This window comes from Nonomuraea roseoviolacea subsp. carminata (assembly GCF_024172185.1).
Lineage (GTDB): Bacteria > Actinomycetota > Actinomycetes > Streptosporangiales > Streptosporangiaceae > Nonomuraea > Nonomuraea roseoviolacea.
On sequence record NZ_JAMZEC010000001.1, the window covers coordinates 1,423,467 to 1,651,392 of the forward strand.

The 227,926-nt window shown below is 72.0% G+C and carries 210 protein-coding genes, 1 tRNA gene, 1 pseudogene and 2 riboswitches (2 of these 214 only partly in view); of the genes and pseudogenes, 72 read left to right on the forward strand and 140 right to left on the reverse strand.

The window, feature by feature from the left end; genetic code table 11:
* From HD595_RS06500 to HD595_RS06525, 6 genes are all read right to left on the reverse strand, one after another.
* Positions 1-14: the 5' portion of an NAD(P)/FAD-dependent oxidoreductase gene (locus HD595_RS06500; protein ID WP_253766568.1), read on the reverse strand. 1,381 nt of this gene lie to the left of the window's left edge; 14 of the gene's 1,395 nt are visible here — the first part of the coding sequence; the start codon lies at positions 12-14; its stop codon lies off the left edge, out of view.
* Between the two features lie 185 nt (positions 15-199).
* A complete protein-coding gene (locus HD595_RS06505) occupies positions 200-1,012 on the reverse strand; it encodes an ABC transporter permease (protein WP_253766570.1) in 813 nt (270 codons plus the stop codon).
* Entirely contained in the window at positions 1,009-1,860 is an 852-nt protein-coding gene (locus tag HD595_RS06510; RefSeq protein WP_253766572.1) for an ABC transporter permease, read from the reverse strand. Before HD595_RS06510 ends, HD595_RS06505 begins: the two co-directional genes overlap by 4 nt.
* Before the next feature lie 3 nt (positions 1,861-1,863).
* Positions 1,864-3,093 (reverse strand): polyamine ABC transporter substrate-binding protein, encoded by a 1,230-nt coding sequence (locus HD595_RS06515; RefSeq protein ID WP_253766574.1) that lies wholly within the window; start codon positions 3,091-3,093, stop codon positions 1,864-1,866.
* The gene (locus HD595_RS06520) at positions 3,090-4,184 is read right to left on the reverse strand and encodes an ABC transporter ATP-binding protein (RefSeq protein WP_253766576.1); all 1,095 of its coding nucleotides are present in this window, start codon (positions 4,182-4,184) and stop codon (positions 3,090-3,092) included. The genes HD595_RS06515 and HD595_RS06520 overlap by 4 nt, the downstream gene beginning before the upstream one ends.
* Before the next feature lie 22 nt (positions 4,185-4,206).
* On the reverse strand, positions 4,207-5,640 hold the full coding sequence (locus tag HD595_RS06525) for a gamma-aminobutyraldehyde dehydrogenase (RefSeq protein WP_253766578.1): 1,434 nt from the start codon (positions 5,638-5,640) through the stop codon (positions 4,207-4,209).
* Positions 5,641-5,841: 201 nt separating this feature from the next.
* On the opposite strand from HD595_RS06525, the gene HD595_RS06530 reads away from it, so the two are divergent.
* A complete protein-coding gene (locus HD595_RS06530) occupies positions 5,842-6,336 on the forward strand; it encodes an Lrp/AsnC family transcriptional regulator (protein ID WP_175595434.1) in 495 nt (164 codons plus the stop codon).
* 34 nt (positions 6,337-6,370) lie between these two features.
* Here HD595_RS06530 and HD595_RS06535 read toward each other — a convergent pair whose 3' ends face one another.
* The 3 genes from HD595_RS06535 to speB are packed head-to-tail and all read right to left on the reverse strand — an operon-like array spanning position 6,371 to position 9,556.
* Entirely contained in the window at positions 6,371-7,045 is a 675-nt protein-coding gene (locus tag HD595_RS06535) for a cyclase family protein (RefSeq protein ID WP_253766581.1), read from the reverse strand.
* Positions 7,046-7,055: 10 nt separating this feature from the next.
* Positions 7,056-8,618, reverse strand: coding sequence for a purine-cytosine permease family protein (locus HD595_RS06540; RefSeq protein ID WP_253766583.1), 1,563 nt, complete (start codon positions 8,616-8,618; stop codon positions 7,056-7,058).
* Entirely contained in the window at positions 8,615-9,556 is a 942-nt protein-coding gene (gene speB / locus HD595_RS06545; protein WP_253766585.1) for an agmatinase, read from the reverse strand. The genes HD595_RS06540 and speB overlap by 4 nt, the downstream gene beginning before the upstream one ends.
* A 69-nt stretch (positions 9,557-9,625) precedes the next feature.
* On the opposite strand from speB, the gene HD595_RS06550 reads away from it, so the two are divergent.
* The 3 genes from HD595_RS06550 (at position 9,626) to HD595_RS06560 (ending at position 12,588) form a co-directional block, all read left to right on the forward strand.
* Positions 9,626-11,086 carry a PucR family transcriptional regulator gene (locus tag HD595_RS06550; RefSeq protein ID WP_253766587.1) on the forward strand — a complete coding sequence of 487 codons (1,461 nt, stop codon included), beginning with the start codon at positions 9,626-9,628 and terminating at the stop codon, positions 11,084-11,086.
* Positions 11,087-11,194: 108 nt separating this feature from the next.
* Positions 11,195-11,383 carry a hypothetical protein gene (locus HD595_RS06555; RefSeq protein WP_253766589.1) on the forward strand — a complete coding sequence of 63 codons (189 nt, stop codon included), beginning with the start codon at positions 11,195-11,197 and terminating at the stop codon, positions 11,381-11,383.
* A complete protein-coding gene (locus tag HD595_RS06560) occupies positions 11,380-12,588 on the forward strand; it encodes an aKG-HExxH-type peptide beta-hydroxylase (RefSeq protein WP_253766591.1) in 1,209 nt (402 codons plus the stop codon). The genes HD595_RS06555 and HD595_RS06560 overlap by 4 nt, the downstream gene beginning before the upstream one ends.
* Before the next feature lie 197 nt (positions 12,589-12,785).
* Here HD595_RS06560 and fxsT read toward each other — a convergent pair whose 3' ends face one another.
* Positions 12,786-15,404 (reverse strand): FxSxx-COOH system tetratricopeptide repeat protein, encoded by a 2,619-nt coding sequence (gene fxsT / locus HD595_RS06565; protein ID WP_253766593.1) that lies wholly within the window; start codon positions 15,402-15,404, stop codon positions 12,786-12,788.
* A gap of 235 nt (positions 15,405-15,639) precedes the next feature.
* On the opposite strand from fxsT, the gene HD595_RS06570 reads away from it, so the two are divergent.
* Both HD595_RS06570 and HD595_RS46635 read left to right on the forward strand, forming a co-directional pair.
* Entirely contained in the window at positions 15,640-16,581 is a 942-nt protein-coding gene (locus HD595_RS06570) for an SIR2 family NAD-dependent protein deacylase (protein ID WP_253766595.1), read from the forward strand.
* Positions 16,578-18,485 carry an nSTAND1 domain-containing NTPase gene (locus HD595_RS46635; protein WP_253766597.1) on the forward strand — a complete coding sequence of 636 codons (1,908 nt, stop codon included), beginning with the start codon at positions 16,578-16,580 and terminating at the stop codon, positions 18,483-18,485. The genes HD595_RS06570 and HD595_RS46635 overlap by 4 nt, the downstream gene beginning before the upstream one ends.
* Positions 18,486-18,601: 116 nt before the next feature.
* On the opposite strand, the gene HD595_RS46640 is transcribed toward HD595_RS46635, so the two are convergent.
* Genes HD595_RS46640 through HD595_RS06615 form a run of 8 tightly spaced genes read right to left on the reverse strand, consistent with a single transcriptional unit; the run spans position 18,602 to position 28,733 of the window.
* The gene (locus tag HD595_RS46640; protein ID WP_253766599.1) at positions 18,602-21,379 is read right to left on the reverse strand and encodes a glycoside hydrolase family 38 N-terminal domain-containing protein; all 2,778 of its coding nucleotides are present in this window, start codon (positions 21,377-21,379) and stop codon (positions 18,602-18,604) included.
* Positions 21,376-22,470, reverse strand: a complete 1,095-nt coding sequence (locus tag HD595_RS06585; RefSeq protein ID WP_253766601.1) for a Gfo/Idh/MocA family protein — start codon at positions 22,468-22,470, stop codon at positions 21,376-21,378. Before HD595_RS06585 ends, HD595_RS46640 begins: the two co-directional genes overlap by 4 nt.
* Entirely contained in the window at positions 22,467-23,363 is an 897-nt protein-coding gene (locus HD595_RS06590) for a TIM barrel protein (protein WP_253766602.1), read from the reverse strand. The genes HD595_RS06585 and HD595_RS06590 overlap by 4 nt, the downstream gene beginning before the upstream one ends.
* A 2-nt stretch (positions 23,364-23,365) precedes the next feature.
* Positions 23,366-24,553: a CehA/McbA family metallohydrolase gene (locus tag HD595_RS06595; protein WP_253766604.1), complete on the reverse strand. Its 1,188-nt coding sequence runs from the start codon at positions 24,551-24,553 to the stop codon at positions 23,366-23,368.
* Positions 24,550-25,632 (reverse strand): ABC transporter ATP-binding protein, encoded by a 1,083-nt coding sequence (locus tag HD595_RS06600; RefSeq protein ID WP_253766606.1) that lies wholly within the window; start codon positions 25,630-25,632, stop codon positions 24,550-24,552. Before HD595_RS06600 ends, HD595_RS06595 begins: the two co-directional genes overlap by 4 nt.
* A complete protein-coding gene (locus tag HD595_RS06605; protein ID WP_253766608.1) occupies positions 25,632-26,450 on the reverse strand; it encodes a carbohydrate ABC transporter permease in 819 nt (272 codons plus the stop codon). The genes HD595_RS06600 and HD595_RS06605 overlap by 1 nt, the downstream gene beginning before the upstream one ends.
* Entirely contained in the window at positions 26,447-27,382 is a 936-nt protein-coding gene (locus HD595_RS06610) for a carbohydrate ABC transporter permease (RefSeq protein WP_253766610.1), read from the reverse strand. Before HD595_RS06610 ends, HD595_RS06605 begins: the two co-directional genes overlap by 4 nt.
* On the reverse strand, positions 27,357-28,733 hold the full coding sequence (locus HD595_RS06615; protein ID WP_253766612.1) for an extracellular solute-binding protein: 1,377 nt from the start codon (positions 28,731-28,733) through the stop codon (positions 27,357-27,359). Before HD595_RS06615 ends, HD595_RS06610 begins: the two co-directional genes overlap by 26 nt.
* 297 nt (positions 28,734-29,030) lie before the next feature.
* Between HD595_RS06615 and iolC the strand changes: the two genes are divergently transcribed.
* From iolC to HD595_RS06640, 5 genes are all read left to right on the forward strand, one after another.
* Positions 29,031-29,954 carry a 5-dehydro-2-deoxygluconokinase gene (gene iolC / locus HD595_RS06620; RefSeq protein ID WP_253766614.1) on the forward strand — a complete coding sequence of 308 codons (924 nt, stop codon included), beginning with the start codon at positions 29,031-29,033 and terminating at the stop codon, positions 29,952-29,954.
* Positions 29,951-30,856 carry a Cgl0159 family (beta/alpha)8-fold protein gene (locus HD595_RS06625; RefSeq protein ID WP_253766616.1) on the forward strand — a complete coding sequence of 302 codons (906 nt, stop codon included), beginning with the start codon at positions 29,951-29,953 and terminating at the stop codon, positions 30,854-30,856. Before iolC ends, HD595_RS06625 begins: the two co-directional genes overlap by 4 nt.
* Positions 30,853-31,707: a 5-deoxy-glucuronate isomerase gene (gene iolB / locus HD595_RS06630; protein ID WP_253766618.1), complete on the forward strand. Its 855-nt coding sequence runs from the start codon at positions 30,853-30,855 to the stop codon at positions 31,705-31,707. Before HD595_RS06625 ends, iolB begins: the two co-directional genes overlap by 4 nt.
* Positions 31,704-33,566: a 3D-(3,5/4)-trihydroxycyclohexane-1,2-dione acylhydrolase (decyclizing) gene (gene iolD, locus HD595_RS06635; RefSeq protein ID WP_253766620.1), complete on the forward strand. Its 1,863-nt coding sequence runs from the start codon at positions 31,704-31,706 to the stop codon at positions 33,564-33,566. The genes iolB and iolD overlap by 4 nt, the downstream gene beginning before the upstream one ends.
* A gap of 90 nt (positions 33,567-33,656) precedes the next feature.
* A complete protein-coding gene (locus HD595_RS06640) occupies positions 33,657-34,697 on the forward strand; it encodes an AI-2E family transporter (protein WP_253766622.1) in 1,041 nt (346 codons plus the stop codon).
* Positions 34,698-34,701: 4 nt separating this feature from the next.
* On the opposite strand, the gene HD595_RS06645 is transcribed toward HD595_RS06640, so the two are convergent.
* Positions 34,702-35,196, reverse strand: coding sequence for a GNAT family N-acetyltransferase (locus HD595_RS06645; protein WP_253766624.1), 495 nt, complete (start codon positions 35,194-35,196; stop codon positions 34,702-34,704).
* Positions 35,197-35,214: 18 nt separating this feature from the next.
* Here HD595_RS06645 and HD595_RS06650 point away from each other — a divergent pair, with 18 nt between their 5' ends.
* Complete coding sequence (locus HD595_RS06650; RefSeq protein ID WP_253766626.1) at positions 35,215-35,853, forward strand: HAD family hydrolase; 639 nt, start codon at positions 35,215-35,217, stop codon at positions 35,851-35,853.
* A gap of 21 nt (positions 35,854-35,874) precedes the next feature.
* Here HD595_RS06650 and HD595_RS06655 read toward each other — a convergent pair whose 3' ends face one another.
* Positions 35,875-36,432 carry a DivIVA domain-containing protein gene (locus tag HD595_RS06655; RefSeq protein WP_253766628.1) on the reverse strand — a complete coding sequence of 186 codons (558 nt, stop codon included), beginning with the start codon at positions 36,430-36,432 and terminating at the stop codon, positions 35,875-35,877.
* Between the two features lie 109 nt (positions 36,433-36,541).
* Here HD595_RS06655 and HD595_RS06660 point away from each other — a divergent pair, with 109 nt between their 5' ends.
* Entirely contained in the window at positions 36,542-37,309 is a 768-nt protein-coding gene (locus HD595_RS06660; RefSeq protein ID WP_253766630.1) for an ABC transporter ATP-binding protein, read from the forward strand.
* Positions 37,306-37,977, forward strand: a complete 672-nt coding sequence (locus HD595_RS06665) for a hypothetical protein (protein WP_253766632.1) — start codon at positions 37,306-37,308, stop codon at positions 37,975-37,977. The genes HD595_RS06660 and HD595_RS06665 overlap by 4 nt, the downstream gene beginning before the upstream one ends.
* Before the next feature lie 162 nt (positions 37,978-38,139).
* On the opposite strand, the gene rlmN is transcribed toward HD595_RS06665, so the two are convergent.
* Positions 38,140-39,243, reverse strand: coding sequence for a dual-specificity RNA methyltransferase RlmN (rlmN, locus tag HD595_RS06670; RefSeq protein WP_253766634.1), 1,104 nt, complete (start codon positions 39,241-39,243; stop codon positions 38,140-38,142).
* A 191-nt stretch (positions 39,244-39,434) separates the two neighbouring features.
* On the opposite strand from rlmN, the gene HD595_RS06675 reads away from it, so the two are divergent.
* Positions 39,435-40,457 (forward strand): suppressor of fused domain protein, encoded by a 1,023-nt coding sequence (locus HD595_RS06675; protein WP_253766636.1) that lies wholly within the window; start codon positions 39,435-39,437, stop codon positions 40,455-40,457.
* Positions 40,458-40,484: 27 nt separating this feature from the next.
* Here HD595_RS06675 and HD595_RS06680 read toward each other — a convergent pair whose 3' ends face one another.
* The 6 genes from HD595_RS06680 to HD595_RS06705 all read right to left on the reverse strand — a co-directional run bounded on the left by HD595_RS06680 (position 40,485) and on the right by HD595_RS06705 (position 46,170).
* On the reverse strand, positions 40,485-41,363 hold the full coding sequence (locus tag HD595_RS06680) for a phosphatidate cytidylyltransferase (RefSeq protein ID WP_253766638.1): 879 nt from the start codon (positions 41,361-41,363) through the stop codon (positions 40,485-40,487).
* Between the two features lie 60 nt (positions 41,364-41,423).
* Entirely contained in the window at positions 41,424-41,981 is a 558-nt protein-coding gene (frr, locus tag HD595_RS06685; RefSeq protein WP_253766639.1) for a ribosome recycling factor, read from the reverse strand.
* A gap of 42 nt (positions 41,982-42,023) precedes the next feature.
* Positions 42,024-42,722 carry a UMP kinase gene (pyrH, locus tag HD595_RS06690; protein WP_217709034.1) on the reverse strand — a complete coding sequence of 233 codons (699 nt, stop codon included), beginning with the start codon at positions 42,720-42,722 and terminating at the stop codon, positions 42,024-42,026.
* Positions 42,723-42,857: 135 nt separating this feature from the next.
* On the reverse strand, positions 42,858-43,691 hold the full coding sequence (tsf, locus tag HD595_RS06695; RefSeq protein WP_253766641.1) for a translation elongation factor Ts: 834 nt from the start codon (positions 43,689-43,691) through the stop codon (positions 42,858-42,860).
* Positions 43,692-44,389: 698 nt separating this feature from the next.
* Positions 44,390-45,319: a 30S ribosomal protein S2 gene (gene rpsB / locus HD595_RS06700; RefSeq protein ID WP_253766644.1), complete on the reverse strand. Its 930-nt coding sequence runs from the start codon at positions 45,317-45,319 to the stop codon at positions 44,390-44,392.
* A 236-nt stretch (positions 45,320-45,555) separates the two neighbouring features.
* Positions 45,556-46,170 (reverse strand): ArsR/SmtB family transcription factor, encoded by a 615-nt coding sequence (locus tag HD595_RS06705; protein ID WP_253766646.1) that lies wholly within the window; start codon positions 46,168-46,170, stop codon positions 45,556-45,558.
* A gap of 70 nt (positions 46,171-46,240) precedes the next feature.
* On the opposite strand from HD595_RS06705, the gene HD595_RS06710 reads away from it, so the two are divergent.
* Together HD595_RS06710 and HD595_RS47175 are read left to right on the forward strand one after the other, a co-directional pair.
* On the forward strand, positions 46,241-47,527 hold the full coding sequence (locus HD595_RS06710) for an MFS transporter (protein WP_253766648.1): 1,287 nt from the start codon (positions 46,241-46,243) through the stop codon (positions 47,525-47,527).
* 264 nt (positions 47,528-47,791) lie between these two features.
* The gene (locus tag HD595_RS47175) at positions 47,792-49,321 is read left to right on the forward strand and encodes a M23 family metallopeptidase (protein ID WP_420540693.1); all 1,530 of its coding nucleotides are present in this window, start codon (positions 47,792-47,794) and stop codon (positions 49,319-49,321) included.
* A 220-nt stretch (positions 49,322-49,541) separates the two neighbouring features.
* On the opposite strand, the gene HD595_RS06715 is transcribed toward HD595_RS47175, so the two are convergent.
* From HD595_RS06715 to HD595_RS06800, 18 genes are all read right to left on the reverse strand, one after another.
* Complete coding sequence (locus HD595_RS06715) at positions 49,542-50,408, reverse strand: tyrosine recombinase XerC (RefSeq protein WP_420540752.1); 867 nt, start codon at positions 50,406-50,408, stop codon at positions 49,542-49,544.
* Positions 50,409-51,223: 815 nt separating this feature from the next.
* The gene (dprA, locus tag HD595_RS06720) at positions 51,224-53,017 is read right to left on the reverse strand and encodes a DNA-processing protein DprA (RefSeq protein ID WP_253766652.1); all 1,794 of its coding nucleotides are present in this window, start codon (positions 53,015-53,017) and stop codon (positions 51,224-51,226) included.
* 196 nt (positions 53,018-53,213) lie between these two features.
* Positions 53,214-54,749: a YifB family Mg chelatase-like AAA ATPase gene (locus HD595_RS06725; protein WP_253766654.1), complete on the reverse strand. Its 1,536-nt coding sequence runs from the start codon at positions 54,747-54,749 to the stop codon at positions 53,214-53,216.
* On the reverse strand, positions 54,750-55,097 hold the full coding sequence (locus HD595_RS46645; RefSeq protein ID WP_253766656.1) for a YraN family protein: 348 nt from the start codon (positions 55,095-55,097) through the stop codon (positions 54,750-54,752).
* Between the two features lie 948 nt (positions 55,098-56,045).
* Positions 56,046-56,369: a DUF2469 domain-containing protein gene (locus HD595_RS06735; protein WP_026215037.1), complete on the reverse strand. Its 324-nt coding sequence runs from the start codon at positions 56,367-56,369 to the stop codon at positions 56,046-56,048.
* Between the two features lie 39 nt (positions 56,370-56,408).
* Positions 56,409-57,077, reverse strand: coding sequence for a ribonuclease HII (locus HD595_RS06740; protein ID WP_253766658.1), 669 nt, complete (start codon positions 57,075-57,077; stop codon positions 56,409-56,411).
* A 54-nt stretch (positions 57,078-57,131) separates the two neighbouring features.
* A complete protein-coding gene (gene lepB / locus HD595_RS06745) occupies positions 57,132-57,740 on the reverse strand; it encodes a signal peptidase I (protein WP_253766660.1) in 609 nt (202 codons plus the stop codon).
* The gene (lepB, locus tag HD595_RS06750) at positions 57,740-58,669 is read right to left on the reverse strand and encodes a signal peptidase I (RefSeq protein WP_253766661.1); all 930 of its coding nucleotides are present in this window, start codon (positions 58,667-58,669) and stop codon (positions 57,740-57,742) included. Before lepB (HD595_RS06750) ends, lepB (HD595_RS06745) begins: the two co-directional genes overlap by 1 nt.
* Positions 58,670-58,810: 141 nt before the next feature.
* Positions 58,811-59,173, reverse strand: coding sequence for a 50S ribosomal protein L19 (rplS, locus tag HD595_RS06755; protein WP_175595395.1), 363 nt, complete (start codon positions 59,171-59,173; stop codon positions 58,811-58,813).
* A gap of 137 nt (positions 59,174-59,310) precedes the next feature.
* A complete protein-coding gene (trmD, locus tag HD595_RS06760; protein ID WP_253781080.1) occupies positions 59,311-60,285 on the reverse strand; it encodes a tRNA (guanosine(37)-N1)-methyltransferase TrmD in 975 nt (324 codons plus the stop codon).
* A 35-nt stretch (positions 60,286-60,320) separates the two neighbouring features.
* Positions 60,321-60,824, reverse strand: a complete 504-nt coding sequence (rimM, locus tag HD595_RS06765) for a ribosome maturation factor RimM (protein WP_253766663.1) — start codon at positions 60,822-60,824, stop codon at positions 60,321-60,323.
* 69 nt (positions 60,825-60,893) lie between these two features.
* The gene (locus HD595_RS06770; RefSeq protein WP_020546537.1) at positions 60,894-61,139 is read right to left on the reverse strand and encodes an RNA-binding protein; all 246 of its coding nucleotides are present in this window, start codon (positions 61,137-61,139) and stop codon (positions 60,894-60,896) included.
* Between the two features lies 1 nt (position 61,140).
* Positions 61,141-61,581 (reverse strand): 30S ribosomal protein S16, encoded by a 441-nt coding sequence (gene rpsP, locus HD595_RS06775; RefSeq protein WP_253766665.1) that lies wholly within the window; start codon positions 61,579-61,581, stop codon positions 61,141-61,143.
* A 508-nt stretch (positions 61,582-62,089) separates the two neighbouring features.
* A complete protein-coding gene (gene ffh / locus HD595_RS06780) occupies positions 62,090-63,646 on the reverse strand; it encodes a signal recognition particle protein (protein ID WP_253766667.1) in 1,557 nt (518 codons plus the stop codon).
* 55 nt (positions 63,647-63,701) lie between these two features.
* Entirely contained in the window at positions 63,702-64,241 is a 540-nt protein-coding gene (locus HD595_RS06785) for a GTP-binding protein (protein WP_420540695.1), read from the reverse strand.
* Positions 64,242-64,284: 43 nt separating this feature from the next.
* The gene (locus HD595_RS06790) at positions 64,285-64,683 is read right to left on the reverse strand and encodes a DUF742 domain-containing protein (protein WP_425566474.1); all 399 of its coding nucleotides are present in this window, start codon (positions 64,681-64,683) and stop codon (positions 64,285-64,287) included.
* Positions 64,683-65,105 carry a roadblock/LC7 domain-containing protein gene (locus HD595_RS06795; RefSeq protein ID WP_253766671.1) on the reverse strand — a complete coding sequence of 141 codons (423 nt, stop codon included), beginning with the start codon at positions 65,103-65,105 and terminating at the stop codon, positions 64,683-64,685. Before HD595_RS06795 ends, HD595_RS06790 begins: the two co-directional genes overlap by 1 nt.
* Positions 65,102-67,942 carry a sensor histidine kinase gene (locus HD595_RS06800; protein WP_253766673.1) on the reverse strand — a complete coding sequence of 947 codons (2,841 nt, stop codon included), beginning with the start codon at positions 67,940-67,942 and terminating at the stop codon, positions 65,102-65,104. Before HD595_RS06800 ends, HD595_RS06795 begins: the two co-directional genes overlap by 4 nt.
* Positions 67,943-68,341: 399 nt before the next feature.
* Between HD595_RS06800 and HD595_RS06805 the strand changes: the two genes are divergently transcribed.
* From HD595_RS06805 to HD595_RS06825, 5 genes are all read left to right on the forward strand, one after another.
* Positions 68,342-69,328, forward strand: a complete 987-nt coding sequence (locus tag HD595_RS06805) for an ABC transporter substrate-binding protein (protein ID WP_253766675.1) — start codon at positions 68,342-68,344, stop codon at positions 69,326-69,328.
* The gene (locus HD595_RS06810) at positions 69,325-70,101 is read left to right on the forward strand and encodes an ABC transporter permease (RefSeq protein ID WP_253766677.1); all 777 of its coding nucleotides are present in this window, start codon (positions 69,325-69,327) and stop codon (positions 70,099-70,101) included. Before HD595_RS06805 ends, HD595_RS06810 begins: the two co-directional genes overlap by 4 nt.
* Positions 70,098-70,877 (forward strand): ABC transporter permease, encoded by a 780-nt coding sequence (locus tag HD595_RS06815; protein ID WP_253766679.1) that lies wholly within the window; start codon positions 70,098-70,100, stop codon positions 70,875-70,877. The genes HD595_RS06810 and HD595_RS06815 overlap by 4 nt, the downstream gene beginning before the upstream one ends.
* A gap of 65 nt (positions 70,878-70,942) precedes the next feature.
* Positions 70,943-71,947, forward strand: coding sequence for an acetylserotonin O-methyltransferase (locus HD595_RS06820; protein WP_253766681.1), 1,005 nt, complete (start codon positions 70,943-70,945; stop codon positions 71,945-71,947).
* A 97-nt stretch (positions 71,948-72,044) separates the two neighbouring features.
* Positions 72,045-73,289: a flavin-dependent oxidoreductase gene (locus HD595_RS06825; protein ID WP_253766683.1), complete on the forward strand. Its 1,245-nt coding sequence runs from the start codon at positions 72,045-72,047 to the stop codon at positions 73,287-73,289.
* Positions 73,290-73,304: 15 nt separating this feature from the next.
* On the opposite strand, the gene HD595_RS06830 is transcribed toward HD595_RS06825, so the two are convergent.
* The 4 genes from HD595_RS06830 to HD595_RS06845 are packed head-to-tail and all read right to left on the reverse strand — an operon-like array spanning position 73,305 to position 77,473.
* Positions 73,305-73,844, reverse strand: coding sequence for a GTP-binding protein (locus HD595_RS06830; RefSeq protein ID WP_420540695.1), 540 nt, complete (start codon positions 73,842-73,844; stop codon positions 73,305-73,307).
* A 43-nt stretch (positions 73,845-73,887) separates the two neighbouring features.
* Entirely contained in the window at positions 73,888-74,286 is a 399-nt protein-coding gene (locus HD595_RS06835; RefSeq protein ID WP_425566474.1) for a DUF742 domain-containing protein, read from the reverse strand.
* Complete coding sequence (locus HD595_RS06840; RefSeq protein ID WP_253766671.1) at positions 74,286-74,708, reverse strand: roadblock/LC7 domain-containing protein; 423 nt, start codon at positions 74,706-74,708, stop codon at positions 74,286-74,288. Before HD595_RS06840 ends, HD595_RS06835 begins: the two co-directional genes overlap by 1 nt.
* Positions 74,705-77,473, reverse strand: coding sequence for a sensor histidine kinase (locus HD595_RS06845; RefSeq protein ID WP_253766685.1), 2,769 nt, complete (start codon positions 77,471-77,473; stop codon positions 74,705-74,707). The genes HD595_RS06840 and HD595_RS06845 overlap by 4 nt, the downstream gene beginning before the upstream one ends.
* Before the next feature lie 500 nt (positions 77,474-77,973).
* Between HD595_RS06845 and HD595_RS06850 the strand changes: the two genes are divergently transcribed.
* The 5 genes from HD595_RS06850 to HD595_RS06870 all read left to right on the forward strand — a co-directional run bounded on the left by HD595_RS06850 (position 77,974) and on the right by HD595_RS06870 (position 82,902).
* Positions 77,974-78,969, forward strand: coding sequence for an ABC transporter substrate-binding protein (locus tag HD595_RS06850; RefSeq protein WP_253766688.1), 996 nt, complete (start codon positions 77,974-77,976; stop codon positions 78,967-78,969).
* The gene (locus tag HD595_RS06855) at positions 78,966-79,775 is read left to right on the forward strand and encodes an ABC transporter permease (RefSeq protein ID WP_253766690.1); all 810 of its coding nucleotides are present in this window, start codon (positions 78,966-78,968) and stop codon (positions 79,773-79,775) included. Before HD595_RS06850 ends, HD595_RS06855 begins: the two co-directional genes overlap by 4 nt.
* Positions 79,772-80,548: an ABC transporter permease gene (locus HD595_RS06860; protein WP_253766693.1), complete on the forward strand. Its 777-nt coding sequence runs from the start codon at positions 79,772-79,774 to the stop codon at positions 80,546-80,548. Before HD595_RS06855 ends, HD595_RS06860 begins: the two co-directional genes overlap by 4 nt.
* A gap of 9 nt (positions 80,549-80,557) precedes the next feature.
* A complete protein-coding gene (locus HD595_RS06865; protein WP_253766695.1) occupies positions 80,558-82,015 on the forward strand; it encodes a dihydroorotase in 1,458 nt (485 codons plus the stop codon).
* 107 nt (positions 82,016-82,122) lie between these two features.
* Entirely contained in the window at positions 82,123-82,902 is a 780-nt protein-coding gene (locus HD595_RS06870) for an ABC transporter ATP-binding protein (RefSeq protein WP_253766697.1), read from the forward strand.
* Positions 82,903-83,025: 123 nt separating this feature from the next.
* On the opposite strand, the gene HD595_RS06875 is transcribed toward HD595_RS06870, so the two are convergent.
* The 6 genes from HD595_RS06875 to HD595_RS06900 form a co-directional block, all read right to left on the reverse strand.
* Positions 83,026-83,577, reverse strand: a complete 552-nt coding sequence (locus HD595_RS06875; protein WP_253781082.1) for a GTP-binding protein — start codon at positions 83,575-83,577, stop codon at positions 83,026-83,028.
* 7 nt (positions 83,578-83,584) lie between these two features.
* Positions 83,585-83,989 carry a DUF742 domain-containing protein gene (locus HD595_RS06880; RefSeq protein WP_235996047.1) on the reverse strand — a complete coding sequence of 135 codons (405 nt, stop codon included), beginning with the start codon at positions 83,987-83,989 and terminating at the stop codon, positions 83,585-83,587.
* Positions 83,990-84,008: 19 nt separating this feature from the next.
* On the reverse strand, positions 84,009-84,431 hold the full coding sequence (locus HD595_RS06885) for a roadblock/LC7 domain-containing protein (protein ID WP_055507217.1): 423 nt from the start codon (positions 84,429-84,431) through the stop codon (positions 84,009-84,011).
* Complete coding sequence (locus HD595_RS06890) at positions 84,428-87,766, reverse strand: sensor histidine kinase (protein WP_253766699.1); 3,339 nt, start codon at positions 87,764-87,766, stop codon at positions 84,428-84,430. Before HD595_RS06890 ends, HD595_RS06885 begins: the two co-directional genes overlap by 4 nt.
* Positions 87,767-88,028: 262 nt before the next feature.
* On the reverse strand, positions 88,029-89,483 hold the full coding sequence (locus HD595_RS06895) for an aminobutyraldehyde dehydrogenase (RefSeq protein WP_308211359.1): 1,455 nt from the start codon (positions 89,481-89,483) through the stop codon (positions 88,029-88,031).
* A complete protein-coding gene (locus HD595_RS06900; RefSeq protein ID WP_253766703.1) occupies positions 89,480-90,748 on the reverse strand; it encodes a glycosyltransferase in 1,269 nt (422 codons plus the stop codon). The genes HD595_RS06895 and HD595_RS06900 overlap by 4 nt, the downstream gene beginning before the upstream one ends.
* A gap of 135 nt (positions 90,749-90,883) precedes the next feature.
* Here HD595_RS06900 and HD595_RS06905 point away from each other — a divergent pair, with 135 nt between their 5' ends.
* Positions 90,884-91,489 (forward strand): TetR/AcrR family transcriptional regulator, encoded by a 606-nt coding sequence (locus HD595_RS06905; protein WP_253766705.1) that lies wholly within the window; start codon positions 90,884-90,886, stop codon positions 91,487-91,489.
* Between the two features lie 113 nt (positions 91,490-91,602).
* Here HD595_RS06905 and HD595_RS06910 read toward each other — a convergent pair whose 3' ends face one another.
* Genes HD595_RS06910 through HD595_RS06925 form a run of 4 tightly spaced genes read right to left on the reverse strand, consistent with a single transcriptional unit; the run spans position 91,603 to position 95,421 of the window.
* Positions 91,603-92,664 carry an ABC transporter ATP-binding protein gene (locus tag HD595_RS06910; RefSeq protein WP_253766707.1) on the reverse strand — a complete coding sequence of 354 codons (1,062 nt, stop codon included), beginning with the start codon at positions 92,662-92,664 and terminating at the stop codon, positions 91,603-91,605.
* Complete coding sequence (locus HD595_RS06915; protein WP_253766709.1) at positions 92,651-93,430, reverse strand: ABC transporter permease; 780 nt, start codon at positions 93,428-93,430, stop codon at positions 92,651-92,653. Before HD595_RS06915 ends, HD595_RS06910 begins: the two co-directional genes overlap by 14 nt.
* Positions 93,423-94,289, reverse strand: coding sequence for an ABC transporter permease (locus tag HD595_RS06920; RefSeq protein WP_253766711.1), 867 nt, complete (start codon positions 94,287-94,289; stop codon positions 93,423-93,425). Before HD595_RS06920 ends, HD595_RS06915 begins: the two co-directional genes overlap by 8 nt.
* 7 nt (positions 94,290-94,296) lie before the next feature.
* A complete protein-coding gene (locus HD595_RS06925) occupies positions 94,297-95,421 on the reverse strand; it encodes a polyamine ABC transporter substrate-binding protein (protein ID WP_253766713.1) in 1,125 nt (374 codons plus the stop codon).
* Between the two features lie 248 nt (positions 95,422-95,669).
* Here HD595_RS06925 and HD595_RS06930 point away from each other — a divergent pair, with 248 nt between their 5' ends.
* The 3 genes from HD595_RS06930 (at position 95,670) to HD595_RS06940 (ending at position 98,570) form a co-directional block, all read left to right on the forward strand.
* Positions 95,670-96,734 carry a hypothetical protein gene (locus HD595_RS06930; protein WP_253766715.1) on the forward strand — a complete coding sequence of 355 codons (1,065 nt, stop codon included), beginning with the start codon at positions 95,670-95,672 and terminating at the stop codon, positions 96,732-96,734.
* Between the two features lie 67 nt (positions 96,735-96,801).
* Positions 96,802-97,779 (forward strand): SIS domain-containing protein, encoded by a 978-nt coding sequence (locus HD595_RS06935; protein ID WP_253766717.1) that lies wholly within the window; start codon positions 96,802-96,804, stop codon positions 97,777-97,779.
* A 23-nt stretch (positions 97,780-97,802) separates the two neighbouring features.
* Positions 97,803-98,570, forward strand: a complete 768-nt coding sequence (locus tag HD595_RS06940; RefSeq protein ID WP_253766719.1) for a TetR/AcrR family transcriptional regulator — start codon at positions 97,803-97,805, stop codon at positions 98,568-98,570.
* Positions 98,571-98,809: 239 nt separating this feature from the next.
* On the opposite strand, the gene HD595_RS06945 is transcribed toward HD595_RS06940, so the two are convergent.
* The 8 genes from HD595_RS06945 to HD595_RS06980 form a co-directional block, all read right to left on the reverse strand.
* The gene (locus HD595_RS06945; RefSeq protein WP_253766721.1) at positions 98,810-99,598 is read right to left on the reverse strand and encodes a hypothetical protein; all 789 of its coding nucleotides are present in this window, start codon (positions 99,596-99,598) and stop codon (positions 98,810-98,812) included.
* Positions 99,599-99,735: 137 nt separating this feature from the next.
* Positions 99,736-100,314, reverse strand: a complete 579-nt coding sequence (locus tag HD595_RS06950; protein ID WP_175595571.1) for a GTP-binding protein — start codon at positions 100,312-100,314, stop codon at positions 99,736-99,738.
* Positions 100,295-100,657, reverse strand: coding sequence for a DUF742 domain-containing protein (locus HD595_RS06955; RefSeq protein ID WP_175595572.1), 363 nt, complete (start codon positions 100,655-100,657; stop codon positions 100,295-100,297). The genes HD595_RS06950 and HD595_RS06955 overlap by 20 nt, the downstream gene beginning before the upstream one ends.
* Before the next feature lie 26 nt (positions 100,658-100,683).
* The gene (locus tag HD595_RS06960) at positions 100,684-101,106 is read right to left on the reverse strand and encodes a roadblock/LC7 domain-containing protein (protein ID WP_175595573.1); all 423 of its coding nucleotides are present in this window, start codon (positions 101,104-101,106) and stop codon (positions 100,684-100,686) included.
* Between the two features lie 25 nt (positions 101,107-101,131).
* Positions 101,132-104,230 (reverse strand): sensor histidine kinase, encoded by a 3,099-nt coding sequence (locus HD595_RS06965; protein WP_253766723.1) that lies wholly within the window; start codon positions 104,228-104,230, stop codon positions 101,132-101,134.
* A 224-nt stretch (positions 104,231-104,454) separates the two neighbouring features.
* Complete coding sequence (locus tag HD595_RS06970) at positions 104,455-106,680, reverse strand: [protein-PII] uridylyltransferase (RefSeq protein ID WP_253766725.1); 2,226 nt, start codon at positions 106,678-106,680, stop codon at positions 104,455-104,457.
* Between the two features lie 295 nt (positions 106,681-106,975).
* On the reverse strand, positions 106,976-107,314 hold the full coding sequence (locus HD595_RS06975; RefSeq protein ID WP_175595575.1) for a P-II family nitrogen regulator: 339 nt from the start codon (positions 107,312-107,314) through the stop codon (positions 106,976-106,978).
* The gene (locus HD595_RS06980) at positions 107,311-108,624 is read right to left on the reverse strand and encodes an ammonium transporter (RefSeq protein ID WP_253766727.1); all 1,314 of its coding nucleotides are present in this window, start codon (positions 108,622-108,624) and stop codon (positions 107,311-107,313) included. The genes HD595_RS06975 and HD595_RS06980 overlap by 4 nt, the downstream gene beginning before the upstream one ends.
* Positions 108,625-108,822: 198 nt before the next feature.
* On the opposite strand from HD595_RS06980, the gene HD595_RS06985 reads away from it, so the two are divergent.
* Complete coding sequence (locus HD595_RS06985) at positions 108,823-109,749, forward strand: ABC transporter substrate-binding protein (protein WP_253766729.1); 927 nt, start codon at positions 108,823-108,825, stop codon at positions 109,747-109,749.
* A 19-nt stretch (positions 109,750-109,768) separates the two neighbouring features.
* On the opposite strand, the gene HD595_RS06990 is transcribed toward HD595_RS06985, so the two are convergent.
* Together HD595_RS06990 and HD595_RS06995 are read right to left on the reverse strand one after the other, a co-directional pair.
* Complete coding sequence (locus tag HD595_RS06990; protein ID WP_253766731.1) at positions 109,769-110,704, reverse strand: MOSC domain-containing protein; 936 nt, start codon at positions 110,702-110,704, stop codon at positions 109,769-109,771.
* A 12-nt stretch (positions 110,705-110,716) separates the two neighbouring features.
* Positions 110,717-111,355, reverse strand: a complete 639-nt coding sequence (locus HD595_RS06995; protein WP_253766733.1) for a CGNR zinc finger domain-containing protein — start codon at positions 111,353-111,355, stop codon at positions 110,717-110,719.
* A gap of 55 nt (positions 111,356-111,410) precedes the next feature.
* Here HD595_RS06995 and HD595_RS07000 point away from each other — a divergent pair, with 55 nt between their 5' ends.
* Positions 111,411-111,782 carry a nuclear transport factor 2 family protein gene (locus tag HD595_RS07000; protein ID WP_253766734.1) on the forward strand — a complete coding sequence of 124 codons (372 nt, stop codon included), beginning with the start codon at positions 111,411-111,413 and terminating at the stop codon, positions 111,780-111,782.
* Between the two features lie 107 nt (positions 111,783-111,889).
* Here HD595_RS07000 and HD595_RS07005 read toward each other — a convergent pair whose 3' ends face one another.
* A complete protein-coding gene (locus HD595_RS07005; protein ID WP_253766736.1) occupies positions 111,890-112,720 on the reverse strand; it encodes an alpha/beta fold hydrolase in 831 nt (276 codons plus the stop codon).
* 99 nt (positions 112,721-112,819) lie between these two features.
* On the opposite strand from HD595_RS07005, the gene HD595_RS07010 reads away from it, so the two are divergent.
* A complete protein-coding gene (locus tag HD595_RS07010) occupies positions 112,820-113,392 on the forward strand; it encodes a TetR/AcrR family transcriptional regulator (protein WP_253766738.1) in 573 nt (190 codons plus the stop codon).
* A gap of 194 nt (positions 113,393-113,586) precedes the next feature.
* Here HD595_RS07010 and HD595_RS07015 read toward each other — a convergent pair whose 3' ends face one another.
* The 8 genes from HD595_RS07015 to HD595_RS07050 form a co-directional block, all read right to left on the reverse strand.
* Positions 113,587-114,528: a sigma-70 family RNA polymerase sigma factor gene (locus tag HD595_RS07015; RefSeq protein WP_253766740.1), complete on the reverse strand. Its 942-nt coding sequence runs from the start codon at positions 114,526-114,528 to the stop codon at positions 113,587-113,589.
* A 66-nt stretch (positions 114,529-114,594) separates the two neighbouring features.
* Entirely contained in the window at positions 114,595-115,779 is a 1,185-nt protein-coding gene (hutI, locus tag HD595_RS07020; protein ID WP_253766742.1) for an imidazolonepropionase, read from the reverse strand.
* A gap of 28 nt (positions 115,780-115,807) precedes the next feature.
* On the reverse strand, positions 115,808-117,133 hold the full coding sequence (locus HD595_RS07025) for a formimidoylglutamate deiminase (RefSeq protein ID WP_253766744.1): 1,326 nt from the start codon (positions 117,131-117,133) through the stop codon (positions 115,808-115,810).
* A complete protein-coding gene (locus HD595_RS07030) occupies positions 117,124-118,428 on the reverse strand; it encodes an allantoate amidohydrolase (protein WP_253766746.1) in 1,305 nt (434 codons plus the stop codon). Before HD595_RS07030 ends, HD595_RS07025 begins: the two co-directional genes overlap by 10 nt.
* A 58-nt stretch (positions 118,429-118,486) precedes the next feature.
* A complete protein-coding gene (locus tag HD595_RS07035) occupies positions 118,487-119,173 on the reverse strand; it encodes an SDR family oxidoreductase (protein WP_253766748.1) in 687 nt (228 codons plus the stop codon).
* Positions 119,174-119,258: 85 nt separating this feature from the next.
* Entirely contained in the window at positions 119,259-120,092 is an 834-nt protein-coding gene (locus HD595_RS07040; protein WP_253766750.1) for a MurR/RpiR family transcriptional regulator, read from the reverse strand.
* Between the two features lie 102 nt (positions 120,093-120,194).
* Positions 120,195-121,844 (reverse strand): urocanate hydratase, encoded by a 1,650-nt coding sequence (hutU, locus tag HD595_RS07045; RefSeq protein WP_253766752.1) that lies wholly within the window; start codon positions 121,842-121,844, stop codon positions 120,195-120,197.
* A 53-nt stretch (positions 121,845-121,897) separates the two neighbouring features.
* The gene (locus tag HD595_RS07050) at positions 121,898-123,634 is read right to left on the reverse strand and encodes an ABC transporter ATP-binding protein (RefSeq protein WP_253766754.1); all 1,737 of its coding nucleotides are present in this window, start codon (positions 123,632-123,634) and stop codon (positions 121,898-121,900) included.
* 238 nt (positions 123,635-123,872) lie between these two features.
* Between HD595_RS07050 and HD595_RS07055 the strand changes: the two genes are divergently transcribed.
* From HD595_RS07055 to HD595_RS07075, 5 genes are all read left to right on the forward strand, one after another.
* Positions 123,873-125,249 carry a DUF4331 domain-containing protein gene (locus HD595_RS07055; RefSeq protein ID WP_253766756.1) on the forward strand — a complete coding sequence of 459 codons (1,377 nt, stop codon included), beginning with the start codon at positions 123,873-123,875 and terminating at the stop codon, positions 125,247-125,249.
* A gap of 256 nt (positions 125,250-125,505) precedes the next feature.
* Positions 125,506-126,732 carry a tetratricopeptide repeat protein gene (locus HD595_RS07060; RefSeq protein ID WP_253766757.1) on the forward strand — a complete coding sequence of 409 codons (1,227 nt, stop codon included), beginning with the start codon at positions 125,506-125,508 and terminating at the stop codon, positions 126,730-126,732.
* A complete protein-coding gene (locus HD595_RS07065) occupies positions 126,729-128,501 on the forward strand; it encodes a nickel/cobalt transporter (protein ID WP_253766759.1) in 1,773 nt (590 codons plus the stop codon). Before HD595_RS07060 ends, HD595_RS07065 begins: the two co-directional genes overlap by 4 nt.
* Before the next feature lie 80 nt (positions 128,502-128,581).
* The gene (locus HD595_RS07070) at positions 128,582-129,241 is read left to right on the forward strand and encodes a PadR family transcriptional regulator (RefSeq protein WP_253766761.1); all 660 of its coding nucleotides are present in this window, start codon (positions 128,582-128,584) and stop codon (positions 129,239-129,241) included.
* Between the two features lie 10 nt (positions 129,242-129,251).
* On the forward strand, positions 129,252-130,031 hold the full coding sequence (locus HD595_RS07075) for an SGNH/GDSL hydrolase family protein (RefSeq protein ID WP_253766763.1): 780 nt from the start codon (positions 129,252-129,254) through the stop codon (positions 130,029-130,031).
* Positions 130,032-130,051: 20 nt separating this feature from the next.
* Here the strand turns inward: HD595_RS07075 and HD595_RS07080 are convergent, their stop codons facing one another.
* The 3 genes from HD595_RS07080 to HD595_RS07090 are packed head-to-tail and all read right to left on the reverse strand — an operon-like array spanning position 130,052 to position 131,954.
* Entirely contained in the window at positions 130,052-130,393 is a 342-nt protein-coding gene (locus tag HD595_RS07080; protein WP_253766765.1) for a hypothetical protein, read from the reverse strand.
* A 45-nt stretch (positions 130,394-130,438) separates the two neighbouring features.
* Positions 130,439-131,194: a hypothetical protein gene (locus tag HD595_RS07085; RefSeq protein WP_253766767.1), complete on the reverse strand. Its 756-nt coding sequence runs from the start codon at positions 131,192-131,194 to the stop codon at positions 130,439-130,441.
* Positions 131,195-131,249: 55 nt separating this feature from the next.
* Positions 131,250-131,954, reverse strand: coding sequence for a FadR/GntR family transcriptional regulator (locus HD595_RS07090; RefSeq protein ID WP_253766769.1), 705 nt, complete (start codon positions 131,952-131,954; stop codon positions 131,250-131,252).
* Positions 131,955-132,124: 170 nt separating this feature from the next.
* Here HD595_RS07090 and HD595_RS07095 point away from each other — a divergent pair, with 170 nt between their 5' ends.
* From HD595_RS07095 to HD595_RS07125, 7 genes are all read left to right on the forward strand, one after another.
* The gene (locus HD595_RS07095; protein WP_253781084.1) at positions 132,125-133,495 is read left to right on the forward strand and encodes a glutamine synthetase family protein; all 1,371 of its coding nucleotides are present in this window, start codon (positions 132,125-132,127) and stop codon (positions 133,493-133,495) included.
* Positions 133,496-133,516: 21 nt separating this feature from the next.
* A complete protein-coding gene (locus HD595_RS07100; protein ID WP_253766771.1) occupies positions 133,517-134,860 on the forward strand; it encodes an aldehyde dehydrogenase family protein in 1,344 nt (447 codons plus the stop codon).
* Between the two features lie 5 nt (positions 134,861-134,865).
* Positions 134,866-135,630 carry a 3-oxoacyl-ACP reductase gene (locus tag HD595_RS07105; RefSeq protein ID WP_253766773.1) on the forward strand — a complete coding sequence of 255 codons (765 nt, stop codon included), beginning with the start codon at positions 134,866-134,868 and terminating at the stop codon, positions 135,628-135,630.
* Positions 135,631-135,644: 14 nt separating this feature from the next.
* Positions 135,645-136,334: a gamma-glutamyl-gamma-aminobutyrate hydrolase family protein gene (locus tag HD595_RS07110; protein ID WP_253766775.1), complete on the forward strand. Its 690-nt coding sequence runs from the start codon at positions 135,645-135,647 to the stop codon at positions 136,332-136,334.
* Between the two features lie 75 nt (positions 136,335-136,409).
* Positions 136,410-136,507: riboswitch (glycine riboswitch) on the forward strand.
* Positions 136,508-136,603: riboswitch (glycine riboswitch) on the forward strand.
* Positions 136,604-136,635: 32 nt separating this feature from the next.
* The gene (gene gcvT, locus HD595_RS07115; protein ID WP_253766777.1) at positions 136,636-137,721 is read left to right on the forward strand and encodes a glycine cleavage system aminomethyltransferase GcvT; all 1,086 of its coding nucleotides are present in this window, start codon (positions 136,636-136,638) and stop codon (positions 137,719-137,721) included.
* Positions 137,718-138,107 (forward strand): glycine cleavage system protein GcvH, encoded by a 390-nt coding sequence (gene gcvH / locus HD595_RS07120; protein ID WP_253766779.1) that lies wholly within the window; start codon positions 137,718-137,720, stop codon positions 138,105-138,107. The genes gcvT and gcvH overlap by 4 nt, the downstream gene beginning before the upstream one ends.
* Before the next feature lie 51 nt (positions 138,108-138,158).
* Positions 138,159-139,532 (forward strand): L-serine ammonia-lyase, encoded by a 1,374-nt coding sequence (locus HD595_RS07125; RefSeq protein ID WP_253766781.1) that lies wholly within the window; start codon positions 138,159-138,161, stop codon positions 139,530-139,532.
* 130 nt (positions 139,533-139,662) lie between these two features.
* On the opposite strand, the gene HD595_RS07130 is transcribed toward HD595_RS07125, so the two are convergent.
* Entirely contained in the window at positions 139,663-140,163 is a 501-nt protein-coding gene (locus tag HD595_RS07130) for a hypothetical protein (protein WP_253766783.1), read from the reverse strand.
* Complete coding sequence (locus HD595_RS07135; protein WP_253766785.1) at positions 140,160-140,762, reverse strand: DUF6286 domain-containing protein; 603 nt, start codon at positions 140,760-140,762, stop codon at positions 140,160-140,162. The genes HD595_RS07130 and HD595_RS07135 overlap by 4 nt, the downstream gene beginning before the upstream one ends.
* 137 nt (positions 140,763-140,899) lie before the next feature.
* On the opposite strand from HD595_RS07135, the gene HD595_RS07140 reads away from it, so the two are divergent.
* A complete protein-coding gene (locus HD595_RS07140; protein ID WP_253766787.1) occupies positions 140,900-142,093 on the forward strand; it encodes an amino acid deaminase/aldolase in 1,194 nt (397 codons plus the stop codon).
* An 85-nt stretch (positions 142,094-142,178) separates the two neighbouring features.
* Here the strand turns inward: HD595_RS07140 and HD595_RS07145 are convergent, their stop codons facing one another.
* Positions 142,179-142,502 carry a DUF3618 domain-containing protein gene (locus HD595_RS07145; protein ID WP_253766789.1) on the reverse strand — a complete coding sequence of 108 codons (324 nt, stop codon included), beginning with the start codon at positions 142,500-142,502 and terminating at the stop codon, positions 142,179-142,181.
* Positions 142,503-142,617: 115 nt separating this feature from the next.
* Between HD595_RS07145 and bcp the strand changes: the two genes are divergently transcribed.
* Positions 142,618-143,091, forward strand: coding sequence for a thioredoxin-dependent thiol peroxidase (gene bcp, locus HD595_RS07150; protein WP_253766791.1), 474 nt, complete (start codon positions 142,618-142,620; stop codon positions 143,089-143,091).
* Positions 143,092-143,597: 506 nt separating this feature from the next.
* A tRNA-Leu gene (locus HD595_RS07155) sits at positions 143,598-143,670 on the forward strand.
* Between the two features lie 70 nt (positions 143,671-143,740).
* Here HD595_RS07155 and HD595_RS07160 read toward each other — a convergent pair.
* Positions 143,741-144,283 (reverse strand): hypothetical protein, encoded by a 543-nt coding sequence (locus HD595_RS07160; RefSeq protein ID WP_253766793.1) that lies wholly within the window; start codon positions 144,281-144,283, stop codon positions 143,741-143,743.
* A 159-nt stretch (positions 144,284-144,442) separates the two neighbouring features.
* On the opposite strand from HD595_RS07160, the gene HD595_RS07165 reads away from it, so the two are divergent.
* The 4 genes from HD595_RS07165 (at position 144,443) to HD595_RS07180 (ending at position 149,748) form a co-directional block, all read left to right on the forward strand.
* Positions 144,443-145,648, forward strand: a complete 1,206-nt coding sequence (locus tag HD595_RS07165; protein ID WP_420540696.1) for a sensor histidine kinase — start codon at positions 144,443-144,445, stop codon at positions 145,646-145,648.
* Between the two features lie 32 nt (positions 145,649-145,680).
* Positions 145,681-146,319 carry a response regulator gene (locus HD595_RS07170; RefSeq protein WP_253766797.1) on the forward strand — a complete coding sequence of 213 codons (639 nt, stop codon included), beginning with the start codon at positions 145,681-145,683 and terminating at the stop codon, positions 146,317-146,319.
* A gap of 152 nt (positions 146,320-146,471) precedes the next feature.
* Positions 146,472-147,236 (forward strand): ABC transporter ATP-binding protein, encoded by a 765-nt coding sequence (locus tag HD595_RS07175; RefSeq protein ID WP_253766799.1) that lies wholly within the window; start codon positions 146,472-146,474, stop codon positions 147,234-147,236.
* Between the two features lies 1 nt (position 147,237).
* A complete protein-coding gene (locus HD595_RS07180) occupies positions 147,238-149,748 on the forward strand; it encodes an ABC transporter permease (protein ID WP_253766801.1) in 2,511 nt (836 codons plus the stop codon).
* Between the two features lie 127 nt (positions 149,749-149,875).
* Here HD595_RS07180 and HD595_RS07185 read toward each other — a convergent pair whose 3' ends face one another.
* The 5 genes from HD595_RS07185 to rph form a co-directional block, all read right to left on the reverse strand.
* Positions 149,876-150,145, reverse strand: a complete 270-nt coding sequence (locus tag HD595_RS07185) for a hypothetical protein (protein WP_253766803.1) — start codon at positions 150,143-150,145, stop codon at positions 149,876-149,878.
* Between the two features lie 25 nt (positions 150,146-150,170).
* Positions 150,171-151,808, reverse strand: a complete 1,638-nt coding sequence (locus tag HD595_RS46650) for a toxin glutamine deamidase domain-containing protein (RefSeq protein WP_253766805.1) — start codon at positions 151,806-151,808, stop codon at positions 150,171-150,173.
* 135 nt (positions 151,809-151,943) lie between these two features.
* Positions 151,944-153,668, reverse strand: coding sequence for a molybdopterin-dependent oxidoreductase (locus HD595_RS07195; RefSeq protein WP_253766807.1), 1,725 nt, complete (start codon positions 153,666-153,668; stop codon positions 151,944-151,946).
* Positions 153,669-153,760: 92 nt separating this feature from the next.
* Positions 153,761-154,357 carry an RdgB/HAM1 family non-canonical purine NTP pyrophosphatase gene (gene rdgB, locus HD595_RS07200; protein ID WP_253766809.1) on the reverse strand — a complete coding sequence of 199 codons (597 nt, stop codon included), beginning with the start codon at positions 154,355-154,357 and terminating at the stop codon, positions 153,761-153,763.
* Positions 154,354-155,073 (reverse strand): ribonuclease PH, encoded by a 720-nt coding sequence (rph, locus tag HD595_RS07205; RefSeq protein ID WP_253766811.1) that lies wholly within the window; start codon positions 155,071-155,073, stop codon positions 154,354-154,356. Before rph ends, rdgB begins: the two co-directional genes overlap by 4 nt.
* Positions 155,074-155,141: 68 nt before the next feature.
* Here rph and HD595_RS07210 point away from each other — a divergent pair, with 68 nt between their 5' ends.
* Positions 155,142-156,383, forward strand: coding sequence for an MFS transporter (locus tag HD595_RS07210; RefSeq protein ID WP_301309460.1), 1,242 nt, complete (start codon positions 155,142-155,144; stop codon positions 156,381-156,383).
* A 16-nt stretch (positions 156,384-156,399) separates the two neighbouring features.
* On the opposite strand, the gene HD595_RS07215 is transcribed toward HD595_RS07210, so the two are convergent.
* From HD595_RS07215 to HD595_RS07225, 3 genes are all read right to left on the reverse strand, one after another.
* On the reverse strand, positions 156,400-157,152 hold the full coding sequence (locus HD595_RS07215) for an MBL fold metallo-hydrolase (RefSeq protein WP_253766815.1): 753 nt from the start codon (positions 157,150-157,152) through the stop codon (positions 156,400-156,402).
* On the reverse strand, positions 157,121-157,972 hold the full coding sequence (murI, locus tag HD595_RS07220) for a glutamate racemase (protein WP_253766818.1): 852 nt from the start codon (positions 157,970-157,972) through the stop codon (positions 157,121-157,123). Before murI ends, HD595_RS07215 begins: the two co-directional genes overlap by 32 nt.
* Before the next feature lie 63 nt (positions 157,973-158,035).
* A complete protein-coding gene (locus HD595_RS07225) occupies positions 158,036-158,827 on the reverse strand; it encodes a thioesterase family protein (RefSeq protein WP_253766820.1) in 792 nt (263 codons plus the stop codon).
* 184 nt (positions 158,828-159,011) lie between these two features.
* On the opposite strand from HD595_RS07225, the gene HD595_RS07230 reads away from it, so the two are divergent.
* Positions 159,012-160,940 (forward strand): DUF3352 domain-containing protein, encoded by a 1,929-nt coding sequence (locus HD595_RS07230; protein ID WP_253781086.1) that lies wholly within the window; start codon positions 159,012-159,014, stop codon positions 160,938-160,940.
* 71 nt (positions 160,941-161,011) lie between these two features.
* Here HD595_RS07230 and HD595_RS07235 read toward each other — a convergent pair whose 3' ends face one another.
* From HD595_RS07235 to clpS, 5 genes are all read right to left on the reverse strand, one after another.
* A complete protein-coding gene (locus HD595_RS07235; RefSeq protein ID WP_253766822.1) occupies positions 161,012-161,959 on the reverse strand; it encodes a PLP-dependent cysteine synthase family protein in 948 nt (315 codons plus the stop codon).
* A 1-nt stretch (position 161,960) separates the two neighbouring features.
* Complete coding sequence (locus HD595_RS07240; RefSeq protein ID WP_253766824.1) at positions 161,961-162,233, reverse strand: MoaD/ThiS family protein; 273 nt, start codon at positions 162,231-162,233, stop codon at positions 161,961-161,963.
* 137 nt (positions 162,234-162,370) lie between these two features.
* Positions 162,371-162,772: a M67 family metallopeptidase gene (locus tag HD595_RS07245; protein ID WP_253766827.1), complete on the reverse strand. Its 402-nt coding sequence runs from the start codon at positions 162,770-162,772 to the stop codon at positions 162,371-162,373.
* Between the two features lie 9 nt (positions 162,773-162,781).
* The gene (locus tag HD595_RS07250) at positions 162,782-163,303 is read right to left on the reverse strand and encodes a DUF2017 domain-containing protein (RefSeq protein ID WP_175594010.1); all 522 of its coding nucleotides are present in this window, start codon (positions 163,301-163,303) and stop codon (positions 162,782-162,784) included.
* Positions 163,304-163,313: 10 nt separating this feature from the next.
* Entirely contained in the window at positions 163,314-163,607 is a 294-nt protein-coding gene (gene clpS, locus HD595_RS07255) for an ATP-dependent Clp protease adapter ClpS (RefSeq protein ID WP_253766829.1), read from the reverse strand.
* 52 nt (positions 163,608-163,659) lie between these two features.
* On the opposite strand from clpS, the gene HD595_RS07260 reads away from it, so the two are divergent.
* From HD595_RS07260 to HD595_RS07270, 3 genes are all read left to right on the forward strand, one after another.
* Positions 163,660-164,937: a nicotinate phosphoribosyltransferase gene (locus HD595_RS07260; protein WP_301310040.1), complete on the forward strand. Its 1,278-nt coding sequence runs from the start codon at positions 163,660-163,662 to the stop codon at positions 164,935-164,937.
* 15 nt (positions 164,938-164,952) lie between these two features.
* Positions 164,953-165,522: a nicotinamidase gene (locus HD595_RS07265; protein ID WP_253766833.1), complete on the forward strand. Its 570-nt coding sequence runs from the start codon at positions 164,953-164,955 to the stop codon at positions 165,520-165,522.
* Between the two features lie 128 nt (positions 165,523-165,650).
* Complete coding sequence (locus HD595_RS07270; RefSeq protein WP_253766835.1) at positions 165,651-166,283, forward strand: hypothetical protein; 633 nt, start codon at positions 165,651-165,653, stop codon at positions 166,281-166,283.
* 112 nt (positions 166,284-166,395) lie between these two features.
* Here HD595_RS07270 and HD595_RS07275 read toward each other — a convergent pair whose 3' ends face one another.
* Complete coding sequence (locus tag HD595_RS07275; RefSeq protein WP_253766837.1) at positions 166,396-166,572, reverse strand: hypothetical protein; 177 nt, start codon at positions 166,570-166,572, stop codon at positions 166,396-166,398.
* 73 nt (positions 166,573-166,645) lie between these two features.
* Between HD595_RS07275 and HD595_RS07280 the strand changes: the two genes are divergently transcribed.
* Positions 166,646-167,704, forward strand: a complete 1,059-nt coding sequence (locus tag HD595_RS07280; RefSeq protein WP_253766839.1) for a LacI family DNA-binding transcriptional regulator — start codon at positions 166,646-166,648, stop codon at positions 167,702-167,704.
* A gap of 111 nt (positions 167,705-167,815) precedes the next feature.
* Here the strand turns inward: HD595_RS07280 and HD595_RS07285 are convergent, their stop codons facing one another.
* The 6 genes and pseudogenes from HD595_RS07285 to HD595_RS07310 form a co-directional block, all read right to left on the reverse strand.
* Entirely contained in the window at positions 167,816-169,564 is a 1,749-nt protein-coding gene (locus HD595_RS07285; RefSeq protein ID WP_253766841.1) for a DEAD/DEAH box helicase, read from the reverse strand.
* Positions 169,565-169,698: 134 nt separating this feature from the next.
* Entirely contained in the window at positions 169,699-171,105 is a 1,407-nt protein-coding gene (locus tag HD595_RS07290) for a hypothetical protein (RefSeq protein WP_253766842.1), read from the reverse strand.
* 492 nt (positions 171,106-171,597) lie between these two features.
* The gene (locus HD595_RS07295; protein WP_253766844.1) at positions 171,598-172,995 is read right to left on the reverse strand and encodes an MFS transporter; all 1,398 of its coding nucleotides are present in this window, start codon (positions 172,993-172,995) and stop codon (positions 171,598-171,600) included.
* Positions 172,996-173,004: 9 nt separating this feature from the next.
* Positions 173,005-174,123 (reverse strand): zinc metalloprotease, encoded by a 1,119-nt coding sequence (locus HD595_RS07300; protein ID WP_253766846.1) that lies wholly within the window; start codon positions 174,121-174,123, stop codon positions 173,005-173,007.
* 77 nt (positions 174,124-174,200) lie between these two features.
* The gene (locus HD595_RS07305) at positions 174,201-174,461 is read right to left on the reverse strand and encodes a DUF3039 domain-containing protein (RefSeq protein WP_253766848.1); all 261 of its coding nucleotides are present in this window, start codon (positions 174,459-174,461) and stop codon (positions 174,201-174,203) included.
* 48 nt (positions 174,462-174,509) lie between these two features.
* Positions 174,510-176,166 (reverse strand): annotated as a pseudogene (locus HD595_RS07310) (DHA2 family efflux MFS transporter permease subunit); the annotation flags it as partial.
* 153 nt (positions 176,167-176,319) lie between these two features.
* Between HD595_RS07310 and HD595_RS07315 the strand changes: the two are divergent.
* A complete protein-coding gene (locus HD595_RS07315) occupies positions 176,320-176,976 on the forward strand; it encodes a TetR/AcrR family transcriptional regulator (protein ID WP_253766852.1) in 657 nt (218 codons plus the stop codon).
* 4 nt (positions 176,977-176,980) lie between these two features.
* Here HD595_RS07315 and HD595_RS07320 read toward each other — a convergent pair whose 3' ends face one another.
* Positions 176,981-177,559 (reverse strand): YqgE/AlgH family protein, encoded by a 579-nt coding sequence (locus HD595_RS07320; RefSeq protein ID WP_175601034.1) that lies wholly within the window; start codon positions 177,557-177,559, stop codon positions 176,981-176,983.
* 17 nt (positions 177,560-177,576) lie between these two features.
* Complete coding sequence (locus HD595_RS07325; RefSeq protein WP_308211360.1) at positions 177,577-178,263, reverse strand: TetR/AcrR family transcriptional regulator; 687 nt, start codon at positions 178,261-178,263, stop codon at positions 177,577-177,579.
* A gap of 94 nt (positions 178,264-178,357) precedes the next feature.
* Here HD595_RS07325 and HD595_RS07330 point away from each other — a divergent pair, with 94 nt between their 5' ends.
* Entirely contained in the window at positions 178,358-179,740 is a 1,383-nt protein-coding gene (locus tag HD595_RS07330) for an MFS transporter (protein WP_253766854.1), read from the forward strand.
* A 149-nt stretch (positions 179,741-179,889) separates the two neighbouring features.
* Here the strand turns inward: HD595_RS07330 and HD595_RS07335 are convergent, their stop codons facing one another.
* The 4 genes from HD595_RS07335 to HD595_RS07350 form a co-directional block, all read right to left on the reverse strand.
* Positions 179,890-181,299 carry an NAD-dependent malic enzyme gene (locus HD595_RS07335; protein WP_175594024.1) on the reverse strand — a complete coding sequence of 470 codons (1,410 nt, stop codon included), beginning with the start codon at positions 181,297-181,299 and terminating at the stop codon, positions 179,890-179,892.
* A gap of 56 nt (positions 181,300-181,355) precedes the next feature.
* The gene (locus HD595_RS07340; protein WP_253766856.1) at positions 181,356-181,985 is read right to left on the reverse strand and encodes a cytidylate kinase-like family protein; all 630 of its coding nucleotides are present in this window, start codon (positions 181,983-181,985) and stop codon (positions 181,356-181,358) included.
* A 9-nt stretch (positions 181,986-181,994) separates the two neighbouring features.
* Positions 181,995-182,930, reverse strand: coding sequence for a tetratricopeptide repeat protein (locus HD595_RS07345; protein ID WP_253766858.1), 936 nt, complete (start codon positions 182,928-182,930; stop codon positions 181,995-181,997).
* Positions 182,931-183,015: 85 nt separating this feature from the next.
* Positions 183,016-183,528 (reverse strand): MarR family winged helix-turn-helix transcriptional regulator, encoded by a 513-nt coding sequence (locus HD595_RS07350; protein WP_253766860.1) that lies wholly within the window; start codon positions 183,526-183,528, stop codon positions 183,016-183,018.
* Positions 183,529-183,759: 231 nt separating this feature from the next.
* On the opposite strand from HD595_RS07350, the gene HD595_RS07355 reads away from it, so the two are divergent.
* The 3 genes from HD595_RS07355 to HD595_RS45650 all read left to right on the forward strand — a co-directional run bounded on the left by HD595_RS07355 (position 183,760) and on the right by HD595_RS45650 (position 186,109).
* Positions 183,760-185,112: a hypothetical protein gene (locus HD595_RS07355; protein WP_253766862.1), complete on the forward strand. Its 1,353-nt coding sequence runs from the start codon at positions 183,760-183,762 to the stop codon at positions 185,110-185,112.
* A gap of 115 nt (positions 185,113-185,227) precedes the next feature.
* On the forward strand, positions 185,228-185,836 hold the full coding sequence (locus HD595_RS07360) for a DUF4230 domain-containing protein (protein WP_253766864.1): 609 nt from the start codon (positions 185,228-185,230) through the stop codon (positions 185,834-185,836).
* Between the two features lie 141 nt (positions 185,837-185,977).
* Complete coding sequence (locus HD595_RS45650) at positions 185,978-186,109, forward strand: hypothetical protein (RefSeq protein WP_301309463.1); 132 nt, start codon at positions 185,978-185,980, stop codon at positions 186,107-186,109.
* 285 nt (positions 186,110-186,394) lie between these two features.
* Here HD595_RS45650 and HD595_RS07365 read toward each other — a convergent pair whose 3' ends face one another.
* The gene (locus HD595_RS07365) at positions 186,395-187,591 is read right to left on the reverse strand and encodes an acetyl-CoA C-acetyltransferase (RefSeq protein ID WP_253766866.1); all 1,197 of its coding nucleotides are present in this window, start codon (positions 187,589-187,591) and stop codon (positions 186,395-186,397) included.
* Between the two features lie 84 nt (positions 187,592-187,675).
* On the opposite strand from HD595_RS07365, the gene mce reads away from it, so the two are divergent.
* From mce to HD595_RS07380, 3 genes are all read left to right on the forward strand, one after another.
* A complete protein-coding gene (gene mce / locus HD595_RS07370) occupies positions 187,676-188,098 on the forward strand; it encodes a methylmalonyl-CoA epimerase (RefSeq protein WP_253766868.1) in 423 nt (140 codons plus the stop codon).
* 193 nt (positions 188,099-188,291) lie between these two features.
* Positions 188,292-189,578: a DivIVA domain-containing protein gene (locus tag HD595_RS07375; protein WP_253766870.1), complete on the forward strand. Its 1,287-nt coding sequence runs from the start codon at positions 188,292-188,294 to the stop codon at positions 189,576-189,578.
* Between the two features lie 133 nt (positions 189,579-189,711).
* The gene (locus HD595_RS07380; RefSeq protein ID WP_253766872.1) at positions 189,712-190,947 is read left to right on the forward strand and encodes an AI-2E family transporter; all 1,236 of its coding nucleotides are present in this window, start codon (positions 189,712-189,714) and stop codon (positions 190,945-190,947) included.
* Here the strand turns inward: HD595_RS07380 and HD595_RS07385 are convergent.
* The 6 genes from HD595_RS07385 to HD595_RS07410 all read right to left on the reverse strand — a co-directional run bounded on the left by HD595_RS07385 (position 190,907) and on the right by HD595_RS07410 (position 203,638).
* Positions 190,907-191,701 (reverse strand): alpha/beta fold hydrolase, encoded by a 795-nt coding sequence (locus tag HD595_RS07385; protein ID WP_253766874.1) that lies wholly within the window; start codon positions 191,699-191,701, stop codon positions 190,907-190,909. The two genes, HD595_RS07380 and HD595_RS07385, sit on opposite strands and share 41 nt — an antisense overlap.
* 117 nt (positions 191,702-191,818) lie before the next feature.
* On the reverse strand, positions 191,819-192,586 hold the full coding sequence (locus tag HD595_RS07390) for an SDR family NAD(P)-dependent oxidoreductase (RefSeq protein WP_253766876.1): 768 nt from the start codon (positions 192,584-192,586) through the stop codon (positions 191,819-191,821).
* A gap of 118 nt (positions 192,587-192,704) precedes the next feature.
* Complete coding sequence (locus HD595_RS45655) at positions 192,705-198,962, reverse strand: RHS repeat domain-containing protein (RefSeq protein WP_301309464.1); 6,258 nt, start codon at positions 198,960-198,962, stop codon at positions 192,705-192,707.
* A gap of 101 nt (positions 198,963-199,063) precedes the next feature.
* Positions 199,064-202,402 carry a LamG-like jellyroll fold domain-containing protein gene (locus HD595_RS07400; protein ID WP_253766878.1) on the reverse strand — a complete coding sequence of 1,113 codons (3,339 nt, stop codon included), beginning with the start codon at positions 202,400-202,402 and terminating at the stop codon, positions 199,064-199,066.
* Between the two features lie 187 nt (positions 202,403-202,589).
* Positions 202,590-203,294, reverse strand: coding sequence for an alpha/beta hydrolase (locus HD595_RS07405; RefSeq protein WP_253766880.1), 705 nt, complete (start codon positions 203,292-203,294; stop codon positions 202,590-202,592).
* 50 nt (positions 203,295-203,344) lie between these two features.
* The gene (locus tag HD595_RS07410) at positions 203,345-203,638 is read right to left on the reverse strand and encodes an ATP/GTP-binding protein (RefSeq protein WP_253766882.1); all 294 of its coding nucleotides are present in this window, start codon (positions 203,636-203,638) and stop codon (positions 203,345-203,347) included.
* A gap of 92 nt (positions 203,639-203,730) precedes the next feature.
* On the opposite strand from HD595_RS07410, the gene nucS reads away from it, so the two are divergent.
* The 3 genes from nucS (at position 203,731) to HD595_RS07425 (ending at position 206,601) form a co-directional block, all read left to right on the forward strand.
* Complete coding sequence (gene nucS / locus HD595_RS07415) at positions 203,731-204,393, forward strand: endonuclease NucS (RefSeq protein ID WP_175601018.1); 663 nt, start codon at positions 203,731-203,733, stop codon at positions 204,391-204,393.
* Between the two features lie 48 nt (positions 204,394-204,441).
* Complete coding sequence (locus tag HD595_RS07420; RefSeq protein ID WP_253766884.1) at positions 204,442-205,914, forward strand: aldehyde dehydrogenase family protein; 1,473 nt, start codon at positions 204,442-204,444, stop codon at positions 205,912-205,914.
* Positions 205,915-206,058: 144 nt separating this feature from the next.
* Positions 206,059-206,601: a TetR/AcrR family transcriptional regulator gene (locus HD595_RS07425; protein ID WP_253766886.1), complete on the forward strand. Its 543-nt coding sequence runs from the start codon at positions 206,059-206,061 to the stop codon at positions 206,599-206,601.
* A 197-nt stretch (positions 206,602-206,798) separates the two neighbouring features.
* Here the strand turns inward: HD595_RS07425 and HD595_RS07430 are convergent, their stop codons facing one another.
* From HD595_RS07430 to HD595_RS07445, 4 genes are all read right to left on the reverse strand, one after another.
* Positions 206,799-207,116 (reverse strand): STAS domain-containing protein, encoded by a 318-nt coding sequence (locus HD595_RS07430; protein WP_253766888.1) that lies wholly within the window; start codon positions 207,114-207,116, stop codon positions 206,799-206,801.
* 98 nt (positions 207,117-207,214) lie between these two features.
* Positions 207,215-208,426, reverse strand: coding sequence for a sensor histidine kinase (locus HD595_RS46655; protein ID WP_253766890.1), 1,212 nt, complete (start codon positions 208,424-208,426; stop codon positions 207,215-207,217).
* Between the two features lie 10 nt (positions 208,427-208,436).
* On the reverse strand, positions 208,437-209,546 hold the full coding sequence (locus HD595_RS07440) for an ABC transporter permease (RefSeq protein WP_253766892.1): 1,110 nt from the start codon (positions 209,544-209,546) through the stop codon (positions 208,437-208,439).
* On the reverse strand, positions 209,543-210,442 hold the full coding sequence (locus HD595_RS07445; protein ID WP_253766894.1) for an ABC transporter ATP-binding protein: 900 nt from the start codon (positions 210,440-210,442) through the stop codon (positions 209,543-209,545). The genes HD595_RS07440 and HD595_RS07445 overlap by 4 nt, the downstream gene beginning before the upstream one ends.
* Before the next feature lie 127 nt (positions 210,443-210,569).
* On the opposite strand from HD595_RS07445, the gene HD595_RS07450 reads away from it, so the two are divergent.
* Entirely contained in the window at positions 210,570-211,160 is a 591-nt protein-coding gene (locus HD595_RS07450) for a cob(I)yrinic acid a,c-diamide adenosyltransferase (RefSeq protein ID WP_253766896.1), read from the forward strand.
* A gap of 149 nt (positions 211,161-211,309) precedes the next feature.
* Here the strand turns inward: HD595_RS07450 and HD595_RS07455 are convergent, their stop codons facing one another.
* From HD595_RS07455 to rpmE, 18 genes are all read right to left on the reverse strand, one after another.
* Positions 211,310-211,687 carry a DUF2550 domain-containing protein gene (locus HD595_RS07455; RefSeq protein ID WP_253766898.1) on the reverse strand — a complete coding sequence of 126 codons (378 nt, stop codon included), beginning with the start codon at positions 211,685-211,687 and terminating at the stop codon, positions 211,310-211,312.
* A gap of 28 nt (positions 211,688-211,715) precedes the next feature.
* The gene (locus HD595_RS07460) at positions 211,716-212,117 is read right to left on the reverse strand and encodes a F0F1 ATP synthase subunit epsilon (protein ID WP_253766900.1); all 402 of its coding nucleotides are present in this window, start codon (positions 212,115-212,117) and stop codon (positions 211,716-211,718) included.
* A 96-nt stretch (positions 212,118-212,213) separates the two neighbouring features.
* Positions 212,214-213,659: a F0F1 ATP synthase subunit beta gene (gene atpD / locus HD595_RS07465; protein WP_253766902.1), complete on the reverse strand. Its 1,446-nt coding sequence runs from the start codon at positions 213,657-213,659 to the stop codon at positions 212,214-212,216.
* Between the two features lies 1 nt (position 213,660).
* On the reverse strand, positions 213,661-214,563 hold the full coding sequence (locus HD595_RS07470) for a F0F1 ATP synthase subunit gamma (RefSeq protein ID WP_253766905.1): 903 nt from the start codon (positions 214,561-214,563) through the stop codon (positions 213,661-213,663).
* Positions 214,564-214,566: 3 nt separating this feature from the next.
* Positions 214,567-216,216 (reverse strand): F0F1 ATP synthase subunit alpha, encoded by a 1,650-nt coding sequence (gene atpA / locus HD595_RS07475; RefSeq protein ID WP_253766907.1) that lies wholly within the window; start codon positions 216,214-216,216, stop codon positions 214,567-214,569.
* Positions 216,217-216,239: 23 nt separating this feature from the next.
* Complete coding sequence (locus tag HD595_RS07480) at positions 216,240-217,049, reverse strand: F0F1 ATP synthase subunit delta (RefSeq protein WP_253766909.1); 810 nt, start codon at positions 217,047-217,049, stop codon at positions 216,240-216,242.
* The gene (locus HD595_RS07485; protein WP_253766911.1) at positions 217,049-217,600 is read right to left on the reverse strand and encodes a F0F1 ATP synthase subunit B; all 552 of its coding nucleotides are present in this window, start codon (positions 217,598-217,600) and stop codon (positions 217,049-217,051) included. The genes HD595_RS07480 and HD595_RS07485 overlap by 1 nt, the downstream gene beginning before the upstream one ends.
* Before the next feature lie 34 nt (positions 217,601-217,634).
* Complete coding sequence (atpE, locus tag HD595_RS07490; protein ID WP_253766913.1) at positions 217,635-217,865, reverse strand: ATP synthase F0 subunit C; 231 nt, start codon at positions 217,863-217,865, stop codon at positions 217,635-217,637.
* A 71-nt stretch (positions 217,866-217,936) separates the two neighbouring features.
* Entirely contained in the window at positions 217,937-218,734 is a 798-nt protein-coding gene (gene atpB, locus HD595_RS07495; protein WP_253766915.1) for a F0F1 ATP synthase subunit A, read from the reverse strand.
* 67 nt (positions 218,735-218,801) lie between these two features.
* Positions 218,802-219,017 carry an AtpZ/AtpI family protein gene (locus HD595_RS07500; RefSeq protein WP_253766917.1) on the reverse strand — a complete coding sequence of 72 codons (216 nt, stop codon included), beginning with the start codon at positions 219,015-219,017 and terminating at the stop codon, positions 218,802-218,804.
* Between the two features lie 67 nt (positions 219,018-219,084).
* On the reverse strand, positions 219,085-219,504 hold the full coding sequence (locus HD595_RS07505; RefSeq protein WP_253766919.1) for a Cg1360 family ATP-synthase-associated protein: 420 nt from the start codon (positions 219,502-219,504) through the stop codon (positions 219,085-219,087).
* 131 nt (positions 219,505-219,635) lie between these two features.
* The gene (locus HD595_RS07510; RefSeq protein WP_253766921.1) at positions 219,636-220,934 is read right to left on the reverse strand and encodes a glycosyltransferase family 4 protein; all 1,299 of its coding nucleotides are present in this window, start codon (positions 220,932-220,934) and stop codon (positions 219,636-219,638) included.
* Between the two features lie 341 nt (positions 220,935-221,275).
* Complete coding sequence (locus tag HD595_RS07515) at positions 221,276-221,656, reverse strand: hypothetical protein (protein ID WP_253766923.1); 381 nt, start codon at positions 221,654-221,656, stop codon at positions 221,276-221,278.
* The gene (locus HD595_RS07520) at positions 221,656-224,049 is read right to left on the reverse strand and encodes a hypothetical protein (RefSeq protein ID WP_253766925.1); all 2,394 of its coding nucleotides are present in this window, start codon (positions 224,047-224,049) and stop codon (positions 221,656-221,658) included. Before HD595_RS07520 ends, HD595_RS07515 begins: the two co-directional genes overlap by 1 nt.
* Before the next feature lie 89 nt (positions 224,050-224,138).
* A complete protein-coding gene (locus HD595_RS07525) occupies positions 224,139-224,795 on the reverse strand; it encodes an L-threonylcarbamoyladenylate synthase (protein ID WP_217707825.1) in 657 nt (218 codons plus the stop codon).
* A 22-nt stretch (positions 224,796-224,817) separates the two neighbouring features.
* Entirely contained in the window at positions 224,818-225,681 is an 864-nt protein-coding gene (prmC, locus tag HD595_RS07530; RefSeq protein ID WP_175600988.1) for a peptide chain release factor N(5)-glutamine methyltransferase, read from the reverse strand.
* On the reverse strand, positions 225,678-226,730 hold the full coding sequence (gene prfA, locus HD595_RS07535) for a peptide chain release factor 1 (RefSeq protein WP_253766927.1): 1,053 nt from the start codon (positions 226,728-226,730) through the stop codon (positions 225,678-225,680). Before prfA ends, prmC begins: the two co-directional genes overlap by 4 nt.
* 91 nt (positions 226,731-226,821) lie before the next feature.
* Positions 226,822-227,040, reverse strand: coding sequence for a 50S ribosomal protein L31 (rpmE, locus tag HD595_RS07540; protein ID WP_175600986.1), 219 nt, complete (start codon positions 227,038-227,040; stop codon positions 226,822-226,824).
* Positions 227,041-227,272: 232 nt separating this feature from the next.
* Here rpmE and HD595_RS07545 point away from each other — a divergent pair, with 232 nt between their 5' ends.
* Positions 227,273-227,926, forward strand: partial view of a COG1361 family protein gene (locus tag HD595_RS07545; RefSeq protein ID WP_253766929.1) — the 5' portion only. Its footprint extends 375 nt past the window's final position; 654 of the gene's 1,029 nt are visible here — the first part of the coding sequence; its start codon is at positions 227,273-227,275; its stop codon lies off the right edge, out of view.

Here is a 227,926-nt window from a genome sequence, read left to right on the forward strand (position 1 = left end):
TTCAGCGGATCCACAAATCCCACTTCCCTACGAAAGTCAGTGTTCTATGAAAATTGCGGGATCTGAAAAGGGGTGATCACGCGCGGGTTCCCCCCGCCGGTATCCGATCTCGCCTCCCTGTTCTTTGCCGTGGCCCGGACGCCGCCGGGTATGCCGAACCCCCCGCGGGGCCGCGGGGGGAAGCCTGATGGAGAAGCCGCTAGGTGCGGCGGCGCCGCGCCGCGACCGCGTTGGCGACCGCGATGAGCACGCCGATCCCGAAGATCAATGTTCCCATGACGTTGACCTGCGGCGGGATTCCCGTCTTGACCGATCCGATGATCCACAGCGGGAACGTGACGGTGGAGCCGTTGACGAAGCTGGTCACCACATAGTCGTCGATCGACAGCGCGAAGGCCAGCATGCCGCCCGAGAGCACGCCGGGCAGCACGGCCGGCAGCGTGACCTGCCGGAACGTGCCCCAGGCGGAGGCGCCGAGGTCCCTGGCCGCCTCCTCCAGCGACGGGTCCAGGGTGATGACCCGGGCCCGCACGGTGACGGTCACGAAGGACAGCGAGAACAGCACGTGCGCGATGATGATCGTGAGGGCGTCGCGCGGCAGGTTGGCGGAGACGAACAGCGACAGCAGCGACGCGCCCATGACCAGCTCCGGCGTGGAGATGGCGGCGAAGACGAGGAAGTTCGTCACCCCGCGCCCGCGGAAGGTGTGGCGGCCGAGCGCGAGGCCCAGCATGGTGCCGATGACCACGGTGATGAGCGTGCTGGCCACGGCGACGGTCAGCGAGTTCCGCAGCGCCGTGGTGAGGTCGGAGATGTCGAACAGCTCCTGGTACCAGCGCAGCGTGAAGCCCTGCCAGCTCGTGTTCGACTTGCTCTTCTTGTCGTTGAACCCGAACAGGATCATCACGGCGATCGGCGACGACAGCCAGACGATGATCAGCCAGGTGTAGGCGTGCAGCAGGCGGTCGCCGAGCCGTCCGCGCGGGCGGCGGGTCAGGGTCGTGGCGCTCATCGGGCGGCCGCCTCGAGGACGTTCTCGGTGCCGAGCGCGCGGGCGTAGATGAAGATCCCGATGAGCAGCACGGCCATGAGCGTGAACGACAGCGCCGAGGCCGTCGGGTAGTTGAGGTTGGTCAGGTACTCGGTCTGGATGATGTTGCCGATCATCGTGTTGCCGGTGCCGCCGAGCACCTGGGCGTTGACCGGGTCCGCCGTGGCGGGCACGAAGGTCATGAGCACCCCGGCGAACACCCCCGGCAGCGACAGCGGCAGCACCACCCGCCGGAAGGCCGCCGTCCTGGAGGCGTACAGGTCGTAGGCCGCCTCGACGACCCGCGGGTCCACCCGCTCCAGCGCCACGTAGATCGGCAGGATCATGAACGGCAGGAAGTTGTAGGTCAGCCCGCCGACCACGGCGACCGTGGTGGCCAGCACGTGGAAGTCGGCGGGCAGCAGCCCCCAGCCCTTCAGCGTGCCGAACAGGACTCCGTCGTCGGCCAGCAGGAATCCCCACGAGATGGTCCGCAGCACGAACGAGACGAAGAACGGCAGCAGCAGCATGAACAGGTAGACGGACTTGCGGCTGCCCCCCTTGAAGGCGATCCAGTACGCCACCGGGTAGCCGATGACGAGCATGGCGACCGTGGCGAGCCCGCCGTACCAGAGGGAGCGCACGAGCTGGGTGCTGTAGCGGCCCAGCGCGTCGGCGTAGTTGGAGAAGCTGAACGTCATCGCGAAGCCGTCGATGGCGTTGCCGGTCTGCAGCGACACCGAGGCCATCGCGGCCATCGGCACCACGAGGAAGACCGCCAGCCACATCCAGCTCGGCAGCGCGAGCAGGTAGGGAGTCAGCCGCTTCATCGTCTACGCCTGGGTGATCGACTGGAAGATCGGGTTGAACACCTGCTCCTGCTGCGTGGTGAGCGAGGTGTAGGTGCGCAGCTTGGCGTAGTCCGCCTCCGAGGGGAACATCAGCGGGCTGGCCACCATCTGCTCCAGCGCCTTCTTGTCCTCGCCGGCGGCCTTGGCGGCCTTCTCCTTGAGGATGTCCTGCACGCCGGGCACCGGGGTGACGAACTGGATGAACTCGTCCAGCTCGGCGGCCACCGCCGGCTGGTAGAGGTAGTCCATGAGCATGAGCGCGTCGACGGGGTTGGCGGCGCCCTTGGGGATGAGCATGTTGTCGGTCCAGATCGTGCCGCCCTCCTCGGGCACCACGAACTTGACCGGCTCACCCGCGAGCTGGCGCTGGAAGACGTCGCCGGACCAGGCCATGGTCACCCAGACGTCGCCCTTGGACACGGCGTCGATGTAGGACTGGTCGTAGTACTTGCGCACGATGCCGGCGTCGCGCTGCGCCTTGAGCTTCTCCCCGGCCTTCTTCCAGTCGGCCTCGGTCGACTTCTCCGGGTTGACACCGAGGGCGATCATGCCGAAGTTGGCGATCTCCTGGGCGTCGCCCATCATCCCGACGCGGCCCTTGTACTTGGGGTCGAACAGCGCCTCGATGCTGGTGATGTCGTCCTTGACGTACTTGGTGTTGTACGCGATCCCGGTCACGCCCGAGGTGTAGGGGATGGTGTAGGTGCTGCCCGGGTCGTAGGCGCGGTTCTTGTACGCCTCGCCGGCGTTGGCCGCGAAGTTCGGCAGCTTGGAGTGGTCGAGGGCGACGCAGTAGCCGAGCTGGATCATGTGCTGGAGCTGGACGCCGTTGGTCATGACCACGATGTCGTAGCCGAGCGGCTGGCCGGCCCGCAGCACCGGGTCGGCCTTGCCGAAGAACTCCGCGTTCTCCTGGATGACCTCCTTGTACTGGTAGGAGATCCCGGTCTCGCTCTGGAACTTCTTCAGCGGCGCCTGGTCCTCGGGCATGTACTCGGGCCAGTTGGCGAACACGACGCGGCCGTGCTTGGTCTGCTTCGCCCAGTAGTCCTTGACCGCGTCGGCCTTCGGCGGCGCCGCCTTCTGCCCCTGCACTCCACAGGCGGCCAGGGCGAGGCCGGCGGCGGACAGGCCCGCGATGCGGAAGGCCTCGCGACGGGTACGGGGCTGGGTCATGCCCCGCAGGAAGGCGGGGTCGTGCAGGTGGCTCATGGGGTGGTTCGACTTCCTATCGCGTAAGAGTGCTGCGCCGGCCACGACAGCCAGACCGGGTCTCCCCGCTCCGCCGTGGTCGTCGCGTCGTGCGCGTTCTGCTGGAAGACCGTGACCTCGGTCCCGTCCCCGAGGCGCACGGCGTAGCTGTTGTAGGTGCCGAGGTAGACGACCTCGCCGACGGTCCCCGGCACCACGCTCACGTCGCCGTCCGGCTTGTCCAGCGAGATGGTGATCTTCTCCGGCCGGACGGTCACGGTGACCTCGCCGTCCCGCCCGGGCACGAGGACCCGGCCCCCGCCGAGCTCCAGCACCCCGCCGGCGGCGACGCCGGTGAGCAGGTTGGAGGTGCCGATGAAGCCGGCGACGAACGCGCTCGCCGGCTTCTCGTAGATCTCCCTGGGCCCGCCGAGCTGCTCGACGAGCCCGTCGTTCATGACGGCGATCCGGTCGCTCATGGTGAGCGCCTCGCTCTGGTCGTGCGTCACGTACACGAACGTGATGCCGACCTCGCGCTGGATGCGCTTGAGCTCGATCTGCATGGCCTGGCGCAGCTTGAGGTCGAGCGCGCCGAGCGGCTCGTCGAGCAGCAGTGCCCGGGGCCGGTTGACCAGGGCGCGGGCCAGCGCGACCCGCTGCTGCTGGCCGCCCGACATCTCGCGCGGCCGGCGCTTCTCCCGGCCGCCCAGGTCCACGATCTCCAGCATCTCGCCGACCCGCCGCCGGATCTCCTCCTGCGGGGTGCGGCGCTGCTTGAGACCGAACGCCACGTTGTCCCACACGTTCATGTGCGGGAACAGCGCGTACGACTGGAAGACCATGTTCACGTCGCGCTTGTTCGGCGGGACGTTCGTGACGTCGGCCCCGTGCAGCCTGACCACGCCCCGCGACGGCTCCTCGAAGCCGGCGATCATGCGCATGGTCGTGGTCTTGCCGCAGCCGGACGGGCCGAGCAGGGAGAAGAACTCCCCTTCGGCGATGTCGAGCGTGACGCCCTTCACCGCCTGGACGACCTCGCCGTGCGAGAGGTACTCCTTGACGACGCCGTCGAGTTCGATCGCGTTCAGCTCGGCCCTGTTCAGCTCGGCCATGTCCAGGATCTGTCCTTGCGTGCTATTCGCCGATGTAGTGCATGACGTGCTTGACCCTCGTGTAGTCGTGCAGACCGAACACCGAGAGGTCCTTGCCGTAGCCGGAGTGCTTGAAGCCGCCGTGCGGCATCTCCGACACGAAGGGGATGTGGGTGTTGACCCACACCACGCCGAAGTCGAGCCGGTTGGACATGCGCATGGCGCGCCCGTGGTCGGAGGTCCACACCGAACCGCTCAGACCGTACTTGACGTCGTTGGCCTTGGCCAGGGCGTCCGCCTCGTCGGTGAACGTCTGGACGGTGATGACGGGGCCGAAGACCTCGTTCTGCACCATCTCGTCGTCCTGCCGGAGGCCGTCGACGATCGTGGGGGCGAAGAACCAGCCCTTGTCGCCGACGCGGTGGCCGCCGGTGAGCACCTTGGCGTGCGCCGGGACGCGGTCGATGAAGCCCTGCACCTTGGCGAGCTGGTTCTCGTTGTTGAGCGGGCCGTACAGGGCGTCCTCGGTGGACAGGTCGCCCGTGACGGTGGCCGCGGCGGCCTCGGTGAGCGCGGCCACGAACTCGTCGTGGACGCTCTCCTGCACGAGCACGCGGCAGGCGGCGGTGCAGTCCTGGCCGGCGTTGTACAGGCCGGCGGTCGCGATGTCCGCGGCGGCCTTGGCCAGGTCCTTGACGTCCTCGAAGACCACGACGGGCGCCTTGCCACCGAGCTCCAGGTGGACGCGCTTGAGGTCGTCGGCGGCGCTCCTGGCCACCGACATGCCGGCGCCGACGGAGCCGGTGATGGCGACCATCGCGGCGGCCGGGTGGCCCACGACCAGCGCGCCGGTCTCCCGGTCGCCGGTGACGACGTTGAAGACGCCGGCGGGCAGCACCTCGCCGAGGATCTCGGCGAGCTTGAGCGTGGAGGCGGGCGTGGTGTCGGACGGCTTGAGGACGATCGTGTTGCCCGCGGCCAGCGCCGGGGCGATCTTCCAGACGGCCATCATCATCGGGTAGTTCCAGGGCGTGACCTGGCCGACGACGCCGATGGGCTCGTGCCGGATGACGCTGGTGTGGTCGGCGAGGAACTCGCCGGCCGTCGGTCCCTCCAGCGTGCGCGCGGCCCCCGCGAAGAACCGGAAGTGGTCCGCGGCGACCGGCGTCTCGTCCTCGGCCATGCGGGCGCGGGGCTTGCCGGTGTTGAGGCACTCGGCCTCGTTGATCTCGTCGGCCCGCGCGTCGATCGCGTCGGCGACCTTGAGCAGCAGGTTCGCCCGCTCGCCCGGGGTGGTCCGGCCCCATGACTCGAAAGCGGCAGCCGCGGCGGCGTAGGCAGCGTCGATATCCTCGGCACCGGAGATCGGGGCCTGAAGGTAGGCCTCGCCGGTGCACGGGTCGATGATGTCGGAGAATCGGCCGCTCTTGGCGTCCACGAACTCACCGTTGATGAAGTTCTGCAGACGGGTGGTCAAGGTGATGACCTCCTGGTGAGGTGGCTGAGATGCCGCGACTCTTACAGAGCGTGTGCATCTGGACAAGGGATTTCGTGGCGAAGATACCAAATTGCTACGAATTCGCTTGACAGGGCGTCGAGAACTGACAACATGTCGCACCAGGACGGCAATGGACCGGGAACGCGCCCGTAACGCGCGCCGCTAGGAGGACCGCTCGCGATGACGACCCCGCCACGCGCCCGCCGCGGCAGTGACACGGCGCCTGGACAGTTCACGCTGGACGACCTGTCCAAGCGGATCATCGAGCAGCTCCAGGCCGACGGGCGCATGCCGTACGCGGCGATCGGCAAGGCCGTCGGCCTGTCGGAGGCGGCGGTCCGCCAGCGGGTGCAGCGCCTCCAGGACGCCGGCGTCATGCAGATCGTCGCGGTGACCGACCCGCTGACGCTGGGCTTCCCGCGCCAGGCGATGATCGGCGTGAACATCGAGGGCGACCTGGAGTCGGTCGCCGACGAGCTCGCGGCCATCGACGAGATCGACTATGTGGTGCTCACCGCGGGCTCCTTCGACGTGATCGTCGAGGTGGTCTGCGAGGGCGACGGTCATCTTTTGGACATTCTTAGCAAAATCCGTGCAATTCCGGCGGTACGCGCCACGGAGTCGTTCGTCTATCTGAAACTCCGGAAGCAGACGTATTCCTGGGGCACCCGCTGACCGTCCGTCACTGAAGCCACCTTGTGACCATGGGTCACACCGGTCCCAGCCGGGCCACCGCTCTCACCGGCGCGCCGTCGGCGCCGGGCAGCCGCAGCGGCAGCAGCCACGCCTCCACCGAGCGGCCCGCCGCCTGAGCCGCCAGCACGCGGTCGAGGCCGGTGAGGTTCTCGGCGATGACCGCGTGCGCCCCGCACAGCACCCGGTGCGCCGGGAAGTCCTCCGCGGGCCCGGCCTGGCCACTCGGGTCCACGCTCAGCGCGTCGATCCCGACCGTCCGCACGCCCCTGTCCACCAGCAGCCGCGCCGCCTCCTCCGTCAGGTACGGGTGCGCCGCGTACGCCTCGCTCCCCCAGTGCGCCGACCAGCCCGTGGCCACCAGCACGATCGGCGGGACCCCGCCGGCCGGGACGCCCTCGAACGCCTCCGGTCCGATCGCCGCGCGCGGCTCCCGGCCCCGGGCGTCCACCACGACGGCCGGGCCGGCGAAGCGCTCCAGCGGCAGCTCGTCCAGCGCGGGCAGCGCGTCGTCGATGTGGAAGGGCGCGTCCACGTGGGTGCCCGACTGGGAGCCCAGGTGCAGCGCCAGCACGTTGACGCCGTCGCGCGCCGCCGTGAGGGCCGGGCCGAGCGCCACCTCGGGGTCGCCGGGGTAGACCGGCATCCCGGTGGCGATCGGCACCGACAGGTCCACGAGTTCGGTGGTCATGGCGCCATCGTCACACGGGCTGCTCGGCCGGCGCGCCCACGATCGGCGGGACCGGCGTGTCCACGGCCCGCACCAGGCGCGGCCCCTCCGGCCCGTACACCTCGCGCGGCTCGGGGAACAGCGCGAGCAGCGCCAGGTAGAGCACGGCCGCCACGGCCAGTCCGAGCGGCAGCGAGACGTCCACCCCGCCGGCCAGGCCACCGAGCGGGCCGACGAACTGGCCCGGCAGGTTGACGAACAGCAGCGCCACCGCCGCCGCGGCCAGCCAGGCCGTCATGCCGCGCCAGTTCCAGCCGTGGGTGAACCAGTAGCGGCCGCCGCGCTGGCGCCGGTTGAACACCTGGAGGGCGTCGGGGTCGTACCAGCCGCGCCGGGTGACGTACCCGAGCGTCATGATCACCATCCAGGGCGCGGTGCAGGTGATGATCAGCGTGGCGAACGTCGAGATGCTCTGCGTGAGGTTGGCGGCGAAGCGGCCGAGGAAGATGAACGCGATCGACAGCGTGCCGATGAACACCGTCGCCTGCACCCGGGAGAAGCGCGGGAAGACGCTGGAGAAGTCCAGGCCGGTGCCGTACAGGGAGGTCGTGCCCGTGGACATGCCGCCGATCAGGGCCAGCAGGCAGACCGGCACGAAGTACCAGGTCGGCGCGATGGCCAGCAGGCCGCCCACGTAGTTGGGCGCGGCCGGGTCCACGTACTGCGCCGCCCTGGTCGCGATGATCGAGGCCGTGGTCAGGCCGAACAGGAACGGCAGGATCGTGGCGACCTGCGACAGGAACGCCGCGGCCATGACCCGCGAGCGCGGCGTCGAGGCCGGGATGTAGCGCGACCAGTCGCCGAGGAACGCGCCGAACGACACCGGGTTCGACAGCACGATCAGGGCGGCGCCGATGAACGACGGCCAGAACAGCGGGTCACCGGCCGCCAGCGTACCCGGGTAGGACGGGTCGAAGTCGCCCGCGAACGCGATCACGCCGAGCACGAACAGCAGCGACGCCGCCGCCACCGCGATCTTGTTGACGAACAGCATGAACCGGAAGCCGTAGACGCACACGACGAGCACCAGCCCGGCGAACAGCGCGTACGCCACGCCGTAGCTGACGTCGGAGTCCGGCAGGCCGACCAGCCGGTGCGCGCCGCCGACGAGCGCGTCGCCCGACGACCACACGGAGATGGAGAAGAACGCCACCGCGGTCAGCAGCGACAGGAACGAGCCGACGACCCGCCCGTGCACGCCCAGGTGGGCGGAGGAGGAGACGGCGTTGTTGGTGCCGTTGAGCGGCCCGAACAGCGACAGCGGCGCCAGGATCAGCGCGCCCACCAGCAGCCCGAGCAGGGTGGCGGCGAGGCCCTGCCAGAACGACAGGCCGAACAGGATGGGGAAGGCGCCGAGGACGCAGGTGGCGAAGGTGTTCGCGCCGCCGAAGGCCACCCGGAACAGGTCGAGGGGGCGGGCGGTGCGGTCGGCGTCGGGGATGCGCTCGACGCCGTGGGTCTCGATCTCGGTGATGGAGGGGCCGGTGTTCGAAGTCGCGGTGGTGGAGGGCTCAGGAAGGGGGGTGCTGCTCATGGCTTCTCCTGCAGGGCGAGGAGGCTGACGAGGTCGTAGGCGACGTGGGAGGCGGCGACGGAGGTGATCTCGGCGTGGTCGTAGGCGGGGGCGACCTCCACGACGTCCGCGCCGACCAGCCGGCAGCCGGCCAGGCCGCGCAGGATCTCCAGCAGCTCCCGGCTGGTGAGCCCGCCCGCCTCCGGGGTGCCGGTGCCGGGGGCGTGCGCGGGGTCGAGCACGTCGATGTCCACCGACACGTACAGGGGACGGTCGCCGACGCGCTGCCGCAGGGCGTCGGTCACCTCGTCGACGCCCCGGCGCAGCACGTCGGCGGCGGTCACCACGCCGAACCCGAGCCGGCGGTCCTCCTCCAGGTCCTTGCGCCCGTACAGCGGGCCGCGGATGCCCACGTGGCTGAGCGCCTCGGTGTCGAGGATCCCCTCCTCGACGGCCCGCCGGAAGGGGGTGCCGTGCGTGTACTCGGCGCCGAAGTAGGTGTCCCACGTGTCGAGGTGGGCGTCGAAGTGCAGCAGCGCCACCGGCCCGTGCCGGCGGGCCACCGCGCGCAGCAGCGGCAGGGCGATCGTGTGGTCGCCGCCGATCGTGACCAGCCGCGCGTCGATGCCGCTCGCGGCGGCCTCGATGTCCTCGATCGCCTCGCGGATGTCGAACGGGTTGGCGGCGATGTCACCGGCGTCGGCGACCTGCGCGCGCTCGAACGGCGACACGTCCAGCCCCGGGTGGTACGGCCGCAGCAGCCGCGAGGCCTCCCGGACGGCCGACGGGCCGAACCGCGCCCCGGGCCGGTAGGACACGCCGCTGTCGAACGGCACGCCCACCACCGCGACGTCGGCCGTGCCGACCTGGTCGAGGCGGGGCAGCCGGGCGAAGGTGGCGGGCCCGGCGAAGCGCGGGACCCGGCTGGAGTCGACGGGGCCGATGGGGGCTTCGTTCATTCCCGCAGTCTTCGACAAGGCGCTGACCTGCGGCAATTGGTCCTGCCACGAAGTACTACGGTGTGTGTTGTGGCGGACCACAAGGTGACGGTGGAGGACCTGCTGCGCTCGCCCGCCCTCCAGCTCCGGCTGCTGGCGGGCGAGGCGGGGCTGGGCCGGTCGGTGTCGTGGGCGCACGTCAGCGAGCTGGAGGACCCGACGCCGTGGCTGCTCGGCGCCGAGGTGATCATGACGACGGGCATCGGCGTGCCGCGCTCGGCCGCCGGGCAGCGCGCCTACCTGGAACGCCTGGACGACGCCGGCGTGTCGGCCCTGGCGCTGTCGGCCCAGCTCCACGTGCCGCCGCTGCACCGGTCGCTGTACGACGCGGCCGGGGAGCGGGGCATGCCGATCCTGGAGGTGCCGCTGGCCGTGCCGTTCATCGCCGTCGCGCAGGAGGTGGCGGCGGCCGTGCAGGAGGACGCCCGGCACCGGCTCGGCGCGCAGCTCCAGGTGTTCGGCGCGCTGCGGTGGCTGGCCGCGGAGGACCTGGACACGGCCACGCTGTTCCGGCGGCTGGAGCGGCTGTCGGGCTACGACGTGTACCTGTGCACCCCGCAGGGCCGGCCGCTGCTGCCCGGCGTGCCGGTGCCCCCGGCGGGCGTGCTGCCGGCGCAGCCGGAGGCGCCGCCCACGATCCCGGGCGGTTTCGTGCTGCCGGTGCCCGCGCCGGGCGGCCCCGCGGGGTTCCTCGTGGCCTTCGAGCGGGAGGGCGCCCGGCCGGCGGGCCTGGCCGTCGTCCAGCACGTCGCGACCGTGGCCGCCCTTCAGGTCGCCATGGCCCGCCACGAGCGCGAGACGATCCGCCGCGAGGGCGCCGAGACGCTGGCCGAGCTGCTCCAGGACGTCCTCGACCCGCCCGCGGCCCGCCGCCGGCTGGCCCGGCTCGGGCTGCCGATGGAGGAGGAGGCGGTGCTGCTGGTGGTGCGCGACGCGCCGGACGACGCGCTGCGTCGCGCGCTCGACGACCACGCCCACCTGCTGCTGCGGCGCGGCGGCGACCACTACGTGCTCGGGCCGCCCGCCCTGGCCGAGGCCGCGGCGGGCGTGCCGGGCGCCGCGTGCGGGATGAGCCGGCCGTTCCCGCCGGGCGAGTCGCTGCGGGTGGCGCTGCGCGAGGCGGGCTGGGCGGCGGCCCGAGCCGCCGAGTCGGGCCGGCCGCTGGTGCGCTACGGCGACGACACGACGGGCCGCTGGCTGCCCGACGACCCGGCCACGCTGCACGCGCTCGTGCGGCACGTGCTGGGCGAGGTGCTGGCCTACGACGAGGCCCACGACTCGCGGCTCGTCACGTCGGTGCGCACGTGGATGGAGCGCAACCGCCGCACCGAGGAGGCGGCCGCGGCGCTGCACGTCCACCCCAACACGCTGGCCTACCGGCTGCGCCGCTTCGCCGCGCTGACGGGCCGCGACCTTTCGTCGAGCGCGGCTTTCGCCGAGGTGTGGCTCGCCATTCAGGCGGCCCGCCGTCTCGGTCTCCACGACCAGTGATGAAAATGCCCTTTCCGTAAATAACGGAAATGCTCGTCCTGATGACGTGGATTTATTTCCGCCGACAGTGCGACGTATCATCACCGCAGCGGGCGAGGAAGGATTCCTATGGCGGAACCGGCTCATGTGCTGGGCAGCGGACTTTCCGAGCTGACCGGTACGACCCTGCGCCAACTGACCGGGCTGGACGACTCGACGCTCGACGCCGTGGTGGGGAGGGTGGTCGGGCGGGCGGGCCCGTGGGACCGGCTCTGGCAGGAGGACGCCAACCACGGCGCCGCCCGGCGCGCGCGTTGAGCCTCGCCCCTGCGGACGTCGAGCACCTCGTCCGCGACCTTGGCGCGGGCGACCCCACGCCGCGGGACATGCGGACCCTGCGGGCCGTCCAACTCGCGCGCAACCAGGTGCTCATCGAGGCGGTCCGCCGCGGCGTGGCCGAGCGCGGCGGCGTGGCGGACCGCGGCGGCGTGGCGGACCGCGGCGGCGACGGCGCGTCCGCGTCCTTCGAGACGCTGGCCGAGCTGCAGGAGGCGGCCCCCGAGGTCATGGCGGAGCTGCTGGTGCTGCCGCAGGTGGGGTGCTGGGCGGTCGAGTCGTTACGCCTGCTGCGCCGCCGGGAGCAGCCGGACCTGGCGTATCTCGCCGCCTTCACGGCCGGGGCGGCGATCCGCGCGGGGCGGCGGCCGGAGCTGACGCCCGGCACGTACGTCCCCGGCCTCGGCACGTACGTGGGAGGCGGATGGCGGGGGCTGCCCTGGCTGCGCGCCGAGGCGGATGGGCTGGCCCTGGCCGTCAGGCTGGAGGCCGGCGACCCGTACCTGGCCGGCTACGGCCCGCGCGGCGCGGCGGAGCCCGGGCCGTGGCGGCCGTCCCTGCGCGCCGCCTGGCGGACGCTGGCCGAGCGGCACCGCCCCGCCGCCGAGGCGATCGCCGCCGGCTTCACCACGCTGGTGCCGCTCGCGTCCCGGCCGGGAGGCAAGCCCGCCAGCGCCACGTCCGGATGGGCGTACGGGGCGATCGCGCTCTCCCCGCCTCCCGACGCGGTGACGCTGGCCGAGAGCCTCGTCCACGAGATCCGCCACCTGGTGCTGGGCGCGGTCGAGGACGTGGTGCCGCTCGCCGACGCGGCCGACCCGCGCCGCTGGTACGCCCCGTGGCGCTCGGACCCGCGCCCGCTCGGCGCGCTGCTGCAGGGCTGCTACGCCAGCATGGCGATCACCGCCTTCTGGCGCACCGAACACGCCTGCGGGCCGCCGGAGCTGCGCGAGCGCGCCGAGGCGGAGTACGCGCACCGGCGCGCGATCACCGCCGGGGCGCTGCGCCGGACGGCGGAGTCGGGCGCCCTGACGGCCGCGGGCGAGACCCTGGTGGCGGGCCTGCGCGCCCGGCTCGAACCGTGGCTGGGCGAGCGGCTGTCCCCGGCGGCGGAGGAGCTGGCGGAGCGGCGCGGCGCCGAGCACCGCGCCCGCTGGCTGCGCGCGAATCCCGGCTTCACCCTCTGACCGGGTCACTTGGATCGACCGGGTACCTCGGTCCGACCCGGTCTCTCGGTCCGACCCGGTACCTCCGTCCGACCGGGTACCTCCGTCCGACCGGTACCTCCGTCCGACCGGTACCTCCGTCCGACCGGTACCTCCGTCCGACCGGTACCTCCGTCCTACGGGGTACGCGGCCCGGTCCCTCGGTTCGACCGGGTCTCTCAGTCGTTCATCGGCTCGATGCCCAGGTTGACGCGGCCGTACTGGGCCGCCAGGCGCGCGTCGGGGTGGTCGGGCAGCGGCGAGCGCCGGTAGCCGTCGAGCATCTCCTCCCGCAGCCGGCGGGCCGCGTCGGGGTCGCCGTCGGCGGTGCGGTCGAGCGACAGGTTGGCCATGGCCGCGAGCGTGTTGGGGTGGCCCGGCCCGTGCAGGGCGAGGCTCTGCTCCAGCACCGTCTCGCCCAGCCGCCGCGCCTCGCGCACCTCGCCCAGCGCGGCGAGGTCGCTGGCCAGGTTGTGCATCGCGATCAGGGTGCTGATGTGCGAGTCGCCGACGGCCGAGCGCAGGCCCTCGACGGCCCGCTCGTCGAGCCGCCGGGCGCCGCCCGGGTTGTTGCGCACCCGCAGCACGATGGCCAGGTTGGCGCAGGCCGCGAGCGTGTTGGGGTGGTCGACGCCGGCCACCTTCTCCAGCCCGAGCACGGTCTCCTCGCCCAGCCGCTGGGCTCCGGCGAGGTCCTCGTGCAGGCGGTGGTCGTTGATGAGGTTGGTGGCCGACTGGAGGGTCTGCCGGTGCTCCTTGCCCAGGATCGACTGGTGCAGGCCCAGCGCCTTGCGGCCCTGGGCGAAGGCGTCCTCGTAGAAGCCGGCCCGGCGCAGCGCCACGCCGAAGTCGATGGCGACCAGCAGCCGGAACTGGTTCCACGGGCTGTCCTTGCGGTCGAGCACGTTGTTGATCTTGCGGATGAGGTCGAGGGAGTCCTCGTAGCGGCCCAGCCCGCGCAGGTCGCGCGACAGGCCGAACTCCGAGCTGAGCGTCGGGTGCTCGACGGGGCCGAAGATGCGCAGCCGCTCGGCGAGGGTCTCCTCGTCGTGGCGCAGCGCCTCCTCGAAGCGGCCGAGGCAGCGCAGGCTCACCGCGACGTTGCTGCGGATGCGGAGCGTGTGCGGGTGGTCGGCGCGGAACTCCCGCTCGAAGATCGGCAGCAGCTCCAGGTCGTTGCGCAGCGCGTCGGCGTACCGGCCGAGCAGGCGCAGCCCCACGCCGTGCACCCGGGCGCAGCCGAGGTAGACGGGGTCCTCCTCGCCGAAGCGGGCGCGCAGCCGCTCCAGGTTGTCGATCTGCAGCCGCAGCGACTCCTCCCAGCGCCCCGAGAAGCGCAGCGCGTTGCTCACCTGCACGGCCAGGGCCAGCGTCTGCTTGTCGTCGACGCCGAACCTGCCGCGCCACAGCTCCAGGGTCGGCTCGCCGAGCCGCAGGCTCTCCTGGTGGCCGCCGCGCCGGTAGAGCTGCTCCACCTGGTTGATGACGAGCCGGCGCACCCTCGGGTCGGCCGACTCGACCGCGCCGGAGGGCACCAGGTGCTGGAGGGAGCGCTGGTAGATCTGGTCGTTGCCCTCGCGCTCGATGGAGCCGGGGTCGGAGGCGGCCAGCAGCAGGTGGGCGGCCTCCCGGAAGCGCCGCGCCGCCTCGGGGTCCTCGCGCGCCATGCGGTCCTTGGTGACCGCCTGCACGACCCGGTGGAGCTGCACCACGTTGCGCACGCCGTCGAGCTTGAGCAGGGAGTAGCGGCCCAGCTCGCGGGCGGCGCGCCGGAACGTGGTGACCGAGGACAGCACCCGGTCGAGCGGCTCGGGCAGGCCGTGGGTGACGGCGGGCTGCACGAGCAGCTCCTCGGAGATGGGCTCGGCCGACAGGCTGGCCAGCAGCTTGAACAGCGCGTCGGCCTCGTCGGAGATGCGCGAGCGCGACACGCTCCAGGTGGTGGCGACCGACTGCGGGTACTTGATGTCGACCGCGCTGGCCAGCAGCGCGTGCGCGTTGCGCCGGAACAGGTCGAGGTACTCGGCGACGCCGGTGCCGGTCTCGTTGAGGTAGGCGGCGGCGTGCTCGGCGGCCAGCGGCAGGTTGCCCAGCTCGCGGGCCAGCTCGGCGGCGGCGTCGGCCGCGCCGGTCATGCCGGTCGCGCCGGTCGCGCCGGTCGCGCCGTCGATCGTGGCGCCGGTCGCGGGCCCGGCCGTCGAGGGCGCTTCGGCCAGGGCCGTGACGCGGCGGCGGAGGAAGGCGATGGTCTCCTCCGGGTCGAACTCGGTCACCTCGATGCCGTCGAGGTTCATGGCCCGCCGCCAGTGGCGGTCGCGCGAGGTGATGATGACGTGGCCGCCGCCCGCGGGCAGGTAGTTCTGGACGGCGGCGGCGCTCTCGGCGTTGTCGTAGATCAGCAGCCAGTGCCGGTACGGCTCCCGGCCGGCCAGCGCCGCGAGCACCAGCCGGGCGGAGTAGTCGCGGTCGTCGGCGCGGAACCCGGGCAAAGCCATCTTCCTGCCCAGCGCGACGAGCGCGTTGATGATGGTCTCCTCCTGCTCGGCCCTGATCCACCAGACGAGGTCGTACTCGGCGCTGTGCCGGTGGGCGTACTCGGCGGCGATCTCGGTCTTGCCGATGCCGCCCATGCCGTAGACCGGCTGCGGCGGCTGCCCGACCAGGGCGGTGGAGCTCTCGGCCAGGCGCTCGCGCAGCTCGGCCAGCTCCCGCTCGCGCCCGGTGAAGTAGCGGTTGCGGAAGGGGATCTCGCGGCCCCAGAGCGTGATGCGCCGCTCCGGCCGTGCCACATCCTCCATCACGGTCACCGCCGTTCGTCGTCATACGCGCCGAATTCGGCGCGGGTCCATCGTATGACGTACGCCCCGCCGGGTCCCTTGTAAAGCGGGCCGTTATTCGCGGGCGACAAGAGATATATCCGGCATTTTCTCGCCACCGCCGGCGACCGATATGCCTATTGACGGAAACTGCCCTTTCATGGACCCTCAGAAGGGTTGAGCACCCCAGGCCGCCCATATCGAAAGGCGGTGGCATGTGCACTCTGGGGGCGCCGATCGCGACAACGAGGACGCCTGGAAGCTGCTCGTCGGGGACCTCACCCACGGAGACTGCGTCCCCTTCCTCGGCGCGGGGGCGAGCGCCGAACGCCTCCCGCTCGGCGGCGAGCTGGCCCGCAAGTGGGCCTCCAAGATCGGCTACCCGTTCCCCGACTCCGGTGACCTGGCGCGCGTGATGCAGTACGCGGCGACGATGACGTACCGGGACGCCACCCGGACCAAGCGCGTGTTCGTCGAGGAGGAGTTCGCCGGGGCCGCGCCGCCCGACGGAACCGACCAATACCAGGTGCACGCCGTGCTGGCGCGCTACCCTCTACCGCTGTACGTGACCACGAACTACGACGACTTCATGTTCCTGGCGCTGCAGCGGGCGCGCAAACGTCCGGTCTGGGACCTGTGCCCCTGGTACGCCGCCTCCGCCGACGACTGGACCGGGAGTCCCTTCCGTGAACCCGACTACGTCCCGTCCCCCGACCGTCCGCTGGTCTTCCACCTGCACGGTCACCACGAGGAGCCGCGCTCGATCGTCCTGCTGGAGGACGACTACCTCGACTTCCTGGTGCGGCTCACCCAGGACGGCCGGCACACCGGCATGTCGCCCGCGCTGTCGTCCGGCGGGCGGCCGATGACGCTGCTGCCGTCCTCCGTCCGCGCCGCGCTGCGCACCAAGGCGCTGCTGTTCGTCGGGTACGGCCTGCGCGACTGGACGTTCCACGTGCTGTTCAGGACGCTGCTGCACGGCCTCGGCGGCACCCAGTTGCGCGAGCACGTCAGCATCCAGCTCAACCCCGACGACCACCCGGCCGAGGAGCGCCGCTACCTCGAACGCCACTTCGAGAGCCGGCGCATCCGCGTGCTGTGGGAGACCCCGCGCTCGTTCAACGACAAGCTCGCCGCCGGGCTGCGGGACGCGCCGTGACCGGCGGCCCGCTCCCGGCCCAGGAGCCGTACGTGGGCCCGCGGCCCTTCCGCCGGGCCGAGGCGCCACTGTTCTTCGGCCGGTCGCGGGAGGCACGCCTGGTCCGGGACGCCTGGCTGTCGGAGCGGGTCGTGGTGCTGCACGGCGCCGCCGCCGTCGGGAAGACGTCGCTGCTGCACGCGGGCGTCCTGCCGCTGCTGTCCGGTGAGGCGCCGGACGCGCCGGGCGGCGCGCCGCGGCACACCGCGGTGCTGCCCGTGGGCCGCCTGGTCCACCAGGCGACCTGGCCGCTGGCCCGCGCGCCAGGACCGGGCGGACACCGGTTCACGCTGCTCAGCAGCTGGACCCCGGCCGGTCGGAGTCCCGACCCCGGGCGGCCGCTCACCGCCGTGCTCGGCGACGTCGCCGACCACCGGCGGCCGTACCGGATCCTCGGGGCGATCGACCACTTCGAGGAGCTGTTCACCGTGTTCCCCGAGCGGCTGGCCGAGCGCGAGCGGCTGGTCGCCGAGCTGGCGCGGGCGCTGCGCGAGCTGCCGCTGAACCTGCTGCTCGTGGTCCGCGACGACCAGCTCGCGGCGCTGAGCGGCTACGAGGGCGTGCTGTCGCCGCAGCCGTTCACGTACCTGCGGCTGGAGGGCCTGGACCCGGACTCCGCGCGGGCCGCCATGACGGGCCCGGCCGGGCGCGCCGGCCGCCGCTTCGCCCCGGGCGTCGCCGAGCGGCTGGTCGAGCGGCTGCGCACGTCCGTCTACACCGACCGGCTCGGCGAGTCGGTGGAGCTGGTCGGCGACCGGGTGTCGCCGTTCGAGCTGCAGCTCGCGTGCTCGGCCCTGTGGGCGGGCCTGGCCCCCGGCGAGGAGACGATCACCGCGGAGAGCCTGGCCCGGCTCGGCGACCTCTCGGGCGTGCTGGCCGCCTACTTCGACCGGGCGGTACGGGACGTGAGCGTGGAGACGAACTGGCCGGAGGGCGCGCTGCGGGCGTGGATCCGGGCCGCGTTCGTCACCGAGCGCGGCACCCGGGGCACCGCCTACCGGGGGCTCTCGCAGACCGCCGACCTGCCCAACGCGGTCGTGGACGCGCTGGTCGCCCGGCACGTCCTCACCGAGGAGCAGCGCGCCGGGAGCCTGTGGTACCAGCTCGCCCAGGAGCGGCTGGTGGAGGCCGTGCGCGCGTCCGGCGCCCCGGGCGGCCCCGCACCGCCGGCCGGGCAGGAGGCGCTCCCGGCCCGGCCGTCCGGCCAGGAGCCGTCCCCCGGCCGCTCGCCCGGGCAGGAACCCCTCCCGGCGCGCTCCCCCGCCGACTTCCGCGCCGCGGCCGAGGCCGCGCTCGGTGAGGGCAACTTCGTCTCGGCCCGCCGGTTCGCCGAGGCCGCGGCCCGGCGGTCGCTGGAGCAGGGCGACGAGTGGCAGTTCGCGAACCTGCTGGCCTTCCAGGGCGAGGTCGCCCGGGTCGAGGGCGACCTGGAGTCGGCGCGCGAGACCCTGACCGCGGCCCGTTCGGAGTTCGAGAGCCAGCAGGACACCCTGGCCACGGTCCGCGTGCTCACGGCGCTCGCGGAGGTGTGCCTGTCGATGGGCAACGCCGACGAGGCCGTCGAGCTGGGACGCCAGGCGGTGTCGCGGCTGCCGGGCGACGTCCCGGCCCGCACCACGCTCGCGTACGCGCTGTGGCGGGCCGGCTCACCTGCGGACGCCGAGGCCGTCTACAACGACGCGCTGGACCTCGACCGCGACGCCGCCCGCGCCCTGCACGGGCGCGGGCGCGTCCGGATCGCGCTGCGCGACCACGAGGGGGCCGTCGCCGACCTGCGGCGGGCCCTGGCGCTGGGGCTGCCGCGGGCGGACGAGGACGACGCCCGCGCCGCCCTCGCCGAGGCCCGCCGCCACCTCGGCGGCTGACCGCTCCCGGGCCTGGACGCGGCCGGTGACCGAGCCGCCTGACCGCTCCCGGGCCTGGACGCCGCCGGTGGCCGAGCCGCCTGACCGGCGCGGCCACCGCGGTCCGCCCGATCGGCTCAGTCGGCGAGCTGGACGGTGGCGATCTCCCAGGGGCCCAGGTGCAGGCGGAGGGCGCCGTCCGCGACCGGGATCGGCTCGCCGGGACGGCCGCGCAGGTCGGCGTGCCGGGCACGGCCGAACGAGCCCCGCACCTCCGCCTCCACCGGCTCCGGCGAGAGCGCCACGACCCGCAGCTCCTTCCAGCCGTCGCGGACCCGGAGGGAGCTCATCACCACGCCGTCGCCCGTGACCGACAGGCCCGGGGCCGCCGCGGGCAGGTCGAGCGACGGGTCCCCCGTGCCGGGCACCGGCAGCAGCTCGTGCCGGAAGACCTCCGCCGCCGGCGGCACCGCCGCCCAGCTCCCCTCGTACGGCATGAGCGCCAGCGTGAGCGAGCGCGGCCCGCGCGACTGGGCGGCCGGGGTCGGGAGCTGCGGACCGGCCGGCTCGGGGCGCAGGGCGTGGCGGTTGCGCGACAGGTAGCCGATGGAGCGCAGGAGGGTCAGCGCCAGCTCCGTCCCCTCCCCCTCCGGGGTCCCGCCCCAGGCGCAGCCGTCGACCAGCTCGTACTCCGTGACGTGCTCCAGCAGCGCCGCCACTCCCCCGGCGGCCACCCACGAGGAGGCCGGGAAGGTGGGCAGCGGCTCCTCGCCGCAGCCGCCCTCGGCGGTCAGGCCGCGGGTGACGACCGCGAACTGGCCCTCGGCGTGCGAGACGGACGCCGGTTCCGGAAGCGGCACGTGCAGCCGGACCCGGTGGTCGGCGCAGCGGTTGTCGAACTCCACCCGCAGCCGCGCGAACGGCTCGCCGACCCGCAGCTCGACGCGGGTGTCCACGACGATCTCCTCGGTGGCGTCGGTCCGGGCGGGCGCGGGCAGGGCGGGCGTGCCCTCGATGCCCGCGCCGGCGGCCGGCCACCGGTACGCGCGGCGCACGTCCAGGGCGGCGACGAGCGGGCCGGAGCAGACCGGGGTGACCTCCACCGACTCGGGGACCGAGACGACGCGGTCGTGGGCGGGGGGCGCGTGGTTGTAGCTGTCGCCGACGTCGCCGCCGTCCACGACGCGGGCCGCGCCCGTGAGCGTGACGCCGGAGGCGGAGGTCAGGGTGAGGGTGCCGTCCTCGGCCACCTCGACGCGGAGCAGGCCGTTGTCCAGCACCCGCCCGTCGGCCCGCACCCCTTCGGACGACCCCACGAGGGCGGAGCCGTTGGCGGCGGCGCGCACGGCGAACGGTCCGGCCACGGGTCCGGCGGCGGTGGCGTGCCCGGCCGGGGCCGGGCGCAGGCTGGTGTGGCCGAGCGGCGGCACCTCCACCAGGGCGGCCACGGTGCGCCGGGGCTCGGCGACGATGCGGACCCGCGTCACCCCTTCGACCGCGTCCCGCACCTCGGCCACGTCGAAGGCGCCGCCCGGCTCCCGGGCCACCTCGAAGGTCAGCACCCCGTCCTCGACCGACCAGCCGGTGATGTGCTGCCCGTACAGCTCGGTCCCGTGGACGAACGTCAGCGCCGTGGCCGGGTCCATCTCCTCGTCGAGCAGCAGCGTGGGCGCGTACTCCAGCGGCTGGACCGGGACGGGCGCGCCGGTGGCGTCCACCAGCGGGTCGTGGCCGGCGACGTCCAGGCGGACGACGCCGCGCCGGGTGGCGGGCGTGGGGTTGACGACGAGCACGCCGCCGGCGGGGACCGCGGCGGCCAGCCGGGCGGTCACCATGTCGCGGACGGCGTGCCCGAGGTGCTCGGCCTCGGCGATGCGCGCGGCGACCTGCTGGGCGGTCTCGTCCACGCCGCAGCCGGTGACGGAGTCGTGGCCGCTGGCGTCGACGAGCCGCCACCAGGCCATGTCGAGGAAGCGGCCGGGCCACTCCTCGCCCCAGAGGGTGGCCAGCGGCTCGGCGTACCGCTCGACCATGCGCTCGGCGCGGCCCATGGCCTGCTTGACGTGGGCGCGCACCGAGATGACGCCGGGCAGGATGTTGGCGCGGGCGTGGGAGCGCAGCTCGCCCTGGACGCTGGGCAGGCCCTCGACGGACCCGCCGTCCCCGTACGCGGCGATGTAGCCGGACAGGGTGTCCATGCGGGCCCCGATCGCGGCCACCATGCCGGGCAGGCCGCGCACCGGCGCCGAGTGGTCGGTGCCGTACATCGCGAGCAGCGCCCCGTCGGGCCCGTGCCACTCGCGCATGCGGCGGGTGAAGACGGCGGCCCGCTCCTCGGTGTGGGCCGGGTCCTCGAACAGGTGGGCGCCGTTGCCGTAGCCGCCGATGGGCAGGTACTGGGCGCGGACCGCGGTGCCGTCGGGGGCCACCCACGCGAAGGCGTCGGTCACCACGGACGACGGCACCCCGCGGTAGACGCAGGCGTGCAGCAGCCCGGCCTTGCGCAGGATCTGCGGCATCTGGGCCGTGTGGCCGAACATGTCCGGCAGGTAGCCCACCGGCATCGCCCCGCCGAGCTTGTCGGCCCGGTCCATGCCGAGCTCCAGGTTGCGGATGATGTTCTCGCCGGAGCACAGGAACTCGTCGAGCAGGATCTGCCACGGGCCGACCGCGAGCCGCCCGGACTCGACCAGCGCCGCGACGCGGTCGCGCTGCTCGGGGCGCACCTCCAGGTAGTCGTCGACGCAGGCGAGCTGCCCGTCGAGGGTGAAGTGGTAGCCGGGCTCGCGCTCCATCGTGTCGAGCACCTCGTCCAGCAGCGCCACCAGCCGCAGCCGGAAGCGCTGGAACGGCTCGTACCACTCGCGGTCCCAGTGGGTGTGCGGGACCACGACGATCTCGTGCGGGCTGGTCACGCTGCTTCCCCTCCGATCGGCAGGCCGTGCTGCACGGCGTAGCGGGCGGCGATCCGCTGGGCCGTGACGATGTCCTCCAGGGCGCCGTCCGCGCCGGTCAGCGGCGGCTCCCCCTCGGTGACGTAGGCGTGGAAGGCGGCGAGCTGCGTCTCGAACGCCTCGGTCACCTCGCGCCACTCGGCGCGCCCCTCGCCGCCGGGGTCGGCGCCCGGCGTGACGACGGTGAGCACGGTGGGCGCGTTGACCAGGTACGGGGCGGGGAAGGCCAGCTCCAGGGTGCCGCCGTCGTGGTGGATCGCCACGGTCTCCCGGTAGGCGGGGTAGTCCTCCAGGTAGTGCCAGCGGATGGAGAACCGCCCGGCGGCCGGCAGCGTGCCGGCGATCTCGATCGACCCCGGGGCCGGTCCCCAGGTCTCGACGTGGGAGATCTCGGCCGGGGAGCCGGTGAAGCGGCGCAGCAGCGACAGGTCGTGGCAGATGGAGCCGAGCGCCACGCCGTAGAGGGCGCGGACGGACTCGGGGGCGTCCACGCCGAGGGCGCGGGAGACGAGGTCGTCCTCGGCCGCGCGCAGCGAGGCGAGCAGCCCGGGGTCGACGTCGGCGGCCCGGGTCAGGTTGGCGAAGGCGAGCTGCGACCCGGCGCTCGGGTGGAGCACGGTCACCTCGACCGACCGGACGGCCTCGGGGCCGCCCAGCTCGGCCAGCAGCTTCTCGGCCCGGCGCACGGCCGGGTCGTACTGCTTCATGTAGCCGACCATGAGGCGGCCCTCGGGCAGCGCGGCCACCTCGGCCCGGGTCAGCGCCAGCGGCTTCTCGCACAGCACGGCGTGGCCCGCCTCCAGGGCCCGCCGCACCGGCTCGCCGTGGGAGCCGGAGGCCAGCATGACCACCGCCTCGAACCCGCCCGCGGCGAGCATGTCGTCCAGGGAGGTGTACCGGGCGGTGACGCCCAGGCGGTCGCCGACGGCGGCGGCCAGCGCGGGCGACAGGTCGCACACGGCGGTCACCTCGAACAGGTCGCGGCGTCTCGACAGCAGCGGCGCGTACACCGCCTGCGTGACGGCCCCGCACCCGACCAGCGCGATTCTCAAATCCCCAAGTCCTTCAGCTTCCGGCGGTTGGCCGCCTGGTCCGCGATGTTCTGTGCGACGGTGCGGCGTCCCGGCAGGGTGTCCTGCTCGATGACGATCCACCCCGCGTAGTCGATCTCGTCGAGGGTGCGCACGACGGCGGGCAGGTCCAGCTCGCCCTCGCCGAGCGGGGCGAACCCGCCGCGTCCCATGAGCTCGCGCAGGTCGGCGCCGTCGGCCAGGGCCCGGGCCTGGATCTTGGTGTCGCCGTCCTTGATGTGCACGTGCCCGACCCGGCTCGCCCAGTCGCGCAGCGCCGTCACCGGGTCGCCGCCCGCCAGCAGCAGGTGGCCGGTGTCGAGGCAGAGCTGCACGTCGGTCAGCTCCAGCAGCCGCTCCACGTCCTCGGGCGTCTCGACGTAGGTGCCGAGGTGGTGGTGGAACGCGGGCTCCAGCCCGCGCTCGCGGCACCGGTCGGCCGCCTCCTGCACGCGGGCGGCGTATCCCGCCCACTCCGAGGCGGCCAGCCCTGGAACGCTCCCACCGGGGCGCGCGAACCTCTCCGGCGATCCCGAGCACGCCAGCGTGGGCCGCGGCGCGAACCCCTCGGGCGCGTAGGGCGCGGCGGCGAAGACGTCGAGCGCGGCCTCCAGCGCGGGCAGTCCCGCCTCGTACGCCGCCGCGTCGCCGTAGCGCAGGTCCACCCAGCCGCCCGCGAGCAGCAGCCCGTTGCCCGCCAGCCGGTAGGCCAGATCGGACCCGGTGCCGAGGTAGCCGATCGGCCCGGAGTCGATGCCCTCGTAGCCGGCGTCGGACAGCGCGCGCACCATCTCGTCGGCACTCAACGGCGGCGCCTCGGTGGCCAGCTCGAACACCCCGAAGCTGACCGGCGCGTTGGCAACCTTCACCCGCATGTCTACTCGCACAGTGCCATCACCTCGTTCTCATAGGTTTCCAGCCGGTGCCGTCCCTCGGCGGCGGGCAGGAGCGCGCGGGCGCCGTGGACGACCTGCCGGGCGCCGTCCGGGCGGACCAGGACGAGGCCGTCGGCGTCCAGGGCGAGCAGCTCATCGCCCAGCCTGAGCAGCAGCGGCCCGTCGGGTCCCGTGGAGACGGCGGTGCGCCCGGCGCGCACGCCGTCCAGCACCGCGCTCGTGTCCTCGGCCAGCACCCACGTCGTGGGCGCGCCCGGAAGACCGTCGTCGCCGGGCCGGTGGAAGTCACTGCCGCCGATCGCCACCACGTCGTCGCGCCAGGCGTCCGCCCAGGCCAGCGGCGCGCCCCAGCGGCGGTCCCACCAGCCGGAGCTCCACACCTCGGCGATCCGGGGCCGGCGGCTGATGGGCAGCAGCCACGCGCAGTCGCCGCCGAGCGGGTGGTTGATCGACATCAGGCCGCCCGCACGCTCGGCGTGCTCGGCCCACGAGTCGGCGGGCCGGCGGAAGTCGACCCAGCCGACGTCGCCGAAGACGTTGGCGTGGCCGCGGTCGGTGGTGACCTCCTGGCCGGGCAGCAGCGTGATGCCCCGGTCGCGGGCGCGCAGCTCGGGGTGGTGGCTGACCGTGTTGTGGTCGGTGACGGTCAGGAAGTCGAGGCCGCGGCCGCGGGCGAGCGCGGCCAGCTCGCCGATCGTCAGGGTGCCGTCGCTGTGGACGGTGTGGCTGTGGAAGTCCCCGGCGTACCAGGTCAGGCCGTCCACGGCGGGAATGTCGCGGCGCGGCGGGCGCTCGGCGACCGGCGGCTCCTCGACGGCCGGGGCCGGCGGCGCCGCAGCGGCGGTGGTGATCTCCAGCGTGTAGTCCAGGCCCTGGGGCGGGACGCGGTGCAGCCGCAGCCACACGTGCCACGTGCCCGGCTCGACCGGGCCGGGCAGGTAGCCGGGCGTCGCCCAGTCCTCGGTGATCGTGTACGTGTCGCGGGCGCCGCCCGACCAGCCGCGGAACCCGGACGGGCTGCCGCTGCCGAGGTCGAGCACGCCCTGGGACCGGTCGTAGGACAGCCGCACGGTCACTGCCGCCGCCCCGGAGGGCACCTCGAAGGGCACCTCCCGCAGCATGCTCTCCAGCCGGTCGTCGAGGGTCCAGCGGCCCTGGAACACCGTCATCGGGTCACCAGCTCCCCGTCGCGGTAGACCAGCGCCCGGTCGCGGCGCGGCGCGGCGAAGCCCTCGTCGCCGACGGCCGGCTCGCTGCCCTCGGGCACGACGGCCTGCACGGTGACGTCGTTGACGTCCAGCGTCACCAGGTGGGACGCGCCGAGGTTCTCCACGATCACCACCTTCCCGGCCAGGGCGCCCTCCGACGAGCCCTCGGCCGGCTTGGGCGCGTAGGCGTTGTACTCGGGGCGCACGCCGTAGACGACCTTCTCCCCGTCGGCGAGCAGCCCGGCCGCCGAGTCGGGGACCGGGACCGCGCAGCCGGCCACCTCCAGGGTGTCACCGCGGACGACGGCGTCGAGCAGGTTCATGGGGGTGGAGCCGATGAACCCGGCGACGAACGTGTTGGCCGGCCGCTGGAACACCTCGGCCGGGGTGCCGATCTGCCGGATCACGCCCGCCTCCATGACCGCCATCCGGTCGGCCATGGCCAGCGCCTCGGCCTGGTCATGCGTGACGAAGACGGTGGTGACGCCCAGCTCGCGCTGGAGCTTCTTGAGGAACGTGCGGGCCTCCAGGCGCAGCCGCGCGTCGAGGTTCGACAGCGGCTCGTCGAACAGGAACGCCTGCGCCTGCGTCGCCATGACGCGGGCCAGCGCGACGCGCTGCTGCTGGCCGCCGGAGAGCTGGCCGGGCCGCCGGTCCATCAGGTGCTCCAGGCCGAGCCGGGCCGCGACCTCGCCGGCCCTGCGGTGGCGCTCGGCCTTGGCGACCTTCTTGATGCGCAGCGGGTAGGCGACGTTGTCGGTGACGTCCATGTGCGGGAACAGCGCGTAGTCCTGGAAGACCATGGCGATGTCGCGCCCGCCGGGCTGCACGGAGGTCACGTCGCGCTCGCCGATGACGACCGCGCCGCCGGTGGCGGTCTCCAGCCCGGCGATGGTGCGCAGCAGCGTGGTCTTGCCGCAGCCGGAGGGGCCGAGCAGCGCGAAGAACTCGCCGTCGGGGATGACCAGGTCGAGCGCGTCGAGCGCCTTGACGCCGCCCGGGTAGACCTTGGTCAGCCTTCGCAGTTCGATTGCCGCCATTACCGCTTGATCCCTCCGTGGAACCGGAAGCCGTACTTCTTGCTGACGAACAGGTACATGAGCACCACGGGTATCGAGTAGAGCAGGCCGAAGGTGGACAGCAGCCGCAGGTTCGCCTGGCCGCCCTCGGTGTAGAGGGTGTACATGATCACCGCGGCGGGCTGCTTCTCGACGTCGCTGAGCAACAGGTACGGCATGAGGAAGTTGCCCCAGACGTTGGCCACGGCCCACACGGCGATCGTCGCGAGGCCGGGCCGTACCAGGGGGACGACCACGTGCGCCACGATCTGCAGCGGGGAGGCGCCGAAGACCCGGGCCGACTCCTCGTAGGACTTCGGCGTGGAGTCCATGAAGTCCTTCAGCATGAAGATCGCCGCGGGCAGCAGGCCGCCGCTGAGGATGAGGATCAGCCCGAGCTGCGAGTCGATGAGGCCGAGCTCGACGGCGAGCTGGAACAGCGGCACCATGGCCGCCGTGCCGGTGATGATCGACGAGAGCAGCAGCAGCGCGTAGAGCAGGGCGTCGCGCCCGGGCAGCCGCACACGGCTGAGCGCGTAGGCGGCCAGCGCCGACAGGGCCACCACGAGCAGCGCCGTGCCGATCGACAGCAGCAGCGAGTTGTACAGCGACGGCAGCGCGTACGGGTGGTCCAGGATGGCCTGGAAGTTGTCGAAGGTGAAGTCCGGCACGCGGACCTCGTAGGTGGGGTCGCTGGTCAGCGGGGCCGCGGCGAGCCACAGCAGCGGGATCGTGAAGAAGGCCAGCAGGACCGCGATCAGGGTGTAGAAGCCGATCCGGCCCAGCACGAACCGGGTCATTTCTTGCTCCTGAGCAGGCGCAGGTAGAACACCGCCACGACCAGGTTGATCAGCAGGATGACCGTGGAGACCGCGGCGCCGTAGCCGAGCTGGCCGCTCTGCAGGGCGACCTTGTACACGTGGACGGCCAGCACCTCGCTCTTCCCGTCGGGCCCCCCCGCGGTGATCATGAACGGGGTGAAGTCGTTGAACGTCCAGAGGCTGATCAGCAGCAGGTTGGTGAGGATGTGCCCCTTGATGTGGGGGAAGACCACGTCACGGAGCTGCTGCCAGCCGGAGGCCCCGGCCAGGCGGGCGCTCTCCAGGTGCGAGGGCGGCACGTTCCCGAGGGCGGCGCCGTACAGCATCATCGAGAACGCGGTGCCGCGCCAGGTGTTGAACACGATGATCGACAGCATGGGGTGTTCGAGCAGCCAGGCGTAGTCGCCGGTGCCGAGCAGCGCGTTGAGCGTGCCGCCGTCGGCGTCGAGCAGCGCCACCCACAGGAACGACACGACCGCGCTCGGCAGGATCCAGGCCAGGATGACCAGGCCCTCGACGATCCGCTTGAGCGGCCCGCGCTTGTCGCGCAGCAGCCAGGCGATGGCGAACCCGAGCCCGACCTGCCCGATGACCGCCGAGCCGAGCACGAACTGGACGGTCAGCCAGGTGGAGTTCCAGAAGGTCGGCTCGCCCAGCGCCGACAGGAAGTTGTCGAGCCCGACGACCTTGGGGTCGGCGGCGGCGGTGCCGGTCAGCCGGTAGTCGGTGAGGCCGAGGTAGAGCACCCACAGCGCGGGGAAGACCAGGAAGATCGCGATCAGGAGCAGCGCGGGGGCCGCGAAGGCTCCCGCGCGCCACCGGCCCAGGCCCGCCGCGTCGACGCTGTAGCGGCGGGCCGTGGGCTCCGCGGTCTCCCGGGTGAGGTCAGGAGGCGATGTTGCCTGCGCCACCGACGAGTCCTTCGAGCTTCTGCTGGTAGGCCGTGGCCGCCTCGTCCGGCGTCTTGCCGCCGACCACGGCCGCGGTCGCCTCCTGGAGCGCCACCGACACCTGCGGGTAGACCGCGACCGGCGGCCGGTAGGCCGTCAGCGGCAGCACCTTCTCCGAGATGAACGTCAGGAGCGGCTCGCCGGCCAGGATCTCCTTGTTGACGTCGGTGCGCGGGGTGATGCGCACGTTGCCGTTCTTGGTCTCCTCCTTCAGCGCCTCGGGCGAGAGCGTGAAGGCCAGCAGCTCGAAGGCCTCCTTCGGGTGCTTGCTGTTGGGGTTGACCGTGCGCAGGGCGCCGCCGGACATGCTGACGAAGTCCTGGCCGCGGATGCCCTTGCCGGGCTCGATGGCCGGGATCATGGCGTAGCCGACGCTCTGGTCGCGATCGGCCATCTTGGCCACGCCGTCCTTGGGGTTGACGACGCCGCGCCAGAAGTAGTCGCCCTCCAGCAGGATGCCGATCTTGCCCGAGGCGAACTGCTGGAACGACTTGTCGCGGCCCTTGGCCTCCTGCTGGAGCCGGGGGTCGCCGAGGCCGCTGCCGCCGTAGATCTTCTGGTAGAGCCCGAGGACGTCCTTGACCGGCTGGGAGGCGCCGGCCCACTTGCCGTCCTTCTGGATCTCGGCGCCCGCTCCGGCCAGCAGCGGCAGCACGCCCTGCATGGTGGTGGCCTCGCCCATCGCGGTGCCGGCGTTGATCTGGATCGGCACGGGCACGCCGGCCGCCTTGAGCTTGGCGGCGGTGTCGAGGACCTCCTGCCAGCTCTTCGGCTGCCAGTCGGCGGGCAGCCCGGCCTTCTGGAAGATCGGCTTGCTGAAGTAGAGCACGCGGCCGTCGGTGCCGATGGGCAGCGCGTACTTCTTGCCGTTGTAGGTGGCCAGGCCCTGGACGGCCTCGGGGATCTGCGCCCAGCCGTCCCAGGAGTCGGCCTCGGGGCCGACCAGCTCCGACAGCGGCTTGATGTAGCCGGCCTCGGCGAACTCGCCGGCCCAGATGCCGTCGATGTCGATCACGTCGGCGCCCTTGCCGGACTTCAGGTCGAGGGAGAGCTTGGTCTTGTACTGCTCGTCGTCGACACCGCTGGGGACGAACTTGACCTTGACATCCTTGCCCTTGGCCTTCTGGGCGGCCTCGAACTTGGGGATCACCCAGTCCGCGATGAACTCGGCCGCTCTCGCGTTCTTGCCGCCCGCGATGGCGTTCTGGGCGATCGTCAGCTCGATCGTCCCGCCGCCGCCTCCGTCGCCTGACGACCCGCCGCACGCGGTGAGCGTCAGCCCGGACGCGGCCAGGACCGCGACGACACTCACGGATCTTCTCCGCAATCCCATGGATACCCTCCGAACCCTCAGACCCATCCGTAACGGGGCCCACGCCAATATGTCATGACATCTAGATGACGTAAAGGTTTGGCTATATTTCAGGGATGTGCCCACAGTACTCCGGGGAGGGCCTTGCCGACCGGTGACGACACCGGGCGCTCCGGGTCCGAGAGCCGAAGGCACCTACCCAGCGAGGATTCGGCCTGGCAGAATGCAGGACGAAACAGACATCTGCATGTCAGGACAATAGGCCATGATGGGGAGTCTGGACCCTCTGGAGGTGCGTTGTTCGACCTGATCACGATCGGCCGCTGCGGCGTCGACGTCTACCCCCTGCAGACAGGCGTGAGCCTGGACCGCGTCGAGAGCTTCGGCAAGTTCCTGGGCGGCAGCCCGACGAACGTCGCCGTGGCGGCGGCACGGCACGGCCTGCGCTCCGCGGTGATCACCGCCACGGGGGCCGACCCCTTCGGCGCCTACGTCCGGCGGGCGATCCGCGACTTCGGCGTGGACGACGCGTACGTGGCCACGGTCGAGGGGGCGCCGACGCCCGTCACGTTCTGCGAGATCTTCCCGCCCGATGACTTCCCGATCTACTTCTACCGGGGCGAGCATCCACCCGACCTCCAGGTGACGCCCGAGTCGCTGGACCTGGACGCGATCCGCGACGCCACGGTGTTCTGGTTCACCGCCACCGGCCTGAGCCAGGAGCCGAGCCGCTCGGCCCACGCCGCCGCGCTGGCCGCCCGCCGTGGCGGATGGACCGTGTTCGACCTCGACTACCGGCCCGTGCTGTGGGAGTCGCCCGAGGCGGCCCGGCGGGGCGTGCGCGAGATGCTGCCGCACGCCGACGTCGCCGTCGGCAACCTCGACGAGGTCGAGAACGCCGTCGGCACCCGCGACCCGGAGGCCGCCGCGCAGGCGCTGCTCGACGCCGGGATGCGGGTCGCCGTGGTGAAGATGGGCCCCGAGGGCGTGCTCGCCCGCTCCGCCGACGAGCGGGCCGTGGTGGAGCCGGTCAAGGTCGATGTGGTCAACGGCATCGGCGCCGGCGACGCCTTCGGCGGGGCGCTGTGCCTGGGACTGATCAAGGGCTGGCCGCTGGAACGCGCGGTCCGCTTCGCCAACGCCGCCGGCGCGTACGTGGCCGCCCGCCTGGCCTGCGCCGACGCCATGCCGACCACGGACGAGGTGCTGGCCCTGCTATGAGCGACGTCACTCTGCCCCCACGCTCCGCCTACGAACACCTCACCCGCGTCCGGGCCACCCGGCCGGGGGAGATCGCGCGGGCCGCGGCCCGGCGGCGCCGGCGCGGGCTGCCCGCCGAGAGCGAGCGGCTGCTCGTCATCGCCGCCGACCACCCCGCCCGGGGCGCGCTGGCCGTGCGCGACCGGCCGCTGGCCATGGCCAGCCGCACCGACCTGCTCGACCGGCTGTGCACCGCCCTGGCCCGGCCCGGGGTGGACGGCATCCTCGCCTCCCCCGACATCCTGGAGGACCTGCTCCTGCTCGGCGCGCTCGAAGGCAAGCTGGCCTTCGGCTCCATGAACCGGGGCGGGATCCTGGGGTCGGTGTTCGAGGCCGACGACCGGTTCACCGGGTACGACGCGGCCTCCATCGACGCCATGCGGCTCGACGGCGGCAAGATGCTGTGCCGCATCGACCCCGGCGACCCCGCGACCGTCACCACCCTGGAGTCGTGCGCCGCCGCCATCAGCGACCTGGCCGGCCGCCAGCTCCTCGCCATGGTCGAGCCGTTCTGGTCCGGACGCCCCGGCGGCGGGCCGCTGCGCAACGACCTGTCGCCCGACGCGGTGATCCGGGCCGTCAGCGTCGCCCAGGCCCTCGGCGTCACCTCCGCCTACACCTGGCTGAAGATCCCCGCGGTCGCGGACATGGAGCGGGTCATGGACGCCACCACCCTGCCCGCGCTGCTGCTCGGCGGCGACCCGCCGGACATCGACGCCGCCTACGCCGACTGGGGGCGCGCGCTGCGCCTGCCCGGCGTGCGGGGCCTCGTGATCGGCCGCGCCCTGCTCTACCCTCCGGACGACGACGTCGCCACGGCCGTGGACGGTGCGGCCGCGCTGATTCGAGAGGTTGGCCCATGACATACCTTCCGTACGGCAAGGCCGCCGGCGGACCCTGGTCGGTGGAGATCACCCCGGAGCTGGCCGGCTGGACCTACTCGGGGCTGCGGGTGGTCGAGCTGGGGGACGGACCGGTGTCGTTCGCCACGGGCGAGGAGGAGATGATCGTCCTGCCGCTGGCGGGCTCCTGCACCGTGCGGTGCGCCCCCACCGGCGCGCCCGAGGCCGTGTGGCGGCTCGACGGGCGCGAGTCGGTCTTCGCCGGCCCGTCCGACTTCTGCTACCTCCCGATCGGGTCGGAGGTGACGCTGGAGGGCCGGGGGCGGATCGCGCTGCCGTCCGCCCGCGCCTCCCGCGCGCTGGAGCCCCGCCACGTGCCCGCCTCCGAGGTGCCGGTCGAGCTGCGCGGCGCCGGCCAGGCCAGCCGGCAGGTCAACAACTTCTGCGGGCCCGCCGTCTTCGACTGCGACAAGCTCGTGGCCGTCGAGGTGCTCACCCCCGGCGGCAACTGGTCGTCCTATCCGCCGCACAAGCACGACACCCCCGGCGCGGACGAGGCCGTGCTGGAGGAGGTCTACTACTTCGAGGTGGCCGGCGACGGGCTGGGCTACCAGCGGGTCTACTCCTCCGAGCGGGGCCGCGTCGACACCCTCGCCGAGGTGTCGTCCGGCGACGTGGTGCTCGTGCCCTACGGCTACCACGGCCCGTCGATGGCGGCGCCCGGCTACGACCTTTACTACCTCAACGTGCTGGCCGGACCGGCCGAGGAGCGGAGCATGGCCTTCTGCGACGACCCACGCCACGCCTGGATCCGCGCCACCTGGCAGGACCAGGCGATCGACCCGCGCCTGCCGTTCGGGGGCGGGCGATGACGCGCCTCACCGTCGCCCAGGCGGTCGTGCGCTTCCTGGCCGCCCAGTGGAGCGAGCGCGACGGCATCGAGCACCGGCTGTTCGGCGGCTGCCTCGGCATCTTCGGCCACGGCAACGTCGCCGGGCTCGGCCAGGCCCTGGCCACCTCCGCCGAGGACCTGCCCTACCGGCTCAGCCGCAACGAGCAGGCGATGGTCCACACGGCCGCCGCCTACGCCCGCGCCGCCAACCGGATGTCCACGCTGGCCTGCACCACCTCGATCGGGCCCGGCGCCACCAACATGATCACGGGCGCGGCCGGGGCGACCATCAACCGGCTGCCCGTGCTGCTGCTGCCCGGCGACGTGTTCTCCACCCGCGTCGCCAACCCGGTGCTCCAGGAGCTGGAGGACCCGCGCTCGTACGACGTGTCGGTCAACGACTGCTTCAAGCCCGTCTCCCGCTTCTGGGACCGCGTCAACCGTCCCGAGCAGCTCCCCTCGGCGCTGCTCGCGGCCATGCGCGTGCTCACCGACCCGGCCGAGACCGGCGCGGTGACGCTCGCGCTGCCCCAGGACGTCCAGGCCGAGGCGTGGGACTGGCCGGACGAGCTGTTCGAGCGCCGCGTCTGGCACGTCCCCCGGCACCGGCCCGAGCGCGCCGCCGTGGCCAGGGCCGCCGAGCTGATCAGGTCGGCCGCCCGTCCGGTGATCATCGCGGGCGGCGGCGTCCTCTACAGCGAGGCCGCCGACCGGCTGCGGGAGTTCGCCGAGACGCACGGCGTCCCGGTCGCCGAGACGCAGGCCGGCAAGGGCGCCCTCCCCCACGGCCACCCGCTGGCGCTGGGCGCGGTCGGCGCGACCGGCACCACGGCCGCCAACGCCGTGGTCCGCGAGGCCGACCTGGTCATCGGCGTCGGCACCCGCTACAGCGACTTCACCACCGCCTCCCACTCCCTGTTCGCGGCCGGGACGCGCTTCGTCAACCTCAACGTCACCGGCTTCGACGCGGCCAAGCTGTCCGGGCTGCAGCTCGTGGGCGACGCCCGGGAGGGCCTGACCGACCTGGGCGAGGCGCTGGCCGGCTGGGACGCGGGCGCCGCGCACCGCGAGCGGGCCGCCGCCCTGATCCGCGCCTGGGACGCCACGGTGGACGCCGCCTACGACCCGTCCGCGTCGCCCGAGGACGGCTCCCCGCTGCCGCAGTCCGTCGTGATCGGCGCGGTCAACGCCGCCGCCGGCGACGACGGGGTCGTGGTGTGCGCGGCCGGCTCCATGCCGGGCGACCTGCACAAGCTGTGGCGGCCCAGCGGCCCCGGCGCCTACCACGTCGAGTACGGCTACTCCTGCATGGGCTACGAGATCGCCGGCGGCCTCGGGGTCAAGCTGGCGGCGCCCGAGCGCGAGGTGTTCGTCATGGTCGGCGACGGCTCCTACCTGATGATGGCCCAGGAGCTGGTCACGGCCGTGGCCGAGGGCGTCAAGCTGGTCGTGGTCCTGGTGGACAACTCCGGCTTCGCCTCGATCGGGGCCCTGTCGGAGAGCGTCGGGGCCGAGCGGCTCGGCACGTCGTACGCCTACCGGGGCTCCGGACGCTACGACGGCGGGCCGCTGCCCGTGGACCTCGCGGCCAACGCCGCGAGCCTGGGCGCCACGGTGCTGCGCGCCGACACGGTCGCCGGGCTGCGCGAGGCGCTGAAGGAGGCGCGGGCCGCCACGGCCACCACGGTCGTGTACGTCCGCACCGACCCGATGAGCCGGGCGCCCTCGTCGGAGGCGTGGTGGGACGTGCCGGTGGCGGAGGTCTCGACCACGGCCGAGGGCGAGCAGGCGCGGCAGGCGTACGAGTCGGCCAGGAAGGAGCAGCGCCGGCACCTCTGACGAGCGGCGGCGGCGCTCCCCCGCATCGCCGTGGTTGCCCGGAGAGATCCGGGGGAACGCCTCTGACCAGGCATGACATCGGGGGGCGGGATGAGGGTGTGGCGTGCGCTGGGCTGGGTCGCGCTCATCGCGGTGGGGCTCTACCTGTTCTCCGTCCTGCGCACCGTCGCCATCTCGGTCATCGTCGGCCTGCTCGTGACCGCGCTGCTGATGCCACCGGCCCGCTGGCTGCGGCGGCGCGGCCTCAACCGGGCGCTGTCGACCGCGGCGGTGTTCGTGGGCGGCCTCCTGCTGGCGGCGGCGCTGGTGGCGGTCCTCGTGCCGCCCACCGCGGACAGCCTCGCGCAGATGCGCACCAGCCTCGGCAAGGCCTTCGGCGACCTCAACGGCCTGGCCTCCCGGTTCGGCCTCAACGGCGCGTCCCTGGGCGCCCAGGCCAGGGACTACCTGTCCGCCCAGGGGCAGAAGATCGCCACCGGGGCGCTCACCGGCGTGCGGACGGCCGGGGAGATCGTCGTGGGCGCGGCGCTGTCGGTCATCCTGGCCGTCTACTTCGTCCACGGCGGGGACCGGCTGTGGCGGTGGCTGATCGAGCTGCTGCCCGCCCCGGCCCGGCCGCGCGCCGAGCGGGCCGGTGAGCAGATCTTCGACGTCCTCGGCCGCTACATCCGCGGCGTCGCCCTGGTGGGCGCGGTGGACGGATTGTTCATCGGGCTGGCGCTGTGGATCCTGCACGTGCCGCTGGCGCTGCCGCTGGCGGTGCTGACGTTCGTGGGCGCGTTCCTGCCGGTGGTGGGGGCGTTCATGGCGGGGCTGCTGGCGGCGGTGGTCGCGTTCGTGGCCAAGGGGTGGGTGGTGGCGCTGGCCGTCGTGGTGGTGACCGTGCTCGTGCAACAGGTCGAGGGGCACGTGCTGGCGCCCCAGATCTACGGGCGGGCGCTCGACCTGCCGGGCGCCGTCATCCTGGTCGCCATCGCCGTGGGCAGCCTGGTCGCCGGGATCACGGGGGCGTTCCTCGCCGCCCCGGTGACGGCGGTGATCGTGGCGCTGCTCCGCGACCGCGGCACCCCGTCACCGTCGCGTCCGCTCCCGGCCCGCCCGCCTCCGCCCCTGCCCGCGGACGCCACCTGACCCCTCAACCGGCGGAGAGGGGGAGTTCCAGCTCCAGCTCATGCCTGATCGGGATGCCGTCCGCCTCGGCGGGGATGCCGGGCTTGAGCCTGCGCGCCGCGTCCACCCCGTGCCGGTGCAGGGCCACCAGGTCGAACCCGTAGCGCTGGTAGAAGCGCAGCGCGTGGGTGTTGTCGTTGGTGGTGATGAGCGTCAGCCGGTCGGCCCCGCGCCGCACCGCCTCCCCGCGTACGGCGTCGAGCAGCGCCCGGCCCACGCCCCTGCCCGGGAGCCACGCGTCGAGCGTCACCACCTCGACCTCGCGCCCGCCGTCGCGCTCGACGTAGGTCACCAGGCCCGCCGGCTCGTCACCGTCGAAGGCGAGGAAGCCCGGCAGCGCGGCGGCGTCGACCAGCTCGCCGCGCCCGAACGCCACGAGCGTCGCCCCCCAGCCACCGGCCAGGGCCCTGGTCACCAGCGGCAGGTCGGCGGGCCCCACCGCTCGCACGGAGATCGCCATGCGGTCATTATGGTCCTCATGCGATGGGCGACGTTCGACTGCTTCGGCACTCTGGTGGACTGGCGGCACGGCATCGCGACCAGCGCCGAGCTGGTCGCGCCCGGACACGGCGCGCGCCTGCTCGACGCGTACGTACCGCACGAGCAGGCGGTCCAGGCGGAGTCGCCGGGCATGCGCTACCGCGAGGTGACGGCCGAGGCGCTGCGCCGTGCCTGCGCCGAGGCGGGCGTCGGGCTGCGGCCCGACGACGCCGGCATCCTGGCCGCCACGCTCCCCTACTGGCCGGTCTTCCCCGACGTCGGCACCGAGCTGGGGCGGCTGCGTGAGGCCGGCTGGCGGCTCGCGCTGCTGACCAACTGCGACCGCGACCTGATCGCCGGGACCCGGCGGCGGCTGCCCGTGGCGTTCGACGCGGTGATCACCTCCGAGGACGTCGGCGCCTACAAGCCGGACCTCGCGCACTTCACGACGTTCAGGGACGCGTTCGAGCCCGAGCGGTGGGTGCACGTGGCGCAGAGCTACGCCCACGACCTCGTCCCGGCCCACCGGCTGGGGCTGCGGCGCGTGTGGATCAACCGGCAGGACGTGCGCCCCGCCGACCCCGAGGTGCCCCAGGACGTCCTGCCCGGCCTGCGCGGCCTCGCCGACCTCCTCTGACGCCGTCGCGCCCTCCCGGGTCTAGGACGGGATGACGCGCTGCTCCAGCACGTCCGAGATGCCGGCGAGGAACGCGTCCACGTCCGAGATCAGGTAGCCCGACCTGAGCAGCACGGTCGAGAACCTCGCCTCCCGCACCTCCTTGGCCGTCACCGGGTACTCGGTGGTGCCGCGCAGCGTCGCCACGATCCGGTCGAGGAACGCGTCGACCTCGTCCTCGTTGTAGCCGGTGCCCATCCGGGCCGGCCGGAACGCCACCCGCTCCACCCGCGCCGCCTGGGACTCGAACCACTCCTCACGCAGCATCTCCCCGGTCGGCTCCGCCATGGCCAGCCTGACCGGGCTCCTGGCCTGCGTCTCCAGCGCCACCACGAACGCCTCCAGGGCGAAGTCCACGGCCGTCTCGTGGTAGCCGCCGCGCTTGGGGCGGAACGTCGCCCGGCGGACGTCGTCGGCGGTCACGGGCTCCACGTCACGCGCTCCCCGGCCCAGCGTCGACTCGATCCGCCCGATGAGGGCGTCGACCTCCGCCGGGTCATATCCGGAACGCAGGCCCATGACGCGCGGAAAGCGGTTCAAGCCCACTCCTCCAGGAATCTGCAGATGGGTTCGATCTCGGATGGGTTCGATCTCTATTGTGCGGTTCTTTATCGCGACGATGCGAGCCGCCCTATACCGTTACAGCACCATGTGGCTCGCTCAGGTCTCTTTCCGCTACCGAAGGCGTGACCGTTACGTCATCGAGGCCGCCGAGGCCCGCCTCGGCCCCGGCGACGTGGTGGAGCTGACCGGGCCCAACGGCGCGGGCAAGTCCACGCTGCTGCGCCTGCTGGCCGGTCTCACGCGCCCCACCTCCGGCGCCGTCACCGGCCGCCCCGCCGTCGTCGGGTACGTCCCCGACCGCTTCCCCACCGGGCAGCCGTTCACCGTGGCCGGCTACCTGCGCCACATGGCGCGGGTCCGCGGCGGCGCCCGCTGGGAGCCCTGGGCCGAGCGCGTCGGCCTCGACGGCTTCTCGGGCGTGCGGCTGCGCGAGCTGTCGAAGGGCACTGCGCACAAGGTCGGCCTGGTGCAGGCCCTCATGGCGGAGCCCGGGCTGCTGGTGCTGGACGAGCCGTTCGCGGGCCTGGACCGGGACACGCGGGACGCGCTGCCGGGGATCGTCACGGAGGTGGCGGCGCGGGGCGGCATCGTGGTGGCCAGTGACCATCAGGGCGGGCTGGGCATGCTGGACGGGGTGCGGCGCTGGTCGTTACGGTCGGCCCGCCTGATCGAGCACCCGCCGGCCTCGCCCGGGGATCCTCCGGATCGTCTCGCCGCGGCGGGTCTCGCGGGGCCGAGGGACGCAGTCACCGTGGAGGTGAGCGTGCCGGCCCGTGAGCTGGACGGCTTCCTCCGGCGGATGCGCGACGACGGCTACCCGGCCCGCGCCCTCACCGAGGAGGAGGCCACGTGATCGCCCTGGTGGCCTTCCGCGTCGCGGCCTACGTGCGCTCCCACCGCGTCTTCCAGGCCCTCCTGCCCCTCCTCGTCCTGATCTCCATCCTCCACGCCGGCCGCGCGCCCCGCGGGGCCGAGGCGGCGGCGCTGACCGACTCGGCCGTGCTGGTCATCCCGCTCCTGGCATGGGCGACACGAGGGCTGCTCGACACCGAGCCGGACGAGCAGCGCGCCATCTCGGCGACCGGTGTCGGCGGGCGCCCGCGCGAGGTGGCCGCCGGGCTGCTGGCGGCGCTGGTCACGTGCGCGGCGTTCGCGGCGCTGACCCTCGGGAGCGGGCTGGCGCTCGGGCTGTCCGCCACGCCGTCACGCGGGGTCGTGGCCGCGGCGGCGGTGGTCCACGCCCTCGCCGTCCTGGCCGGGGTCGCGCTCGGCGCCCTGACCAGCCGGCCCCTCATGCCCTCGCCGGCGTACTCGATCCTGGCGCTCGTCGCGGGGTTCCTGACGATGCTGCTGGTCGGCGCCTCACCGGTCTACTGGCTCACCGTGCCGGTCACGGCCTGGATGAAGGCGGCCGGAGCGGGGCGGCTGGTGAGCGAGCTGCCGGGGCTGGCCGCCGTCTCCCTCGCGTGGTGTCTGGCGGGCCTGACCGTGTACTGGTGCCTGCGCCGAAGCCGGCCGTGACGGGCCGCGGCTCGGGACCATCCTGTGAACGGTGCCCGGCCGGCGGTGCGCGCGTCACGGCGGCCGGCCCCGTGCGGGTTCAGCGGGCGTCTTCCTGGAGGCCCTCAGCCCCGTGCGGCGGGTGGGGGCGGCTGGGCTGTGCCGTAACCGAGCGAAGAGCTGTCAGACGTCGGCGGCGGCGAGCTGGCCGCAGGCGCCGTCGATCTCCCGCCCCCGGGTGTCGCGGACCGTCACCGGCACGCCGTGGAACTGCAGCCGCCGCACGAACGCCCGCTCGTCCTCCGGACGCGAGGCCGTCCACTTCGAGCCCGGCGTCGGGTTGAGCGGGATGAGGTTGACGTGCACCAGCTTGTTGCGCACCAGCTTGCCGAGCAGGTCGGCCCGCCACTCGTGGTCGTTGATGTCCTTGATCAGCGCGTACTCGATCGACACCCGCCGCTTCGTCTTTGCCGCGTACGCCCACGCCGCGTCCAGCACCTCCGCGACCTTCCACCGCGTGTTGATCGGCACCAGCGTGTCGCGCAGCTCGTCGTCCGGCGCGTGCAGCGACAGCGCGAGCGTCACCGGCAGCCCCTCCTCGGCGAGCTTGCCGATCGCCGGCACCAGACCCACCGTGGACACCGTGACGCCGCGCGCCGAGATGCCGAGCCCGTGCGGCGCCGGCTCCACCAGGCGGCGCACCGCCCCGATCACCTGCTTGTAGTTGGCCAGCGGCTCGCCCATGCCCATGAACACGACGTTGCTGACCCGGCCCGGCCCGCCCGGCACCTCACCGGCGGCCAGCGCCCGCGCGCCCGCCACGACCTGCTCGACGATCTCGGCGGTCGACATGTTGCGGGTCAGCCCGGCCTGCCCGGTGGCGCAGAACGGGCAGTTCATGCCGCACCCGGCCTGCGACGACACGCACATCGTGACCCGGTCGGGGTAGCGCATGAGGACCGACTCCACCAGCGCCCCGTCGAACAGCTTCCACAGCGTCTTGCGGGTCGTGCCGCCGTCGGTGGTCAGCTCCTTGACCGGCGTGAGCAGCGACGGCAGCAGCTCCGACAGCTTCTCGCGCGAGGCCGCGGGCAGGTCGGTCATCGCGGCCACGTCGGTGGTGAGGCGCTCGAAGTAGTGCCGCGAGAGCTGGTCGGCGCGGAACGCCTTCTCCCCCAGCTCGGTGACCGCGGCCCGGCGGTCCGCCATGGACAGGTCGGCCAGGTGCCGGGCGGGCTTGGCCCTGCGCGGCGCGACGAACGTGAGCTGACCTGGCTGCTGGGACACGGGACTGCCTTCTGCTAGAGGGGGTTACCGACCAGGGTAGTGAACGCTCGGCGCGCGGGCGTCATTCCGGACGCCTTCCCGCCGGAAACTTCGGCCACCCGAACGCCTTCACGCCACAAGGGGCTCCAGGGAACGGCGTCATCGCGATACCGCTCGCCCCCGGGTCCTCCGCCGATCTACAGTCATCTCGTATGGCGATTTTCCGGTCGGCGTCTGGCGAGGGGCGGGCCGAGGTCGTCCTCACCGCCGGCAACCCGTACGGCAGCCGCACGCTCGTGATCGAGCGCGACGAGGACGCCTCGGTGGCCTACCTGTGCTCGCCCGACGGCGCCGTGCACGGCGCGGTGTGGCTGGCCAACCACCGTCCCGCCCCGCCGGTGGTCGATCTGGCCCGCCTCAACTCCGGCCGGCCGCCGCTGATGCCGCGGCCCGGCACCACGCACCCCGACGGCCGCGGGCCGCTCGGCCGCCTGTCCGTGCTGTGGTTCGAGGAGGGCGACGGCGTCGCCATCTACGAGGACGACGACCTGCTGGCCGTCATCCCCGGCTGGGCCGACATGAGCAGGGGCATGCCCGGCTACGCCCGCGACGCCGTGGGCGAGTCGCCGTTCGCCTGGGCGCTGGCCGAGGCGCTGGAGGGGCTGGCGCCGCGCATCTCCAACGCCCGCTCGTACTGGCTGTGGCGGCACGCGGAGGGGTCCTGGCCGTCGTTCCAGCAGTTCGCGATGAGCCACCTCGACCGGGTGCTGGGCCGCGCCGGCCGCTACTGGGACGCCGGCGGCGACCGGCTGCCCGCGGTCGGCATCACCGAGCGGCCGCCGCACGAGGAGCGGGAGTTCACCGTGCTGTCCACGGTCGGCATGAGCTGCCAGCGCATGCCGACGGTCGAGCAGTGGATCGACAAGCCGGGCGCGTACGCGCGGATCGAGCTGGCGGTGGCGACCCGCGACGACCCGCGGGAGGCGGCGCTGCTGCTCGTCTGGCTGGCGCAGTATCCGTGGCACTCGGTCACCTGGCTCGGCCACGGGCACACCGCCAAGTGGTATCACGAGCCGGCCACGTTCCCGCTGGGCCCGGGGTACGCGGGGGTGCTCATGCTGGCCGACCCCCCCGACATGCCTGACATGTCAGGATTCACCTTCGGGGGTGAGGTGGTGCGCTGGCTGTGGCTCACACCCATCACGGCCGAGGAGCTCGAAGAACACCGCCACTGACCGGAGGGCGGCCGCTGGAAAGACGTGTCAGAAGAACAACGACATGAGCAGCCACACCGGCACCAGCGTGGTCACCAGCGAGTCCAGCCGGTCCATCAGCCCGCCGTGACCCGGCAGGATCGTGCCGAGGTCCTTGATGCCGAGATCACGCTTGATCATCGACTCGATGAGGTCGCCCACGGTCGCCAGCACGGCGCCCAGCGCGCCGATGAGCGCGCCCTGCCAGAGCCGGCCGTCGAACAGCCAGGTCACCAGCCACGCCCCGACCAGAGTGCAGGCCACGACCGATCCTGCGAGCCCCTCCCAGGTCTTCTTCGGGCTGATCACGGTGAGCTGGTGCCGGCCGAACAGCACTCCGGCGACGTACCCGCCGACGTCGCTGGCCACGGTCACCGCGATGAACACGATCACCCGGTCGCGGCCGTCGCCCGGCGCCAGCAGCAGCGCCACGAACCCGGCCAGCAGCGGCGGGTAGACCAGCAGGAAGACCGAGCCCGTCGCGTCACGGACGTACCCGGCGGTGCGCCCGGCCGCGCCCGTGCCCTGCTCGCCCTCGCCGTCCCCGCCCGTGAACATCCGCCAGATCAGCACGACGAACACCGACACGACGAACACGCCGAGCAGCCACGCCGGACCACCCCAGTACGCGCCGGCCTGCATCGCGGTCATCGACACCAGCACCGGCACGACGGGCACGCGGATGCCGCGGGAGGCGAACGCGCGCGTCATCTCGACCACGCCGATGCCCACCGCCGCCACGACCACGACCAGGAAGAGCTCCTTGATCGTGTAGAGGGTGGCGATGACCAGCGCGCCCAGCCCCACGCCCACCGCGATCGCGGCGGGCAGGTTGCGTCCCGTACGGCTGCCGCCGCTCGGGCTGCTGCCAGCCGTACGTTCTTCCACAGAGACTCCCCATAAGCCACGGCCCCCGCCATCGGGCGAGGGCCGTGCGGCGGGTGCCGCTCAGACCTCGAGCAGCTCGGCTTCCTTGTGCTTGAGCAGCTCGTCGATCTTGGCGACGTGCTTCTGCGTCATGTCGTCCAGCTCCTTCTCGGCACGCCGGACCTCGTCCTCGCCCGCCTCGCCATCCTTGATCATCTTGTCGAGGATCTCCTTGGCGGAGCGGCGGATGTTGCGCACCGACACCTTGGCGTGCTCGCCCTTGTTGCGGGCCACCTTGATGTACTCCTTGCGGCGCTCCTCCGACAGCTCGGGGAACGACACACGGATCACCTGGCCGTCGTTACCGGGGTTGACGCCGAGGTCGGAGTCACGGATCGCCTTCTCGATCGCCGCCATCGAGCCCTTGTCGTAGGGCTGGATGATCACCATGCGGGCCTCGGGCACGTGGAACGAGGCCAACTGCTGGATCGGGGTGGGCGAACCGTAGTACTCGGCACTGATCTTGTTGAACATCGAGGGGGTGACACGTCCCGTGCGGATGCCCGCGAAGTCCTCCTTCGCGACCGACACGGCCTTGTCCATCTTGTCCTCGGCTTCGAGGAGGGTTTCGTCGATCACAGCGGCTCCCTGTCTTCTAGCTGGCGGATCGGGCTCGCTCGCTCACTTGCCTGCGGGACTCACCAGCGTGCCGATTTTCTCACCGCGGACCGCTCGCAGGATGTTGCCCTCACCCATGAGATCGAAGACCACGATCGGCAGGTCGTTGTCCTTGCACAGGCTGATGGCGGTCGCGTCCATGACCTGCAGGTCGCGGATCAGCACCTCGCCGTAGTCGAGGTGGTCGAACCGCACCGCGTCGGGGTTCTTGCGCGGGTCGGAGTCGTAGACGCCGTCGACCTGGGTGCCCTTGAGCAGCGCCTCGGCGCCGATCTCCAGGGCGCGCTGGGACGCGGCGGTGTCGGTGGAGAAGAACGGCGAGCCCAGCCCGGCCCCGAAGATCACCACACGGCCCTTCTCCAGGTGCCTGATCGCCCGGCGGGGCAGGAACGGCTCGGCCACCTGCTGCATGGTGATGGCCGTCTGGACGCGCGTCTCGACGCCGCGGCGCTCCAGGAAGTCCTGCAGCGCCAGGCAGTTGATGACCGTGCCCAGCATGCCCATGTAGTCGGCGCGGGCCCGGTCGATGCCCTGCTCCGACAGGGCGGCCCCGCGGAACATGTTGCCACCGCCGACCACCACCGCGACCTGCACGCCCTCGCGTACGGCCTCGGCGATCGAGTCGGCCAGGTGGTCGACCACGAGCGGGTCGATCCCCAGCGGGTCGCCGCCGGCGAACGCCTCACCGGACAGCTTCAGCATCACCCGCTTCCAGCGCAGCGGGCTCTGGGTCGGACCGGGATGCGAGGAAGCCGCCGGCGTGGCTGGCTCCTGATTGTCCTGCACGGCGGCGGCCTCCTTCTTAGGCGGTTCGGTGGGCTGAGGGTTCGCTCAAGCCTAAGCCTGACCGACCTTGAAGCGGACGAACGAGAGCACCTCGACGCCGTTCTCCTCGGCGTACTTGCCGACGCTCTTCTTGTTGTCCTTGACGAACGCCTGCTGGAGCAGCGTGAAGTCCTTGTACCAGCCGTTCACGCGACCCTCGACGATCTTGCCGATGGCGGCCTCGGGCTTGCCCTCCTCGCGGGTCATCTCCTCGAAGAGCTTGCGCTCCTTCTCGACGACCTCGGCCGGGACGGCGGCGGCGTTCAGGTACTGCGGGGCCATCGCGGCGGCGTGCTGCGCGATGTCCTTGGCGACGTCGGCGTTCGGCTTGTCCAGCTGCACGAGCACGCCGACGGCCGGCGGCAGCGCCGGGTCGGTGCGGTGCATGTAGGCGCCGATGTAGCCGCCCTCCAGCACCGCGAAGCGGCGGACCTCGATCTTCTCGCCGAGCGCGGCGTTGGCGACGTCGAGGTGCTCCTTGACGGTCTGGCCGCCGAAGGACGACTCCAGCAGAGCCGCGACGTCGGCCGGCTTGGTGGCCAGCACGTGGTCGACGACCTGGGCGGCGAGCTCCTGGAAGCGCTCGCCCTTGGCGACGAAGTCGGTCTCGCAGTTGAGCTCGAGCAGCGCGGCGGCGGAGTCGCCGTCCTGCTTGAGGGCGACCAGGCCGTTGGAGGCGGTGCGCGTCTCGCGCTTGCCGACGTCCTTGGCGCCCTTCAGGCGCAGCAGCTCGATGGCGCGGTCGAAGTCGCCCTCGGACTCCTCGAGCGCCTTCTTGCAGTCCATCATGCCGGCAGCGGTGATCTCGCGAAGCCGCTTGACGTCGGCCATGTTCACGGAAGCCATTGCTTTTTCCTCGTGGGATTTCGTCGTGGATCGGATGGGCGCCGGGTCCGGCTCCCACCCTGGGGTGGTACGGCCGGCGCGTGCCGTACGGAAGCTTGGCCTTGCTCGGTGTCTAACCCGAGCCGGTGGCCGCTAACCCGGGCGGCGGGCCCGGTTCCGCGACCTTGTGCGGAGCGATCTGGTGCCGAGCGGCCCGGTGCCGAACCTCCGACCGGAGCGGCCGTTCCGCGGGCACCGCCTGGGACCGGTGCCTGCCGGGGCCTCCTCGGCGAGTGTCCGCCAGAGGCGCCCTCGGTGGCGACCCGTCCAGTGGTCGCGACGTCCTCGGTGACGACCCGCCCGGTGACGGCACTCTCGGCGCCCGCCCGCCGGCGGGCACCCTTGGTCCCCGCGGCGCTCGATCCCGAACGCCTGGACCTCGAACGCCGGGATCCCGAACATCTGGACCCCAGCACCTGGGTCCCGAGCACCTCGACTGACCATGGACGCCTCGATCCCGGACCTCTCGGCCTCGGTCGCCTCATCTCGATCGCCTCGATTCGGTCGTCCGGGGCCTGGTGCCGCGAGAGGAGCGGATCCTCCCGCGGCGCCGCTCCGGACGGGCACTCACCGGTGGGCCACCCGTGGGCGCCGCCCCGCCCCGCACCCCGTCCGCCCCGTACAGACGGGCGAGGTGCGGGTCAGGCGGAACCGGTCGGTCAGGCCTGCGGCTGCTCGGTGCCGGCCTCGGCCTCGGCCTCGGCCGGAGCGGCCTCAGCCTCAGCCGGAGCGGCCTCAGCCTCAGCGGGAGCAGCCTCGGCGGCCGGCGCGGCCTCAGCCTCGGCGGCGGCCGGAGCGGCCTCGGCGGTCTCGCCGGAGCCCTGCTCGATGAGCTCGCGCTCCCACTCGGCCAGCGGCTCGGCGGAGGCGGGCTTCTCGTCACCGCGGGCGGCGCCGGAGCGGGCCATCAGACCGGCGGCGACACCGTCGGCGACGACCCGGGTCAGCAGGCCGACGGCGCGGATGGCGTCGTCGTTGCCGGGGATCGGGTAGTCGACCTCGTCGGGGTCGCAGTTGGTGTCGAGGATCGCGACGACAGGGATGCCGAGCTTCTTGGCCTCGCTGATCGCGATGTGCTCCTTCTTGGTGTCGACGACCCACACGGCGCTGGGCACGCGGCCCATGTCGCGGATGCCGCCGAGCGTGCGCTCCAGCTTGTCCTTCTCACGGCGGCGCATGAGGAGCTCCTTCTTGGTGAGCCCCGAGCCCGCGACGTTGTCGAAGTCGAGCTCCTCCAGCTCCTTCAGGCGCTGGAGCCTCTTGTGCACGGTGGAGAAGTTGGTGAGCATGCCACCCAGCCAGCGCTGGTTGACGTACGGCATGCCGACGCGGGCGGCCTGCTCGGAGATGGCCTCCTGAGCCTGCTTCTTCGTGCCGATGAACAGGATCGTGCCGCCGTGGGCGACGGTCTCCTTGACGAAGTCGTACGCGCGGTCGATGTAGGACAGCGACTTCTGCAGGTCGATGATGTAGATGCCGTTGCGCTCGGTGAAGATGAAGCGCTTCATCTTCGGGTTCCAGCGGCGAGTCTGGTGTCCGAAGTGAACGCCGCTCTCGAGCAGCTGTCGCATGGTGACGACGGGGGCCATCAGCTGGTCCTCCAGGTCTGGGCGCCCGGCGGGCGGGCGCGGTTCTCGGTTGTGACGCGGCGGCCGAACGGCCCCCGCCCTGATGCCCCGGACCACGCCAGCCGGGCCTGAGCCCGGACCGATGGTGTGATCCGTGACGGGGCATGCGAAGTCGGCCTGTGGTGACAGGCCACCGGAAAGTCTACCTTGGACGCCACCCCGGCCTGACCGCTCCCGGTCAACCGTGGCGCCTCGGGTCATACCGTGTCGTGGTCCTCCGTGGGCAGGCCCGGCACCGGCCTGCGCGCGTGCGGGAAGAGGTTGACCTGCGCCTCCGCGACCCGGGCCCCGGGCGGCGCGGCGTCGGGCGGGCGGTGGCGGGCCATGTAGGGCTGGAGGAGCTTGTCGATCTCCTGGGCGAGCCGGGCCAGCTCCGCGGCGTCGACCCGCAGGATGGTCCGCCCGAACCGGGTGGCGTCGCGCCACTCCTCGGGCTCCCGGTCGAGGCCGGCCAGCGCCCGCCGCGCCTCCTCGTCCGCCTCCTTGCGGAACGCCTGGATGAGCAGGTCCTTGGCCTCCCGCACCTCGGGCCGGTCGTCGGGGAGCCGCCCGACGGCGAAGCTCTTGTCCGCCGCCTTCCACAGGCGCTCCCTGCCGTCCCCGCGGGGCGGGGCGTCCTCAACGAACCCGTACTTCGCCAGCATGCGCAGGTGGTAGCTCGCCGCGCTGGGCGTGATGCCCGCCTCCTCGGCGACGTCGGTGGCCGTGACGCTGCCCCCGGCGCCGAGCCGGCTGAGGATCGCCAGCCGCGCGGGGTGGGCCAGGGCCCGCATCGCCTTCGGGTCGCTGAGGCTCTCCTTCTCCCGCGTCATGCGCCCAAGGTACCCGGATCCAGACGTGAAGCATTGCCTTCACAACTCTGAAGCATTACTTTCATACTTTATGAAGCGTTCCCTTCACACCACTCCGGCCGCCGTGACGCCTCTTCGGAAGCAGCGCGACTACCGCTTACTGTGGGGCGCCCGGACCGTCTCGATCACCGGTTCGGAAGTGTCGAAGCTGGCCATCCCCCTCACCGCGGTCACGCTCCTCACCGCATCCCCCGCCGAGATGGGGCTCCTCACGGCCGCCGCCTCGGTGCCCGCCCTGGTGTTCGGCCTCCAGGCCGGCGCGATCGCCGACCGGCTCACCCGGCACCGGCCCGCCATGATCGCCTGCGAGGTGGTGTCCGGCCTGGCGGCGGCGACCATCCCGCTGGCCTGGCTGCTGGGCATCCTGAACACGCCGTGGCTGATCGCCGTCGCGCTCGTCATCGGCACGGCGGCGGTGATGTTCAAGGCCGCGAACTTCCCCCACCTCGCCGTCGTCGTCTCCCCGGCCCAGCGCACCGAGGCGATGGCCGGGCTGCAGGCGTCCTACTCCGTCGCCACGGTCGCCGGTCCCGGTCTGGCGGGCCTGCTCGTGCAGTTCCTCACGGCGCCGCTCGCCGTACTGGCCGAGGCTCTGTCGTTCCTGACGTCGGCGCTGCTGCTGCGCTCCATCCGCACCCAGGACCGCCACGAACCGGCCCGATCACAGGGCATGTGGCGCGACGTCGTCGAAGGACTCCGCGCCGGCGCCACCAACCCGGTGCTGCGCGCACTCCTGGGCGCCGGCGTCACGATCAACTTCTTCGCGATGACGTACGTCGCCGTGCACATGCTCTACATGGTCAACACCCTGGGCATTCCGAAGGGCCTCATCGGGGCGCTGATCGCGTGCAGCGGCCTCGGCGGCCTCCTCGGCGCCTGGGTCACCACCCGCGTCGCCGCCCGCTTCGGCGAGAACCGCGTGCTGCTGGTGTCCGTGCTGTTCTTCCCGCTGGAGATCCTGGTCGTCGGCCTGCTGGGCGGCCCGCTCTGGTGGAAGGTGGGAGTGCTCGCCGTGACCGGGACGCTCACCGGCGCCATCGTGGTCGCCTTCTCCACCTGCATGGGCGCCATCACCCTCCAGGAGGCCACACCCGAACTGCGGGGCCGCGTCAACGCCACGATGACCTTCGCGGTGCAGGGCGTCATGGCGCTCGGCGGCCTGACGGGCGGCCTGCTCGCGGAGTGGATCGGCCTCCGCGCCGTCATCCTCCTCTCGGCCGCCGGCATCGCGCTCAGCGCGGTGTGGATCTGGGCCTCCCCGCTACGCCCCGGCCGCGCCGGACGCCACCCCACCCCATCCCCCGACCACGTCCCCTGACCGAATTGGGTGCCGAGTCCCATCCCCTGCCCAGATCGCCAACGCTCCCATCACGCGCGCGAGCCCACCCCGCCACCCCCATGTCCACCCACCCGAACGAGACCCACCCCGCCCTGGCCACAGCCCCCGCCCCGTCCCCGAACCAGCTGCCCGAACGAGACCTACCTCGCCCCGACCGCCGCCCAGCCTGTGGACAGCGTCTCCCCATCCACAGAACCTCGTTCGCCAGCCCTGCCCAGACCGTGTCCCAGCCAGACTCCCCGCATGCCGACGCCCTGCCTCCCCCTACGCACCTCCCCGCCGAACACATCCGTCGCGGTCCCCGCTCCGGCGACCAGGACGCGGATCCTGCTCGTCCTCATAGCCCTGATCCCGTTGCTACCGGTGTCGCCGGCAGCGGCCGACCCTGCCGTGTGGCGCTGGCCCGTGGAGGGTCGGCCGAGGATCGTGCGTCCGTTCGCCCCGCCCCTCGAACGCTGGCTGGCCGGACATCGCGGCATCGACCTCGCCGCTTCACCCGCGACGCCGGTCCTCGCCGCCGGCGCGGGCACCGTGCGTTACGCCGGCCGGCTCGCGGGCCGAGGCGTGGTCTCGATCGAGCATCCCGGCGGCCTGCGCACCACGTACCTCCCGGTCACTCCCTCGGTACGGCGCGGCCAACAGGTCTCACCGGGAGACCGGCTCGGAACGCTGGAGGCCTTTGCGGGGCACTGCGCAGAGTCGTGTCTGCACTGGGGCCTCATACGACCACCGCGCTACCTGGATCCCCTTCTCCTGCTCGGACAGGCTCGCATCCGTCTGCTCCCGTACTGGGACCCGACACCGACAACGGACGAAGGGGAGCCACCGCGTGACGCTTTCCCCAGACCGGACGGACCATCGATTCCGTGGCCGACCAAAGCAGCCGATGCTGCACCCGCAGCCCCGCTCATCACCACACCCGCCACGACCTGGTCACCATGGGCACCCACCAGACGCTCCGCAATAGACGAGCCGCGGAACATGGTCCCCCCGGAATATGCCGGCAGGACAAGCCCGCCCCCGACCACGAACTCCCACAGAGCGGCAGCATCCGTCCTGAGAACCACGAACACGAGCACCGCCTACTACGCCCAGCCAGAAAGCCACGCTCAGGGCTACGACGGGGCCCCAGCCACTGACCTTCAGCCACAGGGCCACAATCGGCCCGCAGGCATCGATCCTCTGCAAGCCCACAGTGAGACGCATGACCACGATGCCGGGCGAGATCGCGATGAGGCATGGGCGCGCGAGCCGGAGCGGAGCCACAGTGAGAAGCGAGGCAGCGATCCAAAACAGACACACAACGAAGAACAAGGCAGCGAACTGAAGCACATTCACGACGAAGAAGCGGCGCTAGGCACTGCCCCGGAACACGACCACGATGAGCAGCCTGGCGACGCCGCAACCAGACCGGGCACGACAACAAGCGACACCCCAACACCCCCACTCAGGCAACCAGAATTGCGCCTCACCACGCTGACGAGCCCGCCACACTGCGCGTCGCCACGCGCGACTCCCAAGACACCGAGTACGGCTTCCACCGTGTGGTCACTACGGTTCCCCCACGGCCGAGCCGCAGCCCCCGCCGCAGCCGCCCTGGGCACAGCCACGATCCTGGCCGGCCTTCTCCTGGTCATCCTGCTGCGCCACCACAAGCCACGGCGCCACCGGACAAGGCCGAGGCCGAAGTCCCGAACCGTACGGGGCGCACACCGAAAGCCCCCACGCTCACCAAGGAACCGCACCGAAAACCGACAGAGCACCAACCCTTAACCAGACGCGAGCCGGAAGGAGGCGAGCCCGAAGGGGAAGAATCTGCACGGTCTCCAACACCGAGCCCAGGGGCCAACACTGCACGCGAAGACCGAAATCGGTGAAGAAGCTCAAGCCTGAGCCGCGGCATAAGAACAGATGCGCCCGAGCAGAGTCACCGATATGACGTGACTCCAGAAAGCACGTCCAGGGGCTCAAGGCGATACACAACCGGAAGGGCTCAAGCCCGGGGATGAGCCTGCCGATACGCGGCACGCAGCCGATCGATCGAGACGTGAGTGTAGATCTGCGTGGTGTTGAGTGACGCGTGCCCGAGCAGCTCCTGAACGCTGCGCAGATCAGCGCCTCCCTCCAGCAGGTGGGTGGCCGCGCTGTGCCTGAGGCCGTGCGGGCTGAGGTCGGGCGAACCCTCCACGGTCCGCAATCGCCCATGTACGGCTCGGCGCACGGTACCGGCGTCTATACGACCCCCTCGTACCCCCAGGAACAAGGCCGGCCCCGAGTGCGGACGGATCCACAAGGGGCGACCGTGCACGCACCACCGATCCAGCGCCCGCAGCGCAGGACCGCCGAAAGGCACCGAACGCTCCTTCCGCCCCTTCCCGAGCACGCGGATGACGTTACGGTCGCGGTCCACGTCGTCCACGTCCAACGCGCACAGCTCGCTCACCCGTATGCCGGTCGCGTACAGCAGCTCCAGCATCGCCTGATCTCGGAGCTCCTTGGGCTCGCCCGTCATGGGCAGGTCGAGGGCGGCCCTCGCCTGGTCCTGGTCGAGTACGGCCGGCAAGGTGCGCGGCGCCTTGGCGCTGCCCAGCAACAGGCCCGGGTCATCCGGCAACCAGCCGCGGCGATGACAGTAGGCCGTGAACGTGCGGGCACATGCGGTGCGCCGTGCGAGCGTCGCGCGCGCCTTCCCCTCCGCATGCTGCTCGGCCAGCCACTCTCGCAGCGAAGCGATGTCGAGCCGATCCAACCGGCCGTCCAGATGCGCCATCAGTGAAGCGAGATCGGACAGGTAAGCCCTGACCGTATGAGGCGAGAGGTCCCGCTCAAGGCGCAGGTATCTCTCGAACTCATGGACCACCTCTTCCAGGTCCGCTGCCTGACTCACTTCACCCCTTCGTGCCGCATCCGTCGCATCGACCGCTTAAGTACCCATCATCGCCCGCTGCTGCCCGCATTGAGGCACTACTCACTCACCAGGCAGCCGCAGACCTCCGCCTCAAAAGAGGTGTCGCCGGTATTGGGCATTTGGCAGTACCGATTCAGGTCCGGTGAGGCGCAAGCTGCAAGGCACTACCGGGAGGAGGGGCAGGCGGCGATGAGGCGCTGAGGCCGGTACAGCCGGTGAGGGCCAGTACCGCCAGTGAGAGCCGGTGAGGGGGTACCGCCGGTGAGGGTCGGCACCGCCGGTGAGGGCTGGTACCCCCGGTGAGGGGCGGTGCCGCCGGTGAGGGGCGGTGCCGCCGGTGAGCGGCGGTGCCGCCGGTGAGCGGCGGTGCCGCCGGTGAGGGGCGGTGCCGCCGGTGAGCGGCGGTGCCGCCGGTGAGCGGCGGTGCCGCCGGTGAGGGGCGGTGCCGCCGGTGAGCGGCGGTGCCGCCGGTGAGGGCTGGTACCGCCGGTGAGCAGCGGTGCCGCCGGTGAGGTCCGGTGCCGCCGGTGCCGGCCGTGCGGTCGCGATGCGCCATCCGCGCTCGCCGAATCGTGGAGAAGGCGACCACGATGGCGCCGGTGAGTGTCCCGGTCACGGCGAGCACTCCTACCTTCCACCAGAGCGGGTCGCCCAGCAGGCCGACGACCAGGATCTCCAGCGGGAAGAAAATGCACTTGCACGGTCCCCCCAAGAGCGGCTCCCAGCAGCTCCCGAGAACACCTCCGCACACCTCCACGAGCGAAAGGTCACTGACCTGACGGCTCAACACGTGCTTCCGTCTCCGGTGGTTCGATGAAGGCGTCTGCGCCTGAGGAGTCAACGGGGTCAGGGAGCACGGCGTCCGATTTGCGGTATGAAGCGGAGGCTGGGCGGCGGAGGCGCCAGCCTTTCTCCACGCGTTCGACGTAACCTGCGGCTGCGAGGCCGCCCAGGGCGCTCAGTGTCGCGTCCAGGGACACGCCGGCGGACAGCGCGATGGAGGCGGGGCCGGTCCCTCCTCTGGATGGGACGGCGTCCAGGACCTTGCGGGTCACCTCGTTCAGGGCGTCGCGCGGAACGGCCGGGCCTCGGGCACAGGGGGCGAGGTCACCGCCGATCGTGCCCACCAGCTCGATCACCTCCTCGGGTGTGGTGACGCAGGTCGCCTTGCGTTCGCGGAGGAGGCGGTGGCAGCCGGCGGACATCATGGAGGTGACCGGTCCTGGCACGGCGGCGAGGTGGCGGTTCAGGGCGAGAGCGTGGGCTGCGGTGTTGAGGGCCCCGCTGCGTAGCGCCGCCTCCACGACCACGGTGCCTCGGGACAGCGCGGCGATCAGGCGGTTGCGGATCAGGAACCGGGCGCGTGTCGGGTGCACGCCGGGCGGGCACTCACTGACGATCACGCCCTGCTCTCGGGCAGCGGCGAACAGCTCGTGATGCCCGCGCGGGTACGAGACGTCGACGCCGCAGGCCAGGACCACGACCGTTGGCGTGTCCGATGCCAGCGCCCCTCGATGCGCCGCGCCGTCCACGCCGTAGGCACCGCCGGAGACCACGGTCCAGCCATCCTCTCCGAGGCCGAGCCCGAACTCCGCGGCCACGTGCAGCCCGTACGGAGTGGCCGAGCGGGCACCGACGATGGCCACAGACCGCAGGCACGAGAATCTGAGGTCCGCCGAGCCGTGCAGCCACAGACCGAGCGGCCGGGCGGCGCCGAGCTGGTCGAGCTGCGTGGGCCATTCCGGGCTGCCGGGCACGATCAGCCGGGCCCCGAGCCGCTCACCGGTCGACAGGTCGGCAGCCGGATCCGCCGCCATCAGGCGGGCATGCCAGATGCCCAGGCGCTGGTCGAGCTTCGCGGGGAGGTGGGTGGAGCTCTGTGTCTGGGCGTGGCTCTGGGCGTGGGTCTGGGCGTGGTGGTCGTGGGTCTGGGCGTGGCTCTGGGCGTGGGTCTGGGCGTGGTGGTCGTGGGTCTGGGCGTGGCCGTGGCTCTGGGCGTGGCCGTGGCTGTGGGTCTGGGCGTGGCTGTGGGTCTGGAGGTGGCTCTGGGCCAGCATGTGGGCGTGGCTCTGGGCGTTGCCGTGGCTCTGGGCCTGGGCGTGGCTCTGGGCCTGGGCGTGGCTCTGGGTCTGGGCGTGGCTCTGGGTCTGGGCGTGGCTCTGGGCCAGGATGTGGGCATGGCTCTGGGCGTGCGCATGACTCTGGGGTCGGGTCTGGGCCAGAGCTTGGGCTTGGGCCTGAGTCTGAGCTGGATCTTGAGCCCGCGTTTGGGCCTGGACTTGGAGCTGAATCTGAGCCTGGGCCCGGGCTTCCATTCGAGCTAGGGCCTGCGTTTGGGCTTCCGCTCTGGCTTGGGCTTGAACTTGATCCTGGGCCGGATCTTGAGCCTGGGCATGGGCTTGGGTCTCTTGCGCAACGAAGGCACGTGGAAGTTTTCGTTCGCGGATCAACCGGACGGCTTCGGGCGCGCCGCAATGGGCCACGAGGCGGCCCATCATCGCGTCGCCCGCATCGGCGGCACGCATGAGCGCGGCCCTGGCCAAAAGTTCAGCGCTGTTCATGGTCGTGGGTGTCTTCCGGTCCCGGTCTGGTTCTTTCTTGTCATCTGTTGGCAGCCTTGCTTCTGTTGTCGTCGTCTGCCGGCCGCGGCCTTCCTCATCTCTTGCGCCTCTGCTGTCCCCCGCTGGGTTGTCTGCGGTTCGTCTTCCGTCGGGCGGGCTCCGCATGATGAGGGACATCTCGGAGCCGGGGCGTTGATCATGAGTTCAGTCCCATCCAGAGGGCCAGGGCCGTGCCCGTTTCGTCTGGGCCCGGCTTGGGTTTGCCGGCGAGGTCGGCGAGGGTCCAGGCGACCCGGACGACGCGGTCGAGGCCCCGGGCGCTGAGCGTGCCGGAGTCGAGGCAGGACGAGACCTGCTTCATCGCCTCATCACTGGGGCGGTAGTCGGCGTGCAGGGCTGAGGAGGGGATATCGGCGTTCGTGCGCCACGGGGTGCCGGACAGGCGTTCGGCCGCGCGCTCGCGGGCGGCGAGGACGCGGGCCGCCACCGTCTTGCTCGACTCGACGAACTGGCGGTCGGCCATCAGCTCGCGCCGCGACGAACGCGCCACGGTGACCTTCATGTCGATGCGGTCGATGAGCGGGCCGGACAGGCGGCCGAGGTAGCGGCGTCTGACCGTGGGTGTGCAGGTGCAGCTGTCGCTCTTGTCCTGGGGCTGGGCGCAGGGGCAGGGGTTGGCGGCCATGACGAGGATGAACCGCGCCGGGAACGTGACCGCGCCCGCCGACCGGGACACCGTCACCTGGCCTGATTCCAGGGGCTGGCGCAGCGCGTCGAGCACGTGACGCGGGAATTCGGGAGCTTCGTCCATGAACAGCACCCCTCGGTGGGCCAGGGAGACAGCTCCGGGGCGCACGATGGCGCTGCCGCCGCCCACGATCGCGGCGGAGGTGGCCGTGTGGTGCGGGCTCACGAACGGCGGCCTGCTGATCATGGGACTGTTGGGCGGCAGCACGCCGGCGACGGAATGGATGGCCGTCACCTCCAGCGCGTGGTCGAGCTCCAGATCCGGCAGGAGCGTCGGCAGGCGTTCGGCCAGCAGGGTCTTGCCTGTGCCCGGCGGGCCGAGCATCCAGAGGTTGTGGCCTCCGGCCGCGCAGACCTCCAGCGCCCGGCGGGCGACAGGCTGGCCGACCACGTCCGACAGATCCACGGCGGGGACGATCGTGGGCAGCACATGGTCCTTCGGGTCGAACGGCAGAGGCTCGGGCGGGTCGTCGCCCTTGCGCAGCCATTCCACGAGCTGCCGCAGGTCGGACACGGGCGTGATCCGAACGTCGGGCACCAGGGCGGCCTCCGCCGAGTTCGCCGCGGGGATCACGACGGTGACCTCGCCGTGCTTGGCGGCACCCAGAACGGACGGCAGCACCCCGCGCACGGGCCTGAGCCGTCCGTCGAGGCCCAGCTCGCCGAGGAAGAACGGCTCGGCGATGCGCTCGGCCGGGATCACCCCCGCGGCACCGAGGATCGCGACGGCGATCGCCAGGTCGAACTGGCTCCCCCGCTTCGGAAGGCTGGCCGGGAACAGGCTCACGGTGATGCGCGCGTCCGGCCACGGGTAATGGCTGTTGACCATGGCGGAACGGACGCGGTCCCGGGCCTCGCTCAGCGCCGTGTCGGGCAGGCCGATGAGATGGATCCCGGCCAGGCCGTTGCCCACGTCGGCCTCCACCTCGACGCTGCGGCCGGTCACACCGACCAGCGCCACGCTGCGGGTACGTGCCACTGCCATCTAGATCGCCCCCCGGACATGGCGAAGGGAGTAGTCGCCGGCGAAGCGCTCCAGCGCGATCACGTCGACCCGTACCGTCTGGAACGTGCGCGGCTGGGTGGTCAGCCACTGGGCGGCCAGCATGCGCAGCCGGCTCAGCTTAGCCGGGCGTACGGACTCCAGAGCGGTGCCGTGGGAGCGGCTCGATCGGGTCTTGACCTCGACCACCACCAGGGCGGGACCGTCCTCGGCGATGATGTCGATCTCGCCGTGGCGGCAGCGCCAGTTGCGGTCGAGGATCTTCATGCCCTCGGATGTGAGGTAGTCGACGGCTAGTTGCTCGCCGTGGCGGGCGAGTTGCTGCTTCACGGACCCGTGCCCGTGGCCGTGCCCGTGCTCCTGACCGTTCCCGTGCTCGCGACCATGACCGTGACCGTGTGTTGCCGCGTCGTGGCTCGCGGGGGCGTGCGTCGTGGTTGCGGGCTTCGCGGGGACGTTGTCGGTTGCAGGGGTTTGCCGGGGCAGCCTCTTCTGCGTCGCTGGCTCATATTGCGCCGGTCCGCCCTGTCGGGTGGGTCGCCCAGGCTCGTGGTCGTCGCGCTTCTGCCTTGCAAGGGATCGGGTCCCGGGGTTTCGTTTTCCGGGCTCGTTCATCGTGGCCATGTGGCAGCACCTCCGGGCACCGACTTTCGTGGATGCGGAGGGTCGCTTTCGGGGCCGAACGGGGTTCTGGGGATGAGGAGGGCTTGAGGGTGGGCGACTGTGGATGACGAGGGTGCAAGGGTCACCGCCGCTCGCTCTGCTTGGCGATGCTGAACTGCCGCGGGCCTACCGCGTCCGTCCGCGCCTTACCGCGCTGTGCGCGCCTCGCTGCGCATGTCCGGGCGTCTGCCAGCGTTCTGGGCGCTGCAAGCGGGCGGGCGCTGCAAAAGTGCGGACGTGGGCTCTCCCAGCGTGCGGAGTGCTCCCAGCGCGCGTCGCGCCTCGTCGGGCTGCTTGCATGTGTGTTCCCGACTTGTGCGCACGCGCCTCACCGGGCTGCTTGCGCGTGTGTTCCCGACTTGTGCGCGGGCCTTCCTGGCACGCGCCATCGTCGCCGCCTCGCAGTCCCGGGTACGCGCCCCACCACCCCCGTACGACCACAGGCCACGGCGACCACAAGTCGACCGACGCCACCGGCAGACCACCGCCACGCCCCACACAAGCAAACTCCGCGCCCCACCAAATGCCGAAAGGGGCGCCCCGGCAAGGACGCCCCCGAGGTCGCCGGCCGCCGCCCCTCCCCCGGCCCGCAGGAGCAGCGTGCCGGTCGGCCGGTCAGCCGGAGAAGCCCTCCTTCGGCATCTCCAGGTCGGCCTTGGCGAGTTCCTCGACGTTGACGTCCTTGAACGTGACCACGCGGACGTTCTTCACGAACCGCGCGGGCCGGTACATGTCCCACACCCACGCGTCTTGCATCTTCACATCGAAGAAGACGTCCCCGTTCTCCGCCGTGCGGACGTCCAGGTCGACCGAGTTGGTCAGGTAGAAGCGCCGCTCCGTCTCCACGACGTAGGTGAACAATCCGACGACATCGCGGTATTCGCGGTAAAGCTGCAGCTCCATCTCGGTTTCGTACTTCTCGAGATCTTCTGCGCTCATCGCGGTCCTCCTGTCGTACCGGTCCCCCGGCGTGCCCTGTCAGGCAACCCCGGCCCCCATTTCATTCTCGCCCATCTCCCTGGCCACCGTGACGAACGAGTATCGGTGGTGCGAGCACGGGCCGTGCGTCTCCAGTGCCCTGCGGTGGCCGGGCGTGACGTAGCCCTTGTGTTCGGCGAACCCGTACACCGGGAATTCGCCGTCGAGCTCCACCATCATCCGGTCCCTGGTCACCTTGGCCACGATCGACGCGGCCGCCACGCAGGCGGCCACCTGGTCCCCCTTCCACACGGCCAGTGACGGCGCCGGCAGTCCCGGGACCGGGAAGCCGTCGGTCAGGATGTACTCCGGGTCACAGGTCAACCGCGCGACGGCGCGCCGCATTCCGGAGACGTTGCTCTTGTGCAGGCCACGCGCGTCGATCTCGGCGGGCGGGATGACGACCACGCCCACGTCGGCGACCTCCACGATCCGCTCGTAGAGACGTTCGCGTACGGCCGGCGACAGCAGCTTGGAGTCGCCGAGCCCGTCGACCTGCCGGCGCAGGACGACCGCGGCGACGACCAGCGGTCCGGCGCACGCTCCCCGGCCCGCCTCGTCGACTCCCGCGATCGGGGTCAGGCCGCGGCGCGCGAGCGCCCTTTCGTAGGCGTACAGTCCGGAGTCGCGCCGGACGACGCTGGGCCGGGGGCGGAACGCAACTGTCATGACACAAGGCAGCGTACGCCCCCATGGCCGCGAACCGCGACCGGAAGCCCGGCCCTACTTGACCTTGTCGAAGGTCTCGGGCTTGGTGAAGATCAGCCCGCGGGACAGCGGCCAGTAGCGGACCACCGCCTTGCCGATGACCGCGTCCTCCGAGATGAAGCCGCCTCCGGGCTCGTCCACGTGGGCGCGCGAGTCGCGTGAGTTGCTGCGGTGGTCGCCCATCAGCCAGAGCTTGCCCGGCGGCACCGTGTACTTGAACGAGTTCTCGGAGGGGTAGTCGCCCGGGTAGAGGTAGGACGACTCGTCCAGGGGGGTGCCGTTGACCGTGATGCGCCTCTTGGAGTCGCAGCAGGCCACCTTGTCGCCGCCGACGCCGATGACCCGCTTGATGGTGTCCTCGTTGCCGTCGGCGTCCCAGCCCCTGAAGACGACGATGTCGCCCCGCTCGGGCTTGCCGGAGAGCTTGTTGACGAAGACCCGGTCGTCGATGTGCAGGGTGTTCTCCATCGACCCGGACGGGATGTAGAACGACCCGATCACGAACTGCTGGAGCAGCAGGGCGATGCCCACGCCGAGGATCAGCAGCAGGACGGTCTCACGGAAGCCGCCGCCCTTCTTCTTGGGCTTGTCGCGCCCGGCGTCCGGCTTCTTGGTACCGACCATCAACATCTCCAGGGGTTGTCGGCGCCGTCCGTGCGGCGCGCTCGACGAGGCCGGGGACCGCCGGGCAGCCACCGCCGACGGATCACGAGCAGGGGTACGGCCAGCGCGAACCCGGCGGCCAGCGGCACGGAGTCGCCCAGCGGAGCGGGCTCGCCCATCGCGTGCAGGGCCGGCTGGGAGAAGGTGGCGGGGATGTCGAGCGTGCCGGCGCGGGAGAACGGCCACACGATGACGAACGCCCGTCCGATGACCTGGCCCACGGGGATGGAGCCGCCGCCCGGATCGCCCGTGTGGGCCCGGGAGTCCAGCGAGACGGACCGGTGGTCGCCCATCACCCACAGGCGCCCTTCGGGCACCGTGATGTCGAACGAGCTGTCGGAGGGCATGTTGCCGGGGTACAGGTAGCCCTCTTCGTCGATCGGCACGCCGTTGACCGTGATGCGGTGCTTGTCGTCGCAGCACTTGACGTGGTCGCCGCCGACGCCGATGACCCGCTTGATGTAGTCCTTCTCGCCGGGGACCATGCCGAACGCGGTGCCGACCCAGCGGAAGAAGGCGGCGACGGGGTTGGACGGCTCCTCCATCTGGAACTCGCCGTCCCAGGAGTCGACGCCGGAGAAGACCACCACGTCGCCGCGCTCGATGTCGCGCGTGTGGTAGACGATCTTGTTGACCAGGACCCGGTCGTTCTTGAGGAGAGTGTTCTCCATCGACTCGGACGGGATGTAGAAGGCCTGGACCACGAACGTCTTGATGATCAGGGCCAGGACCAGCGCCACGACGACCAGGACGGGCAGTTCCTTCCAGAAGGAACCCTTCTTATCCTTTTTGTCGTCTTTGGTTGGCTTCTGCGCCTCTTCCGCGACCACGTCCACCTCGTCCTCGACAGGGCGGCGCGCCGCGCCGTGCTCCTGGTTCTCGCTAGCCATCGCTGACGAGCCTAGATGATGCACCGGCTCGACAAGCCCCGACCGAGGCTACACCCGCGCCCGAGTCGCTCCGCATAAAGGAAACGCCCCGGAAAAGCCAAATGGCCCGCGCAGAACGCGGGCCACGGGCTCAACCCAGGGTCACTTGGCGGGGGTCGCCTCGCGCTTCTCGCGAATGCGGGCGGCCTTGCCGCGAAGGTCACGCATGTAGTAAAGCTTCGCCCGGCGGACGTCACCGCGGGTCACGAGAACGATCTTCTCGATGACCGGGCTGTGCACCGGGAAGGTGCGCTCGACGCCGACGCCGTAGCTGACCTTGCGGACCGTGAAGGTCTCGCGGGCGCCGCTGCCCTGGCGGCGCAGCACGAAGCCCTTGAAGACCTGGATACGGGAGCGGTTGCCTTCGACGACGCGCACGTGCACCTCGAGCGTGTCACCGGGACGGAAGTCCGGTACGTCGCTGCGCAGGGTCGTCTTCTCGAGCTCCTGGATCTTCGTGTGCATGAGAACTGTCCTCAAGTCTCGTGAGCACGCGGAGGTCCACCCGGCCGGGGCTCGCGGCGGACGCGCTTGCTGATGTGATGAACCCCGGGAGTCTCTCCCGGGCATGGCGGACCAACCACATGGTGGTTGGCGACGCTTCAGTTTGCCATATCTTCCGGTCCGACGCGAAACGCCAGCTCATCGAGCAGCTTCCGGTCGTGCTTGTCGAGCGTCTCGGGGTCGATCGCCGCCGCCAGTTCGGGCCGGTTGGCGACGGTACGGCGCAGCGCCTCGTCGCGGCGCCACCGGGCGATCTTCCCGTGGTGGCCGGACAGGAGCACCTCCGGGACCTCGTGGCCGCGCCACACCGGCGGCTTGGTGTAGACGGGGCCTTCGAGCAGGTTCCGCATGGCGCCGGGGGCGAAGGAGTCGTCGACGGCCGAGTGGACGTTGCCCAGCACGCCGGGCAGCAGCCTGCCGATCGCCTCGACCATGACGAGCACGGCCACCTCGCCGCCGGCCAGCACGTAGTCGCCGATGCTCAGCTCGTCGACGCGCATGCGGGCGCCGTACTCGCGCATGACCCGCGAGTCGATGCCCTCGTAGCGGCCGCACGCGAACAGCAGCCACGGCTCGGCCGCGAGCTCCTGGGCGATCTCCTGGGTGAACGGCCGTCCACTGGGCGTCGGCACGATGATCCGCGGGGTCGCCGAAGCCTCGGGGCCGCCGGCGAACGGGCTGCCGGTGGCCGGGCTGCCGGTGATCGGGCTGCCGGTGATCGGGCTGCCGGTGGCCGGGCTGCCGGTGATCGGGCTGCCGGTGATCGGGCTGCCGGTGGCCGGGCTGCCGGTGATCGGGCTGCCGGTGATCGGGCTGTCAGCGGCCGGGCTTCCGGCCGCGCGGCCGTCGGCGATGATCGCGTCGATGGCCTCGCCCCACACCTCGGGCTTCATGACCATGCCCGGCCCGCCGCCGTACGGGGTGTCGTCCACGGTCTTGTGGACGTCGTGCGTCCAGTCGCGCAACTGGTGGACCCGTACGTCCAGGGTGCCGCGTTCGCGCGCCTTGCCGATGAGCGAGACGTCGAGCGGCGAGAAGTACTCGGGGAAGATCGAGACGATGTCGAGCCGCATGCCCGGGGACCTGCGCTCGCCGTGCGGTGCGGCGGTCACGACAGCAGCCCCTCGGGCGGGTCGATCACCAGCCGGCCGCCGCGCACGTCCACCTCGGGCACGAGCTCACGGACGAACGGGACGAGCGCGTCGTCCTGCCCCGGTCGGGCGACGACGAGGAGATCCTGGCCGTGGTGCAGGACGTCGGTGACCTCGCCGACCTGCTCCCCCGAGGTCGTCACCACCGCGAGCCCGATCAGCTCGTGGTCGTGGAACTCGTCGGGGTCGTCGGACGGCTCCACCTCGGCGGAGTCGATGACGAGCATGACGCCGCGCAGGCTGTCGGCCGTGTCGCGGTCGTCCACGCCGGCGAACCGGACCAGCAGGACGTCCTTGTGCCAGCGGCGGCCCTCGACGACGAGCGGCCCCCTGCCGGCGGGGTCGGTGGCGATCGACGCGCCGACGGCGAAGCGCAGCTCGGGATCGTCGGTGCGCACCTCCACGGTCACGTCACCACGGATGCCGTGCGGGCGGCCTATCCGGCCGACGACGAGCTGCACGTGTACCTGCCTTCTCTCACGCGAGCGCCCTCATCGGAACGAGACCGATGAGGGCGCGAATTCCTGACGCTAACGGACGGCTTCGTCCAGGTCGAGCAGATCGACCCGCACGTACTTCCCGTCGGCCAGGGCGTTCACCACGGTGCGCAACGCCTTGGCGGTGCGCCCGCCGCGACCGATGACCTTGCCCAGGTCCTCGGGGTGCACCCGGACCTCCAGGACGCGCCCGCTGCGGATGCGGCGTGCGCGGACCCGGACATCGTCGGGATGTTCGACGATGCCCTTCACGAGGTGCTCGAGAGCCTCCTCGAGCACGTCAGCCCTCGCCCTCGGTCGGGGTCTCGGCGGCGGCCTCGGCGTCGTCCTTCTTCTTGGCCTTCTTCGGCGTGGTGGCGGCCGTGCCGGTGTCGCCACCGGACAGGGCCTCCTTGGCCGCGGCCTCGTAGAGAGCGTGGCGGTCGGCCGCCGGCTCGGCGACCTTCAGCGGCGCCGGAGCGGGCTCGCCCTTGAACTTCTGCCAGTCACCGGTGAGCTTGAGCAGCTTCATCACCGGCCCGGTCGGCTGCGCGCCGACACCGAGCCAGTAGGCCGCGCGCTCGGCGTCGACCTCGATGCGCGAAGGGTTCTCCTTCGGGTGGTACAGGCCGATCTCCTCGATCGCCCGGCCGTCACGCTTGGTGCGGCTGTCGGCGACGACGATACGGTACTGAGCGTTGCGGATCATGCCGAGCCGCTTGAGCTTGATCTTGACTGCCACGGGTGTGGTCTCTCCTGCTTCAGAGCGTGGGTGAGCGACGCCTCGCCGAGTGGGGCACGGCAGGACGGTCGCTCCAGGGACAGGCGTGGCCGCCAGGAGGTGAGAGGGCACCCGACTGGTCACGGTGTTCCAACATGTCATTCTGCCAGATCCCAGACACTGCCAGCGACGCGACGCGCGCATCGGGCCTCATCCGGCCGCGCATCGCGTGCCGGACGCGTGCCGGACGCGTGCCGCCCGCGCCCCGCACGGGCTTGTGGTCAGGCTTCTGCGAGCGATCGGGGTGACGGCCAGGGCGAATTCCCTCGCCGGGGGTGGTGACGGTCGGTGACGGCCGGACCGATTCATGCCGGGCGACGGTTCGGGTGCGCCGCGCGGCCGCAGCGCCGGGGCCTCGGCGGGGCACGCCGCACCGAGGGCCGCACCCACGGGGAAGGACGCCCCGGCGCAAGCCGGTGACACAGCGACGCCGCCCCCCGGAACGGTCACGGGAGGCGGCGTCGGCGGGTCACTTCTGGCGCGGCGGCAGGTTGAGCTTGCTCGGGTCGAAGCCCGGCGGGAGCTCCATGCCCGGCGGCAGCTTGCCGGCGCCCAGGTTGCCCAGCAGGCCGCCGGGCTTGGGAGCGGCCGGCGGCGCGTCGTCGGCCGCGGCCTTGCCGAGCGCGGCCTTGCGCGGGTCGCCGCTGACCCGGCGCCCCTTCTTCGCCTTCTTCTGCGCCTTGGCGGCCTTGCCCCTGCCCCCCGGCATGCCGGGCAGGCCCATGCCCCCGGCCACGCGCTTCATCATCTTCTGGGCCTCGAAGAAGCGGGTGACGAGGTTGCTGACGGCCGTGACGGTGACGCCGGAGCCGGAGGCGATGCGGGCGCGCCGCGAGCCGTTGATGATCTTCGGGTCCTGGCGCTCGGCCGGGGTCATCGAGCGGATGATGGCGGCGATGCGGTCGAGGTCGCGGTCGTCGATGGAGTTGAGCTGGTCGCGCATCTGCCCCATGCCGGGCATCATGCCGAGCAGGTTCTTGATGGGGCCCATCTTCTGGACCATCATCATCTGCTCGAGGAAGTCCTCGAGGGTGAAGTTCTCGCCCGAGGTGAGCTTGCCCGCCATCTTGGCGGCCTGCTCCTCGTCGAAGGTCTTCTGGGCCTGCTCGATGAGGGTGAGGATGTCACCCATGTCGAGGATGCGGGACGCCATCCGGTCGGGGTGGAAGGCGTCGAAGTCCTCGAGCTTCTCGCCGGTGGAGGCGAACATGATCGGCCGGCCGGTGATGTGCCGGACCGAGAGGGCGGCGCCACCCCGGGCGTCGCCGTCGAGCTTGGTGAGCACGACCCCGTCGAAGCCGACGCCCTCCATGAACGCCTGGGCGGTCGTGACCGCGTCCTGGCCGATCATGGCGTCGACCACGAACAGGACCTCGTCGGGCGAGACCGCGGCGCGGATGTCGGCGGCCTGCTTCATCATCTCCTGGTCGATGCCGAGGCGGCCGGCCGTGTCGATGATGACGATGTCGTGCTGCAGGCGGCGCGCCTCGTCGATGGAGCGGCGGGCCACCTCGACGGGGTCGCCGACGCCGCTGCCGGGCTCGGGGGCGTAGACGGCGACCTGCGCCCGCTCGCCGACGACCTGGAGCTGCTGGACGGCGTTGGGCCGCTGGAGGTCGGCGGCGACCAGCATGGGCGCGTGGCCCTGCTCGCGCAGCCAGCGGGCGAGCTTGCCCGCCAGCGTGGTCTTTCCGGCGCCCTGGAGGCCGGCGAGCATGATCACGGTCGGCGGGGTCTTCGCGAAGCGGAGCCTGCGGGTCTCGCCGCCGAGGATCTCGATCAGCTCGTCATTGACGATCTTGACGACTTGCTGCGCCGGGTTGAGCGCCTGGGAGACCTCGGCGCCGCGGGCGCGCTCCTTGACCTGGGCGACGAATGCCTTCACCACAGGCAACGCGACGTCCGCCTCGAGCAGCGCGATGCGGATCTCGCGGGTGGTGGCGTCGATGTCGGCGTCGGACAGCCGACCCTTGGATCGGAGGGAGGAGAAGACCGATGTCAGCCGGTCGGAAAGCGTCTCGAACACGTGGTTGGCCAGTCCTCGAAGCGAATGAAGGTCTGAACTCAGCCTAGCCGCTCCGTCAGCCGCTCCAGCCTGGGACGGCCATCCGCACCGTCAACGCGTGCTCCACCAGATTGATCAACGCGCTCTTGACCGAATCCTTCGACCGCGCATCCAACCGCACCAACGGAATATGCGCCGCCAACGTCAACGCGTCCCGAACCTCCGCATCACTATGCGGATACGCACCATCCCACCCATTGATCCCCACAATGAACGGAAGCTGCGCCTCCTCGAAATAATCGATCGCCGGAAAACTATCCGCCAACCGCCGCGTATCGACCAGCACCACCGCACCGATCGCGCCCCGCACCAGATCATCCCACATGAACCAGAACCTGTGCTGACCCGGCGTCCCAAACAAATACAGGATCAAATCCCGATCCAACGACACCCGCCCGAAATCCATCGCCACCGTCGTGGTCGACTTCAACGGCGTCATCCCCAGATCATCGATCCCCACCGACGCGTCCGTCATCACCGCCTCGGTCGTCAACGGCATGATCTCCGACACCGCACCCACGAACGTCGTCTTACCGACACCGAACCCACCCGCCACGACGATCTTCGTCGACGTGAGACCCGGAGACGACACACCAGGACTAGAGCCTGCGAAGTCCACTGAGCACCCTTTCCAGCAGGTTGACATCCGGCCGACCCGCATCCAGCTGCGGCTGATGCACCCGCACCAACCCCTCCGCCGCCATATCCGCGATCAGCACCCGCACCACACCCAACGGAATCCGCAACAACGCCGACACCTCAGCCACCGACCGAACCTGCCGACACAACTGCGAAATCGCCTGATACTCCGGCGTGATATGCGAGAACTCCCTCGGCTCAGCCGTCGCCGACGACACCAACGCCTCCATCGCCAGCTTCACCCGCGGCGCCGTACGCCCACCCGTCACCGCGTACGGGCGCACCGGCGACCCCGGGTCGAAGGACGACGGCGGCCGCTGCGCGGGACCGCTGTTCCATCTGGGATCGGTCACCTCGATCACCTGGACTGACTTGCCCGCAGCTCCGCGCGCACCGCCGGAGTCAGCACCTGACCAGCACGATCGACCATCAGGGTCATCTGGTACGCCACCAGACCCATGTCGCAGTCGGGGGCCGCCAGCACCGCCATGCACGAGCCGTCGCTGATCGACATGATCAGCATCAGCCCCCGCTGCATCTCCACGATCGTCTGGTTGACCACGCCTCCTTCGAACACCCGCGCCGCGCCCTGCGTCAGGCTGACCAGACCGGAGGCGATGGCCGCGAGCTGGTCGGCCCGGTCGGGCGGGAATCCGGCGGACGCGGCGAGCGGCAGGCCGTCCGAGGAGACGACCACCGCGTGCGCCACTCCGGGCACGGTGCTGACGAAATCGGTGATCAGCCAGTCGACGCCACGTGCCGCGTGACTGAGGTCCTTCATGCGCCCTCCTCACTGCTGCCGGCGTCCCGGGGTCCCGCCGGGTACGCCTTGCCCTCGTTGATGTCCTCGCGGGCGGCCCGGAAGCCCTGTTGGAAGCTGGACAACCGGTTACGCACCCGGTCCGGCGAGACCGCCGGCATCGGCGTGACGCCCTTGGGCGGGGCCGCGCCGCCCGCCGAGCCGGGGACGAGGTTCGCCTTCGGCACCCGCTTGGGCAGACCGGACGCCGTCGCGCCGTCGCGCACCGGCTCCACCACGGCCTCCGCCGCGCTCCACCCCGCGTCGGCCTTCGACGAGCCCCAGCTCGCGCCGCCGGCGAACCACGCCGACTCCACGGCCGCGAAGATCGGCAGGTAGTCGTCCCCGGCGGAGGGCTGGCTGTCCACCCGCGGGATGGGGCCGGTGCTGGCCGCGTCGGTCTCCGGGAAGTCGGGGCGCGACGGCCGCGGGCGGCCCAGCGGCCGGTCGAAGGGCCGCTCGATCGGCGGGTCCGGAGCCCCCCAGGGATGGGGGTCGTCGAGCGGGGGCCGCCGGGGCAGGCCGTTGCCGTTCCAGCCGGAGTCCTGGGGCGGCAGCCACGAGTCGTTGGTGTCGAACCCGGCGCGCGGCTCCGACGGCCAGCCGCTGGGCTCGGACGGCCAGGACGGCATGGCCGGCCAGCCGTTGTGCCGGTCGGGCCCGGACGGGCCGGACAGACCAGGCGGGCCGGACAGACCTGACGGGCCGGACGGGAAGGACGGATGGCCGGGCCCCGGCTGGTAGCCGCCCGCGGTCCAGGTCGGCGTGGGAGCGGGCGACGGCGCGAGCCGCGGGCCGCTGAAGGAGTCCTCCTGCGCGGGGCCGGGCGGGTTCGCGTACGCGGGCGAGGGGTTGCCGAGCAGGGAGTCCGGGAGCAGCACCATGGCGGTCAGGCCGCCGGAGGCGTGCGGCCGGAGCTGGACGCGGATGCCGTGACGGTGGGCCAGCCGGGCGACCACGAACAGGCCCATGCGGCGGGAGGCCGACACGTCCACGGTGGGCGCGTCGGTCAGGCGCTCGTTGGCCTGGACCAGCTCGTCCTGCGTCATGCCGATGCCCGCGTCGGTGATGGACAGCATGACGCCGCCGCCGTCGATGCGGCTGCCCGACACCGTCACCCTGGTCTCGCGCGGCGAGAACGACAGGGCGTTCTCGACCAGCTCGGCCAGGAGGTGGATGACGTCGTTGACGGCCTGGCCGGCCACCGACACCCCGTCGGGGACCTGGAGGACCACCCGCTCGTAGTTCTCGACCTCCGAGAGGGAGGCCCGGGTCACGTCCACCAGCTTGACGGGCTGGCTCCAGCGGCGGGGCGGGTCCTGGCCGGCCAGCACCAGCAGGTTCTCGCTGTTGCGCCGCATACGGGTCGCCAGGTGGTCCAGCTTGAACAGGTTCGCCAGCCGGCTCTCGTCCTGCTCGCCCTGCTCCAGACCGTCGATCAACGTGATCTGCCGCTCCACCAGCGTCTGACTGCGCCGCGACAGGTTCACGAACATCGCGTTCACGTTGGAACGCAACCGCGACTCCTGGCCGGCCAGCCGCACCGCCTCGCGGTGGACCTCGTCGAAGGCCCGGGCGACCTCACCGATCTCGTCGTCGCCGACGACGCCGATCGGCTCCACGTCCGGCACGCCGGCCGTGTCCGAATCCCGCAGCCGCTGGACCGTTTCGGGCAGGCGGCGCCCGGCGATCAGCAGCGCCTCGCGGCGCAGCCGGCGCAGCGGGCTGCTGAGGGAACGTGCCATCAGCACGGTGACCAGCAGGACGAGCACCAGGAGCCCGGCGATCGCGATCGCGAAGACCATCGCGCCCTGCTGCTCGGAGACCTGGACGGTACGGCTGCGCAGCATGATCGAGTCGGCGACCCGCTGCTCGACCTGCCGCATGCCGTCGATGGTCTCGGTGACGGCGGTGAACCACGCCTGGCCGTCGCCGGTGAGGTCGAGGCCGGGGTCGGTGAGCGGCTGCCCGGCGTCCTGCAGGGCCAGCGCGCGGGCCTGGATCAGCTCGGCACGGTCCACGGCCTGGCCGCTGACCGTGTCGTCGTAGGCCTGGCGCAGCGCGAGCGGCACCTGCGCGCGGAAGGCGGCCAGCTCGCTGTTGCGCTGCGCGCGGGCGGCGATGAACGCGTCCAGCTCGTCCTGGCTGAAGTGGCCGACGGCCAGCGCCGAGACCAGCAGCGCCCGCTGCCGCGACACGTACTGCTTGGCTCGCGACAGGGCGGCGAACCCGGCGACGGTGTCGGTGAGCTCCTTGTCGACGGCGCCCTGGTCGATGGTGGCGTTGAGGCCGAGGAAGTCGGAGATGGACCGGTCGTACAGCTCGATGACGGAGGCGACGTTCAGCTTGGACTCCGTCGCGGTCCTGCGCGAGCTGGGCAGCTCGTCGAAGCGGGTGCGGGTGTTCCTCAGGGTGCGCTTGCCCAGCTCCGACAGTGACGGCTCGGCCGTCGCGGCGACGGCGGTGGTCCGTTTGACGCTGGCGTCCACGACGAGCTGCTGACGCTTGAACTGGTCTCCCTCGACGCCCTTGCGGCCGGCGGCGACGTACCGCGCCGCCATGTCGCGTTCGAGCGCGAGGTCACGGGAGAGCTCACCAAGCTGGGACACCAGGGCGCCCACGTCGCTGAAGCGCTGGTACTGCTGCGCGCTGCTGATCGACCCAGTGACCCGCAGACCGCCGAAGAGCACGGCGACGATCGTGGGAACCGCGATGACCGCGATGAGGCGGGTGCGGACGCGCCAGTTGCGCAGCGCGAACGGGCTGCCCGGCTTCGGCAGCTCCGCCGGCACGGCATCGGCCACAGACGGTCCCGGCACGTCGGGATCTCTACGACCAGGTTCGGTCGTTGTCGTCGTCACTGGTGGCAACCTCTCGCCATGGGCCTGCTTCTGGATGAGCGGCATCGTCACGCCAACGAGATGATCGCAGGCTGGTTCGCCCAATTTGAGCACAAACCTCAGAGATGAGCCAACGCCTCACAGTTTCCACCGTTCCAAGGACACACTGCGTAGCCAGTAGACGCCCATCGGCGGACAAATAACCAAAGATCATGACAAAAGGCACATAAAGGACATTTATCTATATTGCTGACATATAGTGGATAGCACCATATACGGGGTATAGCGCTTCAGCTCCGATCTTCTCTCCGGTACGCTTCACGCCCGGCATCCCACGGTGCCGATCTCCATAAGCTTCCCCTGGTAGGAGAACCCCCCATGAGACGCATACTGCGCTGCCACGCCATCGTTCTGGGCGTCGCAGCCGCACTCGCCCTTGCCGGTTGCAGCGGGAACGGTGATACCGCCAAGACGGCGGCCGGCGGCAAGGGATTAGAGAAGACCACGATCAAGGTCGGTGGGCTGCCCATTCCCGACGTCGCGCCGTTGCACATCGCGATCGCCAAGGGGTACTTCAAGGAAGAGGGTCTCACGGTGGAGCCGGTGGTCATCACCGGTGGCGCGGCGGCCATCCCGCAGATCAAGAGCGGCGCGCTGGACATCTCGCAGGGCAACTACGTCTCGGCCTTCCTCGCGACCAGCAAGGGCGACAAGCTCAAGATGATCGCCGACATGTACCAGGCCGCTCCCAACACCTTCAACGTCATGGTTCCCAAGGATTCGCCGATCAAGACGGTGGCGGACCTGAAGGGCAAGACCGTCCTGGTCAACAACCTCAAGAACATCGCCCAGCTCGCCGTGACGACGCAGCTGAAGGTGGCCGGCCTCGGCGAGACCGACGTCAAGTTCGTGGAGAAGCCGTTCCCGGACATGGCCAACGCCGTCACCACCGGGCAGGCCGACGCCGCCTGGATGACCGAGCCGTTCATCACCTCCACCCAGAGCCAGCTCGGCTTCCGCAAGCTCGTCGACACGATGACGGGCCAGATGGAGGACTTCCCCATCGCGGGCTGGATGGCCACCGAGGACTGGACGCAGAAGAACCCGAAGACCCTCGCGGCCTTCCAGCGGGCGATCGGCAAGGCGCAGGCGCTCGCCGCCGGTGACCGCAAGGAGGTGGAGAAGGTGCTGCCCACGTACACGAAGATCGACGCGCAGGCGGCCTCCGTCATCACCCTGGGCAGCTACCCGACCGAGCTCAACGAGAACCGGCTGCAGAAGGTGGCCGACCTGATGCTCGAGTACAAGTACCTGGAGAGCCCGGTCGCCGCCAAGTCGATCATCGTGACGGCTGCCGGCGGATGATCGGAGCGCGGCTGCTCCGCGGCCTCGCCGGCGCCGCGGGGTTCCTCGTCGCCGGCGAGCTCGTCATCCGTTTCGCCCTGAGCAGCGACGTGATCTACCCACCGCCCTCGGTGGTCCTGTACGAGGCCGCGCGGCTGCTCGCCGACCCCGACTTCCTGGCCGGGGTCGTCATGACCCTCCGGAACTGGGCGCTCGGCCTGCTGGCCGCGGTCGTGGTGGCCGTTCCGCTGGGAGTGCTGCTCGGCGCCCTGTCGCCCGTGGAGCGGGCGGTGCGACCGCTGCTGGAGTTCCTGCGCCCCATCCCCTCGGTCGCGATCATCCCCCTCGCGATCCTGCTGATCCCGGTGGACATGGCGATGAAGGTCTCCGTCATCGTCTACGCGTCCGTGTGGCCCATCCTCATCAACACGTTGTACGGGATGCACGACGTCGACCCGGTGGCGAAGGACTCGCTGCGCAGCTTCGGGTTCGGATCGCTGGCCGTGCTGCGCCGGGTGAGCCTCCCCAGCGCCGCGCCCTTCGTCGCGACCGGGATCCGGATCGCCGCCGGGATCGCGCTCATCCTCGCCATCAGCGCCGAGCTGCTGGCCGGCGGCACGGACGGGATGGGCGTCTACGTGATCCAGGCCGCGAGCGGGAACAGGACGGACCTGATGCTGGCGGCGACGTTCTGGGCCGGGGCCTTCGGCCTGATCTCGAACGCGATACTGACGGCCGCGGAGCGCCGCCTGTTCCACTGGCACCGGATGCGGACGGGGGCGCAGGAGTCGTGAACGTGCTGGCAAGGCTCTGGTTCGTCCCCGCCGTCGCCGTCGTGTGGGAGGTCGTCACGCGGAGCATCGGCGACGCCGACTTCCCGCCGCCCTCGACGATCGTGGCGCGCATGCACGAGATGTGGTTCTCCGGTCCCGCGTCGCGGCTGTTCCTCACCGACGACGCGGTCGCCAACATCCTGCCGAGCCTGCAACGCCTGTTCGGCGGGTGGCTCTTGGCCGCCGTGATCGGCATCGTCCTCGGAGTGGTGCTCGGGCGCTCGCGCATGGCCGCGCAGTACTTCGACCCGCTGTTCGAGTTCGGCCGCGCCATCCCGCCGCCCCTGCTGATCCCGCTGTTCTTCATCCTGTTCCACGCGGGCCTGCAGGTGCACCTCGCCACCATCGTGTTCGGCGTGATCTGGCCGGTGCTGCTCAACTCCATCGACGGAGCCCGGGCCGTGGACCGCACCTACGTCGACACGGGCGTGGTCTTCGGCCTGTCGCGGGCCCAGCGCCTGCGGGTCATCGTCATCCCCGCCGCGTCACCCAAGATCTTCGCCGGGCTGCGGCTCAGTCTGTCCCTGGCGCTGATCCTCATGGTGATCTCGGAGCTGTTCGGCAGCAGCGACGGGATCGGCTACCAGCTCCTCCAGGCCCAGCGCGGCTTCGACACCCCCGCCGTCTGGGCGGCGATCGCCCTGCTCGGCATCCTGGGCTACCTGGTGAACTCGCTGTTCGTGCTCGTCGAGCACCGGGTGCTCATCTGGCACCGGCAGGCCGGCCGAACCACCTGACCGCCGGTCCGGGCGAAGCCATCGAAGCCCACCATCCTTGTGAACCCATAGAAGGCAAAGGACATATGCCCCATTCGGACGATCTCCTCTGGGACGCGGTCTCCGGACTCTCCCGTTTCGCGGCTCTGCTCACCATGGCGGAGCTGGGCGTGGCCGACCACCTGGCCGACGGGCCGGTCACGACGGAGGAACTGGCCGAGCGTTGCCAGGCCCACGCCCCCGCGCTGCGGCGGGTCCTGCGCGAGCTGACCAGCATGGGACTGCTCCGCCCGGCCGGGACGGACGGCCACGAGCTGACCGAGCGCGGATCGGCCCTCCGGTCGGACGCCCCGCACTCGCTGCGTTCCTCCATCCGCATGCTCGGCGAGGAGGGCTTCTGGTACGCCATGGGCAATCTCCCGGAGACGGTCCGCACCGGCAAGTCGGCGTTCGCCGCCCGGTTCGGCCACCTGTACGAGCACCTGGCCGCCCGTCCCGAGGCGAGCCGGCTGTTCGACGACTACATGCGGGCCAGAGCCGTCACGTTCACCGAGAACCTGGCCAAGCGGTACGACTTCCCGCAGACCGCCACCATGGTGGACGTCGCCGGAGGCAAGGGGCACATCCTCGCCACGGTCCTGCGCGCCAACCCGGACATGCGCGGCGTCCTCTTCGACCTCGACCACGTCACCGAGGGCGCCAGGGAGTACCTGACCGGCGAGGGCCTGGCGGATCGGTGCGACGTCGTGGCGGGGGACTTCTTCGCCGGGGTGCCGGCGGGCGCGGACGTGTACCTGCTGGCGAGCGTCCTGCACAACTGGGGCGACGACGACGCGGTCGGCATCCTGCGCAACGTCCGCCGCGCGATGGCGCCCTCCGGGCGCGTGCTGATCCTGGAGGTGGTCCTCCCCGACGGCACCGAGCCGCACCTCGGCAACGATCTCGACATGCGGATGCTGGCCATCTTCGACGGCGCGGTGGAACGCAGCAGCCAGGAGTACGCGGCGCTGTTCGGCCGGGCCGACCTGAAGCTCACCGACGTGATCGAGCTGGGCGCGGGCGCCTCCCTCATCGAGGCCGTCCCGAGCTGATCACGCTCGAACAGGTCGATCCGACGTGAGACAAAAGGGGGAGCGCCCACGGCGCTCCCCCTTTTCGTGTGTCACACCACCGGGAGGACACCGCACCATGCGGATCATGATCATCGGCGCCGGCATCGGCGGGCTGACCACGGCGCTGAGCCTGCACACGGCCGGGCTGGACTGCGTGGTCGTCGAGTCGGCCGCCGTCCTGCGCCCGCTGGGCGTGGGCATCAACCTCCAGTCGCACGCCACGCGTGAGCTGACCGAGCTCGGCCTCGCCGAGCGGCTCGCCGAGAAGGGCGTGGAGACCACGTTCATGACGTTCACCGACCGGTTCGGCGGCGAGATCCTGTCGATCCCGCGCGGTCGCTCGGCCGGATACCGGTGGCCGCAGTACTCCATCCACCGGGGCGAGCTGCAGATGATCCTGCGCGCCGCCGTCGAGGAGCGGATCGGCCCGGTCCGGCTCGGCACCCGCTTCGAGGGGTTCGAGCAGGACGGCGACGGGGTCGAGGTCGCCCTGCGCGACGTCGCCACCGGCGGGGCCACGCGCGAGCGGGTGGACGTGCTGGTCGGCGCCGACGGCGTGCAGTCGTCGGTCCGGGCGCTGCTGCACCCGGAGGGCGACCCGCTGCGGTGGGGCGGCATCCGCATGTGGCGGGGCATCGCGGACGGCGACCGGGTCAGGGACGGCGCGACCGTGTTCGTCGCCGGGACGAACCTGAGCGTGAAGTTCGTCGCCTACCACATCTCCCCCGCCGACCCCCGCATGGTCAACTGGGTGGCCGAGGTCAAGGTCGGGGACGGCGGCGAGGTCGGCGAGGCCGACTGGTCGCGGACGGGCCGCCTGGAGGACGTGGCTCCCTACTTCGCGGGCTGGAAGCACCCGGACGTCGACGTGACGGCCCTGCTCAGGGCGACCGGGCGGATCCTGGAGTACCCGATGGTGGACCGTGACCCGCTGGAGTGGTGGGGGCGGGGCCGGGTGACGCTGCTCGGCGACGCCGCGCACCCGATGTACCCGATCGGCTCGAACGGCGGGTCGCAGGCGGTGCTCGACGCCCGGGTGCTGGCCCGGTGCCTGGCCACGTCCGGCGACCCGGCCGAGGCGCTGGCGGTGTACGAGGCGGAGCGGCGCCCGCCGACGTCGGCGCTGGTGCTCGCCCATCGGGCGCTGCCGGTGGAGGAGACGATCAGCCTGGTGATGGAGCGCGCGCCGTACGGGTTCGCCGACATCGCCGACGTGCTGACGCCGGAGGAGCTGCGGGCCATGACGGCCGCACAGCGCGGGATCACCGACATGGACGTGAAGGCGCTCAACGAGCGCGAGTCCTGGAGCGTGGTGCGCTGACGTGCGACGGCCGTGTCAGCCGCTCCAGCCCGGCACGGCCATCCGCACCGTCAACGCGTGCTCCACCAGATTGATCAACGCACTCTTGACCGAATCCTTCGACCGCGCATCCAACCGCACCAACGGAATATGCGCCGCCAACGTCAACGCGTCCCGAACCTCCGCATCACTATGCGGATACGCACCATCCCACCCATTGATCCCCACAATGAACGGAAGCTGCGCCTCCTCGAAATAATCGATCGCCGGAAAACTATCCGCCAACCGCCGCGTATCGACCAGCACCACCGCACCGATCGCGCCCCGCACCAGATCATCCCACATGAACCAGAACCTGTGCTGACCCGGCGTCCCAAACAAATACAGGATCAAATCCCGATCCAACGACACCCGCCCGAAATCCATCGCCACCGTCGTGGTCGACTTCAACGGCGTCATCCCCAGATCATCGATCCCCACCGACGCGTCCGTCATCACCGCCTCGGTCGTCAACGGCATGATCTCCGACACCGCACCCACGAACGTCGTCTTACCGACACCGAACCCACCCGCCACGACGATCTTCGTCGACGTGAGACCCGGAGACGACACACCAGGACTAGAGCCTGCGAAGTCCACTGAGCACCCTTTCCAGCAGGTTGACATCCGGCCGACCCGCATCCAGCTGCGGCTGATGCACCCGCACCAACCCCTCCGCCGCCATATCCGCGATCAGCACCCGCACCACACCCAACGGAATCCGCAACAACGCCGACACCTCAGCCACCGACCGAACCTGCCGACACAACTGCGAAATCGCCTGATACTCCGGCGTGATATGCGAGAACTCCCTCGGCTCAGCCGTCGCCGACGACACCAACGCCTCCATCGCCAGCTTCACCCGCGGCGCCGTACGCCCACCCGTCACCGCGTACGGGCGCACCGGCGACCCCGGGTCGAAGGACGACGGCGGCCGCTGCGCGGGACCGCTGTTCCATCTGGGATCGGTCACCTCGATCACCTGGACTGACTTGCCCGCAGCTCCGCGCGCACCGCCGGAGTCAGCACCTGACCAGCACGATCGACCATCAGGGTCATCTGGTACGCCACCAGACCCATGTCGCAGTCGGGGGCCGCCAGCACCGCCATGCACGAGCCGTCGCTGATCGACATGATCAGCATCAGCCCCCGCTGCATCTCCACGATCGTCTGGTTGACCACGCCTCCTTCGAACACCCGCGCCGCGCCCTGCGTCAGGCTGACCAGACCGGAGGCGATGGCCGCGAGCTGGTCGGCCCGGTCGGGCGGGAATCCGGCGGACGCGGCGAGCGGCAGGCCGTCCGAGGAGACGACCACCGCGTGCGCCACTCCGGGCACGGTGCTGACGAAATCGGTGATCAGCCAGTCGACGCCACGTGCCGCGTGACTGAGGTCCTTCATGCGCCCTCCTCACTGCTGCCGGCGTCCCGGGGTCCCGCCGGGTACGCCTTGCCCTCGTTGATGTCCTCGCGGGCGGCCCGGAAGCCCTGTTGGAAGCTGGACAACCGGTTACGCACCCGGTCCGGCGAGACCGCCGGCATCGGCGTGACGCCCTTGGGCGGGGCCGCGCCGCCCGCCGAGCCGGGGACGAGGTTCGCCTTCGGCACCCGCTTGGGCAGACCGGACGCCGTCGCGCCGTCGCGCACCGGCTCCACCACGGCCTCCGCCGCGCTCCACCCCGCGTCGGCCTTCGACGAGCCCCAGCTCGCGCCGCCGGCGAACCACGCCGACTCCACGGCCGCGAAGATCGGCAGGTAGTCGTCCCCGGCGGAGGGCTGGCTGTCCACCCGCGGGATGGGGCCGGTGCTGGCCGCGTCGGTCTCCGGGAAGTCGGGGCGCGACGGCCGCGGGCGGCCCAGCGGCCGGTCGAAGGGCCGCTCGATCGGCGGGTCCGGAGCCCCCCAGGGATGGGGGTCGTCGAGCGGGGGCCGCCGGGGCAGGCCGTTGCCGTTCCAGCCGGAGTCCTGGGGCGGCAGCCACGAGTCGTTGGTGTCGAACCCGGCGCGCGGCTCCGACGGCCAGCCGCTGGGCTCGGACGGCCAGGACGGCATGGCCGGCCAGCCGTTGTGCCGGTCGGGCCCGGACGGGCCGGACAGACCAGGCGGGCCGGACAGACCTGACGGGCCGGACGGGAAGGACGGATGGCCGGGCCCCGGCTGGTAGCCGCCCGCGGTCCAGGTCGGCGTGGGAGCGGGCGACGGCGCGAGCCGCGGGCCGCTGAAGGAGTCCTCCTGCGCGGGGCCGGGCGGGTTCGCGTACGCGGGCGAGGGGTTGCCGAGCAGGGAGTCCGGGAGCAGCACCATGGCGGTCAGGCCGCCGGAGGCGTGCGGCCGGAGCTGGACGCGGATGCCGTGACGGTGGGCCAGCCGGGCGACCACGAACAGGCCCATGCGGCGGGAGGCCGACACGTCCACGGTGGGCGCGTCGGTCAGGCGCTCGTTGGCCTGGACCAGCTCGTCCTGCGTCATGCCGATGCCCGCGTCGGTGATGGACAGCATGACGCCGCCGCCGTCGATGCGGCTGCCCGACACCGTCACCCTGGTCTCGCGCGGCGAGAACGACAGGGCGTTCTCGACCAGCTCGGCCAGGAGGTGGATGACGTCGTTGACGGCCTGGCCGGCCACCGACACCCCGTCGGGGACCTGGAGGACCACCCGCTCGTAGTTCTCGACCTCCGAGAGGGAGGCCCGGGTCACGTCCACCAGCTTGACGGGCTGGCTCCAGCGGCGGGGCGGGTCCTGGCCGGCCAGCACCAGCAGGTTCTCGCTGTTGCGCCGCATACGGGTCGCCAGGTGGTCCAGCTTGAACAGGTTCGCCAGCCGGCTCTCGTCCTGCTCGCCCTGCTCCAGACCGTCGATCAACGTGATCTGCCGCTCCACCAGCGTCTGACTGCGCCGCGACAGGTTCACGAACATCGCGTTCACGTTGGAACGCAACCGCGACTCCTGGCCGGCCAGCCGCACCGCCTCGCGGTGGACCTCGTCGAAGGCCCGGGCGACCTCACCGATCTCGTCGTCGCCGACGACGCCGATCGGCTCCACGTCCGGCACGCCGGCCGTGTCCGAATCCCGCAGCCGCTGGACCGTTTCGGGCAGGCGGCGCCCGGCGATCAGCAGCGCCTCGCGGCGCAGCCGGCGCAGCGGGCTGCTGAGGGAACGTGCCATCAGCACGGTGACCAGCAGGACGAGCACCAGGAGCCCGGCGATCGCGATCGCGAAGACCATCGCGCCCTGCTGCTCGGAGACCTGGACGGTACGGCTGCGCAGCATGATCGAGTCGGCGACCCGCTGCTCGACCTGCCGCATGCCGTCGATGGTCTCGGTGACGGCGGTGAACCACGCCTGGCCGTCGCCGGTGAGGTCGAGGCCGGGGTCGGTGAGCGGCTGCCCGGCGTCCTGCAGGGCCAGCGCGCGGGCCTGGATCAGCTCGGCACGGTCCACGGCCTGGCCGCTGACCGTGTCGTCGTAGGCCTGGCGCAGCGCGAGCGGCACCTGCGCGCGGAAGGCGGCCAGCTCGCTGTTGCGCTGCGCGCGGGCGGCGATGAACGCGTCCAGCTCGTCCTGGCTGAAGTGGCCGACGGCCAGCGCCGAGACCAGCAGCGCCCGCTGCCGCGACACGTACTGCTTGGCTCGCGACAGGGCGGCGAACCCGGCGACGGTGTCGGTGAGCTCCTTGTCGACGGCGCCCTGGTCGATGGTGGCGTTGAGGCCGAGGAAGTCGGAGATGGACCGGTCGTACAGCTCGATGACGGAGGCGACGTTCAGCTTGGACTCCGTCGCGGTCCTGCGCGAGCTGGGCAGCTCGTCGAAGCGGTTCTTGACGCGCACGGCCTCGGCCCGCAGGGGGCTGTCGGAGGCGGCGAGGGCCGCGACGTCGGGACGCAGGTCGGCGACCAGCCGGTCCACGGTGGAGTACTGGGCGGTGACCGGGTTGCGGTCACCCTTGCGGTCCTGCGCCACGAAGGTGGCGGTGAGGTCGCGTTCCAGCTCGGTCTCGTGGGCGAGTCCGGTCAGCTTTCCGGCCAGGACGGCCGTCTGGTAGACGCGCTCGTACTCGGAGGCGCTGGTGACGGAGGAGACGACGCGCAGGCCGCCGAGCGCCAGCGCCGCGACGGTGGGGATGACGATCAGGACCAGGAGCTTCGTGCGCACGCGCCAGTTGCGCACGATGCCGCCCGGACCCCGGGCGTGCCCGGGGTGGGCCGCCGGCCCGGTCCTCGTATGGGATGACGGAAAGGACGCCTCGGCCGGTAACCCGGAATCGCCGTCAGCAGGGGGCAATGTAGTTCTCACTGGCCTCCGCAACCTCTCCTTGGATGGCCTTGGTGCAAGAGATCGAATCGTGCCCGTGCTCGTCCGTGTGCCGCCCCCGGCACCCGTGGTCCGAAAACCTCTTTATGTTCAGACAGATAATTCGGCCGCCGGTGTGGCCACACCGGCGAGTCGATCATCTGGCATATGTCTCCACGTCCCGACAGTAGCCACACGTCCTCGATGAACGCCAGCCATATCATCACCTATATCTGGACATACCTCCAGAAAAACAGTGTGATCGTTTTTTCGCCATATATATTGATAATTTCCAGAATCGGGGGACCATGCGCAAGGGTTGCCTGCGCTTTGGGGTGCGTCGAGCGTCGATCACCCCCGTTCAAAGGAGACGCGACATGAGGCTCGCTGCGGCAGGGCGCATCGCCCTGATCGGACTGGTGGCCACCCTTGCCCTGACGAGTTGCTCCAGCACGGACGCCACATCGGGAGGCGGGAGCAACGCCAACGGGCTGGAGAAGACCGACCTGCTCATCGGGCAGTACCCGGGAGCCGACTCCGCCCCGCTGTTCATCGCGATCGAGCGTGGCTTCTTCAAGGAGCAGGGGCTCAACGTGAAGACCGAGGCCATCCAGGCCCCGCAGGCCGTGCTGCCCAAGCTGTCCAACGGCAGCATGGACGTGGTCCTCGGCAGCTACGCCACCATCCTGACGATCCAGAGCGAGGGCCTGGAGAAGTTCAAGTACATCGCCGACTCCTACCAGGGGGCCGCCGGCGCCTTCGGGATCATGGTGCGGCGCGACTCCCCCATCAAGAAGGTCGCCGACCTCAAGGGCAAGAAGATCGGGGTCAACGCCCTCAAGGGCCTCGGCGTCCTGACCATGAACCCCCACCTCAAGATCGCCGGCCTGGACCCGACCCCCGGCAAGGACATCCAGTACGTCGAGGTGCCCACCACCAACTGGCTGACGGCGCTGCAGAAGGGCGACGTGGACGCGGTCTGGATGACCGACCCCTACGTCAGCGAGGCCAAGAACAAGCTGGGCGCGACCATGCTCGTCGACACCATGTCCGGCCCCACGGAGAGCCTGCCGATCACCGGCTGGGCCGCCACCGAGAAGTGGGTCGCGGCCAACCCCAAGACCATGGGCGCCTTCCAGCGCGCGATGGCCAAGGCCCAGAACATCGCCGCCACCGACCGCAGCGCCGTGACCAAGATCCTGCCGACCTTCACCAAGATCCCCGCCGCCACGGCCGCCACCATCAACCTCGGCAACTACCCGACCACGCTCAGCGCCCAGCGCATCCAGCGCGTCGCCGACCTCATGGTCGAGTACGGCTTCATCAAGAGCAAGATCGACGTCGCTCCGATGATCGTCACCTCGCAGGGATGACGATCACGGCCACCCTGGCGGGGAGGGGGCGCATCTCCCCCTCCCGCGCCCGGCTCGCGAAGTACCTCCGCCACGCCACCGGTGTGGCGGTCTTCATCCTCGCCTGGGAGCTGGCCGGCCGCACCGGCCTGATCTCCTGGCTGCCCGCCGCCTCGACCTCGCTGGCCCGGGTGGCGCAGCTCGCCGCCGACCCCGCGTTCCTCGCCGACCTCGCCTCCACGCTCACCGCCGCGGCGGTGGGCCTGCCGCTGGCCGTGCTCGTCGCCGTCCCCGTCGGCCTGCTGCTCGGCACCGTCCCCGTGGTGGAGGAGATGACCCGCGCGATCGTCGAGTTCCTGCGGCCGATCCCGTCGGTCGCGCTGATCCCGCTCGCCATGTTCTTCTTCCAGCCCGAGATCAACGCCAAGGTCGCGCTCATCGTCTACGCCGCGTCCTGGCCCATCCTCATCAACACTTTGTACGGCGTGCGCGACGTCGATCCCGTGGCCACCGAGACGCTGCGCTCGTTCGGCTTCGGCCCCGGCGCGGTCATCTGGCGGGTCAGCCTGCCGAGCGCGGCGCCGTTCATCTTCACCGGCGTCCGCCTGGCCGCCTCGATCACGCTCATCCTGGCCATCAGCGTCGAGTACGTCGTGGGCGGCGCCGGCGGCATCGGCGCCTTCCTCATCCAGGCGAGCACCGGCATCGGCGCCGACGCGATGGTCGACGTGATCGCGACCCTCGTGTGGGCCGGGCTGGTCGGGCTCGTCGTCAACACGCTGCTCCTGCGCGCCGAGCGGCGGCTCTTCCGGTGGCGGCACGCATGATCGCGACACTCGTCCGGCGGCTCTGGCTGGCGCCCGTGCTCCTGGCATGCTGGGAGCTGCTGGCGCGGGCCCAGGCCAGCCCGTACCTGCCCGCGCCGACCCGGATCGCCTCCTGGATGTACGAGCGGTGGTTCTCCGGGCCGTACGTCCTGACCGAGGAGGCGGTGGACAACTTCGTGCCGAGCCTCGTGCGCGTCGTCGGGTCCTGGAGCGTCGCCGTGGTCGCCGGGGTCGCGCTCGGCGTGGCGATCGGCCGGATGGCCTGGCTGTCCGACTACGTGGACCCGCTCGTCGAGTTCGGCCGGGCCGTGCCGCCGCCCGCGATGCTGCCCGTGTTCCTGGTGCTGTTCACCATGGGCACCCAGGTACAGGTGGCGACCATCGTGTTCGGCGTCGTCTGGCCGATCCTGCTCAACTCCATCGACGGGGCGCGCAACGTGGACCCGCTGCAACTGGAGACGGCCGCGGTGTTCGGCGTGCCGGCCCGGCTGCGGCTGCTGCGCATCATCCTGCCCTCGGCATCGCCGAAGATCTTCGCGGGCCTGCGGCTGAGCGTGTCGCTGGCGCTCATCCTCATGGTCATCTCCGAGCTGAAGGGCAGCACCGACGGCATCGGCTACCTGCTGAGCACGGCGAGCAACAACGCCGACATGCCCGGGCTGTGGGCCGGCGTGGTGGTGCTCGGCGTCCTCGGCTACGCCCTCAACTCCCTGTTCCTCATGGCGGAGCGCCGCGTGCTGACCTGGCACCGGGGAGCCCGCCGTACCGCGTAGGAGGCGGATGTGACGGACCTGCTGCTGAAGAACGTGCGGGTCGTGACGCATGACCGGAACGAGCCCGTCATGGCCGACATCGCCGTGACCGGCGGGCGCGTGGACCGCGTCGCCCCGGGACTGCCCGCGGAGGGCGTCCCCGAGGTGATCGAGGGGGCGGGACGACTCGCGTTCCCCGGCGTGGTGGACGCCCACCAGCACTGGGGGATCTACAACCCGCTGGCCGAGGACGCCGGCTCCGAGAGCCGCGCCTCCGCGCAGGGCGGGGTCACGACCGCGCTCACCTACATGCGCACCGGCATGTACTACCTCAACCGGGGCGGCGCCTACGCCGACTTCTTCCCCGAGGTGCTGGCGCGGGCCGAGGACCGGGCCTACGTGGACTACGGCTTCCACCTGGCGCCGATGTCCAGCGGCCACATCGGCGAGCTGCCCGACCTGGTCGAGCGGTTCGGCGTGCCGTCGTTCAAGATCTTCATGTTCTACGGCGGGCACGGGCTGCACGGCCGCTCGGCCGACCAGAGCGCCTTCCTCATGCTGCCCGAGGGCGAGCGCTACGACTACGCGCACTTCGAGTTCGTCATGCGCGGCGTGCAGGCGGCCCGGGAGCGCTTCCCCGAGCTGGCCAGTGAGATCTCGCTGTCGCTGCACTGCGAGACCGCCGAGATCATGACGGCGTACACGCGGCTGGTGGAGGAGGCCGGCGACCTGAGCGGCCTGGCCGCCTACAGCGCCTCGCGCCCGCCCCACTCCGAGGGGCTGGCCGTGTTCATCGCCTCCTACCTGGCGCACGAGACCGGCCTCGGCAACGTCAATCTGCTCCACCTGTCCTCGCGCAAGGCCCTCGACGCGGCCGTGCGGATGCAGCGGACGTTCCCCCACATCGACTTCCGCCGCGAGGTGACGATCGGGCACCTGCTGGCCGACATCGAGACGGCCAGCGGCATCGGCGCCAAGGTCAACCCGCCGATCAGGTCCCGCGAGGACGTCGAGGCGCTGTGGGGGTACGTGCTCGACGGCACGGTCGACTGGGTCGTCAGCGACCACGCCTGCTGCCGGGAGGAGCTGAAGTTCGGCGCCCCGGCCGAGGACGTGTTCCTGGCCAAGGCCGGTTTCGGCGGCGCCGAGTACCTGCTGCCCGGCCTCATCACCGAGGGCCGCCGCCGGGGCCTGTCGTGGGGCCGCATCGCCGCGCTCACCTCGTGGAACCCGGCCCGCAGGTACGGCCTGCGCACCAAGGGCACCATCGCCCCGGGCTTCGACGCCGACATCTGCCTGGTGGACCCGGACGCCACCTGGACCGTGCGGGCGGCGGACTCGGAGTCGGCCCAGGAGTACACGCCGTTCGAGGGGTTCGAGCTGAGCGCGAAGGTCACCGACACGTTCGTGCGGGGCCACCACGTGCTCGACACCGGCAAGATCGTCGGCCGGCCGGTGGGCCGTTACCTGCGCCGGCCGGTGGGCTGAGCCGGGAGCGCCCCGGAATGACCGTCTTCATGTCCAACCAACCCTGACTTCGGTACAGTCAGCCTGTTATCTCCCCATCTCCGGATACGCCTGTCCTAGGACGTCACTTGCTCGAGATAGACAACCTCACGCACGTTTACGGTCCCGGCAGCCCCAACGAGCACCGCGCGATCGACGGGCTCAAGCTCAGCGTCGCCGAGGGCGAGCTCCTGTGCATCGTGGGCCCCTCCGGATGCGGCAAGTCCACGCTGCTCCGCTCGATCGCCGGACTGATCACCCCCACGGGCGGCGAGATCCGGGTCGAGGGCAAGCTGGTGCGCCAGACGCCCGACAACCTGGCCGTGGTCTTCCAGGACTACAGCCGCTCCCTGTTCCCCTGGATGTCGGTGGCCGACAACGTCGCGCTGCCGCTGCGCCGCAGGGACATGGACAAGCGCGCCCGGCGGGAGGCCGCCCAGGAGGCGCTGGAGTCGGTGGGCCTGCTCGGCGCCGCCGAGAAGTACCCCTTCCAGCTCTCCGGCGGCATGCAGCAGCGGGTCGCGATCGCCCGCGCCCTGGCCTACCGGCCCACGCTCATGCTCATGGACGAGCCGTTCGGGTCGGTGGACGCGCAGACCCGCGAGGACCTGGAGGACCTCGTCCTCAAGGTGCGCGGCCACCACCGCATGACGATCGTGCTCATCACCCACGACATCGACGAGAGCGTCTACGTCGGCGACCGCGTCGTGGTGCTGTCCAAGGCGCCCTCGCACGTGGTGGGCGACCTGCGGGTGGACCTGCCCGGCCCGCGCGACCAGATCACCACCCGCGAGCACCCCGACTTCGTGCGCCTGCGGGCCGAGGTCGGCCGCCTGGTGCGCGGGGTGGACGTCGCGACCCCCGCCTGACCCGCTCCCGGGACGACGGGACCCGCGCCCGACCCGCGCCCGGACCCGCTCCTGACACGACGAACGCCGCCGGACGAAGGTCCGGCGGCGTTCGCCGTAGGGGCGGGTCCTCCGCGCCGGGGATCAGGCGGGCAGGTGGCTGTGCCGCGTCAGCGCGTGCTCCACGAGCGTGATCAGCGTGCTCTTCACCGACTCGCGGACGCGGGCGTCCAGCCGGACGATCGGGATGTGCGATCCCAGCGACAGCGCCTCGCGGATCTCGTCGTCGTGGTGGTTGAACTGCCCGTCCCAGCCGTTGATGCCGATGACGAACGGCAGCTTCGCCTCCTCGAAGTAGTCGATGGCGGGGAAGCTGTCGGCCAGGCGCCGCGTGTCCGCGAGCACCACGGCCCCGATCGCGCCGCGCACCAGGTCGTCCCACATGAACCAGAACCGGTGCTGTCCGGGCGTGCCGAACAGGTAGAGGATCAGGTCCCGGTCCAGCGAGACGCGGCCGAAGTCCATGGCGACGGTCGTGGTGGTCTTGTTCGGGGTGAGCGAGACGTCGTCGACCCCGGCCGACGCGTCCGTCATCACCGCCTCCGTGGTGAGCGGGAGGATCTCCGAGACCGCACCCACGAACGTCGTCTTGCCCACGCCGAACCCGCCGGCCACGACGATCTTCGTCGAGGTCAGCCCGGCGCTAGAGCCTGCGAAGTCCACTGAGCACCCTTTCGAGCAAGTTGAGGTCCGGCTTTCCCGCGTCCAGCGCAGGCTGGTGCACGCGGATCAGGCCTTCGGACGCCATGTCGGCGATCAGCACTCGGACCACGCCCAGAGGCTGGCGTAAGAGGGCCGAGATCTCAGCAACCGACCTGACGTTCCGGGTCAGTTGAATGATCGCCTGATACTCCGGACTCAGCAGAGATATGTCTTGGTATTCCGACGTCACGGAGGACACCAGCGCCTCCATGGCGAACTTCATCCGCGGCGCCGTGCGCCCCCCGGTCACGGCATAGGGCCGTACCAGGGAGCTCGACTTCTGCGGACGTGGAGCCGCCGGATGCGGCGGAGTGCTATCACCAGCCCAACCCTGACCTGACACCATCTTCTCCTGTCACCGCCCGCTAACGGGGGCGGGCCGCCTGCAGCTCGGCGCGTACGGCAGGCGTGAGCACCTGACCCGCGCGCTCGACGAGCAGCGTCATCTGGTAGGCCACCAGGCCCATGTCACAATCGGGCGCGGCCAGCACAGCCAAACAGGAGCCGTCACTGATCGACATGATCATCAGCAGGCCGCGCTGCATCTCGATGACGGTCTGGGTGACCATGCCGCCCTCGAAGACCCGCGCCGCGCCCTGCGTCAGGCTGATGACACCCGAGGCGACCGCGGCGAGCTGGTCCGCCCGGTCCTTCGGGAAACCCTCGGAGAACGCCAGTGGCAGACCGTCCGACGAGACCACGACGGTGTGCGCGACACCCGGCACGTTGTTGACGAAGTCAGTGATCAGCCAACTGATGCCACGCGCTCCCTGGCTCAGTTCTCTCATTTCTCCTCCTCCTCGTTCCCTTCTCCGCGGGTGAACGCGCGGCCTTGCCGTACGCCCTGTTGGAAGCTGGAGAGCCGGCTCCGCAACCTGTCGGGAGAGATCTGTGGCGCGGGCGACTGCGCCTGGGGCTCGGCCAGGCTCGCCGTGCCGGGCACCAGGTTGGCCTTCGGCACGCGGCGGGGCAGGCCCGAGGACGTCGTGCCGCCCTGCGCGGGCTGGGCCGCGGCCTGGGCGGCCTGGAAGCCGCTGTCGGCGGGCGACGACCACGCGGCGCCGGCGCCCGACTCGCCGGGACGGCGGCGCGGCAGGCCGGAGGGGCTCAGGCTCTCCTGCTGCACGTCCGGCGCGCCCCGCCTGGGCAGCGGCGGGGCCGACGGCGGGCCGTCGAGGCGCACCGCGGGCTGCACGGCCGTCTCCGACTCCTCGGGCTCCGGCTCACGCGGGCGGAGCACCTCGGGGTCGGGCTTGCGGAACCAGTCGGAGCCCACCGACGAGAAGATGGGCAGGAACTCCTCGCTCGGCGGCTCCATCGCCGAGCTGCGGACCACCGGCAGCGGGCCGGTCATGTCCTGCGAGGAGTACTCTCCCGGGCCGAACGGGTCGAAGCCCTGCTGCCCGTTGGGCGCGAAGGAGTCGGCCGGCTTGACCGTCTCGGCGAAGGACGGCCAGCGGTACTCGTCGCCGAACGGCGAGCCGCCGTCGTCGCCGAAGGCCGACCTGGACGGCTCGTCACCGAAGGAGGACCTGGACGGCTCATCGCCGAACGAGGACCTCGACGGCTCGTCAGCGAAAGCCGACCGGGACGGGTCGTCGCCGAAGGACGGCCGCGGCGGCTCGTCACCGAACGGCGGGCGGGACGGGTCGTCGCCGTACGGGCGGGCCGGCTCGGCGGGGGTGAACAGCGAGGCGGCCGGCTGCTCGCCGAACGACGGCCAGCGCGTCTCCGGCTCCTCGCGCATCGGCGGCGGCTCCGTCGCGAACGACGGCCAGCGCGGCTCGTCCTGCGGCGCGCCCGGCGGGGGCGGCTCGGTGGCGAACGACGGCCAGTTGGGCACGTCCTGGGCGGGCGCCGGGTCGGCGAAGGAACCCCAGCGCTCCTCCTGCGCGGGCGCCGGGTCCGCGAACGAGCCCCAGCGGTCCTCCTGCGCGGCGGCGGGCTGCTCGTCGCCGAAGCCCGGCCAGCGCGGCTCGTCCTGCCGCGGCTGGTCCTCGGCGAAGGAGGGCCAGTTGCCGGCGCCGGGGGCGGGCAGCGAGCCGGGCCACTCGGTGTCGACCGGCGCGTCGGAGCGGGGGTCGGCCAGGGCGGGCGGCGAGGCGTAGGCGCCGCTGCCGTTGGAGGCCGCGGCGTCGAAGGACGGCTCGGCGAACATGCTCGGGTCGAAGTCGGTGAACGCCTCGTACTGGCCGCGCTGCTGCGGCACGCCGCCCGTGCCCGGGGCGCCCACGATGAGCGTGTTGGGCAGCATGACCAGGGCGCTCAGACCGCCGGTCTCGCGCATGCGGAGCTGGACGCCGACGCCGTGGCGCAGGGCCAGGCGGCCGACCACGAACAGGCCCATGCGGCGGGAGACGGCGACGTCCACCACCGGCGGGTTGGCCAGGCGCCAGTTGGCCTCGGCCAGCTCCTCGGCCGACATGCCGATGCCCAGGTCGTTGATCGTCACGAGCACGCCGCCGTCGGCGGGCGAGCTGGTGACCTGCACCTTGCTCTCGCGCGGGGAGAAGGAGATGGCGTTCTCGATCAGCTCGGCGAGCAGGTGGACGGCGTCGGTGACGGCCGGTCCGGCGATCTGCACGCCCGAGGGGATCTGGATCTGGACCCGCTCGTAGTTCTCGACCTCGGACAGCGAGGCGCGGGCGACGTCGACCAGCGGCACCGGCTCGCTCCACTTGCGGGCGGCCTCCTGGCCGGCGAGGACCAGGAGGTTCTCGCTGTTGCGCCGCATGCGGGTGGCCAGGTGGTCGAGCCGGAACAGGTTGGCGAGCCGGTTCTCGTCCTCTTCACCCTGCTCCAGGCCCTCGATGAGCTGGAGCTGCCGCTCGACCAGCGTCTGGCTGCGGCGGGAGAGGTTGACGAACATGGCGTTGACGTTGGCGCGCAGCTTGGCCTCGTCGCCGGCCAGCCGGATCGCCTCGCGGTGGACCTCGTCGAAGGCCCGGGCCACTTCCCCGATCTCGTCGCGGGTGTTGACGCCGATCGAGGGCACCTCGGGCAGCGCGGCGCCATCACCGGACTCGCGCAGCACGCGGACGGTCTCGGGCAGCCGCGTGGTGGCGACCTGGAGCGCCTCGGCGCGCAGGCGGCGCAGCGGGCGCACCAGCGAACCGGCCACGCGGGTGGTGAAGACCAGGACGAGGAGCAGCAGCACGAGGATCATCGCGCCGGAGACGATGGCGCTGCGCTGCTCGGTGTCGCTCAGCTCCCGGGTCTCGGTCACGATCCGGGTCATCAGGCTGTCCTCGACCTTGCGCAGGGCGCTGACCTGGAGCGAGGTGCTCTCGTGCCAGAGGTTGAGCTCGCGGCGCGGGGTGGCGGTGATGTCGAGGTCGCGGATGGTCTTGTACTCGCGCAGCTGGGCCAGGGCGCGCTGGCGCATGGCGTCGGCGCGGTCGATCTGCAGGCCGCGCATGTTCCTGCGGTACGCCTTGAGGTCGTCCTGGCCGGCCTCTTCCTGGAAGGTGGCGAGCTCCTGCTGCTGGCGGTTCCAGGAGCCGAGGAAGTCGGACAGGTCGTCGTAGTCGAGCTTGCGCTCCACGAGGGCGACGACGAGGATGCCCTGCTGGCGGGAGATCTCCTCCATCACCCTTCGCAGGGCGCCGAGGGCGACGACGTCCTCGCCGATGGCGTCGTCGTCGCTGCCGCCGGCCAGCTCGTCCTGCAGCTTGCCCATGACATCGATCATGGAGCTGAAGGTGCGCAGGGCGGCTCGGGGCGGGGCGCTGCCGCTCTGGGCGATCGACTGGCGCAGGCCGTCGAGGCCGGTGAGCCAGCGGCGGATCTCCTCCGCCTCCTCCAGGGTGCGCGGCGAGTGGCCGGCGTCGAGCGCCGACACGGCCGACAGGACGCGCTTGCGCACCGAGTTGACCGCGTCGCGCTGGGTGTTGAGCTGGGCCCGGCGGGCGGAGCGGCGGCCCTCGGCGATGTACCACGCCGTGAGCGTCCGCTCCTTGCCGAGCTCGTCGGTCATCGCGCCGACGGACTGCACCAGCTCGGCGATCTGGGTGAGCCGGCGGTACTCGGCGCTGGTGGCGATCGAGTTGGCCAGCTGGACGCCGGCGAGGAGCACGCCGACGACGGTCGGGATGAGGATCAGCGCGACCAGCCTGGTGCGCACGCGCCAGTTCCCCAGCCGGAACCGGCCGCCTGTGTACTCCTCCGGCCTGGTGTGCCTGGGGTTATCGGTCCTCACTGACTCTCGCAACCTCTCGCCGTACGTGCTCGAAAAATCTGACACGCTTGGGGCGCATGGGATTTGTGCGGGCTGGGTAATTGGAACACAACCCGTACCAGATCAGCCAACCGGACATATCCCACCAAATGCGACCAGACGTGCCGTTTCGGTCGCATATCACCGCGCGTCTTCTTCAGGCGTCTCTTCAGGCGGGCCGGAACGAGTCCCGCTCCGCCGGAGCCGCGTGCTTGACCATCAGGTGACGGGTCACCGCGTATTCCTGCACCGCCTCCTGGCTCATGTCCTTGCCGAACCCGCTGCCCTTGACCCCGCCGTGCGGGGCCTCGCTGGCGATGGGCAGGTGGTCGTTCACCCACGTCACACCCACGTCGAGACGGTGCGAGACCCGCATCGCCCGGGCGACGTCGCGCGACCAGACCGAGGAGGCCAGGCCGTAGCGGGTGTCGTTGGCGAGCCGGACCGCCTCGTCCTCGCCGTCGAAGGGCAGGACCACGAGAACAGGACCGAAAAGTTCCCCTTGAACGATATCGCTGTTCTGAGCCACCCCGGTCACCAGCGTGGGCGGGTAGTAGAACCCGGGACCCTCGGCGGGGGCGCCGCCCTGGAGCACCTTGCCGGCCGCACGCTGCACGAACCCGTGCACGCGATCACGGTGCGCGGCCGAGATCAGCGGCCCGATGTCGGTGGCCGGGTCCCAGGGGTCCCCGGTCACGATTTCGGCAAGAGTCGCCCGGATCGCCTCGACCGCCTCGTCGTGGACCCGCCGGTCGACGTACACGCGGGTGGCCGCCGTGCAGTCCTGGCCCGAGTTGTACGTCGCGCCCATCGCCACGCCGGCGGCCATGGCGCCGAGGTCGGCGTCGTCGAACACCAGCGCCGGCGCCTTGCCGCCGAGCTCCAGGTGGACCCGCTTCAGCGTCCGGGCCGCGCCGGTCATGACGGCCCGGCCGGTCTCGGTGGAGCCCGTGACGCTCACCATGTCCACGCCCGGGTCGGTGACCAGCGCCTCCCCCACCTCGGCGTCGCCCGTGACGACCTGCACCAGGCCGCGGGGGGCGCCCGCCTCGGCGAACAGCTCGGCCAGGCGCAGCGTGGTGCGCGGCGTCTGCGGGGCCGGCTTGATCACCACGGCGTTGCCCGCCGCGATGGCCGGCCCGAGCTTCCAGATCGCCATGACCAGCGGGAAGTTCCACGGGGCGATCGAACCGACCACCCCGACGGGCCGGCGGACCATGATCGAGGTGTAGCCGCGGCTGAACACCCCGGCGCCCGTGCCCTCCAGCGAGCGCGCCGCGCCCGCGAAGAAGCGCAGGTTGTCCACGGCGAACGGCAGCTCGCCGTCGCGCACGACGGCGGCCGGCTTGCCGGTGTCCTCCACCTCCAGCCGGGTCAGCTCGTCGGTGTCGGCCTCGACCAGGTCGGCCACGCGCAGCAGCAGCCGCGCGCGCTCGCCCGGGGTCGCCTCCGCCCATTCGGCGAAGGCGGCGCGGGCGGTGGCCACGGCCGCCGCCACGTTCTCGACGGGAGTGTCCGGGACGCGGTCCGTCAGGTCGCCGGTCGCCGGGTTGATCAGTTCACGCATGGTTCTCGCTCCTGGCCGGCTCTCGCCGGCCCGGTCGTCGTTTGCCGGCCCGGCTATTCCTGGCCGAGCCGCTCGATGAGGTCGGCCGCCTTGCGCAGGCCGTCGCGGCGGCGGATCTCCTCGCCGGCCGCCGCCAGCCGGGCGCGCAGCCCGGTGTCGCCGAGCAGCCGCTCGACGGCGCCCGTCAGCTCCTCGTCCGTGAAGCCGTAGGTGGACAGCCGGACGCCGTAGCCGAGCTCGTGGACGCGCTGGGCGTTGTCGTACTGGTCCCAGAACAGCGGCAGCAGGATCATCGGCTTGCCGAAGTGCGCGGCCTCGGTGGTGGTGTTGTTGCCGCCGTGGGTGATGATCAGGTCGCAGAGCGGGATGATCTTCGTCTGCGGCAGGAACTCGGCGCCCCACATGTTGTCGGCGAGCTTGATCTCCTCGTGCAGCGGGCCCTTGGAGACGATGTACTGGTGCGGGGTGGTGGCCAGCACGTCGATCACCCGCTGCATCAGCTCCACGTCGGACGAGCCGAGCGAGCCGAGCGAGAAGTAGACCAGCGCGCCCTCGCCCCGCTGGAAGGGCAGCTCGAACGGCTCGTCGGTCTCGCGGACCGACGAGTCGAGGCGGTGCCACGTCGGGTCGAGCGGACGCTCGGCCGTGTAGTCGAGGATCTCCGGGTAGACGTAGAGGTTCAGGTCGCCCCGGTGGATGAAGTCGAGGTCGGGCAGCGGCTCGGTGCCCTGCTCGACGCACCACTCGTTGAAGGCGGTCCACAGCTCGCGGTGGGTGCGCTCGTACTCGGCGCGGAAGGCGTCCCACTCGCCGCGGTCATCGGCGGGCAGGCCGGAGAAGACCGGCGCGACGTTCTCGCCGCGCACCTCCAGCGGGTTGCAGGAGACGATGCGGACGAACTTGCGGCCCGCGGTGAGCAGCGCGGGGAACGTGATGACGTTGTCCTCGACGATGACGTCCGGCTGGACCCGCTCGATGATCGCCTTGAGCTGCGGCTCGCAGTACTTCACGCCGTCGATGAGCGACTCCCAGATCGGCTTGGTGACCGTCTCCAGCTGCTCCAGCGTGCTCTTGCGGTACTCGGGCGCGGTCTCGCGGATGAAGTCCTTCCAGAACTGGCCCGGGTCCTGCTCCTCCTCGGCCGGCGGCGCGAGGTCGACCAGGTCCTCCTCGAAGCCGAGGGCCTCCAGCTTGCCCTTCCAGGACGCCTCGGCGGCGAAGACGACGCGGTGACCGCGACGACGGAGGATGTCGCCGATGCCGATGGAGTTGTTGGTCGGCCCGTAGGCGCTTTCTGGCATGAACAGGATCGTGAGAGACATCACGCTACTCCGGAGGGGGCGAACTAGTTGAACGTGAATTCAAATACTCATCTAGCGTAAAGGTCAACTTCAAGGCACTATGGTCACGGCTTCCTGAATGGGAGCCGAACAGCTCGGGGGAACGAGGTGGTGAGCATGGCCCAGCGCAAGAGCCGCACCGACCGGCGCATCGACCTGATCGAGGCGGCGCGCCGCGCCATCATCCGCCACGGCATCGACGGGGTGCAGCTCTCCCATGTCGCCGAGGAGGCGGGCCTGACCTCGGGGGCGGTGCTCTACCACTACCCCGACCTCAGCGAGCTGCTGGTCGAGGCCCAGCACGCCGGCATGGAGCGCTTCTACGAGCAGCGGCTGCGGCAGCTCGCCACCGTGACCGACCCGGTCAGCAAGCTCGTCATGACGATCCGCTCCGGGCTGCCCACCGGGCCGCTCGACCCCGACGTGCGGCTGCTCAACGAGCTCGGCGGCGCCGCCGGCCGCAACCGCGTCTACGGGGTGCTGCTCACCTCGCTGTACGACCGCCAGGTGTCGATGTACCAGTCGATCCTCGACACGGGCTCGGCGCTCGGCGTGTTCCGGCTCAGCGGCGACTCGCTGTCGCTGGCCCGCAACCTGGTGGCGCTGGAGGACGCCTACGGCTACCGCATCACGGCCCGGCACCCGGTGATCGGGCCCGACGAGGCGGCCGAGCTGATCCTGTCCTACGCGCGCACGGCGACGGGCAACGACCTCGTCGCCTGAGGCGCGCGGGCTCGGCGAGGAGCTGCCGTCGCCCGCCCACACGGGCGGGCGGTTCCGGGCTGTGCCGCTCCCGACTGCGCCGGTCATGACTGGGCCGGTGATGACTGCGCCGGTCATGACGGGACGGGGATGACGACGGCGTCGTCGGCGTCCCAGGTCAGGCGCACCTTGGCGCCCGGCCGTACGGCGCTCGCGCCCTGCACGGCCACCAGCACCGGTCTGGCGTGGCCCGGCACGTCCACCGACAGGTGGGAGACGCCACCGTAGAAGCTGACGTCCAGCACGGCGCCCTCCAGCCCCTCCGCGCCGTCCTCGGTCTCCTCGGGGATCTCGGCCAGCGTGATCTTCTCCGGCCGCACGCACAGCAGCGCGCCGGCGCCCTCCTCCAGCCCGTCCAGCGGGGTCCCGGCCAGCTCGCCCAGGTCGCCCGCGTCCAGCCCGGCCGCGCGGGCCTTGCCCTCGAAGGTGTTGTTGGCGCCGACGAAGCCCGCGACGAACGGGGTGCGCGGACGCTCGTAGAGGGCGACCGGCTCGTCCACCTGGCGGACGCTGCCGCTGTCGAAGACCGCGATCCGGTCGGCCAGCGACATGGCCTCCTCCTGGTCGTGCGTGACGACCACGAAGGTGATGCCGACCTCGTTCTGCAGCCGCTTGAGCTCCAGCTGCATGTCGGCGCGGACCTTCTTGTCCAGCGCCGACAGCGGCTCGTCGAGCAGCAGCAGGCGGGGCCGCTTGACGATGGAGCGCGCCAGCGCCACGCGCTGGCGCTGGCCGCCGGACAGCTGCGCGGGCCGGCGGTCGCCGTGCGCCGACAGGCCCACGGTCTCCAGCACCTCGCCGACGCGCCGCCGGATCTCCTCCCGGGGCAGCTTCTCGCGCTCCAGCCCGTACGCGACGTTCTTGGCCACGGTCATGTGCGGGAACAGCGCGTACGACTGGAACATGAGGCTGATCGGCCGGCGGTTCGGCGGCAGCGCGAGCAGGTCGTCGCCGTCGAGTGTCACCGTGCCGGAGTCGGGCGTCTCGAACCCCGCGATGATGCGCAGCAGCGTCGTCTTGCCGCAGCCGGACGGGCCGAGCAGCGCGAAGAACTCGCCCTGCCCGATCTCCAGGGAGACCCCGTCGAGCGCGGTGACCTGGCCGAACCTGCGGGTGATGCCGTCAATCTTGAGCACGTGCTTCGCCGATCTTGGTCATGCGCTGGCCCGCGATCACCGCGGTGAAGCTCACCAGCAGGAGGATCGCGCCGAGCGCGTTGATCTCGGGGGTCACCCCGAACCGGATCATCGAGTAGATGACGATCGGCAGCGTCTGCTGGAGGTTGCCGATCGTGAAGAAGGCGATCACGAACTCGTCGAGCGACAGCGTGAACGCCAGCATGGCGCCCGCCAGGATGCCGGGGGCGAGCTGCGGGAGCGTGACCTTCAGGAAGGTGGTGACCGGTCCCGCGCCGAGGTCGCGCGAGGCCTCCTCCAGCGAGGTGTCGGTGTTCGCCAGCCGGGTGCGGACCACGGCCGCCACGAACGCCATCGCGAACACGCCGTGCGCGAGGACGACCGAGTAGAGGCCCAGCGTGAGTTGAATCAGACCGTAGAACAGCAGCAGGCCGATCGCGAGCACGAGATCGGGCAGCACCGCCGGCATCAGCGCGATCGCGTCGAGCGCGCGCGAGCGGGTGTGGCGGGCCAGCCCGACGGCCAGCAGGGTGCCGAGCACCGTGGCGATCACGGTCGAGCCCGCCGCCACGATCAGCGTGTTCAGCAGCCCGTCGAGGACCCGCTGGTCGTGGGCCAGCACCCCGTACCACTTCAGGCTGAAGCCCTCGTAGGTGTAGGCCGACTTGCCGGAGTTGAAGGACATCGCGACGACCACGGCGATCGGCGCGTACAGGAAGACGATCGTCACCCAGAACGGGACGTGCAGCAGCCTCGACCTACGCACGGCGGGCCACCCATGCCTGCGCGAGGAGCAGCACGACCAGCACGGCGACCAGCGCGAGCGCCAGCGCGGAGCCGAACGGCCAGTCCCGGGCCTGGAGGAACTCCGTGCGGATCAGGTTGCCCACCATGACCGACTTGCCGCCGCCCAGCATCTCCGGGATGACGAAGTTGCCGAAGCTCGGCACGAACACGAACAGGCAGCCGGTCAGCACCCCGGGGACGGTCAGCGGCAGCGTGACCTTGCGGAAGGTGGTGAACCCGGACGCGCCGAGGTTCGCCGACGCCTCGCGCAGCTGCGGGTCGAGCTTCTCGATGGCCGCGTAGAGCGGCAGCACCATCAGCGGCAGGTACGAGTAGACCAGCCCGACCACGATGGCGCCCTTGTTGTAGAGCAGCTCGAACGGGCCGAGGCCGAGGCTCTTCAGCGCCGAGTTGATCAATCCGGGCCCGTTGAGCAGGATGATCCAGGCGTACATGCGGATGATGAAGTTGGTCCAGAACGGGAGCACGATCGCGACGAGCGCGACCGTCTTCCACGTCCGGGGCAGCCGGGCGATCAGGTACGCCGTGGGATAGCCGAGCGCGAGCGCGATCACCGTGGTCAGCGCCGCGATCTGCAGCGACTCGCCCAGCACCCGCAGGTAGAGCGGGTCCATCAGGCGGGAGAAGTTCTCGGTGGTGTACTCGTAGACGACCCCGCCGAAGCGGCCGCGCTGGAAGAAGACGTAGCTCAGCACCAGCGCCAGCGGCACCAGCAGCAGCACGACGAGATAGGCGAGGCCGGGGGACAGGAAGACGAACGCGCCCAGCCGGCGCCGCACCCTCAGGGCGGTCGCCGGCCGGGTCCTAGCCGGGGACATCACCGCGTCACTGGGCCCTGACTTCGGTCGACAGGCGCGTGAACTTGGTCGACGCCTGCCCCAGGTCGATGATCGACTCGCCGTTGAGCAGCTCGGCGGGCTTGATGCCGAGCAGCGAGCCCTTGGGCGGGTTCACCTTGTCCATGGCGGCCTTGTTGGGGACCTTGTAGTTGATGTTCTCGGCCGCCCAGCTGTGGATCTCCGGGTCGAGGACGTAGTTGATGAAGGCGTGCGCGGCCTCCTTGTTCTTGGAGGACTTCATGATCACCATGGTGTCCACCCAGAGGTCGCTGCCCTCCTTCGGCACGACGAACTTGATGTTCTGCTTCTCGCTGGTCGTCGGGCACCAGCCGTCCCACGCCTCGACCATGACGGCCTCGCCGCTCGTCAGCTTGTCGCCGAAGGTGGTGTCGTCGTAGCCGAGCAGGTGCGGCTTGGCCTTGACCAGCAGCTCCTTGGCCTTGGCGATCTCGTCGTCCTTGTCGGTGTTGACCGAGTAGCCGAGCGCCTTGAGGGCGGGCAGGGCCAGCCAGCGCTCGGTGGTCATCATGGTGACCTTCTTGTCGGCCCAGGACGGCGGGTTGAGGATGTCGTTCCAGCTCGTCGGCGCCGCCTTCACCAGGTCACTGCGGTAGCAGATGCCGGTGGTGCCCCAGGTGTAGGGGACGGAGTACTTGTTGCCCTTGTCGTAGGAGAGCTGGGTGGCCTCGGGGTAGAGGTTCGACAGGTTGGGGATCAGCTCGGGGTGGATCGGCTCCAGCAGGCCCTGCTCGTTGAGCGCCTGGGCGTACTGGCCCGACACGAACGCCACGTCGATGCCGCTGTCACCGCCGGCGGTGAGCTTGGTCATCGCCTCCTCGTTGGTGGCGTGCAAGGTGATCTTCATGTCCTTCACCTTGAGCTTCGCCTTGACCTTCTCGGGCAGCTCCTTCGGCGTGTACCCGTCCCACACCGTGACGCTGATCGACTGCTTGGTCAGGTCCGCGTTGGGGTTGAGCTGGTCGGCCTCGGCTTTGGCGGCCGAATTCGCGCCGCTGCTCGACGACTCACCACCGCACGCCGCCACGGCGAGCGCGAGGCCGGCCACGGCTACCACGGCCGGAAGACGACGGGTGAACCGGAATCGGGACAAGGCCGCTACTCCTTCTGATGACAAGGGACGAGGGGTCGCGCGACCAACGGACACGGCAGACCAGAGCAGGAGTGTTGCAGCAGAAATCAACATGAGCAAGACTTTTGCGGACATTGCCACCTGGAAGTTTGGTCATGCTGTTGAATCCCGATTCAATATGGGACCGGTTGATCTCCGTCGGTGAGAATCCCCTCACACAGCGGGACCGCGGCCTCACAGCTGCGCTCGTCGCGTCGTTGGCGGACGACGTGCCCGCACCCTTCGCCGTGCGCCGGCTCGGCCCGCTGCCCAGCCTCTCGCACGGCGAAGCCGCCGCCGACACCGGGGTGCCGGCTGAACGCGACTTCGGAGAGCACGTCGATCAGACAAACTATTCGGTGGTGGTGAGTGATCGGGTCGTCGTCAAGTGGCTGACACCCCCGGCGCCGCTGCCGCATCCGGCCCCTGACGTCCTCGCGCACCTGGCCGCGAGCGGTTTCGAGGAGATCGCCCCGCCGTACGCCGCCCTGACATTGCGCGAAAAGTCGGGCGCCGGGGACGCCGCGGGTGCCGCCGGTGAGCGGGAGGTGCTGCTGGCCCTCGTGACCGGCTACCTGCCGGAGGCGCGCGACGGGTGGGAGTGGTGCGTGGACGAGGCCGAGGCCGGGCGCACGTCGTTCGCGCGGGACCTCGGCCGCCTGACCGCCGACCTGCACATCGCCCTGTCCACCTTCCGCCCGCCCGCCCCAACGGATCTCACCGGTACGGGCGAGCCGGGTGGGTACGGGACGCGGGCCGAGCAGGCGCTGCGGGAGGCGCTGGCGCTGACCGACGGGGAGGACGGCGCGTGGCTGGCGGCCCGGGAGGCCGCCCTGCGCCAGGAGCTGGAGCCCCTGCATCGGCCCCTCGGGCCCGCGCCGCTCATCCGGATCCACGGCGACCTGCACGTGGGCCAGATCCTCCGGTGGCGCGACGGCTACGCCGTGATCGACTTCGACGGCAACCCGACCGTGACCGGCGCCGAGGCGTACCAGCCGGCCGCCCGGGACGTCGCCCAGCTCGCCACGAGCCTCGAACACGTCGCCCAGGTGGCCGTCAGGAGACGCGGCACGCCGCCCGGGCACGCCGCCCGCTGGGCCCGCGAGACCCGCGCGGCCATGCTGTCCGCCTACCGCCGCCGCCTGGCTGGACGCGGGCGGCCCGAGCTGCTGGACGAGGCGCTGCTGCGGCCGTTCGAGGTCGAGCAGGAGTGCCGCGAGCTCGTGTACGCCGCCCGCCACCTGCCCCGCTGGCGCTACGCCCCCATGGGCGTCCTGCGCACCTGGTACCCCTGACCCCCCGCTTCCTTGACATGACACCGCCGCGCGCACCGCGCCGCACCGAGCACCACCTGGAGATCCGTTGAACCCCGAGCTGTTCCTGGCCGACCTGGAGGCCAAGCCCGCCGCCCTGGAGGCGCTGGCCGGCGACCCGGCCGCCGCCGACCCGTTCGAGGGCCTGCCGCCGGGCGTCGAGCGGGTGCTGTTCCTCGGCATGGGCAGCTCCCGGTACGCCGCCGGAGTGGCCGCCCTCCGGCTGCGCGCCGTGGGAATCGACGCCTACGCCGACTACGCCTCCGCCGCCGCCACGTACCCCGCGAACCCCGGCACGCTCGTCGTCCCGATCTCGGCCACGGGCGGCAGCCGCGAGACCCTGGACGCGCTCGCCCGCTACGCCGGCACGAAGGCGTTCGTCCTGGCCCTCACCAACGCCCCCGGGTCCGCCGTCACCGAGGGCGCCGACCTGGTGGTGCCGATGCGGGCGGGCGAAGAGCGCGGCGGCGTCTCGTGCCGCACGTTCCAGCACACGCTCGCGCTCCTGCTGGCCCTGGAGTCCCGGCTCACGGGCACGGCCCGCGACCTCCCGGCCCTGCTGCGGCGGACCGCCGAGGCCACGGCCGACCTGCTGGAGCGCAGGAAGGAGTGGCTGCCCACGGCGCTGGAACTGCTGGACGGGCCGCACGGCGTCTACACCGTCGCGCCGGCCGAGCGGCTCTCGTCGGCGGAGCAGTCGGCGCTCATGGTCCGCGAGGGCCCGCGCCGCCAGGCCGACGCCTGCGAGACGGGCGACTGGGCGCACGTGGACGTGTACCTGACCAAGACCCTCGACTACCGCGCGCTGATGTTCCCCGGGTCCCGCTACGACGAGCAGGCCATGGACTGGGTGCGGCAGCGCGGCTCGACGGTGCTCGCGGTGGGCGGCGACGTGCCCGGGGCGGCGGCGTCGATCCGCTACCTGCACGACGACGACCCCGAGGTGGCGCTGCTGACGGAGACGCTGGTGGCCGAGCTGGTCGCCGCCCACTGGTGGGCCGCCGCCGCCCCGTCGGCGGCGTCCTGACCGTACGGTGTACCGTACGAGGTGTGACGACCGAGTACTTCGGCAAGGGCGACCCCGCCCGCAGCCTCGCACTGCTCTGGCGCACCAGCGAGCGGGCCAGCCGCAAGGGCAAGCCCGACCTGAGCGTCGACCGGATCGTGCGCGCCGCCATCGAGGTGGCCGACGCCGAGGGGCTCCAGGCGCTGTCCATGCGCCGCGTGGCCGAGCGCCTCGGCGTCGGCACCATGTCGCTCTACACGTACGTGCCGGGAAAGCCGGAGCTGTTCGACGTCATGCTCGACACCGTGTACGGCGAGACGGACCGCTCCGATGACGTGCCCGGCGGGTGGCGGGGGCGGCTCGAGCACGTCGCCCGCGAGAACTGGGCCCTCTACCTGCGCCACCCCTGGCTGTCCCAGGTGGCGGCCAGCCGCCCGGTGCTCGGGCCCCACGGCACCGCCAAGTACGACTACGAGCTGCGCGCCGTGGACGGCATCGGCCTGACCGACGTCGAGATGGACGCGGTCGTCACGCTGGTGGCCGGGTTCGTCCACGGCACGGCCCGGGGCGCGGTGGAGGCGTCGCAGGCCGAGCGCGAGACCGGCATGACGGACGAGCAGTGGTGGGCGGCGCACGCCCCGTTCCTCAGCCGCATCGCCGACGTGAGCCGCTTCCCGACGGCCACCCGGGTCGGTGAGGCGGCGGGCGAGGCCATGGGCACGGCCTACAGCGCGGAGCGCGCCTTCGAGTTCGGCCTCCAACGCCTGCTGGACGGCATCGAGGCCCTGATCACCCGCCGCACCACCACCTGACCCCAAGACCTCGGCGCGCCGACCCGTTCCCCCGACCCGCCCCTCCCGAAGACCTCAACCCGCCGGCCCCTCCCCCGACGCGTCCCTGCGAATGACCCCAGCGCAACGCGGCGGGAGCGGCAGCGGCCGACGGGAGGACGACCCCCTCCCCAAAGACCTCAGCGCAACGCGGAGGGGGCAGTGGCGGCCGACAGCACGACGCCGTCCTGCTCTCCCAACCCACCCCTCCCCAAAAGACCTCAGCGCAACGCGGAGGGAGCGGTGGCGGCCGACAGGAGGGTGCCGTCCTGTTCTCCGGTCGGTGGGCGGGTCCAGGTGAGCCCCGGCCCCCCGGAAACCACCGCGTGCGACACGACGGCGCGCAGCAACGCGTCGACGGGCGCGCCCGGCTGCTCCTCGCGCGCCTCCCGGTAGCGGTCGAGCACGCGGGCCAGGTCGATCATGACGGTGTTCTCGCCCTCCCCGGCGGAGGGACGTACCGTGATCAGCAGGACCCCCGTCTCCTCCTCGGCCTTCCAGGCGGTGACGCCCGCCGAGGGCGGGGAGCAGACGATCTCCTGGACGGCCTCGGCGAAGTGCCACCGGTCCATGCCGTCGACCATCCCGTCCAGCCAGGCGGGGCGCAGGTGGAGCACGCCCGGCCCCTCCGCCGCGCCGCGCCCGGCCACCAGCTCGCGGACCGTGCCCTCCGGGTCGTGCAGGGCCGCCTCGCCGCGGGCGGCGAAGCCCTCGGCCAGCAGCGGCAGGGAGATCGCGCGCGGCGGGTCCGGGGTGACGACCGCGGACTGGGAGAGCTCCAGGAGCACGGCGTCGCCCTCGTCGTGAAAGGCCCGCAGGCCCTCCGTGAACGCGATCGCGGCCTCCGGGTCGAGGACCGGGCCCCACGCGTGCTCAGGCGCGTTCTGCGGGCCTCGCGCGGCCCTTCCGGCGGCGGGCCGGTCGCGGCGCAGCCACCACGCGAGCGCGGCGGCCACCGCGACGGCCGACACGGCGAGCGCGATCCACACCATGCGGTCCACTCCCCCCATCGGAGCCCCCTGGGCTCCTCGTCCGACAGGGCCTAGCAGCGTAGTGGTGATCGCGACCGCCCCACCTCCTATTTCCCGAAATGTCGCATAACAGTCGGGAAAGTTGGTGTAGCGGAGGTGGAGGGTGGTTTGTCCGGTTAGGAGACCGGGGCCGCGCGGAGCCGTACGACGTGCTCGACCAGCGAGATCAGCGTCGCCTTCACCGACTCGCGGTTGCGCGCGTCCGTGCGGACGATCGGCACGTGCGCCGGCAGCGCCAGCGCCTCGCGCACCTCGTCCTCGGAGTGGAGGAACTGCCCGTCCCAGCCGTTGACGCCGACGACGAACGGCAGCTTCGCCTCCTCGAAGTAGTCGATGGCCGGGAAGCTGTCGGCCAGCCGGCGCGTGTCGAGGAGCACGACGGCGCCGATGGCGCCCCGCACGAGGTCGTCCCACATGAACCAGAACCGGTGCTGTCCGGGGGTGCCGAACAGGTACAGGATCAGGTCGCGGTCGAGCGACAGGCGGCCGAAGTCCATGGCCACGGTCGTCGTCTGCTTGTTGGGCGTCATGCCGAGGTCGTCGATGCCCGCGGACGCGTCGGTCATCACCGCTTCCGTGGTCAGCGGAAGGATCTCTGACACCGCCCCCACGAACGTCGTCTTGCCGACGCCGAACCCGCCCGCGACGACGATCTTCGTCGACGTGAGGCCGGGGCTAGAGCCTGCGAAGTCCACTGAGCACCCTTTCGAGCATGTTGAGGTCTGGCTGTCCCTGGCTGAGGCGCGGCTGGTGCAGGCGGACAAGCCCTTCATCGGACATGTCCGCCACGAGCACCCTCGCCACGCCCAGCGGGACCCGGAGGAGGGCCGAGATCTCGGCGACCGACCGGAACGTTCGGCAGAGCTGCATGATGGCCTCCTGCTCGGGAGTCAGCAAGGCCATCTCGTCGTCCGGTATGGACATGGACGAGATCAGCGTCTCCATCGCAAGGTGGTAACGCGGCTCCGAACGGCCGCCGGTCACCGCGTACGGACGGAACAGGGGCTCGTCGTCCCCCGTGCCGTCAGTGCCGTACACGGCCCTCTCCCATGAGTGTCATCGCCTCACCGTGTCCTGGCGGCCTGGAGCTCGGCGCGCAGGGCCGGCGTCAGCGCCTGGCCGGCCCGGTCGACGAGCAGCGTCATCTGGTAGGCCACCAGACCCATGTCGCAGTCGGGCGCGGCCAGCACGGTGATCACCGAGCCGTCGCTGATCGCCATGACGATGAGCAGGCCGCGCTGCATCTCGACGACCGTCTGCGTCACGGAGCCGCCCTCGAACACGCGGGACGCGCCCACCGTGAGGCTCAGCAGGCCGGCGGAGACCGCGGCGAGCTGGTCGGCCCGGTCGGGCGGGAAGCCCTCGGAGCTCGCCAGGCAGAGACCATCGGCCGAGACGACGACCGCGTGGGCGACACCGGGGGTGTTGCGCACGAAGTCCGTGATCAGCCAGTCGAACCGATGCGCCTCGTGGCTCAGCGTTGTCACGCGTCCTCCCTGGAAAGACGCTCGCTCACTCTTGTTCCTCCTGTTCGCGTACTTCCGCCCGTCCCCTTCGCACTCCCTGCTGGAAGCTGGCCATCCGGCTGCGCATCCGGTCAGCCGAGACCGGCGGCACCGGCGCCTGCCGCTGCTGCCGCTGGGGCTGCGCGGCCTGCGTACCGGCCGTACCCGGGACCAGGTTGGCCTTGGGGGTGCGTTTGGGCAACCCGGCGGCGGTGATGCCGCCGAGGCTGGGGTCGCTGGCCGCGGCCGCCGCACGCCATCCGGCGTCCGCGGCCGTTCGCCACGCTTCCTCCCCAGAGACTACGGCTTGCGATGGGTTGTGCTCATCTCGGCCGGGCGCCGGCGACGCCTGCTCCCCGAGCGGACGGCGGAACCAGGCCGACTCCACCGACGCGAAGATCGGCAGGTACTCCTCCTGGTCCTTGTCCATCGGGGAGACGTCCACCGAGGGCGGAGCCTCCGGTCTGCGCACGTCAGCGGTGCTGTAACCCGAGGCGGGCGGCGGCGTCTGGAACGCGCCATTACCACTTGCCGGGGCCGGGAAGCCCTCGCGGCTGGGGAAGCCCTCACGGCTCGGGAACTCGTCACGACTGGGGAAGGCGTCGCGGCTCGGGAAGGCGTCCCTGCGCGGCAGGGCCTCGCGCCGGGGCGGGTTCTCCCTGCGCGGCGGACCTTCGACGCCCGGGGCCGACGGGAAGCCGCCCGTCGCCTCCTGGCCGGGATAGGACGGGAAGCCGCCCGGCCCCTCGGGGCTCGGGTACGACGGGAAGCCGCCGGGCGCGTCCTGGCCGGGGTGGGACGGGTAGCCGCCGGGCGCGTCCGGGCTCGGGTACGACGGGAAGCCGCCGGTGTCGTACGAGGGCTGGCGCAGCGCGCCGCCGTCGGTGTCGGCGGTGAACGGGACGCCGGGGCGGCCGGTGCCGCTGTCCGGGGTGCCGTTGCCGGAGGTGCCGTAGGCGTCGAGGCTGCCGAACGAGCGGAAGGTGCCGTTCTGCGCCGGTGTGCCCTGCCGGCCGCCGTTCGCGCCGGGACCGCCCACGCCGCTGCCCGCCAGCGCGGGACCGCCGAGACCGGGCCCACCGAGACCGGGCCCGCCGACGCCGGGAGTGGTCAGGCCGGAGCCGCCGAAACCGGGGCCGCGCGGCGCGGAGGCGGAGGCGGAGGCCGCCGGTTCGCCGCCGAAGGCGGGACGCTGCGGCAGCGGCTGCTGGGTGCCGTCGGGGATGAGCGCCGGCGGCAGCAGCACCATGGCGATCAGGCCGTTGCCGTCGCCCTTGCGGAGCTGGACGCGGATGCCGTGGCGCAGGGCCAGGCGGCCGACCACGAACAGGCCCATGCGCCGGGAGACCGACACGTCCACGACGGGCGGCTCGGCGAGGCGGCGGTTGGCCTCGGCCAGCTCCTCCTCGGTCATGCTGATGCCGGCGTCGGTCACCGACAGCAGGGCGCCGCCGCCCTCGATGAGGCTGCTGGTCACGGAGACCTGGGCGTTGCTCGGGGAGAACTGCAGGGCGTTCTCGACCAGCTCGGCGACGAGGTGGACGAGGTCGTTGGCGGCGCTGCCGACCACCGCGGTGGCGCGGTGGACCTTCACCTGGACGCGCTCGTACCCCTCGACCTCGGAGAGCGCGGCGCGCACGACGTCCACGAGCTTGGCCGGCTGGCTGCGCCGCCGGGAGGGCTCGTGGCCGGCGAGGACCAGCAGGTTCTCGGAGTTGCGGCGCATGCGGGTGGCCAGGTGGTCGAGCTTGAACAGGTCGGCGAGGCGGGCGCCGTCCTGCTCGCCCTTCTCCAGGCCGTCGATGAGCGAGATCTGCCGCTCGACCAGCGTCTGGGTGCGGCGCGAGAGGTTGACGAACATCGAGCTGATGTTGCCGCGCAGCTCGGCCTCCTCGCCCGCCAGCCGGACGGCCTGCCGGTGGACCTGGTCGAACGCCTTGGCCACCTCGCCGATCTCGTCGTTGCCCTCGACGCCGATCGGCCGCACCTCGGGCACCACGTCGCCGTTCAGGCGGAGCTTGCGGACGACGTCCGGCAGGCGGAAGCCGGCGACCTCCAGGGCCTCGGTGCGCAGGCGGCGCAGCGGGGTGACCATGGAGCGGGCGATGGCGACGGTGAGCAGCGCCACGAGCAGCAGCAGCGCGAGGATCAGGACACCGGCGATGACCGCGTTGCGGATCTCGGCGTCACGCAGCTCGGTGCCGCGCAGGGCCACCTTCTTGCTGATGTCCTCCTCCACCGAGTGGAGGGCGTCGATCGTGGCGGCGTTGTCGTTGAACCACTGGTCGGTGGGCGAGACCTTGCGGTCGGTGGAGGCGAGCAGGTTCTGCCGGATGCGGACGCCGGGCGCCTTGCCGCTGGCCAGCGTGACGGCGCGGGACTTGATCAGCTCGGTGTTGTAGTACTCGGGCCGGGTCAGCGCCTTCTGGAGCTGGATGGCGACCTGCGGGCCGGCCTCCTGGCCGACGGTGGCCATGTCGGAGCGCTGGGCCGCGTTGGAGGCGATGAAGCGCTCGACCTCCTTGGAGTCCATGCTGCCCGGCTGGTAGAAGCCCTTGATGAGCTGGACCCGCTGGCGGGAGACCTCCTCCTTGGCGCGGGCGAGCGCGCTCAGGGCGCGGAACTGGCCGATGATCTGCGAGTCGTCGCTGAGCAGGCTCAGCTCGTCGTGCAGGCGCAGCAGCGTGTCGAGCAGGGTGTTGTAGCGGGTGGTGTCGCGCTGGCCCTCGGCGCGGGTCCGGACGAGCTGCCTGATGTCGAGGCGGGCCCGCCGGACGACGTCGAGCACGCGCACGCCGTACGAGTCGTCCATGGCGTCCATGTCGGCCGTCACGGTGGAGACGAGCTTGTCGACGGCGGCCTTGCGCTCGGCGTACGGCTTGGCCAGCTTCTTGCGCTGGGCGCCGGAGACGGCCATCCAGCCGCCCGTGTCGCGCTCCATGCCCAGGGCCTGGACCAGGTCGCGGATGTGTCCCGCGTCCTCGGCGGCCCGGATGGTGCGCTCGTAGTCGTTGATGCTCTGGATCGACCCGACCACGCGGGCGCCCCCCAGCGCCACGCAGACGACGGTGGGAACGAGGATGAGGGCGGTCAGACGCCATCTCACGCGCCAGTTGCGCAGTCCGATCCGGGGCGACAGGGATCGCCTGTCGCGCGCCCGTCCGGCGGCCTGGCCGCTGTCGGAGTTCCCCGTAGTCACTGCTTCCGCTACCCCTCAATCAATCCCGTGGTCCACGGGCTCTAGGACGTCCACAAGGTATCCGCAGCGTGAGACTAAATACGCAAATCGGATGCAATCGTTACATATGTGACCCGTCCGTCGTGAGTGGTCTAGCGCAGTGCCGCCAGCACCAGATCACGGACCTGGCCTCGCTGCGCGTCGTCACTAAGAGGACGTCCGGCGCGATCGACCACGTAGAAGACGTCCACCGCCTCCGCGCCGAGAGTCTCCACGCGAGCAGCTCTCACGTCAAGACCGCACTCCCCGAACGCCCGTCCGATGCGCCACAGGAGTCCCGGCCTGTCATGGGCCCTGACTTCGACCACCGTGGCGGTCGCCGAGGCGTCGTCCACCAAGGTCACACGGGGTGGAGCCACCGGAACGCGAGCCGCCCTCACATACCGGTTCCGACGGGCCAGCCGTTGCTCGATGTCAAGACGGCCTGCAAGGACGAGCCGCAGGTCGGCTTCCAGCGTCGCGGGATCGGGCGGCGAGCCGTACTCCGGGACGACCGAGAACTCGATCACGGCCGTGGACCCCGCGGAGGCCGCCGACGCCGACCGGACGATCATCCGGTGCGCGGCGAGCACGCCCGCGGCGCTCCACAGCAGCCCGACCCGGTCGGGGGCGACCACGGTGACCGCTCCCCCGTTGACGCGCACGGCGCCGCCTCCGTGGCGGGCCAGGGCGGCCTGCTCGGACGACAGGGAGGGCGCCCTGGGCGGCGGCGAGCCCGACAGGACGGAACGGACGCGGCGCACCAGATCGGCGACCAGGCCGGCCTTCCAGGCGTTCCAGGCGGCCGGCCCGGTGGCGTGGCCGTCGGCGACCGCGAGGGCCGCCAGCAGGTCCAGCACCTCCCGGGAGCCGACCGTGCCCGCGACCTTCTCGATCGTCACGGGGTCGTCGAGGTCGCGCCGGGTCGCCGTCTCGGGCAGCAGGAGATGGTGGCGCACCACCGTGGCCAGGATCTCCCCGTCCGCGGGCGGCAGGCCGATGCGGGCGGCGATGTCGCGCACCACGACCTCGCCCGTCGCCGAGTGGTCGCCGGGCCAGCCCTTGCCGATGTCGTGCAGCAGCGCCGCGATCAGCAGCAGGTCGGGCCGCGACACCTCACGCGTGTGACTGGCGGCGTTCGCCGCGGCCTCGATGAGGTGCCGGTCGACGGTGAAGCGGTGGATGGGGTTGCGCTGGGGCCGGTGCCGCACCCTTTCCCAGTCAGGAAGAATCTTGACAAGGATGCCGGCCTGGTCGAGCTCCTCCCAGACGGGCACGGCCGCGCGGCCGGCACCGAGGATCGACACCAGCGCGCCGCGGGCCTCGTCCGGCCACGGCACCGGCAGCGGAGGCGACTGAGCTGCGAGGACGGACATCGTCGCGGGCGCCAGCGGCAGGCCCGAGTCGGCCGCCGCGGCGGCGGCGCGCAGCACCAGCAGCGGGTCCTTGCGGGGGTCGGCGCCGCGGGCCAGCACCACCTCGCCGCCGTGCTCGACGACGCCGTCGGCCAGCGGCCGACGGCCGCGAGGGGCCGGTCCTGACACGAGCCTGTCAACCGTGCGCCAGGTGACGTCGAACGCGTGGGAGATCGTCCGGCCCGCCTCCGCGAGCCGGCGCATCAGCGTCTCGGCGTCGAGCAGGCCGAGCAGCCCGGCGACGGCCTCCTGCTCCTGCAGCACGAGCCGGTCGGCTCCCCGGGCGGTGACGACGTGCAGCGCGTGCCGCACGTCCAGGATGAACTCGTACGCCTCACGGGCCCGCGGCCCCGGCGCCGAGGCCACCCAGGCCGCGGCCACGGCCTGCATGGCCTGCAGGTCGCGCAGGCCGCCGCGGCCGTCCTTGAGGTCGGGTTCGAGGCGGAAGGCGACCTCGCCGCTGGTCTGGGCCCGCTTGTCGGCCGCCTCGCGCAGCTCGCCGAGCCGGCGCCGGGAGTCGGCGCGCCACTCGGCCAGCACCGCCTCCCTGGCCTTGCGCGTCAGCTCCGGGTCTCCGGCCACGTGCCGGGCCTGGATGAGGCCGAGGACCGCCTTCAGGTCGTCGCGGGCGACCGCGACGGCCTCCTCGACGGTGCGCACCGAGTGGTCGAGGCCGACGCCGGAGTCCCAGACGGGGTACCAGACGCGGTCGGCGATTCTGCCGACGTCGTCGCGGCCCGCGTGCAGCAGCACCAGGTCGAGGTCGCTGCCCGGGGCCAGTTCGCCGCGTCCCAGACTGCCGACGGCGACCAGGGAGACGCCGTCGCCGTCGCTCGCCGTGCGGAAGAGGTCCTTCAGCCAGCGGTCCGTGTCCGCGGCCCGCTCCTTGCGCGCCGCGGCGTACGAGCGAGCTTCTCCCCTCAAGACGTCCCCTCTTCGGGCTCCGTCCGGACGCCCTCGTCTCGCTTGCCGATCTGCCGGGGCATGCCGATCCGCCGTGACATGCCCGTCCGTCCTGACCTTGCCGGTGTGCCGTGCCGCTTGCCGGTGTGCCGTGGCGCTCGCCGGTGTGCCGTGGCGCTCGCCGGTGTGCCGTGGCGCTCGCCGGTGTGCCGTGGCGCTCGCCGGTGTGCCGTGGCGCTCGCCGGTGTGCCGTGGCGCCTGGCGGTCCGGCGCGGATGTGCGCGTCCGCGCGTCCGCGCCGGACCGGCGCTCGCGCCTACAGGGCGTCGGGGCCGCGCTCGCCGGTGCGGACGCGGATGACCGTGTCCACGGGCACCGACCAGACCTTGCCGTCGCCGATCTTCCCGGTCTGGGCCGCCTTGACGATGACGTCGATCACGTCGTCGGCGTCGTCCTCGTCCGCCAGCACCTCCAGCCGGACCTTCGGCACCAGGTCCACCTGGTACTCGGCGCCCCGGTAGACCTCGGTGTGGCCGCGCTGCCGGCCGTAGCCGCTGGCCTCGCTGACCGTCATGCCCTTGATGCCGAACTGCTCCAGGGCGGCCTTCACGTCATCGAGCTTGAAGGGCTTGATGACCGCGGTGATGAGTCTCATGCGTCCACCTTCTTAGGCGCCGGGGTGACGGCGGGCCCGTTGGGGGATGCCACGCCGGAGGCGTGGACGGTGCCGAGGTCGTACCCGGTCTCGGCGTGGGTGGTGATGTCGATACCGGTGACCTCTTCCTCGGCCGACACCCGGAAGCCCATCACCTTGTCGATGATCTTGCCGACGACCCAGGTGACGACGAAGGAGTAGCCGCCGATCGCGACCGGGCCGAGCACCTGGAGGCCGAGCTGGGTCAGGCCCCCGCCGTAGAACAGGCCCTTGTTCTGCTGCTCCAGGAAGGGGTACGCGGCCAGGAAGCCGAGGGAGACGGCACCGATGACGCCGCCCACCAGGTGGACGCCGACCACGTCGAGGGAGTCGTCGAAGTCGAGCTTGTACTTCAGGCCGACGGCGTAGGCGCAGACCGCGCCGGCGATCAGGCCGATGAGCATCGCGGCCCAGGGGTCCACGAAGCCGCAGGCGGGGGTGATGGCGACCAGGCCGGCGACCGCGCCGGAGGCGACGCCGAGGCTGGTGGCGTGGCCGTCGCGCATCTTCTCGACGACCAGCCAGGCGCCGGCCGCGACGGCGGTGGCGATCTGGGTGTTCATGAACGCCAGGCCGGCCGTGCCGTCCACCGCCAGCTCGGAGCCGGCGTTGAAGCCGAACCAGCCGAACCACAGCAGACCGGCGCCGAGCAGCACCAGCGTGAGGTTGTGCGGGCGCATCGGCTCCTTGCGCCAGCCCTTGCGCTTGCCGAGGACGAGCGCGAGGGCGAGCGCGGCGGCGCCGGCGTTGATGTGGACGACCGTGCCGCCGGCGAAGTCCTCGATCCCGAGGGTGTTCAGCCAGCCGGTGCCCCAGACCCAGTGGGCGACCGGGAAGTACACGATCGTCGCCCAGATGAAGCTGAACAGCACCCAGGCGCCGAACTTCGCGCGGTCCGCGATCGCGCCGCTGATCAGGGCGACCGTGATGATGGCGAACGTCAGCTGGAAGGCCGAGAAGACCAGGCTGGGCATGCCCGTGCCGTCGTCCTTGGTGGCCGTGTGGACGAGGCTCTGGAGGCCGACGTGGTCGAGACCGCCGACGAACTGGTTCAGCCACGACATGGAATTGTCGCTGAACGCCAGCGAGTGCCCGTAGAGCACCCAGGCGATCGTCACGGTGATGATGGCCGCGAACGACATCATCATCATGTTCAGGACGCTCTTGGCCCTGGTCATGCCCCCGTAGAAGAACGCGAGGCCCGGAGTCATCAGCAGCACCAGCGCGGTGGCCGTGAGCATCCAGGCAGTCGTGCCGCTGTCGATCTTCACGACGCGACCCTCCTTACATATGACGTGTGGCCACAGCGTGTTCGTCCGCGGTTTCATGGCTCGACCAGGCGTGTTTCACATTCGTGAATCTCGCCTCAGTGGTGTTTCGCGGTTGTTTCGGGCTTTTCACACCCCACGTTCCGGATGTGCCGGGCACTACACTTAGGGTTGCCTTACCTAAACGATCAAGGAACCCACATGCGTCTCCGCCTGGCCGCCGCGGCCCTGCTCCCCCTGCTCGCCCTCACCGCCTGCGGCGCCTCCACCCCATCCCAGGACTCCGGTCCGACCCGGACGGTCAAGCACGCCATGGGCGAGACGAAGGTCCCGGCGGAGCCGAAGCGGGTCGTGGTGCTCGACACCGACAAGCTCGACACGATGGTGTCGCTCGGCCTGACGCCGGTGGGCGCGGCGCAGGCGGCCGAGAGCCAGGCGTGGCCGAAGTACCTGGGCTCCGCCCTGGCGGCCACCAAGCCCGTGGGCACGCTCCAGCAGCTCAACCTCGAAGCCATCATGGCACTCAAGCCCGACCTGATCCTCGGCACCAAGTTCCGCCAGGCCGCCTTCTACGACAAGCTCAGCAAGATCGCGCCCACGGTGTTCACCGAGAAGGTCGGCGTCACCTGGAAGCAGAACTTCCTGCTCGACGCCGAGGCCCTGGGCAGGAAGGAGCGGGCCGCCGAGCTGCTGTCGGCCTACGAGGCGCGGGCCAAGCAGGTCGGCGCCAAGTTCACCGCGCTGAAGGTGAGCATCGTCCGCTTCATGCCGACGGAGATCCGCATGTACGGTCCCGAGTCGTTCAGCGGCATCGTCGTCGGCGACGCGGGCATCCCGCGGCCCGAGACGCAGATGCTGGCCGGCCAGGCCGACAAGCGCTTCGGCAAGCTCAGCCAGGAGAACATCGCCCAGGCCGACGCCGACGCCGTCTTCTACAGCGCGTACGGCGAGGCCGCGGCCAAGAGCCAGGCGGCGGTGACCGGCGGGCCGCTGTGGAAGAACCTCGCGGCCGTCAAGGCGGGGCACGCCTACAACGTGGACGACGAGATCTGGATGCTGGGCATCGGGGTCACGGCCGCCGGCAAGATCCTCGACGACCTCGACAGCCACCTGACCCCGCTCGTCTGAGCGTTCCCCGGGTCCCGCGTCAGGGAACGCGCAGCCGCACCGGGTCGCCCTTCGCGACCCGGCCGGGGCGCAGCACGCGGGCGTACGCGCCCGCGCACGGCTGGGGCGCCATGCCGAGCGCGGACACCTGGTTGTGCCGGGCCGGGACGCGCAGGGCGTCCACGTCCCGGGGAAGCACGCCGTGGGCGAGCGTCGGCACGGCGCACCGGGGCGTGGGGGCGATGACCGCCAGCACCACCTCATCACCGACGAGCAGCTCGGCCCCCACCCAGCCGTTCTCCACGAACCCGCCCGGCACCGCCGCCCCGGACCCGTCCAACGCCACGGACCCACCGAGCGCCGCCGCCACGGACCCATCCGACGCCACGGGCCCGCCCAACCCCGCCGCCCCGGGCCCGCCCAACCCCGCCGCCCCGGGCCCGCCCAACGCCGCCGCCCCGGGCCCGTCCGGCGCCGGTTCGATCACCAGGTTCGGGCGGTAGCGGTCGGCCTCGACCGTGCCGCGCGGGCCGAGCGCGCCGATCCGGGCGAGGGTCGAGGCCGCGATCAGGTGGACGGGCGCGAAGTCGAGGAACGTCCCGGGAGCCGCGCCGCCGAGCCGCCCCACCGTGTGGCCGACCTCGGCCTCGACGCCCCGCTCCAGCACCTCCTCCGGCACCGACCGCTCCAGCTCGGCCCCCTCGGGCGGTGACTCCACGAGCCGCACCCGGCGTCCGAGCAGCGCCGACAGCTCGGCGTCGCCCGGCGGGCGGGTGCCGTCGAGGGTGAGCAGCGCGCGCCAGAGGCGGGGGCTCTTCGCGCTGGCGATCCGGCCGGTGGCCACGTCCAGCACGGCCCGGCGCCGGTCGCCGCGGAGCCCGCGTTCGCCGAGCTCGGCGGCGTCGAGGTCCTCGCCCAGCATCGACTTGACCGGGTAGCGGCGCAGCCGCCCCACCGTGCCCAGCAGCTCACTCACGCGAAGATCCTCCTACGAACGTCGGGTGCGCAGCTTCTGGCGGTTGCCGCAGCGGCTCATCGAGCACCAGCGGCGGGCGCCCGGGCGCGAGGTGTCGAGGAAGATCAGGTGGCAGTTGACCCCCGCGCACATGCGCACCCGCCCGGCCCGCGGGCCGCTGAACAGGTCGATCGCGTCCCGGGCCACGGCCGACAGGAACTGCGAGCCCGTTACCGGGTACGCCCAGCCGCGTTCCCGGCCCGCCCCGATCACCGGCACGGGCGGCGGCGCGGAGGCGGCGGCGTTCAGCACGCGCAGGTCGTCCTCGGTTCCCCCGGCCGCATCCCGGCCGAGGGCCCGGTCCGCGGGCGGGTCCTCGATCGGGGCCGGGACCCCCGGGACGCCCTCGGCCCCGGCGGAGCGCACGGCCAGCCGCCAGATCGCGGCCCGCAGCCGCCGGGCCGCCGTCAGGTCGCCCGGCCCCACGGTGACCGGCCCCTCGATCCCGAGCCGCGTCAGGGGCGCCCACGCCGCCAGGTCGGCGGGCTCGCGCAGCAGCTCCCACGGCTCCACGGCCCCGCTGAGCAGGAACTCCAGGCACAGCGTGCCCGCGTCGAACCTGAACCGCTGCCCGTCCCCGCCCGTCAGCAGCATCCCGCTTGCGTCTTCCACCCGGACACTGTAACACTTGACACCACTTAAACCGGTGTCACCCGAAGGAGATCCCATGGACGAGCTGATCGCGCTGACGGAGAAGGCGTGGGAGGCCAACCGGAACGGCGACGCCGCCTTCTACGACCGCTTCCTCACCGACGACGTCTTCAGCGTCTCCCCCTGGGGCGTGGTGACCGACCGCGCCGCCATCCTCAAGGGCTTCGCCGAGAACCAGAACCCGTACACGCGGACCGACCAGTCCGACCACAAGGTGGTCATGCTGACCGAGGACAGTGCGATCCACACCAGCACCGTCGAGATCGACATGCTCGTGGGCGGCACCACCGAGCGGACCATGCGCGTCTACGCGACGACCTCCCTGGTGCGCCGGGACGGCGAGTGGAAGGCCGCCCACTTCCAGATCACCCCCGCCCCCGAGCGTTGACCGGCCCTCCGTCGCGATCGCACGCGCCCGAGCGCTGAGCCGGCCCGCCGCGATCGCCCGCGCGCGAGCGCTGAGCCGGCCCGCCGCGATCGCCCGCGCGCGAGCGCTCAGGCGCCCGCGTTCGCGCGCTCGGCCGCCCAGAAGACCCGCAGGTGGGGCACCAGCTCGGCGGCCCGCTCCTCGGGGAAGAACAGCCGCCCGCCCTCGATCTCCACGACCTTCCTGACCCCGGGGATCGTGTCGCGCAGCCATCGCGCCCACCGCGTCTCGAAGAACACGTCGCCCGTGCCCCACACCACGAGCGCGGGCACGGTCAGCAGGGTGAGCGCCGGCTCGATGGCGATCATGTCCTTGGCGTCGATCGAGGTCAGCAGCCGTTCGAACGCCTCGCCGCCGCCCGGCTTGCCGAGGATGGGCCGCAGGTACGCATCGACGACCGCCGCCGGGTCGTCGACGCGCTCGTAGCTCTGGCCGTACGCGGTGGCCGACAGCAGCTCCGGCCGTTCGAGCACGGCCCCCATGAGCCCGGCCAGCTCCCCGCGCTCGGCCAGCTCGACCGTCGGCCGGAACGCCGGGGGCGGCGTGTCGTCGTGCACGTCGCAGTTGGTCAGCGTGAGCGTGCGCACCCGGGCGGGGTGGCGGACGGCGAGCTGCTGGGCGACGGCGCCGCCCGTGTCGTTGGCGACCAGGTCGACCGGGCCGAGCCCCAGCTCGGCGCAGAACTCCTCGATCGCGTCCGCGAGGGCCGGCAACGACAGGTCCTCGCGCGGATCGCTGCCGCCGTGCACGGGCAGGTCGGGGGCGACGCAGCGGCGCTCGCCGCGCAGCTCGGCGACGACGTGCCGCCACAGGTGCGAGCTGGTGCCCACCCCGTGCAGGAACAGCGCCACGGGCCCTTCGCCCTCGTCCACGTACGTCAGCCCGGCGACCTTGGCCATGGCGTCCTCCACTCCCCCGGGCTCTCGGAACCCGCGAAACAGACCGACTGTCGGTCTGGAAACTAACCGACCGAGAGTCGGTATGTCTAGAGTGGGGACATGAGTCTCAGGGCAGAGCGCGGCGCCGCCACGCGCGAGAAGGTGGTCGCCATCGCCCGCCGCCTGTTCGCCGAGCACGGCTACGAGGGCACCTCGATCGAGGCCGTGCTGCACGAGTCGGGCCTGAGCCGGGGCGCGCTCTACCACCACTACGCGGGCAAGGACGCGCTGTTCGAGGCGGTGCTGGAGGCCGTGGAGGCGGAGGTGGGCCGGGCGATCCGCGCCTCGGTGCGGGGCGTCGAGGACCCCCGCCGGGCCCTGGTGACGGGCTGCCTGGAGTGGATGCGGCTGGCGGGCGACCCGGTGGTGCGCCGCATCGTGCTGATCGACGCGCCCTCGGTGCTCGGCTGGGAGCGCTGGCGGGCCATGGAGGAGAAGTACGCGTTCGGCATGCTGAAGGCGGCGTTGCAGGCGGCGAAGGCGGTGCCGGAGGAGTTCGCCGACCTGCACGCGCACATGCTGCTGGCCGCCATCAACGAGAGCGCGCTGCTGGTGGCGCGCGGCGGCGGCCCCGAGGCGGCCGAGGCCGCCCTGGAGGACTTCCTCCGCCGCGTCCTCGGCCCCACGCCCTGAGGGCGAGCCCGCGGACACGCCCGAGAACAGGCGCACGGACACGCCCGAGAACAGGCGCACGGGCACGCGCGAGAACAGACTCACTGACACGGGCGAGAACACCCTCACGGGCACGCGCGAGAACACCCTCACGGACAGGCCCGGGAACGGGCCTCAGGACAGGACCGCGAGAGGGCCGAGGAGGCGGCGGCGGGTCAGGCGGCGGCGGTGGCCATGCGGCGCAGCCGCGCCAGCGCGTCGCGCTCGATGCGGCGGGCGCGGTCGCGGCCGATACCGTAGCGCTCGCCCACCTCGGTCAGCGTGTGCTCGCGCCCGTCGACCAGCCCGTAGCGCCAGCGCAGCATGTCGCGCGTGTCGCCCTCCAGGCCGGTCAGCCACTCGTCGAGCCGCTCGCGCTCCAGGATGTCGATGGCCTGCTGCTCCGGGTCGGCCCAGGTCTCGTCGGCGATCATGTCGCCCAGCTCGGTCTCGTCCTCGTCACCCACGCCGAGCTGGAGCGACACCGGGTCGGAGGCCCAGCGGCGCAGCTCGCGCACCCGCTCGATCGGCAGCTCCAGGATCTCGGCGAGGTCGTCGTCGGTCGGCTCGACGTCGAACTCGGCCAGCATGTCGCGCCGCACCCGCATCAGCCGGGTCATCTGCTCGCCGGCGTGCGTGGGCAGCCGCACCGGCCGCGCCTGCTCGTGGATGGCCCGCCCTACCGACTGCCGGATCCACCACGTGGCGTACGTCGAGAACTTGTAGCCCCGCTTGTAGTCGAACTTCTCCACCGCCCGGACCAACCCCAGGTTGCCCTCCTGGACCAGGTCGATCAGCGGCATGCCCCGCCCCGAGTACTTCCGGGCCACCGCGACGACCAGCCGCAGGTTGGCCTGGATGAACTCGTCCTTCGCCCGCCGGCCGGACACCGCCAGGCGCTCCAGCTCCTCGTCGCCCGCGTCCCCGATCCGCGGCTCCGAGCCTCCGCTGTCGAGCAGCTGCTCGGCGAAGAGGCCCGCCTCGATGCGCTTGGCGAGCTCGACCTCCTCCTCCGCCGTGAGCAGCGGGACCCGGCCGATCTCGGCCAGATAGGTCCCCAGCAGATCGCGCTCGGCGACGTGCTGCTCCTGCGTGCGACTCCCCGTAGGCCTTGCCATCCCCAGGCACCTCGTTCCGCAGCTGCGTGTATAACCCGGCAACGTCCGGCGAGATGCAAAGATTCCCTAAAGGGGTACGACCAGCGGACGGTTCTGGACGTCCTCCTCAAGGAGGAGACCGGCCTGGAAGACCTGGTGAACGAGGGGGACGCCGGGCCGGTAGGCGAGGTGTACGTACGAGGGCGCGTCGAGGACCACGAGATCGGCGCGGGCCCCCGGACGCAGCCAGCCTACGTCCGTGCGGCGCAGCGCGCGCGCCCCGCCGTACGTGGCCGCCCGCACCGCCTCCAGCGGCGTCATCCCCATCTCCCGCACGGCCAGCGCGACGCAGAACGGCATGGAGGAGGTGAACGACGAGCCGGGGTTGCAGTCGGTGGCCAGGGCGACGGTCACGCCGGCGTCGATGAGCCGCCGCGCGTCGGGGTACGGCGAGCGGGTGGAGAACTCCGCCCCGGGCAGGAGCGTCGCCACCGTGCTGGAGGAGGCGAGCGCGTCCACGTCGGCGGCGGTCAGGTGGGTGCAGTGGTCGGCCGAGGCCGCCCCCAGCTCGCAGGCGATCAGCACGCCGGGGCCGGGGCCGAGCTGGGCGGCGTGCACCCGTGGCTGGAGCCCGGCGGCGATCCCGGCCCGCAGGATCTCCCGCGTCTGGTCGCCGTCGAAGGCCCCCCGCTCGCAGAAGACGTCCACCCACTTCGCGTACGGCGCGCAGGCCGCCAGCATCTCCCCCGTGACCAGCCGCACGTAGTCGTCGGCCGACGTGCCGGAGGGCACCACGTGCGCCCCGAGGAACGTCGTCTCGTCGGTCAGCCCGGTGGCGATCTCCAGCGAGCGCCGCTCGTCCTCGACGCTCAGGCCGTAGCCGCTCTTGATCTCGACCGTGGTGGTGCCCTGGGCGAGCATCTCGGCCACCAGGGCGGCGGCGTGGGTGGCCAGCTCGGCGTCGCCGGCCCGCCGGGTGGCCTCGACCGTGGACCTGATGCCGCCCGCGGAGTACGGGCGGCCGGACATGCGGGCCTCGAACTCGGCGGTCCGGTCGCCGGCGAAGACGAGGTGCGCGTGGCTGTCCACGAACCCCGGCACGACGCACCGGCCCCCGGCGTCCACACGCCGGTCGGCCTGGGGCGCCTCGGCCGCGGGCCCCACCCAGGCGACGCGGCCGTCCTCGGCGACGAGCGCCGCGTTCCGGATCTCCTCGCGCTCCGGGTCGGCCGTGTAGAGCAGCCCGATCCCGTCGATCAGCGTCGCCGTCATGGCGTCCCTCTCCTCACGTTCCCATCCGTCATCGCAGTCGTCCGATCGCCTCGGCCAGCATGGCGCCGACGTCGCCCAGGACGTGCCGGCCGTCGCTCACCACGCGGCGGCCCCCCGAGATCACCGAGTGGACGTCGGCCGCCGTCGCCGCGTACACCACCCCCTCAGGCGTCGCCCCCGCGCCCGCCGTGCGGACCGTGTCGAGGCGCACCGACACCAGGTCGGCCCACGCGCCCGGGACCAGCATGCCCGCGTCCGGGAACCCGAGCGAGGTGTGGCCCGCGGCCGTGGCGGCGGTCAGCAGCTCGGCGGCCCGCCAGTGGCCGCGCCGGTGGCTGGCCAGCCGCTCGTCCAGCTCGACGCCCCGCGCCTCCTCGAACAGGTCGATCACGGCGTGGCTGTCGGAGCCGAGCGTGATCGGGGCGCCCCGCTCGAACAGGGCACGGGCGGGGCCGATGCCGTCGGCGAGGTCGCGCTCGGTGGTGGGGCACATGCAGACGTGGGTGCCGGAACGGCCGAGCAGCTCGACGTCCACCTCGGTCAGGTGGGTGGCGTGGACGGCGGTGGAGCGGGGGCCGAGCGCGCCGTGCTCGTGCAGGATCCGCACGGGGGTGGCGGCGTACATCTCGACGCACGCCGTGTTCTCGGCGACCTGCTCGGAGACGTGGGCGTGCAGCGGCGCGGCGTGCCGGTGGGAGAACTCGGCCACCACGGGCACGTGCTCCGGCGGCACCGCGCGCACCGAGTGGACGGCCGCCCCGATCTCCACGTCGGGCCGCCCCTCGTAGGCGGCGGCCAGGGCCTCCGCCCGGACCGCCCACCGCTCGGAGTCGCCGTCGCCGAAGCGGATCTGCGCGCCCGCCAGCGGTTCGCCGAAGCCGCCCGTCAGGTAGCAGGCGTCGAGCAGCGCGATCCGCAGCCCCGCCTCGCGGGCCGCCTCGACCAGTGCGTGGCCCATGACGTTGGGGTCGTCGTACGGCCGCCCGTCCGGCCCGTGGTGCAGGTAGTGGAACTCGCCGACGCAGGTGATCCCGGCCAGGGCCATCTCGGCGTAGACGGCGCGGGCCAGCGCGAGGTAGCCGTCGGGGTCGAGGCGGGCCGCGACCCCGTACATCTGCTCGCGCCAGGTCCAGAAGTCGCCCCGGCCCGTCTGGGTGACGCCGCGCAGCGCCCGGTGGAAGGCGTGCGAGTGAGCGTTGGCCAGGCCCGGGACGGTGAGCCCGGGAAGCCGTTCGGCCCCCGCGGGCTCGCCACGGGTCACCCGGGCGATCCGCTCGCCGTCGATCTCCACGAGCACGCCGTCGGCGACTCCCTCGGGCAGCCAGGCGTGCTCGCACCAGTACGTCAGCGGCACAGGTCCTCCAGGACGCTCGCGAGCGCGGTCACCCCGGCCGCGCAGTCGGCGGGGTCGGCGTGCTCCTCGGGCGAGTGGGACACACCTGTGGGATTGCGGACGAACAGCATCGCGGTGGGCACGCCGGCCGCCGCGAGGATCCCGGCGTCGTGCCCGGCCCCGGTCGGGAGCACCGGCACGGGCGCCCCCTCGGCCCGCGCGATGCCGCGGGTCTCTCCGGGTGTGCCTTCGGCCCGCGCGAGGCCGCGGGTCTCTCCGGGTGTGCCTTCGGTCCCCGCGAGGCCGGGGTCCTCTCCGTACGCCCCCTCCGGGTCGTCGAGGGCGCGGCCGGCGACGGCGGCCAGGTGGTCGCGCAGCCCCGCCTCGAAGTCCACGACCGGGGTCCACGACTCCTCCGCCGCCTCCACCCCGGCGCCTTCCGCGAGCTCGGCCACCAGCGCCCGCACCTCCGCCTCGGCGGGCCCGCGGGCGTCGAGCCAGGCCGACACCAGGCCGGGCACGGCGTTGGTGTTGCCCGGCGAGATCCGGGCCCGGCCCACGGTCGCGACCACGCCGTGCCGGACCGCCGCCTCGCGGGCCGCGAGCACCATGCGGGCGAACGGCAGCATCGGGTCGTCGCGGTCCTCCAGCCGGGTGGTGCCCGCGTGGTCGGCCCGGCCGCGGAAGTCGAAGCGCCAGCGGCCGTGCGGCCAGATCGCGCTGGCGACGCCGACCGGGCTGCCCGTGGCGGCCAGCCCGCGGCCCTGCTCGACGTGGAGCTCCACGAACGTGCCGACCATGGCCAGCGTCTCGTCGTCCTTGCCCAGGTCGCCCGGCCGGCGGCCGGCCCGGGTGAGGACGTCGGCGAGCGTGTCGCCGGCGTCGTCGGTCAGCCCGAGCGCCCGGTCGGGGGCGAGCGCACCGGTCAGCAGCCGCGACCCGACGCACGGCACGCCGAACCGGGCGCCCTCCTCGTCGGTGAAGCAGGCCACGCCCAGCGGCCTGGCGGGCCGCACGCCGCGCCGCCGCAGCAGGTCGAGGGCCGCGAACGCGGACACCACGCCGAGCGGCCCGTCGAAGGCGCCGCCCTGCCGCACGGAGTCGAGGTGGCTGCCCGTGACGACCCCCGGCTCGCGCGACGGGTCGCCCCACCACGCCCACAGGTTGCCGTTGCGGTCCTCGCGCAGGTCGAGCCCGAGCCGATCGGCCTCGCCCCTGAACCACTCGCGCAGTTCGAGGTCGGCGGCCGACCAGGCGTCCCTGACGTAACCGTTGGTGGAGGGGTCGTGTCCGATGCGCGCGAGGTCGTCAAGCATGGTGCCACTGTAGTGAATGAAGCCATTCAGTGGGGCGGCGGGTGATCGGACGGCGCGATCAGTTGACCGGGCCCCCGCTGGGACGCAGGGTGATCTCGGTGAGGTGGGCGTCGGGGCCGGCGTTGACGGCGGCCAGCACGGCGCGGGCGACGGTGTCGGCGCGCAGGTAGCGGTCCGGCTCGTACGCGCCGCCCTCCTGCTCGCGCACGCCGCGCTGCATGTCGGTGTCGACGCGGCCCGGGTAGACGGTCGTCACCCGCAGCTCCGGCTCCTCCAGGCGCAGCGCGTCGGCGAAGGCCCGCAGGGCGAACTTGCTGGCCGCGTACGCCCCCCAGTTGGGGTTGGCGCGCTGCCCCGCGCCCGAGTTGACGCAGACCACGTGCCCGCGGGCGGCGCGCAACGCGGGCAGCAGCAGGCGGGTCAGCTCGGCCACGGCCACGACGTTGATCTCCATCGTGCGCCGCCAGGTGTCGGCGGTCAGCTCCGCGACGTGCCCGAGCAGGGCGACGCCGGCGCTGTGGACGAGCAGGTCGAGCCGCTCCACGCCGGCGACGTCGGCGGGGCCGACCTCGGTCAGCTCGACGGGCCACGGCCGGGCGTCGGGCAGCTCGCCGGCCAGCTTGCCGAGGGCCTCGGTGTCGCGGCCGCCGAGCAGGACGTGGTGCGTGGGCGCCAGCGCCCGGGCGACGGCCTCGCCCACTCCCCGGGAGGCGCCGGTGACCAGCGCCGTCGGTCGTTCGGTCATGCGCAGCAGTTTACGACCTTGGTTCGAACACACCCTCGGCACGTCGCGCGACAAGCACTCGCCTGCCGGGGAGCCGTCCTCCCGGTCAGGCGGGATCGCCCTGGACGAACGTCCCGGTCTCGTCGGTCATCCGCTCGTACTCCTCCAGCCGAGCCTGGGTGCGCAGCGGCGCCGCGTCGGCCATGGCCTCCACCAGGGCCATGGCCAGGGCCAGCGGCGCGGCGTGTGAGTCGAACACCAGCCGGTCGCCCACGGGGGCGTCCAGCACGATCTCGGCGGGGAAGCCCGGCTTGTCGGTGATGACCGCCGTGCGCAGACCGAGCTTGCCCGCGTACTCCAGGGCCTGGACCGCCTCCACGGGATAGCGCGGCAGCAGCACCGCCACCACCCACTCGGCCCCGGCCCGGCGGGCGGCGTGCAGGCCGTCGGCCAGCTCCGACCCGCCGTGCGTGAGCAGCCGCACGTCGGGGTGGATGCGGCGGGCGTAGTAGGCGAACGTGGTGGCCAGCCCCGACGAGACGCGCAGCCCCAGGACGACCAGCGGCTCGGTCGCGGCCAGCGCCTCCCCCGCCTCCTTGAGCGGCAGCGACGCCAGGCGCTCGCGCAGCAGGGTGAGGTTGCGGATCTCGTTGTCGAACGCGCCGCGCAGCAGGCTGTCCCGCGGCGCCTCGACCGGGCCGCCCATCACCATCGGCCGCAGCGCCTGCCGCAGCTCCGGATAGCCGGCGAAGCCCAGCACGACTGCGAACCTGGTCACCGACGGCTGGCTCACGCCCGCCCGCTCGGCCAGCTCGACGCTGGACAGGAAGATGGCCTCGTCGAGGTGCTCCGACAGGTAATGGGCGATCCTGCGCTGCACGGGCGACAGCCTCCGGCCGTTGAGCAGCGGCTCCATCGCGCCGTGATATCCACCCACCACGCCACCTCCAACGCCACGCGGGCCGCATTCTCATCCCTGGCACCACCGGCGGCCGTTCCCGTCCCCCTCTCGCGAGGCCGGGAACGGCCGCCGGTGAAGCCGTCAGGACTCCCGCATCGGGATGCGCACGCCGCGCTCCTCCGCGACCCGCGCGGCCTCGTCGTAGCCCGCGTCCACGTGCCGCATCACGCCCGTGCCCGGGTCGTTGGTCAGCACGCGGTTGACCTTCTCACGGGCCAGGGCCGTGCCGTCGGCCACCGTGACCTGGCCCGCGTGGATCGAGCGGCCGATGCCGACCCCGCCGCCGTGGTGGATCGACACCCAGGCGGCGCCGGAGGCGGTGTTGAGCATGGCGTTCAGCAGCGGCCAGTCGGCGATCGCGTCGGAGCCGTCGGCCATCGCCTCGGTCTCGCGGTACGGCGAGGCGACCGACCCGCTGTCGAGGTGGTCGCGGCCGATGACGACCGGCGCCTGGAGCTCGCCGGAGGCCACCATGTCGTTGAACCGCTCGCCCGCCAGGTGCCGCTCGCCGTACCCGAGCCAGCAGATGCGCGCGGGCAGCCCCTGGAAGTGGACCTTCTCCCCGGCGGCGCGGATCCAGCGCGCCAGCGGCTCGTTGTCCGGGAACAGGTCGAGGATGGCGCGGTCGGTGGCGGCGATGTCGGCCGGGTCGCCACTCAGCGCCGCCCACCGGAACGGGCCCTTGCCCTCGCAGAACAGCGGCCGGATGTAGGCCGGCACGAAGCCCGGGAAGTCGAAGGCCCGCCCGTAGCCGGCGAGCTGCGCCTCGCCCCGGATGGAGTTGCCGTAGTCGAACACCTCGGCACCGGCGTCCTGGAAACCGACCATGGCCTCGACGTGCCGGGCCATCGACTCGCGGGCGCGGCGGGTGAAGGCGGCCGGGTCCTTGTCGCGCTCGGTCGCCATGTCCTCGAACGCGACGCCGACCGGCAGGTACATGAGCGGGTCGTGGGCGGAGGTCTGGTCGGTGACGATGTCGATCTCGGCGCCGCGGGCCAGCAGCTCGGGCACGGCCTCGGCGGCGTTGGCGACGACGCCGATGGACAGCGGCCGGCGGGCGTCACGCGCCTCGTAGGCCAGGCGCAGCGCCTCGTCCAGCGAGGACGCCTGGACGTCGAGGTAGCGGTGCTCGATGCGGCGCGACACCGAGCGCGGGTCGCAGTCGACGCAGATGACGACGCCGCCGTTGAGGGTGACGGCCAGCGGCTGGGCGCCGCCCATGCCGCCGAGGCCGGCCGTGAGCGTGATCGTCCCGGCCAGCGACCCGCCGAACTTCTTCTCGGCCACGGCGGCGAACGTCTCGTACGTTCCCTGCAGGATGCCCTGGGTGCCGATGTAGATCCACGAGCCCGCGGTCATCTGCCCGTACATGGTGAGCCCGGCCGCCTCCAGCCGCCGGAACTCCTCCCAGTTCGCCCAGTCGGGCACGAGGTTGGAGTTGGCGATGAGGACGCGCGGCGCCCACTCGTGGGTGCGGAACACCCCGACCGGGCGGCCGGACTGCACGAGCAGCGTCTCGTCGCCCTCCAGCGTCGTCAGCGTCCTGACCAGCGCGTCGAACGACGGCCAGTCACGCGCCGCCCGGCCCGAGCCGCCGTAGACGACCAGCTGCTCGGGGTGCTCGGCCACCTCCGGGTCCAGGTTGTTCTGGAGCATCCGGAGGGCGGCCTCCTGGGGCCACCCCTTCGCGGTGAGCGTGGTGCCTCGCGGCGCGCGCACGATGCGGCTCATGCGACCTCCTGAATGAAGGCATTCATATTTGTCTCTGGAAGAGTAACAATGCCTCAGGACACCAGGAACTGGGTGGCGGCCAGCTCGCGGTAGAGGTCGTCGTGACCGACCAGCTCCTCGTGGGTGCCGGACGCCCGTACGCCGCCGCCCTCCATGACGACGATGCGGCCCGCGTTGGTCACGGTGGACAGCCGGTGCGCGATGACGAGCACGGTGGTCTCGGTGGCGACCTCGGCGATGACCTCGCGCAGCCGCAGCTCGTTGACCGCGTCGAGCTGCGAGGTGGCCTCGTCCAGCAGGAGCAGCCGGGGCTTGCGCAGCAGCGCCCGCGCGATGGCGACCCGCTGCCGCTCGCCGCCGGACAGCAGCACGCCGCGATGGCCGACCGGCGTCTCCAGCCCTTCGGGAAGCCGGGCGACGAGGTCGTCGAGGCGGGTGCGGGCGATGGCGCTCCACAGCTCGTCCTCGGCGGCGCCGGGGGCGGCGAACAGGAGGTTCTCGCGCAGGGTCCCGGCGAGCACGGGCGCGTCCTGCTCGACGTAGCCGAGGGCGGCGCGCAGCTCGGCGAGCGGCCAGTCGCGGATGTCGCGGCCGTCGACGAGGATGGTCCCGGACTGATGGTCGTAGAAGCGTTCGAGCAGGGCGAACACCGTGGACTTGCCGGCGCCGGACGGCCCGACGAGCGCGGTCAGCCCGCCGGCGGGCACCTCGAAGGTCACGCCGTCGTGCACGGCCGGCCGGTCCTCGCCGTACCGGAACACCACGTCCTCGAACCGCACCCCGACCGGCTCGGCCCGCTCCGGAGCCTCGACGGCTTCGGCAGGTGCGGCGGCGAGGACGGCGACCGGCTCGGCGGGCAGGTCCTCGATCTCCTTGATGCGCTTCATCGCGGCCAGGCCCTGCTGGAGCTGGACGGCCCCCTCGACGAGCTGCCCGATGGGCGCGACCAGGTAGAACAGGTACAGCAGGAACGCGATCAGCGACGAGATCGCCAGCGCTCCGGACGCGACCCGCGACCCGCCCACCGCGAGCACGCTGAGGAACGCGAGCTGCACGGCCATCCACGTGGCCACGCCGGCCAGCGAGGTCCATCCGGCCACCTGGAGCCCTCGGTCGCGGGCCCGCTCGGCGGCGTCGCCGACGACCGCGATCTCCCGGTCCTCCGCCCCGCTCGCCTTGACTGTCCGGTACGCCTGGAGCGCCCGGTCGAGGACCGCCCCCATGTCGCCCACGGCGGTCTGGGCCTCCTGCTGCGCCCGCTGGATCCGCGGCATGATCAGCGCGGTCATGCCGCCGATCACGACCACCACGAGCAGCGTGACGAGCAGCAGCACGCCGTCCATGGCCGCCATCATGACCACGGCCCCGACGAGCATGAACACCGCGCCGATGGAGTTGACGATGCCGTTGGTCAGCACCGCCCGCAGCAGCGTCGTGTCGCCGGTCACCCGGGACAGCAGGTCACCGGGCTTGAGCCGGTCCACGTCGGCCACCCTGAGGCGGAGCAACCGGTCCACGAGGCGGCGCCGGGCGCCGAGCACGATGCCCTCGCCGGTGCGCTCCATGAGGTAGTTGCCCCCGGCCGAGACCACGGCGCCGACCACGACCGCCACGGTGAGCCCGGCGAGCGGGCCGGCGATCGATCCGCCCTGCCCGAAGGCGTCCACCACGTACTTGGCCAGCAACGGCATGGCGAGCCCCGCCGCCGAGCCGACCAGGCCCAGTAACCCTCCGACGACGAGGATCCCCCGGTGCGGGCGAACGTAGGAGAGCAGCTCCTTGATCACCACGCCTCCTTTCCCGACACATCTCGATAAATCCTGAAACGCCCAACGAACGGGCGCGCGACTTCGACACCCGTCAACCTAAATTGACGACCAAAGTATGTCAACTTCGGTTGACGTCGCGATCTTCACGCAGAGACCTCGCGCCCAGCCACATCCGAAAGCGCTCCGCCGACGTATCACCCATCGAGGAACCCGGCCGGAACCTCTCGAACAGATCAGCCCTCAGAAAGAAGGACCGAACATGGAGCTCCGGATCAACCGGCGCGCACTGATCGGGCTGGGCGTCGCGGCGGCGCTGACCGCCTCCTCGTTCGCGCTGCTCCGGACGGACGCGGGAACCGCCTCCTCGCACCGCGAGGCCCCGATGATCGCGGGCGACCCGCGCAACGACAACACCGACGTGTACGCGTTCGTCAGCCCCGACCGGGCCGACACGGTGACCCTCCTCGCCAACTGGATCCCGTTCCAGGAGCCCAACGGCGGGCCGAACTTCTACTCGTTCGACACCAGGTCGCGCTACAACATCAAGATCGACAACGACGGCGACGCCCGCCCGGACATCACCTACCAGTGGACGTTCCGCGACGAGGACCGCCGCGGAACCAGCACGTTCCTCTACAACAACGGCCCCGTCACCTCGCTCGACGACGAGAACCTGCTCTTCCGCCAGCGCTACACCCTCAAGCGGATCACCCGCCACGGCGTCAGGACCCTCGTCTCCGACGGCGTCGTCGCGCCCGGCAACGTCGGCCCGGCCTCCATGCCCGACTACGCCACGCTCCGCGCGCAGGCGATCCACGGCCTGCCCGGCGGCGGCAAGGCGTTCGCCGGCCAGGCCGACGAGGCGTTCTTCCTCGATCTGCGGGTCTTCGACCTGCTGTACGGCGGCAACCTGTCCGAGGTGGGCCAGGACACCACCAAGGGCTACAACGTCAGCTCGCTGGCCGTGCAGGTGCCCGCCGCGGACCTCGCGCTCAGGGGCGACGTCCGGCGCAACCCGGTGATCGGCATCTGGTCGACCACCGACAAGTGGAGCCCGCACGGCTACACCCAGGTCTCCCGGCTCGGCAACCCGCTGGTCAACGAGGTCGTGGCGTCCGCGGGCCTGAAGGACGCCTTCAACGCGCTGCCCCCGGCCAAGGACGCCGACGTGGCGGCCCTGGTCAAGCGGGTCACCGACCCCGAGGTGCCGAAGCTCCTGGAGGCCCTCTACGGCATCAAGGCGCCCGCCACCCCACGCGCCGACCTCGTGGAAATCTTCCTGACCGGCGTCGCCAAGGGCAACGGGCCCATCGCCGCCGACCTGAACTCCCAGACCCTCAACAAGGACGCCGGCAGGCTCCGCCCGGCCGAGATGCTGCGGCTCAACATGACGGTCGCGCCGGCCAAGGACCCGAACCGGCTCGGCGTGCTCGCGGGCGACCTGCAGGGCTTCCCCAACGGGCGGCGGCTCGGCGACGACGTCGTCGACATCGAGCTGCAGGCCCTGGCGGGGGCCGCCACCTCGGGCAAGCTCGTCGCGGCGCTGACCGACAAGGTGGACCGCAACGACAAGCCGGCGCTGCGCTCGTTCCCGTACATCCCGCTGCCGAGCGGCGTCGCCGTCAACCAGCGCTGAGCACCCACCCCTCCCGACCACCGGCGCCGCACCCCGCCCCCTCCCGTCCCATCGTGGGGGCCGCCCGGCTCCCTCTCCTGGCCGGGCGCCCTCTCCGGCGGACCCGCCCACCCCGAGGTCCGCCGCCCGCCGGCCGGTCGCCTCCCCCGTCGCGACCGGCCGGCCTCCCCACCTCCCGACCAAGCCCGTCTCCCCGGTCCCCGTCCCATCTCTCCGACCTCCCGGGCTCAGGCCCACGACCCATCCGGAGCACTCGATGCGATCACTCGTCCTCGCCGGCGGCGTGGTCCTGGCCGGCGCGCTGGTCTTCACCGCCGCCGCGGTGTCCGCCCCGCCCGCACGGCCGGCCGCGCCGCCGCGGCAGGCGGCGCCGTTCACCGAGACGTTGCAGGCCCGGCTCAGGCGCCTGCCCGGCGACCACCGCGGCTGGGCCCGGCTCGGCCTCCAGTACGTGGACCAGGCCAGGGTCACCGGCGACCCGTCGTACTACGTCAAGGCGGAGGGCGCCCTGGCCACCGCGGCGCGACTGGCTCCCGAGGACGACGCGGTGCTCACCGGGCGGGCCGCGCTGGCCGCCGGCCGCCACGAGTTCTCCGACGCGGTACGGCTCGCCGAGCGCGCCGCCACCGTCAACCCGTACGGCGCCGCGGCCTACGGGGTGCTGGCCGACGCCCGCACCCAGCTCGGCGACCTGTCCGGCGCCCGCCGGGCCGTGGACCGGATGATGGGCCTGCGCCCCGGCGTCGCCTCCTTCGCCCGGGCCTCGTACGCGGCCGAGCTGCGCGGCGACCAGAAGGGCGCGCGGGAGTTCCTGAAGTACGCCCTGGACGACGCCTGCACCCCGGCCGACATCGCCTACGTCCGCCACTACCTCGGTGAGCTGGCCCTGCACGCGGGCGACCTGCGGGAGGCGGGCGACCAGTACGGCCGGGCGCTCGCGGCCGACCCCGCGTACACGCCGGCGCTGGCCGGGCAGGCGCGGGTCGCCGCGCTCGGCGGGCGGCTGAGCGAGGCGCTCACCCTGTACGACCGGGTGGTCCAGCGGCTCCCGCTGCCGCAGTACCTCATCGAGCAGGGCGAGACCGCCGCCAGGGCGGGCCGGCCCGCCGACTGGACGCTGCTGCGGGCCCAGCGCGGGCTGCTGGAGTCGGCCGGGGTGCGCGACGACCTGACGTGGGCCGAGTTCGAGGCCGACCACGGCGACCCGCGGCAGGCGGTGCGGCACGCCCGGGCCGAGTACGCCCGCAACCCCAACCTGGTGGCGGCGGACGCGCTGGCCTGGGCGCTGTTCAGGGCGGGCGACGCGAAGGCGGCCCTGCCGTACGCGGTCAAGGCCACCTCGACGGGCTGGCGCAACCCGCTGCTGCGCCACCACCGCGCCCGCATCGAACAGGCTCTGGGAGATCGGCGCGCCGACGCGGCGGCCCTGACGGCCCGGCCCGGCTTCGACCCGTCGCTGCCCGCCCTGGCGAGGTTCTCATGACCCCCGCGAACGTGCCCGCCCGGCCCCTTCACCTCACCGCCCGGCTGATCGCCATCACCGCCCAGCCGCCGCTTCACTTCACCGCCCGGCCGTTCGCGCTCACCGCCCGTCTCGTGACCTGGCGCCCGGCCGCGACCGCAGCGCTCCCCGACCCCTCCCACCGGCAGGCGATCATCTCTTGCCCCGCCGCCTCCCGCCAGAACGCCGGCCCCGCGGCCCCCGGCGCCTCCCCTCAAGACGCCGGCCCCGCACACCGGAGCGCCTCGCGTACCGGAGCCCGGCTGGTGCCACCCGCGCTGGTGGCTGTCGTTCTGGGTGTGCTTCTGCTCGGGCCGGTCCTGTTCTCCAGGCCCGCGCTGGCGGCGACCGCGCCGGCGCACCCGATGGGCAACTTCACCGTGAACCACTACAACGGCCTGCGCCTCCAACCTGCCCAGGTACGGAACCTGGCCGTGGTGGACGCCGCCGAGCTGCCCACCCTCCAGGCGCAGCCCCAGGTGGACGCCTCCTACGCGGACCGCCGCTGCGCCGCCCTGGCCGCGGCGCAGCGGCTGACCGTGGGCGGCACGGCGACGCCGTGGCGGGTGGAGCGGGCCGAGTACGTGTACCGGCCGGGGCAGGGCGGCCTGCGTACCAGCCGTCTCACCTGCGAGCTGACGGCGCCGGCCGCGGCGTCGCCGGGCGGGCGGGGCACGGTGGTGACGTTCGCGGACGCGTTCGAGCAGGAGCGGATCGGCTGGCGGGAGATCACCGCGGTGGGGGACGGGGTGCGGCTGGCCGCGTCGTCGGCGCCCGCGGTCAGCGTGAGCGACGAGCTGCGCACATACCCGCAGGACCTGCTGGCCGACCCCCTCGACCAGCGCACGGCGACGGTGACGGTCGCCGGCGCCGGTCCGCCGTCCGCCGCCGGTACCGGCGCGGGCACGTCCGGGACGACGCCGCTGGGCGGGATCGCGATCGGCGGACCGGTCGGCGACGCGCTGGCCGCGCTGGACAGGACGTTCACGGGGCTCGTCGGCGCGGACCGGCTGACGGCGCCGCTCGGGCTGCTGGCCCTGGGTCTGGCCGTGGTGCTGGGCGCGGGTCACGCGCTGATCCCCGGCCACGGCAAGACGATCATGGCGGCGTACCTCGCCGGGCGCCGGGGGCGGCCCCGGGACGCGCTGGTGGTGGGCGCCACGGTGACGGCCACCCACACGGCCGGGGTGCTGGTGGTGGGGCTGCTGCTGAGCGCGTTCACGGCCCTGGCGGGCGAGTCGGTGCTGGCGTGGCTGGGGGTCGCGAGCGGCGTGCTGATCGCCGTCATGGGGGGCCGCCTGCTGCTCGCGTCCCGCCGCGACCACGACTCCGGCCACGGCCACGGCCATGTGCACGGAGACCGACACGAACACGCACATGGATACGGGCATGGACACGGACACGGGCACGGGCATGCGGGTGGCGGGGTCGGGCGGGGTGGGCTGCTCGGGATGGGGATCGCGGGCGGCCTCGTGCCGAGCCCCTCGGCGCTGATCGTGCTGCTCGGCGCGATCGGCCTGGGCCGCGCCTGGTTCGGCGTCGCGCTGGTCACGGCGTACGGGCTCGGCATGGCGGCCACCCTCACCGCCACCGGGCTGCTGCTGGTCAAGCTGGTCGGCCGACTGGAGCGGCGGGCCTCGGCCGGTCAGCGCCTGGCCGCCCGCCTGTCGGGCCTGGCCCCGGCCGGGACGGCGGTCATGGTCGTGCTGCTGGGCGCCGGTCTGGCGCTGCGCTCGGTCACCGCCCTCTGAATCGGGGGTGGCGAGCCACCAGAGGTATCCCTATAGTCATGTTCATGAGTAGTCATCGACATGACTATGAGGAGTGACCGATGGCGCTGAGGCATGCGGTGCTGGCGGCGCTGCTCGACGGCGAGTACAGCGGCTACCAGCTCGCCAAGGTCTTCGACGTGGGCGTGGCCAACTTCTGGTACGCCGCCCCCCAGCAGCTCTACGCCGAGCTGGCCCGGCTGGAGGCCGACGGCCTGGTCAGCGGCCGGGAGGTCGTGCAGAGCGGCCGGCCGAACAAGCGGGTCTTCACGGTCGCCGAGGCCGGGATCGCCGAGCTGGCCGCGTTCGCCGCCGCGCCCGGCAAGCCGCTGCTGATCCGCGACGACCTGGCGGTGAAGATCCACGCCGTGGACCGTCTCGACCCCGCCCCGGTCATCGCGCAGCTCCTCGAACGGGCCGAGGAGGCCGCGGCCAAGCTGGAGCTGTTCGAGCGGATGCTGCGCAACCTGCGGGGCGACCTGGCCGAGGAGGAGTTCCTGCGCCGGGGCGAGCGCGTCGGCCCGTACCTGTCGTGCCTGGGCGGGTGCCGGCTGGAGCGGGAGATGCGCGACTGGTGCCTGGCCACGGCCCAGGTCCTGACCGAACGCGCCACCGCGCCGTCCGCCGCCGGACGGCCCGCCACCCCCACGCCGTCCGCCGAAGACCGAACCGCGGCCCCCACGCCGTCCGGCGCCGACCGGCCCGTCACGAGCAGCGAGTGAGAGGACCTCGATGAGCCACACGCGTTACGTCGCCCTCGGCGACAGCCAGACCGAGGGCCTGGGCGACGGCGACGAGGCCGGCGGCCTGCGCGGCTGGGCCGACCGGTTCGCCGAGCTACTCGCCGAGCGCGAGCCCGGCCTGCTCTACGCGAACCTGGCCGTGCGTGGCCGGCTGGCCGCCCAGGTGCGCGACGAGCAGCTCGCCCCCGCCCTGGCGCTGCGGCCCGACCTCGCGACCGTCATGGCGGGCATGAACGACCTGATCCGCCCCCGCTTCGACGCCGCCGCGGTGGCGGGCGCGCTGGAGGACATGTTCGCGGCGCTGACCGGCGCGGGCGCGACCGTCCTCACCGTCACCTTCCCGGACCTCGGCCGGCTCGTGCCCCTGGCCCGCCCGCTGCTGCCCCGGGTGGTCGACCTCAACGCCCGCATCGTGGCCGCCGCCGCGCGGCACGGTGTCCTGGTGGTGGACTCGTTCCCGCACGCGGCCATCACCGACGCGCGGCTGTGGAGCCTCGACCGGCTGCACGCCGCCCCGCTCGGCCACGCCCGCATCGCCGCGGCGATGGCGCACGCGCTGGGGCTGCCCGGCAGCGACGACTCGTGGACGCTTCCCCTGCCCGTCCTCCCCCGGCCCGCGCCGTGGCGGGTGGCGCAGACGGAGCTGCGCTGGTTGGCGGGGTTCGCCGCGCCGTGGATCCGCCGCCGCCTGCGCGGCCGTTCCTCCGGCGACGGCCGCACGGCCAAGCGGCCCGCGCTCCTGCCCGTCACCCTGCCCGCCGTGGAGTGAGGTACGGCGCGGGCCGGGCGTCAGTCGATCCCGGGGACGTCCGGGTCGTCCACGTCGGTGTCGCCCTCGTCGGCCCGGCGCAGCTTGACGTCCTCCACCCACGCCAGCGCGAAGGCCCGCACCCCGGCGACCTCGTCCGGCGCCACCCCGGCGGCCTCGAAGTCCTCGTCCGGGATCAGCTCGGCGAACTCCAGCCGCATCACCAGCTCCGGCAGCGAGAACGCGGCGACGTGCGGCCGGCCCAGCGCCTCCAGCTCCCGGAACGAGCGGCCCCCGGCCGCCGCCGCGACGCCCGCGAGGTCGCCGGCCAGGCCGCGCTCGTGCAGGTCGCGTACCATGAGGCCGACCTCCTCGTCCTCCACCCCATCCCCTTTCTCCGGCCCCTCTCTCCGGCCTTGCGCGTGGAGTCAGGGCAGCCGGCGACCGCGCCGCGTGGACGGCAGGTCGTGCCGTCCCGACACGAACTCCTGGAACGCGATCTTGGCGGTGATCACCGGCCGGCGCCACCGCTCCTCCCGGTGGACGGCCTTGGCCATCTTGCGCGGCGAGCGCCGGGCGAAGAACCAGTGGGCCCACGGCGACCCCGGCCGGGCCAGCCGGACGGCCCCCACCATGAGCAGCACGGGCACGAACAGGCCCACGAGCCCGGTCCAGATCTTGCCCTTGAGCAGCGTCACGACGGCCAGCACGAGGTTGGCCACGATGAGCACGGCCGGGTTGACGGGCGTGCCGTAGTCCCAGCTCAGCGGGCGCAGGCCCATGAGGAGCAGCCCCGTGACGGCGACCGCGACGAACACCGCGTCGACCGAGGTGCGCCCTTCCTCCTCCCAGTACACGTCGTGCAGGTGCAGGATGAGCGCGAACTCGTCGAGCACGAGCGCCGAGCCGATCCCGAAGATCGAGGCCGCGGCGGCATAGCTGACCTGCGACGCCGACGAGACGATGAGCCCGGTGACGCCGCCCACGAGCATGAGCACCACGCCGAAGACGACGTGGTGGATGTGCATCTCCCCGACGTTGACGTCGCGGAACCAGCCGACCTTCGCCCTGATCAGCCGGACGTTGATGCGGGTGGCGACGAACGAGACGATGAGCGCGACGAAGAAGCAGAACAGCGGCAGCCGTCCCGTCGCGATGATGCTCTGCTCGAACCAGTTCCCCATGACCTTCGTCTTCGATGCTACGGGCCCGCCATACCCATATGTGGCGAAAACGATCTCAGGAGAGGAACGCGCGGAGCAACGCGGCGGTGCCCTCCAGGTGCTCGGCGACGGCGCGGCGGGCCGCCTCGGGGTCGCCGGCCAGGATGGCGGCGACGATCGCCTGGTGCTGGCTCGCGGCGTGTTCGAGGTTGACCTGGAGCATGGGGATGGCGTTGAGCAGGTCGCTGACCCGCAGGCGGGCGTCGGCGCAGGCGGCGGCGAGCAGCGGCGAGCCGGTGAGCTCGGCGATCGACAGGTGGAAGGCGGTGTCGAGGCGCCGGTAGTCCTCGACGCGGGCCTCGTCGAGATCGGCCAGGCGGCGGCGCAACACCGCCCGCTGCTCGTCGGTCAGGTCGCTCGCGGCCAGCACGGCGGCGGCGCCGCACTCCACCGCCATCCGGAACGTCAGGGCGTCCGTCAGGTCGGCGGTGCCCATGTCGGCCACGACGCGGCGGAGGTCGCCCGTTCCCGGCTGCGGCGGGACGTAGGTGACGAACGCGCCGCCGTAGCGGCCCCGCCGTACGTCGAGGTAGCCGGCCTCCTGCAGGGCCCTGATGGCCTCGCGCAGGGTCACCCTGCTGATGCCGAGCTGGACGGCGAGCTCCCGTTCGGGCGGGAGCTTGGCCCCCGGCGCGACCACGCCGAGCTTGATCGCCTGGAGGAGCCGTTCCACGGTCTCCTCGAAGGCGTTGCCCGCCCGCACCGGGCGGAGCACCGTCATCAATCGCGCAGAGTCGTCCACTGTGTCCTCGGGGCGTGTCATCGGCCCGGCCATCGGGCACCGTCTCCTCGGGTCTTGACAATCCATCCCACCATGGACCTCAATGGTCTAACACTAGCCCAATCAACGGGAAAGCGTGCTATTCGGATGGGAGCGGGCACGTGAGCGAGGTGAACACGCCAGGCGGGCCGGGCCTTCTCGGGGTGGAGGAGCTGCGCGAGGAGGTGGCGGCCGGCCGGATCGACACAGTGCTGCTCGCCATCGCCGACATGCAGGGCCGCCTGCAGGGCAAGCGGCTGTCCGCGCGGTACTTCCTGGAGGAGGTCCTGCACCACGGCTCCGAGGGCTGCAACTACCTGCTGGCCGTGGACGTGGACATGAACACGGTCTCCGGCTACGCCATGTCGTCGTGGGAGCGGGGCTACGGCGACTTCGTCATGCGCCCCGACCTGTCCACGCTGCGCCGCGTCCCGTGGCAGGAGGGCACGGTCATGCTGATGGCCGACCTGGTGTGGGAGGACGGCTCCGACGTGACCGCCTCGCCCCGCCAGATCCTGCGCCGCCAGCTCGCCCGCCTGGCCGAGCACGGCCTGGACGCCTACGTCGGCACCGAGCTGGAGTTCGTGGTCTACGACGACAGCTACGAGGACGCCCAGCGGCGCGGCTACCGCGACCTGAACCCGGCCAACCTCTACAACGTCGACTACTCCTTGCTCGGCACCGCCCGCGTGGAGCCCCTGCTGCGCCGGATCCGGCGCGAGATGGAGGGCGCCGGCATGTACGTCGAGTCGGCCAAGGGCGAGTGCAACCTCGGCCAGCACGAGATCGCCTTCCGCTACGACGAGGCGCTGCGCACCTGCGACAACCACGCGATCTACAAGAACGGGGCCAAGGAGATCGCCGCCCAGGAGGGCCGCTCGATCACCTTCATGGCCAAGCCGAACCAGCGCGAGGGCAACTCCTGCCACATCCACATCTCGGTGCGCAGCCACGACGGCGAGCCGGTCATGGCGGGCGACGGCACGCACGGGCTGTCGGAGCTGGGCGCGCGCTTCATCGCCGGGCAGCTCGCCTGCATGCGGGAGCTCACGCTGCTGTTCGCGCCGAACATCAACTCGTACAAGAGGTACGTGCCGGGCAGCTTCGCGCCGACCGCGGTCAAGTGGGGCGTGGACAACCGGACCTGCGCGCTGCGCCTGGTGGGCCACGGGCCGTCGCTGCGCGTGGAGAACCGGGTGCCGGGCGGCGACGTCAACCCGTACCTCGCCGTGTCGGCGCTGGTGGCCGCGGGGCTGCACGGCATCGAGAACGAGTTGCCGCTGGAGGAGCCGTTCGGCGGCAACGCCTACGCCTCGGGCGCCGAGACCGTGCCGCACACGCTGCGCGACGCGCTGGCCCTGTTCGAGGGCTCCAAGCTGGCTCGGGAGGCGTTCGGCGAGGACGTGGTCGAGCACTACGCCAACTGCGCCAGAGTGGAGCTGACCGCCTTCGACGCGGCGGTGACGGACTGGGAGCTGTACCGCGGCTTCGAACGGATGTGAACGGACTGTGACGGGCAAGGCATGAAGATCATCAATCCGGCGACCGAAGAGATCGTCGCCGACGTCGAGATGGCCGACGCGGCCGAGGTGGACCGCGCCGTGGAGCGTGCCAGGCGCGCCTACGCGTCCTGGCGCGGGGTGGCGCCCGGCGACCGGGCGCGGCTGCTGCGCCGCTTCGCCGACCTGGTGGACGAGCACGGCGAGGAGCTGGCGCGGCTGGAGACCGCCAACGCCGGCCACCCGATCGGCAACTCCCGGTGGGAGGCGGGCGCGGTCCGCGACGTCCTGCACTTCTACGCGGGGGCGCCCGAGCGCAACCACGGCAAGCAGATCCCGGTGCCCGGGGGCGTGGACGTCACGTTCCAGGAGCCGCTGGGCGTCGTGGGCGTCATCGTGCCCTGGAACTTCCCGATGCTGATCATGAGCTGGGGCGTCGCCCCGGCGCTCGCGGCGGGCAACACGGTGATCGTCAAGCCCGCCGAGTGGACCCCGCTGACCGCGCTGAGGCTGGCCGAGCTGGCCCTGGCCGCGGGCCTCCCCGAGGGGGTGCTCCAGGTCCTGCCTGGGGCAGGGGAGGTGGCGGGGGCCCGGCTGGTCGAGCACCCGGACGTGGCCAAGATCGTGTTCACCGGCTCGACCGAGGTGGGCAAGGAGATCGCCGCCAAGGCCGCGGCGCACGTCAAGCGCATCACGCTGGAGCTGGGCGGCAAGTCGGCCAACATCGTCTTCGCGGACGCCGACCTGGACAAGGCCGCCCGCAGCGCCCCGTACGCGGTGTTCGACAACTCCGGCCAGGACTGCTGCGCCCGTTCGCGGCTGCTCGTCCAGGCCGAGGTGTACGACGAGTTCCTCGACCGCCTCGCGCCGGCCGTGCTCGGCCTCAAGGTGGGCGACCCGCTCGACGAGAGCACCGAGATGGGGCCGCTGGTCAGCGCCGAGCACCTGGAGCGGGTGCGCGGCTTCGCCGAGGACCGGCCGCATCTGCAGGGCACGTGCCCGCAGGGCAAGGGCTACTGGTTCCCGGCGACGGTCCTGACCTCGAAGGTCACCGACCGCGCCTTCACCGAGGAGATCTTCGGGCCGGTCGTGTCGGTCGTGCCGTTCGCCGACGAGGCGGAGGCCGTCCGGATCGCCAACGACACCCGTTACGGCCTGAGCGGCTCCATCTGGACGCGCGACGTCGGGCGGGCGCTGCGCGTGGCCCGCGCGGTCGAGGCGGGCGCCCTGTCGGTCAACTCGAACTCGTCGGTGCGCTACTGGACGCCGTTCGGCGGCTTCAAGGAGTCCGGCCTCGGCCGCGAACTCGGCCCCGACGCCCTGTCGGCGTTCACAGAGACCAAGAACGTCTTTATCTCATCGGAGTGAGACTTATGCAGCGTTTGCAGGACCGCGTCGCCGTCATCACCGGCGCGGGCAGCGGGATCGGGCTGGCCACGGCCCGCCGGTTCGCCGAGGAGGGCGCCCGGGTCGTGTGCGTGGACGTCGACGAGGAGGCGGGCACCAAGGCCGCCTCCGAGGTCGGCGGGCTGTTCGTACGGGCGGACGTGACCAGCGAGGCCGACGTCGAGCGGATGTACCAGACCGCGTTCGACACCTACGGCAGCGTGGACATCGCGTTCAACAACGCCGGCATCTCGCCGCCCGACGACGACTCGATCCTGGAGACCGGGATCGACGCCTGGCGGCGCGTCCAGGAGGTCAACCTGACCAGCGTCTACCTGTGCTGCAAGCACGCCATCCCGTACATGCGGCGTCAGGGCAAGGGCTCGATCATCAACACGGCGTCGTTCGTGGCGGTCATGGGGTCGGCGACCTCGCAGATCTCCTACACCGCCTCCAAGGGCGGCGTGCTGGCCATGTCGCGCGAGCTGGGCGTGCAGTTCGCCCGCGAGGGCGTCCGGGTCAACGCCCTGTGCCCGGGGCCGGTCAACACGCCGCTGCTCCAGGAGCTGTTCGCCAAGGACCCGGAGCGCGCCCAGCGCCGGCTGGTGCACGTGCCGGTCGGCCGCTTCGCCGAGGCGTCGGAGATCGCGGCCGCGGTGGCGTTCCTGGCCAGTGACGACTCGTCGTTCATCACGGCGTCGGAGTTCCTCGTCGACGGGGGCATCTCCGGCGCGTACGTGACGCCGCTCTAGGAAAGGCGCTGATCGTGTCCCGTCCGGTCATCGGCATCACGACGTACGTGGAGCCGGCCCGTTACACCGTCTGGGAGCTGGACGCCGCGCTCCTGCCGTTCATGTACGTGGAGCAGGTGGTGCGGGCCGGCGGGCAGCCGGTGCTGCTGCCGCCGGCCGGCGAGCCCGGCCCGGTGGCGGCGCGGCTGGACGGGCTGATCCTGGCCGGCGGGGGCGACATCGACCCCGCCCGCTACCGGGAGGAGCCGCACGAGCGGGTCAGCTACGTGCGGGGCTTCCGCGACGACGCCGAGTTCGCGCTGCTGGCGGCGGCGCTGGAGCGGGAGGTGCCCTACCTGGGCGTCTGCCGGGGGCTCCAGGTGCTCAACGTGGCGCTCGGCGGCAGCCTCCACCAGCACCTGCCGGACGTGGTGGGCCACACTGAGCACTCCCCCGGGCCGGGCGAGTTCGGCCACCTGCCCGTACGGCCCGTGCCGGGCTCCCGGCTGGCCAAGGCGCTCGGCACGGAGCCGGTGGAGGTGCCGCACTACCACCACCAGGCCGTCGACCGGCTCGGGCTGGGGCTGAGCGTGACGGCCACGGCCGCCGACGGCACGGTGGAGGCCGTGGAGCTGGACGGTCACCCGTTCGCCGTGGCCGTGCAGTGGCATCCGGAGGCGGCGGCCGACTGCGCCCTGTTCGAGGCGCTGGTCGCCGCCTGCTGAGGCGCGGGCGGTACGGCGCGGCGCCCGCACGCGACAACAGCCCCGTCCCGGCACTAGGCTGGCGGGCATCACCGTCGAAACCGTGCGGGAGAGCGCCCTGACAGCCATCCAGGGCCCCTGAAGGAGCAAGCCCTCCCCGCGAACCTCTCAAGGCAAAGGACCGCGCGGACGAGGTGACCTCTGGAAAGCAGGCCCGCGGGCCTCGCCGAAGGTGAAAGTCCGGCAAAGCCCGGGCGAAGCTCTCAGGCATCCATGACAGAGGGGGAGGATCCTGGCATCCGACCCTGCCCTGAGGTGCGAAATGTCCCGATCTACACCGTTGCGAGACGTCCACGAGAGTCTCGGCGCGACGCTCACCGACTTCGCCGGCTGGCTCATGCCGCTGCGCTACGGCAGCGAGTCCGCCGAGCACAACGCCGTGCGGACCGCGGCCGGGCTGTTCGACCTCTCGCACATGGGCGAGATCTTCGTGACCGGGCCGCAGGCCGGGCAGGCGCTCGACTACGCGCTGGTCGGCCACCTGTCGGCGCTCGTCCCGGGCCGCGCCCGCTACACCATGATCGTCAACGAGCGCGGCGGAGTGCTCGACGACCTCATCGTCTACCGGCTGGGCGACGAGGAGTTCATGGTCGTGGCCAACGCCTCCAACTACGAGAAGGTGGCCGCCGAGCTGGCCGATCGCGCCAAGCCGTACGACGCGGCCGTCGAGGACCGCTCCGACCGCTACGCGCTGATCGCCGTGCAGGGGCCGCGCGCCCAGGAGATCCTGGCCACCCTCACCGACGCCGACCTGCCCGGCCTGAAGTACTACGCGGGGCTGCCCGGCGTGGTCGACGGGCGGCAGGCGCTGATCGCGCGTACCGGCTACACCGGCGAGGACGGGTTCGAGCTGTTCGTGGCCAACGAGGACGCCGTGCCGCTCTGGCACGCCCTCACGCGGGCCGGCGAGCCGTACGGGCTGCGGCCGGCCGGCCTGTCCAGCCGTGACACCCTCCGCCTGGAGGCGGGCATGCCGCTGTACGGCAACGAGCTGGGCCCCGACCTGACCCCGTTCGACGCCGGGCTGGGCAGGGTGGTGAAATTCGACAAGCCGGGCGACTTCGTCGGCAGGTCGGCGCTGGAGGCGGTCAAGGACACCCCGCCGCGGCGCCGGCTCGTCGGTCTGGTCGCCCGGGGCCGCCGGGTGCCCCGCCACGGGTACCCGGTCACCAAGGACGGTGCCGTCGTCGGCGAGGTCACCAGCGGTGCCCCTTCCCAGACTCTGGGCAAGCCCATCGCGATGGCCTACGTCGACACCGGGGCCGGCGAAGGTCTGGCCGTGGACATCCGGGGCAGCCATGAGGCCATGGACCTCGTGGAACTGCCTTTCTACAGGAGGAACAAGTGAGCGACATCCCTGACGAGCTGAGCTACACCAAGGAACACGAGTGGATCGCCGGCCTTGACGAGGCCATCACGGTGACGATCGGCGTCACGGCGTACGCCGCCGAGGCCCTTGGCGACGTGGTGTTCGTCCAGCTTCCCGACGCGGGCGCGACCGTCGCGGCCGGTGACTCGGTCGGCGAGGTCGAGTCCACCAAGTCCGTGAGCGAGATCTACTCCCCCGTCGGCGGCGAGATCGTCGAGGTCAACCAGGCCGTGGTGGACGACCCCTCCCTGGTCAACAACGACCCGTACGGCGAGGGCTGGATGTTCCGCGTGCGTGTCGAGGGCGACCCCGAGGACCTGCTCTCGGCCGAGGAGTACACAGCCCTCACCTCGGGCGAGTCCTGACCCACCCGCCGGGGCCCGCCGGGCCCCGGCCCTGCTGAAGGGCGCACATCAATGGCGATCAGCGTCTTCGACCTGTTCAAGGTCGGCATCGGCCCGTCGAGCTCGCACACCGGCGGCCCGATGGCCGCCGCGCACAAGTTCGCGCGCGGCCTCGACCAGGACGGCCTGCTCGACCAGGTCGCCCGCGTCGAGGCCATCCTCTACGGCTCGCTCGGCCTGACCGGCAAAGGCCACGGCAGCGACAAAGCCGTCCTGCTCGGCCTGTCCGGCGACAAACCCGAACACGTCGACGTCGACACCGTCGAGCCCCGCCTGGCCGCCATGCGCGCCTCCGGCACCGTCACCCTCTACGGCAAACGCGAGATCCCGTTCGTCGTCGGCGACGACCTCGTCTTCGAACGCAAGATCTCCCTGCCCGGCCACCCCAACGGCATGCGCTTCACCGCCCGCGACGCCGACGGCAACACCCTGCGCGAGAAGGTCTACTACTCCGTCGGCGGCGGCTTCGTCGTCGACGAGAACGCCACCGGCGCCGACCGGATCAAACCCGACGACACCGTCCTGCCCTACCCGTTCACCACCGGCGAGGACCTGCTCAAGCACTGCTCGGCCACCGGCCTGTCGATCTCGGCCCTGATGCTGGAGAACGAGAAGGCCTTCGGCCGCACCGAGGCCGAGATCCGCGAGCAGATCCTGCACCTGTGGCGGGTGATGAGCGAGTGCGTGCGCCGCGGCATCGCCCAGGAGGGCGTGCTGCCGGGCGGGCTGAAGGTCCGGCGGCGGGCCAACCAGCTGCACCGCCGCCTGCAGTCCGAGGCGGGCGAGGACCCGTTGCGGGCGATGGACTGGGTGTCGCTGTTCGCGCTGGCGGTCAACGAGGAGAACGCCGCGGGCGGCCGGGTGGTCACCGCCCCGACCAACGGCGCGGCGGGGATCATCCCGGCGGTGCTGACCTACTACAGCCGGTTCGTGCCGGGCGCCGACGACGAGGGCGTGATCCGGTTCCTGCTGACCGCGGCGGCGATCGGGGTGCTGTTCAAGGAGAACGCCTCGATCTCCGGCGCGGAGGTGGGCTGTCAGGGCGAGGTCGGCTCGGCCTGCTCGATGGCGGCGGCGGGGCTGACCGAGGTGCTGGGCGGCACTCCGGAGCAGGTGGAGAACGCCGCCGAGATCGGCATCGAGCACAACCTGGGGCTGACCTGCGACCCGATCGGCGGGTTGGTGCAGATCCCGTGCATCGAGCGCAACGCGGTGGCCTCGATCAAGGCGATCACGGCGGCCCGGATCGCGCTGCGCGGCGACGGCCGCCACTTCGTCGCCCTGGACAAGGCCATCAAGACCATGCGCCAGACCGGCGCCGACATGCTGGACAAGTACAAGGAGACCTCGCGCGGCGGCCTGGCCGTCAACGTCATCGAGTGCTGAGGCGTCCGTCCGCCGCGGACGGAGGGTCGTCGTCGGCGGCGGCGGAGGCTGAGGCGCGAGGCGGAGGTGAACGTGGACGATCGTGCGGCGCTTCAGCGGCTGGGGTGAACGCGGACGATCGTGCGGTGGTTCAGCGGCGGACGTGGATGCGGACGACGGTGCCGGTGTCGTCGTCGCGGACCTCGCGGCGGATGCGTCCCACGATCTCCTTGTCCAGCTTGCCGACCATCGCGCCCACGTCGGCCGACGGGGCGCAGGTGATGGCGACGCGCAGGTGGTCGCCGTCACCCACGACCCGCACCCCCGTACGGCTCAGCCCTTCCACGTCCTTGAGACCCACGCAGAGCATGGCCGTGCCCGTGCCCGACCGCACGCCCTGACGGCCCCAGCCGAGGCAGAGCAGCAGCCACCGCAGCGCGACAAGGCCGAGGAGCATCAGCCCGAGGGCCGCGGCCCACAGCGTCCACTGCTGCTCGGCCACCAGCCGGGCGGTCTGCTCGGGCAGCACCTTGGCCCGCGGCGACAGCCCGCCGAGCCGGTCGTCGGCGCGCAGCCACACGTACGCGCCGACGAGCAGCAGCACCGCGCCTACGATGGCCAGCCCGACCCGGTTCCCGGCGTACTGCCTCACCAGCGCCTCCTTCTGCGCAGCCGGACCACGACCTCGCCCGTACCCAGCGTGCCCACGCCCGCGAGCCGGTCGCCCACGGCGGCCCCGACCTGCCGGAGCATCGCTCCCGTGCTCTCCGCGGCCGTCGTCACGGTGACCTCGATGGTGCGCTTGCGCAGCCGTACCCGGGCCTTGGACACGCCCTCGACCTCCTGGGCGACGGCGCGCAGGGTGCGGCGCAGGCCGATCCGGGTGATGCCGATGACGATGCCGGGATCGGACGTCTCGACCGGCACCAGGCGGCAGCGTCCGGGCATGGCGGCCAGCAGCAGCAGGCCCGCGCCCGCCGCGACGGTCCACGCCGCCCCGGCGCGCAGCTCGTGCCAGGAGTGCCGGCCGGCCAGGTCGATCAGGCGTTCCAGCGGCACCCAGCCGAGCGGCTTGCCCACCAGCGCCGCGACGATCTCGGCGGCCGACAGGCCGAGGCAGGCGGTGAGCGTCAGCGCGACGACCGCCCCGGCCGGGGTGCGCGCGGGTTTCAGCGCCCGGGTGGACCGGCGGAGCGGACTGTCCTGCGCCTCCAGGACGACGCCGGGCAGGAGCTGCTGGAGACTGCTCATCACATCGACCACAGGTACACGGCCTGGCATCGGATGGATCATGCCCTCGCCGCCGGTTTGCCCGATCATTACGACGACTCCAGGCAACATGAATGTCACTCATGTTCAATTGCCCGATATGCGGATACGCTGCTGATATGGATGCCCGCCCCCGCTACGATCGCGCCACCGAGACCCTGGACCCCCCGTTCGCCATCCTCGATCTCGACGCCCTGCGGGCCAACGCCGCCGACCTCGTACGGCGCGCGGGCGGCAAGCCGATCCGGGTGGCGACCAAGTCGATCCGCTGCCGTCCCGTGCTCGAACGCATCATGGCCATGGACGGCTTCCGCGGCCTGATGGCCTTCACCCTGCCGGAGGCGCTGTGGCTGGCGCGTTCCGGGTTCACCGACATCCTGGTGGCCTACCCGACGGCGGACCGGGCGGCGCTCGCCGAGCTGGCCGGCGACGCGCGCCTCGCGCGGGAGATCACGGTCACCGTGGACTCGGTCGAGCACCTGGACTACGTGGACGACGCCGTGGCGGACGTCCACCCCCGCCCCGAGATCCGGATATGTCTGGATATCGATGCAGGCTTTGTCGCCTTCGGCGGGAAGTTCCGGGCGGGGGCGTTGCGCTCCTCGGTGCGCGAGCCCGAGCAGGCGGCCGACCTGGCCGCCGAGATCGCCAAGCGGCCCGGGTTCCGGCTGGCCGGCCTCATGGCGTACGAGGCGCAGATCGCGGGCGTCGGCGACGACCCGCCCGGCAACCCCGCGATGACCCACGCCATCCGCCTCATGCAGCAGCGCTCGGCCCGCGAGCTCGTCACGCGCCGCGGGCGCGTCGTCAACGCCGTACGCCGGCTCTGCGACCTCGACTTCGTCAACGGCGGCGGCACCGGGTCCGTCGAGCGGACCGTGCGCGAGAAGGCCGTCACCGAGGTCGCGGCGGGCTCCGGGTTCTTCCACCCGCGGCTGTTCGACTTCTACCGGTCCTTCACCGGGCGCCCGGCGGCGCTCTTCGCGCTGCCCGTGGTCCGCCGCCCGGGACCGGGCACGGTGACCGTGCTCGGCGGCGGCTACCTCGCCTCCGGCGCGCCCGGCCCGAGCCGCCTGCCCCAGCCGTACCTGCCGCCCGGGCTGCGCTACACGCCCGACGAGGGGGCCGGAGAGGTGCAGACCCCGCTGCTCGGCGAGGCGGCCGAGGACCTGCGGGTGGGCGACCGGGTGTGGTTCCGGCACGCCAAGGCGGGCGAGATGTGCGAGCGCTTCGCGGCGCTGCACCTCATCGAAGGGGACGAACTCGTCGGCACGGTCCCGACGTACCGCGGCGAGGGCAGGACCTTCCTCTGACCCCTGCGGCTGCGGCCCGCGCGGCCGGCCGGCACGCCGCCGCCGGGGAGTCGCACCCCCGGCGGCGAGCGGCCGAGACAGCGGCTCAGCGGCGGCGGCGCTTCCAGAGCATGACCGCGGCGCCCAGCACCAGCACGGCCCCCACCCCGATCAGCACGGGCCCCAGCTCGGGCGGCTCGTCGTCCCACAACCGCTCCGCGTCGTCACCCGTCGCCGGCCGCCGGGTCACCCCCAGCGCGTCACCCACGGAGGCGACGAACTCCCCGGCCCGCGCCTTCATGTCGGCGACCGTACGCTCCTTCACCCGCTTGGGGCTCACGCGGTCGGCGATGGCGTCGACCGTCTGCGCCAGCTCCGCCCGGGTCTGAGCGATCCGGCGCTCCAGCTCGTCGGGATCGGTGTCTGCCATGGCTCTCCTTTCGACCACGCTCGTGATCAGTCTGTCAGGTCGCTACCGGGTACGGCACGGCGGGCGGACGGCATGCCGGCCCGGTAGGTTTTGCTGGACGTACTCAGGAGGACCCATGACCGAAACCAAGCTCGCGCCCGGCGACGCCGCGCCCGAGTTCACGCTACCCGCAGCGGGCGGAAACACCGTCTCCCTGGGCGATTTCCGCGGCCGGCGCGTGATCCTCTACTTCTACCCGGCCGCCATGACGCCGGGCTGCACCAAGCAGGCGTGCGACTTCCGCGACAACCTCGCGCAGCTCACGGCCGAAGGATTCGCCGTGCTCGGCGTGTCCAAGGACAAGCCCGCCAAGCTGGACAAGTTCGTGGAGCGCGACGCGCTGACGTTCCCGCTGCTGTCCGACCCGGACCTGGAGGTCCACCAGGCGTACGGCGCGTACGGCACCAAGAAGCTGTACGGCAAGGAGGTCGTCGGCGTCATCCGCTCGACCTTCGTCATCGACGCCGACGGAAAGATCGAGCAGGCGCTCTACAACGTGAAGGCCACGGGGCACGTCGCGTCCCTGAAGAAGAAGCTCGGCCTCGCCTGACGCGTACCGGTCCGCGGGCCTTTCCCGGGCCCGCGCCGTCGCCGTCACGCGACGTCTGCTTCATTCAGGCGACATATCTCCAAGAGACGACATATTTCGCGGACGCATGGGCTGCTGAAAATGTCAGCACCGTTTCGCCATGGCGGCCTCTATCACGTACACGTGCGAGACGCCAGAGGAGGCGGCATCGGCTTCTCCGAGCGTGGCGGACGTGCTGCGCCGTCTCGGCGTCAAGTGGACCGGCGGCAGCCATGCGCACATCAGCCGCCGCCGGAGTCGATACGTGAGAAGGCGCCGACACTGCGCCGGGCACTACGGGAAGCCGGGGTTCCCTACGCGTGCGCAGCCTGTAGGATTGACGGGACGTGGCAGGGAAAGCCGCTTACGCTCCATGTCGACCACATGAACGGGAATTGGCTCGACAATCGGCTGGAGAATGTGCGCTTCCTCTGCCCGAATTGCCACTCCCAGACCGACAATTACGCCGGTCGGGGAAAGGCGAGCAAGGGGTCGTAGCCCAATGGCAGAGGCGCAGTCTTTAGGTGGCTGTAAGTGTGGGTTCGAATCCCACCGGCCCTACATCTCGTCCCGGAGGCTTCCTCTGGGACATGTGTCGTTCGGCACGCCCATGTGATGGGCCCCCGGAGAATCAGTTCGTACGCGTCGGGGCCGTGGTGGGCGGCTGGGTGCTCGGAAGGGTCGAGGTCGGGGTGGGCGGAACGGGCGGGACCCACGACGGCGGCACCGGGGCGACGGACGGCACCGGAACGACGGAGGGCATCGGCGGGTACGGAGCGCCGTAGCGGCAGTACGTCCCGCCGGGCGCCGGGCGGCAGTCCGGGTAGGCGCGGGGCATGTGCTCCCAGTCCTGGTAGGGGTCCCAGCCGAACCGCGGGCCCCAGGGGACGACCCGGTCGTGATGGGTGACGCCGACGACCAGCGCCACGGCCGTGCCGCCCAGCAGGCCGCCGACGATCAGGCCGATGAGGGCCGCGCCGATGATCTGGGTCGGCTTCTGGCGCAGGAAGTCGCGGAACGAGGTGTCCGGCCGGGGAGCCGCCGGCGGAGGGCTCCAGCCGGGGCTCGCGTGCGCCGTCGCGTCCTGGGAGGGGGGAGGCTGCGCCCCGGGGTCCGGGTCGCGCGGCGCTTCCTCGTCGCCGCGCGACCCAACTTCGCGATCATGATCCGCCATCACGATCTCCCTTTACTGCCCCGTCAGGGGCGCTCCCAAGGTCAACTATGCCCATGGAGCCGTAAGGCCGGCGTAAGACCTGCACGGATGTCAGACCTGGGTCGTACACCGAACTTCCACCTTGAGGCGGACACAGCCTCGGCGGGCCGTACATATCGTATGGATGTGTTCGGCAGGGTACATGCATGGTCCAAGCGCCATGCCAAGGTGATGGACGCCCTCCGGGGAGCGCCCCTCGTGGTGCTGGCGCTGGTGACCGCCCGGCCGTACGCGACCGGCACCGTCGTGAGCTCGGGCACCCCGCTCCACCTGGCCCAGTACGTGATCCTGTCGGCCCTGTTGATCGTCCCGCTGCTGTGGCAGCGGCGCCGGCCGCTGGAGACGTTCGCGGCCGTGTCGCTCGTCTCCTTCGGGCAGTGGGCGCTCGGCTTCGACCCGGTCCCGGCGAACCTGTCCGTGCTGATGGCCCTGTGGTGGGTGGCCTACGGGCGCGCGTTCCGTTGGGCGCTGGCCGCCGGGCTGATCGCCGAGCTGGGCGTGTACCTGGTGCTGGTGCACTGGCACACGGTCTCGTTCAGCATGTTCTTCAGCGGTTCCATCTTCGTCGTGACCACCTGGCTGACCGGCCTGTACGCGAACACGCGCCGCCGCTTCCTGGAGGGCCTGGAGGAACGCGCCGAGCGGGCCGAGCGCGAGCGCGACCAGCAGGCGCGGCTGGCGGCCACGGCCGAGCGGGCGCGGATCGCCCGGGAGCTGCACGACGTGGTGGCGCACAACGTCAGCGTGATGGTGGTCCAGGCCGACGGCGCCGGCTACATGATCGACCGCGACCCCGAGCAGGTCCGCCAGGCCGTGCGCGACATCTCCCGCACCGGCCGCGACGCGCTGGCCGAGATGCGGCGGCTGGTCGGCGTGCTGCGCGCCGACCGCGAGGACGACGGCGGTGACGGCGCGAGCGGCACCGACTACACGCCCCAGCCGGGGCTCGCCCAGTTGGAGGAGCTGGTGCGGGGCGCGGGCGTCCCGGCGCGGCTGCGGGTGACGGGCCCGCCGTGCGACCTGCCGGAGGGCCAGCAGCTCGCCGTCTACCGCATCATCCAGGAGGCCCTGACGAACGCGCTCAAGCACGGCGGCCCCGGCGTGCGGGCGCTGGTCGAGCTCACGTACGGCCGGGCGGAGCTGACGGTGCGGGTCACCGACGACGGGCGGGGGGCCGCGACGCCGCGCGGCCACGACGGCCACGGGCTGGTCGGGATGCGTGAACGGGTCGGCATGTACGGCGGGGCGGTGTCGGCGCAGCCGCGCCAGGGCGGCGGGTTCGAGGTGCTGGCCAGGCTGCCCGTCCCTGCCGGCCGGGCCGCCTGATGGGCGGCGCCGGGAGCCCGCGCATCCGGGTGATGCTGGTCGACGACCAGCGGCTGCTGCGGGCCGGGTTCAGGATGGTGCTGGGGGCGCAGCCCGACATCGAGGTGGTGGCCGAGGCGGGCGACGGCGCGCAGGCGCTGGAGACGCTGCGCGGCACCGACGTGGACGTCGTCCTCATGGACGTGCGCATGCCCGGCATGGACGGCGTCGAGGCGACCGCCCGGATCCGCGGCCCCAAGGTGCTCATCCTGACGACGTTCGACCTCGACGAGTACGCGCTCGCGGCCGTGAAGGCGGGCGCGTCGGGGTTCCTGCTGAAGGACGTGCCGCCGGACGACCTGGTGAACGCCATCAGGGCCGTGCACGCCGGGGACGCCGTCATGGCGCCCAGCACCCTGCGGCGCATGCTCGACCGGTTCGCCGCGAACCTCCCGGACCAGCCGCCGCCCGACGCCGCCGGGCTGACGCCGCGCGAGCGCGAGGTGCTGCTGATGGTGGCCCGCGGCCTGTCGAACCTGGAGATCGCCGCCGCGCTGGAGGTGGCCGAGGCGACCGTGAAGACGCATCTGGGGCGGGTGCTGGCCAAGCTGGAGCTCCGGGACCGGGCGCAGGCGGTCGTGTACGCGTACGAGGCGGGGCTCGTCGTGCCGTCCCACCGCCCGCGCCCCTGACCCCCACGCCCCTTCGCGAGCTGGCCGGATCGGCCGAAAGGTTGACCGCCGTCATCTGGCGGCTTATACGAAATCCCTCCTCAGGGCCCATCTTTCCCACACATCTCCCTCATAGCGTGAGTCGCGTTCCCCAACCCCTCGAAGGAGCGAACGTGACCATCACCGAGACCGAGACCGGAACCCGGCGCCGGGCCGCCCCCGCCGTCGTGGCGCGCGGCCTGACCAAGGTGTACGGCCAGGGCGACGCGAAGGTGTACGCCCTGCGCGAGGTGGACGTGACGTTCGAGACCGGCGCGTTCACGGCCATCATGGGTCCGTCCGGCTCGGGCAAGTCCACGCTGATGCACTGCCTGGCCGGGCTGGACACGGCCACGTCGGGCACCGTGCAGGTCGGCGACGTGGAGCTGACCGGCCTCAGCGACAAGCGGCTGACGCTGCTGCGCCGCGAGCGGATCGGCTTCGTGTTCCAGGCGTTCAACCTGCTGCCGACGCTGACCGCCGAGCAGAACATCCGCCTTCCCCTGGAGATCGCGGCCCGGCAGGCCGACCAGGTGCTGTTCGACCGGGTCGTGGAGACCGTCGGCCTGCGCGACCGCCTCGGCCACCGGCCGACGGAGCTGTCCGGCGGGCAGCAGCAGCGCGTGGCCGTGGCGCGGGCGCTCATCAGCAAGCCCCAGGTGATCTTCGCGGACGAGCCGACCGGCAACCTGGACTCGCGCAGCGGCGCCGAGGTGCTGTCGTTCCTGCGCGCCTCGGTGCGGGAGCTGGGGCAGACGATCGTCATGGTCACGCACGACCCGGTGGCCGCCGCGTACGCCGACCGGGTGATCTTCCTGCGCGACGGCGAGCTGGTCACGGAGCTGACCGCGCCCACCCCGCAGTCGGTCCTCGACACGCTGATGAAGCTGGAAGGCTGAGATGCTGAGGACCACGCTGGCCGGGCTGCGGGCGCACCGGCTCAGGCTGCTGCTCACGTCCCTGGCGATCACGCTGGGCGTGGGGTTCATCGCGGGCACGTTCGTGCTGACGGACACCATCGAGGCCGGCTTCGCGCAGAAGGTCACGGCCGACGCGGGCAAGGTCAGCGTGGCCGTGCTGGCCGAGGGGCCGGACGGCCGGCTGCCCGCGGCGCTGCTGGACGAGGTGCGGGCCCTGCCGGGCGTCACGGACGCGCAGGGCGTCGTCCGCGGGCCCGCGCCGCTGATCGGCAAGGACGGCAAGACCGCCGGCAACGCGCCGACGACCGCGCTGTCGATCGCGTCCGGGCCGCTGAACCGCGCCGTGATCGTCTCCGGTACGGGCCCGGGCTCCGACGACCAGGCGGCGGTGCTCGACGAGAACACCGCCAAGGCCCAGGGCCTGAAGACCGGCGACACGATCACCGTGCTGGACCCCCAGGGGCGCAAGCGGACGTTCCGCCTGGCCGGTCTCCTCGACCCGGGCGTGGACCAGGAGCTCGCCTACACCGGTGTGGTCGGCTTCACCCCCGCCATGGCGCGGCGGATGACGGGCGAGAAGGGCTTCCGCGAGATCGACGTCGCGGGCGCCGACCCGGCGCGGCTGCGGAGCGCGGTCGCCGCGGCGGCGGGCGGCTCCGGCCGGGAGGTGATCACCGGCGAGCAGCTCGCGGACCGGCTCGCCCGGCAGGCCGGCGTCGAGACGAAGGCGCTGACCGTGGGCCTGCTCATGTTCGGGCTGGTGTCCATGCTGGTGGCGGCGCTGGTCATCTACAACACGTTCACGATCCTGGTCGCGCAGCGCACCCGGGAGATGGCGCTGCTGCGCTGCATCGGCGCGACGCGGGGCCAGGTGTTCGGCTCGGTGCTGCTGGAGTCGGCGGCGATCGGGCTGCTGTCGTCGGTGCTCGGGCTGCTGGCCGGATACGGGCTGGGCGCGGCCACGCTCGCCGTCCTGGGCGCTCTGGAGGCGCCGCTGCCGACCGGCGCCGCCGTGCGGCTGGCGCCGGGCACGATCGCCCTCGGGCTGGCCGTCGGCCTGCTCGTCACCGTCGGCTCGGCGGTGCTGCCCGCTCGGACGTCCACACGGGTCGCGCCGGTCGCGGCGCTGCGCACGCAGGTGGAGGAGCAGGTCTTCCGCACCGGCCCGGTCCGGGTGCTCACGGCGAGCCTGTTCCTGCTGGCCGGCCTGGGCCTGGCCGGGGTCGGGGCGCTGGTGCTGGAGCCCGGGCAGCAGGTGTCGCTGTTCGTGGTCATGGGCGGGGGCGCGGTGACGTTCCTCGGCGTGCTCATCCTCGGGCCCGTGCTGGTCAGGCCGCTCAGCGCGGCCATCGGGGCGGTCCCGGCCCGGCTGTTCGGCGTGCCGGGACGGCTGGCCGTGGACAACTCCGGCCGCAACCCGAAGCGGGCGGCCACCACCACGGTCGCGCTGACCGTGGGCGTGACGCTGATGACGCTCATCTCCGTGCTCACCGCCTCGACCCGGGTGACGCTGACCGCCAAGCTGGACGACCAGTTCCCCATCGACTACCTGGTGGCCACCCAGGAGCGCGACTCCACGATCCCCCGCTCGGTCGGCGAGGAGCTGCGGCGGCGGCCGGAGCTGGCCTCCGTGGTGCAGGTGCGCTTCGCCGAGGCGAAGGTAAGCGGGCCGAAGGGCGGCGCGGGCCGCCTGGAGGTGGGCACGTACAGCGGGCCGATGGCCCCGCCCCTGACGGCGGGCTCCCTGCGCGGCCTCGGCGACGGGCAGGTCGCGGTCGCGGACGACGTGGCGGGACGGCTCGGCGTCCGGGTCGGCGACTCGCTGTCGGTCGCCACCGGGCGGGCCGGGGCGGTCAGGCTCGCCGTCGTCGCCCTCCTGGACGCCTCCGAGTCCACACTGCCGGAGCTGACCGTGGCCGAGGGCGCCTTCGACCGGTACTTCGGCGCGGTGCCCGACTCCCGGGTGATGATCGACGCCAGGGACGGGGTGGCGCCGGAGAGGTCCCGGGCGGTGGTGGACGCGGCGACCGCGGCGTACCCGACGGTCAAGGTGTCCAGCTCGACCGAGGTGCGCGGCGAGTTCGACGAGACCCTCGACATGCTGCTGATGATCGTCACGGGGCTGCTGGGGCTGGCCATCCTCATCTCGCTGCTCGGCATCGCCAACACGCTGTCGCTGTCGGTCCACGAGCGGACCCGGGAGTCGGCGCTGCTGCGGGCCCTCGGCCTCACACGCCCGCAACTGCGCCGGATGCTGTCGGTGGAGGCGCTGGTGCTCGGGCTGATCGGGGCGCTGGTCGGGGTCGTGCTGGGCGCGGTGTTCGGCTGGGCCGCCGTACGGGCCATGATCGACGGGGCGGTGTACGCGGTGCCGTACGGGCAGGTCGCGCTGTTCGTGGTGCTGTCGGGGGTGGCGGGGGTGCTGGCGGCGGTGCTGCCGGCGCGGCGCGCGGCCCGCGCCTCGATCGTCGGCGCACTGGCGAGCGGCTGACCCGGGCTCGCGCGCCGATCGGCCACTCCCTCGTGAGCGGCTGACCCCGGCCGCGCGACGATCGGCGGCGCGCTCGCGGGCGGCCGATCCGGGGCCGCGCGCCGCGAGGAATCTCAGTGGAGGGATCTCAGCGAGGGGTACGGCCGGGCCACAGCTCGGCCACCGTCTCCGGGTCGAGCAGGGGACGGCTCACGATCTCCCCGGACACCCGGTCGATCACGATGCAGCCGCCCCCGACCGTGCCCGGCAGCGTGGCCGGGTCGTCGGGGTCGGGCTCGCGGACCCACGCCACGTACCCCTCGCCGAACCCGTGGACCCCCACCCGCACCGGGTCGTCCACCGGCCGCACCCCGTTGAAGTACTCCTCCGCCACCGCCCTGGCCTGGTCGAGGTCCACGGCGCTCACCCCTGCCCGCCGCGGCTCACCGCGGCCGCCCGTACCGGTCGACGATGACGCAGAACACCCCGGTCACCGTCGTGTAGGGAGGATCGACCGCCATGTGGCCGCGCTGGGCGTCGATCCAGATGACCTCGCCGCCGAAGTTCACGGCGTTCCACGCGTGGGAGCCGCCTCCCGGCCAGCGCACGACGATGATGGCCGCTGCCCCGTGCCCGGCCTCGATCAGCCGCCGCGCCACCAGCGGGTAGGCGTGCCGCCCGTGACCGGCGTACTCGAACCGGTGCCCGACCCACCGCTCGATCCTGGCCGCCCCGCCCGTCTCGCCGGTCAGCACCGGGCGGCCGAGCCGGTCGTACTCGGGATGCCGGGGCGCCGCGGCGGCGGGCTCGCCGTGCCAGGTGGACAGCACGGCGAGCGCGCAGTCGGCGGCGTTGGAGGCCCGGAACGGGTCGTCGGCGGGGCCGCCGCCGTTGATGAGCCGCACCCAGGTGCCGCGCGGGTCGGGGAAGCGGGTGCCGGGCGGGACGGCTCGGCGCAGGTCGTGCTCGACCTGCGGGTCGGGACGCGCCAGCCCTCCCGCGGCGCCGTACGGGCGGCAGTCGGACAGCCGCGGCGGCCTGGCGGGGCCGTCGAACCAGTCGGGGGCCGCCACGGGCCGGCCCGGGTCTCCCCCGGCCGCCGCCGCCCACCCGGCCGGACCCGTCGGCGGCCGATGACCGGGGGCCGCCCACGCCGCCGCCCGAACACCGTCCGTCGCGGTGCCGCGGATGTCGCCCCGCGTGGTGCCGGACGTGGCGTCGCGAACGTCACCCCGCATGGTGACGGACGTGGCGTCGCGAACGTCACCCCGCAGGACGTCGGGTGCGGCGTCGTGAACGCCGCTCCGCATGGTGTCGGGCGAGGGGCCACGAGAACCGCCCCACGTGGCGTCGGACGAGGTGTCGCGGACGCCGCCCCGCATGGCGTCAGGCGTGGTGCCGCGAAGGCCGCCCCGCATGGCGTCGAGCGCGGTGGCGCGGGCGTCTCCTCGCATGGCGTCGAGCGCGGGGACGTGAGAGTCGCCCCGCGTGGCGTCAGGCGTGGTGCCGCGGAGGTCGCCTTGCCCAGGGCCGGCCGAGGTGTTGTGGGCGTCGTCCCGCGCGATGGCCGATGCCTTGTCCGGCGCGGCGCCGCTCGGGGGAGCCCCGACGAGGTGGCTCGTGGCGTCCCTGGTGCGGTCTCTCGTGGGGTCCGGCGTGGGGAACTCCCAGGGAGCCCTGCCCGCGAGGTCACCGGCGCGACCGTCTCCGGGCGTGGCGCACCCCGCCGGGGGCGAGGCCGGCGGGTGCGCCGGGAGGGCGTCCGCCTCCAGCCGCGCGGACGAGAACGCCACCGACATGTCAGGCCGCCCGGGCGAGGGCACCGCCGACGCGTCAGGCGGCTCGGGCGGGAACGCCGCCGGCGCGTCCGGCAGGAGGTCGTCCGGTGAGCGTTCCCCCAGGAGCACGGCGAGGGCCGGTGATCGGGGGTCCGGCGCGGCCGGGTCGGGCGGGCCGGGGTCGGTGGGGGTGGGGGCGGCGGCGCGCTCGTAGTCGCGCCATCGCACGCCGTCCCCCACCACCGGGTCGTAGCGCCCTTCGGAAAGGACCCACCGGGCGCGGGACTTGCGGTCGCGGGTCACGTCCTGCCTCCTGTCGTGCTCGACGCCGATCGTAGGGCCGCCGTCCGGGCCAGGAGGGGCACTCGGCAAGTTGGGCCACCACGATCCACCCGCCTTACCTGCACAAACGCGGAGAAGCGGGACAGCGCGCACCCGTCAGGCGACCTGCACGGTGATCGTGTGCCAACCGGTCGCGCCGTCCGGGGCGGGCGGCGCCTGCTGCTCCGCCTGGGTACGGCCCGCCGCGTCCGTGGCCCGTACCTCGATCGTGTGGCGGCCGGGCACGGCGTCCCAGTCGAGCGCCCACTGCCGCCACGTGTCCGGCCCCGGCACCGCGGCGAGGCGCGCCCGCCGCCACTCCCCGCGGTCCACGCGCACCTCCACGGCCTCGATCCCCGTGTGCTGCGCCCAGGCGACCCCGGCGACGGTCGTCCGGCCCGCTCGCAGCGCGGCCCCCTGCCGGGGCAGGTCGATGCGCGACTGCGTCTTGATCGGCGCCTTGGCGGCCCAGCCGCGCGGCGTCCAGTACGCCTCGTCCCGGTCGAAGCGCGTCACCTTCACGTCCACCACCCACTTGGTGGCCGAGACGTACCCGTACAGTCCCGGCACCACCTGCCGCACCGGGAAGCCGTGGTCCACGGGCAGCACCTCACCGTTCATGGCCACGGCGAACAGCGCGTCCCGACCGTCCATGACCACGTCCACCGGGGTGCCGCAGGTGAAGCCGTCCTCGGAGGTGGACAGGAGCATGTCGGCGCCGGACTGGAGCCCGGCCTCGCGCAGCACGTCGGCCATGCGGACGCCGAGCCAGCGGGCGTTGCCGATGTACTCGCCGCCGACCGGGTTGGACACGCAGGTCAACGTGATGTCGGCCTCCGTGAGGGGACGCCCGAGCAGGTCGTCGAAGGTCAGCTCGATCGGCCGGTCGACCATGCCGTGGACGCGCAGCCGCCAGGCGCGCGGGTCCACCTGCGGGACGACGAGCGCGGTGTCCACCCGGTAGAAGTCCCGGTTCCTGGTGACGAAGGGCGACAGGCCGCCGATGCGGAAGTCCGTCCCGGCGGGCAGCGGCGCCGCGGGCGTGGCGGGCGCCGGCAGCGCGAGCCCGCCCCTGGCGGTGTCCACGGCCTGGCGGCTCCCGAGGGTCCGGCCGAGCACGGTGGCCGCCCCCGCCACCACCACGCCACCCGCGACCCCGGTGAGCAGCCTGCGCCGGTCGAACCCGCCGGCACCGTACGCCCCCGGCCGCATCACCACAGGTCGCATCGCCTCGGGTTCAGGCTCACCCCCAGTCCCGCTCACAGTCCCGGTCCCGGTCCCGACCGGCGTCCCGGGCTCGCCCTCCGCCGCGCTGCCGCCGGCGACCGTCCGATCCGCGTCAGCGTCCGCCCCCTCGTACGGAGCGTCCGCCCCCTCGTACGCGGCAGGCTCCCCGAAGGCGAGACCCGCGCGCCGGACGAGCGCCCGCAGGGTCCACATGCCCGCCGCCACGCCCGCCACCGTGGGCACCACCCCCACGACCCCGGCCCCGGGCCGGGTCAGCACCGCCAGCACCCCCACGACGCCGAACGCCACGAGGCCCGCGTCGCCGTACACCGGCCGCCGCAGCGCCGCGACCCCCAGGCCGGCGGCGATCAGGGCCAGCACCACGAGCACGCCCCCGACGAGGACGGTCTTGTCGTTGGCCCCGAACGCGTTGATCGCGAAGTCCTTGACCGGCGCGGGCGTCAGGTCGACCACCACGTCGCCCACCGCCACCACCGGGAACGTCCTCGGCCCGAAGATACCGGCCGCGAGCTGGGCGATCCCGAGCGCGACCGCCCCGGCCGTCAGGCCCGCGAGCGCGCCCGCCCACGCGGGCGCCCTGTATGTCCTCTGCACGGTTCCGACGCTACGCCGGGCCCCGCCCTCCGGTTCTTACGCGCCGGTTACGGGACCCCGGTGAGTCGCCGGGAGGACCCCGGCGAGGCGCGTCAGGCGGACGGCGAGAGCAGGTCGCGCACCAGGGGGGCGAGGGCGCGGAACGCGCGGCCCCGGTGGCTGATCGCGTCCTTCTCCTCCGGCGCCATCTCCGCCGTCGTCCGGGTCTCGCCGTCGGGCACGAAGATCGGGTCGTACCCGAACCCGTTGGACCCGCGCGGCGTGGCGACCAGCCGTCCGGGCAGGTCGCCCTCGACCACCCGCGTCTCCCCCGACGGCAGCGCCAGCGCCGCCACGCACGCGAAGTGGGCCGTCAGCCGCTCGGCGGGGACGTCGGAGACCTGCGCCAGCAGCAGGTCGAGGTTGGCCTGGTCGTCGCCGTGGCGGCCGGACCAGCGGGCGGAGAGGACGCCCGGCATGCCGTTCAGCACGTCGACGCACAGGCCGGAGTCGTCGGCCACGGCGGGCAGCCCGGAGCCCTGGGCGACGGCGTGCGCCTTGAGCAGGGCGTTCTCCTCGAACGTCACCCCGGTCTCGGCCACGTCGCCGATCGAGGGGAACTCCTCCAGCCCCACGATGTCGAAGCCCGACAGGATGCGGCGCAGCTCAGTGATCTTGCCCGGGTTGCGGGTGGCGAGCACGATCTTCATCGTCCGAGCGCCTCCATCTGGATCAGCGTCAGCTCCTCGCAGCCGGCCGCGGCCAGGTCGAGCAGCTGGTCGAGCGCGCCGCGGTCGAACGGGGCGCCCTCGGCCGTGCCCTGCACCTCGACGAAGCTGCCGGAGCCGGTCATGACGACGTTCATGTCGGTCTCGGCGGCCACGTCCTCGGTGTAGCAGAGGTCGAGCAGCGGCACGCCGCCGACGACGCCGACCGAGACGGCCGAGACGGAGCCGACCAGCGGGTCGCCCGGGCACATCTTGCGCTCGCGCATCCAGGCGACGGCGTCGGCCAGCGCGACGTACGCCCCGGTGATCGCGGCGGTGCGGGTGCCGCCGTCGGCCTGGAGGACGTCGCAGTCGAGCAGGATGGAGTTCTCGCCGAGGGCCTTGTAGTCGACGCAGGCCCGCAGCGAGCGGCCGATCAGCCGAGAGATCTCGTGGGTGCGCCCGCCGATCTTGCCGCGGACCGACTCGCGGTCGTTGCGCGTGTTGGTGGCGCGGGGCAGCATCGCGTACTCGGCGGTCACCCACCCCTGGCCGCTGCCCCGGCGCCAGCGCGGCACGCTGTCCTGGACCGAGGCGGCGCACAGCACCCGCGTGCCGCCGAACTCGACGAGCACCGAGCCCTCGGCGTGGGCGAGCCACCGCCGGGTTATGGTGATCGGGCGTAGCTGGTCGGGGGCGCGGCCATCCTGTCGAGACATGCAGTTCACCCTATCTCCGCGCTGTGACGCTCTTGACCGCAAGTGTCCGCCACATGGATCCTTACGCAATGACAACGGGGGTGTTGCGGAGCCCTGACTTCATCAGGTTCCTCAGCTCACATGTGGCCAACGAACTCGGGTCGAACATCTCCCGGGTGGCATTCCCGCTGGTCGCCGTTCTGGTCCTGCATGCCGGCGCCTTCGAGGTCGGCCTGTTGTCCGCCCTGCAAACCGCGGCGTTCCTGGCGATCGGGTTACCCGCCGGCGTGTGGGTGGACCGCCTGTCGAAGCGCCGCGTCATGATCGCGGCGGACCTGGTCCGGTTCGTGCTGCTGGCCAGCGTCCCGGTCGCGTACGCGCTCGGCCTGTTATCGATCGGGATGCTGCTCGTGGTGGCGCTGCTCGCGGGCACGGCCCAGGTGTTCGACGACGTGGCCGACCAGACGTACCTGCCCGAGCTGGTCGACCGGCAGAGCCTGAGCAGCGGCAACTCCAAGCTGGAGTTCGTGCGCTCGGGGGGCGCGCTGGCCGGGCCGAGCCTCGGCGGGGTGCTGGTGCAGGCGCTCGGCCCGCCGCTGACGGTGCTCGCCACCGCGCTGGCCTCCCTCGGCTCGGCGCTCTTCCTCGCCTCCATCCGCGCGCCGGAGCGGCGGGTGCGCGCGCAGGACCGGCCGAACGGCATGTGGCGGGGCATCCGCGAGGGGCTGGTGTTCGTCTGGGGCGACCGGCTGCTGCGGGCGATCGTCGCCACGACCGCCGGCACGAACCTGTGCATCAGCGCCGTGCTCGGGCTGTCGGTGCTGTTCCTGGCCGAGGAGGTCGGGCTCGCCCCGGGCGTGATCGGCGTGCTGCTGATGTCGGGCGCGGTGGGCGGGCTGCTCGGCGGGCTCACCGGGAGCCGGTTGTTCGCCAGGTACGGCACCGCCCGGGTGACGTGGCTGTCGATCGCCGTGTCCTCGCCGTTCGGCCTGCTTCTCCCGATGACGCAGGCCGACTGGCGCGTGTCGTTCTTCACCGTCACGTCGATCGCCCTGTCCTGGGGGGCGATCCTCTACAACGTCGGCCAGCTCACCTACCGGCAGTCGGTGGCGCCGGAGGGCATGCTGGGCCGGGTCAACGCCACGGTGCGCTTCGTCGTGTGGAGCACGATGCCGGTGGGCGCGCTGCTCGGCGGGCTCGTGGCCCAGCACGTCGGGGTGCGGACGGCGCTCTGGGTGTTCATGTGCGGCCGGCTGGTGTCGTTCGTGCCGCTGCTGTTCTCGCCGCTGCCGCGCATGCGCGACTTCGACCAGGCCCGCGCCGAACCGTGACACACCGAGCCGGACCTCAGACCAGGTCGTAGACGGCGCCGCTTCGCGCCAGCTCGATCGGGCCGCCGTAGCCGCCGCGGGAGGCGTCGTCGAGCACGGCGGCCTGGTCGTTCCACGGCACGAGATGGGTGAGCACCAGCCTTCCGGCGCGGGCCTTGGCCGCGTGGACGGCGGCCTGGCGGCCGGACAGGTGCAGGCCGTCGGGCAGCCCTGGACGGTCCACGAAGGACGCCTCGCAGAGCATGAGGTCGGCGTCCTCGGCGAGCTTCACCAGCTCGGCCGACTCTCCGGTGTCGCCGGAGTACGCGATCGAGCGGTCGCCGTGGGAGACGCGGAAGCCGTACGCCTCGACGGGGTGGTTGACCAGGCGGGCCGTCAGCGTGAACGGTCCCACCTCGAACGTGCCGGGCGTCAGCGTCCTGAACGCGAAGGCCGTCTCCAGCGCCGGCTCGTCCGGCATGCCGTACGCGGCGGCCAGCCGCTTCGAGGCGTCGGCCGGGGCGATGACGGGCACGCGCGGGTACGGCGCCTCGGGGCCGTACGTGCGCGCCACGTGGTAGCCGCACATGTCGAGGCAGTGGTCGGCGTGCAGGTGGGACAGGCAGATGGCGTCCACGTCGTACAGGCCGATGTGCCGTTGCAGGGCGCCGAGGGCGCCGGAGCCGAAGTCGAGCAGCAGCCGGAACCCCTCGGCCTCGACCAGGTAGCACGACGCGGGGCTGTCGGGGCCCGGGAAACTACCCGAGCAGCCGATGATGGTCACCTTCATGTGGGCCTCCGTTGCTGGTCGTACCCCCCACTGGTGTGACTTCGACCGCGTCGATCTCCGGGCCCAGGAAACGCCGTCCCAGATGGGCGAACAGCGTGGAGTCGCCGGTGGCGCGGAAGCGGTGCCGGGGGGTGACGTCGCTTCCGGCCGCCAGGCCACGGTCGTGCAGGATCCGATAGACGTCCTTGGCCGTCTCGTCGGCGCTGGAGACCAGCGTGACCCCGTCGCCGACGACATAGGAGATGGCGCCGGTGAGGAGCGGGTAGTGGGTGCAGCCGAGGATGAGGGTGTCGCACCCGGCCTCGCGGATCGGCACGAGGTACTCCCGGACCGCCTCGATGACCTCCTCGCTCGTCGTGTCCCCCCGCTCGATGTACTCGACCAGGCGCGGGGCGGCCACGCTGGTCAGGCGTACGTGGGGGGCGGCGGCGAAGGCGTCGTGGTAGGCCATCGACGCGATGGTGGCGCGGGTGGCGATCACGCCGACCTCGCCGGTGCGGGTGGCCCGCACCGCGCGGCGGGTGGCGGGCTGGATCACCTCGACCACGGGCACGTCATAGCGCTCGCGGGCGTCGCGCAGCACGGCGGAGCTGGCGCTGTTGCACGCGATGACGAGCATCTTGACGTCGTCGGCGACGAGGTGGTCCATCACCTCCAGGGCGTACGCGCGCAGCTCGGCGATGCTCTTGGGCCCGTACGGCTGGTGCGCCGTGTCGGCCACATAGGTGATGGACTCGTGGGGAAGCTGGTCGATGATCGCCCGGGCGACCGTCAGGCCGCCCACCCCGCTGTCGAAGATCCCGATGCTCGCGTCTGGCACGTCTCAGAGGGTAGGCGACCCGCGTCCTGCGCACTGCGTAAGAATGCTCACAGTGCGTTCGTGTCACCCCCGTCCCACGCGCGCCAACTGCCGGGACTGCGCCACGAGACGGCCCCGGCCGTCGCGGACCTCCACCTCCTCGTCGAACCAGCCGCCGGAGACCAGCCGGCCGCTGCCGATGAGCGTGAGCCAGCCGGGCGCGGGCAGGGCGCGCAGGTGCCAGGTCAGGTCCACGGTGGGCGCCCAGCCGCGCGCCCCGGCGGAGAAGACGACGGGCGGGAGCGCGTCGACGGCGAGGGCCAGCACGTACGGGTCGGGGTCCTGGGGCTCGGCCATCCGGAAGTACGCCCGCGACTCGGGCCTGCCGGTGGGCCGGCCGCTCAGCCAGCCGATCGTGGGCGGGTCGAAGCGCATGTCGAGCTGGGCGTTGAGCGTCATGCCGGATTCGGGCTTGGGGTCGGGCAGCCGGACACAGTCTTCAGGTCGCGGCATGACATATCCGGTTTCGTCGGCATATGTCGGCTCATCGTCCTGCAGTGTGGCGGTCGTCACCAGCGCCTCGATCTGGGTGACACCCTCCTGGACCAGCGACGCGCGGGTGAAGGCGACCGTCTTGCCCGCCTTGAGCTGCTCGACCCGGACCCGCGCCGGACCGGCGGCCGGGGAGCGGTGGAACTGGGCGGTGGTGCTCACCGGGTGCTCGAACGGCGAGGAGTCCACCACGGCCCGCAGGAGCACGGCCATGAGGTAGCCGCCGTTGAGCGGCCCGCCGATGGCGTAGCCGGGGTCGAGACAGACGTCATAGGTGGTCTCGTCGACCCTGATCGCCTGCGTGGCCTCGTCGAACTTGGTCATCAGCCCTGCCTCACACGGTACCGAACTATATTCTAGTAGCTCGCATACTCTACGCCATGCCGATCTCGGCGGGCCGAGCAGGGCAAACGGCCGGCGCGACGAAGTCTTCAGTGCATTGCAAGCGCCCGTACAGCAACATCCGTTACTTTGCCTGTGGTCATAAGTCCACATTGTGAGTTGAGTGATGTCTGCGAATAATCCCCCTCATGGCCAGGATCCTGATCGGACGACGGCCTACCGCTGGAGCCAGGAGCAGCCCCCCAACCAGACCGCGCCGCTCGGCCAGCCGTACCCGCCGCAGCAGCCGTACGCGGGCGGTCAGTACGGCCAGCAGGCCCCGTACGGGGAGCAGGCGTCCTCGGGGCAGCAGCCCGGGTATGGGCAGCAGTCCGGCTACGGGCAGCAGCAGCCGTCCTACGGCCAGCCCACGTACGGGCAGCCCGACCACGGCCAGGCCGCCTTCAGCCAGCAGGCCGGCTACGGCCAGCAGCCCTACGGCCCCCAGCAGGGCGGCCCACAGCAGGGCGGCTACGGCCGGCAGGACTACCTCCAGCAGGGCTACGGCCAGCAGAACCAGCAGCAGGGTTACGGCCAGCAGGGGCACGCCCAGCAGGGATGGCAGCAGCAGGGGCCCGAAGGGTTCGGCCCCGCGCAGCCGGCCGGCAAGAGCCGCAAGGGCTGGATCATCGCCGTGGCCGCCGCCCTGGCCGTGGTGCTGCTCGGCGGCGGCGCCGTCTGGGCCGTGGGCGCGATCGGCGGCGGCGGCACGCAGCCGCAGGACGTGCTGCCGCCCAACGCGATCGCCTACGCCCGGCTCGACCTGGACCCGGCCGCCAACCAGAAGCTGGCGCTGTTCCAGATCGGCCGCAAGTTCTCCGTGACCAAGGACGCGTTCACCGGCGAGGACCCCCGCCAGGCCCTGTTCGACGCCCTCAAGAAGGACGGCGGCGACGACAACCTGGCCAAGATGGACTTCGCCCGCGACGTGGACCCGTGGCTGGGCAGCCGGATCGGCGTGGCCGTGATGCCGCCGGCGGCGGGCGGCAAGGAGCCGGAGTTCGCGGTGGCCGTCCAGGTGAAGGACGAGGACGCGGCCAAGGCCGGCATCGCCAAGCTGATGGGCAAGGACGAGAAGTACGGCATCGCCTTCCGCGACGACTACGCGCTGCTCACCGACGAGCAGGCCAAGGCCGACAAGTACGCCGCCGAGAGCGGCAGCCTGGCCACCGCCCCGGACTTCTCCGACGACCTCGACGCCGTGGGCGAGCAGGGCGTGCTGTCCTTCTGGACCCGCATCGGCGAGATCGGCAAGCTGGCCGCCGAGGACATGGACGCCGAGGAGGCCAAGGCGCTGGAGCAGGTGAAGAACGCCCGCTTCGCCGGCGCGCTGCGCTTCGACAGCGCGTACGCCGAGCTGGCGGGCGTGGTGCGCGGCGCCGAGGGCCTCGTGGACGGCGACCTGGAGGGCGCCAGGCTGAGCACGCTGCCCGCCTCCACCGCCGGCGCGCTGTCCGTCTCCGGCCTCGACCAGATCGTCACCAAGAAGTGGGCCGACATCGAGAAGTCGATGGCGGCGACCCCCGGCGGCGCCGAGTTCAAGCAGTTCGTCGAGCAGGCCAAGCAGACCTACGGCCTTCAGCTCCCGGACGACCTGGCCACGATCCTCGGCAAGAACCTCACGGTGGCCGTGGACAGCGAGGGGCTCGACGGCGACCAGATCAAGGGCGGCGTCCGCATCGTCACCGACGCCGCCAAGGCGCAGGCCGTCTACGACAAGGTCGAGAAGGCCATGGCCGCCGGCGGACAGCCCGCGCCCAAGCTCGCCAAGGTCGCCGGCGACGGCACGTTCACGGTGGCCACCACCGACGAGTACGCCAAGAAGCTCGCGGAGGAGGGCACGCTGGGCGACAGCGAGACCTTCACCACGGCCGTCCCGGACGCCGACAAGGCCACGTTCGCGGTCTTCGTCGACCTGGACAAGGTGGAGAAGTACTACCTGCAGAACATGGAGGGCGAGGAGAAGGCCAACGCCCAGGTGCTGCGCGCGGTCGGCCTGAGCGGCACGCAGACCAGCACGGACGCGACGTTCTCCCTGCGGCTGCTGTTCAACTGACCCCCACGGGGATGAGGCACGAAAGGCGGCCGGCTCCACGCCGGCCGCCTTCTCCGTCGTTCAGGGGCGTCTCACGCCCAGAGCTGGCCCTCCAGCCGCTCCTCCGCCTCGTCGAGCGTGCCCTCGTACGCGCCCGTCGACAGGTACTTCCACCCGCCGTCGGCCACCACGAACACCACGTCGGCCCGCTCCCCCGCCTTGACCGCCTTGGCGGCTACGCCGAGCGCCGCGTGCAGGGCGGCGCCGGTGGACACGCCGGCGAAGATGCCCTCACTGGCGAGCAGCTCGCGGGTGCGGCGCAGCGCGTCGGCCGAGCCCACCGAGTAGCGGGTGGTCAGCACCGACTCGTCGTACAGCTCGGGGATGAAGCCCTCGTCGACGTTGCGCAGGCCGTAGACCAGCTCGCCGTAGCGCGGCTCGGCCGCCACGATCGCCACGCCGGGCACGTGCTCGCGCAGGAAGCGCCCGACGCCCATGAGCGTGCCGGTCGTGCCGAGCCCGGCGACGAAGTGGGTGACCGTCGGCAGGTCCGCCAGGATCTCCGGGCCGGTCGTCTCGTAGTGGGAGCGCCAGTTGGCCGGGTTGCCGTACTGGTAGAGCATCACCCACGACGGGTTGGCCGCGGCGAGCTCCTTGGCCCGGCGCACGGCCTCGTTGGAGCCGCCCGCCGCCGGCGACGAGATGATCTCGGCGCCCCACATGCGCAGGAGCTGGCGGCGCTCCTCGGAGGTGTTCTCCGGCATGACGCAGATCAGCCGGTAGCCCTTGAGCTTGGCGGACATGGCCAGCGAGATGCCGGTGTTGCCGCTGGTCGGCTCCAGGATCGTGCAGCCGGGGGTCAGCAGCCCGTCCTTCTCGGCCTGCTCGATCATCCACAGCGCCGGACGGTCCTTGATCGAGCCGGTCGGGTTGCGGTCCTCCAGCTTCGCCCAGACGCGCACGTCCGGCGCGGGCGAGAGCCGGGGCAGCCCGACCAGAGGGGTCCGGCCGACCGACTCGATCAGCGAATCGAAGCGCATGTCACCCGCCGGCGACGGCCGGGAGGACGGTCACCGTGTCACCGTCGGACACCGGGGTGCCGAGGCCGCCGAGGAAGCGGACGTCCTCGTCGTTCAGGTAGACGTTGACGAACCGGCGCAGGTTGCCCTGGTCGATCAGGCGCTCCTTGATGCCGGGGTGGGCGGACTCCAGGTTGCTGATCAGCTCGTCGAGGGTGGCGCCCTCGGCGGACACGGCCTTGGCGCCGCCGGTGTAGTTACGCAGGATGGTCGGAATGCGAACCTCGATGGCCATCTCGCTCTGTCTCCTCAGGTCGGGTCGTCCCATCGGCGGCAACGCCGACGGCTGGATGCGAATTCCAGGTCAGCGACAGTCGTAGACGACGACAGCCGGGGTGTGCGCGAAGAGAAAGCTCTGCACCGGCCGGACCATCATGGGATGAACCTTACCTCTTCCTCGGAGACGACACCGTCGACGATCCGGAAGGAGCGGAACTCCACGTCCTGCTCGTCACGGGTCGAGACGAGCACGTAGTGGGCGTCGGGTTCGGAGGCGTACGAGATGTCGGTGCGCGACGGGTACGCCTCGGTCGCCGTGTGCGAATGGTAGATCACGACGGGCTCCTCGTCGCGGTCGTCCATCTCGCGCCAGACGCGCAGCTGCTCCATCGAGTCGAAACGGTAGAAGGTGGGCGAGCGCTCGGCGTTCTCCATCGGGACGAAACGCTCCGGCACGCCGCCGCGTCCCGCGATCACACCGCACGCCTCGTCGGGATGATCGGCACGCGCGTGGGCGATGATCCTGTCCGCGAGTTCCTGCGAGATCGTCAGCATGCCCGGAAGCTACCAGAGGGCCCGGACCAGGGTGTCCTGGAGGTAGGTGAGCCAGTCGTAGGTCACGTAGGCGGGGTAGCGGGGGTCGTCCTCGGACATCGTCGCGATCTCCTCGTGCACCTCCTCCGTCACCTCCAGCCGCACGCCGAGGGTCAGCCGGACGTCGTTGAGCGCGCGCAGCCACGCCTGGGCCTGCTCGGGCGTCAGCTCCGTGCGTCCGGGCCGGGCCGTGTCGAGCATGGTGCGCGCGTCGGCGCGCTTGCCGTCGCGCAGCGTGGCCTCGGTGTAGCGGCGGAACTCGGCCGCGTCGCCCGTGTCGTCGTACGCCGAGGGGAACAGCCGGGCCAGCACCGGATCGGACGGCGCCTCGCCCGCGCCGATGCCGAGGGCGCGCTCCAGCGGGTCGTCGCCGGTCTCCCCCGGCTCGACCAGGCCGAGCACCAGCTCCACCAGCGAGCGCAGGATCGCCACCTCCGGCGCCTCGAACTCGGCGACGACGACGCCGCCCTTCGACGAGAAACCCGAGCTCACGCGCGCCGCCTCACTTGATCGAGTCCGGCTGGACCGTCGCCCACAGGCCGTAGGAGTGGAGAATCTGCACATCGCGTTCCATCTCTTCACGCGTGCCGCTGGACACGACGGCCTTGCCCTTGTGGTGGACGTCCAGCATGAGCTTCTCGGCCTTCTCGCGGGTGTAGCCGAAGACGGTCTGGAACACGTACGTCACGTACGACATGAGGTTGACCGGGTCGTTCCAGACGATCGTCACCCACGGCAGATCGGGCCGGACGTCCGATGACGGACGCTCGACGGCGATTGGAGCGGTGCTACCCACATTCACCATCCTGCCCTACCTCCGCCGTAGTCTTCGAGTCGTGACATTGCCCATGAGCACCGCGTTGCTGACTGATCACTATGAGCTGACGATGCTGCAGGCGGCTCTGCGAAGCGGCGCCGCCCACAGGCGCGCCGTTTTCGAGGTGTTCGCCCGGCATCTGCCCGGCGGGAGGCGCTACGGCGTCGTCGCCGGGACGGGCCGCGTCCTCGACGAGCTGCGGCACTTCCGTTTCGGTGAGGAACAGCTCACCTTCTTGCGGGAGAACCGCGTGGTGGACGCGTCCACCCTGGAGTTCCTGGCTGAGTACCGCTTCTCGGGCGACATCTGCGGATACGCCGAGGGGGAGCTCTACTTCCCGGCCTCCCCGATCATGGTCGTCGAGGGCACGTTCGCCGAGGCGGTGCTGCTCGAAACCATGATCCTGTCCATACTCAACCACGACTCGGCGATCGCCTCGGCCGCCTCGCGCATGCACAACGCCGCGGGCGGGCGGCCCCTCATCGAGATGGGCTCGCGCCGCACCCACGAGCGGGCCGCGGTCGCCTCCGCCCGCGCCGCCTACGTCGCCGGGTTCGCCTCCACCTCGAACCTCATGGCCGGTCACCTGTACGGCGTCCCGACGGCCGGCACGGCCGCGCACGCCTTCACGCTGCTGCACGACTCCGAACGTGAGGCGTTCGAGGCGCAGATCGCCTCCCTGGGGCCCGAGACCACGCTGCTCGTCGACACCTACGACGTGGCCGAGGCCGTGCGCACCGCCGTCGAGCTGGCCGGGACCAAGCTGGGCGCCGTCCGCATCGACTCGGGCGACCTCGCCGCCGCGGCCCAGGAGGTCCGCGAGCAGCTCGACGCGCTCGGCGCCTTCGACACGCGCATCCTCGTCACCTCCGACCTCGACGAGTACGCCATCGCCGCGCTCGCCGCCGCCCCCGTGGACGGCTACGGGGTGGGCACCTCGCTGGTGACCGGGTCCGGGGTGCCGACGGCCGCGATGGTCTACAAGCTGGTGGCCCGCGAGACCGCCACGGGCGAGCTGGAGCCGGTCGCCAAGCGTTCGGTCGGCAAGCCGTCGCGCGGCGGGCGCAAGTACGCGTACCGGCTGTTCGACGACCAGGGCCGCGCCGAGACCGAGCTGATCACCACCTCGGACGAGGCTCCCCAGGGCGGCATGCCGCTGCTGCGCGAGCTCGTGCGCGGCGGCGAGCCCGTGGGCCGCGAGCCGCTGGCCGACGCCCGCGCCCGGCACGCCGAGCGGATCGCGACCCTGCCCCAGGAGGCCCTTCACCTGGGGCGGGGATATGCGGCGATTCCTACGGAATTCGCCTGACGTATCGTGCCTCTTATGGGCACCGCTTTGATCCTTGTTGACGTGCAGAACGACTTCTGCGAGGGCGGCAGCCTCGCCGTCGCGGGCGGCTCGGAGGTCGCGGCGGCGATCACCCGGCACGTGGCCGACCACCCCTACGACCACGTGGTGGCCACCCGCGACTACCACGTCGACCCGGGCGCGCACTTCTCCGAGAGCCCCGACTACGTGGACAGCTGGCCGCACCACTGCGTCGCGGGCACTCCCGGCGCCGACTTCCACCCGGCGCTGGACGTGGCGGCGGTCGAGGAGGTCTTCAGCAAGGGCGCCCGCGCGGCGGCCTACAGCGGCTTCGAGGGCGCCTCGGGCGACGGGGTGAGCCTGGCGGAGTGGCTGACCGAGCACGGGGTGCACGAGGTGGACGTGGCCGGGCTCACCACCGACTACTGCGTGCGGTTCACGGCGCTCGACGCGGTCAAGCACGGGCTGGCCGTACGGGTGCTGCTGGACCTGACGGCGGGGGTGTCCCGCGGCACGACGGACGTGGCGCTGGCGGAGATGGAGGCCGCGGGCGTCGTCCTCGTCGGCGCTCCGATCGTCGGCTGACGCGCACGACTGCGCGTCGTACACGATCGGCCATGGATCGTTCAGGGGATCGTCAAGCCGGAGCGTCGGCGGCGAGGGCGAAGTAACACGGAGAGTCACGTGTCTCGTCCCCGGTGTGAGGTCGCTCCATGCTCGTCATCTCTCTCGGCCTGGCCTGGCTGGTCCTGGGCCCGTTCAGCCTGTGGGTGCTCGTCTCCGGGCGGGTGTGGGCCCGGGCCGGCGCGGTCATGACGCTGACCCTGCTGGAGGTGGCGACCATCGCCACGAACGCCGCCCGCGTCCCCGCTCCGCACGACGCGCCCGTGGCGGCGTCACAGCGGACGCGGGCGGAGTGCGCGGCGCGGGAGCCCGTCCCCCAGGCGGGGCGGGTGGAGGGACGGCGCGGCGGGCTGGTCCTGTCGTGGCCGGCGACGGCCGGGGAGTGCGCGACGGCCGACGTGGTGCTGCGCGCCGACGGGCGCAGGCTCACGGTGTGGCTGCACGAGGGTCCCGCTCCCGGCGCGGCGCTCCCGGGCGTTCCCGAAGGAAGCCCCGCGGACCAGAGGGGCGCGACGACGGTGCCCGTGCGGGTCGAGGAGGGGCGGGCGTCGCTGCGGGTGCCGCTCGCCGGCGCGGCGGGCGGCCACGTCCGGTCCGCCGGAGTCGCGCGTCACGGGCACACCGGCCGTTACGTCCTGATCGACGGCAGGTCCGGCCACCGCATCCCCGCCCAGGCCGTCCCTGCGGGCGCCCCCGGCACGGCCCACCGCCGCGCCACCTGACCACCTGTCCAAGCCCCCCGGCCGCCCGTCCGAGCCCTCCGCGGCCCGTCCGAGCTCCCGGCCGCCTGCCCGAGCCCCCTACGGCCTGCCCGAGCCCGCGCGGCCGGTACGGCTAGCAGGCGGCGACCGGGTCGAGGCGGTCGGCGGTCGAGCGGAGCGCGCCGGCCAGCCGCCGCCTGACCTGGGCCCTGCTCCGCGACGCCCTGACCGGCGCGTCCGGCAGCGCCTCGTGCAACGAGTCCCGGTAGCCCATCGCGGTCTGGTGCGCGAGCACCTGCATGGCGTCCATCCTGCCTCCTTAATCAATTAAGACCTTAATTGATTAAGAACGGCGTCGCAAGGAGCTCCGCTACGGTTGGGGGATGGCCAAGGTCACGCTGCAGACGATCGCCGACAGGCTGGGCGTGTCGCGGGCCACGGTCTCCTACGCGTTCTCACGGCCCGACCAGGTCAGCGCGGAGCTGCGGCGGCGCGTCATGGAGGTGGCCGACGAGCTGGGCTACGCGGGGCCCAACCCCACCGCGCGGTCCCTCCGGCTCGGCCGGGCCGGGGCGCTCGGGCTGCTCTTCAGCGAGACCCTGGCCTACGCGTTCGCCGACCCCTACGCCGTCGGCTTCTTCCAGGGCCTGGCCACCGCCGCCGAGGACGCCGGCGTCGGGCTGCTCATCCTGCCCCTGCCGCGCGGCGACCAGCGGACCGAGCCGGTGCGCAACGCCGTGGTGGACGCGTTCTGCGTCGTCTCGCTGCCCGACGGCCACCCCGCGCTGGACGAGGTGCTGGCCAGGAAGCTGCCCGTCGTGGTGGTGGACGAGCCGTACGTGCCCGGCCACCCCTTCCTCGGCATCGACGAGCCGGCCGCCGGTGCGCTGGCCGCCCGGCACGTCCTGGAGCTGGGACACCGGCGCCTCGGCGTGGCCATGGTCGGGCTGCACGACGACGGCCACATCGGCTGGTCCGACGTGTCCCGGCAGAGGGCGGCGACCTTCGAGGCCATGCGCGGCCGGCGCGACGGCTACCAGGCGGCGGCCGAGGAGGCGGGCGTCGACTGGGCGCGCGTGCCGTTCTACGAGCTGAGCCGCAACTCCCGCGAGGCGGGCAGGCAGGCGGGCCACGCCCTGCTGGCCGCGAACCCGCGGCCGACGGCCATCCTCACCAACACCGACGTCCTCGCCCTGGGCGTCCTCGACGCCGCCGCCGACCTCGGGCTGGACGTCCCGGGTGAGCTGTCGGTGGTGGGCTTCTCCGACAGCGCCGCCCAGGACGCCGGGCTCACCACGATCCGGCAGGCCAAGCAGGAGATCGGCGCGGAGGCGGGCCGCCTGCTGCTCGGGGGCGCGCCCGCGCGGCCCGGACGCGTGCTGTTCCCGCACGAGCTGATCGTGCGCGCCTCGACCGCTCCCCCACCCCCGGAGCCGCCCTGACCGCTCTCCACCCCCGGAGCAGCGCTGACGGCCTCCGCGCCGGCCGACGGCCGGCGGCCGACGGTCGGCGGCCGGGGCCCCTTCGGCAAGGGCCCGGCCGTCGTGCGGTGGTCAGCGGCGCTGCGTGGCCCAGTGGCGGATCTTGTCGATGCGTTCCTGGATCTGCTCGGCCGTCGCCTGGGCGATCGGCGGGCCCCCGCAGGCGCGCCGCAGCTCCGAGTGGATGACGCCGTGCGGCTGGCCCGTGCGGTGGTTCCAGGCGCCTACGAGGCCGTTGAGCTCGCGCCGGAGCTCGGCGATCCGCTCGTGCGCCGCTAGCGCCGGCTCCTCCTCCTTGGGCTGCCGCCGCTTGGCCGCCTGCTGCTCGGACTGGCGCTTGCGCAGCAGCGTGGCCACCTGGTCGGGCTCCAGCAGCCCCGGCAGGCCGAGGAAGTCCTCCTCCTCGGCGGAGCCCACCGCGGCGCCCGTGCCGAACTCGCCGCCGTCGAACAGCACCCGGTCGAAGGTCGCGGACGTCTCCATCGTCTCGAACGGCAGCTCGTCGCCGAGGACGTCGGGGTTGTCCTTCTTGCGGTTGGCCTCCTCCAGGAGGCTGTCGTCCAGGCCGTCCTCGGGCGGGCGGCGGTTGAGAACGTGGTCGCGCTCCACCTCCATCTCGTTGGCCAGCCCCATGAGGGTCGGCACCGAGGGGAGGAAGACCGACGCGGTCTCGCCGCGCTTGCGGGCGCGCACGAAGCGCCCGACGGCCTGGGCGAAGAACAGCGGGGTCGAGGTCGAGGTGGCGTAGACGCCCACGCACAGGCGCGGGATGTCGACGCCCTCCGACACCATGCGGACCGCCACCAGCCAGCGGTCCTGCGAGGCGGCGAACGCCTTGATCTTCTTGGACGCGCCCGGGTCGTCGGAGAGCACGACCGTGGCGCCCTCGCCGGTGATGTTGCGCAGGTGGCGGGCGTAGGCGCGGGCCGTCTCGTGGTCGGTCGCGATGACCAGGCCGCCGGCGTCGGGCACGCCGCGGCGCACCTCGGTGAGCCGCCGGTCGGCGGCCTGCATGACCTGCCGGATCCAGTCGCCCTTGGGGTCGAGCGCGGCGCGCCACGCCTGGGAGAGCTGGTCCTTGGTGAGCGGGGTGCCGAGCGTGGCGGCGATCTCGTCGCCGGCCCTGGTGCGCCACTTCATCTCGCCGGAGTACGCGAGGAAGATCACGGGACGGACGACGCCGTCGTCGAGGGCCGGGCCGTAGCCGTAGGAGTAGTCGGCGACGCTGCGCTTGAGCCCCTCGGCGTCCTCCTCGTACGAGACGAACGGGATCGGGTTGTCGTCGGAGCGGAACGGCGTGCCGGTGAGCTGGAGCCGCCGGGTGGCCGGCTCGAACGCCTCGCGGATGCCGTCGCCCCACGACTTGGCGTCGCCGGCGTGGTGGACCTCGTCGAAGATGACCAGCGTCTTGCGCGCCTCGGTGCGCGCCCGGTGGAGGGCCGGGTGCATGGCGACCTGGGCGTAGGTGACCGCGACGCCGATGTAGTCGCGCGAGGTGGTGCCCTGGCTGTTCTTGAACTCGGGGTCGATGCCGATGCCGACCCGGCTCGCGGCGTCGGCCCACTGCCGCTTGAGGTGCTCGGTGGGGGTGACGATGGTGATCGCCCGGACCACTCCCCGCTCCAGCAGCTCGCTGGCGATCCGCAGGGCGTAGGTCGTCTTGCCCGCGCCCGGGGTCGCCACGGTGAGGAAGTCGCGTGGCTCACGCCTCGTGTAGAGGTCGAACGCCTGCTCCTGCCACGCGCGGAGCTTGGGGGCGGTGCCCCAGGCGGCCCGGTCGGGATAGGAGGGGGAAAGGTGGGACGCGGCGAAGGTGCTCACCGCATCACCTCTGGGGTTCGTGTGCTTCGCTCTCTCACAGTGACCCAAGGGTAATCGGGGAGACCGACAAGACGTGCCGTGCACCGGGGATCCTGGCCAAGGTCGTCCTTGCGTGCTATTGGGCGGCAGATGGCTTATCGCACGCTCGCCAGCAGCGCGTCCAGCGCCTGTCTGCGTGCGGGATCCTCGGGCTGGAGCACCCCGAGGACGAGGACGGGGGCGCCGTCGCGGGTGAGCAGGATCACTCTCAGGTACGCGGGCCGGTTGACCACGTCCTGGTACTCGGCGCGCAGGGCCCGGGTGTGCCCGCCGGCGACGCCCTTGTCCTCGACCACGCCGACCCTGTCGCCCTTGAGCAGGAGCCTGGAGTACAGCTCGGCGGCCTGGGCGGTGGCCCTTTTGGCGTCGCCCAGGGGGGCGGTGAGCGGCCTGGCCATGACGACCGCGCCGGCGCCGTCGCGGGCGACCGAGGTGAACCCGGTCACGGGCGGCAAAGTCCCCGCGTGCCAGCCGTCGGGCAGCGGGATGACGACCTTGGCCCGGGAGTCGGCCAGGCGGCCCGGTGACCCGGGGTCGTCCGGCTGCCGGAGGACCGCGGCGCCGAGGAGGGCCACGGCGGCCACGGTGGCCAGCAAGGCCAGTGCCGTGCCGGCCCGCCGCCAGAGCTGGCTTCCCGCCCGGCTGGGGAGGCCGGGGGAGGTGGGGGCGCCGTACATGCGGGCGGAGGGCGGCAGGGAGTCCCACAGGGGCCGGGAGCCCCACCGGACGCCTCCCCGGTCGCGGTCGCGGTCGTCATCGGGGTCGTCGTCCTGGCCGTCGTCGGGGTCGGCGTCATGGCCGCCCCATCGAGCCCGGACGTCCCGATCGTCGAGGTCGTCCGGGTCGTCGTGATCGTCGTGATCGTCGCCTTGGGCGCGCCAGCCCGCCCGGCTGTGGCGATCACCGTACGGGTCCGGCCGGTCGTCCGCGGGGTCGAGGTCGTACGGGTCGTCCGCGTCGTCCAGGTCGTCGGGGTCCTCGCGGCGGGGGCGGCCGGTGAGCCAGCGGGCCAGTCCGCTCCGGGCCGTGTCGTGGGGCGCGTCGCTCCCGGGGCGGGCGGCGCGCGGGCTCCAGGGACGGGGGGCGTCGTCGTCCTCGCCGGGCGTCCGCCTGCGGCGGAAGACGGGGGCCCAGGATCCGTGCTCAAGGTCGGGGTCGTCGTCCTCGGGGCCCCAGAACTCCTCGTCGGGGTCCTCCTCCCGGGCTCCCCGCGCGGGAGCGGACCTGGAAGCCGTACCCGAGGGTGGTCGGGAGACCGCGTCGGGGACGGGTCGGGGCCCGATGGGAGCGGGCCGGGACGCCGTGCCGGAGGCCGACCCACGCGCCCTGTCGGAGGCGGCCCGAGGCTCCGGGTCCGCAGCCGACTGACGCGCCGTACCAGAGGCGGCCCGAGGCTCTGGGTCCGCGGCCGACTGACGCGCTGTACCAGAGGCGGGCCACGGCGCCGGGTCGGGAGCGGGCCGGGGCGCCGGGTCGGGAGGCGGGTCCGGGACGGCGGCCATGGGGCGGCGGGGGGCCTCAGGGGCGTGTCCGCGCCCCGCTCCCCCGGCGGCCCCTCCGGCAGGGCTGTGCGCGGCCCTCACCGGCGGGTAGGGCGGCTCCCCTGCGCGTCCCCGAGCCGGCACAGCGCGCGGCACGGCCCGTGGCTCGGCCCGCGGCACGGCCCATGGATCGGCCTGTGCTTCGGCCCGCGGCACGGCCTGTGGCACGGCCCATGGCTCGGTCGGTGGCTCGGCCCGCGGCACGGCATGTGGCTCGGCGCCCGGCTCCTCGGGGTCCGGCGAGTCCCGGGGAGGGGTGCGGCGGTGCCTCGCCCCGGTGGTCGGGGGCCAGACCAGGTGGTCGTCCTCCATGACACCTCCTCGCCGCTGTCCTATCACTCCTCGCGCCCGCGGTCCGGCGAACCGTTGCCGCTGTGACAGGTGGGGTGGAATGTGCCTTCCACCCGGGCGAACTCCCTTCCCTCCGGGGCGAGGAAGGGGACGGAGGAGGGGTCAGCGGACGCGGGGGGCGAGGAGGGTGCCGCCGAGGGCGACAGCGCCCATGACGCAGCAGATGACCACGTACCCGCGGGCGATCTCCGCCGGGCTGTGCCCGATCACGTTGATCAGCGCGCCGCCGATCCCGAGCGACAGCGCGGAGCCGAGCATGTCCGTCACCGACAGGGCCGCGCTGTTGGCGCCCTGCTCGCTGACCGGCGACTGCTTGAGCGCCGTGACGCTGACCGTGGTCATCCCGAGGCCCATGCCGAAGCCCGCGATCACCCACGCCGGCACCGCGATCCACCCGGTGACGCCCGGCAGCACCGCCAGCAGCGCCAGCAGCACCCCGGTCATGACGCAGCCCGCGCCGAGCCGCAGCCGTCGGTACGGCTCGGCGGTGCGGCGGCTCTGCAGGAACGACCCGGCCGACCAGCCGAGGGCGCCGGTGGTCAGCGCGATGCCCGCGGCCGTGGGGTCGAAGCCCTTGACGGACTGCAGGGCGAGCGGGATGAAGGCGTTCACGCCGAAGAAGGGTGCCGAGAACATGCCGCGCATCATGATCGTCGTGGGCAGCCCGCGGCCGAAGCGCAGCGCCCCCGGCGGCAGCAGGCGGCTCAGCCCGTACCCGAGCAGGGCGAGGCCCACGACCACCGCGGCCCCGCTGGGCAGGGGCGTGACGTGCAGCCGGTCCACCCCCCACAGCAGCACGCCGGCGCCGCCCACGGCCGAGGTGGCGGCGAGCGTCATCGGCAGCGGGCGCGAGCGCGGCCCCTCGGAGCGCACGGTCTCCTCCTCCGCGGGCCGCCGGCGCAGCGCGGGGACCAGCATGGCCAGGGCGGGCACGACGAGCGGGACGATGCCGTAGAACACCCACCGCCAGCCCCACGCGCTCGCCACGAACCCGGCCACGGCCGGGCCGACCATGGCGGGCACCACCCAGGCGGCCGACACCGCGGCGAACACCTTGGGCCGCATCGCCGCCGGGTAGACGCGGGCGATCATCACGTACAGGGCGACGACCGTCGAGCCCGCGCCGAGCCCCTGCACGGCCCGCGCCACCAGGAACATGACCTTGGTGCCCGCGGCCCCGGCCAGCGCCATGCCCGCCACGAACAGCACGAGGCCGAGCAGGAACGGCGCCGTGTAGCCGCGCCGGTCGGACCACAGGCCGGACACCACGTTGGCGAACAGACTGGCGATGAGGAAGGCCGAGAAGCTCAGCCCGTACAGGTCGAGCGCCTGGAGCTGCCGGGAGACCTCCGGCATGACGACGCCGACCGACATGCCCTCGAAGGCGACGAGCGTGACCACCAGCAGGATGCCGAGGGTCGGGGCCCGGTAGGCGGCCCCGAGGATGCCGGTGTCCTGAGCGGAGTCGTATGGAGTGTCGAGTGCCTTCGGTCCTGTCACCGGGACATCTTAAGTGGGGCGCTTCAGCGCGGCGACGCGGCCTCCCTCCCCCGTGCGCGGCGCCGCCTGCGCGGCCGGGGGATCCCGGTAGACGACCCACATCTCGCGCATCCGCGCCGCCTGACCGGCGGTGAACTCCCACATGCAGGTGTCCCTGCCGTAGTCCATGAAGTTGTGGACGGGGTCGGGCCGCCCGTCGGGGCCGCAGGTGTCCTTGGCCTCGGGGCATCCCTCGGTGGGGCTGGCCTCGGGCGGCGTGTCGTCGATGCCGTCGCCGGGGTTCTGGCAGCCGTTCTCGAAGGTGTGGAACAGGCCGAGCCAGTGGCCGATCTCGTGGACGGCGGTGTAGCCGCGGTCGTAGCCGGCGAAGGAGCCGCCGGGCAGCGTGCGCCAGTCGACGACCACGCCGTCGATCTGCGGGCTGTCCTTGTACCAGTACGGATAGGTGGAGAAGCCGAGCACCTGCCGGTCGAGCTGGGCGATGTAGAGGTTGAGCGTCTCGGGGCCGCCCTTGCGCAGCGCCTGCTTCATGGCCGACTCGTTGGTGGTGGGGTCGGTGAACCACTTGGCGTTGCGGACGAGCCGGGCGCCCGCCAGGCGGAAGGTGACCCCGGTGTCCACGCCGCCGAACTTGCCGGCGTAGGCGTCCCTGAGCGCGGCGAACTGCGCCTTGACGGCGGAGGTGGCGGCGCGGGTGACGCCGTCGGTGAGGACGTGGACCCACACGGGCACGACGACGCGCTCGGGCGCCCGGCCGCCGGCCAAACCCTTGCCCAGCTCGGCGAGGACCCGGCCGACGTCCTGCGGCTGCGGCTGACGCGGCTCGGGGCCACGGTCACGGACCCGCGCCGCCGCCTCCGGATCGCGGTCACGGACGTGCGCCGCCGCCTCCAGGCCGCGGTCACGGATGCGCGCCGCCGCCTCCGGGTCACTCTCACGGACCCGCGCCGCCTCGGGCGCGCACGCCGACGCGGACGCCTTCGGGAGCGGGGCCGTGGATGTCGTGCCGGTCGCGGCCGGGACGCCCGGCCCCCCGGCGGAGCGGGAGGCGGCCTCGCCGCGGTGCGGCGGCAGGAGCCCGGCCGCCAGCAGGCATGCCAAAGAGACGGCGGTCGCGCGCCGGGCCATGCAATCCCCCGTTACCGATCGAGTTGGTCAGATTACCGACCGTAACGCGACCGGGAGGGATCACACGGGAGCAACACTCATGGGTTCTTGTCGTCGCCCTGGCCGCCGCCCGGCGGGAGACCTTCGTAGATCTCCTTGCACTCCGGACACACCGGGTACTTCTTCGGGTCGCGGCTGGGCACCCAGACCTTGCCGCACAGGGCGCGGACCGGCGTGCCGGTCACCATGCTCTCGGTGATCTTGTGCTTGTCCGCGTAGTGCGAGAACCGCTCGTGGTCACCGTCGCCGTGCGACGTCCTCGGCGTCGTTTCCTGCTCGGGGAGGATCTTCGTGCTCACCTCACCGAGTCTATGCCCCCGTCGCCTCTGCCCCGGGCAGCCGTACGGCCCCCGCCCGGGGAGGGCGAGGGCCGTACGGGACGAGACCGGGAGAGCGTCAGCCCATGTGGACCGGGGCGCTCTGGTCGGACTTGCGGCCCGCCTTGACGAGCAGCGTGAGGGCCGCGGTGAGCAGCATGACGCCGGTGCTGACGAGGAACGCCAGGTGCATGCCGTCCATGAACGCGTTGTGCACGGCCGGGCCGACCGCCTTCACGATCTGCTCGGGCGTGCCCGCCGGGAGCCCGCCGAACGCGGCGGCCTTCTCCAGCAGCGAGAGCTGCGCGGGCGGGATCTGCTGGGCCGCCGGGCCGAGGTAGCCGGGCAGCTTGTCGGCGATCTCGCCCGCCATGACCGCGCCCAGGATGGCGGTGCCGAGCGCGCCGCCGACCTGCATGGCCGACTGCTGCATGCCGCCCGCGACGCCGCTGAGCTCCACCGGGGCGTTGCCCACGATGATCTCCGTGGCGCCGACGAAGACCGGCGACAGGCCGAACGCGAGCAGCACGAACGGGATGGCGCTCTCGACGAACGAGGCGTCGATGCTGAGCTGCGACATGAGGAACATCGAGGCGGCGGTGATGACCAGCCCGATCGCCATGGTGACCTTCGCGCCGAGCTTGCCGATCAGCATGCCGGCCAGCGGCGAGGCCACGATCATGCCGGCGCTCATCGGCAGCATGCGCAGGCCGGCCTCCAGCGGGGTGAGCCCGTGGACGCCCTGGAAGAAGAAGCCCAGGAAGAACATCGCGCCGAACATGGCGAACGCGACCATCATCATGAGCACGGTGCCGATCGAGACCGACAGGTTGCGGAACAGGGAGAGCGGGACGAGCGGCTGCCGGGCCTTGCTCTGCCAGAAGACGAACGCGGCGATCAGCACGGCGAAGCCGGCGAGGAAGGCGAGGGTCTTGGCGTCGCCCCAGCCCCACTCGGGCGCCTTGATGACCGACCAGACCAGGGCGAACATCGCGCCGGACAGCAGCACCACGCCGAGCCAGTCGATGCGGGCCAGCGTCTGCGCGCGGTTCTCCTTGATGAGGAGCACGCCCATCACCAGCGCCACGATGCCGACCGGCGCGTTGATGAAGAACACCGACTCCCAGTTCACCTTCTCGACCAGCAGGCCGCCCACGATCGGGCCGGCGGCGCTGGACAGGCCGATGATGGCGCCCCAGGCGCCCATGGCCTGGTTGAGCTTCTCACCGGGGAAGGCGCCGCGCAGCAGCGCCAGCGCGTTCGGCTGGAGGAGCGCGCCGAACAGGCCCTGCAGCACGCGCAGGCCGATCAGGGCGCCCACGGGGGTCAGGCCCGGGACGACGTCGGCCAGCTGCTGGCTGAGCCCGATGCCGACCGACGAGAGCGCGAACCCGGCCACGCCGATGAGGAAGACCCGCTTGTGGCCGAACAGGTCGCCCAGCTTGCCGGCGGTGATCAGGAAGACGGCCAGGGCCAGCAGGTAGCCGCTGGTGACCCACTGGAGGTCGGACAGCGAGGCGCCGAGCTCACGACCGATGACCGGGTTGGCGATGCCGACCACGGTGCCGTCGAGCATCACCATGATGACGCCGAGACTCACCGCGAGCAGCACGAGCCACGGATTGCCCCCTCGTGCGGCACCGGACTCTGGTACCGGCGGCGCGTCTACCGCCTTCACGTCGGCCATGAAACCCCCTCAACACACGCCTCACACCGAGGCAAAGATCTCTCAAGACTCAGGTAATCTATGTCAGTCGCTGAAAGATCTCAAACCATTTAGAAAAGTCAGAGAGCGACTTCTGTCACAATGTGACACGACGATGTCGAGGGAGTGACGCCCATGGGTCTACGGGAGCGCAAGAAGGAGAAGACGCGCCTGGCGATCCTTGACGCCGCGCTCGATCTGTTCCTCGAACAAGGGTACGACTCCACCACCGTGGAGCAGATAGCGGGGTCCGTCGACATCTCGCCGCGGACCTTCTTCCGCTACTTCTCCAGCAAGGACAGCCTCGTCATGTGGTTCCACGACCACGGCGAGGAGATCATCACGGAGACCCTGCGTTCCCGCCCGCCCGGCGAGCCGCCGTTCACCTCGATGGTCCACGGGATGCGCGCGGTGCTGGGCGACATGCAGGACTCGACCCCGCAGGACGCGGAGCGGTTCCTCAAACTGCGCCGGGTGCTGGACGACCAACCCCGCCTGGTGGGCCTGTCGGTCGCCAGGGGCGCCGAGACCGAACGCCGCCTGGCCGCCGAGGTGGCAGCGCGCCGGGGCGCCGATCCGGCCGACGACCGGGTGTCGCACCTGGTGGTGGCCATCGCCATGGCGGCGGTGCGGGTCGGCTTCGAGTGCCCGCGCAAGGACCAGCCCGACCTGCGTGAGGTCGTCGAGCAGATGCAGGAGACGATCACCCTCGTGGAGGGCATGATGCGGCCCGGCTGGGACGTGCAGGACGCGCGGGAGCCGGCGGACCCGCGGGAGGCCCCGGACGCCTAGGGGGTCAGTTCATGGTCGGGTCCTCCGGGCAGTTGGCCACGAACGCCAGCTCGCCGCGCTGGCGCCGCAGCACGTGCCGCCACAGCGAGCGCGGATCGGTGTGGAAGGTGTCGCCCGCCTCGGAGTCGACCACGTACCAGGCCCCCTCGGCGATCTCGCTCTCCAGCTGACCCGCCGTCCACCCGGCGTACCCGGCGAAGATCCGCATCTGCGAGATCTCGCCCTGGAGGATCTCGGGCGGCGCGTCCAGGTCGACGGTGCCGAGCCGGGAGACGGACGGCGTGCCCGCGTGGAGGCGGCGCCAGCCCAGGGGCTCCTCGCCGCTGGGCACCGCGGCGAGGGCCAGCGCGCTGTCGGTCTGCACCGGGCCGCCCTCGAACAGCACCGGCGGGCCGGTCACCAGGGGGTCCCACACGGGCAGCACCTGGGTCACGGAGATCTCGCTGGGCCGGTTGAGCACCACGCCGAGGGTGCCCCCCTCGGAGTCGTGCTCGAGGATCAGCACGACGCTACGCCGGAAGTTCGGGTCATCGAGAAGCGGCGTCGCCACCAACAGACCGCCGACGTAGATCGCTTCCGCCATACATCCATCATGAAGGGTCACCCGCGCATCTCGCTCCCCTGGTCCGCCGTTGTTACGTTTTGCGCTCGTCCAGACCTGGATCTTTCCCCTTCGCCGGAGGGAGCGACGGGCGGCGGGACCGCCCGGACGAAGGCGCCGGCCCGCGCGGCGGCGAGAGCCTGGAGTGCGGACCTGACGGCGACATTCTCATCCACCGGCTCCTTCGTGACGAGCAGCCGGTAGTACAGCGGGGCGGACACCGCCCGGACGACCTCGGCCGCGTCCGTGCCCTCGGGCAGCTCGCCGCGCTCGACCGCGCGCTCCACGGCGCGGGCCCACTCGGCGACGCGCCGCCCGTAGAAGGCCCGCAGCGCGGCGGCGGCCTCCTCGTCGCAGGTGGCGGCGGCGATGACCGCCTGGAACGTCGCCCCGAGCCGCCGGTCGGTGACGGCGCCGAGGACGGAGGCGGCGTTCGCCCGCAGGTCGGCCTCCACCGAGCCCGTGTCGGCGTGCGGCGAGGACTGCTCGGCCAGCTCCGTCATGAGGTCGGCCACCAGGCCCGACGGGCTCCCCCAGCGCCGGTAGACCGTGGTCTTGCCCACGCCGGCCCGGGCGGCCACCTGATCCATGGCCAGCCCGTGGAAACCCCGCTCCACCAGCTCGTCCTGGGTCGCGGCCAGCACGGCCTCGCGCACCCGCGCCGTCCGGCCGCCGGGCCGCTGCATGCCCGCCAAACGGGACTCCTGTTCCATTAACGCGCCTTCCTGTGTTATCGTCACTTCCATCTTAACGGAACTATCGACCCATTAAGGGGGCGACATGACCGCGCTGACCGAGCGCGCGCCCGCCGTGGCGCGCATGACCGGACGCCAACGCCTGATCCTCGTGCTGCTGCTGGGCTCGCAGTTCATGCTGGCCGTGGACTTCTCCATCCTGAACGTCGCGCTGCCCGTCATCGGGGCGGGCCTCGGGTTCGCGCTGGCGGACCTGCAGTGGGTGGCGACCGCGTTCGCGCTGGCCGCCGCCGGGTTCACGCTGCTGGCGGGCCGGATCGCCGACCTCTACGGCCGGCGCAGGCTGTTCCTCGCGGGGATGGCGCTGCTCGGGCTGTCCTCGCTGGCCGGCGGGCTGGCGAGCTCGCCCGGCATGCTGCTGGCCGCCCGGGTGGCCCAAGGGCTGGCCACGGCCGTGGTCACCCCGGCCGGTCTGTCCCTGCTGACCACGTCGTTCCCGGAGGGGCCGCTGCGCTCGCGGGCCCTCGGGCTGAACGGCGCGCTCATGTCGGCCGGCTTCACCTCGGGCGCGGTGCTCGGCGGGCTGCTGACCGACCTGCTGAGCTGGCGCTGGGCGTTCCTGATCAACGTTCCGGTCGCGCTGGCCGTCCTCGTCACGGCTCCGGCGCTGCTCGCGGAGAGCCGGCCGGAAGGACGGCCCGCCATGGACGTGCCCGGGGCCGTCACCGTGACGGGCGGCCTGCTGGCCCTCGTGTTCGGGCTGACCCGCGCGGGCGAGCACGGCTTCGCCGACCCGCTCGCGCTCGGCTCGCTGGCCGCCGCCGCGGCGCTGCTCGTGGCCTTCTGGTTCGCCGAGCGGCGCGCCGCCTCCCCGCTGGTGCCGCCGGCCGTGCTCGCCCGGCCGAACGTCAGGTGGGGCAACCTGGCGGGCCTGGTGGCGTTCGCCACCGAGACGTCGCTGGTCTTCCTGCTGACGCTGTACCTGCAGAAGGTGCTGGGCTACTCGCCGCTGGCCACCGGGCTGGCCTTCGGGGTGCTCGGCCTCGGCACGGTCGCCGGCGGGCTGGCCGCCCCGCGCGTGCTGGCCCGCACGGGCACGCGCCGGGCGCTGGCGCTGGGCTTCGGCGTGCAGGCCGTGGCCACGGCGTCGCTGGCGCTGCTCGGGACCGGGCCCGGCTCGATCTGGCTGCTCCTCGCGGCCACCTTCGTCGGCGGCGTGGGCAACATGGTGGCCATCGTCGCCTTCATGGTCACGGCCACCTCGGGCCTGCCCGACGCCGAGCAGGGCCTGGCCACGGGCATCGCCACGATGACGCAGCAGGTGGGCATCACGATGGGCATCCCGGTGATGAGCGCCGTCGCCACGGCGGCGATGGGCTCGGGATCGGTGCTGCACGGCGTCGTCGTGGCCGTCGTGGTCAACGCCGCCCTGGCGCTCGCGGCGACGGCGATCCGCCCGAACCGCTGAAGCACGGCCGACGCACGACGGAAGGCATGGTCAACAGGGCGCCGTCACGGCGCCCCGCCACCCTCCGGTCAGAGGCCGTCTCCCTGGAGGCCCCCAGCCGCGTACGGCGACCGGGGGCCTCCAGGCTGTGCCGTGACGAACGATGACGGCTACGCCTCGGTGAAGCCCCGCGCACGGCCGCCGGCCGACTCGCGGACGGCGGCGGCGACCGCCCCCGCCACGTCCGGGTGGAAGACGCTCGGGATGATGTAGTTGGGGCCCAGCTCCTCCGGCGTGACGACGGCCGCCAGCGCCCCCGCGGCGGCCAGCAGCATCTGCATCGACACCTCCGTGGCCTGCGCGTCGAGCAGGCCACGGAAGACGCCCGGGAACGCGAGCACGTTGTTGATCTGGTTGGGGTAGTCGGAGCGGCCCGTCGCCACCACGGCCGCGTGCTCGCGGGCGTCGTCGGGCGAGACCTCGGGCTCCGGGTTGGCCAGCGCGAACACCACCGCGTCGCGCGCCATCGTGGCGATGTCGTCGCCCGTGAGGATGCCCGGCGCCGACACGCCCACGAACACGTCGGCATCCTTGACCGCGCCGCGCAGGTCGCCGGAGTAGCCCTCGGCGTTGGTGTGCTCGGCGATCCACCGCAGCGACTCGTCGAGGTCGTCGCGGCCCTGGTGGACGGCGCCGAGGTAGTCGCAGACCACGACGTTGCGGGCGCCCGCCGCCAGCAGCAGCCGCAGCACGGCGTTGCCGGCCGCGCCCGCGCCCGCCATGGTGATCTTGACGTCCTCGATGGACTTGCCCACCACGCGCAGCGCGTTGGTGAGCGCGGCCAGCACGCAGATGGCCGTGCCGTGCTGGTCGTCGTGGAAGACCGGGATGTCCAGCAGCTCGCGCAGCCGCCGCTCCACCTCGAAGCAGCGCGGCGCGGAGATGTCCTCCAGGTTGATGCCGCCGAAGCCGGGCGCGATGAGCTGCACCGCGCGGACGATCTCGTCGACGTCCTGCGTGTCGAGGCAGATCGGCCAGGCGTCGATGCCGGCGAAGCGCTTGAACAGCGCCGCCTTGCCCTCCATGACCGGCAGCGCCGCCTCCGGGCCGATGTTGCCCAGGCCCAGCACCGCCGAGCCGTCGGTGACGACCGCGACCGTGTTGCGCTTGATGGTCAGCCGGCGCGCGTCCTCCTTGTTGCGGGCGATCGCCAGCGAGACCCGGGCCACGCCCGGCGTGTACGCCATCGACAGCTCGTCGCGGTTGCGCAGCGGCACCTTCGACACCATCTCGATCTTGCCGCCGAGGTGCATGAGGAAGGTCCGGTCGGAGACCTTGTGGATGACGACGCCCTCGACCGCCTCCAACTGGTCCACGATGGCCTGGGCGTGGTCGGTGTCGCGCGCCGCGCAGGTGACGTCGATGCGCAGCTTCTCGTGGCCCGCGTTGGTGACGTCGAGGGCGGTGACCACGCCGCCTGCCGACTCTACGGCGTGGGTGAGCTGGCTGACGGCCTTGCCGCCTGCCGGCACCTCCAGCCGCACAGTGATGGAGTACGACACACTCGGGACGGTCGCCACGTCAATCGCTCCTTCGGGCCTGACCAAGAAGTTCTCCTATGGTAGGGGGAACCCGGTCAGGCCAGTGCCTCGGCCGCCGTGACGATGAGGTCCACGCACGCCGGCACCGGGATGCTGGTGCTGTCGATCACCAGGTGGTAGAGGCCCGGATCGGCCGGATCCGCGCGGTAGAAGTGCCGCACGTACGCGGTGCGGGCGCGGTCGTTGCGCTCGATGAGCTTCAGCGCCTCGCGCTCGGGCATCTCGCTGATCGTGGCCGTCTGGAGCACCCGCCGGCGCAGCGGGGCGTCGAGCCGCACGTGCAGCGCGCCGGGATGGTCGGCGAGCACGATGGCCCCGGCCCGGCCCAGGAAGACGCCGCCCTCGGCGCGGGCCGTCTCCACGAGCACCCGCTCGGTGCGCCGGACGAACTCCTCCGGCGCCAGCGGCATCGCTCCCGGCACGTACATGTCGACGCCGCCGAAGGTGACCGTGGGCAGCCGCATCGCCCCGGACAGCAGCCTGGCCAGGCCGTGCGCGGCCCGGTCGTCGTGGGCCAGCGCCTCCTCAAGGGTGCAGCCGAGCTCCTCGGCCACGGCGCCGGGGATCGCGCGGTCGACGAACGGCACGCCGAGGCATTCGGCCACGGCCGGGCCGATGTGGCCGCCGGCCGTGCCGTACGTCGCCGAGATGGTGACGACCCGCACACTCCCAGGTTAGAACAGCGCGCTGGCCAGGGCCCTACGCGCTTTGGCCAGGGAGGGGTCGTCGGCCGGGAGCGTCTCGAACAGGCCCAGCAGGTGGCGCCGCGCCTTGTCGCGGTCGTCGCCGGAGGTGCGCTTGACCACCGCGACGACCCGCGCGAACGCCTCGTCCACCGAGCCCGACAGCATCTCCAGGTCGGCGGCGAGCAGGTGGGCGTCGATGTCGGCCGGGTCGGCCAGGCGCCGCTGCACGTCGGCCGGGTCGACGTCGGCGGTGCGCTTGATCAGCCGCACGCCCGCCAGGCCCATCTTGGCGTCCTCGTCGGCGGGCGCGCGGGCCAGCAGCCGCTCGTAGGCGGCCTCGGCCGCGTCGAGGTCGCCCTGGTCGATGGCCTGCTCGGCCGCCGCCAGGTCGGGGTCGACCGGCGGCGCCTCGGGCGCCTGCCCCTCACCGGCCGCGGGCGGCCTGGCGTCGGGGTTGGCCTGGTAGAACTGCTCGACCGCGCCCATCAGCTCGTCGAGCCAGCGGCGCACCTCCTGCTCGGGCAGCACCTGCTGGAAGCCGGTGACGGCCTGGCCCTGGAAGATGGCGAGCACGGTCGGCACCGCCTGCACGCGCAGCGCCTGGGCGATCTGCGGGCTGGCGTCCACGTTGACCTTGGCCAGCACGACCCGGCCGCCCAGCGACCCGACCACCTTCTCCAGCACGGGGCTGAGCTGGGCGCTGCCGGGGGCCCGCGGCGACCACAGGTCGAGCACGACGGGCACGGTCATCGAGCGGTCGATGACGTCGGTCGTGAAGGTCTCCTCGGTCACGTCGACGATCGAGGCCGAGGACGCCGCCTGCGGGCCCGCCGCCTCACGCCGGGTCTGCGCCTCCAGAGCCTGCTTGCGCGCGCCCAGGTCCACCGCTCCGTAGAGCGACCCGGGCCGAGAGAAGTCCGCCATGCTCATCATCTTGCCGCATGCCACGGCGCGGGTACGCCAGCGAGGGTCGCGCTCCGCCGTGGGCCGAATCGCTGGAGCTCCCGGGTCACTCGCCGAAGTCGCCCGCCGCCACCCGCAGCGTGCGGAGCTGGTCGAACATCGCGTGCAGCTCCTCCTCCCCGTACATCGCCAGGCCGAAGTCGGCCGCCATGAGGTCGGCCGTGGCGCGGCGCACGACCTCGCGGCCCTCGTCGGTGATCTCGGCCAGCACGCCGCGGCCGTCCTTGGGGTTGCGCATCCGGCTGACCAGACCGGAACGCTCCAGCCGGTCGACCGTGTTGGTGACGCTGGTGGGGTGCACCATCAGCCGCTCGCCGATCTTCCACAGCGGGAGCGCGCCCGTCCTGCTGAAGGTGAGCAGCACCAGCGCCTCGTACCTCGCGAAGGTCAGGTCGTACGGCTTCAGGAGCGAGTCAAGCTGGGACAGGAGGATCTGATGCGCTCGCATGATCGAGGTGACGGCGGCCATGGCGGATGAGGGCCCGAAGTGAACACGCCAGGTCTGCGCGGCGCGTTCGATGGGATCGAACGGCAGGTTGAGCGGCTTCGGCTGCGACACAGCGCTACGGTAGCGCGCCGCTCGTCCCCTTTCGCCTGGTTACTCTGAGCTATCGCCTTCACCGCTTGGCCAAGAATCCGGACGTCAATCATCACGCTCCGTTATGGTTCTCGCATCAAACGGTGACGCGGACCCCAAGTCCATTCGGCGGTGGGGACCTGCCGGACTGCTGACGTCCGCGTTCGCCGACGGGGCACGGGGGGTGCTTGATGAACGTCAAGGGGAGATCGCGTGCGTGAGCACGCGGGCGTCACACGCGAGGAGCTGAAACAGAGCGCGGCGGTCACCGTGGCCGTGCTCATGGCGCTCGGCCTGGCCGCGGCATGGAGCGTCCTGATTCCCGGCGTGGACGCGTGGGAGAACATCGTGGCCGCGGTCATCGGCTCGCTGCGGCTGACCGGGCCCGTGGCGGCCGGGTTCGCCGCGTGGGTGGCGCTGCGCAAGCGCAAGGCGCTGCGCGGCCGCGCGCTCGGCCCGTGGCGGGCGCTCAAGGCGCCGCTGGCCATCGTGGTGGTGGTGCTGGGGTCGTTCGCCGCGACCGTGCTGGTGCTGGCCGTCAAGACGGTCCTCACCGAGCAGGCCGGGCCGATCAGCCTGCCCGGGCTCGGCGTGGGCATGGCCGGGCTGGCGCTGTACTCGGTGATCGGGTGGGTCGCGGGCTGGTTCGCGCCCTTCGCGATCACCCCGCCGCTGGCCGGGCTGGGCTGCTACCTGCTGTTCAGCCGGCTCGCCGACGGCGGGGGCTGGGCCGACCGGCTGGCGCCGGGCGCCGGACGGCCCTACGACCTGTTCCAGGGGATGGGCGGCGCGGCGTTCCTCGACCAGACGATCTGGCTGCTCGGCATCACGACGGCGCTGCTGCTCGGCTGGGCCGCGCTGGTGACCCGGCAGGCGGTGGTGCTGGCGTGCGCGCTGCTGGCCGTGCTCGCGGCGGGCACGGGGGTGGCGCGGCTGCTGGCCGCGCCCAAGCCGGCCGCCGCGCAGGACATCGCCTACGCCTGCCAGGAGTGGCCCATCACCGTCTGCCTGCACCCGGCCATGCGCGCCGGCCTGACCGAGCTGGGGACGGCCTTCACCAAGATCGCCTCTCGGCTGGCGGGCACCCCGGCCGCGTTCACGCGGGTGGAGCAGCGGCCGCTGGAGGACGAGCTGCGGCCGACGCCCGGCCTCGCGCCCATCCACGTGCGCGACCTTTCGGCGGGGTTCGCGGACGAGGCGTCGTACGAGTACGTCGAGTCGCTGGCGGCCAAGTGCCCCGGCACCCCGGCCGACGGCTACCGGGAGATCGTGATGGCGTGGCTGCGGGGCGAGCCGCTGCCCGGCGGGCCGCTGCCGGAGCACGAGTACGCGGCGGCGTGGTTCTCCGGGCTGAGCGAGCACCAGCGGCGCGAGTGGCTGCGCATGTTCTTCAGCGACTTCCAGTCGTGCCGGCTGTCGAGCACCCACTTCGGCGGCGGGCCGGGTGGGAGCGGGCGGCACCGCTCGGGCACGGCTCAGGTGACCGCGACCGCGGGCTCGCCGCAGCAGGTGTACCCGGTCTATCCGGACGCGGGTGACGCGGCCGTGACCGACTGGAGACCGTAGATGTCACCAAACGGCCGGCAAGGGTGATCGACGGCCGGGTAGTCAACACCGTATGACGACATCCCGTACGGCGCCCGCCGACGTATCACCGGTGCGGCGCCGCAGGTGGCGATACGTGGCCGGGCTGCTGGTGCTCGTGGCCCTGCTCGTGGTCGGCGGCCGGCTGGCGTGGACGTGGCTGGACCCGACCGGCGAGCGGACGATCGACCGCAGCCAGCCCGTCCTCCTGCAGTCCATCAAGGACCTCAGCCGCTTCGAGGCGGCGACCGGCAGCTTCCAGGTCGTCGTCGACCTGGAGAAGGACGCCAACTTCCTGCCGGACGCGGTCAAGGGCACCCGCACGCTGTTCGTCGGCGCGGGCGGCGTGGACGCGTACGTGGACTTCTCGGGGCTGGCGGGGAACGCCGTGACCGTGTCACCGGACCGCACCGAGGTGACGGTCCGGCTGCCGCGCGCCCAGTTGGAGAAGCCCAACCTGGACAACAGCCGCTCGTACGTCTTCGCCCAGCAGCGCGGGCTGCTCGACCGGGTGCAGGACTTCCTGTCGTCCTCGCCGGGCGACCAGAGGGAGGTGTACGTGCTGGCCGAGAAGAAGATCGCCGAGGCGGCGGCCTCCAGCGACCTGCGGGCCCGGGCCGACGCCAACACCAAGGCCATGATGGAGGGCCTGCTGAAGTCGCTCGGCTTCACGAAGGTGGTGGTGAAGTACGGCGACGAGCCGTGACCTAGGTACCTCGGGGCGGGTGCCTAGGTAGGGGCCGGCCGGGGTTTTAGGGCATCCGCCCGATGTGGGCGGGCGGGCCTTAGGACGAGTCTTGAGAGTGCAGGGACCAAGCAAGCACCTCAGGAAACAGGAGCGATTCGGATGCACGCCGAACTCGAGTACCTCGTCATGCGGAACCGCGCCGAGGAGCTGCGCCGCGCCGCCGCCCGCCACCGCCTCGCCCGCGAGGCGTCCGGCCGCCGCCGGTCGTTCGTCGCCAAGCTCTTCTCATGATCTTTCGTTACGGCACGGCCAAGCCGGCCCCAGTCGCCGCACGGGGCTGAGGGCCTCCAGGGAGACGGCCTCTGACCGGATGCCGGCGGGCCGCCGCCACGGCGCCCCCTTGGCCGTGCCTTCCGGCCAAGCGTGACCATGCCCTCCGGCACAGCGTGACCGTGCCTTCCGGCACAGCGTGACCGTGCCTTCCGGCACAGCGTGACCGTGCCTTCCGGCACAGCGTGACCGTGCCCTCCGTGAAGGCCCTGACCGGGCCTTCCCACGACTGCCGAAGTCCGGCCCTCAGCTCTCGTCCTGGCGGGGCACCCTGATGATCAGGGCGTCGCCCTGGCCGCCGCCGCCGCACAGGCCCGCGGCGCCCAGGCCGCCGCCGCGGCGGCGCAGCTCGTGGGCGAGCGTGAGCACGATGCGCGCGCCCGAGGCGCCGATCGGGTGGCCGAGCGCGATGCCGCCCCCGTTGACGTTGACCTTGTCCAGCGGCAGGCCCAGCTCCTTGGCCGACTGGTGGACCACGCTCGCGAACGCCTCGTTGATCTCGACCAGGTCGAGGTCGTCGGCCGTGAGGTCCTGCTTGCGCAGGGCCTGCTTGATGGCGTTGGCCGGCTGCGACTGGAGCGAGGCGTCGGGCCCGGCCACGTTGCCGTGGCGGCCGATCTCCGCCAGCCACGGCAGGCCCAGCTCCTCGGCCTTGGCGCGGGACATGACGACGACCGCGCACGCGCCGTCGGAGATCTGCGAGGACGAGCCGGCCGTGATCGTGCCGTCGGCCGCGAAGGCCGGGCGCAGCTTGGCCAGCGTCTCCGCCGTGGTGTCGCCGCGCACGCCCTCGTCGTCCTTGACCACCAGCGGCTCGCCGCGCCGCTGCGGCACCTCCACCGGCACGATCTCGTCCTCGAACACGCCGTTCTTGGCGGCCGCGGCGGCGAGCTGGTGGGAACGGGCCGACAGGGCGTCCTGCTCCTCGCGGCCGATGCCGAGGCGGGCGTTGTGCCGCTCGGTGGACTCGCCCATCGCGCACTGGTCGAACGCGCAGAACAGGCCGTCGTGGGCCATCGAGTCGACGATCCCGGCGCCACCGTACTTGACGCCCTTGCGCAGATCCGGCAGCAGGTGCGGCGCGTTGCTCATCGACTCCATGCCGCCCGCCACGACGATGTCGAACTCGCCCGCGCGGATGAGCTGGTCGGCCAGCGCGATGGCGTCGAGGCCGGACAGGCACACCTTGTTGATGGTGATGGACGGGACGGTCATCGGGATGCCGGCCTTGACGGCGGCCTGGCGGGAGGGGATCTGGCCGGCGCCCGCCTGGAGCACCTGGCCCATGATCACGTACTCGACGGCCTCGGGCGCCACGCCGGCCCGCTCCAGCGCCGCCTTGATGGCGATGCCGCCGAGCTCCACGGCGGGCAGCCCGGACAGCGCCCCCAGCAGCCTGCCGATCGGGGTGCGTGCTCCGGCGACGATGACGGAACCAGACATGACGGTGGCCTCCTGTGCGGGCGAGGGGTTCTTTGACACCATACCCACGGGTAGACGCTCGACGGCTATGGAGGCTGACCACACATGTTCATGCGGATCGACCACATCGGGATCGCCTGTCACGACCTGGAGGAGAAGATCGCGTTCTTCTCGGAGACGTTCGAGCTGACCGTGGTCGCGCGGGAGGTCAACGAGGAGCAGGGCGTCAAGGAGGCGATGCTGCACATCGCCGACGGCGAGGGCGGCGGCTCCTACATCCAGTTGCTCGAACCGCTGTCCCCCGACTCGCCGGTGGGCAAGTTCCTCGCCAAGCGGGGCGAAGGTGTGCACCATGTGGCGTTCGGGGTTGCTGATGTCACTGAGGCGATCGATAGAATTGCCGGAAAAGGCGTACGTGTCCTGGACGAGCGCCCGCGGCACGGGTCGATGGGCTCACAGATCGCGTTTCTGCATCCGAAGGACGTGGGAGGAATGCTGACGGAGCTGGTCCAGGCGACCAGGTCGTAACAAACGCAAGAATCGTTCATATGTAACTAGTCGCGCAGAAAATTGGACGGGGCTTCAGACTCGGCACCGGCGGAGTACTCTGGCCTTCCACCGGACATGGAGCCTGCCGAGAGGCACAGGCTCCCGGCTCGGCTGCCCCCGAACCCCCCGTCCGGCCCGTGTAGCCGTCTCGACAACCCAGGATCGAGCCTCCATGCAGTCCGACATCGACGCCCAGCTCAACAACTTCTTCGAGGACGCTCCCGCACGCGAGTTCGACGTGGTCCTCCGCGGCTATGACCGCCACCAGGTCCATGATCACCTGAAGCAGCTCGACGGCGAGCTGCGCCAGGCCCGCGAGCAGGTCGTCGCCCTTCAGCGCGATCTGTCCGACTCCCAGCGCCAGCTCCAGGAGCAGGAGCGCCCGACCTACTCCGGTCTCGGCGCCCGCATCGAGCAGTTGCTCCGGCTGGCCGAGGAGCAGGCCACCGAGCTGGTCCAGGCAGCGAGATCCGAGGCTAACGAGATCAAGGCCGCCGCCAAGGTGGAGGCCGCGGACATGCGGGCCGCCGCCGAGGCCGAGGCCGCCGAGAAGCGCGCGCAGGCCACCCGCGAGAGCGACGAGATGCGCACCACCGCGGAGCGCGACGCCGAGGACATCCGCTCGACCGCGCGCCGCGAGGCCGACGAGCTGACCAGCACCACCGAGCGCGAGGTCGCCAAGCTGCGGGCCACCGCCGACCACGAGGTCGCCGAGAAGCGGGCCGACGCCGAGCGCGAGATCGCCAAGCTGCGCACCACCACCGAGCGCGAGGTGGCCCAGCTGCGGGCCTCCACCAAGCGCGAGCGCGACGAGGTGCTGACCACCGCCAAGCGGCAGGCCGACGAGATGCGGGCGCAGGCGCAGCGGGTCCTGGAGGAGTCCGAGGCCAAGCGGGCGCAGGACGAGGCGGAGTTCGAGATCCAGCTGGCGTCCCGGCGCGAGGAGGCGGAGCGCCAGGAGGCGGAGCGCCACGCCACCGCGCAGGCCGCGACGCAGAAGCTGGTCGCCGAGGCCGAGCAGCGCGCCGCGACGGCCGAGTCCCGCGCCACCAAGGCCACCCAGCAGGCCGAGCAGACCCGCCGCGAGGCCGACCTGCACGCCAAGCAGCTCGTCGCCAACTCGCGCAAGAACGCCGACCAGATCGTGGCCGAGGCCAAGGCGAGCGCCGAGACCATCGTCACCGAGGCCAAGACCGAGGCCGAGCGCACCCGCACCGCCATGCAGCGCCAGGTCGACGAGCTCACCCGCCAGCGCGACAGCATCACCAGCCACCTGGCGCAGCTGCGCCAGCTCCTGGGCGGCGCCGCCCTGCCGGGCATGGAGCCCGAGCCCGCGGTCACGGCCGCCCCGCCGAAGCCGGCGATCCCGGCGCCCGCCGCCGAGAAGCCGCTGGCCCCGGCCCCGGCCGCCAAGCCGGAGACCAAGTCCGAGGACGACGCGGAGTGGTGGCAGGAGTAGCCGATCGCCCGCACGGGGGTTGAATGACGGCACGGAGAGCCTGGCGACCTTGGGGTCGCTAGGCTCTCTTTCTGTTGCCGGGCCCCTCCGCGGCGCCGGCGCCTGGTCCGCCCCCGACCTCCAGGAGCCCCGCTTGTCCGCCGACGTCACCCCTCATCACGACTCCCCCGAGGCCCCGTCGTCCTCCGACGCCCCGCCGGGCGCGACACCGGGGGGCGCCTCGTCGGACGCGACTGCGGGGGGTGCCCGGTCAGGCGCGGCCTCGGCGGACGCCGCACCGCACGCGGCGCCGGGAGAGCTGCACCAGGGAAGGGCGGGGACGGCGGCGCACGGGCTGCCGGGGCGGCCGTTCGGGCGGGGGCCGTTCCTGTTCGGGCTGGTCGGCGGGCTGGGCGTGCTGACGGCGATCGCCATCGCGCAGATGGTCGTCGCCTCCCTCAGCGTGATCATCCTGGTCGTGGTGGCGATGTTCCTGGCCGTGGGGCTGAACCCGGCGGTCGAGGCGCTGCAGCGGGCCGGAGCGGCCCGGCGCTGGGCGATCTCGATCGTGTTCGCCGGCGTCATCGTGTGCTTCGTGCTGTTCGGGCTGGCCATCGTGCCGCCGGTCAGCAAGGAGCTGACCGACTTCGTCGCGGCCGTGCCCGACTACGTCAAGGAGCTGAGCAACCACCCCGCCCTGCGCAGCCTCGACGCCGACTACCAGATCCTGCCGAAGCTGGCCGGGTTCGTCACGAACACGCTCGCGCCGTCGCTGGCCAGCGGCGTCGTCGGAGCCGGGCTCGTCGTGCTCGACGGGCTGTTCACCACGGTGACGCTGCTCGTGCTCATGCTGTACTTCCTCGGCTCGCTGCACACGATCAAGGCGTACCTGCTCAGGCTCGTGCCGGCCTCGCGGCGGGAGCGCACGGCGGCGCTGTCGGAGCAGATCCTGGACGGCATCGGCGGCTACGTCGCCGGCAACGTGCTCATCTCGGTCATCGCGGGCGTGGTGGCGTGGATCTTCCTGTCGGTGCTCGGCGTCCGGTACGCGCTGGCGCTGGCGCTGGTGGTGGCGCTGACGGACCTGATCCCGCTGGTCGGCGCCACCATCGGCGCCGTGCTGGTCACCGGGGTGGCGCTGCTGCAGTCGCTGCCGCTGGGCATCGCGTGCGCCGTGTTCTTCCTCGTGTACCAGCAGATCGAGAACTACCTCATCTACCCGAGGGTGATGAAGCGCTCGGTGGACGTGACGCCCGCGGTGACGGTGATCGCGGCGCTGGTCGGCGGCGCGCTGCTCGGGATCGTCGGCGCGCTGCTGGCCATCCCGGTCGCCGCCGCCATCGCGCTGATCATCCGGGAGATCGTGCTGCCTCGCCAAGCTCGGTCCTGAGGAACTCCGCGACCGCGGCGTTGAACGCCTCCGGCTGCTCGACCGCGCTCAGGTGCCCCGCCTTCGGGATGACCTCCAGCCGTCCCCCCGGTACGGCCCGCGCCATGGCCTCGGCCTCGGCGGGCGGCGCGAGCTGGTCCTCCTCGCCCACGATGACGAGCAGCGGCACCTTGAGGGCGGCCAGGGTGTCGGCGGAGTCGGGGCGGGCCGCCATGGCGCGCTGCGCCCAGGCCACCGCCCCGGGCGGCGCCGACTGGACGAGCCCCTTGACCCGGCCCACGACCATGGCCCGGCGCTCCTTGGTGGTCTGCCCGACGAGGCCGGGCAGCACGTCGGTGACGAGCACGCCGGTGTCGCCGGACAGCACCGCGCGGGCGATGCGCTCGCGGTTGTCGCGGGCCTGCCGCTGGTCGGGGGCGGCCTTGGTGTCGGCCAGGATGACGCCGAGGACGCGGTCGGGGTGACGGCGGCAGAAGGCCATCGTCACGTACCCGCCCATCGACAGGCCGCCGATCACCGCGCGCTCGATGCCCTCCTGGTCGAGCATGGCGGCCACGTCGTCGGCCATCACGTCGACGGACGGCTCATCCTCGCCCAGCCGTGACCCGCCGAAGCCGCGCAGGTCGGGGGTGATGACGCGGCACGTGGCGGCCAGCCCCTCGCGTTGCGCCAGCCACATGGCCGAGGAGAGGGGGAAGGCGTGGAGCAGTACGACGGGCAGGCCGGTTCCCGCTGATCTCGTGTAGAGCTGCACGATCACACGGTAGACCGGTTCCTTGGGACAATCACTTCACGTCGTATACCGATATACCCCGGTATAGACGTCTCTTTCTGCCGTACCGTTCTCCCCCGGCTTCCGGGTCGCGCCGGGTCAGCTCAGGCCGATGGCCGTGGCGCCGCCGTCCACGAAGAGGACCTGACCCGTCACGTACGCCGACGCGTCGCCCGCCAGGAACACCGCCGGGTGCGCCATCTCCTCCGGCGTGCCCCAGCGGCGCATCGGGACGCCCGCGACCGTGGCGCGGCTCGCCGTCTCGTCCTCCCACAGGTTGCGGTTGAGCTCCGTGGCCGTCCAGCCCGGGCACAGGGCGTTGACCCGGACGCCCGACTGCGCCCACTCCACCGCGAGGGTCCTGGTGAGCGCCACCAGGCCGGCCTTGGCCGCCGCGTACCCGGCGAGGAAGGGCGCCCCCAGCGCCGCCACCGAGGCGACGTTGATCACCGAGCCGCTGCCCCGTTCGAGCAGGTGCGGCGCGATCGCGTGGCACACGACCATGGCCGAGTCGAGGTTGAGCCGCATGAGCTTGTCCCATCCGGACAGCCGCAGGTCCTTGAACTCCACCATGAAGTTCGAGCCGCCCGCGTTGTTGACGACGACGTCGACGTGCCCGAGGCCCTCGACGGCCTGCCGGACGGCGTCGGCCGCGGCGTCGCGGTCGGTGAGGTCGGCCGGGATCACCAGGGCCCGGCGGCCCCGCGCCTCGACCTCCTTGGCGACCTCGGCCAGGGAGTCGGCCGAGCGGGACACGAGCGCCACGTCGGCCCCCGCCTCGGCGTAGGCGAGCGCGATGGCCCGCCCGATGCCCTTCGACGCCCCGGTGACGAGAGCCTGCTTCCCATTGAGATCGAACGCGCCCACGCTGCCTCCTCAAGTCATTACCGAACATGATTCTAGGGACAGGTGGCCCCGGAACGCCACCGGCGCGGGCCCCGCGCAGGGTCCCGCGCCGGTGTTCGTTCACCCGGGGGTCAGCAGGCTAGCCGCCCAGCCCCCAGATGATGATGTCGAGAGCGTCGGCCAGCCCGCTCTTGTCCATGTACTGGGCCATCTTGAAGCCGGTCTCGGCGACCGTGCCGGTCCTGGTGTTCTCCGGCTCGATCTTCTCCGGCCGGAAGATCTGCCGCTCGCCCTGCCCCGAGCCGCCGGGCCGGGCCACCGGCGGTGGTCCGTCCGGGTACGTCCGGCCGTCGCGGTAGACGGTGTAGGACTGGGTCGGCTGGGTCGAGCCGTCGTTGCGGTAGATCTGGCTCGGCCGTGGCTGCATCGGCTGCCGGCTGTCCCTGGGCGGGGACTGCCGCTGCTGCGCCCGGTGGCTGGTGGGCCGCTGCGCCGGACGCTGCCGCGCCCGCTGGATCCCGCTCGGGAGCTTGCCGGCCCGCCGGTTGCGCGTCCTGGCCGCCGCCGACGCCCGGCGCTTGGCCGCCGCGTCCGCCGCCTTCCTCCTCGCTTCCCGCTTCGCGGCGGCCGCGGCCCGCCGCTGCGCCCTCGCCGTGGCCGCCTTCCTGGCCCGCTCCTGGGCCCGCTTCTTGGCCTGTTCCTGCAGTTTCTTGCGGGCCGCCGCGGCGGCCTTCTTCCGCGCCGCCTCCAGGGCCCGCTTCTTGGCCTCGGCGGCGGCGCGCCTCCTGGCCTCCGCCAGCGCCCGGCGCCGCGCCGCCGCGAGAGCGGCCCGCCGGGCCGCCGCACGCGCCGCCGCGATGGCGGCCCGCCTGGCGGCGGCCATCGCCAGCCGCCGGGCGATGATCTGCGCCGAGACCCGCACCACGATGGCCGCGACGAACCAGAAGAGCTGACCGTCGGGGTCGCTCATGGTGACGGGGCTGTTGTTGGCGTAGGCGTAGGCGTTGAGCTGCTGCGGGTTCTGCTCCTCCATGACGGGGTCGACCGACAGGAAGCGCCCGAGCTTGGGGTCGTACTCGCGGGCGCCGAGGTGGACCAGACCGGTGGTGGCGTCCTGCGTGCCGCCCACGAACCCGCGCTGCCCCGGCCAGAACGCCGGGGGCGATCCCCGGTTCTCGCCGAACGGCGTCGTCCGGCGCACGGCCAGCTCGCCGGTGGCGGCGTTCACCGCCGCCTGCGAGGTGCCCTGGTGGTCGTTGGCCAGGAAGTAGACCTGGTTGTCCGGTGTGCGCACCGCGATGGGCTCGCCGCCGATGGTGTAGTAGCGGGTCTGCTCGACGGTGTCCTTGGCGAAGTCGAAGCGCAGCTCCATGTCGTCGACGTAGAGCGTGGCGTCGGCCGGCGTCCTGCGGATCAGCCGGTCGCCGTCCGCGCTGTAGACGAAGGACGTCGTCTTGCCCGCCTCCGTCACCGACTCCAGGTTGCCCTCGGCGTCCCAGACCAGGCTCTGGTCGGCGTTGCCGACCTTGCGCCTGGTGGTGTTGCCGGCCGCGTCGTACTCGAACAGGTCCGGCCCGACGCTCTGCAGCGCGTGCGGCTGCTTGCCGCCGGCGGCCGGGTAGGTGTAGTCGCGGGTGCTCTCACCGGCGCCGCCCCAGGCGTGCTTGGTCTCCTTGACGCGGTTGCCGGTGGAGTCGTAGGCGTAGCTGACCGCGTACGGGGCCACGCCGCCGATCTTGTCCGACTGCGGCGAGCCGCTCGCGCAGTCGTCGGTGGCGGTCCACGCCGAGGTCATCCGGCGCAGGTGGTCGTAGGTGAAGCACTGCGTGTCCGGGCCGCTCGCGCCCTTGTCCGCGATCCTGGTGATGTTGCCGATCGCGTCGTAGGTGTAGGTGAGGTCCAGGTCGGTCGCCGGGGCGCCCTCCCGGTCCACGCGCATCCGCGACAGCCGGCGCGTGCCCTCGTCGTGGGTGTAGGTCAGCCAGGTCCGCTTGCTGCCCGAGCCCAGCTCGTACTGCAGGGTCTCGCCCAGCTTGGAGTAGCGGGTCGCGCTCACGTACGCCGACAGGCCGGTGACCTTCACCGGCTGGCTCAGCTCGTCGTAGGTGTAGACGACCGACTCCTCGGCGAGCCCGCCGGCGGCCGGGAAGCTGACCGACTGGACCTGGTCGTCGATCGTGTAGCGGGTGTTGAGCACGTACGAGCCCGCCAGCTTGCCCTCCCGCTCGGGGACGGTGACGGTCTCGCGCAGCGGGCGGTAGTCGGAGTCGATGGCGTTGATCTCGGTCTTGTACGCCTGCCCGCCGACGTAGCGGATGCTGGCGTTCAGGTGGCCCTTGGCCAGCGCGTCGTACTGCCATTCGGCGAGCAGCGCGCCGGTCTCGGAGCCCTCGCGCAGCTCCTTCTTGCGGCCCAGCACGTCGTAGACGTAGTACAACGTCTTGCCGCGCGAGTCGGTCGTGCTGACCAGCTCGTCGGCGTCGTTGTACGTCATCGTCGTGACGCCCTTGTCGGGGTCCTCCGACTTGATCTCACGGCCGCGCAGGTCGTAGTGGTGGCGCCACACGTTGCCCGCCGAGTCGGTCACCGTGGACAGCCGTCCGGCGTGGTCGTAGGCGTACTTGGTGGCCTCGTACTCGCCCGTCGGGGTGGCGCCCTTGTACTGGCGCAGCTCGATGAGCCGGCCGTCCGCGTCGCCGATGCGGGTCGTGGCGGTGCCTCCGGGCGGCGGCGTCACGTGGATCCGGTCGCCCTGCTGCGTGGTGGTGACCCGGAACTTCTCCTGGCCCTTCGTCCTCAGGATCTGGGCGTTGGCGTCGCCGGTGCCGTCGAACGTCGTCACGACCTGGTTGGGCACGTCCGTGTCGGCCACGGCCAGCAGGTCGGTGGAGGGGGCGCCGGTGGCGAAGTAGCCGGTGTTGGTCTTGGCCGCCTCACCGAGCGAGTTGTAGACGGTGTCGGTGATCGTGCGCCCGTCACGCAGCGCCGGGTCCTGCGTCTGGTCGTCGCGCGGCGCGGGCTCCTGGGTCTGGCGCTTGCGCATCAGGCCGTCGTACAGCTCGTGGCTGGCGCTGTAGGTGCCGTCGGCGTTCAGCGTCTTGGTGGTGACGTAGCTCGGCCCGTCGGTGCGCATGGTGTAGGAGTACTCGGTGCTGGGCGACTGCCCGGCCGCCTTGCTCCGGTCGGGCTGCCACACCTTGACCAGGCGGCCGAGCGCGTCGTACTCCATGTCGGTGCGGCGGTTGTTGGCGTCGATCTCGGCGTACGGCTCGCCCCAGGCCGGTTCGAGCAGGGTGCGCTCGACGTGGCCGAGCTGGTTGACCTCCTTGATCTCGGTCGGCGGCGCGCCCGCCGCCGGTGAGTAGGTGGTGGTGGACTTGGTGCCGACCGCGTCGGTCTCGCTGGTCTCGCGGCCGTAGGCGTCGTAGGTGTGGGTGCTCTCCACGATCGTCGCGCCGTCACCGGAGACGGTGTGCTCGACCGTGGTCACGTCGCCCTTGCTCGGCGCCTGGCCGTAGCCCTTGTTGTCGTACTGGACCTTCTCGTCGGAGATGATCTCGTCGGCGGCCAGCTTGGACACGGCGGTGCCGCAGCCCGCGGCGACCTTCTGGATCCGGCTCGTGTAGTCGAGCATCCAGGCCGCGTCGTTGCGGGCGTAGGTGTAGCGGGTGCACTGGTCGTCGTCCGTGGTGGCCAGGTCGCCCTTCTCCTCCACCTGGGTCAGCAGGCCCTTGGTGTCGTACGCGCGCTCCTCGCCGGTACGCCGCCACTTGCCCCCTTCCAGCGCGGTGCGGGTGACCATGGACTTGGGCTCGACCACGTACGCGGCCTTGGTGACGCCGCCCTGCGTGGACTCGGCGGTCTTGACCGACCAGGGCTCCTCCAGCGTGGCGGTCAGGATCGCCCCGCCGTCGCCGTCGTAGAGGATCTCCTCGCGCTCGAAGCCGGCGAGCTGGTCGAGGTCGTCGAGCTTGACGCCCTCGGAGTCGGTGACCTGCGCGGTGCGCTTGGAGCCGTCGGCCAGCTTGTCACCGTGCATGCCGCGGAAGTACCGGAACTCCGTCAGCGTGCGCTTGGTGTCCTGCCCGTCGCCCTGGCGCACCCGTACCCGGCCGAATCCCCGGTAGTCGGACCACGTGCGGTGCTCCGGCTTGACCAGGACGTTGTCGGCGTACCGCCAGGCGGCGCCGTCGAGGTACTCGTAGTCGGTGACGACGTTCGGCGCGCCGCCGACGCGGTCCACCTCGATGGTCTGCGTGACCACGTACTTGTGGAACCAGTCGGTGACCTCGGTCTCGTTCGGCGGCGCCCAGCGCTGCGGGAAGCAGCGCCTGGTGTTCTTGTCGGCCGCGGGCACGTCGCCGGGCTTGCAGTCGGCGGCCGAGTAGTTGACGCGCAGCTCGCCGCCGGACTCGTTGTTGACGGCCTGCACCCGCCACTTGACCAGGGGGGCGCGCCCCTCGTCGGCGTCCACCCGGTTGGCGAGCTGGACCCCGGTGAACGTGATCTTGGGCAGGGTGATCGTGCCGCCCACGTGACCGCTCTGCTGGATCGACGCCAGCCACAGCGCCGGGCTCATGCCGTCGCCGGAGGCGGGGAACTGGTGCGTCAGCGTCCAGGAGTCGACCGCGTTGTAGCCGCCCGTGGCGTTGAGGACCTGCGTGGTCACCTTGGCCAGGCGCTTGCGCGTGAAGAACGTCGGCGACAGCCGGTCGGTGCACTTCACGCCCGCGTCACAGATCTGGTCGAACGGGACGTCCGGCCAGGAGGCGGCGGTCTCCTTCTTGAGCTGGTCGGCGGCGCAGGTGATCGTGCCGCTGGGCAGGCATCGCTCGGCCGTCTCGAACACGACACGGGCCGCCGGCGCCTTGGTGAACAGCTCGTTCTGCAGGTAGCCGTAGTCGATGCGGGTGAGGTAGCCGGCGCGGTCGTACACGGTGCCCTGCTCGGGCTTCATGTTGCGGCCGTAGTAGTTCTTCTCCTGCGCGTACCAGTACGTGGTGGCGTTGCCGTGGGTGTCGACCGCGTAGTCGAGGTTCCACCGGTACGCCTGCTGGCACCAGGCGTTGGCCGGGGTGCTGTTGTAGCAGGGCTCGCCGCTGTTGTTGCCGAACACCGGCACCGTCTGCACCGACCTGGTCTCCGGCTTGCCGGTGACCCAGCCGGGCAGGCGGTTCAGGCCGAAGGTGTACTGGGTGCCGTCTGCGCCGGTGACCCGCCAGTACTCGCCGTTGTTGTCGCCGTTGGTGGCGCCGGTGAGGTACTCGATGCGGGTGCCGTCGTCGCGCTTGGGCCGCCACTGCTTGGTCGTGGCGTCCTTGACCAGCTCGACGGCCGAGTTGCCGAGCGACAGGGTGACGTTCTCCCCGTCCCAGCACAGGTCGCCGGTCTTCTTGCCGTCCACCATGCAGGACTTGTAGCGGCGCTCGACGTAGCCGCTGGGGTTCAGCTCGAAGCCCTCGCCGACCCAGGACGGCTGGTTGTTGGTGGAGGCGGTGCGGCCGTCCACGCTCTGCGAGGAGTAGTCGAGGGACAGCTCCGGCTCGTCGCCGCCCAGGGCCGGCGGCGAGCGCAGGTCGTAGTCCCAGTTGAAGTCACCGGACTGGGCGCCGACGCTCCAGCTCGCGGAGGGGGCGAGCGAGGTGGAGGCGTGGTCGCCGGCCGGGCCGGACGCCGCCGCCGTCACCGCGTACAGGGCCGGCAGGTCGAAGTCGGCGGTGAGCGTGCCGGCCTTGGTGTCGTTCTCGGTCGGTACGGGCTGCGGGAGCGGGCAGGCCGCACCGGCCGCGTCGAGCGCGCAGTCCGGCAGCTTCACCACGCGCAGGCGGGAGGCGTAGTCGCCGCCGGAGGCGTAGCGGAAGCCCGAGTAGTCGATCTGGAGCCTGGTCCTGCCGCTCTTGGCGGCCACGCCCTGTCCGGGCGAGACCCGCAGGGCGACGCCGAGCAGGCCGGCGCGCTGCACCTGCGCGGGGTCGAGCAGCTCGACGCGCACCGGGCCGGACTCGGCCGCCTTGGCGGTCCTGGCGTCACTGCCCTTGGGGGCGGCCAGCCGTACGGGGAAGGCGGTGTCGGCGGCCTTGAGCTGGGCGGCGCCGCCCAGCTCGGCGGTTTGGGCCTTGGGCCAGGTCACCCCTGGCGGCGCCTTCCACGCCTGTTTCTCGGTCGGGTCGGGGAGTTCGGGCAGCACCGGCACCGGCTTGCCGGAGACGGGCTTCTCCTTCTGCACCGAGGGCGCCGAGCGGGGCGCGGCGCTCGCGGGCAGGGCGGGGGCGAGGGGGGCGAGGACGACGACGGCCAGGACGGCCGCCAGCCGGCGCGGCCACGCCGACTCGCGGATCGCGCCCTGAAAACGATTCCAGTGGGACTCTGACAGATCTAACTCGGACGATGTGTCCATGGAACACCCAATCTTGTAGGGGGGTTATTGGGCGGCTTGTGGTGAGATCTGGGTGGTCGTGGAAGGTCCCGGGGGCCCCGGGCCGAGGCCCCCGGGAAGGTTCACTGCGCGGCGAGCTGGGCGATCTGCTCGGCGCTCAGAGGGCCGTCGTAGACGCGGACGTCGTCCACGGCCCCGGGCCAGTAACCGGTGTAGGCGCCGGCGCTCCTCGTCCGGCCGAGCTGGAGCGCGCCCACGGCGTTCCACGCGCTGACGTGGCTGGTGACGGTGCTCTCGGCGAGCCGGCCGTTGACGTAGACGCTCAGCTCGCCGCGCACGGCGTCGTAGACGCCGGCGACGTGCGTCCACTCCAGCGGCACCGCGATCGCGTCGGAGCGGGTGCGCACCAGGGCGGCGGTGTCGGTGTCGGAGGCCGCCATGCCGAGGACCCACCGGCCCTGCTCCTTGTCGAAGCCGAGCTGGAACCCGGCGGCCCGGGTGCCCGGCTGGGAGACGGCGGTGGCGTCGCGGGCGGGCAGGTAGTCGAGCTGGGTCCAGGCGGCGACCGTGAACCCGGCCTTGGTGTTGACCGGGGGCACGGCGGTCTGGGCGTACCCGCCCACGCCGTCGAGCGCCAGCGCGCCGTCCAGCCAGCCGGCGGTCCAGGAGGCGCCGCCGCCGAGCGTCGCCGTCGTGCCCCGGCCGGAGGAGTCGGCGGCGGTGGTGCCCGCGTCCTCGTCCAGCTTCCAGTGGCCGACCAGCGTGGCGGCGCTGTTGACCAGGTCGGCCACCTCCTCGCCGAACATGGCGCGTTCGTAGACGCGGACGTCGTCCACGTCGCCCGGCCAGAACTCGGCCGCCGCGCCGTTGACCTTGCCGCGGCCGACGGTGAGCGACCCGGTGGCGTTCCACGGCTGGGTGAAGGCGACGGTGGACTCCAGCCTGCCGTTGACGTAGAGCGAGAGCTGACCCGCCGCGGAGTCGTAGACGCCGGCCAGGTGGGTCCACTCGTTCAGCCTGGGGGCCGCGGCGGACAGCGCGCGCACCACCGGGGCGCCGTCGGCGTCCGCGCCGGCGCGGGCCAGCGCCCACCGGTCGTCGGACTTCGCGTACTGGAGCGCGAAGCCGCCGGTCCGCGCGCCCTCCTGGGTGAGGAGGGTGGCGGTGGCGGCGTTGCCGGTCAGGCGGGCCCAGGCGGTGACGGTGAAGTTGCGGCTCGTGTCGGCGACGGGGCCCGAGGTCTGCGCATACGCGCCGGCCAGGCGCAGCCCCGTGCCGGTCTTGCCGCTGGTCCACGTGGCGCCGTTGAGCGTCGCGGGGTGGGCGTTCGCGGCGTCGCCGGCCACGGTGCCTTGGCCCTCGTCGAAGGCCCAGTGGCCGCTGGGCGCCTTGCCGGCGTTGACGTTGAAGACGTACGTGCGGATCGGGCCGAGCTGGCCGGCGCGGTCCTTGCTGCGCACCGCCAGGACGTTGGGGCCGTCGTGGCGCGGGGTGAGCGCGATCGTGGCCCGGCCGTCGGCGCCCGGGGCGACCTCGGCCTTGGGCGTGGTGTCGAGCCCGTAGACGTACGCGGCGACGTCGGTGACCCCGTTGGGGTCGAAGGTGAACGTGCCCGCGAGGCCGAGCCCGTCGCTCCAGCCGTTCTCGGCGTACTGGGGCGAGGTCACGACCGGCTCCCTGCCGGGGGCGGTGGCGTCCACGGTCGCCTCGCACCAGGGGCTCCAGGCGCTGGTCGCCTTGCCGTCCTCGGCGCGGACGCGCCAGCGGATGAGCGCGCCGTCGGCGTACAGGGCCGCCGGGATCGTCACGTAGTAGGCGCTTCCGGACGAGCCGGTGGCGGTGACGTACTCGCCGGTCTTGGTCCCGGCGGCGTTGTACCACTCGAAGCGGCCCTTGACCGAGTTGTCGGCGTCCTTCAGCTTGGCCCACAACTTCGGCGTGGCGGTGCTGATGATCGGCCGCCCCTCACCGGAGACGCAGGCCCCGCCCGGGTCGGACCACGCGTCGGCGGCCACGGGGTCGGACGGGATCGAGTTGTACTCGATGACCAGGCTCGGGTTGTTCTTGAACTTCTTCCAGGCGTAGACGTCGGTCTCGCTGGTGGCGCGCAGGCCGATCGTGACGTTGGCCCACTTCTTGGCGGCGGCGTCCACGACCTGGCTGGTGACGTTGAACTCCACGCCGCCGGGCAGGCAGGACGCGCCCCAGCCCTTGGCCACGTTGACGGTGTCGAGGAGCCTGACCCACGTGGGCTGGTTGTTCCAGGTGGTGGACTTGCTGATCGAGTTGGTCGCCCACGCCTCCACCTTGCGGGCGCTGCACGAGTACGACCAGGTCTCGTACGTGCGCAGCGTGGCCTTGACGATCTGCTTGCCGTGGATCGTCGAGCCGGTGTTCATCTGGAAGAACGAGCGGTTCTTCTGCGAGTCGACGTGGCCCACCCGGGCGACGTCGCTGGAGTTGAGGTAGTTGGAGTTGGGCCAGTTGCTCCAGACCGCGGTCCACGCGCCGCGGGCTGCCGAGAAGTACGGGTCCAGGTAGACGGGGAAGCGGGTCCTCTCGTCCGCCAGCATCTTCCGGTCCGGCATCAGCCGGAGCTGCCGGCCCGCCAGCTCCACGCCCATCGTGGCCTGCCTGGCCTCCGGCGAGCGGCCTTCCTTGAGCGCCTGCGGGCTGGTGATGCCCGCGGAGTCCCACATCGTCGGCGTGGGCGCGATGAAGAGCGTGCCGCCGCCGCTGTCGCGGGCCTCCAGGTTGCCCGCCTTGTCGGCCTTGATCGACAGGCCCCTGGCGGCGAGCGGGTACGTCAGCTCGGTCAGGCTCGCCGCCGCCTCGCGCGACTTGACCACGAGGACGTGCGAGAAGCCGTCCACGTCGGCGGTGACCTGGAGGTCCACGCCCGGCATGACCTCGGCGTAGGTGGCGGTGTCGCCGTTCAGGGCCGGCTTGGGCAGCGGGCCCGTCCAGCCGAGCTCCAGGGACTTGGCGCCGCGCGACAGTCGGGCCAGCGGGCCGGCGCCGCCGCCGGAGAACGTGAGCCCGGCGGCCGTGGCGACCGGCTCGACCTGGCCGTCGGTGCGCAGGCGCAGCGTGGTGTCCACGGGGACCCAGGCTCCGGCCTTGCGCACGCGCACCGGGCGGGCGTACTGCTCCAGGGTCAGCGTGCCGTCGGGCCTGGCCCAGACCTGACGGGTCTCGGTGCGCAGCGCCTCGACCTCGACCTGACGGCCGTCGCGGCGGGCGAGCGCCAGGGCGGCGTCCTCGGCCGGGCCGGCGCCCCGTGCGGCGGCGCGGGCGGGTTCGCGGAGGGCGTCGTCGGCCCGGGTGGGTTCGCGGAGGGCGTCGTCGGCGGCGCGGGCCGGTTGTTGTCGGACGCCGGCGAACGCGGCGGACCCGTTCGAGGGGGCCGCCGCGACCGCCCCTGCCAGCATGACCACGACCAGCCCACGACCAACGCGCATCCGCCCTCGCAAGTGCGTGCCGAGGCGGGACGCCCCACGGGTCAGGCCCGCGCGGCGCCTCCACGATCTTCAGTTGCCGATCGGATTCTCATTCAGGATGTGCGTCCCGTCCAGACCTCCTGACAGATTTCATCAGAATGAAGTTCGAAGTGAAGAAAATTGCCAGAGCCTCGGCGCGGGGGTGCGGTCACAGGCTCGTCGGCAGCGGGTACGCGGCCGGGTTGACCCGCTTGACGATCTCGTCCAGCACGATGCGGACGTACGGCTCGCCCACCCACAGGTGCTTGGCCCCCTCCACCCCGATGACCTCGGCCTGCGGCACCCGCGCGAACCGCGCCCGCGCCTCCTCCGGCCGCAGGTAGTCGTCGAACTCGGGCACCAGCACGGTCATCGGCCGGCCGAAGCGCGCCCACGCGTCGAGGTCGTCGTCCGTGGCGCGGTGCAGCGGCGGCGACAGCAGGATCGCCCCCTCCACCAGCGGGTCGTGCGCCCACTTCAGCGCCAGCTCCGTGCCGAACGACCAGCCGACCACCCACACCCGGGGCAGGTCGTGGTACTCGGCGTACTCCAGCGCGGCGGCCACGTCGAAGCGCTCGCCCTCCCCGCCGTCGAAGGCCCCCTGCGACGTGCCGCGCTCGGACGACGTGCCGCGGGTGTTGAAGCGCAGCACCGCCAGACTGGCCAGCGCCGGCAGCCGGTTGGCGGCCTTCTTGTAGACGTGGCTGTCCATGAAGCCGCCGTGGGTGGGCAGCGGGTGCAGCGTGACCAGCGTGGCCACCGGAGGGCGGTCGAGGGGCTGGGCCAGCTCCCCCACCAGGGTCAGGCCGTCGCCGGTGTGCAGCTCGATCGGCTCCCGCCGGGCCGGCAGCTCGGTGCCCGCGCGAATGTCCACCTTGGTCCCTTCGAGTGTTCGTGGGTACGGGGTTGAGGGGGTCGGGGGCATCAGTAGCGGCTGCGGCCGGGGCCGCGGTCGAGCCGCTTGCGCCAGCACGCCGTGTGCCAGTGGCGCCGCTCCTCGTCGCCGCCGGGCCAGTTGGGCCAGGTCACCACGTGCGGCTTGCCGCCGGAGATCTCCTGGTCGCAGCCCGGGCAGCGATAGCTCTTGCCGGAGGAGGCGCCCGTGAGGGCGCGCACCTTCCACTCGCCGTCGGGCCACTCCTCGACGCGGTCCATGCCCCGGGGGAAGCCGGCAGGGCGGGGCGGGGGCTCCCTGCGGCGGGCGCGGCGCGGGCTCATCTCGTCCCGGCCGCCGCTCCGGGGAGGACCTCGGCTCCCACACTGTCGAACGCCATGCGTCCAGTTTTCCAGAGCCGATAAGGTGGACCGTCATGCGGTTGGTCATCGCGCGATGCAGCGTGGATTACATCGGACGGCTCACGGCGCACCTGCCGATGGCCCCCAGGCTCGTCCTCATCAAGGCGGACGGCAGCGTCTCCATCCATGCGGACGACCGCGCCTTCAAGCCCCTCAACTGGATGAACCCGCCGTGCAAGCTCAAGGAGGACGGCGGCACCTGGACGGTCACCCACGGCAAGACCGGCGAGAAGCTGGTGCTGACGATGGAGGAGATCCTCCACGACTCCAGCCACGAGCTGGGCGTCGACCCGGGCCTGATCAAGGACGGCGTCGAGGCGCATCTCCAGGAGCTGCTGGCCGAGCACATCACGACGCTGGGCGACGGCTACTCCCTCATCCGCCGCGAGTACATGACGGCGATCGGCCCGGTCGACATCCTGTGCCGCGACGCGGGCGGCGCGACCGTCGCGGTCGAGATCAAGCGGCGCGGCGAGATCGACGGCGTCGAGCAGCTCACCCGCTACCTGGAGCTGCTCAACCGCGACCCGCTGCTGGCCCCGGTGCGCGGCGTGTTCGCCGCCCAGGAGATCAAGCCGCAGGCGCGGGTGCTGGCCGCCGACCGGGGCATCGACTGCGTCACCCTCGACTACGACGCGCTGCGCGGCATCGAGCCGGAGAACCCCACCCTCTTCTGAGGGGCGCCCGTCATGGTAAGCGACGGCTTACCGGTCTATCGTGACGCCATGGCGACGCTGACGTTCGACTCCCTGAACCCGGCCACCGGCGAGGTCGTCGGCACCCACCCGAAGCAGGACGCCACGGCGGTCCGCGAGGCGGTGGGCCGGGCGGAGGAGGCGGCCGCCTGGTGGACCGCGCTCGGCCCGGCCGGGCGCCGGCGGCGGCTGCTCGACTACAAGGCCGTGCTGGCCGGCCGGCTGCGCGAGCTGGCCGCGCTCGTCCACCAGGAGACGGGCAAGCCGGTCGGCGACGCCGCCCTGGAGCTGGTGCTGACGATCACGCATCTCGACTGGGCCGCGCGCAACGCCGACAAGGTGCTGCGCCGCCGCCGGGTCCGCACCGGCATGATCGGCGTCAACCTGGAGGCCACCCTCGAATACCTGCCGCTCGGCGTCGTGGGTGTGATCGGCCCGTGGAACTACCCGGTGTTCACGCCGATGGGCTCGATCGCGTACGCGCTGGCCGCAGGCAACGCCGTCGTCTTCAAGCCGTCCGAGCTGACCCCGGGCGTCGGGGTGCGGCTGGCCGAGCTGTTCGCCGAGTCGGTGCCGGAGCGGCCGGTGTTCCAGGCCGTGACCGGGCTGGGCGAGACGGGCGCGGCGCTCGCCGCGGACCCGCGGGTCCGGAAGATCGCCTTCACCGGCTCGACGGCCACGGCCAAGCGGGTGATGGCGGCCTGCGCGCAGAACCTCACGCCGATCGTGGCCGAGTGCGGCGGCAAGGACGCGTTCATCGTGGACGCCGACGCGGACGTGCGGGCCGCCGCCGACGCCTGCCTGTGGGGCGCGCTGTCCAACGCCGGGCAGACCTGCGTGGGCGTGGAGCGGGTGTACGTGGTGGACGCGGTCTACGAGCCGTTCATGCGGGAGCTGTCCGAGCGGGTCGCCTCGGTTAAGGCCGGGCAGGACTACGGGCCGATCACCATGCCGGGGCAGCTCGACATCATCAGGCGGCACATCGACGACGCCGTCAAGTCGGGCCGGGCCGTCACCGGCGGCCCCGGGTCGGTCCGGGCGCCGTACGTCGACCCGGTGATCGTCGAGGACGTGCCCGAGGACTCCCCCGCGGTGCGCGAGGAGACGTTCGGGCCGACCATCACCGTACGGCGCACCCGCGACGCGCGCGAGGCGCTGGAGCTGGCCAACGCCTCCGCCTACGGCCTGGCCGGCACGGTGTTCTCGCGTAACACGCGCCGCGCCAGGGAGCTGGCCCGCCTCATGCGCAGCGGCATGACCGCGATCAACTCGGTGATCTCGTTCGCCGGGGTGCCCTCGCTGCCGTTCGGCGGGGTCGGCGACTCCGGGTTCGGCCGCATCCACGGCGCGGACGGGCTGCGCGAGTTCGCCCGGCCGAAGGCCGTCGCCCGGCAGCGATTCGCGCTGCCGGGCATGAACCTCACCTCGTTCACGCGCCGGCCGGAGGAGCTTGAGCGGCTGATCAGGATTGTCACGTTCTTGCACGGGCGACGTAAGAGGTAATCTTCGCGCCCTTTCCCAAAGCGGATCATCCGTCCATAATTGTGTGCTCTGGGGGCCACGATCATGTTGGACGGGTGGAATGTGAACCGGTCTTACCGGGGAATGTCAGCCGAGCAAAGGCTGGCGGACAGACGCGAGCGGCTGATGACGGCCGCCTACACGCTATACGCGAAACCGGGTTTCGCGGCGACGACCATCGAAAGGCTGTGCTCGGAGGCCCGGATCTCCAACCGCGCGTTCTACGAATGTTTCGGCGGACGCGAGGAGCTGCTCCAGGCGTTGCACGACAGGTGCGTCGAGGAGAGCCTCGCGCACGTCGCCAAGGCCCTGCAGGAGGCCCCGCACAGCCTGGAGGGCAAGGTCGGGGCCGGGATTCGCGCGTACATCGAATTCGCCACGGCCGACTGGCGGCGGGCCCGCATCATGCATCTCGAGGTGCGCAGGTCAGGAGATGTGCTGACGGCCTCGCGGCAGCGCGCGGTGGACGCCTTCGCCCGGCTGATCGAGGAGGCGGCGGCCGATTTCCCGGTGGCCGGACCGGTGAATCGGCGGCTCGTGGCGCTCGGCGCAATTGGAGCGCTACAAGAGTTGCTCATCGAATGGATCCTCGGCAGCCCGTCGCCCGACGTCGACGAACTCGTCGATGTGGCCGCGCACATCTTCCGCGGAGCCCTCACCGGATCGTGAACCGCTCCGATCACGGATCGTGTTTACTCGGCGGCACGAAACCGGGATAGAACACCCCCACAAATCGCCTTTTTGGTTGTTGTTTTTCGGCGGAGGCGCTCACGGTTTCCGGACATGAAGAGAGCGGGCGACGGCTGATCGTCGCCCGCTCCGATATGTCGCGGCACGTGGCGGGTCCCCCGCCCGCCGCTGCCCCGTCAGGCCACCGCGGCCTCCTGCGCCTCGACACGCAGGACCCGATTCAGCCGGGTCACCGCGAGAATGCGCATGATCCGCGGGGGCACCCCCCGGAGGACGAGGCGGCGCTGCCCGGCGGACGCGCGCCGATGCGTGCCCACGAGAACACCCAGACCGGTGGCGTCGATCATCTCCAGCTCGGACAGGTCGAGGATCAGATCCCCCTCGCCGGAGTCCACCGCGTCGTGCAGCAGGGAGCGGATCCCGGCCGACGTGCCGGCGTCGAGCCGGGCGCCGATCTGCACCACCTGGGCTTTCGGATTGCCCCGGACTCGCATGCCACCTCCTCATTCACACCACGCGACCGCACGTGGTGCCTTCGTACCCTGTGGCAGGGCGTACGGGAGGGCCGAAAACTCCCTCCGATCTCTTCCCCCTACCCAGGAATCGGCAGTGACACGACCGCTTTGACGATGAACTGCCCGTCTGTCCCATGACGGACCGTGACGCCGCCGCCCACGGCGGCCATCCGCTCCCGCATCCCCTCCAGGCCGTTGCCCGGGTCGCCGTCCCGCTCATCGGCCCGCTCATCGGCCGGCTCGCGGGCCGGCGCGCCGTCGTTGCGCACCTCCAGCTCGGCCCGCTCGGCGGTGAAGCTCAGGGTGATCGCGCAGAACGTGGCCGCGCTGTGCTTGAGCACGTTCGTGACGGCCTCGCGCACGGCGTAGGCGAACACCGGCGCCACCTCCTCCGGCATCTCCCGGTACGGCAGGCGCAGCTCGCACCGCACGCCGGCCGCCTCCAGCACGCCGCGCACGCTGGCCAGCTCGGCCCCGAGGTCGAGCCGCCGGTAGCCGCGCACGGCCTCCCGCAGCTCGCGCAGGGCCGTGCGGGTCAGCCCGTTCACCGAGGTCATCTCGTCGCGGGCGGCCCGCGGGTCGCCCTCCGACAGCCGCACGGCCAGCGCGGTCTTCACGGCGATGGCCGACAGCCGGTGCCCGACGAGGTCGTGCAGGTCGCGGGCGAAGCGCAGGCGCTCCTCCGCGACGGCCAGCCGGGCGTGCGCCTCCATGCCCTCGTGGGCGCGCACGGCCAGCCGGTAGATCCACAGCCAGAGCCGGTTGGACACGACCGAGGCCAGGATCAGCAGGGCGTACATGGCGGTGTTCGCGACGACCACGGCGCCGAGCCACCCGGGTCCCCGCGCGTCCGGCATGTCCAGCAGGTGCCACCATCCGCTCGCCGCGGCGGCGGCGCTCAACGCGACGCCCAGGAGAGTCGTGGCCACTCCCAGCGCGAACGCCCGCCGGCGCGAGCCGCCGACGGCGACGACGGACAGCCACACCACCAGCGCCATTCCCGCCCCGAAGGGCTGCGCCCCGCCGGTCACCGCCGTCGCCACCGCCAGGACCCCGGTCAGCACGACCTGCCGCACCGGGTACCTCGATTCGATCACCGCGCTCACCAGGCGCAGGTAGAGCACCGTGAACCCGGCGGCGGCGACCACCGACACGGCCGTCAGCGGCCACGGCTGAGCGCCCCGGCCGGCCTCGGCCAGGGCGCTCAGCGCCATCCCGCCCCACAGCAACCCGAGGAACGAGGTCAGCATCCACCAGCACAGGCGACGTGCCCGTGCGATCTCCCCCACAGGCGTCCCGCTACTTCGCGCGCAGCACGTCGCCGAGCCGCACCCGCGCGCCGGTGCGCAGGACGGCCCGCTCGTAGACCTTCGCGCCGATCGAGAGCACGGCCACCACGGCCACCGCCATGAGCGCGAACGCCAGCCCGACCTCCCACAGCGGCACCTCCGCCGCGGCCATGCGCACCGGCATGACCATCGAGGAGAACGGCGGGATCATCGACATCACGGTGGCCAGCGTGCCGGTCGGCTCGGAGGTCGCGTAGAAGGCGACGAAGTAGGTGATCATGATGAGCATGGTCAGCGGCGACATCACGTTGCCGACCTCCTCCTGGCGGGAGACCAGCGAGGCGAGCGCCGCGGCCAGCGTCGCGAAGAACGCGTAGCCGAGCACGAACCAGACGACGACCCCGGCCACGATGCCCGGCATCCCCGGCGGGAAGTCGGTCGCCACCCCGGAGCCGACGGACGCCCCGACGCCCACCGCGAGGATCGCCACCAGGTTGACCAGCCCGAGCGCTCCCAGGCCGACGATCTTGCCGCCGAGGAGCTGCCACGGCCGGATCGAGGTGAGCAGGATCTCCACGATCCGGCTGCCCTTCTCCTCGACCACGCCCATCGCGACCATCGTCGCCTGGCCGATGAGCAGCATGAACAGCACGAGAACCAGCACCACGGCGATGCCCGTGCGGGCCGCCTGGTAGCGGGAGTCGGCGCCGACCGACTCCATCCGCAGCGGCTCGATCCGCACCCCGGAGGCGCCGAGTTTCACCTCGCGGTTCGTGCTCTGCAGGAGCACGCCGAGCTCCTGCTCGATCTCGCCGTCGGTCAGCACCTTGGCGCCGCCGACGAGCACCGCGTCCACGTCGCCGTCGAGCAGCGCCTTCCTGGCCGTCGCCTCGTCGGGGAACGCCTTCCAGGCGAACTCGATGTCGGGCGCCGCCGCCTCCAGCGGCAGCCGCTGGGAGTTCACGGTGCCCACCGTGTACTTGTCGGGACGATCCAGGACCTTCGGCGCGAACGCCGCGGCGCCCACCAGCAGGACGGTCACGAGCAGGCTGACGATGAACGCCTTGGTCCTGATCCGGGTGCTGATCTCCCGGCGGGCCACCAGTGCCAGCGCGTTCATGCCACGGCCTCCTTGAAGATCTCGGTGAGGGTCGGCTGCTCGACCCCGAAGTGCTCGACGTGCCCGGCCTTCATGGCCCGGCGCAGGATCTCCTGGCCGTCGCCGGCGGCGTCCACGAGCAGGACCTGCCGGTCGTCCTCGGCGCTCAGCTCGCCCGGCAGGCCGTCCGCCCAGCCGGGAGCCGGGTCCCGCACCACGACGCGCAGCATGCCGCCCTCCGCCGCGCGCAGGCCCGCGACCGTGCCGCTGGCCACCATCCGGCCGGAGGAGACGATGCCGACCGAGTCGCACAGCCGCTCGACGAGGTCGAGCTGATGACTGGAGAAGATCACCGGGACGCCGCCCCGGCAGCGCTCCTGCAGCGCCGTGGCCAGCGTGTCCACCGCCAGCGGGTCGAGCCCGGAGAACGGCTCGTCCAGGATGAGCACCTCAGGGTCGTGCACGAGCGCCACCGCGAGCTGCACGCGCTGCTGGTTGCCCAGCGACAGGCTCTCCACGGCGTCACCGCGCCGCTCCCCCAGGTCCAGCCGCTCGATCAGTGCGGCGGCGGCCTGCGCGGCCCGCGGACCGCTCAGGCCGTGCAGCCGACCGAAGTACTCGATCTGCTCGGCCACGCGCATCTTCTGGTACAGGCCGCGCTCCTCCGGCATGTAGCCGAACCGGCGCCGGTCGTCGTAGGTCAGCGGCCGGCCCTGCCAGCTCACCGAGCCGGAGTCGGCCTGGAGGACGCCCATGACGATCCGCATCGTCGTCGTCTTGCCGGCGCCGTTCGCGCCGACGAACCCGAACATCTCGCCCGGCCGCACGGCGAAGCCGATCCCGTCCAGGGCGAGCTTGCCCTCCGGCGCGCCGGGGCCGCCCGCGAAGCGCTTGCGCAGCTCGCTGATCTCGAGCATCAGGTCCTCTCCTTCGTCATGAGGCAATAGTGGCCTTCGCGGCGTTCGCCCTGGTAGTCGGAGAAATCATGGCTCCGGTATGCGCCCCGCGTCCCTTCCCGATGACATTTGTCATTACGCTGAGCCCATGACGCGCTCGGACAAGGACAAGCCGGTCGTCCTCTCCCGCATCTACACCCGCACCGGCGACGACGGCACCACCGCGCTCAACGACATGAGCCGCGTCCCCAAGACCGACGCGCGGCTCGCCGCCTACGCCGACGTCGAGGAGGCCAACGCCCACCTCGGGGTGGCGCTCTCGCACGGCACGCTCCCCGCCGACCTCGCGGAGGTGCTGGCCCGGGTGCAGAACGAGCTGTTCGACGTGGGGGCCGACCTCGCGACGCCGGTCGTGGCTGAGCCCGCGTTCCCGCCCCTGCGGGTCGAGCAGGCGTACGTGGACCGGCTGGAGGCGCTCTGCGACAGCTTCAACGCCGACCTCAAGCCGCTGCGCAGCTTCATCCTGCCCGGGGGCGACCCGGCGACGGCGGCGCTGCACGTGGCCCGGGTGACGGTGCGCCGCGCCGAGCGCACCACCTGGGCGGCGCTGGAGGCCCACGACGACATGAACCCGCTCACGGCCGCCTACCTGAACCGCCTGTCGGACCTGCTGTTCATCCTGTGCCGGGTCGCGCACGCGGGCCAGGAGATCCTCTGGAAGCCGGGCGCGACCCGCTAGGCGCCGGCGTGGCTGCCTGTCACCGCTCGGACGGGTGCGGCGGGCCGTGACGGCGGCCCGCCGCGTGCGGGTCAGAGGCCGTCTCCCTGGAGGCCCTCAGCCCCGTGCGCGGGGTGGCGGCCAGGCCGGCCGTGCCGTGACCCCGGAAATCACGCCACGTCGAGATACGCACTGGGAGGAGCGGACTCCAGCCAGGCGAGGAAGCCCGTCAGGGCGTCTGCGCTCATCGCCAGCGAGATGTCCCCCGCCGAGCCGCCGCAGTCGATCGCGTACAGGCCGTTGTCCAGCTCGCGCCGGGACGAAACGACGAGGCCGCGCCTCGCGATCGCGTGGCGCGGCCTCAGTCGCAGACCTATGAGCGGGATCCAGTGGAGCTCCCCGTCGGCGTAGCGGGCTACCCCGCCGCGCCAGCCGTGGTCGGCCACCCGGATCCGACAGGGGACGCTGCCCCGGGAGCGCGCGAGCATGAAGCCGCGCAGGACCACCAGGGCGGCGAGCAGCAGCACGCAGATGAATACCGTCGCCACCACTGCCGCCCCCTAAGCCTTGGGTTGTTCAGACCTCTTCGCCCGCGGCGCGCAGCCGGGCCCGGGCACGCTGGGCCTCGACCGCCGCGTCGGCGTCCTCCTGGTTGGCCTCGATCGAGGCCTGGGCCCGATCGAGAGCGTCACGGGCCGCCGCGACGTCGACCTCGGAACCGAGCTCGGCCACCTCGGCGAGCACGGACACCTCGTCGTCGGCCACGGAGATGAACCCGCCGTGGACGGCCGCGACGAGTTCGTCCTCGCCCTCCCGCTTGACGCGCAGCACGCCGCCCTCGACGAGGACGCCGAGCACGGGTGCGTGTTGCGGCATAATACCGATCTCGCCGTCCACGGTCTTGGCAATCACCATGTCGGCCTCGCCCGACCAGATCTCACGCTCGGGTGAGACAACCCCTACGCGTAGCTTGGCCACTTGTGCAGGTTCCTTTCCGATCAGGTGGTGGCACGGCCTCGGCCGCACCACCACCGTATCTCCGGGCGGGCTGCGCCCGCCCTATGGCCGGGGCGACTAGCGCTCGAGTTCCTTCGCCTTGGCGATGGCCTGGTCGATGCCGCCGACCATGTAGAACGCCTGCTCGGGCAGGTGGTCGTACTCACCCGCGCACAGACCCTTGAACGAGGCGATGGTCTCGTCCAGCGGAACGGTCTCGCCCGGCTGACCGGTGAAGGCCTCGGCCGCGTACATCGGGTGCGACAGGAAGCGCTCGATGCGCCGCGCCCGCTGGACGGTGACCTTGTCCTCCTCGGAGAGCTCGTCGATACCGAGGATGGCGATGATGTCCTGCAGCTCGCGGAACTTCTGCAGGATCCGCTTGGTCTCCTGGGCCACCCGGTAGTGCTCCTCGCCCACGATCTGCGGGTCGAGGATCCGGGAGGTGGAGTCGAGCGGGTCCACCGCCGGGTAGATGCCCTTCTCCGAGATCGGCCGGGACAGAACGGTCTGCGCGTCGAGGTGCGCGAACGCGTTGTGCGGGGCCGGGTCGGTGATGTCGTCGGCGGGCACGTAGATCGCCTGCATGGAGGTGATCGAGTGACCGCGCGTCGAGGTGATGCGCTCCTGGAGGACACCCATCTCGTCGGCCAGCGTCGGCTGGTAACCCACGGCGGACGGCATACGGCCGAGCAGCGTGGAGACCTCGGAACCGGCCTGCGTGAAGCGGAAGATGTTGTCGATGAAGAGCAGCACGTCCTGCTTCTGGACGTCGCGGAAGTACTCGGCCATCGTCAGGGCCGACAGCGCGACCCGCAGACGGGTGCCCGGCGGCTCGTCCATCTGACCGAACACCAGCGCGGTGTCCTTGAGGACGTCGGCCTCCTCCATCTCCAGCCAGAGGTCGTTGCCCTCACGGGTGCGCTCACCCACGCCGGCGAAGCACGAGGTGCCACCGAAGTTGCGGGCGACGCGGCGGATCATCTCCTGGATCAGAACGGTCTTGCCGACACCGGCGCCGCCGAACAGACCGATCTTGCCACCCTGCACGTACGGGGTGAGCAGGTCGATGACCTTGATGCCGGTGACGAGCAGCTCGGTGCGGGACTCGAGCTGGTCGAAGGCCGGCGACGGACGGTGGATGCCCCACCGCTCGGTGATCTTGAGCGAGGAGGTCGGCACGTCGAGCGTCTCGCCCAGCGCGTTCCACACGTGGCCCTTGACGACGTCGCCGACCGGCACCGAGATCGGCGCGCCCGAGTCGGTGACCGCCTGGCCGCGGACCAGGCCGTCGGTGGGCTGCATGGAGATGGCCCGGACGAGGTTGTCGCCCAGGTGCTGGGCCACCTCGAGGGTCAGGGTCTTGGTCTCGCCGCCGAGGGTCACCTCGACGTTGAGCGCGTTATAGATGTCGGGCATCGCGTCGACGGGGAACTCCACGTCGACGACGGCGCCGGTGACGCGGGCCACGCGGCCGATGCCGCCCGCGGCACTCTCTACAGTCTCAACAGCCTCTGCAGTCATTTCACTCTTTCCCGGCTGCGGCGTCAGCCAGCGCGTTGGCGCCACCGACGATCTCGCTGATTTCCTGGGTGATCTCGGCCTGGCGAGCCTGGTTCATCTGCTGGGTCAGCACCCGCATCAGCTCGTTGGCGTTGTCGGTCGCCGACTTCATGGCGCGCCGCCGCGCGGCCTCCTCCGAGGCCGCGGACTGCAGCAGCGCCGTGAAGATACGGGACTCCACGTAGCGCGGCAGCAACGACTCCAGCACGTCGCCCGCGGTCGGCTCGAACTCGAAGTACGGCGGGATCGTGGTGGACTCGGTCGCCTCGGTCTCCTCGACCTCCAGCGGCAGGATCCGCTTGACCACGACGTTCTGCGACAGCATCGAGACGAACTCGGTCGACACGATGTGGATCTCGTCGATGCCGTTCTCGTCCTTGAAGGACTCGATCAGCATCGCGGCGATCTCCTTGGCGTCGGCGTAGGCCGGCTTACGGGAGAAGCCGACCCAGCTGCCGCCCATCTCGCGGTTGCGGAAGCTGTGCCAGGTGACACCCTTGCGCCCGGTGACGAACGGCGTCACGGCCAGGCCGCGGCCCTCCAGCAGGCCACGCAGGGCCTCGGCCTCGCGCAGCACGTTGGCGTTGAAGCCGCCGCAGAACCCGCTGTCGCTGGTGACGATGAGGACGCCCGCCTTGGCGGGGTTGTCCTTCGCCACGGTCAGCGGATGGTCGACGCTCGCGGCGTTGCTGACGACGCCCGTGACGGCGCGAGTGATCTCGCGCTCGTACGGCAGCGCCGCCTGCATCCGCTGCTGCGCCCTCACGATCCGTGAAGAGGCGATGAGCTCCTGGGCGCGCGTGATCTTCGCGGTCGACCTGACCGACGTGATCCGCCGCCGCAGCAGCCTTAGCTGGGCACCCATGTCCTACTTCTTCTCCGCCGGGCGGACGACCTTCTGGATCTTCTCCTGGCCGACCTCGTCGGCGCCGAGCGGCGCCACCGGCTCGTCCTTGACCAGCAGCTCGCCGGACGAGGTGGTGAAGCCCTTCTTGAACTCCGTGATGGCGTCCTTGAGGGCGGTCACCGTGTCGTCCGACAGCTCCTTGGTCTCGCGGATGGCGTCGAGGATGCCCTTGTTCCCGCTCTGGAGGTAGTCGAGGAACTCGCCCTCGAAGCGGCGGATGTCCTCGACCGGGACGTCGTCCAGCTCACCGGTGGTGCCGGTCCACACCGACACGACCTGCTTCTCGACGGGGAACGGGGAGTACTGCGGCTGCTTGAGCAGCTCGACGAGCCGCTGACCGCGCTCGAGCTGGGCCCGGGAGGCGGCGTCGAGGTCGGAGGCGAACGCGGCGAACGCCTCCAGGTCGCGGAACTGCGACAGCGACAGCTTCAGCGTGCCCGCCACCTTGCGCATCGCCTTGATCTGCGCCGAGCCACCGACTCGGGAGACCGAGATACCGACGTTGATCGCCGGGCGGACGCCGGCGTTGAACAGGTCGGTCTCCAGGAAGCACTGGCCGTCGGTGATGGAGATGACGTTGGTCGGGATGAACGCCGAGACGTCGTTGCCCTTCGTCTCGATGATCGGCAGACCGGTCATCGAGCCGCCGCCCATGTCGGCGGAGAGCTTCGCGCAGCGCTCCAGCAGACGGGAGTGGAGGTAGAACACGTCGCCCGGGAAGGCCTCGCGGCCCGGCGGGCGGCGCAGCAGCAGGGAGACGGCGCGGTAGGCGTCGGCCTGCTTGGTCAGGTCGTCGAAGACGATCAGGACGTGCTTGCCCTGGTACATCCAGTGCTGGCCGATGGCCGAGCCGGTGTACGGGGCCAGGTACTTGAAGCCGGCCGGGTCGGAGGCCGGAGAGGCGACGATGGTGGTGTACTCCATCGCGCCCGCCTCCTCCAGGCGAGCCTTGACCTGCGCGATCGTCGAGCCCTTCTGGCCGACGGCGACGTAGACGCAGCGGACCTGCTTCTCCGGGTCGCCGGTGGCCCAGTTCTCGCGCTGGTTGATGATGGTGTCCACGGCCACGGCGGTCTTGCCGGTGCCACGGTCGCCGATGATCAGCTGACGCTGGCCGCGGCCGATCGGCGTCATGGAGTCGATCGCCTTGATGCCGGTCTGCAGCGGCTGCTTCACCGGCTGCCGCTGGACGACGGACGGGGCCTGGAGCTCGAGGGCGCGCACGCCCTCGCTCTCGATGCCGCCCTTACCGTCGAGCGGGTTGCCCAGGGGGTCGACCACGCGACCGAGGAAGCCGTCGCCGACCGGCACGGACAGGACCTCGCCCGTCCGGCGGACCGTCTGGCCCTCCTCGATCTTGCTGAAGTCGCCCAGGATGACGACACCGATCTCACGGGTGTCGAGGTTGAGGGCCAGACCGCGCGTGCCGTCCTCGAATTCGAGCAGCTCGTTCGCCATCGCCGAGGGAAGGCCGGAGACATGGGCGATGCCGTCGCCACAGTCGACGACGGTCCCGATCTCCTCGCGCGCGGCGCCTTCCGGTTCGTACGCCTGGACGAAGCGCTCAAGCGCGTCCCGGATCTCGTCCGGCCGGATCGTAAGCTCCGCCATCTCTACTCTGTCTCCCTCTTCGCCTAGCCGGCCAACCGGCGGCGGACTTCTTCGATTCGTCCCACAATGGTGGTGTCGATGATCTCGTCGCCGATGCGGACCGAGAAGCCACCGAGCACTCGCGGATCCACCTCGACGTTCAGGTGCACGTCACGGCCGTAGGAGGTGCGCAGCCACGTCGCCAGGCGGGCCTTCTGCTGGTCGGTCAGCTCGACGGCGCTGCGCACCACCGCGACGAAGCGCTGGCGCTGCTGCGCCACGAGCTGGCTGAACTCCTCCAGTCCTGCTTCCAGGCTACGTCCTCGCGGGTGTACTGCCACCTGCGAGATGAGACGCACACTTGCCGTCGCCGCCTTGCCGCCGAGCAGGTCGCTCAGCAGCCGGCGCTTGCCCTCCGCAGGGGCGGCGGCGTCGGCGAGCGCGCGGCGCAGGTCAGGGTTGGCGGCGACGACGCGGCCGAAGCGGAAGAGCTCGTCCTCCACCTCGTCGATCGTGCCCTGGCTCTCGGCCTCCGCGGCGGCGGCGACGACGCCGAGCCGCTCGAGCACGTCGGCGAGGTCACCCGCGCGCGACCACCGGGCCGACGCGGCGGCCTCGGTGGTGGCGAGCGCCGCCTCGCCGACCTTGCCCGCGAGCAGGGCCCGCACGGTGCCCGCCTTGGCCTCCGCCGACCGCGACGGGTCGGACAGGGCGCGGCGCAGGCCGTGCTCGCGGTCGAGCAGATCGGCGATCGCGAACAGCTCGTCGGAGAGCGCGCCGAGGTCGGCGCTGCCGGCGACCGCGTTGAAGCGCTCCTCGACCTCTGCCAGCGAGCTTCTGCTCAGGCCTCGCATTAGCGCACCGCCTGCGCGCTGGAGCTCTCGAGCTCGTCCAGGAAGCGGTCGACGGTGCGGCGCTGCCGGGCCTCGTCCTCGAGGGACTCGCCGACGATACGGCCGGCCAGGTCGGTGGACAGGCGGCCGATCTCGGCGCGGAGCTGGGAGAACGCCTGCTGGCGGTCGGCCTCGATCTGGGCGTGCGCGGCCTCGATGAGGCGGCGGGCCTCGGCCTGCGCCTCCTCGCGGAGCTCAGCCTTGATCTGGGCGGCCTGCTCGCGAGCCTCCTCGCGAAGGCGGGCCGCCTCCTGCCGGGCCTCGGCCAGCTGGTCGCGGTACTGCTGCTGCAGCGCCTGCGCCTCGGCCTGGGCGTCCTCCGCCCTCTTGATGCCGCCCTCGATGGCGTCGGTACGCTCGGCCAGCGTCTTCTGGATCCGCGGGACAAGCATCCGTCCGACGACGAGGAAGACGACGGCGAACGCGAAGATACCGACGATGAGCTCATAGTCGTGCGGGATGAGGGGGTTGGCGCCGCCCTCCGCCGCGAGGAGCGTAGCTGCGAGAGTCATGGATGCAGCCTTTCGTCAGGGATTCTTCTGGTCTTTAGAGGTTCGAGAAGATGAACGGCGCGACCAGACCGATCAGGGCGAGGGCCTCGGTGAGGACGAAGCCAAGGAGCATGTTCTGGCGGATCAGACCGTAAGCCTCGGGCTGGCGCGCGATGGCCTGCACGCCCTGACCGAAGATGATGCCGACGCCGATGCCGGGGCCGATGGCGGCAAGACCGTAACCGATGGCGGTGACGTTGCCGGAGACCTCAGCGAGAACGCTCATTGCTGTTTTCCTTTACTGGACGGCCGGTGAAGCGGAGTCTCACCGGTCATGGACATTCCGTTGGGTGGTTCTCAGTGCTCTGCGTGCAGCGAGCCGCCGATGTACATCGCGGCCAGCATGGCGAACAGGAACGCCTGCAGGAACTGGATGAACATCTCGAAGCCGGTGAGGATGATGGTCATGACCACGCCGACGACACCGACGGGGGCGCCCAGGGGGGTCAGCTTCTCGAACAGGAACCAGAAGCCCACCATGCTGAAGAAGGCCAGCAGCATGTGACCGGCGAACATGTTGGCGAACAGTCGTACCGCGTGCGTGAAGGGTGCGATGATCAAGTTCGACAGGAACTCGATCGGGGCCAGCAGCACATAGATCGGCTTGGGCAGGCCCGGCGGGAACATCATGTTCTTGAAGTAGCCGACCGCGCCCTGGTGCTTCATGCCCAGGTAGACCTTGATGACGTAGACCATGATCGCGAGGACGGCCGGGAAGGCGATGTGCGAGGCGACGGGGAACTGCAGGATGGGGATGACGCCCATGAGGTTCCAGACCAGCACCGTGAAGAAGATGCTGACCAGCAGGCCCATCCAGCGGTCGGCGTCCTTGCCCAGGAAGGGCCGCGCGACCTGGTCGCGGACGAACATGTAGCCGTACTCGACGACGTTCTGCACGCCCCTCGGTACGATCTTGGGGTTGGCGAAGGCAGCCCAGCAGAAGGCGATCACGAGGACCGAACTGAGGAGGGCGAGCAGCACCGGCTTGGTGAACCAGTCGACCCCGGGGATGATGGGGGGCAACTGGAACAGTTCTTCAGGCGTAGGCGCCCCGAACTCGTCGCCCGATGATGCCAGGACCGTCAGCGCACTCACGCGGCGTTCCCTTCAACGTCGTAGTGGATCACAGAAGTTTCTTCGGCGAGGCGGTCGCCGAACGGAGTCAGCGACCGTGTCGCCGGTAGACCGCGTAGCCGGCGAGCACCAGCCCAAGGATGATGCCTATGGGGAAGAACGCGGACATGTCGAGCCAGCGGTCCAGCAACCACCCGATGCCCCCGTAGAAAGCCATCCCGGCGAGAAGATAGCTGGGGACCGCCCACATGGCGTCGGCGAAGTCGCGACCGTCTGTCTCCGGCCGGCGTTCCTGTTCGCTCATCGCGCGCCCGACGATAGCAGGCAGAGAGAGGACTAGTCATATCGGACCCGCCCGGCTACCGGCTCCATCAGTCGCCCTTCCCGGGGACCTTGGCCTCGGGGTCCACGTACAGCATCTTGGTCTTGACGAAGGCGCGGACCTCGAACGCCGTCCAGACGATGGTGCAGAGCACCACGGACCAGGCGAACGCCTTGGGATGCCACGCGCCGGTGTCGCCGAAGGCGACGAGCATGAGCATGACGGCCACCACCTTGACGAGATAGCTGCCCATCGCGGCCATGGCCATGACTTGGGGGGAGACCTTTGCGGCATAGCTCACGGCTACCACGCTGACGCTGAAGAAAACCCCGACCAGCAAGGTGCCGACGACCGCGCCCAGGGCTCCCTTGCCGCCGGCCACCATGAGGGCCACGACCGCGGCGATCGCTCCCACCGCCAGGGTGGGGATCGCGGCGCTCTTGAGGACGCGCACGTCGTTGGCCTGCATCAGTGCTCCATAAGGCAAGTTGTCAAGCGAGCGTTTGCTACCTCTCGGGCCTGAGCCTTGGAGGTCCCTGCTCGTGAAAGATATCACAAGCTCACGGAAGACCGCTTTTACCTGCCGTTTCTAGTTCGCGATCATGAACGGCCCGGAAATGCCTGAATGACCGTTTCGCGGTTGGCCTGCGCGCGCGGATGCGGCGGCTCCTCCATCGGCCGGCCCTGCGACCTGACCTGTGACCCGACGTGACCCTCCACCGGCAGGATCGGCGGCATGGGCCCGGTGGGCGGCCCGTCGTCGTCGGACGGCTCGCCCCCGCGCGTGTGAACGCCGCCCCTCCCCCGCCAGCGGGGCGCCGCCATCAGCACGAGGACGCCGATCGCGAGCAGGATCACGACCGGGAACATGAGGAGCGGCACACCGATCGTGGACATCGCGACCAGGCCGAACGCGAACAGGAACGCCCAGGCGTACATGATCAGCACCGAGCGGCGGTGCGAGTGGCCGATGTCCATCAGCCGATGGTGCAGGTGGCCCCGGTCGGGGGCGAACGGCGACATGCCGTAGGAGGTGCGCCGCACGACCGCGGTGATCAGGTCGATGAGCGGCAGGACCAGCACCGCCGCCGGGACCAGCAGCGGGAGCAGCACGCCGAAGCGGTTGATGCCCTCGATGACCGACGGGTCGACCGGCGTGACGGTGACGATCGAGGAGGCGAGGACCAGGCCGATGAGCATGGCGCCGGTGTCGCCCATGAAGATCTTCGCCGGATGGAAGTTGTGCGGCAGGAACCCGAGGCAGGTGCCGATGAGGATGGCGGCGATGCCGGCCGTGGTGGTGATGTTGTCGCCGCTGATGCTCTTCGACAGGAAGATGGAGTAGGCCCAGGTGGCCATGGCGGCGATGCAGACGATGCCCGCGGCCAGCCCGTCGAGGCCGTCGACGAAGTTGACCGCGTTGATCGTGACGACCACCACCAGGATGGTGATGATCGTGCTCAGCGTGTAGTCGAGGCTGGTGGAGCCGCCCCAGTCCTTGGGCAGCGGGATGTAGACGAGCCGCAGGTCGAACCAGACGAGGACGCCCGCGGCGGCGATCTGGCCGGCCAGCTTGATGAAGGGGTCCATGCCCCACCAGTCGTCCAGGAAGCCCGTGACGGTGATGAGCCCGCCCGCGATGATCAGGGCCATCACCGGGCGCCCCTCGGCCTCGGTCAGCGCCTGGCCGGTATGGGCCAGCTCGCTGGCCACCAGCAGCCCCGCGACCAGCCCGCCGTACATCGCCAGACCCCCCAGCCGGGGGGTCGGCGTGGTGTGCACGTCACGCTCGCGGATCTCCGGAGCGGCCCCTATGCGGATGGCGAAGCGGCGCACCAGCGGGACGAGGAGGTACGTCACCGCAGCCGCTATGAGCGCCATGAACAGGTATTCGCGCACGATCCTAGTTTCGCGGATGCGCCGGACCGCTGTGACCGGAAAACGACACAGACCAGCTTAATATTCGCTGAGATATGGCAGACGGATGGTCAGCGGCGCCGGCACCCGCTCGCGAACCACCCCCGCGTGCCGGCGGGCCCGGCCGGTGTCCCCCGCCGGAGTGCACAGCCGGTTGGGCGCGCCCGGCGTCGCGGCCGGAGGCTCCGGAGCATACGGGACGGCGTCGCGGGGTGGCGTGAGCCGCGCCGGGGCGGCGCGGCGGCACCCGTCGGGTGATCGCCAGATGTTCGTCGGGTGATCGTCGGGCGTTCGTCGGGCATTCGTCAGGCGTTCGTCGTTCGTCAGGAGAAGGCGTGGGGTGCGCCCGCCGAGCTGGGGATCCAGCGGGGCGTGTCGGCGGCCTCGTCGCTGATCGAGGTGAGCACCGCCTGACGGTACTGGGCGAGCCTGGAGCGCCACTCAGCGATGTCCTCGACGTACCTCGACCCGACGGGGGCGTCCCACGTCTGCGGGCTCCTGGCGAGCGTGTAGGCCTTGTCGAGGGCCTTCGTGAGCTCCTCCAGGAGGGGGTGGACGGTCTGCCAGGCGGTGACGAGGCGCTCGTACTCCGGGTTGAACTCCCAGGCCCTCGGCTGGACGTCCAGCGGGTTGGTGCCGCCCGTCACGGGCGGGGTCTCGCCGGGGCGCATCGGCTGGGGGGCGGGCGGGTCGGCGAATGCCATCAGACGCTCCTGTACCGGGTGCCGGGGCCGTCGTGGCGGCCGTCCTGATGGCCGTGGTGGTGATGATCCGGGTGCGTCGTCGTTCCGTCGTCGCCGCTGCGGAGGCCGGTGTCGGGGACGGGCCGGTCGTCGGCGGTGGGGAGGCTGTCGGCGTACGGGCCACTGTCCGGGAGGCCGGGCTGGTCCGCTGTGGTGACCTGGTCGAGGAGGGCGCGGAGGTCGTCGAGGCCGAGGGGTCCCGCTGGTGCGGACACGACGTGCGGCGCGCCGCCCGGGGTGAGCTGATGAGCCGCGCTGACGGAGGTGGCCGCGGCCCCCGAGCTACCGGATGACGCGGGGGCCGTGGGGTCGATGACCACCGGGACGCCCTGACCGGGCGTCGTGTCGCGACCTGGCGTGGTGTCGCGGACCACGTCGTTGTCGCGGGCCGGCGTGGTGTCGCCGCGATCAGGGGTGGTGTCGCCGCGGCCGGGCGTGGCGTCGCGATCGGGCGTGGCGTCGCGGTCGGGCGTCGTGTCGCGATCGGGCGTCGTGTCGCGATCGGGCGTGGCGTCGCGGTCGGGCGTCGTGTCGCGGTCGGGCGTGGCGTCGCGGTCGGGCGTGGTGTCGCGATCGGGAGTGGTGCCGTCCGCGTCTCGTGGTGTGGTGGTGTCCGCGCAGCCGGTGTCGGTGCCGTCCACCTGACCAGGTGTGGTGCCTGTCGTGCGGTCTGTCCCCGTGCCGTCCGCGTGCCCAGGGGTCGTGCCGGTCGTACGATCCGTCCCTGTGCCGTCCGCGTGGCCGGGCGTCGTGTCGATCGGCTGGGCCGGATGGGCGCCGCCGATCGGGGTCGTGTCCGTGGGCGCCGTACCGATGGGGTGAACCGGGTGAGCGCCGCCGATCGCCGTACCGTCCGAAGGCGCCGTACCGATCGGATGAACCGGATGAGCGCCGCCGATCGCCGTACCGTCCGAAGGCGCCGTACCGATCGGATGAACCGGATGAGCGCCGCCGATGGCCGTGCCGTCTGAAGGCGTCGTGCCGATGGGGGTGGTCGGGGTTGCGGGTTGGGCATCGCCTGGCGGCGTGGGCATCTCGATGGGCTGGAACTTGTCGAGGTTGTCCAGGATGTTGCTGATCTGTGTGGCCGTGGGTGGGTCGATGGGCACCTGGAGGACCTTCACACCGTCCACGACCACGACGCGCGGTTTCTGCGGGTCGAGGTCGTCCGGGTGGTCCTTGGCGGGGGTGTCGACGCGGTCGTCCGGGGAGGCGGGGTCGGCCGGGGTCGCGGGATCGGCCGGGGTCGCGGGATCGGCCGGGGTGGTGGGATCGGCCGGGGTGGTGGGGTCGGCGCGGTCGCCTATGGGGTCGGGGGCGCCGATCGGGTCCGCGGGTGTGAGGCCGGACGAGTCCACGCCGGACTCGGCGCCGCGATCGCGCCTGCTGCCGAGATCGTCGTCCTTCGGCTCGTCACGAGTGCCCGTGTCGTCCCCGATGCCCGTGTCATCGCGAGTGCCGGTGTCATCGCGAGTGCCGGTGTCATCGCGAGTGCCCGTGTCGTCGCGCGTGCCGGTGTCGTCCCGTGTCCCTGGGTCGTCGCGTGTGCGAGTGTCGCCCCCTACGCGGGAGTCGTCACGAGTGCCGCTGTCATCGCCTGTACGCGTGTCGCCGCCGGTGCGGGTGTCGTCACTGTCCTTGCAGGACCCGCTGTCGTCCCGGCCGTTGTCCCTCGCGGGTTTGTCCCGGTCAGCGGTGCCGGTGTCGTCGCGGCCGTCCTCCCGGGCGGGTTTCTGGTCGTCGTCGGGCTTGGCGTCGGGCTTGGTGGGCTTGTGCTCGTCGTCAGGCTTGGCGTCGGGCTTGGTGGGCTTGTGCTCGTCGTCAGGCTTCGCGTCGGGCTTGGTCGGCTTGTGCTCGTCGTCAGGCTTCGCGTCGGGCTTGGTCGGCTTGTGCTCGTCGTCAGGCTTCGCGTCCGGCTTGGTGGGCTTGGGGTCGTCATGAGATGTCCTGGCGTCCTGCCCCTGCTTGTCGTCCTCGCCCTTCTTCGGCTCCTCGCCCTTCTTCGGCTCGTCGGCCTTCTTGTGGTCGTCCGCCTTCTTGTGGTCGTCGCCGGTCCTGGTGTCGTCGCGGCCGTCGTCCCGGGTGGGTTTGTGCTCGCCGTCAGGCTGGGTGGGCTTGGGATGCTCGTCGGCGCGTTTCTCCAGCAGCCCGAGCCGTACCCGGACGTCCTTGACCATGGTGTCCGCGGCGTCCGCGACCTGGCTGGGGCGGTGAGCGGCGCGTGTCGGCAGGCCGGCGCGGGTCATGATCTGCGTGACCCGCGCCTCGGCGGCGCGCAGCTGGGCGGTCGCGCGCCCGACCTCGGCCAGCAGGTCACGGACCAGCTCAGGATCCATGCCGTCGAACTTGCCCATGGGCTGCTCCCGGACGTCGTGGCCGCTCCGGAAGTCACCGTAGGCGCAGGCGGGCCGCCGCCGCAGCCGGGATAAGCAGACGGTATACGTCAGTCGTCGGTGGCGACGTACCCGATGATGCCGCGCAGCTTCTCCACGGGGATCGCGCCGCGCCTCAGCAGCCGCGGCACCGCGGTGGTGAGGTCGAGGATCGTGGAGGGCGTGTTGTCGGTGGTCTTGCCGCCGTCGAGGTAGACGGAGACGGAGTCGCCGAGCTGTGCCTCGGCCTCGGCGGCGGTGACGGCGGCGGGCGCGCCCGAGCGGTTGGCGCTGGAGACGGCCATCGGCCCGGTCTCCTTGAGCAGGTCGAGCGCCACCGGGTGGAGCGGCATGCGGATCGCGACCGTGCCCTTGGTGTCGCCGAGGTCCCAGGACAGGGCCCGGTTGGCCTTGCAGACGATCGTGAGCGGACCCGGCCAGAAGGCGTCGATGAGGTCCTGCCCGTACGGCCCGAGGTCCTCGACCAGCGCCCCGGCGGCGCGGACGGTGCCGACGAGGACGGGCGGCGGCATGTCGCGGCCCCGGCCCTTGGCCTCCAGCAGCGCCGTGACGGCCGCCGGCGTGAACGCGTCGGCGCCGATGCCGTAGACGGTGTCGGTGGGAAGCACGACCAGGTCGCCGCGGCGCACCGCGGCGGCGGCCTCGGTCAGGCCCTCGGCGCGCTGTTCGAGGTCCGTGCAGTCAAAGGTTGTTGCCACGGCGTGCATCCTAGTCAGCTAGTCGGTCGGGCTAGTCAGGTTCGTCCTGGCCGAGCCGCGCGGTGACGAAGCGGTCCCTGCGGGTCAGGTCCTGGCGCAGGCGCACGTCGCGCCAGCCGTGATCCTCGGGGAACGTCAGGTAGACGGCGCTGCCCTGCTCGTCGGCGTGCTCGACGGCCACCCAGCCGCCGGGGCGCAGCAGCCTCCGGGCCGTGCGCTCGACGGCGCGCACCTCGCCGAGACCGTCGTCGCCCGTGCCGTACAGCGCCCGCGAGGGGTCGTAGTCGCGCACCTCGGGGTCGCGCGGGACGGCGCCGGGCGGGATGTAGGGCGGGTTGGAGATGACCAGGTCGACCTTGCCGTTGAGCTCGGGCAGGGCCTCGGCGAGGTCCTCCGGGTGCAGGTGGACGCGGCCCTGGCCGTGCTCGGTGATGTTGCGCTTGGCCCAGCCGTACGCGTCGGGGTCGACCTCCACGGCGTGGACCTCGCTCAGCGCGACCTCCTGGGCGATCGACAGCGCGATCGCCCCGGAGCCGGTGCCGAGGTCGACGACGAGGGGCGCGGCGACGTCCATGGCGCGCAGCGTGTCGATCGCCCAGCCGGCCATGACCTCGGTCTCGGGCCGCGGCACGAACACGCCGGGCCCCACCTTGAGCTCCAGGTAGCGGAAGTAGGCGTGGCCGGTGATGTGCTGCAGCGGCTCACGAGCTTCGCGGCGGGCGATGCCCTCCCAGAACAGGGCGTCGAAGTCGGCGTCCTTGACCGTGTGCAGCTCGCTCCTGCGCACGCCGTGAACGAATGCCGCGATCTCCTCCGCGTCGGTGCGCGGCGAGGGCACACCTGCCTCGGCCAGCCGGGCGGTGGCGAGCGCGATTTCGTCCAGCAGAAATGTCATGAGTGTTGTGCGAGCTTCTCCGCCATCTCGGCGTCGATGAGTGCCTGGGTGACGGCGTTGAGCTCGCCGTCGAGGACCTGGTCGAGGTTATACGCCTTGAAGCCGACGCGGTGGTCGGAGATGCGGTTCTCGGGGAAGTTGTAGGTGCGGATGCGCTCGGAGCGGTCGACGGTGCGGACCTGCGACTTGCGCTCGGCCTGCGCGGCGGCGTCGGCCTCCTCCTGGGCGATGGCCAGCAGCCGGGCGCGCAGGATGCGCAGCGCCGACTCCTTGTTCTGGAGCTGGCTCTTCTCGTTCTGGCAGGAGACCACCACGCCGGTGGGCAGGTGGGTGATGCGGACGGCGGAGTCGGTGGTGTTGACGCTCTGGCCGCCGGGGCCGCTGGAGCGGTAGACGTCGATCCGCAGCTCGTTGGGGTCGATGTGGACGTCGACCTCCTCGGCCTCGGGGTAGACGAGCACGCCCGCGGCGCTGGTGTGGATGCGGCCCTGCGACTCGGTGACGGGCACGCGCTGCACGCGGTGGACGCCGCCCTCGTACTTGAGCCTGGACCACACGCCCTCGTCGCCCTTGGCCTTGATGCCGACCGTGACGTCCTTGTAGCCGCCGAGGTCGGAGGGCTGGGTGTCGATGATTTCGGTCTTCCAGCCGAGCCGCTCGGCGTAGCGGAGGTACATGCGCAGCAGGTCGCCGGCGAACAGCGCGGACTCCTCGCCGCCCTCGCCCGCCTTGATCTCCATGATGATGTCCTTGTCATCGTTGGGATCGCGCGGGATCAGCAGGTGCTTGAGGCGCTCCTCGAGCTGGGGGATGCGCTCCTCCAGCTCGGCGGCCTCGGCCGCGAACGTCTCGTCCTCGCCGGCGAGCTCCTTGGCCGTGCCGAGGTCGGCGCGCACCGACTCCAGCTCGCGGTAGGTCGCGACGATGGGCGTGAGCTGGGAGTAGCGCCTGCCGAGGGTGCGGGCCTGGTGCTGGTCGGCGTGCACGGCGGGGTCGGCGAGCCGTAGCTCCAGCTCGGAATACTCCTTGAGCAACTCGTCGAGGTTCACCGTGGGTCCTTCTGCTTGGGTTCTTCCGGCCGTTCACCAACAACGCCGACCCGGCCGCACCATGCGTGCGTCCGGGCCGGCGTCGGTGAAGCTACTTGCCCGAGGCCTTCTTGCCGAAGCGCTTCTCGAAGCGGGCCACCCGGCCGCCGGTGTCGAGGATCTTCTGCTTGCCCGTGTAGAACGGGTGGCAGGCGGAGCACACGTCGGCGTGGATGACGCCGTTCTTCGCGGTGCTGCGCGTGGTGAAGGTGTTGCCACAGGTGCAGGTCACCTGGGTCACGTTGTAGTCAGGGTGGATGTCGCGCTTCATTGCTGTCCTTTCGGGGTGCGGCCGCCGGGTCGCCTGAGTGAACGCGCCGAGCGCGTCGGCGGGAGCCGGAACCGCTACGGGTCAGCTACCAGTGTGCCAGATCCTTCAACCAGCCCAGGCCACACGGCATTCCCCCGGTCCGTATCGCGAATCCTTATGACGGGGTCATGACCGGCACACTAGGCTCCCCCCGCACAAACCATCACTTACGTCTCATAAGGATTGCGATCAGATGATCAAGGGGATGCGGCTGCTCATGGCGGCCGCTACGGGGGCTGTGCTTCTCCTCGGAGGTGTGCACCTCTCGGCCGCGAACGCGGCCACGGCCGGTCCGGACTTCTCCGGGGCGGTCTCGTCCGACGCGTTCATCCCGCTCGACAAGGACGTCGAGGTGACCGTGACGCTGCAGCTGAAGGACCCGGGGACCGTCAGCGCCGTCAACGGCACCATCACACCGCCCGGCGGCTCCGAACGGCCGGTGGGCTTCGACTTCCGGCCGTCCACCGCGGCGGAGACCGCCGTGACCGGCCGGTTCGGCATCGGCAAGAACGACCCGGCCGGCGACTGGCGGATGAACGTCAAGGTCACCCGGAACGGCGCCACCCACGACAACGCCTTCACGATCGGCGTCTCGGCCCGGCAGGGCATCCGCGACGCGTCGGTGCGGCCGGACCCGGTGCAGCTCGTCAAGGGCAAGGACGTCAAGGTCTCGGTGCGAGCGGGCGTCAGCGACGCCACGTCCGTGTCGGCGAAGCTCATCAGCGACGAGAGCAACGAGGCGTTCGACCTGGGCGACCTCGCGCTCTACTCCGACGGCTCCTACCGCGGTGAGACGTACTTCGCCGACGACACCGCGCCCGGCGCCTGGACGCTCGAGGTGACCGCC

What these genes read in the sequence shown, in the direction of transcription:
- HD595_RS06505 (WP_253766570.1), bottom strand. Translation starts at nt 1,012, where the DNA reads ATGAGCGCCACGACCCTGACCCGCCGCCCGCGCGGACGGCTCGGCGAC.
- HD595_RS06510 (WP_253766572.1), bottom strand. Translation starts at nt 1,860, where the DNA reads ATGAAGCGGCTGACTCCCTACCTGCTCGCGCTGCCGAGCTGGATGTGG.
- HD595_RS06515 (WP_253766574.1), bottom strand. Translation starts at nt 3,093, where the DNA reads ATGAGCCACCTGCACGACCCCGCCTTCCTGCGGGGCATGACCCAGCCC.
- HD595_RS06520 (WP_253766576.1), bottom strand. Translation starts at nt 4,184, where the DNA reads ATGGCCGAGCTGAACAGGGCCGAGCTGAACGCGATCGAACTCGACGGC.
- HD595_RS06530 (WP_175595434.1), top strand. Translation starts at nt 5,842, where the DNA reads ATGACGACCCCGCCACGCGCCCGCCGCGGCAGTGACACGGCGCCTGGA.
- HD595_RS06535 (WP_253766581.1), bottom strand. Translation starts at nt 7,045, where the DNA reads ATGACCACCGAACTCGTGGACCTGTCGGTGCCGATCGCCACCGGGATG.
- HD595_RS06540 (WP_253766583.1), bottom strand. Translation starts at nt 8,618, where the DNA reads ATGAGCAGCACCCCCCTTCCTGAGCCCTCCACCACCGCGACTTCGAAC.
- speB (WP_253766585.1), bottom strand. Translation starts at nt 9,556, where the DNA reads ATGAACGAAGCCCCCATCGGCCCCGTCGACTCCAGCCGGGTCCCGCGC.
- HD595_RS06555 (WP_253766589.1), top strand. Translation starts at nt 11,195, where the DNA reads ATGGCGGAACCGGCTCATGTGCTGGGCAGCGGACTTTCCGAGCTGACC.
- fxsT (WP_253766593.1), bottom strand. Translation starts at nt 15,404, where the DNA reads ATGGAGGATGTGGCACGGCCGGAGCGGCGCATCACGCTCTGGGGCCGC.
- HD595_RS06590 (WP_253766602.1), bottom strand. Translation starts at nt 23,363, where the DNA reads ATGCGGGTGAAGGTTGCCAACGCGCCGGTCAGCTTCGGGGTGTTCGAG.
- HD595_RS06595 (WP_253766604.1), bottom strand. Translation starts at nt 24,553, where the DNA reads ATGACGGTGTTCCAGGGCCGCTGGACCCTCGACGACCGGCTGGAGAGC.
- HD595_RS06600 (WP_253766606.1), bottom strand. Translation starts at nt 25,632, where the DNA reads ATGGCGGCAATCGAACTGCGAAGGCTGACCAAGGTCTACCCGGGCGGC.
- HD595_RS06605 (WP_253766608.1), bottom strand. Translation starts at nt 26,450, where the DNA reads ATGACCCGGTTCGTGCTGGGCCGGATCGGCTTCTACACCCTGATCGCG.
- HD595_RS06625 (WP_253766616.1), top strand. Translation starts at nt 29,951, where the DNA reads ATGAGCGACGTCACTCTGCCCCCACGCTCCGCCTACGAACACCTCACC.
- iolB (WP_253766618.1), top strand. Translation starts at nt 30,853, where the DNA reads ATGACATACCTTCCGTACGGCAAGGCCGCCGGCGGACCCTGGTCGGTG.
- iolD (WP_253766620.1), top strand. Translation starts at nt 31,704, where the DNA reads ATGACGCGCCTCACCGTCGCCCAGGCGGTCGTGCGCTTCCTGGCCGCC.
- HD595_RS06640 (WP_253766622.1), top strand. Translation starts at nt 33,657, where the DNA reads ATGAGGGTGTGGCGTGCGCTGGGCTGGGTCGCGCTCATCGCGGTGGGG.
- HD595_RS06645 (WP_253766624.1), bottom strand. Translation starts at nt 35,196, where the DNA reads ATGGCGATCTCCGTGCGAGCGGTGGGGCCCGCCGACCTGCCGCTGGTG.
- HD595_RS06650 (WP_253766626.1), top strand. Translation starts at nt 35,215, where the DNA reads ATGCGATGGGCGACGTTCGACTGCTTCGGCACTCTGGTGGACTGGCGG.
- HD595_RS06660 (WP_253766630.1), top strand. Translation starts at nt 36,542, where the DNA reads ATGTGGCTCGCTCAGGTCTCTTTCCGCTACCGAAGGCGTGACCGTTAC.
- HD595_RS06675 (WP_253766636.1), top strand. Translation starts at nt 39,435, where the DNA reads ATGGCGATTTTCCGGTCGGCGTCTGGCGAGGGGCGGGCCGAGGTCGTC.
- pyrH (WP_217709034.1), bottom strand. Translation starts at nt 42,722, where the DNA reads ATGCTGAAGCTGTCCGGTGAGGCGTTCGCCGGCGGCGACCCGCTGGGG.
- tsf (WP_253766641.1), bottom strand. Translation starts at nt 43,691, where the DNA reads ATGGCTTCCGTGAACATGGCCGACGTCAAGCGGCTTCGCGAGATCACC.
- rpsB (WP_253766644.1), bottom strand. Translation starts at nt 45,319, where the DNA reads ATGGCCCCCGTCGTCACCATGCGACAGCTGCTCGAGAGCGGCGTTCAC.
- HD595_RS06705 (WP_253766646.1), bottom strand. Translation starts at nt 46,170, where the DNA reads ATGACGCGGGAGAAGGAGAGCCTCAGCGACCCGAAGGCGATGCGGGCC.
- HD595_RS06710 (WP_253766648.1), top strand. Translation starts at nt 46,241, where the DNA reads ATGAAGCGTTCCCTTCACACCACTCCGGCCGCCGTGACGCCTCTTCGG.
- HD595_RS47175 (WP_420540693.1), top strand. Translation starts at nt 47,792, where the DNA reads ATGCCGACGCCCTGCCTCCCCCTACGCACCTCCCCGCCGAACACATCC.
- dprA (WP_253766652.1), bottom strand. Translation starts at nt 53,017, where the DNA reads ATGAACAGCGCTGAACTTTTGGCCAGGGCCGCGCTCATGCGTGCCGCC.
- HD595_RS06725 (WP_253766654.1), bottom strand. Translation starts at nt 54,749, where the DNA reads ATGGCAGTGGCACGTACCCGCAGCGTGGCGCTGGTCGGTGTGACCGGC.
- HD595_RS06735 (WP_026215037.1), bottom strand. Translation starts at nt 56,369, where the DNA reads ATGAGCGCAGAAGATCTCGAGAAGTACGAAACCGAGATGGAGCTGCAG.
- HD595_RS06740 (WP_253766658.1), bottom strand. Translation starts at nt 57,077, where the DNA reads ATGACAGTTGCGTTCCGCCCCCGGCCCAGCGTCGTCCGGCGCGACTCC.
- lepB (WP_253766660.1), bottom strand. Translation starts at nt 57,740, where the DNA reads ATGGTCGGTACCAAGAAGCCGGACGCCGGGCGCGACAAGCCCAAGAAG.
- lepB (WP_253766661.1), bottom strand. Translation starts at nt 58,669, where the DNA reads ATGGCTAGCGAGAACCAGGAGCACGGCGCGGCGCGCCGCCCTGTCGAG.
- rplS (WP_175595395.1), bottom strand. Translation starts at nt 59,173, where the DNA reads ATGCACACGAAGATCCAGGAGCTCGAGAAGACGACCCTGCGCAGCGAC.
- trmD (WP_253781080.1), bottom strand. Translation starts at nt 60,285, where the DNA reads ATGCGGCTCGACATCGTCTCGATCTTCCCCGAGTACTTCTCGCCGCTC.
- HD595_RS06795 (WP_253766671.1), bottom strand. Translation starts at nt 65,105, where the DNA reads ATGAAGGACCTCAGTCACGCGGCACGTGGCGTCGACTGGCTGATCACC.
- HD595_RS06805 (WP_253766675.1), top strand. Translation starts at nt 68,342, where the DNA reads ATGAGACGCATACTGCGCTGCCACGCCATCGTTCTGGGCGTCGCAGCC.
- HD595_RS06810 (WP_253766677.1), top strand. Translation starts at nt 69,325, where the DNA reads ATGATCGGAGCGCGGCTGCTCCGCGGCCTCGCCGGCGCCGCGGGGTTC.
- HD595_RS06820 (WP_253766681.1), top strand. Translation starts at nt 70,943, where the DNA reads ATGCCCCATTCGGACGATCTCCTCTGGGACGCGGTCTCCGGACTCTCC.
- HD595_RS06825 (WP_253766683.1), top strand. Translation starts at nt 72,045, where the DNA reads ATGCGGATCATGATCATCGGCGCCGGCATCGGCGGGCTGACCACGGCG.
- HD595_RS06840 (WP_253766671.1), bottom strand. Translation starts at nt 74,708, where the DNA reads ATGAAGGACCTCAGTCACGCGGCACGTGGCGTCGACTGGCTGATCACC.
- HD595_RS06850 (WP_253766688.1), top strand. Translation starts at nt 77,974, where the DNA reads ATGAGGCTCGCTGCGGCAGGGCGCATCGCCCTGATCGGACTGGTGGCC.
- HD595_RS06855 (WP_253766690.1), top strand. Translation starts at nt 78,966, where the DNA reads ATGACGATCACGGCCACCCTGGCGGGGAGGGGGCGCATCTCCCCCTCC.
- HD595_RS06860 (WP_253766693.1), top strand. Translation starts at nt 79,772, where the DNA reads ATGATCGCGACACTCGTCCGGCGGCTCTGGCTGGCGCCCGTGCTCCTG.
- HD595_RS06880 (WP_235996047.1), bottom strand. Translation starts at nt 83,989, where the DNA reads ATGGTGTCAGGTCAGGGTTGGGCTGGTGATAGCACTCCGCCGCATCCG.
- HD595_RS06885 (WP_055507217.1), bottom strand. Translation starts at nt 84,431, where the DNA reads ATGAGAGAACTGAGCCAGGGAGCGCGTGGCATCAGTTGGCTGATCACT.
- HD595_RS06900 (WP_253766703.1), bottom strand. Translation starts at nt 90,748, where the DNA reads ATGTCTCTCACGATCCTGTTCATGCCAGAAAGCGCCTACGGGCCGACC.
- HD595_RS06905 (WP_253766705.1), top strand. Translation starts at nt 90,884, where the DNA reads ATGGCCCAGCGCAAGAGCCGCACCGACCGGCGCATCGACCTGATCGAG.
- HD595_RS06920 (WP_253766711.1), bottom strand. Translation starts at nt 94,289, where the DNA reads ATGTCCCCGGCTAGGACCCGGCCGGCGACCGCCCTGAGGGTGCGGCGC.
- HD595_RS06945 (WP_253766721.1), bottom strand. Translation starts at nt 99,598, where the DNA reads ATGGGGGGAGTGGACCGCATGGTGTGGATCGCGCTCGCCGTGTCGGCC.
- HD595_RS06975 (WP_175595575.1), bottom strand. Translation starts at nt 107,314, where the DNA reads ATGAGACTCATCACCGCGGTCATCAAGCCCTTCAAGCTCGATGACGTG.
- HD595_RS06985 (WP_253766729.1), top strand. Translation starts at nt 108,823, where the DNA reads ATGCGTCTCCGCCTGGCCGCCGCGGCCCTGCTCCCCCTGCTCGCCCTC.
- HD595_RS07000 (WP_253766734.1), top strand. Translation starts at nt 111,411, where the DNA reads ATGGACGAGCTGATCGCGCTGACGGAGAAGGCGTGGGAGGCCAACCGG.
- HD595_RS07005 (WP_253766736.1), bottom strand. Translation starts at nt 112,720, where the DNA reads ATGGCCAAGGTCGCCGGGCTGACGTACGTGGACGAGGGCGAAGGGCCC.
- HD595_RS07010 (WP_253766738.1), top strand. Translation starts at nt 112,820, where the DNA reads ATGAGTCTCAGGGCAGAGCGCGGCGCCGCCACGCGCGAGAAGGTGGTC.
- HD595_RS07015 (WP_253766740.1), bottom strand. Translation starts at nt 114,528, where the DNA reads ATGGCAAGGCCTACGGGGAGTCGCACGCAGGAGCAGCACGTCGCCGAG.
- hutI (WP_253766742.1), bottom strand. Translation starts at nt 115,779, where the DNA reads ATGACGGCGACGCTGATCGACGGGATCGGGCTGCTCTACACGGCCGAC.
- HD595_RS07030 (WP_253766746.1), bottom strand. Translation starts at nt 118,428, where the DNA reads ATGCTTGACGACCTCGCGCGCATCGGACACGACCCCTCCACCAACGGT.
- HD595_RS07035 (WP_253766748.1), bottom strand. Translation starts at nt 119,173, where the DNA reads ATGACCGAACGACCGACGGCGCTGGTCACCGGCGCCTCCCGGGGAGTG.
- hutU (WP_253766752.1), bottom strand. Translation starts at nt 121,844, where the DNA reads ATGAGCCGCATCGTGCGCGCGCCGCGAGGCACCACGCTCACCGCGAAG.
- HD595_RS07055 (WP_253766756.1), top strand. Translation starts at nt 123,873, where the DNA reads ATGGAGCTCCGGATCAACCGGCGCGCACTGATCGGGCTGGGCGTCGCG.
- HD595_RS07060 (WP_253766757.1), top strand. Translation starts at nt 125,506, where the DNA reads ATGCGATCACTCGTCCTCGCCGGCGGCGTGGTCCTGGCCGGCGCGCTG.
- HD595_RS07065 (WP_253766759.1), top strand. Translation starts at nt 126,729, where the DNA reads ATGACCCCCGCGAACGTGCCCGCCCGGCCCCTTCACCTCACCGCCCGG.
- HD595_RS07070 (WP_253766761.1), top strand. Translation starts at nt 128,582, where the DNA reads ATGGCGCTGAGGCATGCGGTGCTGGCGGCGCTGCTCGACGGCGAGTAC.
- HD595_RS07075 (WP_253766763.1), top strand. Translation starts at nt 129,252, where the DNA reads ATGAGCCACACGCGTTACGTCGCCCTCGGCGACAGCCAGACCGAGGGC.
- HD595_RS07085 (WP_253766767.1), bottom strand. Translation starts at nt 131,194, where the DNA reads ATGGGGAACTGGTTCGAGCAGAGCATCATCGCGACGGGACGGCTGCCG.
- HD595_RS07090 (WP_253766769.1), bottom strand. Translation starts at nt 131,954, where the DNA reads ATGACGGTGCTCCGCCCGGTGCGGGCGGGCAACGCCTTCGAGGAGACC.
- HD595_RS07100 (WP_253766771.1), top strand. Translation starts at nt 133,517, where the DNA reads ATGAAGATCATCAATCCGGCGACCGAAGAGATCGTCGCCGACGTCGAG.
- HD595_RS07105 (WP_253766773.1), top strand. Translation starts at nt 134,866, where the DNA reads ATGCAGCGTTTGCAGGACCGCGTCGCCGTCATCACCGGCGCGGGCAGC.
- gcvT (WP_253766777.1), top strand. Translation starts at nt 136,636, where the DNA reads ATGTCCCGATCTACACCGTTGCGAGACGTCCACGAGAGTCTCGGCGCG.
- HD595_RS07125 (WP_253766781.1), top strand. Translation starts at nt 138,159, where the DNA reads ATGGCGATCAGCGTCTTCGACCTGTTCAAGGTCGGCATCGGCCCGTCG.
- HD595_RS07135 (WP_253766785.1), bottom strand. Translation starts at nt 140,762, where the DNA reads ATGAGCAGTCTCCAGCAGCTCCTGCCCGGCGTCGTCCTGGAGGCGCAG.
- HD595_RS07140 (WP_253766787.1), top strand. Translation starts at nt 140,900, where the DNA reads ATGGATGCCCGCCCCCGCTACGATCGCGCCACCGAGACCCTGGACCCC.
- HD595_RS07145 (WP_253766789.1), bottom strand. Translation starts at nt 142,502, where the DNA reads ATGGCAGACACCGATCCCGACGAGCTGGAGCGCCGGATCGCTCAGACC.
- bcp (WP_253766791.1), top strand. Translation starts at nt 142,618, where the DNA reads ATGACCGAAACCAAGCTCGCGCCCGGCGACGCCGCGCCCGAGTTCACG.
- HD595_RS07160 (WP_253766793.1), bottom strand. Translation starts at nt 144,283, where the DNA reads ATGGCGGATCATGATCGCGAAGTTGGGTCGCGCGGCGACGAGGAAGCG.
- HD595_RS07165 (WP_420540696.1), top strand. Translation starts at nt 144,443, where the DNA reads ATGGATGTGTTCGGCAGGGTACATGCATGGTCCAAGCGCCATGCCAAG.
- HD595_RS07170 (WP_253766797.1), top strand. Translation starts at nt 145,681, where the DNA reads ATGCTGGTCGACGACCAGCGGCTGCTGCGGGCCGGGTTCAGGATGGTG.
- HD595_RS07180 (WP_253766801.1), top strand. Translation starts at nt 147,238, where the DNA reads ATGCTGAGGACCACGCTGGCCGGGCTGCGGGCGCACCGGCTCAGGCTG.
- rdgB (WP_253766809.1), bottom strand. Translation starts at nt 154,357, where the DNA reads ATGAAGATCGTGCTCGCCACCCGCAACCCGGGCAAGATCACTGAGCTG.
- rph (WP_253766811.1), bottom strand. Translation starts at nt 155,073, where the DNA reads ATGTCTCGACAGGATGGCCGCGCCCCCGACCAGCTACGCCCGATCACC.
- HD595_RS07210 (WP_301309460.1), top strand. Translation starts at nt 155,142, where the DNA reads ATGACAACGGGGGTGTTGCGGAGCCCTGACTTCATCAGGTTCCTCAGC.
- HD595_RS07215 (WP_253766815.1), bottom strand. Translation starts at nt 157,152, where the DNA reads ATGAAGGTGACCATCATCGGCTGCTCGGGTAGTTTCCCGGGCCCCGAC.
- HD595_RS07225 (WP_253766820.1), bottom strand. Translation starts at nt 158,827, where the DNA reads ATGACCAAGTTCGACGAGGCCACGCAGGCGATCAGGGTCGACGAGACC.
- HD595_RS07230 (WP_253781086.1), top strand. Translation starts at nt 159,012, where the DNA reads ATGTCTGCGAATAATCCCCCTCATGGCCAGGATCCTGATCGGACGACG.
- HD595_RS07235 (WP_253766822.1), bottom strand. Translation starts at nt 161,959, where the DNA reads ATGCGCTTCGATTCGCTGATCGAGTCGGTCGGCCGGACCCCTCTGGTC.
- HD595_RS07240 (WP_253766824.1), bottom strand. Translation starts at nt 162,233, where the DNA reads ATGGCCATCGAGGTTCGCATTCCGACCATCCTGCGTAACTACACCGGC.
- HD595_RS07245 (WP_253766827.1), bottom strand. Translation starts at nt 162,772, where the DNA reads ATGCTGACGATCTCGCAGGAACTCGCGGACAGGATCATCGCCCACGCG.
- HD595_RS07260 (WP_301310040.1), top strand. Translation starts at nt 163,660, where the DNA reads ATGAGCACCGCGTTGCTGACTGATCACTATGAGCTGACGATGCTGCAG.
- HD595_RS07265 (WP_253766833.1), top strand. Translation starts at nt 164,953, where the DNA reads ATGGGCACCGCTTTGATCCTTGTTGACGTGCAGAACGACTTCTGCGAG.
- HD595_RS07270 (WP_253766835.1), top strand. Translation starts at nt 165,651, where the DNA reads ATGCTCGTCATCTCTCTCGGCCTGGCCTGGCTGGTCCTGGGCCCGTTC.
- HD595_RS07275 (WP_253766837.1), bottom strand. Translation starts at nt 166,572, where the DNA reads ATGGACGCCATGCAGGTGCTCGCGCACCAGACCGCGATGGGCTACCGG.
- HD595_RS07280 (WP_253766839.1), top strand. Translation starts at nt 166,646, where the DNA reads ATGGCCAAGGTCACGCTGCAGACGATCGCCGACAGGCTGGGCGTGTCG.
- HD595_RS07290 (WP_253766842.1), bottom strand. Translation starts at nt 171,105, where the DNA reads ATGGCCGCCGTCCCGGACCCGCCTCCCGACCCGGCGCCCCGGCCCGCT.
- HD595_RS07300 (WP_253766846.1), bottom strand. Translation starts at nt 174,123, where the DNA reads ATGGCCCGGCGCGCGACCGCCGTCTCTTTGGCATGCCTGCTGGCGGCC.
- HD595_RS07315 (WP_253766852.1), top strand. Translation starts at nt 176,320, where the DNA reads ATGGGTCTACGGGAGCGCAAGAAGGAGAAGACGCGCCTGGCGATCCTT.
- HD595_RS07320 (WP_175601034.1), bottom strand. Translation starts at nt 177,559, where the DNA reads ATGGCGGAAGCGATCTACGTCGGCGGTCTGTTGGTGGCGACGCCGCTT.
- HD595_RS07325 (WP_308211360.1), bottom strand. Translation starts at nt 178,263, where the DNA reads ATGCAGCGGCCCGGCGGCCGGACGGCGCGGGTGCGCGAGGCCGTGCTG.
- HD595_RS07330 (WP_253766854.1), top strand. Translation starts at nt 178,358, where the DNA reads ATGACCGCGCTGACCGAGCGCGCGCCCGCCGTGGCGCGCATGACCGGA.
- HD595_RS07345 (WP_253766858.1), bottom strand. Translation starts at nt 182,930, where the DNA reads ATGGCGGACTTCTCTCGGCCCGGGTCGCTCTACGGAGCGGTGGACCTG.
- HD595_RS45650 (WP_301309463.1), top strand. Translation starts at nt 185,978, where the DNA reads ATGCACGCCGAACTCGAGTACCTCGTCATGCGGAACCGCGCCGAGGAG.
- HD595_RS07365 (WP_253766866.1), bottom strand. Translation starts at nt 187,591, where the DNA reads ATGTCTGGTTCCGTCATCGTCGCCGGAGCACGCACCCCGATCGGCAGG.
- mce (WP_253766868.1), top strand. Translation starts at nt 187,676, where the DNA reads ATGTTCATGCGGATCGACCACATCGGGATCGCCTGTCACGACCTGGAG.
- HD595_RS07375 (WP_253766870.1), top strand. Translation starts at nt 188,292, where the DNA reads ATGCAGTCCGACATCGACGCCCAGCTCAACAACTTCTTCGAGGACGCT.
- HD595_RS45655 (WP_301309464.1), bottom strand. Translation starts at nt 198,962, where the DNA reads ATGGACACATCGTCCGAGTTAGATCTGTCAGAGTCCCACTGGAATCGT.
- HD595_RS07400 (WP_253766878.1), bottom strand. Translation starts at nt 202,402, where the DNA reads ATGCGCGTTGGTCGTGGGCTGGTCGTGGTCATGCTGGCAGGGGCGGTC.
- HD595_RS07410 (WP_253766882.1), bottom strand. Translation starts at nt 203,638, where the DNA reads ATGAGCCCGCGCCGCGCCCGCCGCAGGGAGCCCCCGCCCCGCCCTGCC.
- nucS (WP_175601018.1), top strand. Translation starts at nt 203,731, where the DNA reads ATGCGGTTGGTCATCGCGCGATGCAGCGTGGATTACATCGGACGGCTC.
- HD595_RS07420 (WP_253766884.1), top strand. Translation starts at nt 204,442, where the DNA reads ATGGCGACGCTGACGTTCGACTCCCTGAACCCGGCCACCGGCGAGGTC.
- HD595_RS07425 (WP_253766886.1), top strand. Translation starts at nt 206,059, where the DNA reads ATGACGGCCGCCTACACGCTATACGCGAAACCGGGTTTCGCGGCGACG.
- HD595_RS07430 (WP_253766888.1), bottom strand. Translation starts at nt 207,116, where the DNA reads ATGCGAGTCCGGGGCAATCCGAAAGCCCAGGTGGTGCAGATCGGCGCC.
- HD595_RS07440 (WP_253766892.1), bottom strand. Translation starts at nt 209,546, where the DNA reads ATGAACGCGCTGGCACTGGTGGCCCGCCGGGAGATCAGCACCCGGATC.
- HD595_RS07445 (WP_253766894.1), bottom strand. Translation starts at nt 210,442, where the DNA reads ATGCTCGAGATCAGCGAGCTGCGCAAGCGCTTCGCGGGCGGCCCCGGC.
- HD595_RS07450 (WP_253766896.1), top strand. Translation starts at nt 210,570, where the DNA reads ATGACGCGCTCGGACAAGGACAAGCCGGTCGTCCTCTCCCGCATCTAC.
- atpD (WP_253766902.1), bottom strand. Translation starts at nt 213,659, where the DNA reads ATGACTGCAGAGGCTGTTGAGACTGTAGAGAGTGCCGCGGGCGGCATC.
- HD595_RS07470 (WP_253766905.1), bottom strand. Translation starts at nt 214,563, where the DNA reads ATGGGTGCCCAGCTAAGGCTGCTGCGGCGGCGGATCACGTCGGTCAGG.
- atpA (WP_253766907.1), bottom strand. Translation starts at nt 216,216, where the DNA reads ATGGCGGAGCTTACGATCCGGCCGGACGAGATCCGGGACGCGCTTGAG.
- HD595_RS07480 (WP_253766909.1), bottom strand. Translation starts at nt 217,049, where the DNA reads ATGCGAGGCCTGAGCAGAAGCTCGCTGGCAGAGGTCGAGGAGCGCTTC.
- HD595_RS07485 (WP_253766911.1), bottom strand. Translation starts at nt 217,600, where the DNA reads ATGACTCTCGCAGCTACGCTCCTCGCGGCGGAGGGCGGCGCCAACCCC.
- atpE (WP_253766913.1), bottom strand. Translation starts at nt 217,865, where the DNA reads ATGAGCGTTCTCGCTGAGGTCTCCGGCAACGTCACCGCCATCGGTTAC.
- HD595_RS07500 (WP_253766917.1), bottom strand. Translation starts at nt 219,017, where the DNA reads ATGAGCGAACAGGAACGCCGGCCGGAGACAGACGGTCGCGACTTCGCC.
- HD595_RS07505 (WP_253766919.1), bottom strand. Translation starts at nt 219,504, where the DNA reads ATGCAGGCCAACGACGTGCGCGTCCTCAAGAGCGCCGCGATCCCCACC.
- HD595_RS07515 (WP_253766923.1), bottom strand. Translation starts at nt 221,656, where the DNA reads ATGGCATTCGCCGACCCGCCCGCCCCCCAGCCGATGCGCCCCGGCGAG.
- HD595_RS07520 (WP_253766925.1), bottom strand. Translation starts at nt 224,049, where the DNA reads ATGGGCAAGTTCGACGGCATGGATCCTGAGCTGGTCCGTGACCTGCTG.
- HD595_RS07525 (WP_217707825.1), bottom strand. Translation starts at nt 224,795, where the DNA reads ATGCACGCCGTGGCAACAACCTTTGACTGCACGGACCTCGAACAGCGC.
- prmC (WP_175600988.1), bottom strand. Translation starts at nt 225,681, where the DNA reads ATGACATTTCTGCTGGACGAAATCGCGCTCGCCACCGCCCGGCTGGCC.
- rpmE (WP_175600986.1), bottom strand. Translation starts at nt 227,040, where the DNA reads ATGAAGCGCGACATCCACCCTGACTACAACGTGACCCAGGTGACCTGC.